We start from the raw sequence: 227613 nt of genomic DNA, 5'->3' as shown, positions 1-227613 counted from the left end.
TATCCGAAGTCCGCAAAGGCGCGGCGCTCGGTCCTTAATGAGGCTGAGCGTCAGCGCCTTCTTTCGTTCACAGAGCAAGACTTCATCCGGCTCGTACAAGAGCCGGGATTCGCCCGCTGGCTGGACCAGATCGAATCCATCGGCGGCTGTGCGCACCCTATTTATCTGTCTGGCCGAACGACCGTGGTTGATGACGCCACCGGCACCCTGCTGCGCCATTACGACACAGCCAGTGAGCCGGGTGGACGGATACCGGTGCGCTGCCGCAACCGCCGTGAGACCCGATGCCAGCCATGCTCCTACCTGCATGCGGGCGACACGTTCCACCTTGTCCGCTCCGGCCTGCTCGGCGGCAAGGGCACCCCCAAGCGGGTCCAGTTCCACCCCCGGCTCTTCGTCACCCTGACCGCACCCTCGTTCGGTGCTGTGCACCGGGTGAGCGGTACCTCGGGTGCGTACTGCCGTGCTCGGCGCGACGGCGGAACCTGTGAGCACGGGCGGCTGGTGGGCTGCGGACGGCATCATGCGGATACCGATTCGGTGGTGGGTCAGCCGCTCTGCCGGGACTGCTATGACTACGTTGGGAATGTCCTCTGGCACGCCTCCGCTGGCGTCCTATGGAACCGTTTTTGCCACATGGTCAGGCGGCATTTGGCGAGTGAGGCGGGTATTACGCAGACAGCCTTTAAGGAACACCTGACGCTGTCGTTTGCGAAGGTCGCCGAATACCAGCAACGCGGGGCCGTTCACTTCCATGCGGTCATTCGCCTGGACGGGCCAAGTGGGCCTGAGTTTCCGCCTCCGATCTGGGCGACGGCCGAACTCCTCGAACAAGTGGTGCGGTCGGCGGCGGACATGGTGGAAGTCCATACGCCCTACTCGCCAGCTACGGGGGAGCGTGACATTCGCTGGGGTCGGCAACTCGACGTGCATCCGATCCGAAGCGACGCGTTCACAGAATCCGCGGTGACCGGCAGTGCCGTTGCGGCCTACGTCGCTAAGTACGTCTCCAAGTCGGTCGGCGACTCGGGCGGAATCGACTATCGCATCACTGATGCCGAGAGCATCCGACTCGCCCCGGTCAACGCACACGTGCGCGCCCTCATGGGGGTCTGCTGGCGCCTGGGCGGCCTGCCCGAACTGGCTGGCCTCAAGCTGCGCTCCTGGACACACACGCTCGGCTACAGGGGGCACGTCCTCACCAAATCCCGCCGCTACTCCACCACGTACGGAGCGCTGCGCACCGTACGGGCAGAACACGAGAGCGGGGGCGCGGGGGTACCTGATGGTGCAGTCACAGACTCGTCTTGGCGCTACGTCGGGTCCGGTCACACCCTCGCTGAGGCTGAGGTAGCGGCGGGCATTGCAGGGGGTCTTAGGGATGCCCGCGATGAATACAACGCAGCACGTGACGATAGGCGTTGGGCGCCAACGGCGGATGCGGGGAACCCGTGAGCGACGAACGGCGCAGGGAACCAACCATCCGAGTCGTATGGCGGGCGGCGGAGTGGGGACCGGCCGAGCGGCGGCGCTTGGCGCGCCTCCTGTTCGGGACCCCTCGCACTGGTAAGCCCAACTCGCCTACAGATAAGCCAAGTTGACCTGTTGCAGCACTCGGTGATGCGAGCCGAAAGGGCTAGCCTGGAGACCAATGAGCGACCCCGACAGCGCTGCAACGCTGCCGGGGCCTGGCCGGTCTAAGGACTGGCCTGCCAGTCACGAAGGGACTGACATGACGCATGCTCTCACGACCGCAATTGATATTGCGGCGCAACCCTTAAATGGCCCCCGGCTCCGCGCTGTTGAGTACCTGCGGGTCTCGACGGAAGAGCAAGCCAAGGGGTACGGCATAAGTTACACAGGCAAGAAGACGAAGAATTATATTGCCGACAAGGGTTGGGAATTCATTGACCGTTACGCCGATGAAGGCGTGAGCGGAAGCCTGCAAGTGAACGATCGTGAAGACCTTAAGCGGCTCATGACGGACGCCCGTAAACTGCCCCGGCCATTTGACGTCGTAGTGGTCCATGAAGAGCGTGCGATCGGAAGGGCTGGACGGGCATTCTGGCCGTGGGTCTGGGAGCTGGAAGACCCGCTGGGCGTCTTTGTGGCTGTCGTGAAAGGGGACTACTACAACACGACGCCTGAAGGTCGCTCCCGCATGCGCAAAGCTGCGGACTATGCAGAGGATGAGCGCGAAAAGATAAGGGACAGAACGCAAGGGGGTCTGCAAGAAAAAGCCGAAGGCGGCGGATATGTCGGCGGAACAGTTCCCTACGGCTGGCGTATTCAAGATCAGGGGAAAAAGGGTGAGAGTCGCCTCGTCCTCGATATCTTCGAGGAGGACGGGTTCCTCAAGGGTGAAGCAATCACCCTTCGGCATGCCAGAATGCTGATCAGTGACGATGGCCTCGACTGGACCGAAGTAGCCTTGCGCCTCAACGTGGAAGGAATGCTGAACCGCTCCGGTCGCCCCTGGTCGCGAGAGAACCTGAAGTCGCGCCTCATGTCGCGCGCAGTGCTCGAAGGTGTGCAGGTGTACCGGGACACGAACTCGAAAGACTCCAAGTATGGCAGGGGGACAGTAGTAGACACCGAAGGGAATCCGGTCTACGGGGCCACGGTGGAAATCGAGCTAGAGCCCGTATTCACTGAGTACCAAGTAAAGCAGCTTAAGCGGGCTGCGGAGAAAATAAGCACCCGCCGTGCGCCGAAGTCTGGCAAGCGGGTATACCCGCTGTCTAAGCGAATCGACAGCCTGTGTGGCTCCTACTATGTGGGGCGCATTCAGACGTCGACGAGTGAGCGCACATATGTCTGCTCTGGTAAGTATGAGAAATATGCGGGAGCGGAAACCTGCAAATGCAGTCAGCTTGATGCTGGCCGGATCGAAGCCGCCGTGTGGAAAAAGGTGACACAACTCCTGAGGAACACAGACGAATTGATGCGCCTGGCCGGTGAATGGGTGGGCATGACTCTAGGGTTCCATGACGCCCACGCTGACCGAATCGAAAGTCTTGACGGTGAAATAGCGGTACAGCAGCGTGCCATAGCCACCGTTATGGGTACGACTGCAACGCAGGCGGCTCAGATGGGTCTGGATGAGCAAGACGCCCAACAACTCGTCACTCAGGCAGTCAAGCCTCTGGGGGATGAGCTGGAGCGGCTGAAGGGGCTTCGGGGGGAAGCAGTCGCCTGGCAGCAGGAGACGTTGGTCGCTGAGCAGCGTGCGCGGGATCTTCGTGGTCTCGCAGAGATGGCACGGACTGAGATGCCGAACATGACCCTGCGGGCTCAGTCGGATGTTGTCGACCTGGCGGACATCCGGGTAAGGATTGCGGGTCCTGTGCCGGTGAAGAGGGCTCAGGCTGAGTGCGCCGTGGGCGCCTGGTTTATGGCGCGCGGCGAGCAGATCCCTACCGGGGTTTCTGACGCGCGATGGGCGCTGATTGAACCCCTCGTAGTGAAGACCGGGCGAGGGTCGGGCAAGAAGACTGATCTCCCCTTGCGGCAATCGGTCGAGGCGATTCTATGGAAGGCGCGAACGGCTGAAGGATGGGCTCCTGCCGCAGCTCGTCTTGAGCGGGGAGTGGCCAAGTCTCTGATGTCGCGGTGGACTCGGTGGTCTCAAGACGGTACTTGGGGGCGCGTGGTCGCCGCTCTGGCGGGTGTGGAGACGGTCCCCATACCGAAGAGATCAAACGAGGTGCAGCTTCCCGACCTTGAGGTTTCAGGGGCTGTTGAACCTCGTCTGCTTCTGGAGGACTCGGCAACACAGGATCAAATGGACGCGTCGAGGACCACCATTAACTGGCAGGCCGCGATGACGGTCAGGGCGATACCGGGTCGGCCTTCTCGGCGGGCGGCGCCGGGCCTCGGTCCTTGATCATTGGCTAACTGAGAGGTTGTCACTATGGGTCCCCCACAAGTGCGTTAGTGAACACCCCCGTTCACTATCCACTCAACGGTAGCGACTCCCCATTAGTGAACGCAACCGTTCACTGAAGCTGCCTCGAACCCAACGGAGTGAATTCCATGGCTACTTCGCGCTGGAGCGCCGCCACCGCTCAGACGGCCTCCCTGCGTCGGCGGGGCCCCGTCCTCGAACGTGCGATCCTCGAGGCCACGCTCGAGCAGCTCAGCACCGTCGGCTGGAACGGCCTGACGATGGAAGGTGTGGCCGCGGGCGCGCAGACCGGCAAGGCCGCGGTCTATCGCCGCTGGCCGTCCAAAGAGGACCTCGTCGTGGACGCGCTGCAGGCGGCTCTGCCCAGACTCGACTCCGCGCCGGACTGCGGCGGGGTCAGGGAGGATCTCCTTCAGCTGTGCCGGCAGATGCGTGAGGCGATGTTCTCGCGGCCTGGATTCGCTCTCCGCGCCGTGCTTCACGAGTGCGACACGGTGGCGGCCGAGCGATTTCACGGGGTGATCTTCGACGGGGTCATCGTGCCGAGCGTGGAGCTGATCAAAGAGGTCGTACGCCGTGGAGTCGAGCGTGGAGAGGTGCGCCCCGAGGCCATGGATCCCTACGTATGCGATGTCATTCCGGCGATGATGATGTACCGCTCCAAGGTGTGCGGGAGCGAATGGGGGGACGAGGAGTTCACCGAACTCATCGATCAGGTCATGGTTCCGCTGCTGCGTCGGTAGGCCGTCGGTAGGCCTGGGTGTCGCGGGTGGCATCGGGCGGCGTACGCTATGTGGCGCCATGCCGTACGAACCACCCACCCACACCGTCGAGCGCTCCCTTCGCGCTACCACCGGAGCGAAGATCGTTGCCGGAGTCGACGAAGTCGGGCGCGGAGCGTGGGCGGGACCGGTCACCGTCTGTGCGGCGGTCACGGGACTGCGCAGGCCGCCCGAAGGGCTCACCGATTCCAAGCTGATCACTCCCAAGCGGCGCACCACGCTCGCAGGGGAGCTGGAGAGCTGGGTCACGGCATACGCCCTGGGGCATTCCTCGCCCGAGGAGATCGACGGGATGGGGATGACCGCCGCGCTGCGGCTCGCCGCGGTGCGCGCCCTGGAGGCGCTGCCGGTGCGTCCGGAAGCCGTGATCCTCGACGGGAAGCACGACTATCTCGGGACTCCTTGGCAGGTTCGTACGGTGATCAAGGGCGATCAATCCTGTGTGGCCGTCGCCGCGGCGTCGGTGATCGCCAAGGTTCGGCGCGACAAAATGATGGCCGAACTGGGTATCGAACATGCAGACTTCGGTTTTGCGGCCAACGCCGGCTATCCGTCGCCGGTGCACAAGGCCGCGCTGGCGGAGCGGGGGCCCACCCCGTACCACCGGATGTCGTGGGCGTATCTTGATGCGCTGCCCCAGTGGCGGCATCTCAAGAAGGCCCGCAGCTGGGCGGATGGAAGCGTTCCGGAAATCGAGGGCCAGCTCGGCTTCGACTTCTGACGCTTTCGGCAGTTCCACTCGCACTCATGTGCCACCCGCTGATGCCACGCGCATCGGCATTTGATAGACAACAACGCATGCCTCTCAGTCCCGAGGAGCCTCAGATTCACGAGAGTGCCCAGGGTCCCCGCGTGACCCCGGCCAGTGGCCGCATCACGCCGACCCCCCGCCCCGTACCCGGCCCGCGTCCTGCGGCTGTGCCGCGTCCTGGCCGACCGGGCCCCGCCCGGCCGACGCCGCCGGCGCAGCGCACGCCGCGTGAGCCGGCCGCCAAGCCCGGGCTGCCTGCCCCGGCTGCTTCCGGATCTTCCGCCGCTCCTGCCGCACCCGCTGGTCCGCCTGCGGGTTCCGCCACGGATGCCGGTGCTTCGGTTCCGCAGATCCAGCTGATCCCGGCTTCCGCCGAGGGGGCGCTCGACGCCGCCGAGGAAGCCGTCGACCTGCTGCTCGACTCGGGCCGTGCTCCGGGTGAGGTCCTGGTGGTCACCACCGGCGACCCGCACCCGTGGGCCACGCACGAGCTGTCGTTCGGCGATGCCTCCTACTGGGCTCAGCACGACGCGGGCGACGACGTCTTCTATGCGGACGCCGCTGCCCTGGACCGTGCCGTGTCCCGCCCCGTGGTCGTCGTCGCCCTCAACGGCGGCAGCGAGGAGACCGCGGTCGGCGCCCTGCCGACGGCGCTCACCCGGGCCGGAGCCCTGCTGATCGTCTGCGGTGACCCGCAGCGGATCAACGCGATGCTGGGCGCGGGCGTCTGACGTTCGCCGTCTGACACCTGCGCTCCGGCTGCCGCTGTCCGACGTCCGTTGTCCGGCAGTCCCTGCCGAGGCAGGGTGTCGGGTGGTCGGCGTCGGGTGGCCGGTGTCCGTGGCATGGCCGGGTGAGCCTCGCGCCGCGTGCGTTGCGCGCCGCGCTACGCGCAAGCGGCGACGCCCACCGGCCCATGCCTGTGGCCCGCCTTGCGGCGGGGGACGGCGGATGCCTCAGCGCGCCGCCGCTCGGCGCAGTACGTCGGATGCGGCACCGCCGGTGCGCGGTGGCGGCGGATCGGTTTCGGCGAAGGCCTCGGGGCTCGAGCCGGAGCTGGGCCGACGGCCGCCGCGGTTCTCGCCGAGCACCTGCCAGCCGTCACGGGTCAGTGTGATGTAGGCGCCGCACCGCAGCCCGTGCAGCGTGCAGGCGTCCCGAAGGCCCCACATCCACGCCCCGTCCTCCTGCGTCCAACGCGCGTCACCGTCACGGCAGTAGAGCAGGACGGCGGTGCGCACCGGGGTGCGGCGCCGCAGGTCGTGCGGGATGACCCGGCGCAGCTGCGCGAGCAGTGCGTTGCGGAAGACCCAGCCGTCCGCCGCGCTCGGCCGACGGGTGAACGAAGCGCTCGCCCGGAGCCGTTCCTCCGGATCGAGAACCGCGACGACGGCTGTTGCGGGCGTCGGACGATGCCGGGCATGCAGGCCGCTGACGACCTCACGCGGATTGCGCAGCAGGGGAATTCCCGCGGCTGACCATTCCGCGGGCTCGAGCATCCGGGCCAGTCCGTTGGCGGAATCGGCGGACATCTCAGCCGACGTCGAAGACTCCGACATCGATGCCGCAGCGGACGGAGGAAATCCGAAGGTCACGGTCCTCCCTTCGGCTACGCGCCCAGAGGGCGGGGTGGACTGGGGGAGCGCACCGCGGCACAGTCATGCCGGGCCACGGAAAGCCGCGCGGGAGCGGTACCAATTCTTCCCGTCGTACTGCCTTGCGGCAACGAACAATTGGGACTGCCGACCGGTATCTGGCGATGCGCCGCCTATATCCCTGCCCATGGCGCCCCGCATCGACGCCTCCGTCAGCCTTGCACGGCCAGGACCAGCGGCAACACCCCCTTGGCTCCGGCCCGGCGGAGCATGCGCGCGGCCACCGCCAGGGTCCAGCCACTGTCCGTCAGATCGTCGACGAGCAGAACGGGACCGCCCGCTTCCTGGAGCGCCGCGGCGAGCTCGGGGGGCACGGTCAGCGTTCCGTCGAGGGCGCGCAGGCGCTGGGCGCTGTTGCTCCTCGGCACATGTGCCGTATCGGCTCCGGCGGCGTACTCGATGGAGCCGAGGAGCGGCAGGCGGCCGATCTCGGCGATCCGTGTGCCCAGCGACTGGATCAGCTGGGGACGGGTGTGCGACGACATGGTCACGACGCCTGCCGGCCGCGTCTGGGCGTCGGACCCGCCTGAGGCCCACCCGCCGGGTCCCTTCGCCCAGTCCGCGAGGACGCCGACCACGGCCTTGGCCACGTCGTCGGGCACCGGCCCGTCAGGGGCCTGCGGGGCGAGCATCGGCCGGAGCCGGTTGCCCCATCCGATGTCCGAGAGTCGCCCCAAGGCCCGGCCCTGGGCCGCCTGTTCCCCCACGGGGATACGTCCCTTGAGGTCGACGCCGACCGCGGCGAGCCCGGTCGGCCACATCCTCCGGGGTTCGACATCGACACCCGCGCGGACCAACTCGCCCTGTGCCGTGTCGAGTGCTCCGGATGACACGGCGTCGGTGAAGCGCGCGCCCGCGCAGTTGTCGCAGCGCCCGCAGGGCGTCGCCGCCTCGTCGTCCAGCTGCCGCCGCAGGAACTCCATCCGGCAGCCGGTCGTCGTGGCGTAATCACGCATCGCCTGCTGTTCCGCCTGGCGCTGCTTGGCGACCCAGGCATAGCGCTCGGCGTCGTACGCCCAGGGCATCCCCGTGGAGATCCAGCCGCCCTTGACGCGCCGTACCGCGCCGTCCACGTCGAGGACCTTGAGCATCGTCTCGAGCCGTGACCTGCGCAGCTCGACCAGAGGCTCCAGCGCGGGCAGCGACAGCGGCCTTCCCGCCTGCGCGAGGACGTCCAGTGTGCGCCGGACCTGCTCCTCGGGCGGGAAGGCGAGCGAGGCGAAGTAGTTCCAGATCGCCTCGTCCTCCTTGCCCGGAAGGAGCAGCACCTCCGCGTGATCGACACCGCGGCCCGCGCGGCCGACCTGTTGGTAGTACGCGATCGGGGAGGAAGGGGAGCCGAGGTGCACCACGAAGCCGAGGTCGGGCTTGTCGAAGCCCATCCCCAGGGCGGAGGTGGCGACCAGGGCCTTCACGCGGTTGGCGAGCAGATCCTCCTCGGCCTGCTGACGGTCCGCGTTCTCCGTCTTTCCTGTGTACGAGGTGACCGTGTGCCCGCACTGCCGCAAGAAGGCGGTGATCTCCTCGGCGGCGGCCACGGTGAGCGTATAGATGATCCCGGAGCCCGGCAGCTCCGCCAGGTGGTCGGCGAGCCAGGCCAACCGGTGCGCGGCGTTGGGAAGTTGGAGCACGCTCAGGCTCAGGCTCTCCCGGTCGAGGGGCCCGCGCAGCACGAGCGCGTCCGAGCTGCCGCCGGTGCCCAGCTGCTCGGCCACGTCGGCCGTCACGCGGGCGTTGGCCGTCGCGGTGGTGGCCAGGACGGGGACGCCCGGCGGCAGGTCGGCGAGCATGGTGCGCAGCCGTCGGTAGTCGGGCCGGAAGTCATGGCCCCAGTCCGAGATGCAGTGCGCCTCGTCGACCACGAGCAGGCCGGTCGCGGCGGCGAGCTTGGGCAGGACCTGGTCGCGGAAGTCCGGGTTGTTCAGCCGCTCCGGACTGACGAGGAGGACGTCCACGTCGCCGGAAGCCACCTCGGCCTGGATGGTCTCCCACTCCTCCGTGTTCGAGGAGTTGATCGTGCGGGCGCTGATTCCGGCTCGCGCCGCCGACTCCACCTGGTTGCGCATGAGCGCGAGCAGTGGGGAGACGATCACGGTGGGACCGCTGCCCCGCTCCCGCAGCAGCGCGGTGGCGACGAAGTACACGGCGGACTTTCCCCAGCCCGTGCGCTGCACGACCAGAGCCCGGCGCTTGTCGGCGACCAGCGCTTCGATCGCGCGCCACTGGTCCTCGCGCAGTCGGGGACCGTCCGACGGTGGCACTTCGCCGCTTGCGGCCGCGGGGCCGCCGACGAGGCGGGCGAGTACGGAATCGGCCGCCGTGCGCAGATCTTCGTTGCTCATGCCCCCATGCAACCCGATGGGTCTGACATTAGGCGAACGAGTCCGCCGAGCTGTGGATAACTCTTGGCGTGCCCCTGACTGCAGTTATCCACAGGGGAAACCGGAACATTGTGATCCGCGGGAGAGTCGGCGCATGGCGAACCACAGCGAACAAAACGACCCGATCGACTCAACCGACTCAATCGATCCCATCGACTCCGTCAACTCCCTCGACTCCATCGACGAGACCCTGGTCACCTTGCGCACTCCGGCCGAGCTCGCGGACGCCCTGCCGTACCTGCTCGGGTTCCGGCCCGAGGAGAGCGTCGTCCTCATCGCTCTGCACGGCGAACGGGGGCGGTTCGGCGGGCGGGTGCGCCTCGGCATCCCCGGACGAGCGGAGGACTGGCCACCGATCGCGGAGCAGCTCGCGCAGTGCCTGGTGGGCGGCTGCGAGCGGCGGGGAGCCCGGCCCGACGGCATTGTCGCCTTCCTGTGCGCGGAGCCCGTCGGCGCCGAATCCGGGCAGCAGGTCATGGAGCGCCTGCGACCGCTGGCACAAGTGCTCCGCACCGCCTGCGGAAGCCTCGACGTCCCCGTGTTCGAGGTCGTGTGCATCTCTGCGGGACATTTCTGGACCTACTGCTGCCCGAACAAGCAGTGCTGCCCACCGGAAGGAGTCCCGCTGCCGAGGCCCGGCACGTCGGTCCTGGCCGCGGCCACGGCCTACGCCGGTGTCCAAGCGGGCGTCACCCCACGGGAGATGCGAGCACGTCTCACCCCATGGGAATCCGCCGCCGTGACGGACCAGGAGGCGGCACTCGACGCCGCGGGACTGGCGATCGTGCACCGGATCCTGAAGGAGGACGGGCACGCCGAGGTCGCTGCTGACACGCTCGACCTGGCCCGAAGGATCATGGCGCGGATGACTGCCGCGCCGCCGGTCAGCGACAGGCTGGAGGCGGATCTCCAGGACGACGACCTCCTCGCGCACGACGAAGCCGCGGCGCTCATCATCGGCCTCCAGGACCGTACGACGCGCGATCAGGCCGCGGAATGGATGGAGGGCGACACCGCGCCGCCGGCACTTCGACTCTGGAGGGCCCTGGCCCGCCGCTGCGTCGGTGCCTACGGAGAGCACGCCGCCGCACCGCTGTCCCTCGCGGGCTGGGTCGCGTGGTCTCTCGGAGACACCACGGAGGGCCAGGAAGCCCTGGACATGGCGCTGTGCGCCGATCCCGGCTACACCTTCGCGCAACTCCTGCGCCATGCCTGCACCGCAGGCCTGGACCCCGAGCCGATCCGCCGCTGCCTCCGCAGGGAGCGCACCGACCGTGGAGCGACGGCGGTCCAGCCCGAACTGCCGCTCCCGGCGGAGCCTGTGGCCCCCGCAGCAGAGCCGCTGGATGTCGCCCCACGACGCCGCCGCCCCACGCGCCCGAAGGGCGGCACGGGTTCGCGGGCCGCCGACAGGTCGAGCACCGGGCCGCAGAACCGCCGCCGCACCATCCGGCGCGCAGCGAGGAACGACACATGAACGCGGGAGCAGTCCTGCACCGGAGGGCGGCGGAGAGACGGGCGCCGGCCGGGACGCCGTACGCGCAAGGCCGGGGCCGGCCGGGTGGCTTCCCGCCCCGTGGGCGTGACTTGGGGCGGGGCAGGTCCGTTCACCTGAGTGGCGGTACCCGTGCCTGGGTGGAGCCGCCGTACGCCCTCCCACTCCTCGCCGCGCGGACAGCGCAGAAGAAGCCGCCTCATGCCCCTGCCCGCCCCGTCTCCCGTCTCCGGCAGAGAGGGTCCCCAGCGGCCCACGCCGACTCCACCGCGCCTGCCCGGGGGGCAGGCCCCGGCTCCGGCGCCGCGGCGCCCCGCACAGCTGCCGCCCGCGCACGCCACGCTGATCTGTGTCGCCATGCCCGCACTGGCGATCTCCACGGACCAGGGGCAGTTGACGGGCCGCGGACTCGAGGGGTTCTACCGCGCCGGGCGCAGGCTGCTGTCCCGTTGCGAAGTGCGGGTGGCGGGGCGCGAGCCGGTCGCCGTGCAGGCGCGGATGCTCTCGGCCGACCGTGCCCGCTTTGTCGCGACGCTGCGTCCGTCCGCGGACGGCGGCCCGGACCCGGACGTGATCGTCGAGCGGACCCGATACGCGGACGGGACGGAGCGGATCATCCTGCGCAGCGCCGCGGGGCGTCCGCTCCGGCTGCCTGTGGAGGTGTCGCTCGGCACGGATCTGGCGGAGCTCGGTGCGGTCGCGTCCGGCACCACCGGCCCCGAACTGCCCGCCAGCGTCCACGACTCCGGCATGCGCTGGTCATCGCCCGCGGGCCACTGTGCGGTCACCGCGCATCCGGCACCTGCGGACGCGCTGGCCTCCGCGGGGCTGCTGCGCTGGGAGGTGGAGCTGCCGCCGGGCGGCACCTGGAGCCTGGAGCTGCGGGTGCGGCCGGATGGGGCGGGTCCGGTGAGGGCGGTCGGGCACGGGACGTCGCAGTCCCTCGCCACGGCGCGGGCCGCCGGCGACGATCCCAGGGCTCGGGCCTTGTTGGACCGATCCGTGGAGGATCTGCAGGCGTTGCTGCTGCGGGACCCCGAGCACCCGACCGACGTCCACCTGGCCGCAGGGGCGCCATGGCGCTGTGGTCTCGCACCGGCCGAGGCGCTCGCGGCCGCCCGGATGGCGTTGCCGCTCGGTACCCGGATCGCCGCGGGGACGCTGCGCACGCTCGCCCGCCGTCAACTGGTGGGCAAGGGGCCGCGGGCGGGCATGATCCCCGGGCCGTTGCGGAACACGGGACCGCATCTGCCGCCCGGGTGCACGGGAGTCGAGGCCACCCTCCTCTTCCCGGCGCTGCTGACGGAGGCATGGCGTTGGGGGCTGTCGGCGCAGGAGACCGAGGAGTTGCTGCCGGCGGCCGAGCGCTGCCTGCGGTGGCTGCTTGCGGCGGCCGACGACGGAGGGCGCCTGCCGGACCCGTATCCAGGTGGCCCCGCGCGCTGCGAGACCCAGGCCCATGCCCACCGGGCCGCGCTGCTGGGCGCCGACCTGCTCGACGGGCACGGCCGTTCGGGCGGCACCGACCTGCGGCAGTGGGCGGAGCGGCTGCGGGGCACGTTCCGGGAGGAATTCTGGGTGGAGGACCGGACGGGTGGCAGGCCCGCCGCGGCTTGCCTGGCCGACGGCCGCCCCGTGCCGCTGCTCACCGGTGGTGCCGCCCACCTCCTCGACACAGGTCTGCTCGGGTCGGGCGTGCTCGCGCCGGGACTTCTCGACAAGGTGCGGACCGAGCAGCTCGCCCGGCTGCTTGGCGGGCCCGCCATGGACTCGGGCTGGGGGCTGCGGAGCCTGGGCGTCAAGGAAGCCGCGTACAACCCTTTCGGACATCGTGGCGGGGCGGTCCGTGTCCATGAGACGGCGGTCGCCGTCGCGGGTCTGGCCGCCGTCGGCTACGAGAAGGAGGCGAGCGCACTGCTGCGCGGGGTGATGGCGGCGGCCGAGACGTTCGGCCACCGGCTGCCTGAGATGTACGCGGGGGAGCAGCGCACGGAGGGCGGTGCTCCGTTGCCGCACCCCGCTGCGTGTCGCCCGGCGGCCACCGCCGCGGCCGCCGGGGTGCAGCTCCTCACGGCGCTCGCCGGGATCCGGCCCGACGCCCCGTCGGGCACGGTGACGCTGAGGCCGGTCCGTAGTGCACCCCTGGGGGAGCTGGGACTGACGGCGCTGCGCGTCGCGGGTGCCCCGTTCTCCGTACGTGTCAGCAGGCTCGGTCTCGCCATGGTCGAGGAGGCGGCCGACGGGCTGCAGCTGGGGGTGTGACCCACGAGAGGAGTGGCTGCGGTGGATGTGGCGTGAACCTGACCCCGGCCCCGGTGAATCGAGCCGGGATCGGATGCCGGAGGAGCTGTTTATCGTCAGGCAGACGACTATGATCGCGGCATGTCGCCCTACGACCCGTCGGCCTTCCCGCCCTTTGCTGTCACCGTCGATCTGGTCGTGCTGACCGTGCGCCGCCACGCGCTCTGCGCCCTTGCGGTTCGCCGGGGTGAGGCGCCGTTCCAGGGCCGCTGGGCGCTCCCCGGCGGATTTGTGCGTGACGACGAGGATTTGTCGGCCGCCGCCGCTCGGGAGCTGGTCGAGGAGACGGGGCTGTGCGCCCATGCTCCGGACACCCCGGTCCAGGTGAACGGCGCGCACCTGGAGCAGCTCGCCACGTACGGCGACCCCAAGCGCGATCCACGGATGCGGGTCGTCAGCGTCGCCCATCTCGCGCTCGCTCCCGATCTGCCCGCACCGCGGGCCGGTGGTGATGCCCACAGCGCGCGCTGGGCGCCGGTCGAGGCGCTGCTCCACCAGAGCGGGTACGGCCGCGAGGACGAGCAGGCGGCGCCGCTCGCCTTCGATCACGCGCAGATCCTGGCGGACGGCGTGGAGCGCGCCCGTTCGAAGATCGAGTACTCCTCGCTGGCGACGGCCTTCTGCCCGCCCGAGTTCACCGTCGGTGAGCTGCGCCGGGTGTACGAGGCCGTGTGGGGCGTCGTACTCGACCCGCGCAACTTCCACCGCAAGGTGACCGGCACGCCGGGCTTCCTCGTCCCCACCGGAGGTACCACCACCCGCCAGGGCGGCCGCCCTGCCCAGCTCTTCCGCGCGGGCGGCGCGACGCTGCTCAACCCGCCGATGCTGCGCCCCGAGGTCTGAGGCCCGCGCCACGGACCACGCGCTGGTCACCTGTCGGTCCGGCCGCGTGATGGACACCCGCGGCCCGCACCCTGACCGAAATGACGGAAATATCGCGTTATCTTGCTGATGTACCCACGGGGTTCGTCCGTCCCCGACCCGGCGGACGAACCCTGGCCGCCGAGCAGTCGCACATCCTGCGAGAGAAGCGATGATCCAGGCCATCGGACTGACCAGCAATCCCCGCCAGGAGCTGCCGCCCGCCGTTGACGACGTGTCCTTCGAGGCGCGAACAGGCCGTGTCACGGCGCTGCTCGGCGCGCAGGGCGCCGGCAAGACGACGGCGCTGAGGCTCATGCTCGAAATCCAACAGGGCCGAGGAGTCACCTACTTCAGAGGGCGTCCGCTGCACCGCATCACCCATCCGTCGCGCGAGGTGGGCGTCCTGCTGGGTGAGGTTCCGGGACACCCCGGCCGTACGGTCCGCGGCCAGCTGCGCATGCTGTGCGCCGCCGCCGGTGTGCCCGTCCAGCGAGCCGACGACGTACTCGAAGTCGTCGGTCTCGTCAGCCTCCGCGATCAGCGGCTCGGCACGCTCTCGCGCGGCATGGACCGCCGTCTCGGCCTGGCCGGCGCGCTGCTCGCCGACCCGCACACACTCGTCCTCGACGGTCCCGCCGACGGGCTCTCGGCCCGGGAGGGCGGGTGGCTGCACGGCATTCTGCGCGCGCACGCCGCGCAGGGGGGAACCGTCCTGTTCTCCACGGCCGACGCCAAGGAGGCCGCACGGACCGCGGACCGGGTCGTCACGCTGGAAGCGGGCCGCCTCGTCGCCGACCAGGAGGCAGGGGACTTCGCCCGCACCCGGCTGCGCCCCCGGGTCGCGGTGCGCAGTCCGCACGCCGCACGCCTCGGCGCGCTGCTGTCCAAAGAGGCTCGTGCCGGTCAGCGCTCCATCGAGGTGGTGAAGGAGGACGGCAACCGGCTTTCGGTGTACGGCAGCAACTGCGCCGACATCGGGGAGACGGCGTTCCGCCACGGAATCCTCGTCCACCAACTCGCCGACGAGATCGGGGATGCGGGGCCCGCTGCCGCGGAGCCGGAGCCGGAGTCGGAACCCGAGCTGACGCCCTCTCCCGTACCCGTACCCAAACCCGGAATCGAAGCCTCTGGTGAGCAGCAGGGCGTGGCAGCGGAGGTGCTGCCTGAGGTCGAGCCCGGGATCGGGACCGAGCCCGGGATCGGGACCGAGGCGGAGGCCGAGCCCGGGGTCATGTCCACGACGAAGAACCTCATCCCGCTCGCCACCACGGACCGGCCCGTCACCACGGACCGGCCCGTCACCACGGACCCGCTCGCCACCACGGTCCCTGCCGCTGTCACCGCTCCGCGGCCTCCCGCGGCTCCGTCTCCCTTGCCGCCTCCCATCTCGGTCCGGCCCGCCCGCAGCCCCCTTCGCCCCTTGCGCTACGAGCTGCGCCGCGCCGCCGGTGTCGGCACCGGGTACCTCACCACGGCCGCCGTGCTCGCCGTTTCCGCCGTCCTCTGCGTCTTCCTCGCCAGGAGCGGTCACACGCCGCAGCCGCTCCTGCTTGCGGCCTGGCCGCAGGAACTCCCCCTGCCGCCCGCAGCGCTCGGCGCCGGGCTGCTCGGTGCCCTCGCCTTCGGTGAGGAGTTCCGCCATCCCGCCCTTGCCGCCGACCGGGGCACCGTCCCCCGCCGCCTGGGGCTGCTCTGTGCCAAGTTGCTCGTGGCGGCGGTCACCGCGCTCCTGCTGAGCCTGCTCGTCCTGGCCTCCGACGCCGCGCTGCTCCACCTGGTATACGGAGAGGAGGTCGCGAAGGTTCCCGCTGACTGGCTTTCGCTGAGCGCGAGTTGGATCGCTCTGGTGGCGGGGTGTGCCTGGGCGGGGGTGCTCGCCGGAGGCGTCTTCCGGTCCACGACCGCCGGCCTCGCCGCGGTTCTCGCGGTGCCGATCGTCGTCGTACCCCTCGTACAGAAGGCCTTGGAGGGACCATCTGTGCGATCGGCGGCGGGGCTGCCGGGGAGGCTGCGCGATCTCGCGCTGGTGCAGTGGCCGTTCGGTGTCGAGCGGTATCTGGCCGGCGGAGTCCGGATGGTGGCCCAACCTGTGGGCAGTGCACTGATGTTGTCCGTGACCGCTCTGCTCTGCGCATATCTGCTCACGGGGATGCGGGGCAGGGCCCGATAGCGACCGTCCGGCGCTTCTGTTCCCGTGCTGCGCACAACTCCCCGGAGAACGCCCATTTCTTTCCGATAAGGCGTCAATTGCGGCGGGGTAAGCGATCACCCTTTCGTGTGCTTTTCACCAAAGACCTCAAGGGAGTTGGGAGCCACGCCGACAAAGGATCCGTGAGTACCCTTGCGCACACCATGATGACCGCCGCCCGCTCCGCAGACTCCGGCCTCGCCGGCCCGGGCGAACTCGACCGCTACCCCTACGCCGAGGCCCCCGGTGCCGACCGCGTCGTCGCGCCCTCGTGGGACAGCGCCGACCACGATCTCGGCCGCGTGGGCCGCCGCACCGCAGGCAGCCGCGGCCGCGGCCTGCACGGCCAACTCGTCCAGCAGCTCGGCCAGATGATCGTCTCCGGCGATCTGGGTGCCGACCGCCCGCTGGTGCCCGAGGAGATCGGCCAGCGTTTCGAGGTCTCCCGCACCGTCGTCCGGGAATCGCTGCGCGTACTTGAAGCCAAGGGCCTGGTCAGCGCCAGGCCCAATGTCGGGACGCGCGTGCGGCCCGTCAGTGACTGGAACCTCCTTGACCCGGACATCATCGAGTGGCGTGCGTTCGGGCCGCAGCGCGACGACCAGCGCCGCGAACTCAGCGAGCTGCGCTGGACGATCGAGCCCCTCGCCGCCCGGCTCGCCGCGGGCCACGGCCGTGAGGAGGTGCAGCAGCGTCTCGCCGACATGGTCGAGATCATGGGCCACTCCCTGAGCCAGGGCGACGGGATCACCTTCTCCCGTGCCGACGCGGAGTTCCACTCGCTGCTCATCCAGCTCGCGAGCAACCGCATGCTGGAGCACCTGTCCGGCATCGTCTCGGCGGCGCTCCAGGTGTCGGGCGGCCCGGTCACCGGCTGCGACCGTCCCACCGAGGCGTCCCTGGTCCACCACTCGCGGATCGTCGACGCCCTCGGGGCGGGCGACGGCCCCGGTGCCGAGGCCGCCATGCGTCAGCTGCTCACCGTCCACCCTGAGGTGGAGCGCGTCGTGCCCGCCCCCCGCGAGCACTGACGGGCCTGGTCTGCGTCCGTACGGCCCGCTCATGCGCCTCGCGGCCCGGCCTCATCACTCCGTTGGCGCGGTACCGTCGCCGGGCTTCTGCGGGTTCCTCGGGGATCCGGCAGGGACCCGGCGACGCGGCCGTTGCCGTCTGGAGGGCCATTACGGCCTAGGTCTGGACGGTTCTGACCGTATCTAGCTGCTTTTGAGCGCTTACGGGGTGTGACTCGGGCCACGTAGATTGGGCGTAACGCTCGTCGGGGCAGCGCGATGACCTAAGAGGTGATAGCCGAGGAGGGAATACAGCAGTCGTTCGCGGCGCTGTGTAGCTCCCCGGCCCCGCCTGCGCCGTCGGCCCATCCCCAGTCGTCGGTCGTCGGTCCTGGTCCACAATGGACGGGGCCGGAAGCCGTTTTCCAACGTTCCGAGAGGTTGTTCGTGTCGGCCAGCACATCCCGTACGCTCCCGCCGGAGATCGCCGAATCCGTCTCTGTCATGGCGCTCATCGAGCGGGGAAAGGCTGATGGGCAGATCGCCGGCGATGACGTGCGTCGTGCCTTCGAAGCTGACCAGATTCCGGCCACTCAGTGGAAGAACGTTCTGCGCAGCCTCAACCAGATCCTCGAGGAAGAGGGTGTGACGCTGATGGTCAGTGCCGCGGAGCCGAAACGCCCCCGCAAGAGCGTCGCAGCGAAGAGCCCGGCCAAGCGCACCGCGACCAAGACCGTCGCGGTCAAGACGGCCACGGCTAAGCAGGCCACCGCGACCGCCGCCCCCGAGGCGCCGGCCGCAGATGTCGCAGCTGAGGACGCGCCCGCGAAGAAGGTCGCAGCCAAGAAGACGACGGCAAAGAAGGCCGTCGCCAAGAAGACCGTCGCCAAGAAGGCGACGGCAAAGAAGTCGTCCAAGCAGGACGACGAGATGGTGGACGACGAGGCCACCGAGGAGACTCCCGCCAAGGGCAAGCCCGGTGAGGGCGAGTCCACGGAAGAGGGCCCTCAGGCAGGCTTCGTGCTGTCCGACGAGGACGAGGACGACGCCCCGGCCCAGCAGGTCGCCGCGGCCGGTGCCACCGCCGACCCCGTCAAGGACTACCTGAAGCAGATCGGCAAGGTCCCGCTCCTCAACGCGGAGCAGGAGGTCGAGCTCGCCAAGCGCATCGAGGCCGGCCTGTTCGCCGAGGACAAGCTGGCGAACGCCGACAAGCTCGCGCCGAAGCTCAAGCGTGAGCTGGAGATCATCGCCGAGGACGGGCGCCGCGCCAAGAACCACCTCCTGGAGGCCAACCTCCGTCTGGTGGTCTCGCTGGCCAAGCGCTACACCGGCCGCGGCATGCTCTTCCTGGACCTCATCCAGGAGGGCAACCTCGGTCTGATCCGCGCGGTCGAGAAGTTCGACTACACCAAGGGCTACAAGTTCTCCACGTACGCCACCTGGTGGATTCGTCAGGCGATCACCCGCGCCATGGCCGACCAGGCCCGCACCATCCGTATCCCGGTGCACATGGTCGAGGTCATCAACAAGCTCGCGCGCGTGCAGCGCCAGATGCTCCAGGACCTGGGCCGTGAGCCCACCCCGGAGGAGCTGGCCAAGGAACTCGACATGACCCCGGAGAAGGTCATCGAGGTCCAGAAGTACGGCCGTGAGCCGATCTCCCTCCACACCCCCCTGGGTGAGGACGGCGACAGCGAGTTCGGTGACCTCATCGAGGACTCCGAAGCGGTCGTTCCGGCCGACGCGGTCAGCTTCACGCTCCTTCAGGAGCAGCTGCACTCCGTGCTCGACACCCTGTCCGAGCGTGAGGCGGGCGTGGTCTCCATGCGCTTCGGTCTCACCGACGGCCAGCCGAAGACCCTCGACGAGATCGGCAAGGTCTACGGAGTGACGCGTGAGCGCATCCGTCAGATCGAGTCGAAGACGATGTCGAAGCTGCGTCACCCGTCGCGTTCGCAGGTCCTGCGCGACTACCTCGACTAGTCACCAGCGCTCCACAAGGAAGACCCGAAGCCTCACGCGAGGCTTCGGGTCTTCTGTTTGTCCGATGTGTTCGCCCTGGCGCGGACGCGCGTGGCGCGGGTGCGGGGCGCGCCGCGCTGGATCACTGTGGGTGTGCCATGGCAACCCAGAGTGAGGAGATCGCATGCCTCGTCCTTTCGCCCGAACATTTACGGCGGCATTGGCCCTTGTCGCCCCGGTGGGGGTGCTGCCGCTGGCCTCTCCGACCCCCGCGGCGGCCGACAGCGTCGTCATCGGGGGCAGTCCCGTCCGGGTGGCCGACAGCCCCTGGGCGGTGGCGCTGTCCAGCCGTGACCGGTTCGGGGGTACGCGCTCGGGACAGTTCTGCGGAGGCGTGGTGGTCGGGCGCTCGACGGTCCTCACGGCGGCGCACTGCCTGGGTGAGGAAGTCCTGGGAGTGCCACTGCGCGAGATGAGGGACCTGAAGGTGATCGCCGGCCGGGAAGATCTGGGCACGTCCAAGGGGCGTGAGATTCCGGTGCGCAAGGCGTCGGTCAATCCGGAGTACGACAGCTTCTCGAACTCCGGTGACGTCGCGGTGCTGTCGCTGGCGAGCCCGCTTCCCAAGGGCTACGCGATCCCCATGGCCGGGGAGGGCGATCAGGCGTACGAACCCGGCACGCGCGCGGCTGTCTACGGGTGGGGTGACACAACAGGAGCGGGTGATTACGCGCGTTCGTTGCGCTCCGCACAGGTGCGAGTACTCCCTGATGCGACATGCGGGGAGGCCTACCCGGGAAATTCTGACGGAACGTATGCGGCCGCATCCATGCTGTGCGCGGGGGAACTTGAGGGCGGGCGGGACGCCTGCCAGGGGGACAGTGGCGGTCCGCTTGTCGCCCGCGGGCGGCTCATCGGCCTCGTGTCGTGGGGGAGTGGCTGCGGGCGGGCCGGGAGTCCTGGGGTCTATACGCGGATCTCGGGCGTCGCGCGGGACATGCCTCTGCGCGGCTGAAAGTACGGGAGTTGTCCGCGTGGCGAGTGTGCGGCGCCGCGGGGGACCGCCGAGGAGGTGCCTGGGTGCCCGTCTAACGCGAGCGGGCGGCCGCCCCTGGGGTTGGCAGGGTCGGCCGCCCGGTCACCGGCCTGGCGTGCGCCGGATGGCTCGTCGTGGGTGCGAGGTGTCAGCGTTCCTCGTCGTTGGTCTCCGGGACGGCCGTCAGCCGCTCCGTCTCGTCCTGTATCTCAGCGGCGATCTTCTTGAGTTCCGGCTCGAACTTGCGGCCGTGGTGGGCGCAGAAGAGCAGTTCACCGCCGCTCAACAGGACGACGCGCAGGTATGCCTGGGCGCCGCAGCGGTCGCAGCGATCAGCGGCCGTCAGGGGGCTCGCGGGGGTCAGAACAGTAGTCACGTCGCCTCTTCTCTAGCTCGACGAGCTGTCGTACCAGGGTCAACATCCAACCAGGCCGAAAACGTTCCCGCTCGTGGCTTTTCCTCGAAGTTTTTTCCGAGGCGGCTGTCTGCTGCCGGTTGGCGGCGAATGTGCCGTATTACGTCTCTTACGTGTCTTACGGTTTCGCGCTGTGTCAGGTCGGTCGTCCGCCGGCTGGGTTGCCGGTTGTTCATGAGGACGTGCCCGGAGCCTAAATGGTTCATGCCTGGAAGGGAACGTGACGTGCGCTTCACTCCATCGAGGGATCGAACAAGCGTACGGTGCTGGACTAGTGTGAGTTGAGACGAGGGTGGCGTGACAACGGCTCTACCAGGCCTCGGTACCCTCTGAGCGGCAACCGAAGCCGGGTCCTTACCCCAAAGGACCCCTTTTGAAATTCAGCGAGGAGCGAACCGCGTGACCGCCGAGACGTCCGTGCCGTCCACAGCGTTGCTGACCGGAGCAGACCGGGACGGTTCCAACTACACCGCGCGGCACCTGCTCGTCCTGGAGGGGCTCGAAGCCGTTCGCAAGCGTCCGGGCATGTACATCGGGTCGACGGACAGCCGTGGCCTGCTGCACTGCCTCTGGGAGATCATCGACAACTCCGTCGATGAGGCCCTGGGCGGCTACTGCGACCACATCGAAGTCATCCTCCACGACGACGCCTCCGTAGAGGTCCGGGACAACGGCCGAGGCATCCCGGTGGATGTCGAGCCCAAGACCGGCCTCTCCGGAGTCGAGGTCGTCATGACGAAGCTCCACGCGGGCGGCAAGTTCGGCGGTGGCTCGTACGCTGCCTCCGGCGGCCTGCACGGCGTGGGTGCCTCCGTGGTGAACGCCCTGTCCGCGCGCCTCGACGTAGAGGTGGACCGCGCGGGGCACACCCACGCGATCAGCTTCCGTCGTGGTGTTCCCGGAGCCTTCGCCAAGCCCGGCCCCGACGCCGACTTCGACTCGTCGGCCAAGCTGCGCAAGGCCAAGAAGATCCCCAAGACGCGTACCGGCACGCGTGTGCGGTACTGGGCGGATCGCCAGATCTTCCTCAAGGACGCCAAGCTCAGTTTGGAGACGCTGCATCAGCGTGCCCGGCAGACGGCGTTCCTGGTGCCGGGTCTGACGATTGTCGTGCGTGATGAGTACGGCTTGGGGGAGGGTGGCACCAAGGGTGAGGAGTCCTTCCGTTTCGACGGTGGGATCAGTGAGTTCTGTGAGTATCTGGCGCAGGACAAGGCGGTGTGTGATGTGCTGCGGCTGTCCGGGCAGGGCAGTTTCAAGGAGACCGTGCCGGTCCTGGATGATCATGGGCAGATGACGCCCACCGAGGTCACCCGTGATCTCGTCGTGGATGTCGCGATGCGCTGGGGCACGGGCTATGACACGACGCTGCGGTCGTTTGTGAACATCATTGCCACGCCCAAGGGCGGCACGCATGTGTCGGGCTTCGAGCGGTCGCTGACGAAGACGATGAATGAGGTGCTGCGCAGCCAGAAGGTGCTGCGGGTTGCCGAGGACGACATCGTCAAGGATGACGCCCTGGAGGGGCTGACGGCGGTGGTCACGGTGCGTCTGGCCGAGCCGCAGTTCGAGGGGCAGACCAAGGAGGTGCTGGGCACCTCGGCGGCCAACCGCATCGTCGCCCATGTGATCGCCAGGGAGCTCAAGGCGTTTTTGACGTCGGCCAAGCGTGATGCGAAGGCGCAGGCGCGGGCGGTGATGGACAAGGCGGTGGCGGCGGCCCGGACGCGGATCGCGGCGCGTCAGCACAAGGATGCCCAGCGGCGCAAGACGGCGCTGGAGTCCTCCTCGCTGCCGGCGAAGCTGGCGGATTGCCGCAGTGATGATGTGGAGCGCAGCGAGCTGTTCATCGTGGAGGGTGATTCGGCGCTGGGCACGGCCAAGCTGGCACGCAACTCGGAGTTCCAGGCGTTGTTGCCGATCCGGGGGAAGATCCTGAACGTTCAGAAGGCGTCCGTGACGGACATGCTGAAGAACGCCGAGTGCGGGGCGATCATCCAGGTCATAGGGGCGGGGTCGGGGCGGACCTTCGACATCGACGCGGCCCGCTACGGGAAGATCATTCTTCTGGTGGACGCCGATGTGGACGGTGCGCACATCCGGATTTTGCTGTTGACGCTCTTCCAGCGTTATATGCGTCCGATGGTGGAGGCGGGCCGGGTGTTCGCGGCGGTGCCGCCGTTGCACCGGATCGAGCTGGTGCAGCCGAAGAAGGGCCAGGACAAGTACGTCTACACGTACTCGGACAATGAGCTGCGCGAGACGTTGCTGGAGTATCAGCGCAAGGGGATCCGGTTCAAGGATTCCATCCAGCGTTACAAGGGTCTGGGTGAGATGGACGCGGACCAGCTCGCGGAGACGACGATGGATCCGCGTTATCGCACGCTGCGGCGGGTCAACATCGGTGACCTGGACGCCGCCGAGCAGGTCTTCGATCTCCTGATGGGCAACGACGTGGCACCCCGCAAGGAATTCATCACCAGCTCCGCCGCCACACTCGACCGCTCACGCATCGACGCTTAGGCCGCGCGCGACGCCGGTGCGTTCCGCTCGTACGGACGCGCCGGCTCGCGTGACGCCGTCCGATCCGCCGATGCGGACCGGACTCCACCCGTGGGTGGAGCCCACTCCTCCACCCACGATCCACCCCTGCTCCGATGTTCTGACCAGGTCTTTTCCGTAGCGTCGAAGGCGTCGATCCTCCTCGGATCGGCTCCGCACTTCCTCGTCCCACGGAGGCCGTCATGTCTGGGCTCGCCAATGTTCTGGTGGTCTGCGCCGTCGTCGCGCTGGTGATCGTGCGTCAGTTCAAGGCGCAGCAGATCACCTCGGACAGGCGTTGGTGGGTCATACCAGCTGTGCTGGTCTTCCTTGCCGTGCGCGAGCCCGACGTGCTGGACCCCCACCACCAGGCGGCGGCCATCGTCCTGCTCGGTGCGGAGCTGCTGGTCGGTCTGGCCATCGGCTTCGGCTGGGCGCGGACCACGCATGTGTGGACAGCGCCGGACGGTTCCGTATGGGGCAAGGGGACCAAGGCCACCGCCATCGTCTGGGGCGTCGGGATCGGGCTGCGACTCGGCCTCTTCGGTGTCGGTGCGCTGGTGGGGGTGCGGCAGGGCAGCGCCGCTCTGATGCTGGCTCTCGCGGCCACGCTCCTGGTGCGCAGCGGCATGCTGGCGCAGCGGGCCGGCCTGCTCCGCCCGGCGTACGGTGTTGCGGACGCGGCGTACGAGCCGATGCGGAAGGACCCCGTGTGATCTCGGACCGGTGGATGAGATGGCCCTCCCGGGAAGTGCTCACGAGGGAAGGGCAGAGCCTCGCGCGGCTGTGGTTCGTCAGGGTCCTGCGGGTGGTGATCGCGGGCAGCCTGCTGTGGAACGCGTTCCATCACGACAGGGGCTGGCGCCTGGCGGCCGGAGTCGGCCTGGTCGTGCTCTGCGCCGGGCTTGCCTGGGCGTTCCTCCGCGTCTCGTTCGACCATCGGCTGTGGCTCTCCGTCACTCTGCTGGTCCTGCTGATGGGGTGCGGTTATGCCGCGCAGGCGGGCGACTGGAGGGTGCTGGCGCTCGTCCTCTGGTGCAGCACGGCAGTCCTGTCCCTGGAGCGGTTGCCGCTTCTGGCGGCCGCGGTCTGTGTGCCCTTGGCGATGGCCGGGTTCGCCGTGTACAACAACGACAACTGGCTCGTCACGGGCCTCATCGTCGTCGGGCTCGCACTGGCCGGGTACACCCTGCGGCTCGACGCCGACGCGCGGGGCAACGCACAGCGGCTGCTCGCCCAGGAGCGGGCTGCCCGCACCGCGGAGGCCGAGACGGCCGCGCTGGCGGAGCGGGCCCGCATCGCCCGGGAGATCCACGACGTGCTCGCGCACAGCCTCTCCGCGCAGCTCGTCCACCTGGAGGCGGCGCGTCTGCTGATCGAGGGGGAGGCGACACGCGATCAGATTCTCGAGCGCGTGGTGGCGGCGCGGTCCATGGCCCGCGAAGGGCTCGAGGAGACCCGGCAGGCACTCTCCGCGCTGCGCGGCGAGATGACGCCGGTAGAGGACTTCTTGCGCGAACTGGTCGCCTCGGACAGGGCGTCGGTGTCCGTGACGGGGGCGCGGCGCGCTCTGCCGGCCGAGGCGTCACAGGCGGTGCGCCGGGTCGCGCAGGAGGCCCTGACGAACGTTCGCAAGCACGCGCCGGGAGCCAAGGTGTTCGTTCGTCTCGCGTACGAAGAGGAGGAAGTGACGCTGGACATACGGGATTCGGGTGGGGCGCCGGGCGAACTCGCCGCCTCCGGGGCCGGGTACGGTCTGCTCGGAATGCGGGAGCGGGCCGAGCTGCTGGGCGGCTCCCTGACGGCCGGGCCTGGTGAGGAAGGCTTCATCGTGACGCTGAAGGTGCCCACATGACGACGGAGAGCGGCGCCAAGGCGCCGGCGCGGGTGATCGTGGTCGACGATCAGACCGTGGTGCGCGAGGGCATCGTGATGCTGCTGGGACTGTTGCCCGGTATCGAGGTCGTCGGTTCCGGGGGTGACGGCGAGGAGGCCGTTCGGCTCGTCGCCGAACTCGCCCCGGATGTCGTCCTGATGGACCTGCGCATGCCCCGGGTCGACGGCGCGGAGGCCACCCGCCGCATCCGTGCCGAGTACCCGGGAACGCAGGTCGTCGTGCTGACGACCTTCGCCGACGACGACTCCCTGTTCCCCGCGCTGAGAGCAGGCGCGCGCGGCTATCTGACCAAGGACGCCGGTGGGGACGAGATCGTGCGGGCCGTGGAGGGCGTGCTCTCGGGCGACGCGGGGCTCTCGCCGCAGATCCAACGGCGCTTGCTGGAGCGGCTTTCGGAGTCCGAGTTGCCCGCGCCCGCACCGGAGCCGCCCGATGGCCTGACCACGCGCGAGACCGAGGTACTCGTCCTGATCGCCGAGGGGATGACGAACCAGGAGATCGCCCGCGCGATGCATGTCTCCACCGCGACGGTGAAGACGCACATCAACAACCTCTTCGCCAAGACGGGACTCAAGGACCGCGCACAGGCGGTCCGTTACGCCTACGGACACGGACTCGCCAAGCCCCCGAGCGCCCGGCCCACCTGAGTGGGGTCTTCGATGAGGTCCTTCACCTGATGGGGTGAAGAGAAGGGAGAGAAGAGTCAGGGATCTTCCCGTTCTGTCCATCCTTGGGCACGCAGCCGAACAAGGCTGCGGACAAGGAGAGTTCGGTGGAGAAGCACGACGGGCGCGATGCCGGGCAGGCGCGGACCGGTGATCCGAGGGATCCCTGGTACGACGCGCTTGCGTCCGGCTGGGGCGAGTTGGACGGCACGGGTGCGCCGGCGCCCGTGGTGCCGCCCCGAGCCGCGCCGGAGCGGAGCGCGAGCGCGGCCGACATCTATCTGGAGGTCCAGCGCAGTGCTGCCTTCCAGGAGGTGCGCGGACGGTATCGGCGGTTCGTCGTCCCTGGGGTGGCCGTCTTCTTCACCTGGTACGTCGCGTATGTAGTGGCCGCGACGACGGCGCCCGGTCTCATGGCGCGGCCCGTCGCCGGATCCGTGAACGTCGCGATGCTCGCGGGCCTCGGGCAGTTCCTCTCGACCTTCCTGCTGACCTGGGCGTATGCCCGGCATGCCCGGCTGAGGCGGGATCGTGCGGCGCTCGATCTGCGCTGGTCCGTGTTCGAGCAGAAGCGGGAGCAGGACCAGAAACGGATCCAGGAACAGCGGGAGCACGACCAGCGGAGCGGGCAGGAACTGGCCCGGGGGAGCGAGCGATGACCGGGGACCACCAGACGCTCGCGCTCCTGCTGTTCGGGGTGTTCGTGGCCGTCACGCTCGCCATCACGACGTGGGTGAGCCGCAACCGGCACGGCTCGGCGGAGGAGTTCTACGCGGGCGGGCGGCTCTTCTCGCCCATGGAGAACGGTTTCGCCATCGCGGGCGACTACATGTCGGCCGCCTCCTTCCTCGGCATCTCCGGACTGATCGCGCTCTTCGGGTACGACGGGCTGCTCTACTCGGTGGGCTTCCTCGTCGCCTGGCTGGTCGTGCTGTTCCTGGTGGCCGAACTGGTGCGCAACTGCGGCCGGTTCACGCTCGCCGACGTCGTCGCCGCCCGGATGAAGGAGCGGCCCGTGCGCATCGCGGCGGGAACTTCCTCCGTGACCGTGTCCGTTCTCTATCTGGTGGCGCAGATGGTGGGGGCGGGCTCACTGGTCGCGCTGCTGCTGGGCGGGACGAGCGGGGCGGCGCAGGCCTGGACGGTGATCGGCGTCGGCGCGCTCATGGTCATCTATGTGTCGTTGGGAGGGATGCGGGCCACCACCTGGATCCAGATCGTCAAGGCGGTCCTGCTGATGTGCGGCGCGATCGCGCTGACCGTGCTCGTTCTGGTGCGTTTCCACGGCGACTTCGACCAGTTGCTGCGGACCGCGGCCGACCGCAGCGGACACGGCAGCCAGTTCCTCGCGCCCGGGTTGAAGTACGGCGGGGACTGGACCTCGCGCCTGGACTTCATCAGCCTCGGGCTCGCGCTCGTCCTCGGCACGGCCGGGCTGCCGCACATCCTCTCCCGCTTCTACACGGTGCCGACCGCGCGCGCCGCCCGTCGCTCCGTCGTGTGGTCCATCGGTCTCATCGGCAGCTTCTACCTGATGACGATCGTGCTCGGCTTCGGCGCCGCCGCGATCGTGGGCTCCGATGCCGTACGGGGATCGAATGCCGCGGGGAACACGGCAGTTCCGCTCCTCGCGCTCGATCTGGGCGGCGGCGCGGACTCCACAGGAGGAACGGTTCTGTTCGCGATCGTCGCCGCGATCGCCTTCGCCACGATCCTCGCCGTCGTCGCCGGGATCACGCTCGCCTCCTCGGCGTCCGTGGCCCACGACCTGTACGCCTCGTTGCGCCGCAAGCACGCGAAGCCGCGCAGCGAGGTGGCGGTGGCGCGGCTCGCCGCGGCCGGGATCGGCGTGGTCGCGATCGGCCTGGGGCTGCTGGCCCGGGATCTCAACGTGGCGTTCCTGGTGGGCCTCGCCTTCGCGGTCGCCGCCTCCGCGAATCTGCCCGTGCTGCTCTACTCGCTCTTCTGGCGGAACTTCACCACGCGGGGAGCGGTCTGGTCGGTCTACGGGGGCCTGGTGCCCTCCCTGGTGCTCGTCGTGCTGTCACCCGTGGTCTCCGGAGGGCCGAGCTCCCTCTTCCCCGGGATGGACTTCCAGTACTTCCCGCTGGAGAACCCGGGGCTCGTCTCCATCCCGCTGGGCTTCCTCGCCGGATGGCTGGGCACCGTCACCTCGCCGGAGCCCGCGGACGAGGCCAAGCACGCGGAGACCGAAGTGCGTTCGCTCACCGGGGCGGGAGCGGTGTAACCGCCCTCGGAGGGTACGGCCATGGCTAGGAGGCGCTGGACGCCCACTCGTAGCGGTGCTCCGGGCGGCCCGTGTCGCCGTACTTCAGGCTGAGCCGGACCCGCCCGGAGCGTTCCAGGAGCTTCAGATACCGCTGGGCCGTCTGGCGGCTCAGCCGGGTGCGGTCCGCCAGTTCCTGGGCGGAAAGCGGCCCCTCAGCGCCCATCAGGGCCCTGCGGACCAGCTCGGCCGTGGTGGGGGAGTGCCCTTTGGGCAGCTCGGGCGCCGGAGTCGCCGAGAGGGCGCCGAAGATCCGGTCGACCTCGGCCTGCTCGGCCTCGCCCCCGCCGTCCAGGGTCCGGCGCAAGGTCGCGTACGCGTCGAGCTTGGCGCGAAGGCCCGCGTACGAGAACGGCTTGACCAGGTACTGCAGGGCGCCGTGGCGCATCGCGGCCTGGACGGTGGCGACGTCGCGCGCGGCGGTCACCATGATCACGTCGGTCTGGTGGCCACGCTCACGCAACGTACGGACCACCGCGAGACCCGTCTCGTCCGGCAGATAGTGGTCGAGGAGCACCAGGTCGACGGGGAGTTCCTCGACGAGCCGCAGGGCCTCGGCGGCACTGTGGGCCTTCGCGGCCACCCGGAAGCCGGGGACCTTCGCCACGTAGGCGGCGTTCACGTCCGCGACCCGGACGTCGTCGTCCACGACGAGCACCTCGATCATCGTGTCTCCTCCGTGGGGGCCAGTTCGGCCTGTGCGAGCGCTTCGGGCAGGACGACGGTGAACTCGGCGCCCCCGTCGGGCGAGGCGTCGGCCCGCGCGCTGCCGCCCTGCCGCTCGGCGAGCCTGCGGACCAGGGCGAGCCCGATGCCGCGCTTGCCGTGTGCTGGGGGCTCCTTGGTGGACCAGCCCTCCGTGAAGATCGTCTCGCGTTGCTCGGGCGGTACGCCATGGCCCGTGTCGCTCACCTGGAGGACGACGGCGCGCCCTTCGGTGCGCACATCGACCTCCACGCGCGCGTGGAGCGTGCCCGCCGCCGCGTCGAGCGCGTTGTCGACCAGATTGCCGACGATGGTGACGAGGCCGCCCGGGTCGATCAGGCGGTCGGGCAGTGCGGTGTCGCGCGGCACGGCGAGGACGACGCCACGCTCCGCGGCGACCGTGGCCTTGCCCACCAGGAGCGCGGCGAGCAGCGGATCGCCGATCTTCTCCGTGATCTGCTCGGCGGTCACCCGGTGGGCGCCCGCCACCTCGCCGACGAACTCCGCGGCTTCCTCGTACATCTCCAGTTCCAGGAGGCCGAGCAGCGTGTGCATGCGGTTGGCGTGTTCGTGGTCCTGGGCGCGCAGGGCGTCGATGAGGCCGCGGGTGGAGTCCAGTTCGCGGCCCAGCTGTTCCAGTTCGGTGCGGTCGCGCAGGGTGGCGACGGCGCCCCCGTCGTCCGTGGGCATGCGGTTGGCGACCAGGACGCGCTGGCCGCGGACGGTCAGCAGGTCGGTGCCCGTGACCCGTCCGGCGAGCACGTCGGTCGTACGGCCCGGACCGAGCGCGGTGTCGAGCGGTTGCCCGATCACCTCGGTCCCGAGGCCGAGGAGGCGCTGGGCCTCGTCGTTGAGGAGGCGGATGCGGCCCGCGCGGTCCAGCGCGACGACACCCTCACGGATGCTGTGCAGCATGGCCTCGCGTTCCGCAAGGAGCGCCGAGATATCGGAGAAGGCCAGGTCACGCGTCTGTCGCTGCACTCTGCGCGAGATCAGATAGGCGGCGAGTGCACCGACGGCGAGTGCCCCGCCCGCGTATGCGAAGAGCCCGGGGATCGCGTGGATCAGCCGGGCGCGGACGCTGTCGTACTCGATGCCTACGGAGACGGCACCCACGATGTTCCCGTCGATGTCCCGCAGCGGCACCTTGCCGCGGGCCGAGCGGCCCAGGGTGCCGTCGTCGATCTCCATGACCTCGTCCCCGGCGAGCGCGTCGCTGGGGTCGGTCGAGACGACCCGGCCGATCTCGTCGTGGTCGGTGTGCGACCAGCGAACGCCGTCCTTGTTCATGATCACGACGTACTCGGCGCCGCTGGCACGCCGGATCCGTTCCGCTTCCGCCTGCACGGGCCCGTCGACCGTCGGCTTCGATGAGCGCAGGTCGTCGGCGATGTGCGGCTGGGCGGCCGTGGTCTGCGCGATGGCGAGCGCGCGGCGCATCGCCTGGTCGTCCAGCTGATCGCTGAGCGGCGCGAGGAAGAGCCCTGTGGCGAGCACGGCGACCCCGGCGGCGATCGCCAGCTGCATGAGCAGCACCTGCGAGAAGACGCGCCGCGGCAGGCCGAGGCGGAGTCTTCGGGCAGGGGAGGTCGGGCTCATGTGTACGAACGGTACGGCGACCGGAGGGCTACTCCGAAGTCACTGTGGCGGGGATCTCCTGTCCGGCGGCGTACGTGATCCGCCGCACCGCCACGACATCCATGCGCGCCGGGGCCGCCAGTTCCGCGCCGCAGCTCTCGGGCCGCGGCGGCAGCGAAGCTCCCTGGGCGACCGTCACGCGCCAGTGCCGTCCGTCGGTGTGGGCCACCGTCACGTCCCAGCGCGGGGCCGTGCCGTCCGTGTGGACGACGCTCAGGGCCCCCGCGGCGTCCTCGCCCGTCGCGGTGCGCACCGCGAGCTCGGCGGCCTGTCCCGGGCGGTCCCAGGCGGAACTGCCCCGGCAGCCTTCGGTGACGACACGGCCCGTGCGCACGCCTTCGAGGATCTCCTTGACGGCGGCCTGTCCGGAGCGGCCGTACGCGTAGCCGTAGGGCAGGACGAGCAGCGTCGGGGAGAAGCGGTGACCACCCAGATGAGTGACTTCCCAGACGCCTTGTTCACCGGACGTGGCGAGCGAGGCGGCGAGCGGCCTGCCCAGGAGGGCGCAGCAGCGGTCGCGCTTGCCGTTCGTGCAGACCAGGGCGAGCGGGGCGCCCGTGTGCGGGGTGCCGAATCCGCCGTGGTCGCCCGCGCCGAGTGCCGTGAAGTCGAGGTCGAGCAGCTCTTCCGGCCTGTCCGTGACGTGGCCGCGCAGCCAGGTGTTGCCGGGCGCGGTGTGGCCCACGTACACCCGGCGGCGCGCCGGGGCGTGGCTGTCGGCATGGCGGCCGGGGCGGCGGATGAGCGCGATGCGTACGCCCGTTCCCTCGATGGCGGCCTCAAGGGCGCGGCCGATCTCCGGATCCAGGTGGCTCGAAGTCAGCGCTTTGGCGCCCCACGGGCCCGGCTGTTCCAGCAGCAGCCAGGTCCTGGCTGCGGCCGCGGTCCCCGCGAGAGGCTCGTCCAGATCCCGCGAAGCGGTGGCGCACTTACTCACAGAGGTGAGCCTAACCCGCGCCGGGTCTGTGGTGATTCATCCGCCGTCGGGCGCGGGCATCGGCTGGGGCGGGCGCAGCCCTACGTACTGGCCGCTGGGACGCATGCGCAGCGGCCGTTCCCCGTACTCCTCCAGGGCGTGGGCGATCCAGCCGGCCGTGCGCGCCACGGCGAAGATCGTCTCGCCGGCCTCGGCGGGCATCCCGGACGAGGCGGTCAGGACGGCCAGGGCCAGGTCGACATTGGCGTGCAGGTCCGTGTGGCGGGCCGTGGTGGCCACCACGTCGCGGGCGGCGGCCAGGGCGGGCCCGGCCTGGGGGATGACCTCCAGGAGGGCGAACAGGGCCTGCGCGCGCGGGTCGTCGCCGGGGTAGAGCCGGTGACCGAGGCCCGGGACGCGGCGGCCCGCGCGGAGCTCGTCGGCCACCACGGGGGCCGCGCTGCCGCGGTCGAGGACGTCCAGGAGCATGCGGTGCGCGAGGCCGCTGGCGGCGCCGTGCAGGGGGCCCTCCAGGACGCCGAGGCCGGCGGACACCGCCGCGTACGGGTGGGCGCGGGCGGAGGCGGCGACGCGGACGGCGAGCGTCGACGCGGCGAGGTCGTGGTCGACCAGCAGGGCGAGCGCGGTGTCCAGGGCGTGCAGGGAGGCGTCGGGGGGCCGCTGCCCGGACAGCCGTGTCCAGAGCTGGTGGGCCAGGGGGCCACCGTCCCGGTGGGCGCGGCTGACCGGTGGCAGCGCTGTGACGAGGGTGGGGATGAGGGTGCGTGCGGTGCCGATGACGGCTTCTTCGGAGAGGTCGAAGCGGAGCGGGTCGGCTGCGGCGGCGGAGATGGCGGCCACGCGCAGGCGGTCGGTCGGGCCGCTGTGCTCGGGCAGCGCGCTCACGGAGCGGCATGCGGCGTCAGCGGTCTCCTTGGGGGCGGTGAAGCGGATTCCGGGGCGCATGACGCCGGTCCACAGCCACTCGGCGACCTCTTCGTAGGAGTGCGACAGGGACAGTTCCGTCGCGTCCACGCCGCGGTAGTAGTAGCGGTCCTTGTCGATGAGTGTGATGCGGGTGCGGACGGAGAGCTCGCTGCTCGCGGAGGTGGCCGCGGGTTCCCGGCGGTTCTTGCGGGCGAGCGACTCGACCTCCTTGGCGTCGAAGGTGCTGCCCCGGGAGCCGGGGCCACGGCGGCTGCCGAGCTGGCCGCGGCTCACGTAGGCGTACACGGTCTCCGGCTTCACGCCGAGCAGTTCGGCGGCTTCCCGGGTGCTCAGGCGCCGGCCTTCCTTGGGCGTGGCCTCTTGATCCGTCATGGGCATCACCGTATCCATTCCGGCTGACATTGATTGAATCAATATTGACAGGGATTCAGTCAAGCATGGACAGTCGAATCAAGTCCAGGGAGGAAGGCTCGAGAGGGCCGAGAGAGTCGAGGAAGACCATGCCGATCAATGGCTCCACCACCACCCCCACCGCCCCCGTGGAGGTCCCCCGTGGGCTCGCGGGCGTCGTCGTGACCGAGACCCGGCTCGGAGACGTCAGGGGATACGAGGGCTTCTACCACTACCGCCAGTACTCGGCCGTCGAGCTCGCGCAGACCCGCAGCTTCGAGGACGTCTGGCACCTGATGTTCCACGGTGCGCTGCCGGACGCCGAGCAGCGGTCCGCCTTCGCCGCGCGGACCGTGCCCCTGCGCAGGCTGCCCGATGAGGTGCGCGCCGCGCTGCCCGCCATAGCCCGCGCCAGCGCCCTGTCGGGGCCGCTGTCCGGACTGCGTACGGCGCTGTCGCTCTTCGGTGCGGCGAAGGGCTTCCGTCCGGTGTACGACATCGACGGCGACCAGCGTCGCGCCGATGCGCTCGCGGCATCCGCCGTGGTGCCGACGCTGCTCACGGCGCTGCACCGCCTGGGGCAGGGACTCGACCCCGTGGAGCCGCGTGACGACTTGTCGTACGCGGCCAACTACCTCTACATGCTGACGGGTTCGGAGCCGGAACCCGAGCGTGCGCGGGCGATCGAGCAGTACTTGATCTCAACCATTGATCACGGCTTCAACGCGTCGACGTTCACGGCCCGGGTGATCACCTCGACCGGTGCGGATGTCGCGGCCTGTCTGGTGGGTGCCGTGGGGGCGCTGTCGGGCCCGCTGCACGGCGGGGCGCCGAGCCGCGCACTCGACACACTCGATGCCATCGGTACGCCCGACCGCATCGACGGCTGGATCCGCGAGCGTGTCCTCGCAGGGGACCGCATCATGGGCTTCGGCCACCCCGTCTACCGCACGGAGGACCCGCGTTCGCGCATGCTGCGGGGCATCGCGCAGGAATTCGGCGGCCGGATGGTGGAGTTCGCGGTGGAGGTCGAACGCCAGGTCGAGACGATCCTCGCCGAACTGAAGCCGGGCCGCGAGCTGCACACCAACGTGGAGTTCTACGCGGGCGTCGTCATGGAACTGTGCGGCCTGCCGCGCGAGATGTTCACGCCCACGTTCGCCGCGGCGCGGGTGGTGGGCTGGGGAGCGAACGTCCTTGAGCAGGCGGAGGACTCGAAGATTATTCGGCCTGCGGCGCGGTATGTAGGGGAGCCGGCGCCACAACCGGTGCCGACGGTCCTCTAGACGGGGCGGCATACGAAACGGGCTCGGCTCCTGGAGCGACCGAGCCCGTCCGGCACACGCCAACTGACGTCAGGCGTCAGGGATGTCGCCCTTTGCGCGGACAAGCGTGTCGCGGCTCACGATCACGATGCGTTCGTAGTCCGCCCGCGAGGCGTCGGGCGGGAGTTCTTTCTCGAGCGCCGCTGTTGCTTCTGTCCCGATGACAGCGAAGTTTCCATCGCTGAGCTCGAAGACATCGGGGCATGACTGTCCTGAGGCGCTTCCCCGCTGCTGGGGAGAGGCACCGATGCGGCGCACGATCTTCAACGGTTTTCCAGTCTTAGGAGCGGTGGCGGGGAGTGTGGGGGCAGCGTTGTCTGAGGTGTTGCAGAAGGTTTGGGGTGCGGCGTCTGGGGTACAACGCGACGCGCGCGCCCACCCTAGGGACTGTCAATGCCTGAGACAAGCTGGGGCAACCCCGCGCGTCAGCTCGGCGAAAGAATCAACTCGCCTTATTCGCAAGGTGGTTCGCCCACCACCCACCACTCGTCGGTGTCCGCTTCCTCCAGATCCCGTATGAGCTTGTCGACCATTCGGCCCATGCGGGCCTCGTCCGAAGCGTCCAGCAGGCTGGCTCGATGCGGTCGCGTGGCCTGCCAGTAGCTGCGGAAGATGGGGTTCTGACAGATGAGGCGCAGGTGCCCGTGCACCTCTTCCCAGGTGAAGTTCCCGACGCGCCAGAACAGCAGTGCGTTGGTGTACACGGCGTTGGCGAAGAGGTACTGACGGAGTGTCCGGGCGTCGAGTGTCACGTCGAAGGTGTCCAGGACGGCCGCCAGGTCAGGGTCGTCCATCGCCTTGCTGAGCATGTCGAACTGCAGCCGTTGTTGCGCGATCAAGGTGGTGTTCTGCTGGTGCTCCGACGGTTCTGTGCACACGGTGCGCAGCCGCAGCGCCCCGTGCTTGCGTTGCTGAGCGGTCAGGACCGTCAGAGCCCCGACGGTGAAAGCAAGGCCCGCGACGGCTGCGGACCCCAACCCCCGTATCCCAAATTTCTGTGTGGCCATGTCAACCCCCGAATCGGCGACCGTCCGCCGGTCGTCGGATGCGGGTCGACAGGGAGAGGACCGGCGAGCGATGGGCGGCGCGCTTGCCGCCTTCCAGGATGCCGAGCGGCTCTGATCGGCAGGGAGGCGGAGAGGAGGCGCACGGAAGGCAGCTGTGGTCGCATGTCCCGGCGCCGTGCCCAATGTGTGCCCCGCCTGCGCCGCTAACAATCGTTCACTTCGCGGTGTTTCTACGCGCTCGTATCCTGGGGCAGCATTCATTCGTCGTACGAGAGCTGGCGCCCGCGCCGGTGCACGCGTCAGTGTGAAAGGGGTCGCACGTTGACTCAGCCGTGTGCCGGGCAGATCCCGGTCGTCGTCCTGACCGGCTTCCTGGGTTCCGGTAAGACGACCCTGCTCAATCATCTGCTCCACCGCAGCGGCGGCAGCCGGATCGGTGCCATCGTCAACGACTTCGGGTCCATCGAGATCGATGCCATGTCCGTCGCCGGGCAGCTCGGTGACTCGACCGTCTCGCTCGGCAACGGATGTCTTTGCTGTGCCGTGGATGCCGGCGAACTCGACGAGTATCTGGAGCGGCTCGCCCGGCCCTCCGCGCGCATCGACGTCATCGTCGTCGAGGCCAGTGGTCTCGCTGAGCCGCAGGAGCTCGTGAAGATGGTGCTCGCCAGCGAGAATCCGCACATCGTGTACGGAGGGCTCGTCGAGGTCGTCGATGCTGCCGAGTTCGACGCGACCCGGGAGCGGCATCCCGAAGTCGACCGGCATCTGGGGATCGCCGATCTTGTCGTCGTCAACAAGGTCGATCGCGTTCCCGACACGGAGCGGGAGCGGATTCTCGGCGTCGTCCGGGGGTTCACCGACCGTGCGGCCGTCGTCGCCGCGTCGTACGGACGCGTCGACGTCGAGCTGCTTCTCGACCGCAAGCCCGTGGGGGAGCGGGTCGGGCAGCTGTCCTTCGACGACCTGCATCACCATGAGCCGGAGGACGCGCACCACGACCACCTGCACTCCGCCTACGAGAGCCTCTCCTTCTCCTCCGAAGTGCCCATGAGCCCCCGCCCCTTGATGGCCCTCCTCGACAGTCGGCCCGAAGGGCTCTACCGCATCAAGGGGTACGTCGATTTCGGCGCCGCCGACCCGCGCAACAAGTACGCCGTGCACGCCGTGGGGCGGTTCCTGCGCTTCTACCCCGAGCCGTGGGCCCCGGGCGAGTCCCGGCTCACCCAGCTCGTGCTCATCGGGGCGGGCATCGACGTACCCGCCTTGGAGAAGGAGCTCGAGGCGTGCCGTGAGTACGCCCCACAGGCCGGTGCCGATGACGAGCACAGCATGTGGGGCGTACTGAGGTACGTTCAGGACGTCCAAGAAGCCGAAGACTTCCAAGAGCCTCAGCGCGACTGACTACGCAGGGCCCGCCACCGCCGCCACCGGCTTCGCCAGGGAGACGCCCGAGCCGTCGCGGCGCGGGTCGATCTCCGGCAGCTCCGCAGGAAGGCCACTGCGCTGGGCTGCGAGCGGCGGCGTCGGTCCCGCCCACGCGAAGCTCAGGCAATCTTCTCCCTTGAGGAAACGCTGGACGCGAACTCCGCCCGTGGCCCGGCCCTTGCGGGGGTACTGGTCGAACGGCGTCACCTTGGCCGTCGTCTGCACCGAGTCGTCGAGCGTGCCGCGCGAGCCCGCCACCGTGAAGACCACGGCGTCCACGGCGGGATCCACCGCCACGAAGGAGATGACCTTGACGCCGTCCGCGAGCTTGATGCCCGTCATGCCGCCCGCCGGGCGGCCCTGCGGACGGACCTGCGAGGCCTGATAGCGGAGCAGCTGGGCGTCGTCCGTGATGAAGACCAGGTCCTCCTCGCCCGTGCGCAGCTCTGCCGCGCCGACGATCCGGTCACCGTCCTTGAGGGTGATGACCTCCAACTCGTCCTTGTTGGACGGGTAGTCCGGGACGACGCGCTTGACCACGCCCTGTTCGGTGCCGAGGGCGAGGCCCGGGGAGGACTCGTCCAGGGTCATCAGGCAGATCAGGCTCTCGTCCGCCTCCAGGGAGAGCAGCTCCGAAACCGGCGCGCCTCCGGAGAGGTTCGGCGCCGCATGCGTCTCCGGAAGCTGCGGGAGGTCCACCACGGAGAGGCGGAGGAGCCGTCCCTCGGACGTCACCGCGCCCACCTCGCCCCGCGCGGTCGCGGGGACGGCGGAGACGATCACGTCGTGCTTGACGCGCTTGGTGTCGCTCTCGGCGAACGGCTCGCCATTGGCCGTGCGGGCGAGGAGGCCGGTCGAGGAGAGGAGCACGCGGCACGGGTCGTCCGCCACCTGCAGCGAGACCGTGGGCGCCGGGGTGCCCGCCGACTCCAGGAGGACCGTGCGCCGGTCCGTGCCGAACTTCTTGGCCACGGCGGCCAGTTCGGCGGAGACCAGCTTGCGCAGCTCCGCGTCCGACTCCAGGATCCGGGTCAGCTCGTCGATCTCGGCCTTGAGCTTGTCGCGCTCGGACTCCAGCTCGATGCGGTCGAACTTGGTGAGGCGGCGCAGCGGCGTGTCGAGGATGTACTGCGTCTGGATCTCGCTCAGCGAGAAGCGCTCCATCAGGCGCTCCTTGGCCTGCGCGGAGTTGTCGCTGGAGCGGATGAGGCGGATGACCTCGTCGATGTCCAGGAGGGCGACCAGAAGCCCCTCGACCAGGTGCAGCCGGGCCTGCTTCTTGCCGCGGCGGAACTCGCTGCGGCGGCGCACGACGTTGAAGCGGTGGTCGAGATAGACCTCGAGGAGCTCCTTGAGGCCGAGCGTGAGGGGCTGGCCGTCCACCAGAGCGACGTTGTTGATGCCGAAGGACTCCTCCATCGGCGTCAGTTTGTAGAGCTGCTCCAGGACGGCCTCCGGGACGAAGCCGTTCTTGATCTCGATGACCAGGCGCAGGCCGTGCGAGCGGTCCGTGAGGTCCTTGACGTCGGCGATGCCCTGGAGCTTCTTCGAGCCGACCAGGTCCTTGATCTTCGAGATGACCTTCTCGGGGCCCACGGAGAAGGGCAGTTCGGTCACGACCAGGCCCTTGCGGCGCGCGGTCACGTTCTCGACGGCCACCGTCGCGCGGATCTTGAAGGTGCCGCGCCCTGATTCGTACGCGTCCTTGACCCCGGTCAGGCCGACGATGCGGCCACCCGTGGGCAGGTCCGGGCCCGGCACGAAACGCATCAGCGTCTCCAGGTCGGCCCCGGGGTGCTTGATCAGGTGGCGGGCCGCGGCGATGACCTCGCCGAGGTTGTGCGGCGGCATGTTCGTCGCCATGCCGACGGCGATGCCCGACGCGCCGTTGACCAGGAGGTTCGGATAGGCCGCCGGCAGGGTGACCGGCTCCTGCTCCTGACCGTCGTAATTCGACTCGAAGTCGACTGTGTTCTCGTCGATCGACTCCGTCATCAGGGAGGTCGCGTCGGCCATCTTGCACTCGGTGTACCGCATGGCGGCCGGCGGGTCGTCGTTGCCGAGCGAGCCGAAGTTGCCGTGGCCGTCCACCAGCGGAAGCCGCATGGAGAAGGGCTGGGCCATGCGCACGAGGGCGTCGTAGATCGACGCGTCGCCGTGCGGGTGCAACTTACCCATGACCTCGCCGACGACGCGGGCGCACTTCACATAGCCCCGGTCGGGGCGCAGGCCCATCTCGCTCATCTGATACACGATCCGGCGGTGCACCGGCTTCATGCCGTCACGGGCGTCCGGCAGGGCGCGCGAGTAGATGACCGAATACGCGTACTCGAGGAAGGAGCCCTGCATCTCGTCGACGACGTCGATGTCGAGGATCTTCTCCTCGAACGACTCGTCGGGCGGCGGGGTCTTCGTGCTGCGGCGGGCCATCGCTGCTGCGGCTCCTTCATGGTGTCTGCCAGGGCATCAACGGGATCTGACGCCGACCATTGTGGACTGTCCCACTGACAACGCCGACCACGACCCGGACTTCGGCCGCGACTACGCCGAGCGCGGAGCGGGAACTTCACCGGTTGTCAGCACGCTTGCATACAGTGGCACGACTGGCAGAATTTCCAGCTTTTCGCGATCGAAGGGACGTACATGCCCATGGGTCACACGGCCACAGCCGAGGCCGGCTCCGGCGGCCTGACAGCGACCGAGCACCGGCTGGCCAACGGCCTGCGCGTGGTGCTCTCCGAGGACCACCTGACCCCGGTCGCCGCGGTCTGCCTCTGGTACGACGTCGGTTCGCGCCACGAGGTCAAGGGCCGTACGGGCCTCGCCCACCTCTTCGAGCACCTCATGTTCCAGGGCTCGAAGCAGGTGCACGGCAACGGCCACTTCGAGCTGGTGCAAGGCGCCGGCGGTTCGCTCAACGGCACCACGAGCTTCGAGCGCACCAACTATTTCGAGACGATGCCCACACACCAGCTGGAGCTGGCCCTGTGGCTCGAGGCCGACCGGATGGGCTCGCTGCTCTCCGCGCTCGACGACGAATCCATGGAGAACCAGCGGGACGTCGTCAAGAACGAGCGCCGCCAGCGCTACGACAACGTTCCGTACGGCACGGCGTTCGAGAAGCTGACCGCCCTCTCGTACCCCGAGGGCCACCCCTACCACCACACGCCGATCGGCTCCATGGCCGACCTGGACGCGGCGACGCTGGAGGACGCGCGGAACTTCTTCCGTACGTACTACGCGCCCAACAACGCCGTCCTGTCGGTCGTCGGCGACATCGACCCGCAGGAGACCCTCGCCTGGGTCGAGAAGTACTTCGGGTCCATCCCCTCGCACGACGGCAAGCAGCCGCCGAGTGACGGCTCGCTGCCCGACACGATCGGCAAGGAGCTGCGCGAGGTCGTCGAGGAAGAGGTCCCGGCCCGCGCCCTGATGGCCGCCTACCGCCTCCCGGAGGACGGCACGCGCGCGTGCGACGCGGCCGACCTGGCGCTCACGGTCCTCGGCAGCGGCGAGTCCTCCCGGCTCTACAACCGCCTCGTGCGCCGCGACCGCACGGCCGTGGCGGCCGGATTCGGCCTGCTGCGCCTGGCCGGAGCCCCCTCGCTCGGCTGGCTCGACGTGAAGACGTCCGGCGACGTCGAGGTCCCCGTCATCGAGGCGGCCGTCGACGAGGAGCTCGCCCGCTTCGCGGAAGAGGGCCCCACCGCCGAGGAGATGGAGCGCGCCCAGGCACAGCTGGAGCGCGAGTGGCTCGACCGGCTCTCCACGGTGGCGGGACGCGCGGACGAACTGTGCCGGTACGCCGTCCTGTTCGGCGACCCGCAGCTCGCCCTCACCGCCGTCGGGCGCGTGCTCGACGTCACCGCGGAAGAGGTCAAGGCGGCCGCGGCGGCCCGCCTGCGCCCCGACAACCGCGCGGTGCTCGTGTACGAACCCATCGACGCCACAGCCGGTGCCGAAGCCACCGACGAGGACGAAGAGGAGGCGGCGAAGTGACCGAGGCCGCAACGATGCAGTTCCACCCGCAGCCCCAGGCGGGCACCGCACGGCCGTGGGCTTTCCCCGCGCCCGAGCGCGCCACCCTGGACAACGGCCTCACCGTGCTGCGCTGCCACCGCCCCGGCCAGCAGGTCGTCGCCGTGGAGATCCACCTGGAGGCGCCGCTCGACGCCGAGCCCGCGGGCCTCGACGGCGTCGCCACGATCATGGCGAGGGCCTTCAACGAAGGCACCGACAAGCACTCCGCCGAGGACTTCGCCGCGGAACTCGACCGCTGCGGCGCCAGCATGGACGCGCACGCCGACCACCCCGGCGTCCGCGTCTCCCTCGAAGTCCCGGTATCCCGCCTCCCGAAGGCGCTCGGCCTGCTCTCCGACGCCCTGCGCGCCCCCGCCTTCGCGGACAGCGAGATCGAACGCCTCGTACGCAACCGCCTCGACGAGATCCCGCACGAGGCCGCCAACCCGGCGCGCCGCGCCGCCAAGGAGCTCTCCCGGCAGCTGTTCCCGGCCACCGCGCGCATGTCGCGCCCCCGCCAGGGCACCGAGGAGACGGTCACGGCCATCGACTCGGCGGCGGTGCGCACCTTCTACGAGAAGCATGTGCGTCCCGCCACGGCGACCGCCGTCGTCGTGGGCGACCTGACCGGCGTCGACCTGGACGCCGTCCTGGCCGACACCGTCGGCGCCTGGACGGGCGGCACGGCCGAGCCGCGCCCGGTGCCCCCGGTGACCGCCGACGACACCGGGCGTGTCGTCATCGTGGACCGCCCCGGCGCCGTCCAGACGCAGCTGCTCATCGGCCGCGTGGGACCGGACCGGCACGACCGCGTCTGGCCCGCGCAGGTGCTCGGCACGTACTGCCTGGGCGGCACCCTCACCTCACGCCTGGACCGCGTCCTGCGCGAGGAGAAGGGATACACCTACGGAGTGCGGTCGTTCGCCCAGGTCCTGCGGTCCGCCCCGGACGGCACGGGCGCCGCGATGCTCGCCATCAGCGGCTCCGTGGACACGGAGTCCACGGGTCCGGCCCTCGACGACCTGTGGAAGGTCCTGCGCACCCTCGCCGCCGACGGCCTCACGGATGCCGAGCGCGATGTCGCGGTGCAGAACCTGGTGGGCGTGGCCCCGCTCAAGTACGAGATGGCGGCCTCCGTCGCGGCCACCCTCGCCGACCAGGTCGAGCAGCACCTGCCGGACGACTTCCAGGCGCAGCTCTACCGCCAGTTGGCCGCGACCGGCACCGTGGAGGCCACCGCCGCCGTGGTGAGCGCCTTCCCCGTGGACCGGCTGGTGACGGTGCTCGTCGGTGACGCCGCGCAGATCGAGGAGCCCGTCAGGGCGCTCGGCATCGGTGAAGTGAGTGTGGTCACGGGCTGAGCGCGGCCTGAGTGACAGTCAGGACATATCGGGACCCCAGTGGCCGAAATTGGCTCCTGGGGTCCTCATATGTCCGAATTGGTATGGAGGTTACGTGTCTGACCTGTGGCGTGCGCTACAAAAGTGTTGATCCGTTTGTCGATTGAAAGATGCCCCGCTTAGCGTTCGGTCCGGCTGTTCGTCATGCAGTACGCCGCATCCGCGGCACCGGACAGTCATCGCCGAGTCCCCGTACGGCGCGAGCCAGGGGAGCCGGGGACCCACATGTCCCCTTGGGGTGAATCGGGCACCTTGCCGCAAGGTGAGGGACTCGTAGGAGACCTTCCTGCTCCGAACCCGTCAGCTAACCCGGTAGGCGAGAAGGAAGGAAAGGATCAGCCGCTTCATGGCGTTCACCCGTGCCACCGGGAAGCACCGTCGCCCGAGCCGCCTCACGCGTACCACCGCGAACGTGGCGGGCGTCGCAGCCCTCACCACCACCGGTGTCATCGGAGGCCTGGCCGCTCCGGCGCTCGCCGCCGACGACGCGGCTCTTGAGCACACCGGCCTCACCCAGGCGATCTCCGTCGGCGACACGCTCGCCCAGAGCATCGACGCGCAGGCCGCAGCCCAGCAGCAGGCCGCCGACGACGCCGCAGCCGCCAAGAAGGCCGAAGAGGCCGCCAAGAAGAAGGCCGAGGAGGCCAAGCGCAAGGCGGAGGCCGAGGCGAAGGCCAAGGCCAAGAAGGAGCGCGAGGCCAAGGAGCGCGCCGCTCGCGAGGCCGAGCGCAAGCGCCTCAACAGCTACGTCTCCCCGATCGCCGGCTCGTACGTCTCCACGGGCTACCAGACCGGCGGCGCCATGTGGTCCTCCGGCAGCCACACCGGCATCGACTTCCACGCCGCGTCCGGCACCTCGGTCCACGCGGTCGGCTCCGGCACCGTCGTCGAGGCCGGCTGGGGCGGCGCCTACGGCAACAACGTGGTCATCAAGATGAACGACGGCACGTACACCCAGTACGGCCACATGTCGTCCCTCGGTGTCACCGTCGGCCAGGCGGTCACTCCGGGCCAGCAGATAGGCCTCTCCGGCTCCACGGGCAACTCCAGCGGCCCGCACCTGCACTTCGAGGCCCGCACCGGCGAGGACTACGGCACGGACATCGACCCGATCGCCTACCTCCGCTCGCACGACGTCAACGTCTGATCCGGTCCGGACCCAGGCGGTCGCACGAAGCGCAACTGATTCACCGAAAGCCCCGGCTCGTCGCGAGCCGGGGCTTTCGCCGTTCCCGCCGTGCCTTTGGCCAAAAGTATCCATGGATTTCGGCCGACCGTCGGAAATTCAGCCGCCCTGCAATAGAGTCACTGAAAAGGCGTCGATCGACCGCGTTTCGCGGGGATTAAGGCGGAGGTCAGGTCATGCGCATTCCCGCGCACTCGGTGTGCACGGCCATCCGGGACGACATCGTCTCCGGTGTCTACGAACGGGGCGGCCGGCTCACCGAGGAACTGCTCGCCCGCCGCTATGGAGTCTCCCGCGTCCCCGTGCGCGAGGCCCTGCGCACCCTGGAGGCCGAGGGCTTCGTCGTCACGCGGCGGCACGCGGGCGCGTGCGTCGCCGAGCCGACCGAACAGGAGGCGGCCGACCTCCTGGAGATCCGCACGCTTCTGGAGCCGCTGGGGGCCGCCCGCGCCGCACAGCGCCGCACGGAGGCGCACCTGAAGGTCCTGCGCGGCCTCGTCAGGCTGGGCCAGGAGCGCTCCAGGCGCGGTCAGAGCGAGGATCTGCGCTCCCTGGGCGGCTGGTTCCACGAGACCCTCGCCCAGTCGTCCGGCAGTCCGGGCCTCACGGCGCTGCTCACTCAGCTCCGGCACAAGATCGCCTGGATGTACGTGGTCGAGACGTCGGCCGCCCCCGTGGAGGCCTGGGCGGAGCACGCCGCGATCGTCGACGCGGTGGCGCGCGGGGACGCGGAGCGGGCCAGGTCGCTCACCGCGGCCCACACGGAGCGGGCGACGGCCGTGCACCGGCTGCGCCTTCCCTCGCGGGGTGATCGGGGCCGGGACCGTGATCGCGACCGTGATCGTGTGAGGGATTCGCAACATGCCGTAAACACGGTGGGCCTCCGGCATTAACAGAGGCGCCGTATACAAAGAAGTGTTATTCGGCGGGGGATTATTTCTGCTGCCCGAATGCGGCGAGAGTTCCGGGTATTCGCTGAATGTGAGCAGAAACGCCGAAGGGCCCGCCCCTATTTCGGGCGGGCCCTTCGGCGTATGAGTACCAGTCTTTACTAGACGGTCTCGGGGAGTTCCTCGAGGCCGTCCGCGACCAGCTTCGCCAGACGGTCGAGAGCGGCGTCCGCGCCCTCGGCGTCGGAGGCGAGGACGATCTCCTCGCCGCCCTGCGCGCCCAGGCCGAGCACGGCGAGCATGGAGCCGGCGTTCACGGGGTTGCCGTCAGCCTTGGCGATCGTCACGGGGACGCCGGCGGCGGTGGCCGCGCGGACGAAGATGGAGGCGGGTCGGGCGTGGAGGCCCTCGGCCCAGCCGACGTTGACGCGGCGCTCAGCCATGTGTTGCTGCCCTTCCAGGTGTTTCACACTTGTCTAGACCAGTGTCTCATGCCGTCACGAGTGCTCCGCGGGACGTCGGTCCGCACCCGGTCGACGGCTGGTCCGTACTCCTTCGACCGTACGTCCTTGTGCCACGGGGCCCGCGTCCCGGCCCTCGACGACTCCTAGCCTGCCCCGGCCGCGGCGCCCCCGCGACCCGTACCCTGGCCCCATGCAGACCCCGTCGGACCGGCACGCATACCCCTCCCACTGGGAAGCCGATGTCGTCCTGCGTGACGGAGGCACCGCCCGGATCAGGCCGATCACGGCCGAGGACGCGGACCGCCTGGTCAGCTTCTACGAGCAGGTCTCGGACGAGTCGAAGTACTACCGCTTCTTCGCGCCCTACCCCCGCCTGTCCGCCAAGGACGTGCACCGCTTCACCCATCACGACCAGGTGGACCGGGTGGGTCTGGCCGCCACCGTGGGCGGCGAGTTCATCGCCACCGTGCGCTTCGACCGCATCGACTCCCGCGGGATGTCCGCGAGCGCGCCCGCCGACGAGGCCGAGGTCGCCTTCCTCGTGCAGGACGCCCACCAGGGCAGGGGCGTCGCCTCCACGCTCCTCGAACACATCGCCGCCGTCGCCAGGGAGCGGGGCATCCGCCGCTTCGCCGCCGAGGTGCTGCCCGCCAACACCAAGATGATCAAGGTGTTCACGGATGCGGGCTACCAGCAGAAGCGCAGCTTCGAGGACGGCGTCGTACGCCTCGAATTCGATCTGGAGCCGACCGACCGCTCGCTCGCCGTGCAGCGCGCCCGTGAGCAGCGGGCCGAGGCGCGGTCGGTGCAGCGGCTGCTCACGCCGAAGTCGGTCGCCGTGATCGGCGTCGGGCGCACGCCGGGCGGTGTGGGCCGCAGCGTCCTGCGCAATCTGCGCGAGGCGGGCTTCACGGGGCAGCTGTACGCGGTGAACAGCGCGTTCGACGAGGGGGCCGAGGTCGACGGGGTGCCCGCGTACCGCTCCGTGCGGGACATCGACGAGACCGTCGAGCTCGCCGTCGTGACCGTGCCCGCCGAGCGGGTGCCGCAGGCCGTCGCCGAGTGCGGTGAGCGCGGGGTGCTCGGGCTCGTCGTGATCTCCGCCGGGTACGCCGAGAGCGGTCCCGAAGGGCGGGAGCGGCAGCGCGAACTGGTGCGCCAGGCGCGGTCGTACGGCACGCGCATCCTCGGCCCGAACGCCTTCGGGGTCATCAATACGTCGCCGGACGTGCGGCTCAACGCCTCGCTCGCCCCGCATCCCCCCGAGCGCGGGCGGATCGGCCTCTTCACCCAGTCCGGCGCGATCGGCATCGCGCTCCTCTCCGGGCTCCACCGGCGCGGTGCGGGCCTTTCGACCTTCGTGAGCGCGGGCAACCGCGCGGACGTGTCCGGCAACGACGTGCTCCAGTACTGGTACGAGGACCCGGACACCGATGTCGCCCTGATGTACCTCGAATCCATCGGCAACCCGCGCAAGTTCACCCGGCTCGCCCGGCGCGCGGCGGCGGCGAAGCCGCTGGTCGTGGTGCAGGGGGCGCGGCACAGCGGGATCGCGCCCACGGGGCACACGGTGCAGGCCACGCGGCTTCCGTACGCCACGGTGTCGGCGCTGCTGCGCCAGGCGGGGGTCATCCGGGTGGACACCGTCACCGAGATGGTGGACGCGGGGCTGCTGCTCGCCGGGCAGCCGTTGCCCTCCGGGCCGCGGGTCGCGATCCTCGGCAACTCCGAGTCGCTCGGGCTGCTCACGTACGACGCGTGCGTCGCCGACGGGCTCCGGCCGCTGCCGCCTCTGGACCTGACCACGGGGGCCACCCCGGACGACTTCCGGGCCGCGCTCGCCGATGCGCTGTCGGACGACGCCTGCGACGCCGTGATCGTCACGGCGATCCCCTGGGTGGGGGAGGACGGGGCCACGGGGTCGCCCGAGGGCGAGGAGCTCGCCGCCGCGCTGCGGGAGGCGGCCGCCGGGTGCCCCGCGAAGCCGGTGGCCGTGGTCCACGTGGAACTCGGCGGGCTCGCCGAAGCGTTGGCCGCCGCGACGCGGACTCGCCCTGACGCCCCTGCCCCCGCACCCGGCAGCGGGGGCTGTGCCCACCCGTCCCGCCCCGCGGGACGCCTGCCCACAGCGACGCCGACAGCAGCCACGGCGGGGGAGGCCTACCGCATCCCCGCCTACCCCGCCGCCGAACGGGCCGTCCGTGCCCTCGCCCAAGCCGTGAAGTACGCCCAGTGGCGGCGCGAGGCCAGGGAGCCCGGGAAGGTCCATGAGTACGAGGACATCGACGAGAGCGGCGCCGCCCGGCGGATCGGCGAGCTCCTTGTCGAGCAGGACGACCCGCGCGGCGCCACCCTCGCCCAGGACGACGCCCGCGAACTGCTCGGGCGGTACGGCATCGACGTACGGGACGCCCGGCCCGCGCCCGACCCGGACGCGGCCGTGGCGGCCGCCCACGCGCTCGGCTACCCCGTGGCCCTGAAGACCACGGCCCCGCACCTGCGCCACCGCGCCGACCTCGGCGGCGTGCGGCTCGACCTGGCGGACGAGGAGCAACTGCGCCGCGCCTACGCCGAATTGACCGAGGCCTTCGGCAAGCCCGCCGAGCTGCGGCCCGTCGTGCAGGCGATGGCACCCCGCGGCGTGGACACCGTCGTCCGCGCGGTCATCGACCCGGCGGCCGGAGCGGTGCTCTCGTTCGGGCTCGCCGGCGCCGCGTCCGAGCTGCTCGGCGACACCGGGCACCGGCTGATCCCGGTCACCGAGCGCGACGCGGGCTCCCTGGTCAGATCCATCCGGACCGCCCCGCTCCTCTTCGGCTGGCGCGGCTCGGCGCCCGTGGACACCCCGGCCCTGGAGGAGCTCCTCCAGCGGGTCTCGCGCCTCGTGGACGATCACCCCGAGGTGGTCGCCGTGTCCCTGGAACCCGTGGTCGTGGCCCAGCGCGGCCTCTCCGTGCTCGGCGCCTCCGTGCGGCTCGCACCCCCGCCCGCCCGCAGCGACCTCGGCCCGAGGGCGCTGCCCGGGTACTGAGGCGGCCGGTGGGGCACCGTATGCCCTCCGCCGGGTCGTAGGATGGACGGCATGGCAAAGACCGGTACGACGACCCAGGGGCTGCGCGCGGCGATCGAGCGCAGTGGCTACTACCCGGCCCTCGTGGCCGAGGCGGTGGAGGCCGCGATCGGCGGCGAGCCCATCGGGTCGTTCCTGGTCCACCAGGAGACCACGTTCGACGCGAACGAAGTGCGCCGGCACGTGACGGTCCTCGTCCTGACCGGCACCCGCTTCATCGTCAGCCACACGGACGAGCAGGCGGCGGACAGCACGTCGCCGACTCCGTACGCGACGACCTCCACGGAGTCCGTGAAAATCGGCCGGATCTCGTCCGTCGTCGTCAGCCGTGTCGTCGCCAACCCCGAGAAGTACGTCCCGGGCTCGATGCCCCGCGAGGTCGTCCTGACCATCGGCTGGGGCGCCGTGTCGCGCATCGACCTGGAGCCCGCGGCCTGCGGCGACCCCAACTGCGAGGCCGACCACGGCTACACCGGCAGCTCCACCGCCGACGACCTCAGCCTGCGGGTCAGCGAGGCGGGCGACGGTCCGGACACCGTGCGCCAGACCCTGGCCTTCGCGCAGGCACTGTCCGAGGCGACCGCGGAGACCGCCCGCTGATGCCCCTGCCCGCCTGGGACGACGTGCAGCCGCTCTCCCTCGACTCCGCACCCCTGCCCGAGTACGGCGCGGGCTCCCTCGCCGACCTGCTGCCCACGCTCGTCTCCCACCAGGGCGTCGAGGGCTTCGCGCCCGTCATCCCGGAACTCGCCCCGGCCGACCGGAACTGCGTCTTCCTGATCGACGGCCTCGGCTGGGAGCAGCTCCGCGCCCACCCGGACGAAGCCCCCTTCCTGACCTCGCTCATCAGCTCCTCACGGGGCGGTACGGGACGTCCGATCACCGCGGGCTTCCCCGCCACCACGGCGACCTCCCTGGCCTCGGTCGGCACGGGCCTGCCGCCCGCGTCGCACGGCCTGCCGGGTTACACCGTCCGCAACCCCGCCACCGGCGAGCTGATGAACCAGCTCCGCTGGAACCCGTGGACGGACCCGCGCAAGTGGCAGCCGTACCCCACCGTCTTCCAGCAGGCCCACGCCGCCGGCGTGCACACCGCCCAGGTGTCGTCGCCGACCTTCGAGAGGACCCCGCTCACCAAGATCGCGCTGAGCGGCGGCAGCTTCCGGGGCAAGCTCTCCGGCGAGGACCGCATGGACCTCGCGGCCGAGCAACTGGGCGCGGGCGACCGCTCGCTGGTCTACACGTACTACGCGGAAGTGGACGGCAAGGGCCACCGCTTCGGCGTCGACTCCGACGCCTGGCGCGGCCAGCTCATGTACGTAGACCGCCTGGTCCAGCGCCTGGCCGAGCAACTCCCGCCGCGCAGCGCCCTGTACGTCACCGCCGACCACGGCATGCTCGACATCCCCTTCGACGAGCAGTCCCGCATCGACTTCGACGAGGACTGGGAGCTGCGCGCCGGCGTCGCCCTCCTCGGCGGCGAGGGCCGTGCCCGCCATGTGTACGCGGTGCCGGGCGCCGAGAACGACGTCCTGACCGTCTGGCGCGAGGTGCTCGGCGAGCAGTTCTGGGTGGCGAGCCGGGACGAGGCGATCGCGGCGGGCTGGTTCGGCCCGCCCGGAGCCATGGACGAGCGGGTGTACGGACGCATCGGCGACGTCGTGGCGGCGGCACACGACGACGTGGCGATCATCGCCACCGAGAAGGAACCGAAGGAGTCGGCCCTGGTCGGCATGCACGGTTCGATGACCGCCGTCGAGCAGCTCGTGCCGCTCCTCGAAGTACGCCCCTGACCGGGGCCCCCGGGTGCACACTGTCCCCTCGTACGCCCCGAAATCCGTACGCCTCGAAAGGCCTCAACTCCCCATGCCCGAGCTGGTGTTCTTCTCCGGAACGATGGACTGCGGAAAGAGCACGCTGGCTCTGCAGATCGAGCACAACCGCTCGACCCGCGGCCTGAAGGGGATGATCTTCACCCGTGACGACCGCGCGGGCGAGGGCAAGCTCTCCTCGCGGCTCGGCCTGGTCACGGACGCGATCGAGGCCGCGGACGACTTCGACTTCTACGCCCATCTCGTCGACCACCTCTCGCAGGGCGGCCGCGCGGACTACGTGATCGCGGACGAGGCGCAGTTCCTCGCCCCCGGGCAGATCGACCAGCTGGCCCGCGTCGTCGACGACCTGGGCCTGGACGTCTTCGCGTTCGGCATCACCACGGATTTCCGCTCCAAGCTCTTCCCCGGCTCGCAGCGCCTGGTCGAACTCGCCGACCGCGTCGAGGTGTTGCAGGTCGAGGCCCTGTGCTGGTGCGGTGCGCGTGCCACCCACAACGCCCGCACCATAGGCGGTGCGATGGTCGTCGAAGGCGCCCAGGTCGTCGTCGGGGACGTCAACCACGCGGTGGACGAGGTGGGTTACGAAGTGCTGTGCCGCCGTCACCACAGGCGCCGGATGACGAGCGCCTCGGCGCACGCGGCCGCCCTCTCTCCCGATGTGCTGCCTGTCGGCCCTGCCTGAGCGGTGCTTCGGCGGTGACATCCGTGCGCGTCACCGCCGAGGCCGCCCGGCCACCGGAGTCCCGGGTCACTTCACCCCGAGCAGCTGCTCCAGTGGATCGATGGCGAAGTAGACGAGGAAGAGGGTCGCCGTGCCCCACAGCAGCCAGTGGACCTCACGGGCCTTGCCCAGGCAGGCCTTGATGGCGACGTACGAGACGAACCCGGCGCCGATGCCGTTGGTGATGGAGTACGTGAACGGCATGACCGCGATGGTCAGGAACGCCGGGACGGCCAGTTCGTAGCGGTCCCAGTCGATGTGCTTGACCTGGGTCATCATCAGGAATCCGACCGCGACGAGAGCGGGCGACGCGGCCTGCATGGGCACCATGGTCAGGACCGGGGTCAGGAACAGGGCGAGGGCGAACAGGCCTCCCGTGACCAGGTTCGCGAAGCCGGTGCGGGCGCCTTCTCCGACGCCGGCCGCCGACTCGATGTACGTGGTGGCGGAGGACGACGAGGACGCACCGCCCACGACGGCCGCCGCACCGTCGATGAGCAGCACACGGCCCAGGCCGGGAACCTGGCCGCGCTCGTCGAGGAGACCGGCCTCGGCCGTGACGCCGACGATGGTGCCCATCGTGTCGAAGAAGTCCGACAGGATGAGGGTGAAGACGAGCAGAACCACCGTAAGGACGCTCACCTGCCCGAAGGAGCCGAACAGGTCGAAGTCGCCGAGGAGGCCGAAGTCGGGCGCGGCGACGGGCTTGTCGGGCATCGACGGCGCGGTCAGGCCCCACGACTTGACGTCGGCGATTGCGTTGACGGCCACGGCGAAAACCGTTGTCACCACGATGCTGATGAGGATGGCGCCCCTCACCTTGCGGGCGAGCAGGACGACCGTCAGGAGCACACCGAGGCAGAACACGAGCATGGGCCAGCCGGTCAGTGAGCCGGTGCCGAGCTGGACGGGCACGGTGCTGTTCGCTGCGTCCGGGACCCGTGTGACGAACCCCGCGTCGACGAAGCCGATGAACGCGATGAAGAGGCCGATCCCGACGCTGATGGCCTGCTTGAGCGGCTGTGGGATGGCGTGCATGATGGCCTCGCGCAAGCCGGTCATCACCAGGAGGCAGATCAGAAGGCCTTCGAGCACGATGAGGCCCATCGCGTCGTCCCAGCTCATCAGCGGCGCGATCTGGAACGCCACGACGGCATTGATTCCCAGGCCCGCGGCCAGGGCGAGCGGCAGATTGCCGCCGACGCCCATGATCAGGGTCATCACCGCGGCCACGAGAGCCGTGGCGGTCACCAGTTGGGCCGCGTCCAGCTGGTTGCCGAACTTGTCCTCGGTGCTGCCGAGGATGATCGGGTTGAGCACAAGGATGTACGCCATGGTGAAGAACGTGGCGAATCCGCCGCGTATCTCCCGGCCGTACGTCGAACCCCGTTCGGTGATGCGGAAGAACCGGTCGAGCGGGCCTCCGGGATACGTCGGCGGGGCTTCGGCGGGGCGTGGCTGGCCGAGCGGCCCGGAAGGACCTGTCGCGCTGGTCGTCATGAGCGTTTCTCCTGGACCGACAGATGGGGACGTGAGACGGAGAGGGCGCCGGGGAGCATGTGAGCGGTATTGGGGGAACGCACATACGACGCCTCGCGAGCGGATCATACGGGGGCTCGTCACGCCCTCAACTCCGGCCTCATTACTGGGCAGTACAGGCTATTTGAGCTCTTGTGACTTCCTACGAACTTGACTGCGACGCATGCGCGAAAAACGAAACAAAGGCGACAGGTGACGTGGAGTTAACGGCCGTAACTCCATAGTGTCTGGCCCCGTGCACCCACCACCACCGTTCAATGCCCGGGCCGCCCGGCTGCTCCGCGAGAAGCTCGACATGGCCCCCGGCCATGTCGCCTACGGCATGCGTGTCTCCTACGGCTTGGAGTACGTCTCGCCGGACCATGTCACCGCATGGGAGCAGGGCAGGGCGGTGCCCACGTCGAACGAGCTCGCCGCGCTGGCCGGTGCGTTGTGGTGCGCGCCCCATGAACTCATCGGCGCCCCGCGGACTCTGCGGGACCACCGCCTCGCGGGCGGGCTCGCCATCGAGGACGTGGCCCGGGCCACCGGCCTCGACGTGCGTGCCTACCAGCACATGGAGGAGACCAACACGTGGACGGGCAACCGGCGCCAGTCGGCGCATCTCGGGTCCGTGCTGAAGCTGGGGCCACGGGATTTCGTGGCCGTCACCGGCCTTGAGGACGAACTCGCCCGACTGCTCGTGGAAGCCGTGAGCACACGGTGGCAGGCGCACATCCGCCCCATCGCCAAACTGCTCTCAATGGAGCGCCACGATCTGCAGGAGCCCCTCAAGGCCATGCACCAGGAGTACCAGTCCCTCCTGACGGCCACCCTCGGCCGGGTCGGCAACGCCGCCGCGTCGGGCGAGACGGGGCGGCGCTACCTGGAAGACATCGTCGACCACTTCTGGTCCAGAACCTCCGGTCGTGATCCCGGCGGGATGTGACCACAGGACGGCGGGGCTTGCGGGGGTCAGCTCTCCGAGCGCACCAGCGTGAAGACCGCGCCCTCCGGGTCGGCGACCGTGGCCACCCGCCCGTGGGTACCGGCCCGCGCGGGCTTGACGACATGTCCGCCGAGTTCGACGACCCGGTCCACCGACTCGTCCACGTCGGCCACTTCGAAGTACGTCATCCAGTGCGCGCCCCGGTCCCGCGGCAGGGCCTGGCCCATGCCGTGCACCGAGGCCACGGGACGGCCTTCGACCTGGAGCGTCACATAGTCGAAGTCGGCCGAGACGACAGCCTCCTCGGTGTATCCGAAGACCGCTTGGTAGAACTTGACGACGCCTGCCGTCTCATGGGTCACCAGTTCGTTCCAGGCGGGCGCGCCGGGCTCCCCGACGAGGGCGCCGCCCAGGTGCTCCGCCGCCTGCCAGATGCCGAACACCGCGCCCGCGGGGTCCACCGCGATGGCCATCCGGCCGGCCGGGCCCGCGTCCAGCGGGCCGACGCCGATCGTGCCGCAGCAGTGCCGCACGGCCTCGGCGGTCGCGTCCACGTCGTCCGACGCCATGTACGGCGTCCAGGCGATCGGCAGATGGTGATCGGGCGGCAGCTGACCGATCCCGGCGACCTCGTGGCCGTCGAGCAGCGCCCGTACGTAGGGCCCGAGCTGCTCAGGGCCAGGCCGGAACTCCCAGCCGAACAACGCTCCGTAGAACTCCTGGGTCGTGGCCAGGCCATGCGCCATCAGGCTCACCCAGGTGGGTGTGCCGGGCGTGCGGCGGACGGCCCCCAAGCCGTCACGCTGACCCGTCGACCCCCGTGCCTCCGTCATCGTCACTCTCTCCTCGGCCCGTCATGGTGGCCGCTCGGCTTCCGCTTTCGAACGCGCGTACCTATGTCGCGCGTTTGCCCGCCCGTGCAGATGCTCGCACCACCTGTGGCGCCGCGCCCTCCGGCCGCGCCGCTTGCCCCGGCTCCGCTCAGAGGATGCCCGGTTTGCCGTTTCTCATCCGTTGACGCGCGATTGCTCAGTGGTGTCGTTCGGCAGTACACGGCGTGCCCGGTTCCGTACGCCGCGTGTTCGGCGGTCGTCCGGCGGAGCAGGGTAGCCGGACCTGACCGATGCGGCCACCCCGTACGCAAGGATGGGTCCCATGAATGCCATCATCTCCGCATCCGAACTCGCGAGCGACTTGGCGGGCGAGAACCCGCCAGTGCTCCTGGACATCCGCTGGCAGCTGAGCACCGCCAAGGCCGCGGGCGCCCCCGCTTTCGACGGCCGCGCCGAGTACGAGAAGGGCCATGTCCCCGGGGCGGTCTTCGTCGATCTGGACGCCGATCTCGCGGGCCCGGCGGGCTCGGCCGGACGGCACCCCCTGCCGGACGTGGAGCGCTTCGGATCGGTGATGCGGGCGGCCGGGGTCTCGGCGGACCGGGACGTGGTCGTGTACGACGGCGGGCAGGGCTGGGCCGCCGCACGCGCCTGGTGGCTGCTGCGCTGGACGGGGCATCCCTCGGTGCGGGTGCTCGACGGCGGGCTGGCGGCGTGGAGCGGCCCGCTGGAGGCGGGGGACGAGCGCCCGGAGGCCGAGGGCTCGTTCGTCCCGGAGACGAACACCACGGACCTCCTCGACGCCGACGCCGCGGCGGCCCTGGCCCGCTCCGGGCTGCTCCTGGACGCCCGCGCGGCCGAGCGCTACCGCGGTGACGTCGAGCCGATCGACCGCGTCGGCGGCCACATCCCGGGCGCGGTCTCCGCGCCGACCACGGAGAACGTCACGCAGGACGGCACCTTCAGGCCGGCCGCCGACCTCGCGGAGCGCTTCAACTCCCTGGGCGCGTCCGGGGCTTCCGAGGTCGGCGTCTACTGCGGCTCCGGTGTGTCCGGCGCCCATGAGGTGCTCGCGCTCGCGGTGGCGGGGATCCCGGCGTCGCTGTACGTCGGCTCGTGGTCGGAGTGGTCGTCCGACGAGTCCCGTCCGGTGGCCAAGGGTCCGGATCCGCAGTAGGGGGCTGCACGTGGTCGGGGCCCCGCACCATGCAGGTGCGGGGCCCCGACCACGTACGACGACGTACTGCTTCTGCTACTCCTGCTTCTTGCGGCGCGTGCCGAAGACGATCTCGTCCCAGCTCGGCACCGCCGCGCGCCGCCCGGGACGGACGCCGTCGGCCTCCGCCTGGCGGTCGGTGGTGCCGACGAGGCGGTCGCGGTGGCTGGCCACCGAGCGCGGCATCAGGACGTCCGCGTACGCGGAACCCGCCCCGGCCGACGCCGCGGGGGGCTCCTCGGCCTCCGGGTCCTGCTCGGGCTCCTCCGACGGCGGGAGATCCGTGGTCGGCAGCGCGGGGCGCTCCGGCACGATCATGTCGCCCCGGAAGCTCGGCACCGCCTCCAGGAGGCTGGTGAGCGAATCCCGCTCCGACTCGGACACGGACGCGGTCGCGGCGGTTGCCGCACCCTCCTCCGCGGGCTCCGGGGGCATCGGCGCGCTCGGGCGCTCCAACTGCCGGTCCAGGGCGCGGTCGAGCGGCCGGTCGAGCGAGGGCCTGTCCCGGGGCAGCCGGGCGATGCGCGGCACGAACGGGAAGCTGGGCTCGGGCGCGGCGATGTCGTCCGTCTCGCCGATCAGCGAGCGCGCCTCGTCGTCCACGGCCTGCACGAGCCGCCGTGGCGGGTCGTACGTCCAGCTCGCGGAGTGCGGTTCGGTCGCGACGCGGTAGACGAGCAGGACTTCCCACGTGCCGTCGTCACGGCGCCAGGAGTCCCACTGGATCGTTTCCTTGTCGGCGCCGCGCAGGAGCAGTCGCTCCGAGACGGCCTCGCCGAGCTGGGGTCCGGTGTTCTCGCCGGGACGGCGCACGGGGGTCTTCCGGGCCCGCTCGGCCATGAAGGCGCGCTCGGCGAGCACGGGTCCTTCGAAGCGGCGGACGCGATCGACGGGGATTCCGGCGAGCGAGGCGACTTCCTCCGCGCTGGCACCGGCACGTATCCGTGCCTGGATGTCGCGGGGGCGGAGGTGGCTCTCCACCTCGATCTCGATCTGGCCGAGACGCGGACGGTCGCCGCGCACCGCTGCGCGCAGCCGCTCGTCGATCGGAAGCGTGTACTCCGTGCTGTCCGCAGCTTTGAGCACCAGCCGTGTGCCGTCGTTGCTGACGGCCACGACACGCAGTTCGGGCATGGGAACCTCCCGGGTGGTGCCTGCCGACGTCACGTGCGTCGCTGCTTCCGCTAGTCGAGTGTGGCCTGCCCGGGTGCAGCCTGCCACAACCTTGCCGAGTTGCCCGGCGTGTCGGGCGTGGGCCCAAGGTCGCCGTTATGGCACGGTTACCTCTTCGCAACTCTCAGTGACCACTTTGGTCACCCTGTGCAGCGAGCCCCCTCCCGGCGGTCCTGGAAGGCCCCGGGCACCCAGGTGGGAGACCGGACCCAGGGCTCGCAACAGTACTCCATTCGGGCCACGCGGGTGGTCCGCCGCGCCGCCGAAGTTCTCGCGGGGGACGGGAGTTGGCGCCCCGGGATACCCGGGCAGGGTGGTGCATGAGTGGCACACTTCACGGAATCTCCAGAATCGGAACTATCCCCTTCACCCATACGTCCCTTCTCGTGCAATCAGTCGAGAAAGGCAGGCAAGGGTCGGAGATGCGTGAAAAGCCGGATTCCGGCGAGGAATCCAAGGGCCAGGAGGAGCCGACGGAGAAGCGGCGCCTTGATCTGAGTCTGCCGCAGGTCGCGGGCAGCGCCGTCGCCGCCGTCGTGGGGGCGAAGCTCGCCGCCAGCTTCGGCGTCTACGGCACGATCCTGGGCGCCGGCTTGGTGAGCGTGGTCGCGACCTGCGGAGGCACGATCTTCCAGCACTTCTTCCGGCGCACGGGCGAGCAGATACGTGACGTCGCGGTGCAGGCCAAGCCACGGGCCCAGCAGGTCCCGCTGACCGACGGCTCGGGTGCGCCGGTGGCGCAGACGTTCCGGGCGGCGGCGTACACGGGAGCGACGGCGCACGCCGGAGCGGGGCCCGTGACGACGACATGGGGGAGAGCGGTCGAGCCGGACGCCACCTCGGTGCTGCCTCCTGCCGTCGACGCGGATCGCACGAACGTGCTGCCGGTGGTGGATCCCGACGCGGACCGCACGACCGTGCTGCCAGTGGCCGATGCCGATGCCGACGCCGAGAAGACGCAGATGCTGGGGTCGGTCGACGCCACGCAGCTGGTGCCCCGGGACGACGCGACGCGCGTGCTGCGCCAGGCGGCCCCGGTGGAGCCGGTGCAGCCGCCGCTCCCCTCGGAGGAGTTCACCGAGGGCATGACGCATCGCACGCAGATCCGAAGCTGGAAGCGGCCGTTGGTCGCCGCAGCGGTCGTCTTCGGTGTGGCCATGGCAGGCATCACGACGTACGAGATCGTCTCCGGCGAGGACTTCAGCGGGGGCAAGGGCACCACCATCAGCAACGGCGTCACGGGCAACAACGGCTCGCGGAATGAGCCCTCCACTCCCTCGACCGACCCCTCCGAGCAGCCGTCCGACGGTCCTTCCACGGGTACGGACGACGGTTCGCAGCAGGACGGTGGCGCGTCGCGGGAGCCTGACGGAACGGACGCGCAGTCGCCGGGCAGCGGAAACGGGAACGACTCGGACTCCGGTTCGAAGGACGACCCCGACAAGGGCTCGGACTCCGGCTCCGGCTCGGACTCCGGTGACGACGACGGTTCGAAGACGGACCCGACTCCCACGCCGACCCCCACCCCGACTCCGACGCCCACCCCGTCCAGCGGCGACACCGGCAGCGGAAACGACGTACAGCGCGGAGAGACCGTCACCCCGTAGGCGGCGGTCCCGTTCATCCCGGGCCGCCTCAGTCGCCCAGGACGCGGCGCAGGTAGTCGTTGCCGAACAGGCGGTCCGGGTCCAGGCGGTCGCGCAGGGCCGTGAACTCGGCGAAGCGCGGATAGGCCTGCGCGAAGTAGTCGGCGCCGCGCGTGTGGATCTTGCCCCAGTGGGGCCTGCCCTCGTGCGCGGTGAAGATCCGCTCGGCGGCGGTGAAGTACGCCTGGTAGGGCGTGCCCCGGTACATGTGGACGGCGATGTACGCGCTGTCCCGGCCCGAGGCCGTGGAGAGCGTGATGTCGTCCGCGGGAGCCGTGCGGACCTCCACGGGGAAGCTGATCCGCAGATTCGAGCGCTCCACCATCGTCTTCAGCTCGCGCAGCGTCTCGACCAGGGCCGCCCGCGGAACGGCGTACTCCATCTCCACGAAGCGCACGCGGCGCGGGCTTGTGAAGACCTTGTAGGGGATGTCCGTGTAGGTGCGGGCGGAGAGGGCCTTGCTGGAGATCTTGGCGATGCCCGGGATGGTCGCGGGGACGGCCCTGCCGATGGTGTTGACCACCTGGAAGAGGCCGTTGGAGAGAATTTCGTCCTCTACGAAGGCGCTCACCTTGCCGGGAGGGGCGGCGGGGCCCACGCTGCGGTTGTTGCGCTTGGTGGTGCAGTTGCCGGTGTGCGGGAACCAGTAGAACTCGAAGTGTTCGTTCTCGGCGTGGAGCGCGTCGAACTCGCTCGTGACCTTGTCGAAGGTCATCGGCTCCTCGCGGGCGGTGAGGAAGAAGACGGGCTCCACGGCGAAGGTGATCGCGCTGATCACGCCGAGTGCGCCGATGCCGATCCGGGCCGCCGCGAAGACCTCGGGATTCTCCTTCTCCGAGCAGGTGAGGACCGTACCGTCCGCCGTGACCAGCTCAAGTGCCTTGATCTGTGCGGAGATCGACGCCGAATCGCGGCCCGTGCCGTGCGTCCCGGTGCTGATCGCGCCGGAGACCGTCTGCTCCATGATGTCGCCCATGTTCGTGAGCGACAGTCCTTCGCGGGCGAGCGCCGCGTTCAGGCGCTTGAGCGGAGTGCCCGCTTCCACGGTGACGGTGCCGGCCTCGCGGTCGATCCTGCGGATCCCGGTGAGGAGTTCGGGGCGTATCAGGAGGCCGTCGGTGGCCGCGGCCGCCGTGAAGGAGTGGCCGGTGCCGACCGGCTTCACCCTGAGGCCGTCGTCCTTGGCCTGACGCAGCGCGGCGCTGAGTTCGTCGACCGACGCGGGGGTGACCTCCCTGGCCGGGCGGGCGCTGACGTTGCCCGCCCAGTTACGCCACGCCGCTGTGCTCTTCCCGCTGCTGCCCGCTGCCGTGCTCATGGGTCCCTCCCCGTTGCGGAACCGGCTTCTTCAGCCGGCGATACCCCAGGAACCCGACCGCCACCGCGACGGCCCCGGAGAGACCGGGGACCGCGTACCCGGCGTCCGATCCGGCCGCGTCGATGACCCAGCCGGCCGCGGAGGAGCCGAGCGCGACGCCGACCGCGAGTCCGGTGCTCACCCAGGTCATGCCCTCGGTCAGCTTCGCGCGTGGTACGTGCTGTTCGACGAGGGCCATCGTCGTGATCATGGTCGGCGCTATGGAGAGGCCCGCGATGAACAACGCCACGGCCAGAAACGGAAGGTTCCCGACCAACTGAAGCGGGATCATACTCACGGCCATCGCACAGACACCCAGCAGCCACCTCGGGGCGGGCGCCCCCTTGAAGTGCATGAGTCCGAAGGCGGCCCCGGCCACGCACGAGCCGAGCGCGTACACCGCGAGCACCAGGCTCGCCATCGCCTTGTGGCCCTGGTCCTCGGCGTACGCCACCGTCACCACGTCGATCGACCCGAAGATCGCACCCGTCGCCACGAAGGTCGCGACCAGGACCTGGAGCCCGCCGGAGCGCAACGCCGAGCCCTTGGTGTGGTGTTCACGCCCGTGCGGCACGGGCTCGGTGGCCCGCTGGGACGTCAGCCAGAAGACGCCGACGGCGAGGAAGACCCCGGCGAGCAGCGGCCCCGCCTCGGGGAACCACACGGTGGAGAGCCCGATCGAGATGATCGGCCCGAAGATGAAGCAGATCTCGTCCACCACGGACTCGAAGGAGTACGCGGTGTGCAGCTGCGGGGTGTCCCGGTAGAGGACGGCCCAGCGCGCCCTGATCATCGAGCCCACGCTCGGCACGCAGCCCACCAGGGCGGCGAAGGCGAAGAGCGTCCAGTCCGGGGCCGCGTACTTGGCGCAGAGCAGGAGTCCGGCGACTGCCGCCAGGGAGGCCAGGGTCGCGGGCCGCAGGACCCGGCGCTGGCCGTAGCGGTCGACCAGGCGCGAGATCTGCGGGCCGATCGCGGCGGCGGAGAGCGCGACGGTCGCGGAGAGCGCGCCCGCGAGTCCGTACCGCCCCGTCAGCTGGGACACCATCGTCACGATGCCGATGCCCATCATCGACAGCGGCATCCGGCCGAGGAAGCCTGCGGTGGAGAACCCCTTGGTGCCGGGGGCGGCGAAGATGGCGCGGTAGGGGCTTGGCACGTGGAACTCCGCTGAGGCGCCGGGGCGGCTCCGTGCGGACCACGGGCGGAGCTGCTCCGGTAAGGCGTAAAGATGGCCCATACAGCTTACGGCTCCGACAGGCCCGGCCGCACCGTGATTTTCGGCTGTCAGCGGCGGGTGGCAGGATCGGATGTATGTCCGATGCGCTTGATGCCTCTCCCTATGACGCCCTGCTGCTGCTCTCGTTCGGCGGCCCCGAAGGCCCGGACGACGTCGTCCCGTTCCTGGAGAACGTGACGCGGGGCCGCGGTATCCCCACGGAGCGGCTCAAGGAAGTGGGGCAGCACTACTTCCTCTTCGGCGGGGTCAGCCCGATCAACGACCAGAACCGCGCCCTCCTGGACGCCCTGCGCAAGGACTTCGCGGAGCACGGCCTCGACCTGCCGGTCTACTGGGGCAACCGCAACTGGGCGCCCTACCTGACCGACACCCTGCGCGAGCTCGTCCAGGACGGCCACCGCCGCGTGCTCGTCCTGGCGACCAGCGCGTACGCCTCGTACTCGGGCTGCCGTCAGTACCGCGAGAACCTGGCGGAGTCCCTCGCCGTGCTCGCCTCCGAGGGCCTCGACGTGCCGCGCGTCGACAAGCTGCGGCACTACTTCAACCACCCCGGCTTCGTCCGCCCCATGATCGACGGGGTCCTGAAGTCCCTGGCCGAGCTCCCCGACGACGTACGCGAAGGGGCGCACCTCGCCTTCACGACGCACTCGATCCCGACCGCGGCCGCCGACAGCTCGGGCCGCGCCGAGGACCACGGGGACGGCGGCGCGTACGTCGAGGAGCACCTGGACGTGGCCCGGCTCATCGCCGACGCGGTGCGCGAGGAGACGGGCGTCGAGCACCCCTGGCAGCTCGTCTACCAGTCGCGCAGCGGCGCCCCGCACATCCCGTGGCTGGAGCCGGACATCTGCGATCACTTGGAGGAGCGGCACGTCGCGGGCGCGCCCGCCGTGGTGATGGTCCCGATCGGCTTCGTCTCGGACCACATGGAGGTCCTGTACGACCTCGACACCGAGGCCGAAGCGAAGGCCGCGGAGCTGGGCCTGCCGGTCCGCCGCTCGGCCACCGTCGGCGCTGATCCCCGGTTCGCCGCGGCGGTGCGTGACCTGGTCCTGGAGCGCGCCGCGACGGAGAACGGACGCAAGGTCGCGCCCTGCGCCCTGGGCGCGCTCGGCGCGAGCCACGACCTGTGCCCGGTGGGCTGCTGCCCCTCGCGCGCCCCGAAGCCCGCAGCCGCGGGCGCCGACAGCCCGTACGCGTAACTCACGAAGGCACCAGGAGCACCGTGACCGACCCCGCAGACCAGCAGCTGAAGGCCGAACTCCTCGGCGCCGCCCTGGAGGCCGCGCACCGAGCCGGTGCCTTCCTGCGCGACGGGCGCCCGGACGACCTGGGCGTGGCCGCCACGAAGACCAGCGCGGTCGACGTCGTCACCGAGATGGACATCGCGTCCGAGAAGCTGATCACCGACTTCTTCGCCGAGCGCAGGCCGGACGACGGCGTGCTCGGCGAGGAGGGCGCGAGCTCCGAGGGCAGCAGTGGCGTCCAGTGGGTGATCGACCCGATCGACGGCACCGTCAACTACCTCTACGGACGCCCCGACTGGTCCGTCTCCATCGCGGCCCGCAAGGACGGCGAGACGCTCGTCGGCGTGGTGCACGCCCCGATGCGCGGCGAGACCTACCGCGCGGTCCTCGGAGAGGGCGCCTTCGTCAACGACAGGCCCGCGCACGTCCGCCCCGCGCCCCCGTTCGAACAGGCCCTCGTCGGCACCGGCTTCGGGTACGTCGCCCAGCGCCGCGCCCACCAGGCCGAGGTGGCCCGGCAGCTGATCCCGCTGGTCCGGGACATCCGCCGCGGCGGCTCCGCGGCGATCGACCTGTGCGACGTCGCGCTCGGCCGCCTGGACGCGTACTACGAACGTGGCCTCAACCCGTGGGACTTCGCGGCCGGCGACCTCGTCGCCCGGGAGGCGGGCGCGCTCACCGGCGGACGCCCCGGCCAGGCCCTCTCGGGCGAGCTGACCGTCGCGGCCCCGCCCGGCCTCTTCGAGGATCTGCAGGGCCGCCTGGAGGAGCTCGGCGCCTGGCACGACTGACCGGCCGACCGGCCCTGCCGGACGTCCGCACACAGAAGGGCCCCGGCATCTCGTCCACAGATGCCGGGGCCCTTCGGTTTACGGCTCGCGTAATGGGTCAGGCGTGCAGTGCGCCGACCTCCACACCGTGCTCGGCGGCGAGGCGGTGGAGATCTTCCAGCTCCGCCTGCTCGACCTCGGCAAGGAAGTCGTCGCCCGTCTCACGGGCCTTCGTGAGGTCGGACTCCGTGGCCTTTATGCGCTGCAGCAGTCCTGCGGTAAAAGCGTCCATGGTTGCGCCCCCTCGGCTGGGTCGTGGGTCGATGGCACGGGGGTGTGCCCTCAAGGAAGGGGCGATCACGTCTCAAGCCGCCCGCCCTGCGGAAAGCGGGTTGTGGCGCGCCACATACAAAGCGTGATCGCGGGTGTGAGGTCGTCCTCCCCGGGCTCCCTTCCACGGAAACCTCAACCGTCGGAGAAAATCCCGCATTCCCCTGCCAGGACTCCGCCTTACAGCCGGTTTATGGCCGAAAGGGGCAGGATGGAGGCCACACCCCACGAACAGACCTGCCCGCAGGGGCACAGAGGAAGGACAGCGCCGTGCGCGTACTCGTCGTCGAGGACGAGCAGCTGCTCGCCGATGCGGTGGCCACCGGACTACGCCGGGAGGCCATGGCCGTCGACGTCGTGTACGACGGAGCGGCCGCCCTGGAACGCATCGGGGTCAATGACTACGACGTCGTGGTGCTCGACCGGGACCTCCCGCTCGTGCACGGCGACGACGTCTGCCGCAAGATCGTCGAGCTGGGCATGCCGACCCGCGTCCTGATGCTCACCGCGTCGGGCGACGTCAGCGACCGCGTCGAGGGCCTGGAGATCGGCGCCGACGACTATCTCCCCAAGCCCTTCGCGTTCAGCGAGCTCACGGCACGCGTGCGTGCCCTCGGCCGGCGTACGAGCGTGCCGCTGCCGCCCGTCCTGGAGCGCGCCGGGATCAAGCTCGACCCGAACCGCCGCGAGATCTTCCGCGACGGCAAGGAGATCCAGCTCGCGCCCAAGGAGTTCGCCGTCCTCGAAGTGCTGCTGCGCAGCGAGGGTGCCGTGGTCTCCGCCGAGCAGCTGCTCGAGAAGGCCTGGGACGAGAACACCGACCCGTTCACGAACGTGGTCCGGGTGACCGTCATGACCCTGCGGCGGAAGCTCGGCGAGCCCGCCGTCATCGTGACGGTGCCCGGCTCCGGCTACCGGATCTGATCCCCGGTGGCCGCGACCCCGGCGCCACCAGCAGCGCCTCCGAAACCCACCTGGGACCCCAGGAAGGCCGAAGCGCCCTTCCCGTGGCTGCGTCCCACGATCCGTATACGCCTCACGCTGCTCTACGGCGGCATGTTCCTGATCGCGGGCATCCTGCTGCTCTCGATCATCTATCTGCTTGCCGCGCAGGCCCTGAACGTGGGCAGCGACCTGCCGTTCAAGATCGTCTCCGGCCAGGTGGCCAGCGACACGTGCAACTTCCCGAGCTCGCCGTCGGCCGGTGAGCTCAACAACGCCATGAACGCCTGCGTCAACGAACAGCGCCAGCACGCCCTGGACAACCTCCTGAGCCGCTCGCTGCTCGCCCTCCTCGGGCTCGCGGTGATCGCCTTCGCCTTCGGTTACGCGATGGCGGGCCGCGTCCTGTCGCCGCTGGGCCGCATCACGCGCACCGCGCGCAGGGTGGCGGGCACCGACCTGTCCCGGCGCATCGAACTGGACGGTCCCGACGACGAGTTGAAGGAGCTCTCGGACACCTTCGACGAGATGCTCGACCGCCTGGAGCGGGCCTTCACCGCCCAGCAGCGGTTCGTCGGGAACGCCTCGCACGAACTGCGCACACCGCTCGCGATCAACCGCACGCTGCTCGAGGTGCACCTCTCCGACCCGGGGGCGCCGCCCGAGCTCCATCAGCTCGGCAAGACGCTCCTGGCCACGAACGAACGCAGTGAGCAGCTGGTGGAGGGTCTGCTGCTGCTCGCCCGCAGCGACAACCAGATCGTGGAGCGCAAGCCGGTCGACCTCGCCGAGGTCGCCGACCGCGCCGTCGACCAGGTGTGGTCCGAGGCGGACGCGAAGGGCGTGGAGATCCGGGGGGAGCGGGCCCCGGCCGTCGTCCAGGGCAATGGCGTCCTCCTGGAGCGGATCGCCCTGAACCTCGTCCAGAACGCCGTCAGGTACAACGTGCCGGACGAGGGATGGGTCGAGGTCACCACGGAGGCCCAGCACGGCCAGGCGGTCCTGGTGGTGACGAACACGGGCCCCGTGGTGCCCGCCTACGAGATCGACAACCTCTTCGAGCCGTTCCGGCGGCTGCGGACCGAGCGCACGGGCAGCGACAAGGGCGTCGGACTCGGCCTGTCGATCGCCCGGTCGGTGGCGAGGGCCCACGGGGGCCGTATCATCGCGGAGCCGCGCGAGGGGGGAGGGCTCGTGATGCGAGTCACCCTTCCTCTCTGAGATGCTGCCGCGGACGCGCCGACGTGTTCGCTTTGCGCGGAATTTTCGGGACCTGTTCCTGGAGGTTCCATGTGCGATCGATCACAGGGGCGAATTTTCGGCCATCTACTCTCCGTGATCGTGAAAGTCGTTGGAAAGCCGGGAAAATCCGGGTTTTCAGGGGTCTTGATCACGGGAAGTACACGGGGTGGCGCCTGTGAAGTGCGACATTCGGACCGTGTACGGTCCCGATCGCCATCCAAACCGATCACCTCTTCAGGGGTGCGGTTGGGTGTCGATTGAGTAACAGACCTTGATGTGAGGCAAAATCTCCGCCTCAGGTCGGGCACAAGTCCGGCCTCTCACGCGTTACGAGCGCTGAGACACCGCAGACACCCAGAGGGGGAGAGCGACATGGCAACGGACTACGACACCCCACGTAAGACCGACGATGACGTCAACGAGGACAGCATCGAGGAACTCAAGGCACGTCGGAACGACAAGTCGACGTCGGCCGTAGACGTCGACGAGTTCGAGGCCGCAGAGGGCCTTGAGCTGCCCGGCGCGGACCTTTCGAACGAGGAGCTCGCCGTTCGGGTGCTCCCGAAGCAGCAGGACGAGTTCACCTGCATGAGCTGCTTCCTGGTGCACCACCGCAGCCAGCTGGCCAGGGAGAAGAACGGCCAGCCGATCTGCCGCGACTGCGACTAGGGCAGGGTCGGCCGTGACAGGCTCGACCCCGCCAAGGAAGCGCCGCTTCCGCAAGCGCGGAGCGGACCAACCGAACGCTGCCGACGGCGGCGTACGTGACGACGAGCGGGGCTCTTCCCCCACAGGAACAGCCTCGCTCGGACCGGCGAACGCACCAGCGGTGGCACACGACGAGACGGCGGCCGACAAGGCGTCCAGGGCCAATGGGTCCAAGGGCCGCGTTGCCGCCGTCACGGACGGAGTCATGGCGGGCGTGCGCATGAGCGGACGCGGCGCCAAGGCCGGCATCGGCTATCTCGCCGACCGGATCATCGAGAACGCCCCGCGGGTCCCGGTCCGCGACCTGGGCACCCTCCGCAAGCAGTTCCCGGGCCTCGACCCGGAGCAGCTCGCGGACAAACTCATCTCCGGCGCGGCCAACGGAACCTCGACGGTCGGGGCCGGAGTCGGCGCCGCGGCGATGATGCCCGTGCCGCCCGCGATGCCCGCGGAGATGGCCGCCGAGATCACCGGCGTAGCGGCCATCGAGCTCAAGCTGATCGCCGAACTCCACGAGGTCTACGGCCTGCGTCCGCCGGGCAACCTCAAGGAGCGCAGCACCGCCTACCTCACCGCGTGGACCGAGGAGCGGGGCATCGACGTGGTGAAGCCCGCGTCGATCAACGCCGCGCTCGGCGGCCAGATGAAGCGCGAGCTGCGCCAGCAGATCATGAAGCGCATGGTGCGGAACCTCCCGAACCTGATGCCCTTCATGGTGGGCGCCGCAGTGGGGGCGGTCATGAACCGCCGGGACACCAAGAAGCTCGCTGAGCGGGTCCGTGCGGACCTGCGGAGGGCGCAGGTGCCCTGGGACGCCCTGCCCGAGCTGCCGCCCCTTGAGCAGCCCGTGAGGCCTCTGGACCCGCTGCACCCCGGTCGCCTGCGCAAGGAGCTGGGGCGCTGACGCGGCAGACCCCGCAGCACGTCCCCGAGAAGCCTAAGAAGTCCGCACCGCCGTCAGCGCTGCCGCGAGCGCCTCGGGGTTCCGCGTCGACACGTACACGTACGGAGTCGGGTCCTGCGGGTCCGTGATCTCCACGCGCAGTGCCGTGGGGATGTAGGCGCGCAGCAGCATGAAGGCGCGCGGGTCGGCCTTCGGGCCGCGCCAGGCGCGCGCCTCCTCCGCGTCGAGCACCACCGGCTCGCCCAGGGCGGAGACCGGGATCTTCGCGTCACCCACGACGAGCGAGCCCGCCACCACGCGGATCCGGGGGGAGCCGTACGAACTGGTGACGACCGCGGCGACCGCCGTACCGGCGACCAGGCCGCCGAGCAGCGGCAGGGTCCCGAAGGGGAGCATGATCAGTGCCGTCGCGACGCCGACCAGGAGCGAGACAAGCCACCAGGAACGGGGCGCCGTCAGGCGTTCTTCGTAAGGCTGCATGCAGCCAAGCTTGGCACGATGAGCTGAGTCACTGGACTCGCGGGTAAGGTCTGCGGCTGTGAGTGGTACTTCTGCAGCTCTGACGCCCCCGGCCGACGCCATAGCGCCCGTCCGCCACCCCGACGCGCCCGCCCCCGGGGAGCTCATCGGAGCCCATTACGAGCACTGTTTCGGCTGTGGCGAAGGCCAGGCCCACGGGCTGCACCTCGCGGCGTACGCCGGTGAAGGCGTGGCCGTCACCGCCGAGTTCACCGTCCGCGAGGCCCACCAGGGCGCTCCCGGCCTCGCCCACGGCGGGGTGCTCGCCACGGCGCTCGACGAGACGCTCGGCTCGCTGAACTGGCTGCTGCGGGTGATCGCCGTGACCGGACGGCTCGAGACCGACTTCGCGCTGCCCGTGCCGCTCGGCACCGTGCTCTTCCTCGAGGCCGAGGTGACCGCCGTCGCGGGACGGAAGATCTACTCCCGGGCCACCGGGCGGATCGGCGGCCCCGAGGGGCCCGTCGCCGTCCGTGCCAAGGCCCTCTTCATCGAGGTCAAGGTCGACCACTTCGTCGAGAACGGCCGCCCGGAGGAGATCCGGGCCGCCATGGACGACCCGGACCAGCTCCGCCGCGCACGCGCTTTCGAGGTGAACCCGTGACCCCCGCACCCCGCCCGGAGCTCGACGTCCTGATCCGTCGCGTCGACTCCGAAGTACCGCTGCCGTCGTACGCGCAGCCCGGCGACGCCGGAGCGGATCTGCGGACCACCGAAGCGCACGAACTCGCCCCGGGCGAGCGGGTGGTGCTGCCCACCGGTGTGTCTATCGCGCTGCCCGAGGGGTACGCGGCCTTCGTGCACCCTCGTTCCGGTCTCGCCGCCCGCTGCGGTGTCGCCCTGGTGAATGCCCCAGGGACGGTGGATGCCGGGTACCGTGGAGAGATCAAGGTGATCGTGGTGAATCTCGACCCGCGCGAACGCGTGCGGTTCGAGCGCTTCGACCGGATTGCCCAACTGGTCGTCCAGCAGGTCGAGAAGGTGCGCTTCCGGGAGGTGGCGGAGCTTCCCGACTCGGCGCGGGCCGAGGGGGGCTTCGGGTCCACCGGCGGCCATGCCGCCGTGGGCACAGGCCCGGGTGAACAAACGGGTGGGAATCGATACGCATCGGTCGTATCTGACCGGGAAGGACAGTGACGTGTTCGGACGTCGCAAGAAGGACAGTGCCGCCGAGGACGCGGCGGGCGAGGCCGAGCAGGTCGTCGGGGACCCTGACGGTGCTGACAGCGATGACACCGCCGCGGCGTCGTCGCGCGTGAGGCTCGAGCCCGAGCCCCGCCCCGACGGTCCCTGGGACGTCTCGGAGGTCCGGGAGCCCGGCGAGGGCCGCGTGGACCTGGGCGGACTCTTCGTACCGGGTGTCGAGGGCATGGAGCTGCGGGTGGAGGTCGCGGGTGACGCGATCGTCGCCGCGACCGTCGTGCTCCAGGACAGCGCCATCCAGCTCCAGGGCTTCGCCGCCCCCAAGAAGCAGGGCATCTGGGGCGAGGTCCGCGAGGAGATCGCCTCCGGCATCACCCAGCAGGGCGGTGTCATCGACGAGGTCGAGGGCCCCCTCGGCTGGGAGCTGCGCGCGCAGGTGCCGGTGCAGCTGCCGGACGGCACGGGTGGCGTGCAGGTCGTGCGCTTCATCGGTGTCGACGGTCCGCGGTGGTTCCTGCGCGGGGTCATCTCCGGCCAGGGCGCGGTGCAGCCGCAGGCCGCGGGTCTGCTCGAGCAGATCTTCCGGGACACCGTCATCGTGCGCGGCGAGGGCCCGATGGCCCCCCGCGACCCGATCGTCCTGAAGCTGCCCGACGACGCCCAGATGGTCGCCGAGGGCGCTGTCCAGCAGGAGCAGCAGGAGGGCTCGCGCTTCTCCGGCGGCATGGGCCAGCTCCAGCGGGGCCCTGAGATCACCGAGGTGCGCTAGCGCTCCGCTGGAAGTGCGGTGACGAACCCTCGGGTCGGTGGGGGCTGGTCGCGCAGTTCTCCGCGCCCCTTACGGGGCGCTGATGCCTCACGAGTTGCAGGCCGATGGGCCGTACTCCCTGACGGGAGTGCGGCCCATCGGCGTTTTCGCAGGTGGGAGCCGGTTGATGGCAGGTGGGCGCAGGCAGCCGTAAGAGAGTCGTCAACGGGGCGCCAAGGGACGTAAGGGAGGCGTCAACGGCGGTCGATTTCGGCCACGGAGGGGGTTTGCTCAAGACGTCAGATCACTCGCATCTCATCTAGGAGCACACGATGGCCGACGTGGCCTTCGTCGTCACCACGATCGCGGTATTCGCGCTGGTGGCGTTCATCGCCAAGGGGGTGGCGAAGCTGTGACTGCCGAGAACATCGTCGGTCTCGTCGTGGCCGTCGCCCTGCTGGGCTATCTCGTCCTCGCTCTCGTGTTCCCGGAGAGGTTCTGAGTACGGATATGAGCCCTGTTCTTGCCGGTGTGCTCCAGTTCCTGGCGCTGATCGTGGCGCTGGCCCTGGCATACCGTCCGCTCGGTGACCACATGGCCAAGGTCTACTCCTCCGAGAAGCATCTGCGCGTGGAGAAGTGGATCTACAAGGGCATAGGCGCCAACCCGAACGCCGAGATGCGCTGGCCCGCCTATCTGCGCGGGGTGCTCGCCTTCTCCGCCGTGAGCGTGCTGTTCCTGTATCTGCTGCAGCGGCTCCAGGGTTCGCTGCCCGGGTCGCTCGGCTTCAAGGCCATCGATCCGGACCAGGCGTTCAACACCGCCGCGTCGTTCGTGGCGAACACCAACTGGCAGTCGTACTACGGCGAACAGGCCATGGGCCACGTCGTGCAGACCGGCGGCCTCGCGGTCCAGAACTTCCTCTCCGCGGCCGTGGGCATCGCCGTCGCGGTGGCCCTGGTGCGGGGCTTCGCCCGCTCGCGCACGGGTGAGCTGGGGAACTTCTGGTCCGACCTGGTGCGCGGCACGGTCCGCATCCTGATCCCGATCTCGGTGATCGGCGCGCTCGTCCTTGTCGCCTGTGGCGCGATCCAGAACTTCTCCGGCATCCACGAGGTCGGCCAGTTCATGGGCGGCAAGCAGGAATGGAACGGCGGTGCGGTGGCCTCGCAGGAGGTCATCAAGGAGCTGGGCACCAACGGAGGCGGCTACTTCAACGCCAACTCCGCCCACCCCTTCGAGAATCCGAACGGCCTCTCCAACCTCTTCGAGGTCTTCCTGATCCTGGTGATCCCCTTCGCCCTGACCCGCACGTTCGGCCGCATGGTCGGCAGCGCGCGGCAGGGGTACGCGATCCTCGCCACGATGGTGACCATCTGGGTCGGGTTCACCGCGCTGATGATGTGGACGGAGTTCCACCACGGCGGTCCCGCGTTCGATGTCGCGGGCGGCGCGATGGAGGGCAAGGAGACGCGGTTCGGGATCGGCGGTTCGGCGATCTTCTCGGTCGCCACGACCCTGACCTCGACGGGTGCGGTCAACTCCTTCCACTCCTCCAACACCGGTTTCGGCGGCGGACTCAACCTGCTGGGCATGCAGTTGGGGGAGATCGCGCCGGGCGGCACCGGGTCCGGTCTCTACGGCATGCTGATCATGGCCATCATCGCGGTGTTCATCGCCGGTCTGATGGTGGGCCGTACGCCGGAGTACCTGGGCAAGAAGATCGGCACCCGCGAGATCAAGCTGGCGGCCTGCTACATCCTCATCACCCCCGCCCTGGTCCTCGGATTCACCGCCGTGTCGATGGCGCTGCCCACGCCCAAGGACTCGATGCTCAACTCCGGGGCGCACGGCTTCTCCGAGATCCTCTACGCCTACACCTCGGGCGCCAACAACAACGGTTCGGCGTTCGCGGGGCTGAGCGCGGACACGAACTGGTTCAACACCACGATCGGCCTCGCGATGCTGCTCGGCCGGTTCCTGCCGATGGTGTTCGTCCTCGCGCTCGCGGGTTCGCTCGCCGAGCAGAAGCCGATCCCGGCGACCGCGGGCACCCTGCGCACCGAGAAGCCGCTGTTCACCGGGTTGCTGGTCGGCACCATCATGATCATCACCGGTCTGACCTACTTCCCCGCGCTGGCCCTCGGGCCGCTGGCCGAGGGGCTTGCGTCATGACCACCGACATAGAGAAGCCAGAGGAGCCAGGCTCCATGTCCACCGCCACTCCCACCCGTGCGCCGCACCAGGACGTGCCCGGCGGGCACAAGGAAGCCAAGGGCGCCAAGGGCGCCAAGGACGACAGCCGTGTCGGCGGGGGTCTGTTCGACCCCAAGCAGCTCCTGAAGTCCTTCCCGGACGCCGTGCGGAAGCTCGATCCGCGGGTGATGATCAAGTCGCCCGTCATGTTCGTGGTGCTCGTCGGCTCGGTGATCACCACGGTCCTCGCGGTCAAGGACCCGGGGGACTGGTTCGGCTGGGCGATCGCCGCCTGGCTGTGGCTCACCACGGTCTTCGCCAACCTGGCGGAGGCGGTGGCCGAGGGCCGCGGCAAGGCGCAGGCGGACACCCTGCGCAAGGCCAAGACCGACACCGTCGCGCGCCGTCTGAACGGCACGGCCGAGGAGCAGGTGCCCGGCACCGAGCTGCGCATCGGCGACCTGGTCGTCTGTGAGGCGGGCGACGTGATCCCCGGCGACGGCGACGTCGTCGAGGGCGTCGCGAGCGTCGACGAGTCGGCGATCACCGGTGAATCGGCCCCGGTCATCCGGGAGTCGGGCGGTGACAGGTCCGCCGTCACCGGCGGCACGAAGGTCCTCTCCGACCGGATCGTCATCAAGATCACGACGAAGCCCGGCGAGACGTTCATCGACCGCATGATCAACCTGGTCGAGGGCGCCGCACGGCAGAAGACGCCCAACGAGATCGCGCTCAACATCCTTCTCGCGTCCCTCACCATCGTCTTCCTGCTCGCGGTCGTCACGCTCCAGCCGTTCGCCGTGTACGCAGGTGCCGAGCAGTCCATGATCGTGCTGGCCGCGCTCCTGGTCTGCCTGATCCCGACGACCATCGGCGCGCTCCTCTCCGCGATCGGCATCGCGGGCATGGACCGCCTGGTCCAGCGCAACGTCCTTGCCATGTCCGGGCGGGCGGTCGAGGCCGCCGGTGACGTCTCGACGCTGCTGCTCGACAAGACGGGCACCATCACGCTCGGCAACCGGCAGGCCGCCGAGTTCGTGCCGGTGCGCGGGACGACCGAAGCCGAACTCGCGGACGCCGCCCAGCTCTCTTCGCTGGCCGACGAGACGCCGGAGGGGCGCTCCATCGTCGTACTGGCGAAGGAGACGTACGGGCTTCGCGAGCGTCACCAGGGTGAGCTGGAGGGGGCCGAGTGGGTCGCCTTCACCGCGCAGACGCGGATGTCGGGCGTCGACCTCGTCGAGGGCGGGACCGGGCGCGAGGTCCGCAGGGTCCGCAAGGGCGCGACCGGTTCGGTCGCCGCCTGGGTCACCGAGAACGGCGGCACCGTCTCCGACGGCACCCAGGCCCTGACCGACACCATCTCGCAGGCCGGTGGCACACCGCTCCTGGTCGCGGCCAAGGACGAGAAGGGTGCGCGCGTACTCGGCGTCATCCACCTGAAGGACGTCGTCAAGGAGGGCATGCGCGAGCGGTTCGACGAGCTGCGGCGCATGGGCATCAAGACGGTCATGATCACGGGTGACAACCCGCTGACCGCCAAGGCGATCGCGGACGAGGCGGGCGTGGACGACTTCCTCGCCGAGGCCACGCCCGAGGACAAGATGGCGCTGATCAAGCGCGAGCAGGCCGGCGGCAAGCTCGTCGCGATGACCGGTGACGGCACGAACGACGCGCCCGCGCTTGCCCAGGCGGACGTGGGCGTGGCCATGAACACCGGGACCTCGGCCGCCAAGGAGGCCGGGAACATGGTGGACCTGGACTCCAACCCCACCAAGCTCATCGAGATCGTCGAGATCGGCAAGCAACTCCTGATCACCCGGGGCGCGTTGACGACCTTCTCGATCGCCAACGACGTCGCGAAGTACTTCGCGATCATCCCCGCCATGTTCGCCGTGGTGTACCCCGGCCTCGACAAGCTCAACATCATGAACCTGTCGTCCCCGGAGTCGGCCATTCTGTCGGCCGTCATCTTCAACGCGCTGATCATCATCGCCCTGGTGCCGCTGGCCCTGAAGGGCGTGCGGTACCGGCCGATGAGCGCGGACAGGATGCTGCGGCGCAACCTCGGCATCTACGGACTCGGCGGTCTCGTCGCGCCGTTCATCGGCATCAAGATCATCGACCTTCTCATCTCCCTCATCCCCGGGCTGTAGTTCCTCGAAAGCGTGCTGATCTCCATGAACACATCGGTGGGCAACACCGGCCGGCTGCTGTGGGCCGGGCTGCGGGCCCTGATCGTCCTGACCGTGATCTGCGGCGTCATCTACCCGCTCGCGGTGACCGGCGTCGCCCAGGCGCTCTTCAACAACAAGGCCAACGGCTCCGAGATCAAGAGCGAGGGCAAGGTCGCCGGCTCCGAACTCATCGGGCAGCGGTACGACCTGCCGCTGAAGAAGGGCCAGGAGACCGCCGCGCCCGACCTGAAGTGGTTCCAGCCCAGGCCGTCCAACGGCCTCGGCTCCAACCAGGACGCGGGGGTGAACACCCAGTACGACCTCATCCTGTCCGGTGCCACGAACCTGGCCGGTGACAACAAGGACCTGATCGCGAACGTCAGGGCCGCCAAGGCCGCCGTGGTCAAGGACAACTCCACGGCCGGTTTCAAGGTCAGGCCCTCGGACGTGCCGGCCGAGGCCGTCACCTCTTCCGGCTCGGGTCTGGACCCGCACATCTCCCCGGAGTACGCGGACCTCCAGGTGCACCGCATCGCGGACAAGAACCACTTGGGCGTCGCGCAGGTCCAGAAGCTGGTCGAGGCGCACACCGACGGGCGGATCCTCGGATTCGTGGGCGAGCCCCGCGTCAACGTCCTCCAGCTCAACATCGCGCTGAAGGAGCTCGTCGCCGACAAGGGCTGACACCCTCGTCGTCTGCGAGGGCTGACGCTCCATCAATTCCCTTGTGGCCCGCGGTGATCCGGTCCGGCCGACCGGAGCATTGCGGGTCACAATCGCGTACGTCCATACTGTGCCGGTCACGCGGGGGGAGACCGGTGCGGTGAGCGGACGGCGCGTGCCCGCCGTGGTGCGGAGCGGCCGGCATCACGGGATGGTGCTGGGGGCCGCCGGGCTCGCCGTCCTGCTGGCGGCCACGGTGCTCGCCGCTCTGGCCGCACTGACCGAGAAGGCCGTCGAGGGCGGGGTGCGGCAGCGGCTCGCCGCGGACCGGGAAGCCGTCGTCGAGGTGGCCGGGCGCTACGGCGCCGACAGCGTACGGCGGTTGGACCCGGACGTACGGGCGGCGGTCGACCGTACCTATGGCGACGTGCCGCACCGCACGCGCCTCGCGCTGCGGGCGCCCGCGGCGCGCAACGACGAGCTCGCCGTGACCGAGGCCGGGGGCCGTCGCCGCGAGGACGCCACCGTGTCCGTGGTCGCGCTCGAAGGGGCCCGGTCCCACGCCGATCTGGTGGCGGGCCGGTGGCCGCGGGGCGGCTTTGGCGGCGCGACGGAGACCGTGCTGACCAGGGCGTTCGCCGCCGAGCTCGCGGTGCGGACCGGTGACGACGTCGTCGTGCGCGGCGCCGGTGAGCGCCTGGTGCGGATGCGGGTCGTCGGGCTCTACTCGACCGAGGGACGCGAGCCCGCGGTCTGGGCGGGCCTGAGCAGTACGTTCGGGACGGCCGACTCCATCGCGCTCGTGCCGCGCGGCGGGTTCACGGCGCGGCCGGGGCTCACGAAGGACGCGGGTGCTCTGTGGCTCGGCGTGCCCGATGCGCGGGGCCTTGGGCTCGGCGACATCGGGCCGCTGGCGGAGCGGGCCAGGAGGTTCGGCGGCAGTGATGCCTCGCTCTCGGTGCTGCGGGGCAAGGGGGCCGCGGACGACCTGACCGTCTCGGCGGGGCTGCGCAGGGCCCTGGAGCGGCTCACCACGCCCATTGCCGTGGCCCGCGCCGGGCTCTACGTCCCCGCCACGCTGCTCGCCGCCCTCGCGGTCGCGGCCCTGGTGCTCACCGGGCGCCAGCTCGCCGAACACCGGCGCCCTGAGCTGGCGTTGCTGGCCGCCCGGGGCGCGGGGACGCGGCGGCTCGTCGTGTCGACCGCGGTGCAGTGGGCGGTGGTCGCGCTCCCGGTGGGGATCGCCGCGCCCTTCCTCGCGGGACCGCTGCTGCGGCTGCTCGAAGGGGCGGGGCTGCTCCACGGCGGGGTGCCGGACGCTTCGGTGATCGGCGCCGCGTGGGTGGCCTCCGGCTTCGCCGTCGTGGTGCACGGGTGCGCGGTGCTGCTGCCCACGGTGCGGCTGGTGCGGGACCGGCGGGCGGTGAGCCGCCTTCGCCTGCGGGTGGGGCGGTTCGCGGGGGCGCAGCGGGTCGGGGCCGATGTGGCGCTGGGGGCGGTGGCGGTCCTGGGGTGGCTGCAACTTCGGCAGTACCGGTCGCCGGTGACCGGGGACGGCGTCGATCCGGTGCTCGTGTTCGCGCCCGTGGTGATGACCGCGGCGGCCGCGCTGCTCGTGCTGCGCCTGCTGCCCTTCCTGACGCGGGCCATCGACCCGCTCGCCCGGCGGGGCAGGGGCCTCGTGCTGCCGCTCGGCGGCTGGCAGATCGGGCGGCGCGCGGCGCGCCACGCCGGGCCCGCCCTGGTGGTGACCCTCGCGCTGGCCGTCGCGGCGCTGAGCAGCACCGCCCTCGCCATTCTCGATCGCGGCGACCGTGACCAGGCCGCGTTCCAGGTGGGCGCCGACCTGCGGATCGAACCGGGGGAGAGTGTGCCGTCCGGGGAGCGGCGGGCCGCGTACAGCGCGCTGCCGGGGGTCGATGCGGTCACGCCCGTGGTGACCACGGAGGGATACATCGGGCAGGACGCGGTGGCCGTCACCGGAGTCAACACCGGGCGTGGACCGGTGCCTTCGCTGCGGGCGGATCTGGCGTCGCGGCCCATGCGGGAGCTTGTCGCGCCGCTGGGGAAGGGGGTTCCGGCGCATGGGCTTGCGGTTGCTGGTGGGCGGTCAGGTGGTGCTGGGGCAGGGGGCGCTGGGGCAGGGGGTGAACTCCCGCTTCGGGTGCGGCTGTCCGCGGATGGGCCCGGTCGTCCGGTGCCGGTCCGGCTGACGGTCTTCTTCGAGGACGACGACGGCCTCGTCCACTCAAGTGCCGTTCTTCTTAAAGAAGGTGGCTCTCGGGGAGGAAGCGGTTCTCGGGTGGTGCCCCTGAAGGTGCCGGTGCGCGGCGGTGACGTACGGATCCTGCAGATCGACCTGAGCATGGTGGGCGAGACGGTGCGGCGCACCTACCGGCTCCGCGTCGACCGGGTGCCGGGGCTCACCCGGGAGGCCGACTGGCGCGACCTGCGCGAGGACGCGCCTGACCGGTACGGGGCGGGCTGCCCCGGGGCCGAGCCGCCGCGCGGGGTGGTGGGGGAGGCGCCTGGGCCCGTGCTGTGCGGGGACCGGCCGGGGAGTGGCGTACTGCTCGACGCGGTGCTGCGGGGGCCTGACACGCGGCTCAAGTACCCGACGTGGAGCGTCCGCCTCGGTACGGACAGCGCGGACAGGGCGAAGGGGGGCCCGCGCCCTGCGGCGCCGGCTCTCGCCGACCGCGCGCTGCTGGACTCCGGGGCGGTGCGGGTCGGGGACGTCGTGACACTGCGGCGCAGCACGGGGGGCAGTGCCCGGCTGAAGATCGTCGGGCGGATCGCGGCGGTGCCGGGCATGGCGCGCGACCGGCCCCGGTTGCTCGCCGACTCGCGGGCGATGGCTGCCCAGTTGGCCCTGAGCGGGGCGCTGCCGGGGCCGGATGGCGTGTGGTGGGCGGGGACGGCGGGGGGAGACGCGACCGCAGCGTGGGAGGCGGTGCGGGACAGGCCGCGGCTCGGCACCGCCGTGGACGTGCCGCACGCGCGCGTGGCGCTCGGCGAGGATCCGCTGCGGCGCGGGGCACGAGGCGGCCTCTGGCTCTGCCTCGCACTCGCACCGGCGTTCGCGGTCATCGCCTTCACGCTGCATACGGTGCTTTCGGCGCGGGCGAGGGAGCGGGAGTTCGCGCTGCTGAGGGCGCTGGGGGTGCGGAGGGGGCAGCTCGCCGCGTACTTGTGGACGGAACAGCTGGCGCTCGCGGGGGCGGCGGCGCTCCTGGGCACGGGGCTCGGGGCGGGGCTCGCTGCGGTGATCATGCCGGTGGTGACGGTGGACGCGGAGGGGGACCCGGTCTTTCCCGGGCTGCTCACGGAGGTGCCGTGGGGGTGGGTGTGGGCGGTGGCGGGTGGGGTGACCTTGGTGATCTGCGGGGTGGTGAGTGGGGTGGCGCGGGTTGTGGGGCGGGTGGATCTGGGGCGGGTGCTGCGGGCGGGGGAGGACGGGTGAGGGGCCCTGCGGGGCTGGAGCGGTGGGGCTTTGGTGCGGCCCCGTACCCAGCAGTGAGGGCGGGGGAGGTTGTTCGTGAAGCAGGGGCGGATTTGAGGGGAGGGGGCTTGTGAGGCGTGGGGAGTTGGGGCTGCTGGGGGCGCTTGCCGGATTGGTGTTTGTGCTCTGCGGGCTCGCCGTGGGTGGGCCCGGAGTGCTCGAGCGGGCTGCCGGGGGTGCCCTGGGGTCGCGGCTTGAGCAGGTGCAGAGGGATGTCCCTGGAGTGACCCATCGGGTGCGGTTCGGGCCTGCGGTGGAGAGAGGCGGGGGCGGCGGCTCGCTGGGCGGCGAGCTGCGGCGGTTGTCCACCGTGGTCGAGAACGCCGCTCCCACCGCCCTGCGCGGCGACCTCCCGCGCGACTCCACCCGGATCGCCCTGCCCAACGTACGGACCGGCGACGGCACCACGCTGTCGCTGGTGTACGCATCCGACGCCCCGCCCCGGACCGCGTACGCCGCCGGGCGGCCCCCCGCCGCGCGGGGACGCGTCGTGGAGATCGCCGTCTCCACCCGGACCCGTGACGCGCTGAAACTGCGGCTCGGGCAGGAACTCCGGCTCGGGCCCGGCGCGTTGGAGAGCGTGGACGCACCGGCACGGGTGGTCGGGTTCTACGCCGCCGACGGCGAGCGGCGGCTCTGGCGTGAGCAGCCCCTGCTCGCCCGCACGGCACGCGATCCCCGTAGTGGCGCGGCGCACGCCGGTGCTCTACTCGCGCCGCGCGGCGTCGAAGTGCTGCAGCAGCAGTCGGGCGCCGATCTCACCGTGATCTGGGGCCTGCGGCTCGACCTCGGCGGTGACGCGGCCCGCTTCGTCGGTGATCAGGGGCAGCGCGACTTCGAGCGCCTCATGCTCCGTTACCCGGAGTCCGTTCGGGGCGTCACGTGTGGCGGAGGGGCTGGTGGCTTCGGGGGCGGCATGTACTGCTCCCTCGGCTCGCATCCCGCCACGGAGTCGGAGACCGCCACCGAACTGCCAAACGCCCTGCGCGACTTCCAGCGGCAGTGGCGGCAGGGCAGTGTCGTGATCTCCTTCGCGCTCGCCTCGGTGACGGCGGTCGGCCTCGCCGCTGTGGTGGTCGCCGCCCTGCTGTCCGTACGCCGCGGGCTCGACGTTCATCGGCTGCAACGCGCGCGTGGGGCATCGGCCCTGGGGATCGCCCTGGGGCGTGCCGTGCGGACCGCGCCCGCCGTGGCGCTGGGGTTCGGCGGCGGCTGCGCGGTCGCATCGGCGCTTCCGGGCGCCTCGTCCGCGTACGGGCGAGGGCTGCTCGTGGCCGTGGGCGCGTGGCTGGTGCTGCCCCTGCTGACCTGGTGGGCCGTGCGGGACCGGGCGCTTCTGCGGGACAAGACGGCGGGCGGCGGGCGCCGAGTCGTCGCCGAGGCGGGCGTGGTGGCCGTCGCTCTGGCCGGTGTCCTCGCGCTGCGGGCCCGGGGGACGGCGGGCGGCTCGGGAGGCGATCCGCTGCTCGCGGCCGTGCCCGTGCTGCTCGGGCTCGCCACGGTCGTGGTGCTCGTGCGCCTCTACCCCTTGCCGGTACGCCTCCTCGCACGCTGGGCCGCCCGTGGCCGCGGAGCCGTGGCCCTCATCGCGCTCTCCCGCGCCGCCAAGGAGGCCCCCGCCCGCGCGCTCGCGCTGCTCGTCCTGGTGGTGACGCTGGCGGGTGCCGTGTTCGGCGGCCTGGTCTCCGGGACGCTGGCGGAAGGGCGGCGGGATGCCGCCGCCTGGCGGGTGGGCGCCGATGCCTCCTTCCTGGGAGCGGGGCGTGACCCCGACGCCGCCGGGCGCCTGGCACGCGCGCGTGGGGTGCGGGAGACCGTGGCGGTGCGGCAGCTGCGGGTCGATCCGGTGAGCGCCACGGACGGCGGGCGGTACGGCATCGCGAGCCTGGTGGGCGTCGACGGCGCGAAGTTGCTTTCCGTGGAAGGGAGTTCGGCCGCCGCTCGCGCCCTGCGGGACGCCGGACTCGGCGAGGGCACGGCACGTGGCCGTGACATCCGCGTGCTCGCCGACGCCGCCGACGCGGGGGACGTGCTGACCATCACCGTGCACGGCAAGGAGCGGCGCCTGCGCGTCGTGGGCGCCCTGCCCGAAGCGGTGCGGCGCGATCCCGCACTCGGCCCCGTGGGCGCCGCCACCGAGGCCAGGGAGCACCTCCTGCTCGCCGACAACCGGGACCTCAAGGCCTTCGGCGCGAGTGAGTTCGAGGCGTCCGCCCTGCTTCTCTACGGCCCCCATCTGGACGTCAGGGAGCTGCGTTCCGTCGTCCCGCGCACCGCACCCGGCGCCGTCACCGGAGAGCTGCGCATCCGTGCCGAGGAGCAGGCCGAGGCCGACGAGGACGGTCTGACCGCCGCCCTGACCGCCGCGCACACCGCCTGCACCGCCCTGGCCGTGCTCCTCGCGCTGATCGCCCTCGTGCTCGAACTCCTGCTGTCCGCCCCCGCACGCGGCACCACCGCCGCCCGCCTGCGCACCCTGGGGCTCGGCGGCCGGGCCACCGCCGGGCTGCATCTGCTCCAGCTGCTGCCCCTGGTGCTCGCGGCCGTGGCCGGCGGCGTGGCGCTCGGTCTGACGCTGCCCGGACTGCTCGGACCCGCCCTGGACCTGCGGGAGTTCACTGGCGGACCCACAGCGCCCGCCCTGTGCACCGACGCGATGTTCACCGCGGCGCTGTCCGCGGGAACCCTCGCCCTGGTGGCCGCGGCGGTGGGCCTGGAGACGTGGCTGGGGCGACGGCGTGGCCTTGGAGCCGTACTGCGACTGGGGAGGAACGATGACTGAGCTCGCCGATCTGGAGGCCCGCGCGAACGCCGCGCGCCGCCGCACGGGGGAGGAGGGCCTTGTCGTCTGCGACAACCTCGTACGCGTCTATCGCACCGACAAGGTGGAGGTGCAGGCCCTCCAGGGGCTCGACCTGGTGGTCGGCGAAGGGGAGTGCGTGGCGCTCGTGGGCGCGTCCGGGTCCGGCAAGTCCACCCTCCTGTCGATCCTGTCGGGGCTCGATCTGCCGACCGCGGGACGGGCGAAGGTCGCCGGGCACGACCTGCTCTCCATGGGGCGCCGTGAGCGCCTCGACTACCGCAGGAACACTGTCGGGTTCGTGTGGCAGCAGACCGGACGCAATCTGCTGCCGTACCTCACCGCCCTGGAGAACGTCGCGCTGCCGATGAAGTACGCGCGCGTGCCCCGTCGCGAGCGCGCGGCGCGGGCCGCCGAACTGCTCGGCGTGCTCGGTGTCGCGTACTGCCGCGACCGGCGGCCCGCAGAGCTGTCCGGCGGTGAACAGCAGCGCATCGCCGTGGCGGTCGCCTCCGCCAACGCCCCGCGGGTGCTGCTCGCCGACGAGCCCACCGGGGAGCTGGACACGGCCAGTGGCGAGGAGGTGTTCGCGGCGCTTCGCCGTGCCGATGAGGAGTTCGGCGCGACCGTCCTGGTCGTCACGCACGATCCGCTCGTCTCCGGTCAGGTCCGCCGCACGGTGCGCATCCGGGACGGGCGTACGTCCACGGAGACGCTGCGCGAACAGGGCGGTGCGGGAGAGGAGTTCACGGTTCTGGACCGGGCCGGTCGGTTGCAGCTGCCGCGCGACTACGTGGAGCGCTATGGGCTGCGCGGACGCGTGCGGCTCACGGAGGAGCCGGATCACATCGGTGTCTGGGGCGAGGGGCCGGATTCGTCCCCTGCCGGTCCCTGAGCAGGAGCTCCGCCGTCGTGTGAATTCTCGTGCAGGGAACCTCTGACTTCACGCCTTGACGGAAGCATGGTCCGTACCTATGGTCTCGGGCCAACACGCATGTTCAGAAAGGCACTTGAAGTTCACATACGAGAATGGATGGCCCTTCGCATGGCTGACACCCCCACACCCGTGCGCCACCACCGCAGACCCCGCACGGCAGTCCTCGCGACCCTCGCCACCGTGGTGACCGCCCTGGTCGCCGCCCTCATCGCCTGGCCCGGCGCCGACCGCGCCGACGCGGCACCCAGCACCTTCGCGCACCCCGGAGTCACCGTCTCCCGCGGCCAGCTGGACTTCACCAGGGAGAAGGTCAACGCGGGCGCCCAGCCCTGGAAGGGCGCGTACGACCAGATGATGGGGAGCAAGTACGCCTCCCTGTCCCGCACGCCCAAGCCCCGCGCGGTCGTCGAGTGCGGCTCCTACTCGGACCCCAACTACGGCTGCACCGACGAGCGCGAGGACGCGATAGCCGCGTACACCACGGCGCTCGCCTGGTACTTCACCCGGGATGACCGCTACGCCAAGAAGTCCATCGAGCTGATGGACGCCTGGTCCGGCACCATCAAGGACCACACCAACAGCAACGCCCCGCTGCAGACCGGCTGGGCGGGGTCGTCCTGGCCAAGGGCCGCCGAGATCATCAAGCACACGTACACCGGCAGCTGGGGCAACTCGGGCCGCTTCGCGACGATGCTCCGCAACGTCTACCTGCCCGAGATCATCAACGGCTCCAACTCCAACGGCAACTGGGAGCTGTCGATGATGGAGGCCGCCATCGGCATCTCCGTCTTCATCGAGGACAAGGGGTCCTACGACAAGGCGATGGCGAAGTTCCGCACGCGCACCGCCGCGTACGTCTATCTCGCGTCCGACGGCGATCTGCCCAAGACCGTGCCGAGCCAGAACCTGGACACCCGCGCCAAGATCGTCAAGTACTGGCAGGGGCAGGGCACCTTCACCACCGGGCTCACCCAGGAGACGTGCCGCGACTTCACCCACACCGGATACGGGCTCTCCGCGATCTCCCACGTCGCCGAGACCAGCCGCATCCAGGGCGATGACCTCTACAAGACGGACGTCGGCGAGCGGCTGCGCCAGGGCCTCGGCTTCCAGGCCAAGTACGAGCTGGGCGAGGCGCCGCCGAGCTCGCTGTGCGGCGGCTCGGTCCACCGGGGCCTCGGGCCCGTCACCGAGGTCGGCTACAACGCGCTCCACAACCGCCTCGGCCACGCCATGAGCAACACCCAGAAGCTCACCGAGCAGAAGCGCCCGGCAGGTTCCAACAACCTGTTCGTCGCCTGGGAGACCCTGACCCACGCGGACAATCCCAGCTGATGCGGACCTTGTTGGGCCGGGCGTGCCGTGACCATACTGGCGCCCGGCCCAACAGGGCCGTACGGGGGATTTGAGGGAGGGGCCATGGCACAGAGCGCGGTCGTCGTCGAGGACCTGCACCGGACGTACGGCAGCGGCGCGTCCGCCGTGCACGCCCTGCGCGGCGTCTCCTTCGCCGTGCCGCACGGTGAGCTCGTCGCCCTGAAGGGGCGGTCGGGATCCGGCAAGACCACCCTGCTCAATCTCGTCGGCGGACTCGACACCCCGGACGCCGGGAAGATCACCGTCGAAGGGCTCGAACTCGCGGGCCTCGGCGAGAGCGGTCTCCTGGAGCTGCGCCGCGACCACGTCGGCTTCATCTTCCAGTCCTTCGGACTCATCCCGATCCTCACCGCCGCCGAGAACGTCGGCGTGCCCCTGCGGCTGCGCAAGACCGACCCCCGTGAGCGTGAGGAGCGCGTCGCGCTGCTGCTCGCCCTCGTCGGCCTCGCCGACCATGCCGAGCAGCGGCCCGGCGAGCTCTCCGGAGGCCAGCAGCAGCGGGTGGCGATCGCCCGCGCGCTCGCCAACAAGCCCTCCCTGCTCATCGCGGACGAGCCCACCGGGCAGCTGGACGCCGAGACCGGGCTCGCGGTCATGGAGCTGCTGCGCGCCGTCGTCCGCGGCGAGGGCGTCACCGCCCTGGTCGCCACCCACGACGCGGCGCTGCTCGACCTGGCCGACCGGGTCCTGGAGCTGAGTGACGGCGAGATCGTGGAGCGCTGATCTCCCGCGCTTCCCGCGGCAGGGCGCTGGCCCGCCCCGTCGACCGGCCCCATCAGGGTTGCGTCAAAGAGCGCCCGCCCGCGCACCCTCGTCCGATTTGCGGGAATTGTTGGCCGTAAGGTCGACGCTGCGTACAGAGCAGTTTCGGGAAGACAATGGGGCCATGGCACGCGGCAAGCTTCGGATATACCTCGGTTCGGCACCGGGCGTCGGCAAGACGTACGCGATGCTGTCCGAGGCGCACCGTCGCATCGAGCGCGGCACCGACTGCGTCGTTGCCTTCGTGGAGCACCACAACAGGCCGCGCACCGAGGTGATGCTGCACGGCCTGGAGCAGGTGCCCCGCAAGGACCTGGACTACCGCGGCACCCTGTTCACCGAGATGGACGTCGACGCCGTCCTGGAGCGGGCGCCCGCCGTCGCCCTGGTGGACGAACTGGCGCACACCAATGTCCCCGGCTCCCGCAACGCCAAGCGCTGGCGGGACGTCGAGGAACTCCTCGCCGCCGGCATCGACGTCGTGTCGACCGTGAACATCCAGCACCTGGAGTCCCTGGGCGACGTCGTCGAGTCGATCACCGGCGTGCGCCAGCGCGAGACCCTGCCGGACGAAGTGGTGCGGCGCGCGGACCAGATCGAGCTCGTCGACATGTCGCCCCAGGCGCTGCGCCGCCGCATGGCGCACGGCAACATCTACAAGTCCGACCGGGTGGACGCGGCCCTGTCCAACTACTTCCGGCCGGGCAACCTCACCGCCCTGCGCGAGCTCGCGCTGCTCTGGGTCGCCGACCGGGTCGACGAATACCTCCAGCAGTACCGCGGCGAGCACGACATCCGCTCCACCTGGCAGGCCCGCGAGCGCATCGCCGTCGGCCTCACCGGCGGCCCCGAGGGCCGCACGCTCATCCGCCGCGCGTCCCGGATGGCCGCCAAGGGCTCCGGCAGCGAGATCCTCGCCGTCTACATCGCCCGCAGCGACGGCCTGACCGCGGCGTCCCCCAAGGAACTCGCCGTCCAGCGCACCCTCGTGGAAGACCTGGGCGGCACCTTCCACCACGTCATCGGCGACGACATACCGGCGGCCCTGCTCGACTTCGCCCGCGGCGTCAACGCCACCCAGATCGTCCTCGGCTCCTCGCGCCGCAAGACGTGGCAGTACATCTTCGGACCCGGAGTCGGCGCGACGGTCGCCCGCGACTCGGGCCCCGACCTGGACGTCCACATCGTCACGCACGACGAGGTCGCCAAGGGCCGCGGGCTGCCCGTGGCGCGCGGGGCACGGCTCGGGCGGTCCCGGAGCATCTGGGGCTGGCTGGTGGGCGTCGGCGGCCCGGCGCTCCTGACGCTGCTCCTGACCCACGTCGACGCGGACCTGGGCCTCGCCAACGACATGCTCCTGTTCCTGACGCTCACCGTCGCCGCCGCACTGCTCGGCGGTCTCCTTCCTGCCCTGGCGTCGGCGGCCTTCGGCTCGCTGCTCCTGAACTACTACTTCACGCCACCGCAGCACCTGTGGACGATCTCCGACTCCAAGAACATCGTCGCGATCATCGTCTTCGTGGGCGTCGCGATCTCCGTCGCCTCCGTGGTGGACCTCGCCGCCCGCCGCACCCACCAGGCCGCCCGGCTGCGCGCGGAGTCGGAAATACTCTCCTTCCTCGCGGGCAGCGTGCTGCGCGGCGAGACCAGCCTGGACGCCCTCCTGGAACGCGTGCGCGAGACCTTCAGCATGGACTCCGTGGCCCTCCTGGAGCGTGAGAGCGACGTCGCCCCCTGGACCTGCGCAGGGCGGGTCGGCGAGGGCCGCACCATCGAACGCCCCGAGGACGCGGACGTGGACATGCCGGTCGGCGACCACATGGCGCTCGCCCTGTCCGGCCGGGTCCTGCCCGCCGAGGACCGCAGGGTGCTCGCCGCGTTCGCCGCCCAGGCCGCCGTGGTCCTTGACCGCCAGCGACTCCAGGGCGAGGCGCAGCAGGCCCGCACCCTCGCCGAGGGCAACCGCATCCGCACCGCGCTGCTCGCCGCCGTCAGCCATGACCTGCGTACGCCGCTCGCGGGCATCAAGGCGGCCGTCTCGTCCCTGCGCTCCGACGACGTGTCCTGGTCCGAGGAGGACCAGGCCGAGCTCCTCGAAGGCATCGAGGACGGCGCCGACCGCCTTGACCACCTGGTCGGCAACCTCCTGGACATGTCCCGGCTGCAGACCGGCACCGTCAGCCCGCTGATCCGTGAGATCGACCTCGACGAGGTCGTCCCGATGGCGCTCGGCGGCGTCCCCGACGGCAGCGCGGACCTCGACATCCCCGAGACGCTGCCCATGGTCACCGTCGACAAGGGCCTCCTGGAGCGGGCGGTCGCCAACATCGTCGAGAACGCGGTCAAGTACAGCCCCGGCGCCGAACCGGTCCTGGTCTCCGCGAGCACGCTCGGCGACCGCGTCGAACTGCGCGTCGTGGACCGCGGCCCGGGTGTCCCGGAAGCGGCCAAGGACCGCATCTTCGAGCCTTTTCAGCGCTACGGTGACGCTCCGCGCGGCGCGGGCGTGGGCCTGGGCCTCGCGGTCGCACGCGGCTTCGTCGAGTCCATGGGCGGCACGCTCGAGGCGGAGGACACCCCCGGAGGCGGCCTCACCATGGTCCTCACCCTGCGGGCGGCGGCAGGCACACCGCCGGTCGTGCCTGATCTCTCCGCCCAGGCCACCTCATGACCGCCACCAGCGACAAGACCCAGAAGCCCGAAAGGCAGGTACAGATGACCCGGGTGCTCGTGGTCGACGACGAGCCGCAGATCGTACGCGCCCTCGTGATCAACCTGAAGGCGCGCAAGTACGACGTGGACGCGGCCCCGGACGGAGCCACCGCGCTCCAGCTCGCCGCCGCCCGCCACCCCGACGTGATCGTGCTCGACCTCGGTCTGCCCGACATGGACGGGGTCGAGGTCATCAGGGGCCTGCGCGGCTGGACGCGCGTACCGATCCTGGTGCTCTCCGCGCGGCACAGCTCGGACGAGAAGGTCGAGGCGCTCGACGCGGGCGCCGACGACTACGTCACCAAGCCGTTCGGCATGGACGAGCTCCTGGCCCGGCTCCGTGCCTCCATCCGCAGGGCGGAGCCCACCGGAGCGGGCGAGGACGACGTGATGGTGGACACGGAGGACTTCACGGTCGACCTGGCCGCCAAGAAGGTCAACCGCAACGGACGCGACGTACGCCTGACGCCCACCGAGTGGCATCTGCTCGAAGTCCTGGTGCGCAACACCGGCCGCCTGGTCAGCCAGAAGCAGCTGCTCCAGGAGGTCTGGGGCCCTTCGTACGGTACGGAGACGAACTACCTGCGCGTCTACATGGCACAGCTGCGCCGCAAGCTGGAGGCGGACCCGGCGCATCCGCGGCACTTCATCACCGAGCCTGGAATGGGTTACAGGTTCGAGCGATGAGTCAAGGGTCGGGTCGGGGCTGAGCGGGCATAAGCACAGATGAGCGCACCCATTGCGGCGCTGTCGGCGACCCCCGGTACGCTTCCTGTATGAGTGCTGTTCCTGGTTCCGAGAAGCCGGCAGGCCGCTTCCGGCGCATGCTCGACCGGCTGTCCTCCTCCCAGGAGGATCTGGAGTCGGAAGAGCTGCGCGAGGACGCCGAAACGGCCGGGTGCACCCGCATCGGAGACTGCCACGACCGCCAGATAGTCACGGTTACTGGTACCTTGCGCACGGTCACCCTGCGGCCACGCGCCGGGGTCCCCGCCCTGGAGGCGGAGCTGTTCGACGGCTCCGCGGCACTGGACGTGGTGTGGCTCGGCAGGCGCTCCATCGTGGGGATAGAGCCGGGGCGCAGGCTGATCGCGTCCGGCAGGGTCTCGATGAGCAGGGGCCGCCGGGTGCTCTTCAACCCGAAATACGAACTCAGACCCCTCGGACGGGAGTAGCCGGTGACGTCCCTCGACAAGCCGACGGACCAGGGAACCACGGATCAGGACGACGATTCCAGGGCCGTGACCGAGGCCGCGCTCTTCGAGGCCTTCGGCGGCGTTCGGGGCATGGTGGAGACCGTCGTCCCCGGACTCCTCTTCGTGACCATCTTCACGATCAACAAGGACCTGCACATGTCGGCCATCGCGGCCCTCGCGGTGTCCCTGGTGCTCGTGGTGGTCCGCCTGGTCATGAAGGGCACCGTCAAGCACGCCTTCAGCGGCGTCTTCGGTGTCGCCTTCGGTGTGGTCTTCGCGATGATGACCGGCAACGCCAAGGACTTCTATCTGCCGGGCATGCTCTACACCCTGGGCCTCGCCCTCGCCTACATCATCACGGCCATCGCGGGGGTCCCGCTGATCGGCCTGATCCTCGGCCCGGTCTTCAAGGAGAACCTCTCCTGGCGGACCCGCAACCCAGGCCGCAAGAAGGCGTACACGAAGGCCAGTTGGGCCTGGGGCCTGATCCTGCTCGCCAAGTGCGCGATCCTCTTCCCGCTCTACTGGTGGGGCGACACGACGCAGTTCGGCTGGGTCCTGATCGCCCTGAAGATCCCGCCGTTCCTGCTCGCCGTCTGGCTGACCTGGGTCTTCCTCGCGAAGGCCCCGCCGCCGATCGACGTCTTCGCCGAGATGGAAGCGGCGGAGCAGGCGGAGAAGGACCGCGAGGCGGAACGCCGCAACGCCTGAGCGAAGTGACAACACATGGGGGGCGCCCGGAATCTACCGGGCGCCCCCCAGTCACATACAAGCCAGTGCGGCGACTAGCTCGCCGTCTCTTCCTTGCGCACCGACAGCAGGTCCTCCAGCTGCTCCTCGCGGGCCTGGGCGGCCACGAAGAGGAGCTCGTCGCCCGCCTCCAGGGAGTCGTCCGCGGTCGGCGCGAGAACGCGCGTGCCGCGGATGATCGTCACGAGCGAGGTGTCCTCGGGCCACTGGACGTCGCCGACCTGCGTGCCCGCAAGGGCCGACTCGGGCGGCAGGGTCAGCTCGACGAGGTTGGCGTCGCCGTGGCTGAAGCGGAGCAGCCGGACGAGATCGCCGACGCTGACCGCCTCCTCGACGAGCGCGGACATCAGACGCGGGGTCGAGACCGCGACGTCGACACCCCAGGACTCGTTGAAGAGCCACTCGTTCTTGGGGTTGTTCACGCGGGCGACGACCCGGGGGACGCCGTACTCGGTCTTGGCGAGCAGCGAGACGACGAGGTTGACCTTGTCGTCACCGGTCGCGGCGATCACCACGTTGCAGCGCTGGAGCGCCGCCTCGTCGAGCGAGGTGATCTCGCAGGCGTCGGCGAGCAGCCACTCGGCCTGCGGGACGCGCTCGACCGAGATGGCCGTCGGCGCCTTGTCGATGAGCAGAATCTCGTGCCCGTTCTCCAGGAGCTCACCGGCGATGGAACGACCCACCGCGCCTGCTCCGGCAATGGCGACCCTCATCAGTGACCGCCTTCCTCGGGGCCTTCGGCGAACGCCGCTTCGACCTTCTCGACCTCGTCCGTGCGCATCATCACGTGCACCAGGTCGCCCTCCTGGAGCACCGTCTGGGAGGTCGGCAGGACCGCCTCGCCCAGCCGGGTGAGGAAGGCCACGCGGACGCCGGTCTCCTCCTGGAGCTCACTGATCTTGTGGCCGATCCAGGACGCGGACGCGTGCACCTCGGCGAGCTGCACGCCGCCGGTGGGGTCGCGCCACAGCGGCTCGGCCCCGGAGGGCAGCAGCCTGCGCAGCATCTGGTCGGCGGTCCAGCGGACCGTGGCGACGGTGGGGATGCCCAGGCGCTGGTAGACCTCGGCGCGACGCGGGTCGTAGATACGGGCCGCGACGTTCTCGATGCCGAACATCTCGCGGGCCACCCGGGCGGCGATGATGTTCGAGTTGTCGCCGCTGCTCACCGCGGCGAAGGCGCCCGCCTCCTCGATGCCGGCCTCGCGCAGGGTGTCCTGGTCGAAGCCGATACCGGTGACACGGCGGCCGCCGAAGCCGGAGCCCAGACGGCGGAAGGCGGTGGGGTCCTGGTCGATCACGGCGACCGTGTGCCCCTGTTGTTCCAGGGTCTGCGCGAGAGCGGATCCGACTCTCCCGCAGCCCATGATGACGATGTGCACGCCCGTCCTTCCGGCTGTGTCAATACTTTTTGCTCAGGCTGAACGGTAAAAGCGTCTCAGACCGACGCCCAAGCTACACACGCGCGGTCCGCGGAGGGCACCCCTGTGCACCTGCCGGTGCTCACGGGATCGGGCCGGACTCAGTCCACGCTGCGCAGCAGGCCCTCGACGGTCTTGAGCCGGTGACCCAGCTCGACGAGCTGCAACCGGGTCGACTCCTGCTCGGACCTGGCGCGCTCGACGACCTCGCGGTAGTGGTCCATCGCCTCGGCGTACTGGCGGTCGCGCTCGCGGTTGCGCTGCGACTGGAAGTAGGCCACCGACACGACCGCGCCGGCGAGTATCAGGAAGAAGGCGACCGGGATGATCACGTCGTCCATTAAGACCCCTCTGATGAGTGCTGTCCGACCTCGTCCGACGCGTCCTGCCGGACGGCCGCGAGGATCGTGTCCACGTTCAATCGCACGTCGAACGGCGCCAGTTCGAAGTACTTGAGCGCCTTGCCGTCGTCGGAGAGCTCCAGGCGGCCGACGACGAGACCGGCCTTCTCCAGACGTTCGAGGTGCATGTAGAGCAGGGGCCGGGAGACACCGAGCCGCCGCGCCAGTTCGCTGACGTACAGCTGCCCCGGGGCGAGCTCGGTGATGATCCGGATCCGCTGGGCATGGCCCACCGCGGAGAGGAAGGCGAGCAGCTCTTCGCTGTCCATGGCCCGCCTTCTCGCTGGTCCCGAAACCTGTCAGCCAAGACTTACGCATGACGGGATCCACTGTCAATCCGCACCCGCGTCCGCACCCGAGCCACGTCCGCGCAGCCCCGAATGACAGTTGACGGCTCATTCCTTCACCTGTCAGTCTCCACTTACACATGAAGGACTCAAGGCTGGAAAGCCGTGAAGGGGCGGGGATGGTCATGAGGAAGCGATCGGTCACGGTGCGCGTGGCCCGATGGAGCGCGCTGCATCCAGGGCGCGCGATCGTCGGGTGGCTGGTGTTCGTGGTGCTCTGCCTGGGGGGCGGCATCGCCGCCGGCATGAACAGCGCGACGTCGGAGGACTTCCGCGTCGGGGAGGCGGGCCGCGCCGAGGCCCTGGCGACCGAGGGCGGTGTGCAGCTGCGGTCCACGGAACAGGTGCTGATCCGCGCCGAGTCGGGGCCGCTCGACGAGAGGGCCGCCGACGCCGCCGTCAAGGACATCACCGCCCGGATGAAGTCGCTGCCCGAGGTCGCGTCGGTGGCGGCGCCGGTCGAATCGGCCGACGGACGGGTCCTGCGGGTCCAGGTGGAGCTGAACGGCTCCGAGCAGGAGGACCAGGAGGCGGTGCCCCCGGTCCAGGCCCAGACCGAGGCGGCCGCGAAGGCCCACCCGGACCTGGTCATCGAGGAGACCGGTGACGCCTCCGTGAGCAAGGGCGTCGATGACCAGCGCGACAAGGACCTGCAGTTCTCCGAGGCGATCACGCTGCCCGTCACGCTGATCACGCTCGCGCTGGTCTTCGGCTCGGTGATCATGGTCGGCGTACCGCTGCTGCTCGCCGTCACCTCGATCATGGCGACCATGGGCCTGGCGATGCTGGCCTCGCACCTGCTGCCCGACACCGGCGTCGGGATGAGCATGATCCTGCTCATCGGCATGGCCGTCGGAGTCGACTACACGCTCTTCTATCTCAAGCGCGAACGTGAGGAGCGGGCCCGCGCGGGCGGCCGCCTCACCCCCGAGGCCCTGGTCGAGGCCGCCGCCGCGACGGCGGGCCGCGCCATCGTGGTCTCCGGACTCGCCGTGATCGTCTCCACCACCGCGCTCTTCCTGGCCCGCGACGTCATCTTCGACTCCCTCGCCACCGGCACCATCCTGGTGGTCGCCGTCGCCGTGGTCAGCTCGGTGACGGTGCTGCCCGCGCTCCTGGTCAAGCTCGGCCGGCGTACGGAGCGCCGCGCCGCCAAGCGGATCGCGCAGGGCAAGCCGGTCCGCGTGGCGTACGGCGAGAAGAAGCCGGGCCGCGCGTGGAACGCCCTGCTCGCGCCCGCCCGCAAGCATCCCGCGCTCACCCTGTGCCTGTCGGTCCTCGTCATGCTGGGGCTCGCGCTGCCCGCACTGAACATGAACCTCAAGAACCCGGCGCGGGACAGCTTCTCGCGCGACATCGAGGCGATGAAGGGGTACGACAGGCTGCTCGAAGCCTTCCCGGAGCAGCGCGTCCGGCACCTCGTCGTGGTGCGGGCCGAGGCCTCGCAGGCCGGTGAGGTGCGCGAGGCCCTGACGGCTCTGGACCGCAGGGCGAAGGCCGACCCGCTCTTCTCGCACCCCTCCGGGGCTCCGCTCCTGCGCGCCTCGAAGGACCGGCGGACCACCGCCCTGGAGCTGAACGCCCCGCACCCGACGTACTCGAAGAAGGCCGAGGACTCGCTCGATCACCTGCGCCACGACCATCTCCCCTCGACCGTCGGCAAGCTGCCCGGCGTCGAGACGGCCGTCACCGGCGAGGTGCCGCGCGGCACCGACTACGTGGAGCACCAGAACCAGAAGCTGCCGCTCGTCCTCGGCTTCCTGCTCCTGATGACCTTCGCCATGACGGTCCTCGCGTTCCGCTCCGTCGTCCTCGGACTGCTCGGCATCGTGCTCAACCTGCTCTCCGCCGCGTCCGCACTCGGGCTGCTCGTCCTGGTCTTCCAGGGCAAGTGGGCCGAGGAACTGCTCTCGTTCATCTCGCTCGACGGGATCTCCTCGCGGGTGCCGCTCTTTCTCTTCGTGATCCTCTTCGGGCTCTCGATGGACTACCAGGTGTTCGTGGTCAGCCGGATCCGGGAGGCCGCGCTGAACGGCGTACCCACCCGACAGGCCGTCATCCAGGGCATCAGCTCGTCGGCCAAGGTCGTCACCAGCGCGGCGATCGTCATGGTCACCGTCTTCGCGAGCTTCGTGATGCTGCACATCCTGGAGATGAAGCAGATGGGCTTCGTCCTCGCGGCGGCCGTCCTGCTCGACGCGTTCGTGATCCGCATCATGATCCTGCCCGCGGCGCTGCTGCTGCTCGGGCGTGCCACCTGGTGGCCGTCCCGCGCGATCCTGCGCGCCGAGGAGCGGGCGGCCGAGCGGTACGGACGGCATGGGGCGGGGGAGGTGCCAGAAGCACCGGAGGCCACCGATGAGCGTCCGCTTTCCGGGCATTGGGCGGAGCCGGGGGCGGCGCGTCGTGCCTAACCGGAGCAGTTAGGGGGTGGTGGGTGGGCGGGCACCCATTCGAACGCTTACGATCCTCTGCGTGTCCAAACTGACCGACGTGCCCAAACGGATCCTCATCGGGCGCGCACTGCGCAGCGACCGGCTCGGAGAAACCCTCCTGCCGAAGCGCATCGCTCTACCCGTGTTCGCGTCCGACCCGCTCTCCTCCGTGGCCTATGCACCGGGGGAAGTGCTCCTCGTCCTCTCGATCGCGGGTGTGTCGGCGTACCACTTCAGCCCCTGGATCGCTGTCGCGGTCGTCGTGCTGATGTTCACCGTCGTCGCGTCGTACCGGCAGAACGTGCACGCCTACCCGAGTGGTGGTGGCGACTACGAGGTCGCCAACACCAACCTCGGCCCCAAGGCCGGACTCACCGTCGCGAGCGCGCTGCTCGTCGACTACGTCCTGACCGTGGCCGTGTCGATCTCATCGGGCATCGAGAACCTCGGCTCGGCGATCCCGTTCGTCGTCGAGCACAAGGTGCTCTGCGCCGTCGCCGTCATCGTGCTTCTTACGGTGATGAACCTGCGCGGAGTGAAGGAGTCCGGGAAGCTCTTCGCCATCCCGACGTACGTCTTCGTCGCCGGCGTCTTCATCATGATCGCCTGGGGTGCCTTCCGGGGCATCGTCCTCGACGAGACGATGAAGGCGCCCACCGCGGACTACGAGATCAAGCCGGAGCACGGGGGCCTCGCGGGCTTCGCCCTGGTCTTCCTGCTCCTACGGGCCTTCTCCTCGGGATGTGCCGCGCTCACCGGCGTCGAGGCGATCAGCAACGGCGTCCCGGCCTTCCGCAAGCCCAAGAGCAAGAACGCGGCGAGCACCCTGGCCCTGATGGGCGCCCTGGCCGTCACCATGTTCTGCGGCATCATCGCGCTGGCCATGATGACCAAGGTCCGCATGGCCGAGTATCCGGGCAAGGACCTGTTCCACAACGGCGTCCCGGTCGGTTCCGACTACGTCCAGAACCCGGTGATCTCCCAGGTCGCCGAGGCCGTCTTCGGCAACGGCAGCTTCCTCTTCATCGTGCTCGCCGCGGCCACCGCGCTGGTCCTCTTCCTCGCGGCCAACACGGCGTACAACGGCTTCCCGCTGCTCGGCTCGATCCTCGCGCAGGACCGCTACCTGCCGCGCCAGCTGCACACCCGCGGCGACCGGCTCGCCTTCTCCAACGGCATCGTGCTGCTCGCGGGCGCCGCGGCCCTGCTCGTCGTCATCTACGGCGCGGACTCGACCCGCCTGATCCAGCTCTACATCGTCGGCGTCTTCGTCTCCTTCACGCTCAGCCAGATCGGCATGGTCCGGCACTGGAACCGCCATCTGCGCAAGGAGAAGGACCAGGCCAAGCGGCGCCACATGATCCGCTCGCGGGCGATCAACACCTTCGGCGCCTTCTTCACGGGCATGGTCCTGGTCGTCGTACTCGTCACGAAGTTCACGCACGGCGCGTGGGTCGCGCTGCTCGGCATGTGCATCTTCTACGCGACGATGTCCGCGATCCGCCGTCACTACGACCGCGTCGCCGAGGAGATCGCCGCCCCGGACACCCCGTCCGAGGACACCGTGCGCCCGTCGCGCGTGCACTCCATCGTCCTGGTCTCCAAGATCCACCGCCCGACGCTGCGCGCCCTGGCCTACGCCAAGCTGATGCGCTCGGACACGCTCGAAGCGCTGAGCATCAACGTCGACCCGGCGGAGACCAAGGCCCTCAGGGCCGAATGGGAGCGGCGCGGCATCACCGTGCCGCTGAAGATCCTCGACTCGCCCTACCGCGAGATCACGCGGCCGATCATCGAGTACGTCAAGGGGCTCCGCAAGGAGAGCCCGCGCGACGTGGTCAGCGTGATCATCCCGGAGTACGTGGTGGGCCACTGGTACGAGCACCTGCTGCACAACCAGAGCGCCCTCAGGCTCAAGGGCCGTCTGCTCTTCACGCCGGGCGTGATGGTCACGTCGGTCCCCTACCAGCTGGACTCCTCCGAGGCCGCGAAGAAGCGGGCCCGGAGGCGGTCGGAGTGGAACGCGCCGGGTGCGGTGCGGCGGGGCCCGGTGGAGAAGCGCGCGAAGGAGCCGAGCAACGGCGGCGGCAAGAAGTCCTGACTCCTGCTTACGCCTGTTGGTTCCTGCCGACCCGGTGGTTGGCGAGCGGCCGGACAACACCCACGTAGACTGGTGGGCTGTTGTCCGGCCGTTTCTTTCGGCCGATCCCCTTTTACGTTGTGGAGTCACCCCGCCATGCAGGCAGAACCGAAGAAATCGCAGGCGGGGAACTCGAAGGAGAGCTCGCAGGAGACCTCCCTCGTCGGGCAGGAGTACGAGGTCGAGGTCGGCCCCGTCGCGCACGGCGGCCACTGCGTCGCCCGCACAGCGGAGGGCCGCGTCCTTTTCGTCCGCCACACGCTCCCCGGCGAGAAGGTCATCGCACGCGTGACGGACGGCGACGAGGACAGCCGCTTCCTGCGCGCGGACGCGGTGACCGTCCTCGAACCGTCGAAGGACCGCGTCGACGCCCCGTGCCCCTACGCGGGCCCCGGCCGCTGCGGCGGCTGCGACTGGCAGCACGCGAAGCCGGGCGCGCAGCGCCGCCTCAAGGGCGAGGTCATCACCGAGCAGCTGGCGCGCCTCGCGGGCCTGACCCCCGAGGAGGCGGGCTGGGACGGCACGGTCGTGCCGGCCGAGGGCGACAAGCTGCCGTCCGGCGAGGTCCCTGCCTGGCGCACGCGCGTCCAGTACGCGGTGGACCCCGACGGCAACGCGGGCCTGCGGCGCCACCGCTCGCACGAGGTGGAGCCCGTCGAGCACTGCATGATCGCGGCTCCCGGCATCTCGGAGCTCGGCATCGAGAAGCACGACTGGTCCGGCATGGAGTCCGTCGAGGCGATCGCGGCATCGGGCTCCCAGGACCGCCAGGTCATCCTGGAGCCGAAGCCGGGCGCGCGCCTCCCGCTGGTCGAGCTGGACAAGCCCGTCTCGGTCCTGCGCATCGCCGAACAGGACGGCGGCGTCCACCGCGTGCACGGCCGCCCGTTCGTCCGCGAGCGCGCCGACGGCCGCACGTACCGCGTGGGCAACGGCGGCTTCTGGCAGGTCCACCCGAAGGCGGCCGAGACCCTCATGCTCGCCGTCATGCAGGGCCTGACGCCCCGCAAGGGCGACACGGCCCTCGACCTCTACTGCGGCGTGGGTCTGTTCGCGGGCGCGATCGCCGACCGGGTCGGTGACAAGGGCGCGGTCCTCGGCATCGAGTCGGGCAAGCGAGCGGTGGAGGACGCCCGCCACAACCTCGCCGCCTTCGACCGGGTCCGCATCGAACAGGGCAAGGTCGAGGCCGCCCTGCCGCGCACCGGCATCACCGAGGTCGACCTGATCGTCCTCGACCCGCCGCGCGCGGGCGCGGGCAAGCAGACGGTGAAGCACCTGACGAAGCTGGGGGCGCGGAGGATCGCGTACGTGGCGTGCGATCCGGCTGCGCTGGCGCGGGACCTGGGGTACTTCCGGGACGGCGGATACCGGGTGCGGTCGCTGCGGGCGTTCGATCTGTTCCCGATGACGCATCACGTGGAGTGCGTGGCGATTCTGGAGCCTGCCTCAAAGGGTGCCTGACCTGCTGTTTCGTCGACCGGGATGACCGCGACCTTCCCGAGTGGCCTCAGGGCCGTTCCCGGGAGCGGCGCCGGCCGGTGGGCAGGGCGACCGGCGCGGCGCCGGCGACCACGGTGTTGGAGATCGTGCCGATGCCTTCGACGGTGAGGGTGACGGAGTCGCCGGGGCCGAGGGGCGGTGGGGTCTGTTCGCCGCGCAGGCCCCACAGTTCGGCGAGGCAGCCGCCGTGGCCGCAGGTGCCGGAGCCCAGGACGTCGCCGGGGACGACGCGGGTGCCGCGCGAGGCGTAGGCGACCATCTCCTCGAAGGTCCAGCTCATGTTGGAGAGCAGGTCCTTGCCCACCGTCTCGCCGTTGACCTCGGCGGTCAGGGCCAGGCGCAGGAAGCCGTCCGGGGCGCGGTACGGCTCCAGTTCGTCGGCCGTGACCAGGTACGGGCCGAGGGTGGTGGCGGTGTCCTTGCCCTTGCAGGGGCCGAGGCCGACCTTCATCTCGGCCGACTGGAGGTCGCGGGCCGACCAGTCGTTGAAGACGGTGTAGCCGATGATGTGGTCGCGGGCCTGTCCTGGCGTGAGGTCGCTGCCCTCGCGGCCGATGACGGCGGCGACTTCGAGTTCGTAGTCGAGGGCGGTCGAGCCGGGCGGCATCGGGATGTCGTCGCCCGGTCCGTAGATCGCGTGCGGGTTGGTGAAGTAGAAGGTGGGCGCCGCGTACCACTGCTCGGGCACACCGCTGACGCCGTCCACGGAGCGGCGGACGCCCTCCACGTGTTCCTCGAACGCGACGAAGTCCCGTACGGAGGAAGGCTGGAGCGGGGGCAGCAGCCGCACCCGGGAGACATGCGGACCGGGCGGTACGTCGAGCGCGGCGGCGCCCGCGTCGAGCAGGGCGGGCAGGCCGCCGCCGGAGCGCACCAGGTCGGTGAGTGACGTGGCGCCGGGCAGCGGGAAGAGGGTGCCGTCCGCCTCGACGACTGCGACGCGGGTGCGGTGCTGGTGTGCGTAAGTGGCGAATCGCATGGGCGCTCCCCGGAGCTTGGGGTGGGGGTCAGACCGGCGGGGCGATGAAGACGCCGCGGTCGGGGTCGTTGAACGACTCTTTGGCGACCAGTTCGTTCATGGGGTTGGCCGTGCCCCACTGGTCGGTGACCTCGGGCTGCGAGAAGTCGTAGACGTGGGGGTGCCAGGTGTCCTCGTCGAGCAGCTCCAACTCCGTCGTGTATTCGACGGTGTTGCCGTGCGGGTCCAGGAAGTACGTGAAGGTGTTGTCGCCCGCCATGTGCCGTCCGGGCCCCCAGATCTTCTGGAATCCGGCGCGCATGACGCGGCCCGAGCCGCGCATGTACTCGTCGATGCCGCGCATCTCGAAGGAGACGTGGTGCAGGGCGGTGTGCGGGCCCTGGGCGATGGCCATGGAGTGGTGCTGGTTGCTGATCCGCATGAAGTGCATGACCTCGCCCATGTGCGGGGAGCTGAGCGTGTCCGAAAGGGCGAAGCCCAGGTGGCGTTCGTACCACTGCCTTGTCCGGTTCAGGTCCGGGGAGTTGAGGACCACGTGCGACAGTTTGACCGGGATCGCCTCCTTCTCCTCGATCTTGCGGTGCTGCCGTACCTCGACGTCGGCGGAGACCTCGATGGTGCGGCCGTCGACGTCGAAGAAGCGGAAGCCGTAGCCGCCGCCGGGGGTGTCGACCGCGCCCGGTTCGGATATCAACCGCACCTCACCAGCCGCCAGTTGAGCGGCCAGTGTGTCCACGTCCGCGCGCGATGCCGCGCCGTACGAGACGAGGTCGAGGCGCTTGTCGTCCGCCTTGCGCAGGCGCACCACGTACTGTTCGGGCGATCCCTCTGCGGCCAGGAAAGAGATGCCGGAGTCCTCGGCGACCTTGGTCAGGCCCCAGACGCCGGAGTAGAAATCGAGCTGCTTGTCGTAGTCGGGCACGGCGAGGTCGACGTGCCGGAGGTGGGTGAGCAGGCGTCCGCTCATGGGGTCAGTCCTTCCGGAGGCGGAGGAGGGCGGCCGCGTTGCCGCCCCGTACGGCGTGGAAGTCGGCGTCCGGGAGCCGGGCGGCGCGCAGGGCGCCGACCGGGTCGTCGGTGCCCATGTCGAAGGGGAAGTCGGAACCGAGCAGCACCCGGTCCGCGCCTGCCACCCGCACCAACTCCCGCAGGACGTACGGGTCGTGGACCAGGGAGTCGAAGTACAGCCGTTTGAGGTAGCTGCTCGGCGGGTGCGCGCAGCCCGCGCCCGCGTCCGCACGGGCCGACCACGCGTGGTCGGAGCGGCCGATGTGGGTGGGCAGATAGCCCCCGCCGTGCGCCGCGACGATCTTCAGGCCGGGGTGGCGGTCCAGGACGCCGGAGAAGATCAGGTGCGAGACGGCGACCGCGTTCTCGGTGGGCTGGCCGACCGTGTTGGACAGGTACCACTGGTCGAGGCGCTCGTCGAGGGTGCAGCCGAAGGGGTGCAGGAAGAGGATCGCTCCCGTCTCCTCGGCTCGCGCCCACAGCGGTTCGTAGGCCGGGTCGGACAGCTCGCGACCGGGCGTGTGGCTGGAGATCTCCACCCCCGACAGCCCTTGTTCCAGGGCGTGTTCGAGGGCTCGTACGGCATTGTCCGGGTGCTGGAGCGGTACGAGGCCGAGACCGCGCAGCCGGTCCGGCGCGGCCGAACAGTGCGCCGCCGTCGCCTCGTTGGCCAGCCGGTACACCTTCTCGGCCGTCTCCTCGTCCGCCCAGTAGTGGTAGTGCGAGGGGGACGGGCTGACGAGTTGGACGTCGACGCCCTGGGCGTCCATCGCGGCGAGGCGGGCCGACGGATCGGTGAGGCGGGGGATGCGTTCGCCGATCATCGGGCCGTTGGCCTTCAGCGCGGCCGATCCGTTGCGGCGGGCGTCCAGGGCCTTCGCCTCGGCAAGGCCCGGCAGGCCGTCCACCAGTGTCTCGATCTCCGGCAGCAGGACGTGGGCGTGCACGTCGACGGTGGGCGGCGTCGTCACGGCAGCTCCCGCAGCATGGTCATGGTGCGGCCCATCAGGCCGGGCACGTCCGCGTCGCGCACCCCGTCGAGCTGCCACTGGCCGATCTGCACGGAGGCTTCGACGACGGTTCGTACGCGGTGGATCCGCCGCTCGTAGTACGCCTGGAACAGCGCGTCGTCCCAGGTGTCGGCGGCGGTCAGCATCTGGGTGAGCACCCAGGCGTCCTCCATCGAAAGGGCTGCGCCCTGGGCGAGGGTGGGCGGGCAGCAGTGCGCGGCGTCGCCGACGAGGACGACGCGGCCGCGGTGCCAGGAACCCTCGACCAGTATCCGGTCGAACCAGGTGTAGTTGACCTGGGCCGGGTCGGTGATGTGCGCGGTGATCTCAGGCCAGAAGCCGCCGTAGTGCCGTGCGAGGGACCGCATCTCGTCGGCGTACGACTCGGCGGGTATCGAGGCGCGGTCCCGGCTGGCCTCGACTATGAACGCGTAGAGCGTGGAGTCGCCGGTCGGGCAGTAGCCGGCGATGTAGGCCGGGCCGCCGTAGGCCAGGTCGGCGCGGACGACGCCTGCGGGGCGCGGGGCCGCGACGCGCCAGATGGCCATGCCGGTGGGCTCGGGCCGGTCCGTGATGCCGATGGCCGCGCGGGTGGTGGAGCCCAGGCCGTCGGCGGCGATCACCAGGTCGTAGCGGGATGCGGTGCCGTCGCTGAAGCCGACGGTCACGCCGTCGTCGGCGGACTGGTCCAGCGACGTCGCCCGGAGGCCGAGGCGGACGGTGGCGCCACTGGCGCGGACCGCGTCGATCAGGATGCCCTGCAACCGGGGGCGCTGCATGCCGACGGTGGCGGGCAGGTCGTCGCCCCCGGTGCGCAGGTCTTCCGCGACGTGCAGGACGGTGCCGTCGGGGGCGGTGATGCCTGCCGCGCCGAAGCCGTGGCCGGACTTCTCCACCTGGTCCCACACGCCGAGTTCGCGCAGCACCCGCAGCGCGTTGCCCTGGAGGGTGATGCCGGAGCCTGCGGTGGCGTTCCAGTTGTCCTTGGCCTCGATCAGGTCGACCGCGATGCCGGCGCGGCGCAGCAGGATCGTCGCGGCGTTGCCGGCCGCGCCGCCGCCGATGACGAGGACCGTGCGGGGTGTGCTCATGCGGTAACTCCTTTGTCCCTCAGGGAGGTTGAGGGCTACTTGACGGCGATCGGGCTGACGGGCGAGCCGACGGCACCGGTGATCGGCAGCGGAGCGGCGGTCAGCCAGAAGTCGTACATGCCGTCGTGTGCGCAGTCGTCGGCGAGCGCGTCCAGGTCCCACATCTCGCCGATGAGCAGGCCCATGTTGGGGATGGCGACCTGGTGCAGCGGCTGGAAGGAGTGGTCGAACTCGTTGGGGCGGACCTCGAAGCCCCAGGTGTCGGTGGCGATCGCCGCGATCTCGTTGCGGTGCAGCCAGCCCGCCGTGGTGAAGGAGAGACCCGGTGCCGGGCCGCCCGCGTACTCGCCCCAGCCCTCGCGCCGGGCCCGCGCGAGGCGCCCGGTGCGCACCAGCACGATGTCGCCGCGGCCGACGGTCACGCCGTGCGCCCCGGCGGTCGCGGTCAGGTGCTCCTCGGTGATCGCGAAGCCGTCCGGCAACTCGCCGTCCTCGCCGGCCACGTGGCCGACATCGAGGAGCACGCCGCGCCCGGCGACGTACGGCGCCATGTGCTCGATGCCGGTGACGAGGTCGCCGTCGGAGGTGACGACCTTCTCCGCCGGGCGGCCGTTCCATGCCTTGCCGTGGTCGAAGATGTGGCCGAGGCCGTCCCACTGCGTGGAGCACTGCAGCGGCATGGCGATCACGTCGTCGGCGCCGCCCAGCCCGTGCGGGAAGCCCTGGCTGCCGAGGACGGCGTCGGTGCCGGTGTCGAGCATCGTGTGCACGGGGTTGGTCCGGCGCCGCCAGCCCTTCTGCGGGCCGTCCATGTCGAACCGCTGGGAGAGCGAGAAGCTGACGCCACGCCGCACCAGCGCGGCGCCCTCACGGCGCTTGGCCTCGTCGAGGAAGTTGAGCGTGCCGAGCCGGTCGTCCTCGCCCCAACGCCCCCAGTTCGAGTACGCCTTGGCGGCCTCGGCTATCGCGCCTTCCGGGTCGGTCCGGTCCAGAGCCGTCACGACGCCACCTCCGCCACACATCGGGTGCGCTGCGCGCCGAGGCCGGTGACGGAGCCGTCCATCACGTCTCCGTCGCGCAGCAGACGGCCCCAGTGCATGCCGTTCCCGGCCGGCGAACCCGTCAACACCAGGTCACCGGGGAGCAGTTGGGCGGACTGTGAGGCGTACGAAACCATCCGTGCCACATTGAAGATCATGTCCTTGGTGGACTCGTCCTGCATGGTCTCGCCGTTCAGCTTCAGGACCAGACGGAGGCCGTCGGGGTCGGCGACCGACTCGGTGGGCACGATCCACGGGCCGAGCGGGGTGAAACCGGGGGCGTTCTTGCTGCGCAGCCAGTCGGTGCCGATCTGCGGCATGTCGCGCCGGAAGACGGTGGCGCGGTCGGTGAGGTCGTTGGCGATCGTGTACCCGGCGACGTGGTCCAGCGCCTCGTCGACGGAGACACGGTGCGCCGGGCGGCCGATCACGGCCGCCAACTCCAGCTCCCAGTCCGGCTTTTCGGCCCACGCGGGGAGTACGACGTCGTCGTAGGGTCCGGTGATGGCGCTCGGCAGGCCGATGAAGACGTACGGCAGGTCTTCGTTCGCCCGCCGGTCCATGATCTCGGCGGCCTCGGCGCGCCGCTCGTCATCCGGGCGGTCGTCGCCGGGCGCGCGGTGCGCCACGTGCAGATCGATCACGTGCTGCCGGTAGTTGGCACCCGACTGGAAGACCTGCCGCGGCTCGACCGGAGCGTGCACCCGGAAATCCGCCAGGGGCCTGCGTCCCACGGAGCCGTCGCAGGCCAGGGAGTGCAGCCGGGGCAGTACCGCGGGCCAGTCCTCCAGAAGACGGCGGACGGTCAGGCGCTCGTCGCCGAGGGCGTCGCGCAGGTCGGCGACGCGCTCGTCGGCCGTGACCAGGGCGGGGAACGCCTGGCCTGCCGGGGCCGAGAGCGTCGCGAGGGCGAAGGGACCGGCGAAGGGCGCGGAAGCGGGAGCGGGTTTCACGGGCATGTCCTCCTGAGTGCGGTGGGACTAATCTGGACCCGCCCCCAGTGATCAGGGAAATCGATTGTGTGGATGGAAGTCATCCACAGAATGGATTTCCCCTGGTCGGCGCCGTCCGGCGCCGCACTCAGCAAGGGAAAGAACGTGAATCTGGCCCGCCTGGACCTCAACCTCGTCGTCGCCCTGCGCGCCCTCCTCGAGGAGCGCAACGTCACCCGCGCCGGGCAGCGCGTCGGACTGAGCCAGCCCGCCATGAGCGCCGCGCTGTCCCGCCTGCGCCGTCACTTCGACGACGACCTGCTCGCCCGCGTCGGCGGCCACTACGAACTCACCGCCCTCGGCCAGGTCCTCCTCGACCGCACCTCCACCGCCTACGACGTGCTCGAGCGGCTCTTCTCCAGCCAGGCCGAGTTCGACCCGGCCGTGGAGAGCCGCGAGTTCAAGCTCGTGGCCTCCGACTACGCCGTCTCCGTCTTCGGTGCCGAACTCGCCCGCGTCATCCACGAGGAGGCCCCCGGCATCCGGTTGCGGTTCGCGCAGACCCCGCCCACCGTGGTCGACGACACCGCGACGCTGCTCAGCGCCGTCGACGGACTGCTCATGCCGCACGGCGTCATCAGCGACTTCCCCGCCACCGACCTCTACGACGACCGGTGGGTCTTCGTGGTCGCCGACGACCACCCGTCCGTCACGGACCGGCTGACCCGGCAGGATCTGGCGGACCTGCCGTGGGTCACCTACCAGCGCACCTACGATGCCCCGGCCGTCCGGCAGCTCGGCATGCTCGGTGTGGAGCCGCACGTGGAGGTGTCCGTCGACAGCTTCCAGCTGCTGCCGCTCCTGGTCGCGGGCACCCGCCGGATCGCCATGGTCCAGGCCCGGCTCGCCCGCCGGCTCACGCCGATCGCCGCCGTGCGGGTCGTGGAACCTCCCTACGAGGCGGTTCCCCTGCAAGAGGCACTGTGGTGGCATCCGGTGCACACGCACGACGCCGCGCACATCTGGCTGCGGGAGACCGCCGCGCGTGTCGGGGCGGGACTGCCCCGGCCACAGGACGGACCAGCCGAGAACAGCGCCTGGTGAAAGGGGTGTTCGTGGGAGCCACGCAGGACGAGCCCGCGCTGACCGTCTCCGAGATCGTCCGCCGCCGACCAGGGAGAGGGTGAGGGAGTCGATGTCGGCCTCGGCCGGCGTCAGCGTCCGATCGCGGTCTCGCGCTCGACGCGTGACAGCTTCTCGGGGTTGCGGACGGCGTAGAGCCCGGTGATGAGGCCGCCTTCGATGCGTACCGCAAGGACGGAGTCGATCTCGCCGTCCGTACGCAGGATCAAGGCGGGGTAGCCGTTGACCTGCGCGGGCTGCATGGTCGCGGAGGTGAGCCTGCTGAGCACGGCGGTCACCGTCTCGGCGCCCACGACGGGCTCCAGCGCGGCCCGTACGACACCGCCGCCGTCGGTCAACAGCACGACGTCCGGGGCGATCATGTCGAGCAGCCGCTGCAAGTCGCCGGTTTCGACCGCCTGTTGGAAGGCCGCGAGCGCACTGCGTGACTGGGCGGGCGAGACGACCTCGCGCGGCCGGCGCGCCGCGACGTGGGCCCGTGCGCGGTGGGCGATCTGCCGGACAGCGGCGGGGGTCTTCTCGACGGCCTTCGCGATCTCGTCGTACCCGAGATCGAAGACGTCGCGCAGCACGAACACGGCCCGCTCGGTCGGCGCGAGCGTCTCCAGGACGAGCAGCATCGCCATGGAGACGCTGTCGGCCAGCTCGACGTCCTCGGCGACATCGGGCGCGGTGAGCAGGGGTTCGGGCAGCCAGGGGCCGACGTAGGACTCCTTGCGCCGACGCAGCGTACGCAGCCGGGTCAGTGCCTGGCGCGTGGTGATGCGCACCAGGAAGGCACGCGGGTCCCGAACCGTGTCCTGGTCGACGTCCGCCCAGCGCAGCCAGGTCTCCTGAAGGACGTCCTCGGCGTCGGACGCGGAGCCGAGCATCTCGTAGGCAACGGTGAACAGCAGGTTGCGATGGGCGACGAACGCCTCGGTGGCGGAGTCCGTGCCGCCGGCGCGAGGGCTTGGCCCGGTCACGCGGGTCGCACCGGTCGCCTGCTGGGTGGGCTCGTCCATCGTCGGCTCCTGACTGTGGCGTCGCGGTGACGTCGCCCGTCCGTTCCGTGCCACGTCCGTGTCACGCACAAGACGCCGCCACCCGCCGCCTTGTGACACGGAAGCGCGGTGGCCTGCATCACATCGTCGGGCTGTCACGGGGCCGGGCCGGCCGGCGACTTATGGGCATCAAGACGCTGCGACTGAGCATCAAGACGCCGCGACGCCGCACGGACCATCCGCGCGGCACACGATTCCACGAGTGAGGACGTTGTGATGGAACCCCGTATGAATCTGTTCGCGAACGAGACCGGCGCCAAGATCGGCAAGCGGATCTTCGCCGTCAGCCAGGTGATCCACGAGTCATCGCTGCCCAAGCCCACCCAGGAGCTGGTGCAGCTGCGCGCCAGCCAGATCAACGGCTGCGGCTTCTGCGTCGACATCCATGGCAAGGACGCCGCGGCCGCAGGTGAGACCGCGGCCCGGCTGAACCTCGTCGCCGCCTGGCGTCACTCCACCGTGTTCTCCCAGGCCGAGCGGGCCGCCCTGGCCCTCACCGAGGAGGGCACTCGCATCATCGACGGCTACGAGGGCGTCTCCGACGAGACCTGGGACCAGGTCCGCAAGCACTACGACGACGACCAGACCATCGCCCTTGTCTCGCTGATCGCCATGATCAACGCGACCAATCGGCTCGGCGTGATCCTCAACAATCAGGGCGGCTCCTACGAGCCCGGCAATCTCGCCACCATCGCCGGTTGATCACCGTCGACGGCTGAGAATCATCGATGTCGCCGCGCCGGCCCTCGATCATCCGATCCGGGCCGGCTCAGCGGGCAGATCTCCCCACTGCGGCCGGAGCAGCCTCGGGTGTGCTTCGGCCCTCTGCCTTGCGCAGGTTGCGGATCGCCGGAACGGACAGCAGCGCCACCGCCACCACCATCGCCATCACCGCGTTGAACCCAAGGACTTCACGCACCCCGAAGATCTCCGACGCGGGACCGGCGAGGGCCTGCCCCACGGGCATCATCGCCACCGATCCGGCCACGTCGTAGGCGTGCACCCGGCTCCGCACCCCGGTCGGCACCTGGGTCAGGATGCTGGTCGTCCACATCACGCCCCAGAAGGCGTTGGCCGCACCTGCGGCCGCGAGCCCAGCGGCGATCAGCGGCACCGGAAGCCCGAGCGCCACCGACGCCGGCTGCAACCAGTACAGCAGCAGCGCGAGGGAACCGGCCCGCAGCGGCCGCACCGGCCGCACCCGCATGGCGACGAGGGCACCGACCACCATGCCCGCGCCCATGGCCGAGTTGACGAGGCCGAGCGTGCCGGGGCCGTGCTCGGAGACGACCTCGGTCGCGATCAGCGGGACCATCGGCCCCCACGACGAGATCATCAGGACCATCCAGATCACGATGACGCCCCAGAGCCAGGTGCGGGACCGGAACTCCTGCCACCCCTGCACCAGATCGGACCGGAAGGAGTTCTCCTTCGCCACCACGGACCGGCCTGCGGCCGGCAGCCGCAGCAGCGCCAGGCAGATGGCACTGGCCAGATACGTGAAGGCGTACGCGACGAAGACTCCGCCCGGCTCGGTGAGCCCCACCAGCGCACCGGCCACCGCGGGCCCCGCCATGGTCATCAGGGACTCGATGGTGCGGATGGCCCCGTTCGCACCCTGCACGTCAGCGGCGATCCGCGGGATGAGGGTGGGCAGGCCGGGCTGGAAGAGCGCGGCGCAGATGCCGTTGACGGCCGAGAGGAGACAGATCTGCCAGACGACGATGTGACCGGTGTAGAAGAGCCCGGCCATGACGCCTTGCACGACGACGCGTACGAGGTCCGCCCCGATCATCAGCACCCGGTTGTTCACCCGGTCGGCGATCACCCCGCCGAAGATGACGAACCCGGCGAAGCAGGCCGTCATGCTGGCCAGTACGGCCCCCACCACCCCGGCCCCGTATCCGCTCATGACCAGCCCGGTGGCCAGTGCCACCGGGGCCATCATGTCGCCGAGCCTGGCGACACCACGGGCGGCGAAGAAGAGCGAGAAGTTACGGGACCACAGGCCCCCTGACGCGACGGATATGTCCCCGGGGGCACTAGTCATGATGGGGCGCAGTGTCGCGGACGCCCCATGCTCCGGGCAACCGAATTCCCCCTGCTCCCACAGGACTTGACCCTGTGCTCAGGGGTGCTGCAGGGCGGCGATGCGGGACGGGAGGCTGCGCCAGATGTCCTGTGTGTAGAAGTGGCCGCCGGGCAGGACGTCGTGCCGGAAGTCGCCCATGGCCAGCTTGCTCCAGTGCTCTCCCGCGTTCCGGTCGACGACGTCGTCGTCGGCGCCGGAGAGGACCTGGAGCGGTGTGCTCACCTTCGCGCCCTCGCGGTAGTAGAAGGAGTCACGCACCCTGATGTCGGCGCGCATGAGGTCCATGGCCATCTCCGCCAGGTCCGGATCGCCGAGCACGTGTTCCGGCATGAGGCCGAACGTGCGTATCCAGTCCATGAGTTGTCCGTCGGTGTCCTGCTGCGAGGGGAACATGTCCTGGGCGTTCAGGCCGAGGCTGGGGGCGTTCGCCGCGGAGACGACAAGCGCTTCGGGTGCCCGGCCGCCGCGTTCCTCGATGCGGGAGGCGACGTCGAACGCCATCCAGCCGCCCATGCTGTGGCCGAACAGCACATACGGGCCGTCCACCGCGGCGACGACGGCGAGGGCGTCCTCGGCCAGGGCGTCCCAGTCAGCGGCGAAGTCCTCCGTGAAGCGTCCTTCCCGGCCCGGGTAGCAGACGGCGGCGAGTTCGACGCCGGCCGGCAGTTCGTCCGTCCAGGGGAGGTACACACCCGCGCCCCCGCCGCAGAACCCGAGGCAGACCAGCGTCAGCCGCGCGTCAGGAACGGGCCGGGGGCGGACCAGTGCGGTGTCGAGCATCTCTGTCCTCTTCTCCGATGTCAGTGAAAACGGTCAGGCTCCGGCGGTGAGCCGGTTCTTGCCCTCGACGTGCACGGCGAGGTCCCGGAGCCGGGGGTGGCGGTAGACCTCCTTCGTCGAGACGCTGAGACCGAGGTGCTTCTTGAGGCGTGCGACCACGCGCAGCGCCATGAGCGAGTGACCGCCGAGAGCGAAGAAGTCGTCGTCGGCACCGATCCCCTCCCGGCCGAGCACCTCGGACCAGACGCTCGCGATCAGCGTCTCGAACGCGCCTTCCGGTTCGCTGCCGGGCGGCACAGTCGTGACCGCGGTCGTCCCGGCAGCCGCCCGGGGGTCGGGCAGGGCGTCCGTGTCGAGCTTGCCGTTGGGGGTCAGCGGCAGTTCGTTCAGGAGTACGTAGAAGGACGGCACCATGAAGGCGGGCAGCGCCCCGGTGGCGTGATCGCGCAATGCGGCGGAGAGGGCATCGGCGGTGGGCTGCGCGGAGGGCTCGGCCGGTGTGCAGTAGGCCACCAGCTGTTCGTCGGCGGAGCCACCGTCGTGGACCAGTACGGCGGCACGGGCGACGGCCGGGTGCGTGGCCAGCACCTGCTCTATCTCGCCCAGTTCGACCCGGAAGCCGCGGAGCTTGACCTGGCGGTCGACGCGTCCGACGAATTCCAGGGTGCCGCCGGCCGTCAGCTTCGCCCGGTCGCCGGTGCGGTACATCCGGGCGCCGGGGCCGCCGTGGGGATCGGGCACGAAGCGTGCGGCGGTCAGCGAGGGCTGGTTCACATAGCCGTGCGCCAGGCGGGGGCCACCGATGAACACCTCGCCGACGGCGCCCGCGGGCACCGGCAGCAGAGCGCTGTCCAGGAGGCGCACCTGCGACTGCGCGAGGGGGTGGCCGATGTGCGGGTGCTCGCCCGTGATCCAGGCGGCGGTGGCGTCGACGGTGCACTCGGTGGGCCCGTAGAGGTTCAGGGCCTCGAGCTCTCCCCGGGCGCCGGCGGCGTCGAGTTCGCTCCACAGGTGCCCGGGGACGGGCTCCCCGCCCATGAAGAGCCTCAGGACGCGCCCGTCGGCACGCGGGGACAGCAGTTGCGTACGGAGGAACTCCCAGTGCGACGGCGTCAGATCGAGATCCGTCACGCCGAGGCGGTCGAGGAGGAGGGCGAGTTGCTCGGGGTCCTTGCGGTGGTCGTCGTCGAGGACCACGACGGTGTCGCCACGGCACACGCGCACCCACTGCTGGACGGAGGCGTCGAAGGACGCGCTGGCGTTCCAGGCGACGACCCGTGGCCCGGCCTCGTACATACCCGCCTCTTCGAGCGCGGAGACGAGCGAGGCCACACCGCCCCGGGTCGCCTGGACGCCCTTGGGCGTGCCGGTCGACCCCGAGGTGTAGATGACGTAGGCGGGGGCGAGCGCGGGCACCACCGGGTCCGGGTGTGTGGGGGACAGGTGGTCCGTGGCCACGCGCACGGGGACCGCTGTCACACCGGCGGGCAGGAACCGCGCGGCAGCGGCGGAGTCGTCCTGCGCCAGCAGCAGCCGGATTCCCGAGTCCTCGGCCATGAACGCGAGCCGGTCCCGTGGATAGGCCGGGTCGAGGGGCACGTAGGCGGCGCCCGCACGCCACACCGACAGCAGGGCCACGACCAGCGCTCTGCCACGGGGGAGAGCGACGCCGACCCTGTCGCCCGGGGCGACTCCTCGGGCGCGGAGGGAATCGGCCAGGCACGCGGTGGCCCGGTCGAGTTCGGCAAAGGTCAGCCGGCCGTCCGTCGCCCATACGGCGGTCCGGTCCGGGGCGTCGAGGACCGCTCGCTGGAAGCGGCTCAGCATGTCGGCCGGCTGCCGGAGGGGATCAGCCATGGAACGGACTCCTTCGAGAACGGGGCGGTGCAACGGCACAGAGCAGGGGAAAGGAGGGGAAAGGAGAGGAGAGGCACGCGGGTTGGGGCGTGGCGACTACGCGTGGTGACTACGCGGGGTGGGGCGCGGGGCGGACGCCGGGGCGGCAGTCGTCGATGTCCACGGGGTTTCCCATGGCGACGACGATCTTGCGGTCGCCGCGGAAGGGGTCGCGGCCGTGCGCGGCCAGGACGTTGTCGACGAGGAGAAGATCGCCCACTTGCCACGGTGCGCGCACCGTGGCCTCTTCGTAGGCGGCCTGGATCGTCTCCAGCTCGTCCTTGGTCAGCGGGTCCCCGTCACCGAAGGCCGTGTTGAACGGAAGCCCCTCGGGCCCGAATTCGTCGGTGAGCGCCTCCCTGAGCTCCTCGTCAAGGGACCACTCGTTCCAGAAGGCGAGATGGTTGAACCACACCTCCTCGTCGGTCGAGGGGTGGCGGATCACGCCGGGCCGCAGCTGGCTTGTGCGGAGGTTGCCGTCCTCCTGCCAGGCATGGGAGATGAGGTTCTCGGCGCAGTACCGCTCGACCTCGCTCCGGTCGGTGGTGGCGAAGGCGGTCGTCCACTGCGTGGAGATGTTCTCGGAGTAGCTGCGCCGGAGCAGCCAGCCGCCGGCGCGCACCTTCGCGACGATGGATTCCGGCAGGAGGCGCAGGACCTGACGGCAGTCGGCGACCGGCGTGGCACCGCCCTCCGAGGGCGCCACCAGGCAGGCGAACATCAGCAGGCCGGGGAAGGTCAGGGTGTAGCTGTTCTCGTTGTGCATCCGGATCGGCTGCGAGGGCGGCAGGTCCGTGGAGGAGTAGACGCCGTTGCCGAAGTCGCTGCGGGGGGTGGCCTTCTCGCGGTAAGGCGTGCGCTGCGGGAGAAGGACGTCCCGTACGACGGCGAAGTCGTCCACGCCGGTGAGGGGGACGCCGCGCAGCCGGACGGCGCCGTGTTCGTGCAGGGCCGCTTCGATCTCACCCCGGACCGATGTCAGCAGTTCCGCGGCCTCGGCCATGGCCGTCAGGCCGCCGATCTTCGCGGTGGCCGGCAGGCCCGGGGCGAACTCCCAATCCAGTGCGGCGGTCTGAGCCGTCCGTGTGCTGCTCACCGTGTGCTCCTTGTCTCAAGTCTGTGCTCGCGTGCGGTGTCGTCCTGGGGTGGCCCTGTCGTCCTCAGGGCAGCGTCACGACCTGGGCCGCCCAGGTGAGTCCGGCGCCGAAGCCGATGAACAGGGCCGTGGCGCCGCCGCCGACCGCGCCCAGCTCCCGGAGCCGGGAGACGGCCAGGGGGATGGAGGCCGACGAGGTGTTGCCCGAATGCACCACGTCGCGGCCCACGGCGACGTCCGGCGGCAGTTCGAGGCGCTCGGCGAGGGTGTCGATGATCCGGAGGTTGGCCTGGTGCGGCACGAAGGCATCGAGGTCGTCCAGCGCCACCCCGGCCGCCGCTGCCGCCTTCCGGGCGGTCTCGGGCATGTCCTCGATCGCCCAGCGGAAGACCTCGGGTCCGGCCATCCGCATCGCGGGCCATGCGGCGCCGGGGGTGTCGCGGTACTGCGTCCATGTGGCGTCATGGGCGATCAGCTCGCCCCGCCCGCCGTCGGAACCCCACACGACGGGGCCGATCCCCTCCTCGCCGGCCGGGGCGGGGCCGATCACCACGGCTCCCGCCCCGTCGGCGAAGAGGAACGCCGCGCCCGGGTCGTGGGGGTCCACGATGTCGGTCATCCGCTCGGAGCCGATCAGGAGCACATGGCGGGCCGTGCCGTCCCTGACCATGGAGGCGGCGAGCCCGATGCCGTAACTGAACCCCGCGCAGGCGGCGTTCAGATCCATGGCCGCGGCCCGGCTGCCGATGCGGTGGGCCACCTCGGGCGCGGGACCGGGGCTCTGTCGCAGATCCGACATCGAGGCGACCAGGACCATGTCGATCTCGGCGGCGGTGACACCGGCGTCGGCGAGGGCCTTCGTGGCCGCATCGACGGCCATGCCGGCCACGGTCTCGTCGGGGCTCGCGTAGCGGCGTTCCAGGATGCCCGTGCGGCGCACGATCCATTCGGCCGTACGCCCGGTCCTGTCCGCCGCTTCGTCGTTGCCGACCACGCGCCGTGGACGGTAGACACCGATGCCCAGGATCCGGGATCCCCGCGCTTCGGTTCGCTGAGTTCTGGGAAGCATGCCGCGCCTCGTGTGGTCGACAGTGGTGGGGCGGCCGGCGGTGGTGGGAACCAGCCGCCGAGCGCCGCCGAGAAGCGTCGGACGGTTCCCTATAGAAGGTCTATACGGTGGCGCGCGCGCCGGGCCCCGGCCCCGGCGGGCTCAGCCGAGCTCCCGTGGATCGAGCCACCCGCGGACCACCGCGAGGGCCCCGGTCTGGAACCTGCTCCTGGCCCCGAGCCGGTTGGCGAGGGCCGCGGTGATGCGTCTGGTCGTGCGCACCGATGTGCCCAGCCTCCGGGCGATCTGGTCGTCGGTGTTCCCCTGGGCCAGCAGCCGCAGCACGGCCTGTTCCTGCAGGGTGAGACCGTCGTATCCCGGCTGGCTGTCGGCGCCCAGCGGTCGCGCGGTGGCCCAGACCTGCTCGAAGAGCTCGCACAGCGCGCTGACGACGCCCTTGCTCCGGGTGACGAGCGCGCCGCGGTGGGTCGCGTCGGGGTCGTCCGGCACGATGGCGACCTTGCGGTCGTAGATCACCATGCGGGGCGGCAGCACCGCGGCGAAGCGGATCTGCGCACCCGAGTCGGCGAGCCAGCGCGCGTACTCCTTCGTGGCCGGGTCGTTGCCGATGCTCTCCAGGTAGACCGTGCGCATCTGCACGCCCCGCAGGAGGGTCGATTCGTCGAGGGGCCGGCTCGCCTCCATGTTGGCGGGGGACTGGGCGCCGCCCGGCACGAAGGCGATGACCTCGCTCTCGCATCGCGACGCGAGCGATTCGATGCGCAGGCGGATCGCGTCGATTCCGCTGAGCCGCTCGGTGTCGGCGCTCTGCCGGACGTGGCTGAACTCCGCGTACTGGGCGACCAGGCGCTCCAGTTCGAGACGGCCCGCCTCGATCTCCTCCTGCCTGCGGCGCAGGTCCGCCTCCTGGTTGGACAGCAGGAGTTCGAGGCCGACTTCCGGTTCCACCGCGCGGTACTCTCCCGGCGTCTGCCACGACGGCCGGATCAGCGCGAGTTCGTTCAACCGGGCGAGACCGTCCCGCACTTGGGACGTCGGCAGGCCGAGGGTCCAGGAGAGGTCATCGACGTCCGCCGCCGGATTCCTGAGCATTTCCTCGTACACCGCCTGTGCGATGCCGTTCAGGCCAAGTAAGTCGAACACTGCGCCCTCCCCAGAAGCACATGGCGACCCACTTGCCCTACTTCGCGGCCGCCTCGGCGGGAACACATCAGTCGTGGTCTCGACTGTGGAACGAATCCCCGCCATCACAATTGCTACGTGAGTTGGGGACTCTATCCAACGTCCCCACAAGATGTGGGTGCAGAATGATCAAAGCAGGGCAAAGGTTTGATCGTGTCCGTACAGGAGTGCAGTCCGACGGTAGAATCACCCCACCAGCTGGAGGTACCCACGTGAACGAACCTGGCGTGACGGCCGGGCTGCGTCTCGCCGACAAGCTCAACCACCTGTTCCGCACCGCGACTCCATCGGGCCGGCGGCCGTACAGCACGGAAGAGGTCGCCCGCAGCATCACCCTCAGCGGTGTCCCGATCTCGGCGAGCTACATCTGGCTGCTGCGCAAGGGGCACCGGGACAACCCGACGCTCCGTCATGTCGAGGCGCTCGCCCAGTTCTTCGGAGTGCCGCCCACGTACTTCTTCGACGAGGGAGACGTGTCGGCGGATGTGCGGCTGCTCGCCGTCCTCAAGGACGCGGGAGTGCAGGCCATCGCCCTGCGTGCTTCCGGCCTGTCCGCGAAGAGCCTGGACTCGATCACCGAAGTGATCGAGCGCGTACGGGAGTTGGAAGGTCTCGCGGAGTGCTCGGACGAGCCGTGCCAGGAGTGATACCGCGAAAGCGGCGAGCTCGGTACGAAGCCCTGGTCCGCGAACTCGACCTGCCGTACCCCTACGGCATCCCGGACGTGTGCCGGCGAGTGACCGAGCGGACGGGACGGACCATCCACCTGGAGGCGATGGCCTTCCCCGCCGAGGGTCACTGCGGGGTATGGGTCCGTACGTCCCAGGCCGACTACATCTTCTACGAGCAGCAGACAAGCCCGGTCCACCAGCAGCACATCATCGGACATGAGCTGGGACATCTGCTCTGCCACGACGAGGAACGACCGCAGGAGCCCGCTCCGGGCGAACGGACCGCGCGGCTGCTGCCGCCCGGCCTCGACGTGCACAGCGTCACAGGAGTGCGGATGCGGTCCGCGTACACGGCCGATGAGGAGCAGGAGGCCGAGCTGATCGGCACACTCCTCCTGCAGGGCGCCAACCACCGGCCCCTGGACCCCGTCTGGGCGGCCACCGCCGAGAGCGCGGGGCTCGTCGGCAGGCTGGAGCGGACGCTGCTGCGGCGGTCGCCGGACGTCCGACGGATGCCCGAGCGTCCGTGACGGGTCTGCTGCACCCGCTCTGCGCACTGGTCGCCTGGGCGGCTCTGATCTACAAGGCCAGCGCGCTGCGCCGCGCACCGCGTGACCCGGGGCTGTGGGCGCTGTGCGGCGTGCACGGCTTCTCGGCGCTCAGCTTCACCCTGTCCACTCCCGTCGTGTGGCCGGTCGTCGACCGGCTGACCGGGGTCGCCAACAGCGCGGCGCTGCTGGCCCAGAGCTGTGTGATGGGTCTGATCGCGGCCCAGTGCGCGTTCCTCGGCCGGCTGCTCCATCCGCCGGGACCGGCCTGGGTGAGGGTGGTGTGCCACGCCCTGCTCACCAGCGGGGTGGTGGCGGTCCTTGCCGTGCTCTTCACCCGGCTGCGGCCATCGGGCGAACACCCCAGGGATTTCACCGTCCACTACGCGTCGGACCCCGCGTACGCCCGGTATCTCCTGCTGTACAGCGGGGTGTTCATGGTCGGCGAGGTACTGGTGTCGGTCCAGTGTCTGCGCTTCGCCCGGCGGGTGAACCGGCTGTGGCTGCGGCGCGGGCTGCGCGTCACGGCGGTGGGATCCGCGCTCTCCATCGGGTACGGCGTGGTCCGGTTCGGCAACGGCCTGTGCGGGTGCGTCACCCTGGATCCGTCGTGGGTGGAGCGCTCCGCGTGGCTCTGCGGTGGCATCGGGGCACTGCTCGCCCAGGTCGGATGGACGCTGCCGGGCTGGGGACCCTCACTGACCATGGCTCGCCGCGCCGTGCGGAGCTATGTGCAGTACCAGCGTCTCCATCCGCTCTGGAGGGCGCTCCAACAGGCCACGCCGACCATCGTCCTGGAGAACGGATCGTGTTCGCGGCTCTCCTCGCTGCTCACCGTGCGGAACATGGAGTTCAGGCTGTACCGCAGGGTCATCGAGATCCGGGACGGGCAACTGGCCCTGCGTGACGACCTCGACGCGGAGGTCGCCGAGCGGGCCGACAGGCTGGGCAAGGCCACCAGGCTGTACGGCGACGAGCTGGCGGCCAGCGTCACGGCCGCCCAGCTCAAGGCGGCCGTGCACGCCAGGAAACTGGGCCTGCGGCCCGCGGTGCCCGACACCGGACGGGCCGCCGACGGTCCGTCGGCGGCCGATCTGAGCGCGGAGATCACCTGGCTGCTCCAGGTCGCCCACGCCTACCGCGTGGGCCCGCTGCTCACCTCCGCGTGAGCGCGGAGGCGCTTTCGGGGGCCCGCGGTACGGGCGTCAGTTGGACATGGCCACCAGCACCTTGCGCGCTCCGGTGTACGAGCGACGGCCGTGGCCCGCGAGGACGTTGTCGACCAGCAGCAGGTCACCCTGGCGCCAGTCCACGTCGACGGCGGCGGCGAGCCCGCGGTCACGCACCTGGAGGACGTGCTCGGCGGGGATCGGACGGCCGTCGGCGTAACTGACCGACTGGGGCAGCTCGTCGGCGGGCATGACCTTGGCCAGCTCGGCTGCGGTCTCGTCACCCAGGCCCGCGGGGTGCCACTGGTCGGCCTGGTTGAACCAGACCTCCTCGCCGGTGATCGGGTGCCGCAGGGTGGACGCGCGCTCCTGGGTCACCCGCAGCGTGTCGCCGCGCAGCCACTCCCAGCTCGCGCGGGCGTCGGTGAGGAACTCCTCCACCTCGTCCTTGCTGCCGGTCTCGAAGGTGTCCTGCCAGCTCTTGCCGAGACCACGGCCGCCGTGCAGGTTCTGGGTGTAGCGGACGCCGCCCGCGAATGCCTCACGCACGTCGTCGTCCAGGGAGTCCAGCCACAGCGTGCCGTCCACCACGGGGGTGGCGCCGCCGGTCGCCGGGGCCACGGCGCAGTAGAAGAGCAGCCTGGCCGGCCACTGGTGCGCGTACGACAGTTCGTTGTGCATGGAGATCACGTACTCGGCCGGGTACTCGGTCGACGTGTAGACGTTCTTGCCGACCTTGGTGCGCGGGGAGTTGCCGTGCACATACGCGAGCCGGTTGGGCAGCAGCAGGTCCATGACGGGCTCGAGGCCGTCCTCGGGCACCCGGAAGCCCCGGAAGACCAGCGCCTTTTCCTTGGCGAGGAGTTGCTCCAGATCGGTGATTGATTCCAGATGGGAGACGAGGCCGTCGGCGTCGGCGGTGACCCCGGCGTCCGCCGGGCCGATCTCCAGTGGTTTCCATCCCTGACGGTTCTCCATTGAGACCGTGACCTCCCGATGTGGCGGATCGTGCGCTCCTGTCGCGGCCACCGTGCGGCAGGCGGCTATATTCCGGCCATACTCCCGTCGGTACATGAGGCGGCCGTTGGTATAGAGGCGATATAGGACGTGGGCCGAGCATTCCCGGGATTCCCTGTTCCGGAAATGCCGAGGAGCCTGTCATGGCCGACGAATTCACCGACGATGCCCGTTACCGCGTGGTCCTCAACGCCGAGGAGCAGTACTCGATCTGGTGGGTGGAGCGCGACCTGCCGGAAGGCTGGCGGACCGAGGGCACCGAGGGGACGCGCGAGCAGTGCCTCGCCCGCATCGACGAGGTGTGGACGGACATGCGGCCGCTGAGCCTGCGCCAGAGCATGGAGCAGTCCCTCCCCGCATGACCACATCCGAACACACCCGGCGAGGGACCCCGATTGATGACTGAGCGCGAATCCCCGTCGTCCGACGGCCCCGACCGGCTCGAACTGGTGGGGTGCTGGCTGCTGTCGGTCGCCCTGCTCTCCACCAGTTTCGGCGTGGTCTGGGACGTGCAGTGGCACGACGACGTGGGGCCTGACACCTTCTTCACCGCCCCCCACATGCTCATCTACGCCGCACCGACGCTGGCCGGTCTTGCCAGCGTGGTGATCGTGCTGATGCGCACCGGCGCCTGGCGCGCCGACCCGAGAAGCATCACGGCCGGCCGCGCCGTGACCGTCCTTGGCGTCTTCCGGGCGCCGGTCGGGTTCCTCGTCGCGGGCGTCGGCGCCGCGGTCGAGCTGATCTACGGAATGATCGACCTGTGGTGGCACACCGTGTACGGGTTCGATGTCACCCTCAACTCCCCTCCCCACGTGGGGCTCTCGCTCGGCGGCCTGACGATCTGCGTCGGCGCGGTCCTCGCGTTCATCGCGCTCGGCGGCCGGGGGATCACCCGCTGGGGACTCGTCCTGTCCGTGGCGACGTCCCTGACCTCGATGATGTTCGCGCTCTTCTGGGCGCAGCCCTTCGAGGTGTCGGTGACCGTGGTCGCCCTCTTCGCCCTGATGCTGGTGGCCGGGGTGACCCGTGCCACCGGCTGGGTGACGCTCACGGGGCTGATCTTCGGGGCGCTGCACGCGATCGACTGGTTCTTCGCGCCCTGGATCACCCGCCTTTACGCCGAGAGCCTGGGTCTCTCGCTGCGCGACAACATCTCGGGCCGGCCCGAACTGGCCTCGCTCTACCCGATGGTGCTGCCGCTGATCGCCCTGCTCGTGGAGGTCGGCCTGGTCGTCCTGCGGCGCCGCGGACTCTCGCCCAAGGCCGCCATCCCCGCGATCAGCGCGGTCGCCGCCCTGCTGATGTCGCTGCTCTACACCCCACAACTGGGCAACGGCTTCTCGCCGCTGGTCATCGCGATCGCGACCGCACTGGGCGCGGGAGCGGGGCCGCTCGGCTGGTCCGCTGCGATCTCCCTGCGCAGGCTGGCCCCGGGCGCGGACACGCAGCCTGCCGCTTCGACGCCGTCCGAGCCCGCGCTGCGGCCCGTCATGGAGGTCTGACCATGCGACGACACATGACATGGCGGAACCGGTCGCGGTATCTGCGGCGTTCCGTCTCGGTGACGGTCCTCGGCCTGCTGGCCACGGTCGTCTGGGCGCCCGCCGCATCGGCCGAGGCCGGTCCGGCTCCGGTGGTGCACTCCGAGCGGGTGAAGGCGGGCCCGTACGACCTTCAGGTGTCCTTCAGCGACTGGCCGCTGTACGCGGGCCGTTCACTGGACATGACGTTCCAGCCCACCCAGGGCATCAAGGGCCGCACGGCCCGGCTGCACCTCATCCGGCCGTCGGGCGGCGAGTACGGAAAGCGGGGCGCCGGTCTGGGCCGGGAGCTTCCCCGCTACACACGCTCCCACGACCGGTGGGGACTTGACGCCACCCTGCTGCCGGACGAGGGCACCTGGAAGTTCGACCTGGCCCTCGACGGACCCGAGGGGAAGGGCCGCGGAACCCTCGCCGTCTCCGTGGGGCCGCGCCCCGGACCGCCCATCGAGGTCAGCTGGGCGGTGGGACTGCTGCCCGGCCTGCTCATGGTGCCGATCGGCTTCACCCTGTGGTGGCGTGGCCGCGGCAGGCGTACGGCAGCGGTCTGGACGTGGGACTGAACAGAACACCCGCAGCACACGAGAGCCGGCCCCGGTCGCATCACGACCGGGGCCGGCTCCTGTGTGTCGCGGCCGGGGAGGCTCAGGGCTCGCAGGGCAGCGTCACGGTCAGCACCGTCGGGCCGCCGGCCGGGCTGCTGATGGCGAGCGAACCGTCGACGGACGCGACGCGCTTGGCGAGGCCGTCGAGCCCGGTACCTGCGGCGGCGTCCGCGCCTCCGACACCGTCGTCCGAGACGATGACGAGCAGCGAGTCCCCGATCCGGCCGACCGTGACATCGATACGGGACGCTTCGGCGTGCTTGATCACATTGGTGAGCGCCTCGGAGACGACGAAGTAGGCGACCGCCTCGACCGTCGGCAGGGGCCGCTCGGCCAGCTCGACGTTGAGACGCACGGGCAGCGGAACGCGTTCGGCGATGCCGGACAGCGCGGCGTCGAGCCCCCGGTCCTCGAGCACGGCCGGGTGCAGGCCGCGGACCAGGTTCCCCAGCTCGGAGATGGCCTCCTTCGCCTCGCGGTGCGCCTCGTCGATGACCTCGCGGGCGTCGTCCGGCAGTTGGTCGCCGAGCGTCGCCCTGGCCAGGCCGAGATTGACTGCCATGGCCACAAGACGCTGCTGGGCGCCGTCGTGCAGGTCACGCTCGATGCGGCGCCGCTCGGCGTCGGCCGCCTCCACCACGCCCGCCCGGCTCTCCGTGAGGTTCTCCACGCGCTGCTCCAGGATCTCGGCCCGCGTGGGGCCGAGCAGCTTCCTGGCCGCGAGGGCGTCGAGCCGCGTCAGTCCGCTGCAGGCCCAGGTGGCGAAGGCGAGCACGGCAAGACCGGCTGCCATGACATAGCCCGCCGTGACGGAGTAGCCGTGGTGCGCGAGACGCCACTCCAGCGGAAGCTCCCACACCCAGATGTACACGGTGCCTGCCGCGAACCCCACGAGCCACAGAGCGAGACCGACAGCTGCGGCAAGCGCCACCGCGGGCCCGGACAGAAGGTGGTACTTCGCCTGCCGCCACCGAGTTCTCCGGTCGTTCTCGGGCGTGCGCGCGATCTCCACGCCGAGAACGGTCTGAAATCGGTACCGCTGAATCAGCGTCAGGACCGGAATCATCTTGGGGAGAAGCGCGCAGAGGAGCGAGACGAGCTGCAGCGGAATTCCGGCGGCAAGGAAAGTGAGGGTCTTCCACACTTTCAATAACGGGGGCCGCAACCGCTGTATCACTCGGTGGAGGGAATGCATGGACAAAAGCTTAGCCTCAGCGGGTAGTTCGGCCGAATGTCACAAGGAGTCGGCCGGTTCGGCCAGTGTTCGTCTGCCGGAGAGCACCACGGCGGTCACAAGGAGCATGACACCGCAGACCACGAGCCCCGTCGGTCCCGCGCCGACGGAGGCCAGGAGGAAGCCGCCGCTCAACGCGCCCAGAGAGTTCGCTCCGGACGCCAGGAAGCGTGCCGTCCCGTTCACCCGGCCCTGGAGCTCGTCCGGGGTGTTCTGGACCTGGAAGACCCAGGCGGTGACGCTCAGTGCGCCGACGATGAGCGTGGTGGCCGTCAGGATGACGGCAAGGCCCGCGGGGTGGCGCACCCACGCGACCAGCGGCGTGATGAGCGTCCACGCCGCACAGCCGGTGAGGAAGACGGGGCGCAGACCGAAGCGCCGCCGCAGGCGTGGAGCGGCCAGGGCCCCGGCGAGCCCGCCGAGGCCACCGCAGCCGGTGACCAGGGCGACGAACACCGGTGACCGGCCGCTCTGCTGAATGATCACCATGACGGTGAGCATCAGGATCTGGAAGGCGAAGTTGCAGCCCGCGAAGAGGGCGACGAGGAACCGCGCGACCCGGTGCCGCCACAGCCAGGTGATGCCCTCCCTGATGTCGGTGTGCAGGGGCCGCGCCCGTGAGCCGGCGCGGACGCCCCGGTTCCCGCGCATCAGCGCCACGCACACCGCCGCCACCGACGAGGCAAGGGCGGTGGTGGCGAAGGGCAGCCAGGCCGCGACGGCGAGCAGGCCGCCGGCGCTCGGCTGCCCGAGCAGCCCCATGGCCTGACCGCGTGCCTCGTTCTGGGCGAGCGCGGCCGGCAGATGGCCCGCGGGCACCACCTGCCGGACGCTCGCCCGCTCACCCAGGTCGACCACGATGCCCCGGGTGCCTTCGAGGAACGCCGCCGCCATGAGGTGGGGCAGCCACACGTGCCCCAGGGCCACGGCGACGGCCACCGACGCGATCGAGAGCGCGCCGAGGATGTCGCACCACAGCATCAGTCGGCGCCGGTCCCAGCGGTCGACCAGCGCACCCGCCGGCAGTTGCACCACGAAGTTCGGCAGCGAGGCCGCGAACCCCACCAGACCGGCGTGCATCGCCGAGCCGGTGAGATACAGCGTCAGGAGCGGGAAGGCCGTCATGCCCACCCGCGTACCGAACTGCGAGATGCCCGCCCCCACCCACAGGCGGATGAAGTCGGCGTTCTTGCGCAGGGGGGCCGGTGGACGGTCGGGGCGGCGGGCCGCGGGGGCGGCGCCCCCGGACTCCGTGGAGGTACCGGTGTCCGAGGGGCCGCGGGTCTCCTCACTCATCGTCAGGAGGTGGCCGTCTCTTGCGCCGCGCTCTGCCAGAACCCGGTCAGCCGTCCCTTGTCGGACCAGCCGGTCGACATCAGATGCGTGACGAGCTCCCTCCCGGACGCGGCGTTGGTGAGCACCACCGCGCCCGATCCCGCATGGGCACGCATCCCGAACATGGCCTGGTAGCCCGCCGCTTGACCGCCGTGGCCGAATTCGAGGTCGACCCCGCTGTGGTCGACGATCGTGCCCCAGCCGTACGGGCGGTCGGAGTGCGGCGCCAGCATCTGCGCCACGGCTTCCCGCGGGACCAGGGCGTCCGGCCGGCCCAGCCAGCTGTTCCTGACGCCCAGGACGAGCCTGGCCAGGTCACCGGCGGTCGTCCACAGGCCCCGGGCGGCGGACTCCGGGTAGACCTCGTGGCCGCCGGGAAGGGGTACGCCCTCCAGGTCGTGACCGCGTGCCACCCGCAGCCCCGACGCCTCCGGGAACGCGGGGTCGAAACCGCTGTGTTCCATGCCCAGAGGTTCGAGGACGAGGCGCCGCATCAGCTCGGGGAACGGCTCGCCGGTGAGGTCGGTCATGGCCTGCTGGAGCACGCAGTAGTGGGCGTTGTTGAGCCGGAAGACCTCGCCGGGCACGAACTCAGGCCCGACCGGCACCGGTTCGGCCGGCGACCGGCCGTGCAGGATGTCGAGGACGGACGGCAGCGGCTCCCCGACGCGGTAGCCCTTGCGGCGCGGCGGCTCGGCGAGACCCGCCACATTCGCCACGAGGCGGCGCAGCGTGACCGGCGGCGCGCCTTCGGCGTCGTGACGGGACAGTTGCCACGAGGTGAGGAAGCGGTTGATGTCCGCGTCCAGGTCCAGGCCCTGCTCCTCGGCGAGCCGCAGCAGGCCGAACGTGGTGACGTGCTTGCTGATGGATGCTGCGGCGAAGAGAGTGTTCTCGCAGACCGGTTCCGAGCCGTCCGCCCCGAGCCGGCCGTACGTCTCGACCGCGGCGAGTTCACCGCCCTCGATCAGCGCGATGGCCGCTCCGGGAATGCGGTGGCGGGTCATCACCTCGGGCACCGCACGGGTGGCGACGCGGGGTGCACCGCCGACCCGCTCCTCCCCGACCAGGGAGATCAGCTCCTCCATGTGCTCGTCGGCCAGCCGCTGGACGGTGCTCGGTTCGTACAGCTCGGAGCCGTACGTCCAGCGCAGATACAGCTGTCCTTCGTCGAACATGGCCGTGACGTCGATCAGATGGTCGCGCGCGGCACCGGGATCCGTCGTCACGCCGGGCGTGCGCAGCACGGCGAAACCGAGCTGCGGACGTTCGGCCGAGCGAAGCTCCGCCGTCAGGTCCTGGTCGGGCGCGAGGTCGCGCAGCAGCCCGTACACATGGCGTGGCGCGGGCAGTTCGGCGAGCTGCCGGCCGACGGCGCGCGCCAGGTCGGGCAGCTCACGGGTGCGGGGGAGCCACAGGGTGAGCGGCACGTCGTCGGTCAGCGGGCCCACCGTCCGTGACAGATCGGCGGGGCCGGTGCCGTCACGGGGGTCGGTGCGCAGGTCGAGCGTGAGGCGGTCGCGGCCCGTCCAGCGGGTCACGACACGGCCGAGGGTGGCCAGCAGGGCCTGCTCGGGGTCGTCCCCGCCGAGCAGCGCACGCGTCCGCTCGGGTGCCAGCACCACGGTGACCGTACGGGCCGACGCGTGGGTGTTGCCCCCGTCGGCGTGGTCCACCGGCAGCGAGCCCGCGCGTGCCTGGCCCATCCACTGGTGGGCGAGGTCCGCGGTCTCGGGCCGCGCGGCGAGCTCCTCGGCCCTGCGCGCCCACTGCCCCAGGGGCGTGGGCACGGACGGGAGCCGTACCGGCGCTCCTTGCGCGCACATGCGGTACGCGGTCTCGACGTCCTCGGCCAGGAGGGCGAGGGAGACCTCGTCGACGGCCCGTGCGTGCACGGTGATCCACAGCTCCGACGCGACATCGGATGCCAGCAGCCGCTCCTCGCCGATGTCGCACAGCGTGGCCTGGAGGACAGGCCCCGACGCGGGGTCGAGCCGGTCGCGGGCCGCGGCGAGCGCGGCGGCGACGGCGGTGGCACGGTCCGCCGCGGCGGACTGCTGAAGCTCGACGACGTCCAGCAGCCGCGCGGACTCCGCCGGGGCGATGCGCACGTCGGTGCTTTCGGGCGCGCACCGCAGGCGCAGCGCGTCGTGATGCGCGACCACGGCGGCCAGCGCCCGCTCGAGCAGGGCCGGGTCGGGGCGGCGCAGGCTCAGGCTGATCGAGTGGTTCGACCGGACGCCCGCACCGACGGCAAGGCGCTGCCCCCGGCTTCCGTCGCCCAGTTCCCCGGCGCTCTCGCCGCCCGCGGCGGCCTCCGCGCCCCGCTCCGCGTCCACCAGCTCGGCGAGCTCGGCGAGCGTGCCCGCCTGGTAGATCATCCAGACGGCGAGCGGCAGCCCGGCCTCACGCCCCGCGGCGAGCATCCGCACCGCGAGGATGGAGTGTCCGCCCAGGTCGAAGAAGCTGTCGTCCGCGCCGATGCGCTCAAGACCGAGGACGTTGCCCCAGACGGCGGCGATGGCCTCCTCGGTGGGGGTGGCGGGAGCGACGTACGGCTTGATGTCCTGATCGGGCACGGGCAGCGCACGCCGGTCCAGCTTGCCGTTGGACGTGAGCGGGATGCTCTCGACCGGCGTGAACACCGCGGGAACCATGTAGTCGGGCAGTGTCGCCGCGACATGGGCGCGCAGCGCGGTCCGGTCGGGCGCGCGGCCGTCGGACGGCACCACGTACGCGGCGATCTCCGGGCCGCGGTCCTCGGTCTCGTGGACCACGACGACGGCGTCCTTCACGCCGGGGTACTCGGTGAGCCGGTGCTGGATCTCACCGAGCTCGACGCGGTAGCCGCGGATCTTGACCTGGTTGTCGATCCGGCCGAGGAAGTCCAGGGTGCCGTCCGGCAGATGCCGGGCGAGGTCGCCCGTGCGGTACAGGCGGGATCCTGCCGGGCCGTAGGGGTTGGGCACGAACCGCTCGGCGGTGAGCGAGGGGCGCCCGCGATAGCCGCGGGCCAGGCCTTCGCCGCCGATGTGGAGCTCGCCGGGCACCCCGACGGGGACCGGCCGCAACCGCGCGTCGAGGACGTACGTGGTCGTGTTGGGCAGGGGCCCGCCCAGCGGGACGGTGCCGTTCTGGGTGCCGGTGACCGGGTGGGCGGTGGCGCCGATGGAGGTCTCGGTCGGGCCGTACTCGTTGACCAGACGGCCGGGACCGAGGAGCCCGAGCCAGTGGTTGGCGAGCCGGGACGGCAGGGCCTCGCCGGCGACGAGTACGGTCCCGGCGAGTTCCCTCAGCACCTCGGGGGCGAGCTGGTGGGTGAGCACTTCGAGGTGACCGGGCGTCAGCTTGACGAAGGCGTACGGCGCTCCGGCCGCCAGCGCCTCGCCGAGGGACGCGGTGTCGAGGCCGGCCGGGAGGATGTGCACGGGGCGTCCGGTGATCAGCGGCACGTACAGATTCGTGGCGGGCAGGTCGAAGGCGATGGACGAGAACAGGGGTGCGCCGCCCGCGCCGCCCATGAGGTCCCTCGCGGCCCACCGCAGATGGTTGGCCAGGCCCCGCTGGGTGACCATGACGCCCTTGGGGGCGCCGGTCGATCCCGAGGTGTAGATGACGTACGCGAGCAGTCCGGCGTCGTCGTCGCGCGCCACCGGGGTCGCGGGCAGCGCGTCCAGCGCCGCGCTCTCGGCGTCGAGGTCGAGACGCGCCCCCTGATGGCCCTCGGTCGCACGGGCCGACGCGGTGTCGGTGACGAGGACCGCGGCGTCGCTGTCGGCGAGCACATGGGCCAGGCGTTCGGCGGGGTTCGACGGGTCGAGCGGCACATAGGCCGCGCCCGCCTTCCAGACACCCAGCAGGGTGGAGACCAGTTCAGGGCTCCGGTCCAGGCAGACGCCGACGAGGGTGTCCGGCCCCGCCCCCAGCGCGCGCAGGCGGTGGCCGATGCGGTTGGCCCGCGCGTCGAGCTCGCGGAAGGAGATCCGCCGCTCGCCCGCGACCACGGCCACCGCGTCGGGGACCCGTGCCGCCGTCTCCTCGAACAGGTCGAGAACGGAGCCCGCGGGCCAGTCCACGTCCGTGGCGTTCCACTCGGTGAGCTGCTGGTGCCGCTCGTCCTCGCCGAGGTGCGTGGCGGTGGCGTCGCCGTCCGGGTCCTCTGCCATCGCGCGGAGCACCTGGCGGTACATGTCCGCGAGCCGCTCGGCGTTGGTCCGGCTGATGACGTCGGTGAACGAACCGAGGCTGAGGTGACCGCGGACGGCGATCACATTGAGGGCGAACTCGTTGCCCCCGACCCCGAATCCCGCCTCGACGTCCACCGCGTCGGTGTCGACCTGGTGGAAGTCGAGATAGCTGAACAGGACGGTGATGAGGCGGTCGGTGGTGTCGGCGGTGCGTTGGATGGCGGGCAGGGGGTAGCGGCGGTGGCCCCAGACGCGGGTTTCGTGGGCGAAGGTGCGTTGGACGAGTTCGCGCCAGGTTCCGGCGTGGAGGGCGGGGAAGGGCACGGTGTTGAGGTGCATGCCCAGGACGCGGTCGCCGCCGGGTGCTTCGAGGCGGCCGTGGGCGACCAGGCCGCTGTGGAAGGAGCGTTCGGGGGTGAGCTGGGCGAGGACGGTCAGGTGTGCGGCGAGGAGCACGCTCTTGAGGGAGCCGCCCGCTGCCGCGGCCAGCCGCCGCAGTCCGTCCTCCAGGTCGTGGAACGGAACCATGCGGTGATACGGCTCGCTCGGACCGTCCTGCCCCCAGTCCTCGGGCAGCGTGAACGGCACGCGCGATTCCACGACGCCCCGCCAGAAGTCCTGCTGCTCCTCGCTGGCCAGCGCCTCGATCTCGGCGGCGATGAAGTCGGCATAGCGCACGGAGGGGACCTCGTAGTCGGGCAGCGGCTGCCCGTCGCGCACCGCGCGGTACGCGGCGAGCAGCTCCATCAGGAGCGTGTGATAGCTCCACCCCTCGGTGATGGCGTGGCTCTGGGTGAACGTCAGCCGCCAGGCCTCGTCCGACTCCAGATGGACGCTCACGCGGAAGAGCGGCGCGACCCGCAGGTCGAACAGGTTCGCCTTCTCCTCGGCGATGAAGGCCAGCGCCGCGCTGTGCTGCCCCGCCTCGTCGAGGCCGCGCAGGTCGTGCACGGCGACGGCGATCTCGGCGTGCGCGTGCACGAGCTGCAGTGGCTGGGAGTAGTCCTCGAGCGCCATCGACGTACGCAGGATGTCGTGCCGTTCCACGACCACGGCCAGCGCCTCGCGCAGCGCGGGCAGGGAGAACGGCTCACGGTCGCGGATACGGAAGTTGTTGACGTGGTGGTAGGTGTTGCGGTCGCGATGCGTGAGCATCTCGACGAGCATGCCGGTCTGGATCTGCGAGAGCGGATAGGCGTCGACGACCCCCTCCGGGAGACGGCCGCGGTCCTCCTGCCCGAGCAGCGCGAACGGCTCCACCGCCCGCACGAGCGAGACGGTGCCGTCCTGGCCCTCCGTCGCGGCGGCGAGTGCGGCGACGGTCCCGTGCTCGAAGATGTCGCCGATGGTGAGGTCGAAGCCGGCCTCGCGCAGGGCGCCCGCCAGGAGCACGGCACGCATCGAGTCCCCGCCGAGGGTGAAGAAGCTGTCCTCGACCCCGACCCGGTCCACACCGAGCACCTGGCACCAGGCCGCGGCGATGCGCTCCTCGTCGGGGGTGCGCGGAGCGATGTGGGAGTTGGTGGCGAACGCCTCGCGGTCCGGGGCGGGCAGGGCCCGCCGGTCCACCTTTCCGTTCGTCGTCAGCGGGACGCGGTCGATGGTCACGAACGCGGCGGGAACCATGTACTCGGGAAGGCAGGCCGCGAGGTGATCGCGCAGCCCGGCCACGTCGAGCGTGCCCCGGCCGGCGTCGTCGGCCCCGACGACGTAGGCGACCAGGCTCTTGTCCGCGCCGCTTGTGCGCAGGAGCAGTACGGCGTCCTTGACGTGCGGGTGCCGCGTGAGGTGGTGCTGGACCTCGCCGAGCTCGACGCGGTAGCCGCGGATCTTGACCTGGTTGTCGATCCGGCCGAGGAAGTCCAGGGTGCCGTCCGGCAGATAGCGGGCGAGGTCACCCGTGCGGTACAGGCGCGATCCCGCCGGGCCGTAAGGGTCCGGCAGGAAACGCTCGGCGGTGAGTCCGGGGCGCCGCTGGTAGCCGCGGGCCAGGCCCACCCCTCCGATGTACACCTCACCCGGCACACCGACCGGTACCGGCCGCATCCGGTCGTTCAGGACGTACATCGTGGTGTTGGGCACGGGCGCGCCCAGCGGCACGAGCTCGGTGGTGACGGTGTCGGCGACCGGAGAGCCCGAGTTGCCGATGGAGGTCTCGGTGGGCCCGTACTCCGCGGCGAGCGCGGTGCCGCCGGGGCCCGCCAGTTCGCGCCAGCGCGCGACGAGGCCCGCGGAGAAGCTGTCGCCCGCGGCGATGACCAGACCCGCCAGGCCCCGGGCCTGCTCCGCGGTGAGCTGGTGGGTGAGCAGGTCGAGATGGCCGGGGGTGAGCTTGATGAAGCTGTAGGGAGCCCCGGCGGCCAGCTCCCGGCCGAGGTCGGCGGGCGTGACGCCCTGCGGGAGCAGATGCGTGGTCTGGCCGGTGATCAGCGGGGTGAGCAGGTCGGGCAGGCCCAGGTCGAAGGAGATCGAGGAGAAGACGGGCGCGCCGCCGGTGCCCCGCGACGCGTACGCCTCGGCGGTCCAGCACAGGTAGTTGGCCAGGCCTGCGTGCGGGACGAGCACGCCCTTGGGAGTGCCGGTCGAGCCGGAGGTGTACATCACGTAGGCGAGATTGCCCAGCGTGCCGGTGGGCTCGGGGCGGGTCGCGGGCCGGGCGGCGATCGTGCGGGCGTCCACCTCACGGTCCAGGACGACCGTTTCGCCGCGGTGCAGGCCGTCGAGGCCTGACAGCAACTCGCCGCTCGTGACGACGATCTGCGGGGCGGCGTCGTCCAGCATGGCGCCCATCCGGGCCTGCTGCAGCGACGGGTCCAGGGGCAGGCAGCCCGCTCCGGTCTTCCAGATGCCGAGCAGGGCGGGGACCAGCTCAGGGCCGCGGCCCAGACGCAGGCCGACGAGGGTGTCGGGGCCCGCGCCGAGCGCACGCAGATGGTGGGCGATCCGGTTGGCCCGCTCGTCGACCTGCGCGTAGGTCAGCACGGTGTCGTGACGCACGGCGGGCGCGTCCGGGGTCTCCGCGGCCTGGTCCTCGAAGAGACGGTGGACGGGCAGCACCGGCGTCTGACCGGCGGTGGTGTGCCACTGGGCGAGGAGCCGGTGCCGTTCCTGGGCGGGGAGATGGGTGTCGGTGGCGTCGCCGTCCGGGTCCTTCGCCATCGCGCGGAGCACCTGGCGGTACATGTCCGCGAGCCGCTCGGCGTGGGCGTGCCCCAGGACGTCGGTGGCGCTGATCAGGTTGAGGTAACCGCCGTTGGCGAGGACGTTGAGGGCGAACTCGTTGACCGCGCCGCCCAGGTCCTCCCGCGCGCTGCTCACACCGGTGTCGACCTGGTGGAAGTCCTGGTACTCGAACAGGACGGTGATGAGTCGGTCGGCGGTGCGTTGGATGGCGGGCAGGGGGTAGCGGCGGTGGCCCCAGACGCGGGTTTCGTGGGCGAAGGTGCGTTGGACGAGTTCGCGCCAGGTTCCGGCGTGGAGGGCGGGGAAGGGGACGGTGTTGAGGTGCATGCCCAGGACGCGGTCGCCGCCGGGTGCTTCGAGGCGGCCGTGGGCGACCAGGCCGCTGTGGAAGGAGCGTTCGGGGGTGAGCTGGGCGAGGACGGTCAGGTGTGCGGCGAGGAGCACGCTCTTGAGGGAGCCGCCCGCTGCCGCGGCCAGCCGCCGCAGTCCGTCCTCCAGGTCGTGGAACGGAACGGCCACGCGGTAGCCCTCGGCGGGACCGTCGTCCCCCCAGCCGCCCGGCAGGGCGAACGGGGCGTGGGCGTCGGTGACCTCCTGCCAGAAGGCGCGGTCGGCTTCGCTCTCCAGGGACTCCGACTCGGCGGCGACGAAGTCGGCGTAACGCACCGCGGGCGTCTCGTGGGCGGGCAGCGGCTGCCCGTCGCGCACCGCGCGGTAGACGCCGAGCAGTTCCGTCAGGAGGGTGTGCTGGCTCCATCCGTCGCTGATGGCGTGGCTCTGGGTGAACGTCAGCCGCCAGGCCTCGTCCGACTCCAGGTGGACGTCGAGCCGCAGCAGCGGCGCGGAGCCGAGGTCGAAGCCTTCGGCCCGCCGTTCCGCCGTGAACGCCGACGCCTCGGCGAGCCGCTGTTCCTCGTCGAGACCGCGCAGATCGTGCAGGGCCAGCGGCACGTCCGCGTGGCCGTGGACCAGCTGAAGCGGCCGGGAGTAGCCGTCGAGCGCCATCGACGTACGCAGCACGTCGTGCCGTTCCACGACCACGGCCAGCGCCTCGCGCAGCGCGGGCAGGGAGAACGCCTCGCCGTCCGGGACACGGAAGCTGCTGAGGTTCACGTACGCGCCCTGGCCGGGCCGGGTGAGCGTCTCGACGAGCATGCCGGTCTGGATCTGCGAGAGCGGATAGGCGTCGACGACCCCCTCCGGGAGACGGTCGCGGTCCTCCTGTCCGAGCAGCGCGAACGGCTCCACCGCCCGCACGAGTCCGGACGGCTCTGCCGTGTCCTCGCCGTGCCACTCGACGGCGGCGGCCATCCGCCCGATCGTGCCGTGCTGGAACACCCCGCGGATGGCGATGTCGAAGCCGGCCTCGCGCATGGCGCCGGCCAGCCTGACCGCGCGCAGGGAATCGCCGCCGAGGGCGAAGAAGTTGTCCTCGACGCCCACTTGGTCGACGCCCAGGACCTCACGCCAGATGGCGACGAGCCGCTCCTCGGCGGGGGTACGGGGCGCGGTGTGCACGGCCTCGTCCGTGGCACGCCCGGGGTCGGGCAGGGCGGCGAGGTCGGGAGTTCCCCCGGCGGTGCGCGGTATCGCGTCGAGGACCGTGACGGTGCCGGGCACGAGGTGCTCCGGGAGCCGTGCGGCCAGGTGCGCGCGCAGCTGGGCCACATCCAGGGCGTCCGGCCCCGCGGAGGCGACGTACGCGGCGAGGGCGGCGGGCTCCGGGGCGTTGTCGCGGACCACGACGAGGGCCTCGCGCACGTCTTCGTACGCGGTGAGTTCCGACCTGATCCGTCCGAGGTCCACCCGGCGTCCGCCGAAGGCGACCTGGTCCTCGATCAGCCCGAGGAGTTCGAGCGAACCGTCGGGCCGCCACCGTGCGAGCTCCCCCGTACGGCCGAGGCTCTCGCCGTCGACGCAGAGTTCACCGGCCACGCCGACGGGGACGGGGCGGCCGTGCGCGTCCACGACGCGGACCTGCTCGTCGGCCAGGCCCTCGTCGACGATCCGGTCACGTACCGGCTGCGGCAGCCGGTCGGCTGCGTACGGCCGGGCCAGCAGCGCACGGTCGTCGTCGGTGAGGATGTCCGCGTCCGAAAGGGGCGCGTCCGGGTGCGCGGTCGCCTCGTCGAGCAGCCGGGCGAAGCGCTCGGCGGTGCGCGCGACCGTGGCACGGTCGAAGAGCGCGGTCGGGTAGGCGAGCCGTGCGTCGAGGCCGCCGGTCTCCGCGTTGTCCACATTCAGGGTGAGGTCGAACTTGGCGACCCGGTCCGCCATGACCGACTCGACCGAGAGCCCCGGCATGTCGAAGGCGCTGCCCCGGTCCTCGTGGAGGATGAAGTCCGCCTGGAACAGCGGGGTGCGCGCCAGGTCGCGCTCCGGCTGGAGCTCGTCGACCAGCCGGGCGAAGGGCACCGACTGGTGGTCGAAGGCGTCGAGCACCGTGTCCCGTACATGGGTGAGCACGTGCGCGAAGGACGGGTCGCCGTCCCAGCGCGCCCTGGCCACCAGGGTGTTGATGCCGTAGCCGAAGAGGTGCTGCAGCTCGGGACGTCCGCGCCCGGAGACGGTGATGCCCACAGGGATGTCGGCACCCGCGCCGGGCAGACTGCCGGGGGCGGCGGTGTGCCGGGCAAGGAGCGCCTGGTACGCCGCGAGCAGCACGGTGAACAGGGTGGTGTCGTACTGGCGGGCCAGCTTCCGTGCCCGGTCGGCCGTCGCGGCGGTGATGCGGAAGGGCACGGAGTCGCCCGACCAGTCGCGCACCGCGGGCCGGGCATGGTCGATGGGGGTGTCCAGGGGCTGGACGCCTGCCAACTGCCGCCGCCAGTAGGCCAGTTGGCGTTCCAAGGTCTGTCCGGTGAGGTGGCCGCGCTGCCAGGAGGCGAAGTCGGCGTACTGGAGCGGCAGTTCGGGAAGATCGGCGGGCTCGCCCGTGGCGGCGGCGCGGTAGAGCGCGCTCAGCTCACCGGCGAAGATCTTGACGGACCAGGCGTCGCAGGCGATGTGGTGGAAGGTGACCGCAAGGACGTGCTCCTGCGTGCCCAGCCGGAACAGCTTCGCGCGCACGGGCCACTCGCGCTCCACGTCGATCGGCCGGTCGATCTCCTCCTCCACGAGACGCCGGACGTGCGCATCGCGCGCCTCGGCCGTGGCTCCGTCGACGGCCACGTCCGCCATGGGCAGACCGGTGGCCACGAAGGGGTCCACCACCTGCACCGGGTCCCCGTCCGTCGGCCGGTAGCGGGTGCGCAGGATCTCGTGACGCTCAAGTACCCGCTCCCACGCGCCGCGCAGCGCCTCCGTGTCGAGCGCGCCGTGCAGGCGCAGCACCAACGGCACCAGATACTCGTGGCCCTCGGGCTCCAGGCGGTTGAGGAACCACATCTGCTGCTGGCCGAAGGACAGGGGCAGCGGACCGCTCCGGTCCGCCCGCTCGATGGCCGTCCTGCGGTTGCCGCGCGCTCCTGCGAGCCGGCGGCGCAGCAGCTCTTCGCGCAACGCCGCCGTGTCCTGCTGTGCGCTCGGCGTGTCGTCGACGCTCATGCTTGGTACTCCCTCACCGCGTTGGTGTTGTCGGATGGTGCCGGTGGTACCGGCCGTGGCTGTGCACTGCTCTCCTGGCCGGGCGCGGGCAAGGCGGCGCGGTCGACCTTTCCGCTGATGCTCAGGGGGATGCGCTCCAGGGCGACGAAGCTCGCGGGGATCATGTACGCCGGGAGCTGCGCGGCCAGATGGCGCCGCAGCCTGGCTTCGTCGATCCGCCCCGCCGGGACGACGTAGGCGACGATCCGTTTGTTGCCCGGCGCGGGCTCGCGCACCACGACGACGGCGTCCCGCACCAGCGGGTGGCCGGTGAGCGCGGCCTGGATCTCGCCGAGTTCGATGCGGTAGCCGCTGACCTTCACCTGGGTGTCGATCCGGCCGAGGAACTCAAGCGTCCCGTCCGCCAGCCGGCGCGCGAGGTCGCCGGTCCGGTAGAGGCGGGAGCCGGGTGGCCCGTACGGGTCCGGCGTGAAGCGTTCGGCCGTCAGAGCGGCCCGGCCGAAGTAGCCCCGGGCGAGACCGTCGCCGCCGATGTGCAGCTCGCCCGGCACTCCGGGCGGCACCGGCCGCGCCGAGCGGTCCAGGACGTGCAGACGGGTGTTGGCGACGGGCTGCCCGAGGGAGACACGGCCGGGCTCGTGCGGCACGGGCCACTGCGCCGACCAGATCGTGGTCTCGGTGGGCCCGTAGACATTGACCAGCTCGTCGAGCCGGCCGCGCAGCTCGGCGGCCACCCGGGCCGGAAGTTCCTCACCGCCCGCGAGGCCGGTGATGTGCGGGCGGTCGAAGCCCGCGGCGAGGAGCAGCCGCCAGCCGGACGGGGTGGACTGCACGTGGGTGACCCGGTGGGCGTCGACGAGCGCCATGAGGGCCGTCGGGTCCTTGGCCTCCTCGTCGTCGGCGAGGACGACCCGGCCACCGGTGATCAGCGGCAGGTACAGCTCGAGCGCCGAGATGTCGAAGGAGACCGACGTCGAGGCGAGCCAGGTGCCCGGGCCGCCGGACAGGCTCTGCCGGAAGGACCACAGGAGGTTGGTCAGCGCCTCGTGTTCGATCACCACGCCCTTGGGGGTGCCGGTGGATCCTGAGGTGTAGATGACGTAGGCGGGGTGCCGCGCTCCGGCGGGCGGCGGAGGCGGTGTGGCGGGACGGGCGGCGATGGAGGCCCGCTCGCGCTCGTCGTCGAGGATCACGGTGGTGCCGGGGTGGCCCGCCGGCACCCGGGAGGCGAGGGCGGAGCAGGTGAGCACCAGGGGCGCCTGTGTCTCGCCGAGGATGTGGGCGAGGCGGCGGCCGGGGACGGCCGGGTCGAGCGGTACGTAGGCCGCTCCCGACCGCATGACACCCAGCAGCGCGGGGAGGAGGTCGTCGTCGCGGTGCAGCAGGACGCCGACGACGCTGCCGGGCCCGGCTCCCAGGGCCTGGAGGTGGTGGGCGACACGGGCGGAGCGGACGTCGAGTTCGCGATAGGTCGTCGGCCGGCCTCCGACGAGTACGGCGACGGCGTCCGGGGTGGCGGCGGCCCGTTCCGCGAAGAGCTCGGCCGTTCCCGCGGCGGGCCGGTCCGTGCCGGGGACGCGTCCGGCGTCGAGGACCGAGAGCAGCAGACGGCTGGGCAGCGGGCTCTCGGTGGCGTCACCGTGCGGGTTCTCGGCCATGGCGCGCAGCACGGAGCGGTACATGGAGGCGAGCAGGTCAGCCCACTCCGGCCCCACGACGTCCGTCCGGCAGGCGAGTTCGAGATGCGTGTCGCGGGCCCGTACGACCAGGGAGAAGTCGTCGAAGGCGGCGTCGAGTTCCCCGGGGGCGAACAGGACGCCGCTGTGCGGGACCTGCACCGGCCGGTGCGGTGCCCGTGCGCGGACGTCGGCGGCCTGCCGCGCGGTCGCACGGACCAGGGCGAGCCAGTCGCCGGTGGGCCGGGTGTGCGGGACCGGCACCACGCCCTCGTACCTGCCGAGCAGCCGCTCGGCGTCCGGGACGTCGGGCAGTACGTCGCACAACAACCCGGTGTGGAAGGCGGGTTCGGAGGTCAGCGTGCCCATGACCGTCAGATGGGCGGCGAGCAGCACGTCGGTGAGCCGTACGCCGGCGCTGCCGGAGAGGGTGCCCAGGGCATCCCGCAGATCGTCGAAGGGCACCCTGAGCCGGCAGTGTCCGGGCGCCTGGCCCCCGTCCCCCCACGTGTCGGGGAGGGCGAGCGGGGCGTGGCTGTCGGCGAGGCGGTGCCAGAAGTCCTGCCGCGAGGCGTCGGTCATGGAGCGCTGGTCGGTCATGGAGTGCTGGTCGATCGTGGCGTGGTGGTTGCTCATGCCAGGGGGTCTCCCGCCGTCGTGGACGTGTTCGCCAGTTCGGCGTCGGACAGCTGGTCGATCTCGGCCCTGATGGCCGCCTCGACGGCCTTGGCCAGGAGGCCGACCGTGGGCTGTTCGAAGACCGTTCGTACGGAGAGGTCGATGTCGAAGGTGTCCTGGAGCTTGGCCGTCATCCTGATGGCGAGGATCGAATGACCGCCCACCTCGAAGAAGTTGACGTCGGCGCCCACCTGCTCAAGGCCGAGCAGCTCGGCCCAGAGTTCGGCGATCCGCTCCTCGGTGGGCCCTTCCGGAGCGGTGAACTCGGCGGTCGCGGTGTCGGCGGCGGGCAGCGCGGCACGGTCCAGCTTGCCGTTGGCGGTCAGCGGCACGGCGCCGATCGCGGTGAGGGTCGCGGGCACCATGTACTCCGGGAGTTCCTGCGACAGTTGCTCGCGCAGCTGCCGCAGGTCGCCGGAGTCCGCAGGGCCCTTCTCGGGCACGACATAGCCGGCCAGCGACTTCTCTCCCGTCGGGCTCTCGCTCACCACGACGACCGCGTCACGGACCCCGGGGAGCGCGGCGAGCCGCGCCTGGATCTCACCCGGTTCGACGCGGTAGCCGCGGAGCTTGACCTGATGGTCCGTACGGCCGCGGAAGACGATGCTGCCGTCCGAGCGGCGCAGGGCCAGGTCACCGGTGCGGTAGAGCCGGGCTCCGGGGGGCCCGTAGGGGTCCGGTACGAAGCGCTCGGCTGTCAGGGCCGGCCGGTCGAGGTAGCCGCGGGCCACGCCCGTGCCACCGATGAAGAGCTCGCCGATGACGCCGAGGGGAACCGGCTCGCCCACACCGTCAAGGACATGCGCCGTCGTGTTGGGAAGGGGCAGGCCGAGCGGTACGGCGGCGGAGTGCGGGGCATCGACCGGGTGGACGGTGGAGCCGATGGACGCCTCCGTGGGGCCGTACTCGTTGATCAGCCGCCCCGGGCCGAGCACATCGAGCCAGTGGTCGGCGGTGCGCGCGGGCAACTCCTCGCCCGCTACCAGGATGATCTCCGCAAGACCGGCGGCCTGTTCGCGCGTGAGCTGGTGGCCGAGCAGCTCCAGGTGGCCGGGGGTGAGCTTGATGAAGCCGTAGGGTGCCCCGGCGACCAGGGCGGTACCCAGCTCCGCCGCGTCCGCGTCGGGCGGCAGGACATGGACCGGGCGACCGGTCATCAGGGGCGCGTAGAGGTTGGTGGCGGGCAGGTCGAAGGCGACGGACGAGAACAACGGCGCACCGCCGTCGCCGCCCGCCAACTCCCGCGCGGCCCACGTCAGATGGTTGGCGAGACCGCGCTGGGTGACCACGACGCCCTTGGGCGTGCCCGTGGAACCGGAGGTGTAGATGACGTACGCGGGCTGCTGCGGGTCGGTGGGCCTCGGCAGGCGCGTGGCGGGCAGGGCCGCGATCTTTGCCCGCTGCCGGTCGAGGAAGAGGCGTACGCCGTCGAAGGCCCCGCTCGCGGGGTCGAGCGCCGACTCGGTGAGCAGGATCGGGGCGCCGCTGTCGTGCAGCAACTGCACCAGGCGTTCACCGGGGTTGGCCGGGTCGAGCGGGAGATAGGCCGCACCCGCCTTCCAGACGCCGAGCAGCGCGGGGATCAGGTCGGGGCCGCGGTGCAGGCAGACCCCGACGAGGCTGCCCGGACCCGCGCCGGCCGCCACGAGGTGGTGGGCGATGCGGGTGGCGTGCTCGTCCAGCTCCCGGTAGGTGACCCGCTCCTGGCCCAGGACGACGGCGACCGCGTCGCCGTCGGCCGCGGCACGCTCCTCGATGAGGTCGAGCACCGAGGCGTCGGACAGCTCCGCACCCGTGTCGTTCCAGCGCGTCAGCAGGTCGGCACGCTCGTCGGAGGGAAGGATGCCGAGCGCGGAGATGCTGCGGTGCGGCTCCTTCGCCGCGGACTCCAGGAGCGTGACGAAGTGACGGGCAAGTCGTTCGACGGTGTCCGCCTCGAACAGCGCGGTGGCGTACTCGAAGACGCCGGTCAGCTCGCCGCCGGGCTCGCGCCGCAGATAGAGGGTCAGATCGGTCTTGGCCACCTGCCGGGCGCGCAGCAGCACGTCGCCGTCGCCCGCCTCCGGCATGCCTCCGCCGACCTCGTCGTCGTTGAAGTTGAACGCGACCTGATAGAGGGGCGTGCGCGACAGATCGCGCTCCGGCCGCAGCTCCTCCACGAGGTGCTCGAAGGAGACCTCCTGGTGCGCGAAGGCGGCGAGCGCCGTGGCCCGTACGCTCCGCAGTGCCTCGGTGAAGGGAAGCCCCGCGTCCGGACGGCAGCGCAGGACGAGCGAGTTGAGGAAGAAGCCCACCACTTCCTCGACCTCGGGCGTGGTCCGGCCGGCCACGGGAACGCCGACGGGCACGTCCCACTGCCCGCTGTACCGGGCGAGCAGGGTGGAGAAGGCCGTGAGCCAGGTCATGAAGGGGGTGGCCTGCTGGGATCGGCCGAGCGCGGTCACCGTCTCGGCGAGATGCGCGGGCACGGTGAAGCTCACGAGCCCGCCGCTCGGGTCGCGCTCCAGCGGGCGGACGTGGTCGGTCGGCAGCGCCAGCGGGGTCAGACCGGCGAGCTCATCGCGCCAGAAGCCGAGGTCCTTGCCGAGCCGGTCCTTGCCGCGCCAGGCGCGCTGCCAGGAGGCGTAGTCCGCGTACTGGACCGGGGCGGGACCGAGCGAGGGGGCGCGCCCGGCGTGCAGGTCCGCGCAGAGCGTGCGGAACTCCCGCTCCAGGACGGTCGACGACCAGCCGTCGCAGGCGATGTGGTGGATGGTGATCAGCAGGGTGTGCTCCTCGCCGGGCCGCCGGACGAGCAGGGCACGCCACAGATCTCCGGACGCGAGGTCGAATCCGGTTTCGAGATCACGGCGGACCTCGGGCTCCGGGTCCTGCGCGAGCGCGTCCACGATCCGCAGCCGCACGGGCCGCGGCTCCTCGATCACCTGGACCGGCTCGTCGCCCTTGGCCAGGTAGCGGGTACGCAGCGCCTCATGGCGCACGGCAAGGGAGTTGAGCGCCTGGTGCACCGTCTCGGCCGCGACATCGGCGGGCACCCGCAGCAGCATGGGCACCACCCACTCCGGGCTGTGCGCCTGCATGCGGTCGAGGAACCACAGCCTGCGCTGGCCGAAGGACAACGGCAGGTCGGCCGCGCGTGACACCGGTGTGACGGCGGGTGTCGGGTCGCCGTCCGTGTCGAGCAGCGCGGCCTGTTCGCGCACGGTCACCGCGCCGTAGAGCTCGCTCAGCGGCAGCCGTACGCCCGATCCGCTCTGGAGCCGCTCGACGAGCAGCGGCAACTGCAGGGAGTATCCGCCCAGTTGGAAGAAGTCGTCGTCGACGCCGACGCCTTCGGCCTCCAGGAGTTCGGTCCAGACCGCGGCCACCAGAAGCTCGTTGGGGGTCTGCGGGGCGACGTGGGGAGGGCGGGCGGCGGAGCCGATGAGCAGCCCGTTCTGAAGGTCGTACGCAGCGAAGCCGCCGGGCCCGGCCTGGCCCCGCTCGGCCTCGTCCTGTCCGCCGCTGCCGAGGTGGTCCAGGCTGCCGTCGTTGCGCTCCCTGACCAACTGGCCGGTGGGGGCGCCGTCGACGAGCAGGTCGCCGGGCACGCCCGGCGGGACGGGCTCGCCGAACTCGTCCACGACCGTCACCTGCCTGCCGGCCACGGGCCTGCCGAGCGGCAGGGTGTCGAGGTCGCGCTCGGGGTCGTAGCGGTGGGCGGTGACCGTCGTCCCCGACGGGGCCGCCGCGAAGGTGTGCCAGAGCGTGGCCGCGCCCGCGAGGGTCAGCTCGAAGGCCGTCGCCGCGTCCATGCCGGGCCCCTCGGCCAGGACGAGACGCAACGCGGTGCAGTCCTGCAGGCCGGGCTCCTCAGCCACGCGGAGCGCCGACCGGCCGGAGAGCGGGAGCACGGTGATCCGCCGCTCGGCGACCGCTCGTACCAGCGCGGCGGGTTCGGGCCAGTCCGTGCGGTCCAGGGCGACCAGGGTCGCGCCGGACGCCATCGCGGCGAGGCACACCCAGACCGGGCCCGCGAGCGCCGCGGTGTCCGGCAACGGCACGCGATCGGTGGCGGAAAGCCCCGGGCCTTCGTGGCGGAGCCAGTGGACCTGGGCGGCCGCCTCGCCATGGCTGATCACCGTGTCGGGGGCGCCGCCGCCGTGCAGGATGACCAGCGCGGTGTCGTCACCGGTGATGCCTGCCTCGGCACCGTCGGCCGTACGGGCGCCGTCCGCGGGGGAGCGGTCACCCGCCGGGACGTCCCCGGGGCCGAGCAGCACGTCCACGCCGTGCGGATCGGCGTCCCCGGCGGTGAGCACCACCGTGGCCCCGGCCGACCAGACCGCGAGCAGGGAGGCCACCAGACCGGGTCCTGCGGGCATCCGTACGCCCACCCGGCTGCCCCGGACCACTCCACGGGTGCGCAGGCGGCGGCCCAACTCCTGCGCCATGGCGGCGAGTCGGGCGTGGCCCGTCTCCTCGCGGCCCACCAGAACCGCCACCGCGTCCGGTTGCCGGGACGGGTGGTGGGCGAAGAGGTGTGGCAGAAGCGGGGGCCGGGTCACTGGTACTCCTCGCGAGTTCGACAGAGGCTGTGCCGGGCTGCGGAGTGATCGAGCCGACGGCGCCGGTCAGCCTGCGAGGGCCCCCTATACAAGGCCTATACGGGACACGGTTATCGAAGCCGTATAGGTGGGTGCCGCAGGGTGTCGCCGGTGTGGAACCTCACGAGAAGCCTTTCCGGTGCGCTCCTTGCGCTGACCGTCGTCCTCCTGGGAGCGGGGCCCGCCGCAGCCCACGGCGTCAGCGACACGGCCGACGTCGAGTTCGCGCAGTCCTTCGACGGGAACGAACTCACCTTCGTGGTGCGCCGCGCCCCGGAGGTGCCAGGACCCCTCCGGGTGGACGTGATCGCGCACCAGCCGGTGCGGCCGGTCACGATCGAGCTCGCCGCCCGGCCGCTGGAGGGCGGTGCCCCCGCGGCGTCCGAACGGAACGCGTCGACCGTACGGCTGGAGAAGGGGCGCCCGGGGACCTACTCGACGGCCCTGAGGGTCGACGGGACCGGCCGCTGGGAGCTGACCGTCCAGGTGGGTGACGAGCGCTCCGTGCTGCCCTTCCGGGTGATGACGCCGCGCCCGGCGGCCTGGGAGGCGACCCTCTATCCGGCTCTGGCCGCCACCGGAGTGCTCATCGTCGGCACCCTCGTGGCGGCCGTCCGGCGCAGACGGGTGCTCAGCGTCGCGCTGGCCGCCGCGACGGCGGTCACGCTGGTGGTGGCCACGACCGCGGCCTCCCTCTCGCCCTTCGTCCCGGCGGCGCTGCCCAAGGGCGCGGCGCCGACCGTGGCCAACGACCCGGCCCAGGGCTTCTCGGCGAACGGCCGCCCGTTCGCCAACGCGGTGATCACGACCGAGCCGTCGAAGCCGGTGTCCGGACGCACGTTCGTGGTGCGGATGCGGCTGCTCGACGGCTCCACCGGCCAGCCGGTCAATGATCTGATGGTCCATCACGGCGCCCTGGCCCACACGGTGGTGACCAGCAAGGACCTCTCGTTCTTCCGGCACGTCCATCCCGTTCTCACCGGCTCGGGCACCCTGGAGATCCGGCTGACCGTGGACCGGCCGGGCCGCTATCTCGCGCAGACCGAGTTCGAGCGCGCCGACAGCGGCGGCCAGCAGGTGTCCGGTTCCTTCCAGGTGGGCGGCTCCAAGCTCCGTACACCACGAGATGAGGCGGGAGCACCGGCCGCGCCCGCGGCCGACGGCGAGCGGGCCCACGTCACCGTCAGCCCGTCGCGGGTGGTGGCGGGTGAGCCCACGGCGTTCGACCTGCGTGTCGACACGGACGCGGGGCCCGCGCGCGACCTGCAGCCCTGGCTGGGCATGGCGGGGCACATGTTCGTCCGGGACCGGCGCAGCGACTTCTTCGCCCACATCCACGAGCTGGACTCCATGGCGGAGATGAGCGTGCCCAACGCCGTCCCGCGCGACGAGACCGTCGGGCGGTACGGGCCGGTGCTCCGGTTCACCTACAGCTTCCCCGGACCAGGTCGCTACGTGGTGTGGCTGCAGTACTCCAGGAACTTCACCGTCCACACCACCCGCTTGACGATCGACGTAGCAGCTGAAGGGAATTGACATGAAGAAGCGTGGTCTGTGGATGGTGGCGGGCGCCGTGGCGACGGTCGTCGTGGCGCTCGGTCTCCTCGCCTTCGCCGGATCCGAGGATGCGGCGACCACCGTGACGGGCAGCTCGGACCATTACGACGTGCGGCTGCGCCTTGACCGCCTCACCACCTCCACCACGACCGTGGACATCGAGGTCACCGGCCGCGGCCGTGATGCGGGCGAACTCGAAGGAGCGTCGGTGGAGGCCGTGATGGAGCGGATGGGCCACGCGATGCCTTCGCTGACCGCCAAGCCGCTGGGCGAGGGGCGGTTCCGGGCCCGCGGGGAGCTGTTCGTGATGGCCGGTGAGTGGCAGGTCGGCGTGCGGCTGCGCACGGCGGGCGGCGCATCGGAGCTCGCGACCGTGTCCGTCGTCGTCCCCTCCGGCGCGTAGGCCTGCCTTCGGATCCTGCCGGGCCCGCCGGATTCTGCCGGGTCCGCCGGATTCTGCCGGGTCCGCCGCCGACAGTGACCTGCCATGTCCGGATGATGACAGGGCGCACCAGAGAAATGCATTCCTGAACCGGTGATAATTGTCGTCGGAGAGAAACGGCCGGCACCTCAGAAGGGTGTCGCCACATCACCAAAGGCGTAGGCGTCATCCGCACACGCCGCACAGAATGGAACCCCCATGTACGCGCACCATTCACTTTTCCGTTCCGTACGCGACCGGTCCTCCCTCGCACGCCTCGGCGCGGTCGCACTCCTCACGGCCGCCGCTTCGATGGCCGCGGTGGCGGCTGTTGCTCCCGTCTCCGCGCACACCGCGTCGCAGCAGGTGGCGAGCGGCCCCGGCAACAACAACGGCTGGGACTGACCTCCCCGAAGCCGTCGACGAAGCAGGACCGACACCCCGCCACCGGCTCGCCGGCGGCGGGGTGTCGGCGTGTGTGCCGCGGCTCCGCCCCCGGTCCACGACGCCGGTATGGGGCAAATATAGCCGCGCTCCCTAACGTGAACGCGCTGCTCAACACCCCTGCCTTAGCGGGCTGTCACGGCTATAGAGGAAGAATATGACCGACGCGGACAGCGCCTGGTTTCACCACAGCGGCACCACGGTGAATCCGGACCTTCGTCTGGTGTGCTTTCCCCATGCGGGCGGAACACCGAATTCCTTCCGCGGCTGGGCCCAGCGGCTGCCCGCAGGCACCGGCGTTCTCGCCGTCTGCTACCCCGGACGCCACAAGCGCCTCGCGGATCCGCTGGTGCACGGCATGGAGGACATGGCCGACCGGATCAGCGAGGCACTGCTGCCGTACGCGGACACGCCCCTGGCCTTCTTCGGCCACAGCATGGGAGCGGGCATCGCCTACGAGGTCGCCCTGCGCCTGGAACAGCGCGCGGGCGTCCGTCCGTTGCGGCTCTTCGTCTCCGCGTTCCGCGCCCCGCACGTGCGGGTGGCGTCCGACGCGCCGGCCGACGACTCCACGCTCGTCGAGGAGCTGCGCGCCCTCGGCAGCTCCTCCATGGCCGCCCTGGACCACCCCGACGTACTGCGCCTCGTGCTCCCCACCCTGCGGGCGGACATGGGCCTGGTCGCCGCGTACGGATCGCGCCCGGCCGACCGGGTCGGCTGCCCCCTGGTCGCCTACGCGGGCGACCAGGACCGCGGCTGCGGCCCCGACACCATGCGCGCCTGGTCGCAGCTGACCGCAGCCCGGTTCGAGCAACGGACCTTCGCGGGCGGCCACTTCTATCTGGAACCCCGCGAGGCGGAGCTGCTCGCGGATCTGTCCGGGCACATCGGCGACGACCTGCGGTTGTGGCACGCGCTCGCGGCGACGGGCGGCGGCCGTGGCTGACATCCGTCCGCTCTCGCACGGGCAGGAAGCCCAGTGGTTCCTGCACCAGTTGGTCCCCGGCGCCACCGCCTACCACACGGGTGTCGCCGTACGCATCAGCCGCTCCCCGGATCCCGCCGTCCTCGCGCGGGCCGTGGACCTGCTCGCCGTACGCCACGACATGCTGCGCTCGACCTTCGGCATCGAAGCCGGCCGACCCGTGCGCCGGGTGGCGCCGGTGGGCACTCTGCGGCTCGAGCACCGGGAAGCCGGCGCCATGAGCGACGAAGCCCTGCGCACCGAGGTCGCCGCCGCGCTCACCGCGCCGTACCGCCTGGAGGAGGAGTCCGCGTTCAGGTTCGTGCTGTGGACCAGGACGACGGGTGACGGGGTCCTGCTCGTCGGGGGCCATCACATCGCCACCGACGCGGCGTCCGACACCGTGCTCCTGCGCGATCTGCTGCGGCTCCACGAGTCCTGTGCCACCGGCGGCGATCCCGGCCTGCCCGTCCTCCGGGGCGGCTTCGACGACGAAGTGGCCAAGGAGCAGGCCCTGTTGGCCTCGCCTCGCGGCGCCGATCTCGGGCGGTACTGGCAGGGGGTCTGCCGCGGCTCGGCCGCCGCCGAGCTGCCCACGGACCTGCCGCGCCCCGCCACGCAGTCCCTGGCCGGAGACACCTGCAGGGTCACCGTGCCCGCCGCGACGGCGGCGCGGCTGCGGGATGCCGCGCGGGCGGCGGGAGTCACCCCGTTCGCCCTGCTGCTCGGCTCGTTCCAGGCTCTGCTGTACCGCTCCACGCGGCGGCGGGACTTCCTCGTCGGCGCTCCGCTCACCACCCGGATGAGCACGAACAGCCGTCATCTCGTGGGGAACTTCATCAACACCGTCGTCTTCCGCGCGGAGATCACACCGGTCACGTCCTTCCGTGACCTGGCCGAGTCCGTCATGGAGCAGGTCAAGTCCGGCGTGGACGCCATCCGTTACCCGTTCTCGCTCGTGGCCCGGGACCTGGGCCGTGCGCCGGGGGCCGAGCGTGCCCGGGTGTACGGGATCACCTTCAACATGCTGAGCACCGCGCACCTGGAACCCGCGCTGCGACCGGTGCTCGACGCGGGACGCCCGGACGCCACGACCGAGTACGCGGGCCTCGCCGTGGGCCCGTACCCGCTGCCCCAGCAGGAGGGGCAGCTCGACCTCGGCGTCGACGTGGTGCAGGGCGCGGACACCTTGACGGTCGACTTCCGTTACGACGGGGCCCTGTTCGAGCGGGAGACCGTGGAGCGGCTGGCTCATCACTACCTCCGTGCCGTCGAGATCGCCACCGACGACCCGGCGACGCACGTCGCGAGAGCGCCGCTGTGGGCCGCCCCGGCCCCGCGCGCCACCACCGAGATCTAAGGAGTTTTCCCTATGTCCGAGCTGCCTCTCGAGAACCTGGTGACGCGCCTCGAACGCAACGCACGCGCGCTGACGGCCAAGGACGCCGTCATCTTCGTACGGCCGAAGGGCGACGAACGCGTCGAGGAGCGGCTGACGTTCGGGCAACTACGCGACGAGGCCCGCGCGGTCGCGCGATGGCTGCGCGGCCACTGCGCCGATGGCGACCGCGTGCTGCTGCTCTACCCCTCCGGCCTCGACTTCGTGAAGGTGCTCATCGGCTGCCTGTACGCGGGGGTCGTGGCCGTCCCCGCCCCCGCGCCGAGCGGCGGCGGACGGCGCGGCGCGCGCATGGCCGGGGTGGCACGGGACGCCGATGTGTCCATGGTGCTCACCGACTCCGGACATCTGGCCGCGGCCGAGGAGTTCCTCCAGGACGCGGGTCTGGGGCTGCTGCCCTGCGTGGCCACCGACACCGTGGACCTCGGCGCCGCCGATGACCTGCCGGAGCCGCCGCGGTTCCCCGACGACAAGGTCGCCGTCCTTCAGTACACGTCGGGCTCGACCAGCGACCCCAAGGGAGTCCTCCTCACCCACGGGGCCCTCGCGCACAACCTGTGGCTGATCGAGACAGCGCTCGGCCCCGACCAGGAGACCAGGGCGTGCAGTTGGCTGCCGCCCTACCACGACATGGGCCTGATCGGCATGCTCTTCTCGCCGCTGTATCTGGGCGCGAGCGTCGTGCTGATCTCGCCGATCGACTTCCTGCGCCGCCCCCGCCTGTGGTTCGAGCTGATCCAGGAGCACCGCAGCACCTTCACCACCGCGCCCAACTTCGCGTACGACCTGCTCGCCAAGCACATCACGGACGAGCAGCTCGCCGGTCTCGACCTCTCCAGCGTGCGCTGGGCCCTCAACGGTTCCGAGCCGATCGACGCCAGGACCCTGGAGCGCTTCAGCACCCGCTTCGCGGCGGCAGGCTTCGACCCGGCCGCCCTGAAGCCCTGCTACGGCATGGCCGAGACGGCCCTCTTCGTCGCGGGTACCCCGGCGGAGCACGGTCCCGTGGTGGCCACCGTCGACGTGGCGGACCTGGAGAAGAACGTCTTCACGCCGTCGCCCGCCGGTCAGTCCGTCCGGCAGCTCGTCAGCAGCGGCCGGGTGGTGGACCTGGACGTACGGATCGTCGACCCCGAGTCGGCCGCCGAGCTGCCCGCCGGCATGGTGGGCGAGATCTGGGTCCGTGGCAGAAGCATCACCGCCGGGTACTGGCGCAACCCCGAACAGACCGCCCGCACCTTCGACGCGATCACCGCGGGCGGCGAGGGCGGCTTCGTCCGCACCGGTGACCTCGGGGCCCTGCACGACGGCGAGTTGTACGTCACGGGCCGGATCAAGGACGTCCTCATCGTCCGTGGCCGGAACCTGTACCCGCACGACATCGAACGCGAGGTCTCCACGCTGCACCAGGCCTTCGAGGGCCTGCAGACCTGCGTGTGCGCGGTGCCCGCCGAGCGCGACGAGCGCGAGGAGATCGTGGTCATGCAGGAGTTCCGGGTGCCCGCGGGCACGGAATTCGACCACGCCGCGGTGACCCGGCAGGTCCGCGCCGAGCTCGGCGAACTCCTTGGAGTGCGGGTCTCGAACGTGGTCCTGCTGCGCCCCGGACACGTGCGCCGCACCAGCAGCGGCAAGGTGCAGCGCTCGCTGATGCGGGACCTGTTCATGACGGAGGCCCTCAAGCCCGTCCACGAGGACCTCGACGCCGGGATCGTCCGCCGGTACCGCGCCCAGGGCGGCGCCGCATGATCTCGGCACGGACGCGGACGGCAGCGGGAACCGACGGGCACGATGTCCGGACTCCCCGCGCGGTCCCCCCGGCGTACGCCGCGGCCCTCCGCCTCGACGAGCGTCTGGGCGACCCGGACGATCCCGGCAGGCTCTTCTCGTACGCCCGCAGCGGCGCCCTGGACGACGCCGAGGTGTTCCCGCTGGAGATCTGCCGGGAACTCGATGTGCTCGGTCTGCCGCGCGCCTATGTCCCGGCGGCCCACGGAGGCGCCCTTGAGGGGTACGACGAGGCGATCCAGCTCATGCGGGCCGTCGCCCGCCGCGACCTGACGGTCGCCATCGCGCACGGGAAGACCTACCTGGGTGCGGTCTGCCTCTGGGTGAGCGGCGATCCGGAGCAGGCCGCCCGCCTCGGCGAGCGCATCGCCGACGGGGCGGTCGTCTCGTGGGGACTGACCGAACGCGACCACGGCAGCGACCTGTTGGCGGGCGAGGTGGTGGCCGAGCGGACTGTCGGCGGCTACCGCCTCACCGGCGAGAAGTGGCTGATCAACAACGCCACGCGCGGGCATCTGGTCTGCGTGCTCGCCCGTACGTCACCGGACGGCGGGCCGCGCGGCTTCAGCCTGCTGCTGGTCGACAAGGACGCCGTGGCGCCGGGCCGGGTCCGCCCACTGCCCGCCGTGAAGCTGCACGGAATCCGCGGCGCGGACATCAGCGGCATCGCCTTCTCCGGCGCCGACGTGCCCGAGTCCGCGCTGGTCGGGCGGGTGGGCGAAGGCGTGGAGACCGTCGTCAAGAGCCTGCAGCTGACGCGCACGCTGTGCAGCTCGCTGTCGCTGGGCGCCGCCGACCAGGCGCTCGGGATGAGCCTGACGTACGCCCACGAGCGGACCAACTACGGCCGCAAGCTGATCGATCTGCCGCAGACCCGGCGCCTGATCACCGAGTCCTACGCCGACCTGCTGCTTGCCGAGGCGGTCTCGCTGGTCGCGGGGCGCGGCATCCACACGCTGACCGGAGAGCTCTCGTCCGCGTCGTCCGCCGTGAAGTTCTTCGTGCCGACGCTGGTGGAGAGGCTCCTGGGCCGGCTGGCCCGTGTCATGGGCTCGCGTTCCCTGCTGGTCGGTGACACCTACCGGCACGGCCGCTTCCAGAAGGTGCAGCGCGACCACCGCATCGTGGGCATCTTCGACGGCAACACCGTCGTGAACCTGCACTCCTTGATCAACCAGTTCCCGCAGCTGGTACGGGGATACCGGCGCGGCCGGGTGGACAGCGCGGGACTCTACGCGGCCACCACGCTGCGGGAGCCGCTGCCCGGGTTCGACCCCGGTCGCCTCGACCTGCTCACCCGGACCGGCTGCAGCCCGGTCCAGGCACTGCCCGCCGCCTGCGACGAGCTGCTCGAGCTGGCCGCCATGGGCGAAGTCCCCACTGCGCTCGGCGCTCTGGCCGCGCGGCTGCGGGAGGCCACGGACACGTTGCACGACCAGCTGGCCGCGCACCGGCCGACCGCGATCGACGTCCCGGCGGAGGCCTTCGTCCTGGCCGAGCGGTACGCCCTGTGCTTCGCGGCGTCGGCCGCGATCCATCTGTGGCTGAACAACCGGAGCGACATCGACGACCCGGTCACGGCCGGGCTGTGGGAGTCCGCCCTGTGGCTCGAAGCCTGTCTCACCGGTCTGCTGCACCGGCTCGACCCGGAACGCCCGCCGACGGACGGTACGGACGGCGGCACGACCGACGTGTACGAACGAATCGCGGTGCCGCTCCTCGCCCAGCACGCCGCGGGCCGGCTGCCCTCCCTCCTGCCCTACCCGCACCCCGAGGACCACCGATGACCACACTGCCAGGACACCCGCCGGCGCTCGCCGACCCGGACATGCCGGAGCCCCTGGAGCATCTCCTCGGAGACCCCCTGGATCCGGACAACCCCCTGAGCTACGTCGCCTTCCTCGCCGCGGATGAACGGGGCGATCCGCTGCCTGCGGGGCGCGCCCTGCTGGACTCGTTCGGGCTCGGCGCCGAATTCGTGCCGCGCGCTCTGGGCGGCCGGCTGCGCCAGGCGGACGAACTGGCGCGCGTGCTGCGGCCGCTGTTCCGCCGTGACGGCTCGCTGGGCCTGGGACACGGCGCCATCAACCTCATCGCGTCCGCCCCGGTCTGGTCCGCCGGATCCCCCGAGCAGCACCGCCGGATGGCGGACCTGCTCCTGTCGGGCGGTCAGACGGCAGGGGCGTACACCGAACTGGCCACCGGCCACGACCTGGTCGCCTCGCGGGTGAGAGCCACCCGGCAGCCGGACGGCTGGGCCCTCTCCGGCCGCAAGGAGGTGATCAACAACGTGACGCGGGCGCACGCCGTCACCGTCCTCGCCCGCAGCAGCGACGAGCCCGGAAGCCGCAGCCACTCGCTGTTCCTGCTCGACATGGCTTCCGTCCCGCGCGAACGGCTGCGCTTCCTGCCCCGGTTCCGCTCCTCGGGGCTGCGGGCGATCCACCTCGGCGGAGTGGACTTCGACGACTGCCCGCTCCCCGGATCGGCACTGGTGGGGGAGGAGGGCGGAGCGCTGGAGACAGTGCTGCGGGCCTTTCAGGTCACCAAGGCCGTGCTGACCGGCGCCACGCTCGGATCACTGGACACGCAGCTGCGCACGGTCACGACGTTCGCGACGCGGCGCCGTCTGTACGGCCGGTACACCAGTGAACTCCCGCATGTCCGCTCGGTGTTGACCGGCGCGTTCGTCGACCTGCTGATCGCCGACTGTCTGTCCACCACCGTGTGCCGTGCGCTGCACGTGCTGCCCCGGATGACGAGCCTGTATGCCCCGGCGGCCAAGTACCTCGTCCCGCTGCTGACCCAGGAGGCCATGGACGGCCTGGCGACGGTCCTCGGCGCCCGCTCCTTCCTGCGGGAGGGCCCTCACGGGATCTTCCAGAAGCATCTGCGGGATCTGCCGGTCGGCTCCCTGGCCCACTCGGGGGCCACCGTGTGCCAGGCGACGATCGTTCCCCAGCTGACCCGGCCCGCGCGCCGAAGCTGGTTCGTGACGGAGCCCGCGCCCGCCTCGCTGTTCCGGATCGGCGAGCCCCTCGACGACCTGGACTTCCGGTCCCTGGAGATCACGGCCGGCGCCGACGACGGACTGCTCGCGGTCCTGCCGGAGGCATCCGAGCAGTTCCGTACGGACCCGGTCCTCGGCCCGCTGTGCGAGCGGCTGACCGGTGAACTGCGGGCCCTGCGCGACGACTGCCTGGCGCTTGCCCCGCGCGACCGTACGCCGCTGGCGGGGCCACGGGGTTTCGAGACGGCGGAGCGGTACGCGGTACTGGCCGCGGCCGCCGCCTGTCTCGGCGTCTGGCAGCACAACCGCGACCGTGCGGGTCCCTTCCTGCGGGACACGGCGTGGCTGGCGATGGCCCTCCAGCGGCTGACCGTCCGCCTCGGGCACGCCCCCGCACAGGTCATGGACACCGAGGCCGTCTTCGAGGAGCTCACCAGGCGCCACGAGGAGAACGCGGGCTTCGACCTGATCGGCCGGCGGCTGGCATGACCGCCGGCATCACCACCCCTCTCACGCTCGCGGGCACGCCCCCGGCACCCCTGTTCACCCGTCTCATTCACCGAAGGAGCCGCACGATGACTTCCACCGTTCCGCAGCACGACCGCACGACGCCCCCCGAAGCCCAGGAGCTGAGCGACTGGCTGCGGGAGCGGGTGGCGTTCTTCCTCGAATGCCCGGCCGCCGACATCGCCGTGGACGTCAAGCTCGTCGAGTACGGCCTCGACTCGCTGTACGCGCTGACGCTCTGCGGCGACATCGAGGACACCTTCGGCATACCTGTCTCGCCGACGCTGGCCTGGGACCATCCGACCATCGAGTCCATCGTCGGGCTGCTCACCGCACGGCCGGCGCAGGCGAGCTGAACGCCGCGTGCTCCCTCCCCGGCCCGGGGAGGGAGCACGCGGCGCGGGGTTCCACGTCCTACGCGGACGCCAGGTGCAGATGCGGCAGATCGTCGGCGTACGGAAGGCTGCCGTCGAGGACGGCCTGGTGGGCCTGGGTCAGCGCGGGGCCCGGGTCGATGCCGAGTTCATCGGCGAGGACCCTGCACCCCGTGCGGTAGACCGACAGGGCGTCGGCCTGCCGGTCGCAGCGGTACAGCGCGATCATCAGGAACGCCCGCAGCCTCTCGCGTACGGGGTGCTCCAGGACGAGGCCCGTCAGCTCGGGCACGAGCCTCCGGTGCCGGCCGAGCGCGAGATCCGCCTCGATCCGCTGCTCAAGGACGGTCGCCCGTGCCTCTTCGAGACGCGGACGCTCGGCGTCCGCGAGGAAGTCGGTCACGTCGGCGAGGGGCGAGCCCTGGTACAGGCCGAGCGCCGACCTGAGAAGGGCCGACGCCTCTCCGTACAGACCCAGGTCCAGGGCGTGGCGGCCGCGTTCGGCCAGGCGGTCGAACTCCAGAAGGTCCAGGCGGGCCTGCCCGGTGCGGATGAAGTAGCCGGGCGTGCGCCTCACCAGCTCGACGTCCGGACCGAGTTGCTTGCGCAGGCGGGACACGTAGGTGCATATCTGTGCGTTCCTCGTGGTCGGGGGTTCCCATCCCCACAGCAAGGAGCTCATACGGTCGTCGGACACCGTGCGGCCGCGCGCCAGCAACAGTGCCGCCAGGACGGTCTGCATCTTCGTGCCGGCCAAGGCGACCCGCCTCGTGCCGTCCCATACCTCTACTGGGCCGAGAATCCGGAATTCCACTGTTCCCCCTGCTGATTGCGGCTGCCGGACCGGTCCGGCAGCAACAATTCTGTGCGAGAGCAAGGGCGGAATGATTGGCTCCGATCTGGCAGGACCCTGCACGTGCAGTGTGCTGTCAGCCGCTCGCGTCGGCGCTCCCGCGGTACACCCGGCGGCGCTCGACTGTGCCGTCGGCGCGGGTGACGGCAACGCTGTGATGCCTGCCCTCCGACACGGAGATCCAAAACGCCCCGCGCACCGCGGTCGCCTCCCGGTCGCGGTGCGTCGCGCGCAGCCTGCCGCGCGTGAAGGTCACCTGCTCAGGCGGCACATCGCTGCCCTCCGCCAACACGCCCCAGGCAAAGGTCAGTTCATGTCCGTCGCACGCGTCGGTGTGGGCGCCGCGCAGCAGGCCGGGCCGCAGTGACGTGGGCACCACGATGTCCAGCAGCTCGTCACCGCAGTAGACCTCCAGGGCCGCGCGCCCCCTGGAAGCGGACGCGAACCGCAGCGACCAGCACGTGCCAAGGAGGGGGAACCGGCCGGATTCCGGCGTCTCTCGCGTCGACAGGGTGTACATCGCGCCCAACCTCTTTCCGCACCTCCTCGTGAGGTGACAAAGACGAGTCTGGTCGGCGTGCGGGCCCGGGTCCTCAACGCCAGTACCCGAGTTCATGGTGGTGCTGGCTTCACCCTCGTATCGAACAAATATGGGGGCGCGGTGGACCGTGAGGCATCGGGAACACGAGAGGAAAAGGACGACGACGATGGCAACGACGGCCCAGGCTCCCACGACGCGGCCCCTCGACACCACACTCGACGGAACCGAACGCGACGAGATCGCACGGCTCGCCACGGTGCTCGCCGGCACCGGCTCCCGGCTGGTCGACGACCTGGCATGGCTGGACCAGGCGCGCGCACTGTCCAGCGGTCTTCCGGCGGGCGTACGCGCCGCGATCCGCCGCTTCCGCCACGATCCGGGCTCCGGCGGCCTGATGACGCTGAGGAACCTGCCGGTGGGTGACACGGAGCTGCCTCCCACGCCGACGGTGGCCGGGTCGGTGGAGCGCGCGGCCACGGTGCCCGCGGCCGTGGCCGTCCTGCTCAGCCTGCACCTGGGGGAGATCGCGTCCTTCCGCGAGGAGAAGACCGGCGCGCTGGTGCAGAACGTGGTGCCCGTGCCCGGCCAGGAGACGGAGCAGAGCAACGCGGGCTCCATTCCGCTGGACCTGCACGTGGAGAACGCGTTCCACCGGAACAGGCCCGACTACGTGGGGCTGCTGTGCCTGCGCGGCGACCACACCGGGGCCGCCGGAACCCTGACGTCGTCGATCCGCGAGGCGCTCCCGCTGCTGTCCGACGAGGACCTGGAGCAGCTCCGGAGCCCCGCGTTCGTCACCGAACCGCCGCCCTCCTTCGGGGCGGGTGACAGCACTCCGGTGCACGCGGTGCTCGAGGGGGACCCCGCGGACCCGAACGTCCGGGTGGACTTCCACGCGACCCACGCGCGCGACGACGCGGGCAAGCTCGCCCTGGAGCGTCTGCGCGACGTGTTCCTCGATGTTGCGACGGAACTGGTGCTGCAGCCGGGGGAGATGGCGTTCGTGGACAACCGCGTGGCCATCCACGGGCGGACGGCGTTCACGCCCCGCTACGACGGCCGTGACCGCTGGCTGCACCGCACCTTCGTCCACCTGGACCACCGCCGTACCCGCGTCCACCGCGCCGACGGCGGTCCGGTGCTCAGCTGACCTGCCGTCAAGCGCCTTCCAGGAAGCGCAGTACCGCGAGGACGCGGCGGTGGTCGCCCTCGGCCTGCCCGAGGTCCAGTTTGGCGAGGATGTTGTTGATGTGCTTGGCGACAGCGCTCTCGCCGACCACGAGACGCTCGGCGATACCGGTGTTGGAACGCCCCTCCGCCATCAGTGAAAGCACCTCGCGTTCGCGGGGGGTCAGCCGCTCCAGCGGGTCGTTGCCGCCGCGTCGCAGGAGCAGTTGGGCTACCACCTGCGGGTCGAGGGCCGTGCCGCCGGCCGCGACGCGGCGCAGCGCGTCGATGAACTCCTCGACGTCGGCGACCCGTTGCTTGAGCAGGTAGCCGAAGCTGCCCGCCTGGGTGGTCAGGAGATCGGCGGCGTAGCGCTCCTCCACGTACTGGGACAGCAACAGGACCGCGGTGTCCGGCCATTGGCTTCGGATCGCAAGGGCGGCCTTCACGCCCTCGTCGGTGAAGCCGGGCGGCATCCGTACGTCGACGAGTGCGAGCTCGGGCCGGTGCTTGTCGACCGCCGCCAACAGGGCCTGGGCGTCGCCGGTTTCGGCGGCGACCTCGAAGCCCGCCATTTCGAGGACCTTGACGAGTCCGATCCTCAGCAGGACCGAGTCCTCCGCGATTACAGCCCGCACGGCAACTCCACAGCGATGGTTGTCGGGCCCCCGAGGGGGCTGTTGATCAGGGTGGTTCCGTCGGCCGACCCTACTCGCCGCGCGAGCGCGGCAAGCCCGGCGCCCCGCTCGGGGTCCGCGCCGCCGACGCCGTCGTCGGCGACGCTGATCCGCAGCAGGTCGTCGTGGCGTCGCAGACGTATCGCGACGTGCGTGGCGCGGGCGTGCCGGACGGCGTTGGCGAGGGCCTCGGAGACCACGAAGTACGCCACCGCTTCCACGGTGGGCGCGGGCCGTTCGCAGATGTCCACCGTGAGGGTCACCGGGAGCGGTGCGAGGGCGGCGATCCCGGAGAGCGCCGCGTCCAGGCCCCGGTCGTCGAGGACCGCCGGATGCAGCCCCCGCACCAGGCTGTTGAGCTCCTCGACGGCCTCCTTCGCCTCGCGGTGCGCCTGGTCGATGGCGTCCTTGGCGCCGGGCGGCAGATCGGTGAGGACGGCGCGGGCCAGGCCCAGGTTCATGGCAAGGGAGATCAGCCGCTGCTGGGCTCCGTCGTGCAGCTCTCGTTCGAGACGGCGGCGCTCGGTGTCGGCCGCGTCCAGGGCCCCGGCCCTGCTCGCCGCCAGGTCGTGGACGCGCCGCTGCAGCTCCCGGGTGCGGTTACGGCTGCGGCGCGGGCCCGGCAGCGCACCGCTGAGCACCGTGAGGAGGAGGGCGGTGGCCGCCACGGACAGCGCGAGAGGCACCCCCGGCCGGGACGGAATCGACTTTGCCATGGCACGAAACGGTAGAGGGCCTGGTCGGGGCGGGCCATCAACGCAGTGCCCGAGCCGATGGTGAAGCTGGCACCACCATGAGACGGATCCTTGCGTTACTGATTTCGGGCGGCCGGACGACCAGGCTTGAGCACGTACCCGAGACCCGGGTCGGAAGGAGTTCCGGTTCCATGACCGCCGTCGCACCGCCCCCCTCCAGCACGTCCCTCCGTACGCTCCGTACGTTCCGGCCGCGGAGGCCGTCGCTGTCGACCGCCCTCGTCGTCGCGGGCGCGGCGCTGGTCCCGTGGCTGGCCGTACTCGCGGTGACGCTTCCCTCCACGGCCGAGGCACACCACTGGCCGCTGGCCTGGGCGGGCCTGGACGCGGCGCTCGCGGCGGGCCTGGCGGCGACGGGGCTGCTGCGGGCGCGGCGCGACCCCCGCCATGTGCTGACCGCCGCCGCGGTGGCCGCGCTGCTCCTGGTGGACGCCTGGTTCGACACCTTGACCGCGGCGCCGGGTGCCGAGACCGTGACCGCCCTGGTGATGGCGGTCTGCGTAGAGGTGCCGCTGGCTCTGCTGTGCGTACGGCTCGCGGTACGCGGCCTGCGCCGGGAGCCTGCGGACAAGGGCCGCTGACCCGCAGCTTCGGTCTCGTCCGCCCCAGAGTTCCGTCAGGCATCCGCCGTTGCCGCAGGTGCCTCAGGCGGGCGGGGTGTCCCACAGGGCGGTGCTGTGGGCCTCGACGAGTGCGCTGATGCGGGCGAGCAGAGCGTCGGCCGGTTGCGGGTCGATGCGGCGGCCGTCGCGCAGGCGCAGGGCGACGTGGTCGTCGGCGGCCTCCTTGGCGCCGATGACGGCCTGGTAGGGCACCAGGCGGGCCTCTCTGACGCGGGCGCCCAGGGTGCCGCGCTCGGGCCCGGCGATCTCGGCCCGCAGCCCGATCTCCCCGCAGCGCCGTGCGAGCGCCTCGGCGTTCGGCAACTCGGCCTCGGAGATGGGCAGGACGGCCAGCTGGGTGGGGGCAAGCCAGGCGGGGAAGGCGCCTCCGTGCTGCTCGACGAGGTGAGCGACGGCTCGCTCCACGCTGCCGATGATGCTGCGGTGGATCATCACCGGGCGGTGTTTCGCGCCGTCCGCGCCGATGTAGTGCAGGTTGAAGCGGTCCGGTTGATGGAAGTCGATCTGCACGGTGGACAGGGTGGATTCCCGGCCCGCGGCGTCGGTGAACTGGACGTCGATCTTGGGGCCGTAGAACGCGGCCTCTCCTTCGGCCGCTTCGTAGGGAAGGCCGGAGCGGTCCAGGACCTCGGTCAGCAGGGCGGTGGAGCGCCGCCACATCTCCGGGGCGGCGACGTACTTCCCGCCGGGGCCCGGCAGGGAGAGCCGGTAGCGGGCCGGGGTGATGCCGAGCGCCGCGTACGCCCGGCGGATCATCTCCAGGGCGGACCATGCCTCGTCGGCGACCTGGTCCGGGGCGCAGAAGATGTGCGCGTCGTTCAGCTGGATGGCCCGGACGCGGGTGAGGCCGCCGAGCACGCCCGAGAGCTCGGAGCGGTACATGCCGCCCAACTCGGCCATGCGGAGCGGCAGTTCGCGGTAGCTGTGGGAGCGCGAGCGGTAGATCACCGCGTGGTGGGGGCACAGGCTCGGCCGCAGGACGACCTGCTCGCCGCCGAGGTCCATCGGTGGGTACATGTCCTCGCTGTAGTGCGACCAGTGCCCCGAGATCTCGTACAGCTCCCGCTTGCCGAGCACCGGCGAGTACACGTGCCGGTATCCCGCCCTTCGCTCGGCGGTGCGGATGTACTCCTCCAGGGTGTGCCGCACGGCCGCGCCGTCGGGCAGCCAGTACGGAAGGCCCGCGCCGATCAGCGGATCGGTGTCGAACAGGTCGAGCTCGCGGCCGAGTTTGCGGTGGTCGTGCATGGTGGTCTCCTCGCGTACGTCGATACATCGATACGTCGATACATCGGGCGAGTGACCGCACGGCGAAGCCCCGGGGCACTCGCCCCGGGGCTTCGACTAGGACATCGGTCAGCGCGCCGGGACACTCTCCGGCGTCGTCGTCATCGCAGCGCGCTTCATGCCGGGCACGCTAGCAGGGGGCGGTGACGTCCGCCCGGCAATTTCCGCCCGGCCGGAACCACCGGGCACTCACCACCGTGCCGTCTCCTCTGCCGACGCAGCCTTGTGGACGCAAAGCCGCAGGAGGAGGGTGGACAGGGCGGCGCATTCCCACGGTTTCGTCCGACGCCGGGTGCCACCCGCGGGACGGACCTCCCGATGACCGCCGACCCCGGCGACCCTGCCCAGCAGAGCGCCCGCATCGTCGACCTGCTCCTGAACACCGAGACCCTCGACGGCTTCCTGCACGCCCTGGCCGTCGCGGCGATGACGCACGCCCCGAAGGCCAACGGCTGCGGGATCACCCTGCGGTCCGAGGGCCGGTTCCTCACCGTGTCCAGCGCGGGCACCAACGCCCCCGCCCTGGACGAGAAGCAGTACGGACTCGACCGGGGCCCGTGCCTGGAGGCCCTGCGCACCGGCACGGAGATCCGCATCGTCGACATGAAGGAAGAACGCCGCTGGGCCCCGTACCCCGCGCACGCCATGGCCTGCGGCGCCCGCTCCTCCCTGTCCTTCCCCATCGCCGCGCGCACCGGCACCGCGGGCGCCCTCAACCTCTACTCGCCCCAGCCGTACGGCTTCGAGGACATCGACCTGACCGCGCTGCGCGCCTTGGCCGCGCAGGCCACCGGCGCCATCGCCCTGGCCCGGCGCATGACCGACTCCAAGCAGTTCACGGACGACGTCCAGCAGGCCCTGCACCACCGCGGGGTCATCGACCAGGCCATCGGCGTCGTCATCGCCCAGCAGGGCTGCTCGGCCGGGCAGGCGTTCGCGATCCTGCGCAAGGCCTCCCAGAACCGCAACGTCAAGCTGCGTGAGCTGTGCGTCGACCTGATCGCGCGCCTCACCGGAAACGCGCCTCCCGACCCGCCGGGGCTGAGACCCCGTCCGCTCTGACGGTTGCCCCAGGCGGGAGGCCGTGACAAAGAGGCTGTTCGCAGCCGTTCCGATCATGCGAGCGGAAGTCTTATCCTCGGCAATGGAGTTAGGACGCAGCTCCGTGGTCACACCGGTAGCCGTCCTACCCCTTTCCACGCGGCGCCGAGTGGACCCTCCCTGCGGGCCAGCAGGAGCCGCATCACCGACGAAGCGGCTCCTGCCAGAGCCCTTCGTGGTGGGAATTCCCGCATCTCACCCATGGAGGGCACTGCGCGAGGAAGCGACGAGGGGGAGCCTCGTTCCTCGCGCCCCGGGCGGCCGTCGCCACCCAGTGCGCGACGGCCGCCTTCAAACAGCCGCTCCAATCGCACAGGCGTGACGTTACTCCGACTTCCCTTCACCGTCCGCACACAAGTGCGGAGTTGGTACGAACCGTTGCACCCTGTGGGCATCGCTAACCGGGCAGTGCCTTCAGCTGGTCGGCGCGGGTGTCGGCGATGCGGGCGGCGAGGCGCCGGACCTCAGCGCTGCCGGCCGAGCGTGCGGCGGAGCGCGAGACGCGCCCCGAGTGGCTGAGGTGGTCACGGAGCTCTTGGCGGACGAAGCGGTCGAAGGCCGCGCCGGTCAGCCGACGGCCACGGGCGAGGTCGGGCTCGGTGACCATGCCGGGCATGTCGTGGCCCTGGTGCACATTGGTGTCGGGCAGGCCCATGCGGTGCAACAGGGGCTTCAGGAGCGCGAGTTCAGCGCGGTGCTCCTTGGTCGTGGCTGCCGCCCAGCCAGCCAGATCCGCCGCCGACGCACGGTCGGCGGCGAGCGCGAGAAGCTGTTCGGCCTGGTCGTCCATCGGGATCACCAGCTGGATCCAGCCCGAGTCGGTGGCGGTGGCCCCGGAGAGGGAGGGGCTTGCGGAGGTGGTGGGGGCCGCCGGCGGGGTGGCAGGTTCCGAGCATCCGGCGAGCAGCAAGGAGAGGGACAGGGCCAGGGAAGGGACGAGTGAAGACGCGAGGAGGGCGGGTGCCGGCTTCATGAGGGCTTCCGGTGGGCGGGGGCCCGTGCCCGGCCGGAGGGGAGTCCGGCCGGGCACGGGGCTTGAGGAGATGCGCAGTTGAAGGGCCGAGACGCCGAGGGGGCGCGTCGGTCAGGAGGGACGCCCGTCGGCACCGCACTTGACGATGGGATTGATGCAGTCACGCACCCGGCGTTCCATCTCCTCCTCGGGCCATACGTTGATGAAGTCGCCGTGCATCGTGTACCCCGCTCCCGAGGCGAGGCGAAGGTCCGACGGGTCGCCGTTGACGGGGTAGCGCAGGACCTGACGGAGTTTGGGCACGGGAACCGGGTGAGTGGCGGGGCAGGCGCCGTTCACCGGGTAGGACATGTGGCTTTTGTGGTCCGCGGAGTCGAGATCCTTGCCGTTCCAGCACTGCGGGAAGTCGAGGTAGGACTCCAGCATCGATCCGGCGGGGCAGTTGACGAAGTCGGGCGACGAGCCGACCTCGCCGTGGTGCAGGCAGGACCAGCGGGAGATCGTGTTGTCGTCGGGCCCGGTGGCCTTGGCGTTCCCGGCCACGATGCGAAGGCCGCGGGGTATGGGCCGGGTCTTGGCGATGATGTCGTCCCGCACCCCCTCGCCGAGGTAGTAGAAAGTGGTCCCGGTCGGCTCGACCGGGGTGTTGCCCTCGTACAGGGTCGGCACCCAGTAGGCGGAGAGGTCGGTGTCGGGCGCGCAGGTGCTGGCGGAGCCGTCCAGGCTGTCCAGGTCGGAGTGGGCGTCGGTCGAGGTGTTGCCGAAGAAGCTGTGCATGTGGGAGGCGCCGGGCAGTCCGGGGAAGATGATCGGGTCGTCGGGCGCGCGGTGGCTCGCGGGACACTCGGCCAGGAACTCGGCCACGCGCACGACGTCCGCCTTGGGTGCGGCCGCCGCCTGCGCGCCGCTCTCGGGGAGCGTGACGCCGAGCAGCGGCAGGACCAACGCCAGCAAGGCCATGGGCAGTCGGCGACGGCGGTGACGGGGTGGTTCCGGCTTCGGGGGAGCGGGGTGTCTGGTCACGGGGGCTCCGATCGGTTCGAAGTGAGAAAGAGGGAGGAGGGCGAGGGAGGGGAGAGCGGAGGAGGGGTCAGCCCTTCTGCTCCGCCCGCACCCAGTCGATCTCCGCCTTTACCCCGCCCGCCGCGATCTTGTCGACGCTGGACTGCGGCAGGCCCCAGTACGGCTGGGTGACCTTGTTCCAGCCGGCCGGGTAGGCGCCGCCCAGGGCGAGGTTGAGGATGACGTACTGGTTGTGGTCGAAGACCCACTCGCCGCGGGTGGACTCCAGTTTGTTGCGCGTCGTCTCCTGGACGATGCGGTCGTCGACGGAGAAGCGCATCGTCGTCGGCGTCCACTCCACCGCGTACGTGTGCCACTGGTCGGCGGTGCCGCCGTTCGGATAGGTCTGGCGGGCGCCGATGTTGCCGTCCGCCGAGTATCCGGGGCCGTGCAGCGCGGAGCTCGTCCAGTCCGCGTAGCCGATGTTCTCCATGATGTCGGTCTCGCCGGAGGCGGGCCATGAGACGTCCGGGTCGTCCACGTCGCTGCCCAGCATCCAGAAGGCGGGCCAGAACCCGTCGCCGACCGGCAGCTTCATGCGGGCGCTGACCTTGCCGTACGTGAAGTCGAACTTGGTGTTGGTGTCGACGCGGCCCGAGGTGAAGTCGTAGGTGCCGCCGCCCGCGCTGGTGCAGTTGTCGCAGTAGTCGGCCTCGAGGACCAGACTGCCGTTCTCCGTACGGATGTTGTTCGTGGAGTCGACGTAGGCCTGCGACTCGCCGTTGACCGACCCCATCTCCTGCCCGGTTCTGACGACGCGCCACTTGGAGCGGTCCAGGCTCGCGCCGGTGAAGTCGTCGAAGAACGTCGTCCTGTACGCCCCCGACTGCTCGCCCGGCAGCGCGGGATACGCGGCGGACGCGCTGCCGCCCGTGCCCCACACCTGGAACTCGTAGAGGGAGTAGCCGAATTGGGCGGTGGCCGGGGCCGGGTTGTAGAACGACCGGCGTTCCTTGCCGAGCATCCGCACATAGCGGCCGGTCGCGGGCTGCGAGAGCCGCACGCTGTCGTGCCGGCCCACGGCGTCGCCGGGCGACTTGACGTCGGCCCGGCGCTCGGCGACCTCCGCGGCGGAGGGCTTGTGGACCGTGCGCCAGGTCTGGTCGTCGTCGGAGACCTGGAGTTCGTAGTCGACCGCGTAGGCCGCCTCCCAGTACAGGTCCACGGTGTCGATGGTGGAGCGCGCGCCCAGGTCGACCGAGACCCAGCGGTTGGCGTTCCAGTCGCTCGACCAGCGGGTCTGATCAGCCTTGAGGCCGTCGGGCCAGCCGCCGTCGGTCACGAAGGCCGGTGAATTGCCCGCGTGCTGATAGCGGTTGGAGCGGGCGGGGTGGTTCAGGGCGAGGTTCGAGCGGGTCGTCGACGCCGGTGCGGGTTCGCCGCCGTAGACCTTGAAGGCGTGCAGTGAGTAGCCGTAGGGCGTGGCGCGTTCGACGCCGCGCATCCTGACGTAGCGGCCCGTCACTTCCTGGGGGTAGGTGTGGGCGGTGAAGGAGCCGCCCGTGCCCGCCGTCTCGGTGTAGAAGGGGGTCCAGTCGGTGCCGTTCTTCGACGCCTCCAGGACGTACTTCTTGCCGTAGGCGGCTTCCCAGTCCAGTACGACGCGGTCGACGCGGAGGGTGGCGCCGAGGTCCACGCGTATCCACGCGTTGTCGGCGAACTGGCTGGACCAGCGGGTCGAGGCGTTGCCGTCGAAGGCGGCGCCGGGGCCGGGGGTGCCGGCCTCGTTGCCGGACGCGGTCGCCGATGCCGGGTCCGTGGTGTACGCCTCGGCGGCGCGGTCGGTGTCCCAGGCCGCGGCGGCGACCGCGCCCGGCGGGTCGGCCGGAGCGGCGGAGGCGACACCTGGCAGCAGGGTCAGGGCGCAGGCCGCGGCGAGCGCGACGAGCGGGGTGAGTCTCTTTCTCCGGGAGGTGCCGGAGCTTCTTCGTGAGGTGCCGGAGCGCATGCTGCTCTCCTTGCGGGTGGCGGGCAACTGGTGGGGGGCGTCCGGCGGTTCAGGGGAAGGAGACCACCGTGGACGGCACCGTGTCGGAGCCCGAAGTGGGAGCACCGATCCCGTTGATGACGTGCGCGTACTGACCCTTGCCGCCGAGCGAGACGACGAGCAGGTGGTGGAACTTCACGCCCGGCTTGCTCGGGGCGGCGAAGCCGTGCTCCTGCACGATGCTCGGGTCGACGTTGTAGTAGCAGTAGCTGCCGAGGCCCCAGCCCTCGTGGGTGGTGACGGAGTCGGCGACCTTGTACGCGGCGAAGCCCTTGATGCTGCCGTTCTGGATCGCGGCCTGGTTGGGGGCGTCGTACGCCTTCTCGTTCTGGTAGAAGATCGTGCGCCCGCGCTCGCCGTTCCACTGCACGTCGTACTTGTTGAAGTGCTCCACGAACAGGCCGGTGGCCAGCACGTCGGCGCCGTTGACGACCACTCCGTAGTCGGCCCGGTTGGTCTCCCATCCGACGCCCTCGCCGTGGTCGGCGCGCCAGACCCAGGTGTGGTCGACGATGGTGTGGCGGCTGTTGACCACCAGGCTGGTGGTGGCCTTGCCCGCGCCCGCCCCGCCGATGCGGACGAACACGTCCTGGACGGTGGTCGGGTTGCCGACGTGCGAGGCGCTCGCGCCCTTCGGGCCGACCTCGACGAGCGTCGCGGAGTTCTGCGGTCCGGCGTCGACCAGGAAGCCCGCCAGGCGCACCCCGTCCACGTCGGAGGTCTTCACCGCGGTGACCCCGCCGTCCGGGATGAGGGTGGCGTAACCGATGCCGAGGACCACGGTGTTGGCCTTCTTGACCTCGATCGGCCGGTCGAGGTGGTAGATGCCGGGCGTGAGCAGGAGGTGGAGCCCCTGGTCGAGGGCGGCGTTGAGAGTGGCCGCGCTGTCCCCCGCCTTGGCGACGTAGAAGGCGGAGAGGGAGAGGGACTGCCCCTGCGGGGTGCCGCTGCCCCAGCTGGTGCCGCGGGCGTTGGTGCGCAGGGCGGGAAGGAAGACCTTGTACTCCCCGCCGTCGAGGTAGAGGAAGGGCTTCTCGCGGGAGTACGGGGTGTTGTTCAGGGTGGTGTAGGGCGGGTTCGGGAACGAGTCGCCAGGAGCGCCCTCCACGCCGGAGAAGACCATGTTCCACACCGCGTTGAGCATGCTGCCGATCGAGCTGTCACGGGTGTACCACTGCTGCTGGGAGTACGGCTGGACGGTGCCGTCGATCCGGCTGTCGGCGATGTAGCCGCCGCTGGCCCAGCCGTAGCCGTTGGGGGCGAGGTTCAGGTCGCCGCGCACGTGCATGCGGCGGAACGGGGCGGCCTGGGAGACCGCCCAGCGGTTGGCGCCGCTGACCGGGGAGAGGGAGAGGTTCTCCGCCGAACGCCAGAAGTTCTGCGTGGCGTTGCCGTTGAACCAGCCCGCGTCGACGGTGACGTCGCCGTTGATGTGCGTGTTGTCGGGGGTCAGGCCCAGGCCCATGATCGAGGTGTAGAAGCCGATCTGGGCGTTGAGGCCGCTGTACGTGCCGGGCTTGAACAGCAGGGCGTAGCGGGCCGAGCCGAACTGCGCCGACTCCTGCTTCTTGAAGATCTCGTCCAGTTTCGCCTGTATGCCCCCGGTGGACGGGTCGAAGACGATGACGTTCGGGCCGAAGTCGGGAGCGGCGGCGTTCGCGGGCTGCGGGCGGCGGGCTGCGGGCGCCTGCGACGAGGGCGCGTCGGGAGCGGCGACCGCTTGGGACGCGAGCAGACCGGTGGCCGGGACCGCCAGGGCGGCGGCCAGGGCGGTGCGGCGGGAGAGGGTGGATCTCGAGGCGGGCGCGGGCAGGTGCTCAGACATGGCAAGTCTCCCTGATAGCTGGGCGGTTGGTTCGCCGAGGTGCTGGTGGTGGGGGCGGCACCGCTCCGGAGTGAGTTGGGGCAGAGCGGTGCCGCAGGCGTTCGGTTTGAGTTCAGAACATGAACGGTGATCGCTGAGAGAGCGCTCTCTCGCGTTGGATAGTTGTGTCTGTGACAAGGCGCGTCAAGGGGGTGCGCACGATGTCGCACCGACTCGGTGGAGAGAAGTCAACTAGGTGACTCTGTGGGAGAGTTGGCGACAATCGCTCGCACGTGGGCGATATGTCCCCGTGGGGTGTGCGGGGTGACAACGGCCTGGTCTGCGAAGACAGTTGACGCGACATCAGGGGCAGAGACCCGAACGCCCGGCCCACGCGGTTGCTATAAAGACCCCGTGACTGCCGACGCCCTGCGCCCCGCCCGCCCGGTGACCCTGGAGGACGTGGCCCGCACCGCGGGGGTGTCGCGCGCCACCGTCTCCCGGGTCGTGAACGGCGCGCCCACCGTCGACCCGGTGCTGCGCCGCAAGGTGGAGGAGGCCGTCGAGGCCACCGGCTACGTCCCCAACCAGGCCGCCCGCTCCCTGGTGACCCAGCGGACCGACTCCATAGCCCTGGTGGTGTCCGAGCGCGAGCGGCGGCCGGTCGAGGCCCCCTTCGTCGGCCGGATGTTCACCGACCCCCACTTCGGGCGGGTCGTCGGCGGGCTCCTGGACGTGCTGCGCCCGGCCGGGGTCCAGATGGTCCTGATGCTGGTGGACGACGACACCTCGCGCCGGCAGTTCCTGTCGTATCTGCGGCAGGGCCATGTGGACGGCACGGTGCTCGTCTCCTCGCACGCCTCCGATCCGCTGCCCCGGCTGCTCGCGGAGACCGGCCTGCCCGCCGTGCTCGCCGGGCGTCCGGCCGGGACGGTCCCGCTGCCGTACGTGGAGGTGGACCAGCGGGCCGGGGCGCGCATGGCCGTCGACCGGCTGGTCTCCGAGGGGCGCCGCAGGATCGGCACCATCGCAGGGCCGCAGGACATGCCGGCCGCCCAGGAGCGCCTGGAGGGCTTCCGCGACGCGCTGGCCGCACACGGCATCACCGGCGCGCCCTGGGCGGAGGCGGACTTCACGCGGGTGGGCGGCGCCGACGCGACCCGGCGGCTCCTGTCCGAACACCCCGACCTGGACGGCGTGTTCGTCGCATCGGACCTGATGGCGCAGGGCGCGCTGCAGACCCTCCTGCGGGCGGGCCGGCGGCTGCCGCAGGACGTGGCGGTGGTCGGCTTCGACGACAGCGAGGCCGCCCGCGCCTGCGAGCCCGCGCTCACCACGGTCCGGCAGCCGGTGGAGGAGATGGCCGCCGAGATGGCCCGGCTGCTGCTGGGGAGGATCAAGCAGCCGGGGGACTCGCCGCTCTCGACGGTGTTCCGCCCGACGCTGGTCGAGCGGGCTTCGGCGTGAGCGGTGGGGGTGGCGGTGGCCGTCGGGCCCTGCCGCTCAGGACAGCAGCGCCACCAGTGTGACCCTGGTCCCGGCCGCGCAGGCCGTGACGTCGAAGTGGTCCGTGAGGGCCTGGGCCAGCCACAGGCCCCGGCCGTTCTCGGCCTCGTCCGCCTCGGGCAGCGTGGCGGACTCGCACGGCTTCGGCCGGTTCGGTCCGAGGCCGCTGTCCGTGATGACGCACCGCAACCCCTCGTCCGTGTGCGCGAGATGGAGGCGGCCCTTGCCGCCGCCGTGCACGACGGCGTTGCTCGCGACCTCGTGCACGGCGAGCACGAAGTCGCTGAGCCGGGGTTCGCAGAGGCCCGCGTCCTCCGCGCGCCGGATGACCTGGAGCCGCAGGCGTGCCAAGTCGGCCATGGTGAAGGGGAGTTCGAGGAGTGTGTTCCTGCCCGGTGCGGGGGCGAGGGTGCTGTGGAGGTGCTCCCGGTGTGGGGCCGGGTCACCGCCGTTGTCGTCGTTGCCGATGCCGCGGTTGAGGATCACTGCGCGGATCACCCTTCGCCCAGGACGAGTTGTGGCACTACGGCGGCTCCGCAGAGCCGTATCAATTTGTCCTGCTCGGGTCGGCAGCGCACCGTGAGGAGGTGGCCGAGGGGGAGCCTGCCCGCGAGCCGCACCAGCGTCGACGCGCCGTGCACGTCCATGAAGCACAGCTCGGTCAGGTCGAGCACGCCGGGGCGGTCGGAGCGGTCGGAGCCGTCGGAGCGGCCGGGGTCGGCCAACGCGTGTGCGAGCGCGGAGTCGAACTCCTCGCGTGTGGCGAGGTCGACGTCTCCGGCGACCCGCAGCTCGGTGCCGGTCCGTGTGACGTCCAGGGCGCCGAGGCGCCGCAGGACCCGTTTGGGGTGCGCGTCGCGGATCCGGCCCAGGAGGCTCTTGCCGAACCTGCGCCGGTCGTACTCGCAGATGGCCGTGAACCCGATCTCCGCGAAGAGCGGCGAGAGCCCGGCTTCGTAGTCGACCAGGAGGTCCTGGTCGACGCCCGGTTCGGCGGCCCAGCCCATGTCGCCGACCACGCGGATCCCGGAGAAGCCGTCGTGGCGGGCCTTGTCGGTCAGCTCCACCCAGGTCTGGGCCCGTTCGGCCGGGTCGAAACCGTTGGCCGGGTCGTAGCCGGGGACTTCGTTGACCACGGCGAGACGTCCGTCCATGAGTGCGGGGCCCAGCGGGAAGCCGCTGGAACTCAGCTGCTCGGCCGCGAGGGCGGGAGTGGTCGCCCGATCGGTGAAGAAGATCACCTGCTCGCCGCGCGAGAGGCCGATGTCGGCGTACGCGGCGCGGAGTTCCCAGCGGGTTTCGTCGTCGTCGAATCCGAGGCAGGCGTGGTCCCCGGAGTTCATACGGGTGACGGAGACCGTCCTGGTCACAGAACTGGAATCCATGGGGCAGACCTTAGGGTCCGCGCGAGGCGCCACGGCGGTGGTGATCACTGTTGACTGAAGTCGTTCCAATCGCTCGACAACTCGATAATTCGTTGCGCGGCGCGATCGCCGGAGGCGATGATCCCCGCATGGTTCCGACACCTCCCGACGGGCGCGCCGGCATCGACGCCGCCCTGGTGAAACGTCTGGTCGCCGCGCAGTTCCCGCAGTGGAGCGACCTGCCCGTCAGACCGGTGGAGGTCGACGGCTGGGACAACCGGACGTACCGAATCGGCGACACCCTGACGGCCCGGCTGCCCACCGCCACCGGCTATGTCCCCGCGGTCGCCAAGGAGAACGAATGGCTGCCCCGGCTCGCGCCGTCCCTGCCGTACGCCGTCCCGCCGATCCGGGGCGAGGGTGTCCCGGGCGAGGGGTATCCCTACCCGTGGTCCGTCCGCGGCTGGCTCGACGGCGAGACGGCGGCTCCTGAACGCATCGGCGACAGGGCGCAGTTCGCGGACTCCGTGGCCGGGTTCATCTTCGCCCTCCAGCGCTGCGACACCACCGGGGGCCCGCTCGCCGGCGAGCACAGCTGGTACCGCGGCGCGTCCCCGGCGTACTACGACGAGGAGACCCGGCGGTGCCTCGCCGCCCTCAAGGGCCGCGTCGACACGGACAGGGCCGCGGTCGTGTGGGACGCCGCGCTCGCCGCCGAGTGGCGCGGGACGCCCGTGTGGTTCCACGGCGACATCGCCCCCGGCAACCTCCTGGTCGCCGACGGCAAGCTGACCGCCGTCATCGACTTCGGCACGTCGGGCGTCGGCGACCCGGCGTGCGACCTGGTGTGCGCGTGGGGGATGTTCTCGGGTGAGAGCCGGGAGGTGTTCCGGCGCGCGGTGGGCCAGGACGAGGGCACCTGGGCGCGCGCCCGCGGCTGGCTCCTGTGGAAGTGCCTGCTGACCCTGAGCGGGTACATCGACACCGATCCGGAGCGTGCGGCCGTCGACCGGCACTTGATCGCCGAGGTCCTGGCCGACCACGAGCTCTTCGGCTGACACCGCGCACCACGCCCGCGCACCACGCCCGCGTCCCACGCCTGCGTCCTACGTGGGCACGACCGTCGCCTCCGTCGCCTTCACGCTGGTCCACACCGGCGTCCCGTCGGCGAGGCCGAGTTCGGCGGCGGCCTGCGGGGTGATCTCGGCGACGAGGTCGGGGGCCTGCGGGGAGGTGATCAGGAGGCGCAGGCGGCTGCCGCTCGTGGTGATCTCACGGATGGTGCCGGGCCACACGTTGCGGGGGCTGCCGCCGGGCTTGTCGCGGTGCACGGAGACCGCCTCCGGGGCGATGATCGCCAGGGCCTCGGTGCCCGGCGGCAGCGGGTCCGCGATCACGAGCGTTCCCCCGCCGGGCAGGGCAAGGCCCTCGGGTCCCGCGGTGCCGGGCCAGGCGTTGCGGCCCAGCATCCTGGCCACCCACGGGGAGCGCGGGTGCCGGGTCACCTCGGCGGGCGCCTCGTCCTGGAGGGCGAGCCCCTGGTCGAGCACGAGAACCCGGTCGGCGAGGGACACCGCCTCGACGGGGTCGTGCGTGACGATCAGGCAGACACCGCCGAAGGTCTCGAGGTGCGTACGCAGGGTGTGGCGCACGTGGGCCCGGGTCGTCTGGTCGAGCGCGGCGAGCGGTTCGTCGAGCAGGAGCAGCCGGGGGCGCGCCGCCAACGCCCGTGCCAGCGCCACCCGTTGGGCCTGACCGCCGGAGACCTGGGCAGGCCTGCGGTGCGCGAGGTGGCCGACGCCGAGCCGGTCGAGCCACTCCTGCGCGCGGCGCCGGGCCTCGGCGCGCGGGACACCGAGGGCGCGCGGCCCGTACGCCGTGTTGGCCAGCGCGCTCATGTGCGGGAACAGGGCGCCGTCCTGCGGGACCCAGGCGACGTGCCTGCGGTGCGGCGGAAGGCCCGTGACGTCGGTGTCGCCGAGGCGGAGTTCGGCGTGGGCGCGCGGGGTGAGGCCGAGCAGGGCGCGCAGCAGCGTGGTCTTGCCCGCGCCGTTGGGCCCGACGACGGCGATGGTGGTGCCCGGCTCGGCGTCCAGGGTCAGGCGGTTGAAGCCGCTGACCTCGGCGTGCAGGGACCAGCGCTCCTGGGGCTCCGCCGCGGACTCGGCCGCGACGGACTCCGGCGGCGCGGGCGCGGGCGCGTCGTCCGGCAGCCGCCCGGACCGGTCACCCCTGCGGTCGCCCGGAGTGCTCATCCACCGCCCGCGCAGCGCGACGAGCACCGCCATGGCGATGGCGAGCAGCAGCAGCGACACGGACGTCGCGGCCTCGGGGGAGTCCTGGAGCAGCAGGTACACCTGAAGGGGCAGGGTCTGCGTGGTGCCGGGCAGGTTGCCCGCGAAGGTGATGGTCGCGCCGAACTCGCCGAGGGCCCGTGCCCAGGTCAGGGCGGCTCCGGCGATGAGCCCGGGGGCGACCATGGGCAGCGTGACGGTGCAGAACACCCGTACCGGCGATGCGCCCAGGGACGCCGCCGTCTCCTCGTAGCGGGGGCGGAGTCCGCCGAGCGCGCCTTCGAGGCTGATGACGAGGAACGGCATCGCGACGAAGGTCGCGGCGATCACCGCGCCGGACGTGTGGAACGGCAGGGTGATCCCGAACGTGTCCTCGAGCCACGGGCCGAGCAGTCCGCGCCGCCCGAAGGCGAGGAGCAGGGCGACGCCGCCCACGGTGGGCGGAAGCACCATCGGGAGCAGGACGAGGGAACGTACGACCGCCTTGCCGGGAAAGTCGACACGGGCGAGCAGCCAGGCGAGCGGCACCCCGAGCAGCAGCGAAAGCCCCAGCGCCCAGAAGGAGACGACCAGGGAAAGCCGCAGAGCCTGCGTGGTTCCCTCAGTGGTCAGATGGGCGCCCAGCTCACCCCACTCCGTACGGACGAGGATCCCGATCAGCGGCAGCATCAGGAACGCGATGGCCAGCAGCGCGGGGATCGCCAGGGCGATCGGGGTGCGGGGGCCAGGGGTGCGGCCGCGCAGGCGTTTCATCGTGGTCCCTGGGGTGCGCTCGGGGTGGTGTCGCGAGGTGAGGGAGCGTACGGGGTGTTCCGGGGGACGGCCCGGAACACCCCGACCGGGGAGGCGGTCGGCTCCCTCACCTCGGCTTGGGCGAAGCGACGGACGGTGGACGACGAGCCGTGGCTACGGCTTCTCGAAGCCCGCGTCCTGGAGGATCTTCTGCGCGGCGGGCGTGGACAGCCACTTCACGAACGCCGTCGCCGCCTCCTCGTGCTTCGAGGTCTTCAGCGTGGCCGCGGGGTACTCGGCGATCGCGTTCTCGCCGTCGGGGATCTTGACCGCGTCGACCTTCTTGGGGGCGGTCGCGGCGTCGGTCTTGTAGACGAGCCCGGCATCCGCCTCGCCCAGCTCGACCTTGCTCAGGACCGCGCGGACGTTGGGCTCCTGCGAGACCGGCTTCACGTCGAGCTTCTGGTCGTCCAGGATCTGCTTGCTGTAGCGGCCGACCGGCACCTCGGACGCGGCGAGGACGACCTTCAGCTTGCTGTCGGAGAGGTCCTTCAGCGCGGCGACCTTCTTGGGGTTGCCCTCGCCGACCGCGATGACCAGGCGGTTCTTGGCGATGACGGACGGGGTGCCGGTGTCGGCCTTCAGGCCGTCCATGGTCTTGGTGTCCGCGGTGACCAGGGCGTCGGCCGGGGCGCCCTGCTTGACCTGGGCGGCCAGTTCCTGGGAACCGGCGAAGGAGAAGTTGACCTTCGTCCCCGGGTTCTCCTTCTCGTACGCGGCGCCCGCGGTCTCGAAGACGTCGGTGAGCGAGGAGGCGGCGAGCACCGTCAGGTCGGCCTTGGGCGCGGCGGCGCCCGCGGGCTTCTTGCCGCTGCCGCTCTTGTCGTCGTCGTTGCCGCAGGCGGCGAGCGGGACGAGCAGGGCGGCCGTCAGGACGGCGGCGGTGCGGCGCCGGGCGGGGGTGAGAGCGAGGGACATGGGCGTGGAACTCCTTGGAGGCGAGGCCGGCGGCGCGGTCCGGCCCGTGGTTGCGGACCCTGGGGTGCGGACCAGGGGTCAGGTGCGGTCGATGTGCACGCTGGTGGACTTCACGCGGGCGGTCGCCTGCATGCCGACCTCCAGGCCCAGCTCCTCCACGGCCTCCCGGGTCAGGAGCGAGACGAGCCGGTGCGGACCTGCCTGGATCTCGACCTGGGCCGCGACGTCGCCGAGCTTCACGGCGGTGACGATGCCCGGGAAGGCGTTGCGGGCGGAGGTGTAGGGGACGTCGTCCTCGCCGTTGCCCCCTTGCGCCTGCCCCTGCGCGACCTCGACGGAGAACGCGGCGAGATCGCGGCCGTCGATGAGCCGACGGCCGCCCTCGTCGCGATGGGTCGTGACCCGTCCGGCGTCCGCCCACCGACGAGCGGTGTCGGGGCTGACGCCGAGCAGACGCGCCGCCTGTCCGATCGTGTAGGACTGCATGCGCGACACGATAAGCCGCCTGACCTGGCATCTACAACACGTATGGGCGAATGTCCATGGCAGATGCCACCCTCCTTGGAGGAAAGGTCAAGAGGCTGCATGACCTCCGGGGGAGACGGTCTCCTTCACGTGCGGCACCTGCTTCAGCGCGATGCCGAAGTGCGTGGCGTACGCGTCGAGCACGTCGGCGTCCGTGGCCAGCTCGACGGTGTGGCGCTCACCGGCAGTCGTCGTGGTGAGGGTGCGGCCGCTGAGAGTGATCCGGCCGGTCTCGGTGAGCAGCGAGCAGACCAGTGACCGCGTGAAGTGGGACCGGGGCGAGGTGCGGTGCCACCAGGCGCCGGACGTGAAGTCACCCAGGGCGCGCGGGCGTTGGTCGACCACGTACTGCGCCTTGCCGTCCCTGCTGACGTCCAGATCGCCTTCGGGGGTCTCGGTGACGCGGAAGGTGCCGCCGGGGTCCGGCTGGTCGCCGCGCTCGCCGTAGGCCAGCGGGAAGTGGCTGTGGGTGCCGAAGCCGACGTCCGTGAGCCAGTCGCCGCCGTCGGAGGTGCGCACCCGCAGCGCCAGGTGGTCGTAGGGGATCCCGGGCTTCCCGGAGTCGTCGTACACACGGGCCTGCAAGAGGGTGACCTCGAAGCCGAGGGCGGTGAGCAGCGCGGCGAACGCGCCGTTGAGCTCGTAGCAGAAGCCGCCGCGGCGGGCGCCGACGACCTTCGCGACCAAGGAGTCGTCGGTGAGTTCGATGTCCTCGTCGAGGTGGATGGAGAGATTCTCGAAGGGCACGGCACGCAGGTGCGCGAGCTGCAGATCGTGCAGGGCCCGTGTGGTGGGCGCGGAGGGGCGCTCGGCGCCGATGCGGCGGAGGTAGGCATCCGTCTGATCAAAATCCATGGGCAGATTCTTGCGCGTCGCGCATCATGGGCCCTGCCCGCCGCATCGACGCCGACCCGGCGCCGCGGCGCCCCCTGTCTCCTGCACCGAAGGAACCATGACCGCCGAGCCCGCTCCTTTCCGGACCTCCGTGTCCGACGACGTGCTGAACGACCTGCGTACGCGCCTCAAGCGCACCCTCTTCACCCAGCCATCCGACTCCGTGTACTGGGCGGCGGGCGTCGACCCCGGCTATCTGCGCGAGCTGGTCGCCCACTGGGCCGAAGGCTTCGACTGGCGCGCCGCCGAGGCCGCGCTCAACGCCTTTCCTCAGTACGTCGCCGAAGTCGCCGGACGGCGCGTGCACTTCGTCCATCTGCGGGGCCGGCGCCCCGAAGGCGCGCCCGCGCCGCTGCCGCTGGTCCTGAGCCATGGCTGGCCGAGCAGTTTCGTGGAGATGCTGCGGGTCGCCGGGCGCCTCGCCGACCCGGCCGCGCACGGCGGCGACCCGGCCGACGCCTTCGACGTGGTGATCCCCTCGCTGCCCGGCTTCGTCCACTCCGAGCTGCCGCGCGAGCCGTTCACGCGCAGGGGCGTCGCCGAGATCTGGCACGAGCTGATGACCCGGACCCTGGGCTACGAGCGCTTCGGCGCCTTCGGCGGGGACATCGGCGGCGGAGTGACGCAGTGGCTCGGGGCCCTCTATCCGCAGGACGTGGCCGGGGTGCACGTCACCTCCGCGGTGATCACGGAACAGTTCGACGACGCGCCGCCGACCCCCGATGAGCGGACGTTCCTCGACGCGCTGGCCGCGTACGACGTGGACGACCAGGGCTACAGCGAGATCATGTGCAGCCGCCCGGACACCATCGCGGCCGCCCTGATGGACTCCCCGGCCGGGCTCGTCGCCTGGATCGCCGACAAGTACCGCGACTGGAGCGACTGCGGCGGCGATCTGGAGACCCGCTGGGACAAGGACACCCTGCTCACCGTCGCGACCCTGTACTGGGCCACCGGCAGCATCGGCTCGTCCTTCCGGCAGTACTACGACTACCCCCGGAACAAGCCGGTGCCGCCCGTCACCGTCCCCGGCGCCGTCACCCTGAGCAATGAACCGGCGTTCGCGGACTTCCCCAGGAGCATGGCCGAGCGGACCTTCACCGACCTGCGCCACTGGAGCACCCCGAAGCGGGGCGGCCACTTCATGGCGCACGAGGAGCCGGAGCAGGTGGCTCAGGAGCTGCGGACGTTCTTCCGGCCGCTGAGGAGCTGATCCGGCGGCGCGCCGCGCAGGGGCCTCCCCGCGATCCGTATTGACTTAGGTTAGGCTAAGCTAAGTTGATATTGTCGTGGGTTGGACCAGGAAGGCGGGGAACGATGCGGGTCCTCTTCGTGTGCGGGTGAGTGTGACCACGGGGGTGCTCGCGGCCGACGCGGCGCCCCGCAGGCTCCCGGGCGCCGCGCCCTGCGTCGAACGCGTCGCGGCCCGCGTCGCCGGCGCCGCCGAACCTGAACGGGCCGCCGTCCTTGAGGACTTCTGGGCGGATGCAGCGCGCCGCGGCACCCCCCTGATCGAGGCCGTCGACGGCGACCCGGACCACTGCACCGCGACGTTCCTGTGGCGCGGCCACCGCGCCACGCGGCAGGTCCTGCTCCTCGCCGAGGGCATCGCGGACCGCGCCGACCTCGCCGCGTCCCGGCTGAGCCCGCTGCCCGGCACGGACATCTGGCACCTCAGCTACCGGCTGCGCGCCGACCACCGCGGCTCGTACCGCATGGCCGCCGACATCTCGCCCGGCGAACCGCCCGCGTCCGCCGCGCTCCTCCAGCAACGCCTGCTCTCCCTGTCCGCGCACGCCGCGCCCGACCCGCTCAACCACCGCCGGATGCCCGGCCGCTGGCTGGACCGCGCCACCTCCGTCTTCGAGCTCCCGCAGGCGCCCGCGCGGGCGTGGACCGAGCGGCGGGCCGGGGTGCCCCGGGGGAGGGTCGAGCGGCACCGGCTGCCCGCGGGGGTGCTCGGCGCCGAGCGGGACGTGTGGACGTATCTCCCGCCCGGCGGCCGGGTGGGCGAACTGCCGGTGCTCGTCCTGTGCGACGGCGACATGTGGTTCGGGCGGCTCGCCTTCCAGGACACACTGGACGCCCTCGTCGCCGACGGCGCCCTGCCGCCGCTCGCCGTCCTCGCCCCGGACGCCGTCGACAGGGACACCCGCCGCCGGGAGATGGACGCGCACGAGCGCCATGTGGGCTTCCTCGCCGACGAACTGCTGCCCTGGGCCGCGGGCCGCTGGCCGCTTGCCACCGACCCCGCGCGCACGCTCGTCGCGGGCCAGGGCCTTGCCGGACTGACCTCCTTGTACGCGGGGTTCCTGCGGCCGGAGCGGTTCGGCAGCGTCCTGGCCCAGTCCGCGCCCGTCCCACGCCTCCACGTCGGCCCGTCCCTGCCCGTCACCGTGCGCCTGGACGTCGGACTGCGCGAGGACGCAATTCTTGATCACCACCGCGATCTGTACGAGACCCTGCGCTCGCGCGGCTGTCCGGTGACCCTGGGCGAGTACAACGGCGGTCATGACTGGGCCTGTTGGCGTGGCAGCCTGACCGAAGGGCTTGTGGGGCTTCTGGGACACTGACCCGCCGGCCCTGGCACACTGGTCCGCCCGCCCCGTGTCGCTGTTGGGCCGAACGGGTGAGGTCGCGTAAGAATGAGCCAGTGCAGATATCGAGTGCGAGCCAGGACGGGGTGGAGCGTTGAACAGCCACGACGTCACCGATGAACAGTGGGAAGGGCTCGCCCAGGTCGTACCGCTGCGCAGCCGCAACGAATGGCCGTCGTGGCCCGGACACCGCGCGATGCCCGACGCGGAGACCGAGGCGCGGCGGCGTTTTGTGGTGATGCGGGTGAACATCTTCGCGGACGCCCGCGAGGTCGCCGAGACCGTGATGGCGCAGATTCCGGTCCTGCTCGACCTGACGGGGGCTGAGACGGAAGTCGCCAAGCGCGTCCTGGACTTCAGCAGCGGCGTGGTCCTCGGACTCGGCTGCGGGATGCACCGGGTCGACAAGAACGTCTTCCTGCTCGCACCGCCCGGCACCGAGGTGCAGGGGCTCGTGGAGGCGGCTCAGTCGTAGGCGAGTCTTCGCGGGGAATCCCTCATTCGTAGGAAGGTCACTCGGGCGGAACGGTTCACCAGATGCGTGGACGCCTAACGTCCGGGCATGACTGTGCACCTCCCGGAGGCGGTCGCCGAGCCGCCGTCGGGCCCGGACCGGAGCCGCGTCACCGAGCTGCGGCTCTCGGCTTACGCCGCCCACCGGGGCTCCGTGTTCCCGCTCGGTCCGCTGACCCTCCTCACGGGGCCGAGCGGAAGCGGCAAGTCCACCGCGCTCGCCGCGTACGAGGCGCTGGCGCGGCTCGGGTCGGGCGAGGAACTCGTCGATGTCTTCGCCGACCCCGTGGCCTGCGTGCCCGAGCTCGCACGGGGCGACGGCCAGCAGCGGCGCGGCTTCCGGATCGGCTGCACGGTGGACGGTCCCGTCGGGACGGTGCGGCTCGACGTCGCCGTACAGGCAGAGCCCGAACTGCGCGTCGTGGGCGAGCGGCTGACCTGGGGCGGGCTCACCCTGCTCGAGACGGCGCTGCGCGATCCGGGGCGGCGCGCGGTGCAGGCGGCCTGGCACACGGCGGGCATGACGCCGGTGACGCGCGGCCCCCTGCCGGACGACCGGCTCGGTACGGCGCTGCTCCCGCTGCGTGTCGCGGGCAAGACCGAGGGGCAGCGCCTGGTGCTCGCGGCGGCCGAGCAGGTGGTGGTCGCGCTGCGCTCGGTGTTCCCGTGCGCGCCACGCCCCGGCCTCATGCGGCTGCCCGTACCCCCTGGACTGATCGGCTCGGGCCGCCTGTTGAGCAGTTGCGACAACCTCGCCGAGGTCCTTCTCCGTACGAGGGAGGAGTGCGGCAAGCGTCATGAGCGGCTGGTGGCCGCGGTGCGGGCCGGGTGCGCGGGGCCGGTCGCCGACGTGCTCGCGGAGGTGGCCGACGACGGGTCGGTCCAGGCGGTCATCGACCGGGGCGGCGGGATCAGGTCACCCGTCGGGCGGCTCGGGGACGGCGAGCTGAGGTATCTGGCGCTCGCCCTGGTGCTGCTCACCGGTCCCGGCGTCCTTGAGGTGGACCCGGTGGCCGAGGTGCCGTCGGCCTACCAGAACCTCACCGTGCTCGCCGACGGCCTCGACGACTTCCTGGACCCGCGGCAGAAGCGCGCGATCGCCGAACTGGCGGCGCACACCTGCGAGCGCGGGCACATCCGCCTCGTCGGGACGGTGAGTGACGCCTCGTGGGCCGCTGAAGTGGGCGGCGCCGCGGTGGTAGACCTGGGGCCGTGACTGAACTTGATGTGGCGGGACTGCAGCAGCGACTGGCCGACTTCGCGGCGGAGCGGGACTGGGAGCAGTACCACACGCCCAAGAACCTGGCCGCCGCGCTCAGTGTGGAGGCCTCCGAACTGGTCGAGATCTTCCAGTGGCTGACGCCCGACCAGTCGGCACGGGTGATGGACGACCCGGAATCGGCGCACCGCGTGACGGACGAGGTCGCCGACGTGCTCGCTTATCTGCTCCAGTTCTGCGAGGTGCTCGGCATCGACGCGCTCGCGGCGCTCGCCGCGAAGATCGACCGGAACGAGCGGCGCTTTCCGCCGAAGTAGTCATCGCCAGTGCGTAGTTGACCGTGCTCCCTTCCGCTGACGGTCCTCCCCTCGTAGATCCGTCACTCTCCGGAGTGGACGCGTTGTCCACAGTCGATAACTTGTCCACAGATTTCCGAGTTGCTCTGGCTTTTCGTCCGACTGGCACTCACTCTGGGTAGTGGGTCAGGGAGTTCGGGCGAACGTGCGGCGGATGCGCGCGGGATGGGTGGGGGTGCGCATGGAGGCGTTGCGGCTCATCGAAGCGAGCAGACACGCTCTGGCGCGGAGCCAGGAACCGTCGCACATCGTGGCCGAGGTGTGGCAGTCCCAGGCCCTCGCGCAGGCGATCGGCAGTCGGCTCGCGATCGCGGGGCCGCCGGAGTTGCGGGGTGAGGCGCTCGGTCTGAGCGAGGTCGGCGGCAGGGGCTGCGGGGTCATCGGCGCCACCCCGGGCCTGGGGACGGAGGGCATCCGGGCGGCACGGCTGACGGGCATCGGCCAGGCGCGCGAGGTGCTGCGGGGGCTCGATGAGCTGCTCGGCGAGGTGGGCATCGCGCTCGTCGGCGTGGCCATGGGCGCGGACGACGAGGGGGTGTACTGGCAGTGCATGGAAGGGATCGACGCCGCCGACGAGTCGAGAGACCGGGTGCTCGAGATGCTGCGCAGACTCGCGGTGCGCGAACAGAGCCTGCCCGAGCCCGACTCGGCGGCGGGGTCGCCATGATCCGGCGTCGTGCCGGGGGCCGCGGACGGCCGGGTGGCACAGGTGCCGGGGGAGTGCCGGTGCCGTCAGGAGCGGGTGGGCTCGTCGCCTGCGGGGGGACGAGGGGCGGGGTGCGTGGTGTCGCCGGCCGACGTGGACTGCTGCAGGTCCGCGTCGAGCTGGGTCAGATCCGCGTTCAGCGCGGCCATCAGCTCCTCCATCTGCTGGAGCAGGCCTGGCGGGCCCTGCTCGGGCACGGACGTTTCGCGCGCGGCCTCCTGCTCGGGTACGGCTTCCTGGGACATGACGGCCTCCTCGGCCCTCGCCCTCCCGGTGGTGGAGGGCAGCTGATGCAAGCGACGCACCAGCAGGGGCCGCCGGTGCGGGTGCCGGGCGGTCCGGCTCCGCCCGAGCCAACGATCACTTGCGGCGGCGGGTCACTGGGGCGGAGCCGTGCCGGGTGCCGGGTTGACGGAAGTTCACCCGGCCGGGGCCGCGCGGGACCGGCGGGACCGGCGGAGTTGACGGGAGTGCGCTCGGGGTCGACTCCACCGGCCGCGGCGGCGGTCGCGTTGCCGTCAGGTCAGCTGCGGCATGACCTGCGAGGAGATCAGTTCCAGGTGGTCCAGGTCGTCCAGATCGAGGATCTGGAGGTACATGCGCTGCGAGCCGACGGCCTGGTAGGCGGCGATCCGCTCGACGACCTCCGCGGGGGAGCCGGCGAGCCCGTTCGCCTTCAGGTCCTCCACCTCGCGCCCGATCGCGTCGGCGCGGCGCTTCACCTCGGCGTCCGTCTTGCCGACGCAGGCCACCAGGGCGTTGGAGTAAGTGAGGTCGTCCGCCTTGCGGCCGTGCTCGTCGGCGGCGGCGCGCACGCGCTTGAACTGCTGCTCGGTATCGGAAAGAGAGGCAAAGGGAATGTTGAACTCGCTGGCGTAGCGGGCCGCCAGGGCGGGCGTCCGCTTGGCGCCGTGGCCGCCGATGAGGACGGGCACCTTGGACTGCGCGGGCTTGGGAAGGGCGGGGGATTCGGAGAGCTGGTAGTAGGTGCCGTCGAAGGTGAAGTGTTCCCCGACCGGGGTCTCCCACAGGCCCGTGACAATGGCGAGCTGCTCCTCCAGGCGTCCGAACTTCTCCTTCGGGAAGGGAATTCCGTACGCGGAGTGCTCCGCCTCGTACCACCCGGAGCCGAGCCCGAGCTCGATGCGGCCGCCCGACATCTGGTCGACCTGCGCGACCTGGATCGCCAGGACGCCGGGCAGCCGGAACGTGCCCGCGGTCATCAGGGTGCCGAGCCGGATCCGCCGGGTCTCACGGGCCAGTCCCGCGAGGGTGATCCAGGCGTCCGTGGGTCCGGGGAGACCGTCGGAGGAGCCCATGACGAGATAGTGGTCGGAGCGGAAGAAGGCGGAGTAGCCGAGGTCCTCGGTGGCCTTGGCGACGCGCAGGAGCGTCTCGTAGGTCGCGCCCTGCTGCGGTTCGGTGAAGATTCGAAGGTCCATGCAGCCATCTTGCCCGGATGCCGGATCCACTTTCAGTCCCGCACAGGCCGTGTTGCAGGCGCCCGCCCGCGGGACGCGATGAGCAACTCACCCCCACGACGCCCCGGTCCGGGGGTTAGGCTTCGGCACTGGCTGTCCGGGCGAGGGGCCCGGAGACGGTGTTGGGGTTGGGGTCGAGATGGTCGCTGGCAGGGTTGTGCGGTTCGACGGCGCGCGGGGTTATGGGTTCATCGCCCCGGAGACAGGTGGGGAAGACGTGTTCCTGCACGCCAACGACCTGCTGATCCCGGAGCCCTTGGTGCACACGGGCGCGCGGGTCGAGTTCGAGATCGAGGAGGGCGAGCGCGGACCCAAGGCGTCGTCCGTCCGTCTTCCCCAGGGGGCACAGGCACCGACGGCACCGCCGTTCGCAGGACGGGCCCAGGTGCCGCCGTCGATCCAGGGGTCCGCCGCCGGGTTCGACGACGGCGACGAGCCCACCTGCGATGTGCTCAGCGTCGCGGAGTACTCGTTCGAGGTGACCGAGCTGCTGCTCGCCGCGGCCGGGTGGATGACCGGTGAGCAGATCACGCAGCTTCGCGAACACCTGGTGCAGCACGGCAGGAGCCACGGCTGGGTGGAGGGCTGAGGGACGGCACGGGGGCTTCGGGGGAGCGGGAAAAACCCCTGAGTGCGTCCGTGATGTTCGCTGTACGGTCTAGAGGCGCGCTGGAGCCGCAACCGTAAGTTTCCGCAGTTCAGATTGCGTTTCGAGGCATACCCGTGTTCCTGACGATCAGTACCTCCGGTACCCCTGAGAGCCCCGCGACCGACCTCGGGTTCCTGCTGCACAAGCATCCCGAGAAGGCGCAGGCGTTCTCCACCTCCTACGGCACCGCGCACGTCCTCTACCCCGAGGCGTCCGTGGAGCGCTGCACCGCCGCGCTGCTGCTCGAGGTGGATCCCGTGGCGCTGGTGAAGCGGGGCAAGGGCAAGGGGCGGGGCGGGGCGCCCGACGCGGCCCTCGCGCAGTACGTGAACGACCGGCCCTACGCGGCGTCGTCACTGCTCGCCGTGGCGCTGAGCGCGGTGTTCTCCAGCGCGATGCGCGACGTGTGCACCGCGCGGCCCGAGCGTGCGGGGCAGCCGCTGCCGCTGCGGATCGAGGTGCCCGCGCTGCCCGCGCGCGGCGGCGCCGATCTCGTGCGCAAGCTGTTCGAGCCGCTGGGCTGGACGGTCACGGTGACACGGATCCCGCTGGACGAGCAGTTCCCGGAATGGGGCGACTCGCGGTACGTCCATCTCGTACTCGACGTGCCGGACGGGAAGTTGACCCTGGGTGAGGCACTCCGGCACCTCTATGTCCTGCTCCCCGTGCTCGACGACGCCAAGCACTACTGGGTCTCGCCGGACGAGGTCGACAAGCTGCTGCGCGCCGGTGAGGGCTGGCTCGCGGACCACCCGGAGCAGAAGCTCATCACCAGCCGCTATCTCGCGCGGCGCTGGTCGCTGACCCAGGAGGCCATGCAGCGGCTCGAACTGGTGCGGCTCGCCGACGCGGACGACACGGATGTCGACGACATCGACAACGCGGTCGGCGAGGAGAGCGACGATGCCGAATCCGATGAGGGCCCGGACAAGTCCGTACCGCTCGCCGTGCTGCGGCGTGAGGCGATCCTCGCGGCGCTGACCGGCGCCGGGGCCGGGCGCGTGCTCGATCTCGGGTGCGGGCAGGGTCAGTTGGTGCAGGCGCTGCTCAAGGACACGCGGTTCACCGAGATAGCCGGTGTCGACGTGTCGATGCGGGCGCTGACCATCGCCTCGCGGCGGCTGAAGCTCGACCGCATGGGCGAGCGGCAGGCTGATCGCGTCAAGCTCTTCCAGGGCTCGCTCGCCTACACCGACAAGCGGCTCAAGGGGTACGACGCCGCCGTGCTCAGCGAGGTCATCGAGCACCTCGACGAGGAGCGGCTGCCCGCCCTGGAGTACGCGGTGTTCGGCTCGGCGCGGCCGCGCACCGTGCTCGTGACGACGCCGAACGTCGAGTACAACGTCCGCTGGGAGACGCTCCCCGCCGGGCATGTCCGGCACGGCGACCACCGGTTCGAGTGGACGCGCGAGGAGTTCAGTGGCTGGGCCCGCCAGGTGGCCGAACGGCACGGCTATGACGTGGAGTTCGTACCCGTCGGGGACGACGACCCCGAGGTGGGGCCGCCGACCCAGATGGCCGTGTTCACGCAGAACGGCAACGACGAGAAGGCGAAGGGAGTGAAGGCGGCATGACGAAGAACGACCCGAACAGCGAGCGCACCGAGCACACCGAGCTCACCGAGTACGACCGCGCGAGCGGGCCGGAGGGCGACGTGCGCCCCCGCGGACGCGTGCTGCCCGTCACCGACCTCTCCCTCGTCGTCCTCGTCGGCGCCACCGGATCCGGCAAGTCCACCTTCGGGCGCAGGCACTTCAAGCCCACCGAGGTGCTCTCCAGCGACTTCTGCCGCGGCCTCGTCGCCGACGACGAGAACGACCAGGGCGCGAGCGGTGACGCCTTCGACGTGCTGCACTACATCGCGGGCAAGCGCCTCGCCGCGGGCCGCCGCACCGTCGTCGACGCGACCAACGTGCAGAGCGAGAGCCGTAAGCAGCTGATCGACCTTGCCAGGCAGCATGACGTGCTGCCCATCGCCATCGTCCTTGACGTGCCCGAGGAGGTCTGCGCCGCACGCAACGCCGAGCGCGCCGACCGGGCCGGCATGCCCCGCCGCGTCATCCAGCGCCACCAGCGCGAACTGCGCCGTTCGCTCAAGCACCTGGAGCGCGAGGGATTCAGGAAGGTCCACGTCCTCAAGGGCGTGGAGGAGATCGACGGCGCCACCATCGTCACCGAGAAGCGCTACAACGACCTCTCGCACCTCACGGGCCCCTTCGACATCATCGGCGACATCCACGGCTGCGCCGCCGAGCTGGACACCCTGCTGGGCAAGCTCGGTTACGTCGACGGCGCGCACCCCGAAGGGCGTACGGCCGTCTTCGTGGGCGACCTCGTCGACCGCGGCCCGGACTCCCCGGGCGTGCTGCGCCGCGTGATGTCGATGGTCGGCGACGGCAACGCCCTGTGCGTACCGGGCAATCACGAGAACAAGCTCGGCCGCTATCTCAAGGGCCGCAACGTCCAGCACACCCACGGGCTCGCCGAGACGATCGAGCAGCTGGAGACGGAGAGCGAGGAATTCCGCGCCACCGTAAGGGAGTTCGTGGACGGGCTCGTCTCGCACTATGTGCTCGACGGCGGCAGGCTCGTCGTCTGCCACGCGGGTCTGCCCGAGAAGTACCACGGGCGTACGTCGGGCCGCGTCCGCTCGCACGCGCTGTACGGCGACACGACCGGCGAGACCGACGAGTTCGGCCTGCCCGTGCGCTACCCCTGGGCGGAGGACTACCGCGGCAGCGCCGCCGTGGTCTACGGCCACACCCCCGTGCCCACCGCGAGCTGGCTGAACAACACCATCTGCCTGGACACCGGCGCCGTCTTCGGCGGCAGGCTCACCGCGCTGCGCTGGCCGGAGCGCGAGCTCGTCGACGTACCGGCGGAGCAGGTCTGGTACGAACCGGCCAGGCCGTTGCGCACGGAGGCGCCCGGCGGTCACGACGGGCGGCCGCTCGACCTGAAGGACGTGCACGGCCGCCGCGCCGTGGAGACCGGGCACGCGGGACGCGTCGCCGTGCGCGAGGAGAACGCGGCGGCGGCCCTTGAGGTCATGAGCCGCTTCGCCGTCGACCCGCGGCTCCTTCCGTACCTCCCGCCGACGATGGCGCCGACCGCGACCTCACAGCGCGAGGGCTACCTGGAGCACCCGGCCGAGGCCTTCGCGTCGTACGCCCAGGACGGTGTCGCGCGGGTCGTGTGCGAGGAGAAGCACATGGGTTCGCGCGCCGTGGCCCTGGTGTGCCGCGACGCGGACGTGGCCCGCGAGCGCTTCGGCGTGGACGGGCCGACCGGCTCGCTCTGCACCCGCACGGGCCGTCCGTTCTTCGGCGACGCGGAAGTCACCGAGGAGATACTCGGCCGCGTGCGCACCGCCGTCACCGAGGCGGGCCTGTGGCAGGAGCTCGACACGGACTGGCTGTTGCTCGACGCGGAGTTGATGCCCTGGTCGCTGAAGGCGTCCGGACTGCTCCGCACGCAGTACGCGGCCGTGGGCGCCGCCTCCGGAGCCGTCTTCCCCGGAGCGATCGCCGCCCTGGAAGCGGCGACGGCACGGGGCGTGGACACCGGAGGACTCCTGGCCAAGCAGCGCGAACGCGCCGTGGACGCGGCGGCGTTCACGGACGCCTACCGCCGCTACTGCTGGCCGACCGAAGGACTTGAGGGCGTGCGTCTCGCGCCGTTCCAGATCCTGGCCGTCCAGGGCCGCAGCCTCGCCGCGCTCCCGCATGACGAACAGCTCGCCCTGATCGACCGCATGGTGGAGCACGACGGCACCGGCCTGCTGCAGACCACCCGCAGGCTGTATGTCGAGACCGGCGACGAGGCCTCGGTCCAGGCAGGCGTCGACTGGTGGCTGGAGATGACCAGCCGGGGCGGCGAGGGCATGGTCGTCAAGCCGGTCGAGGCGCTGGTCCGCGACGCGAAGGGCCGGATCGTGCAGCCCGGCATCAAGTGCCGCGGCCGGGAGTACCTCCGGATCATCTACGGCCCGGAGTACACCCGCCCCGACCACCTCGACAAGCTGCGCGGCCGCTTCCTCGGCCACAAGCGCTCGCTCGCGATCCGTGAGTACGCGCTCGGGCTCGAGGCCCTGGACCGCCTCGCGGCGGGCGAGCCGCTGTGGCGGGTCCACGAGGCGGTGTTCGCGGTCCTGGCCCTGGAGTCGGAGCCGGTGGACCCGCGGCTTTAGGCAACAGCGGGCGTCGGCCGCCCGGCAGGGGAAAGATGGACTCCATGGGATTCCATGTCGACTCCGAGGCCGGGCGGCTGCGCCGCGTGATCCTGCACCGTCCTGATCTGGAGCTCAAGCGGCTCACGCCGACCAACAAGGACGCGTTGCTCTTCGACGATGTCCTGTGGGTCCGCCGGGCCCGCCAGGAACACGACGGGTTCGCCGATGTGCTGCGCGACCGCGGGGTGGCCGTCCACCTCTTCGGCGACCTGCTCACCGAGGCCATGGACGTGCCGGGCGCGCGCCTCCTCGTCCTGGACCGCGTCTTCGACGAGAAGGAGTACGGGCCGCTGGCGACGGACCATCTGCGGGCCGCGTTCGAGACGATGCCGTCCGCCGAGCTGGCCGACGCGCTGATCGGCGGGATGACGAAGCGGGAGTTCCTGGAGCACCACCCCGAGCCGACGTCCGTGCGCTTCCACTGCATGGACCTGGACGACTTCCTGCTCGGCCCGCTGCCCAACCACCTCTTCACGCGCGACACCTCGGCGTGGATATACGACGGTGTCTCCATCAACGCGATGCGCTGGCCCGCGCGGCAGCGCGAGACCGTGCACTTCGAGGCGATCTACCGGCACCACCCGCTCTTCCGGGCCGAGGACTTCCACGTCTGGTCCCAGGGGCAGTCGGACTACCCCTCGACCATCGAGGGCGGCGACGTCCTGGTGATCGGCCGGGGCGCGGTCCTCATCGGCATGAGCGAGCGCACCACGCCGCAGGCCGTCGAGATGCTCGCGCACAAGCTCTTCGCGGCGGGCTCCGCGCAGACGATCGTGGCCCTGGACATGCCGAAGAGACGCGCGTTCATGCACCTCGACACGGTCATGACGATGGTCGACGCCGACACCTTCACGCAGTACGCGGGCCTCGGCATGCTCCGTTCGTACACGATCGAGCCGGGCGTCGACGGGCGGGAGCTGAAGGTCACCGACCATCCGCCCGAGCACATGCACCGGGCGATCGCGGCGGCCCTCGGCCTGAACGGGATCCGGGTCCTCACGGCCACCCAGGACGTGCACGCCGCCGAGCGCGAGCAGTGGGACGACGGGTGCAACGTGCTGGCGGTCGAGCCGGGTGTCGTCGTGGCGTACGAAAGGAACTCGACCACGAACACGCATCTGCGCAAGGAGGGCATCGAGGTGATCGAGATCCGCGGGAGCGAGCTGGGGCGCGGCCGGGGCGGTCCGCGGTGCATGAGCTGTCCGGTGCAGCGGGATGCCGTCGACTGAATAGAAATGTGGAGCGTCGTATAGACTTCCAGCATTCCTTGTCCCCGTACACGCCTCTGGAGCGCCATCATGGCCATCGACCTCACCGGCCGCCACTTCCTCAAGGAGCTGGACTTCACCGCCGAGGAGTTCCGCGGCCTGATCGAGCTTGCCGCCGAGCTGAAGGCGGCCAAGAAGGCGGGGACCGAGACGCAGTCGCTGCGGGGCAGGAACATCGCGCTGATCTTCGAGAAGTCCTCCACGCGCACGCGCTGCTCCTTCGAGGTCGCGGCGGCGGACCAGGGTGCGTCGACGACGTACATCGACCCGGCCGGATCCCACATCGGCTCCAAGGAGTCCCCGAAGGACACCGCCCGGGTGCTCGGCCGGATGTTCGACGCCATCGAGTTCCGCGGCGACGCCCAGGCGACGGTCGAGGAGCTCGCCGCCCACGCGGGCGTGCCCGTCTACAACGGCCTGACCGACGACTGGCACCCCACCCAGATGCTCGCCGACGTGCTCACGATGACCGAGCACAGCACGAAGCCCCTCACCGGGATCACCTTCGCCTACCTCGGCGACGCCCGGTTCAACATGGGCAACTCGTACCTGATCACCGCCGCGCTGCTCGGCATGGACGTCCGCATCGTCGCGCCCAAGGCCTATTGGCCCGCCGACGCGATCGTGGCCCAGGCGCGCAAGCTCGCCGAGACCAGCGGTGCGCGGATCACGCTCAGCGAGGACGTGGCCGAGGGCGTCGCGGGCGCCGACTTCGTCGTGACCGACGTCTGGGTCTCCATGGGCGAGCCCAAGGAGGTCTGGGACGAGCGCATAGCGGCGCTCGCGCCGTACGCCGTGACGATGGACGTCCTGCGCGCGACGGGCAACGCCGACGTGAAGTTCCTGCACTGCCTCCCGGCCTTCCACGACCTGGGCACGAAGGTCGGGCGTGAGATCCACGCGCGGCACGGTCTAAGCTCTCTCGAGGTCACCGACGAGGTCTTCGAGTCGGCGCACTCCGTCGTCTTCGACGAGGCGGAGAACCGGCTCCACACGATCAAGGCGATCCTCGTCGCCACGCTCGCCTGAACCCTGAACGCGTTACAGCACGCTCACACTGGTGGGGCCGGGGAACACCATCCCCCGGCCTCGCTTTTTTGCGGCCCACCCCCGTCGCACCCAGCACCACCGAAATGAGAACCACCGCATGCGCTCGACCGGTCCGGCAGGACTCCGCATCAAGTCCCCCGAACTCCTCGTCGCCGAATCGGGCGCCGACCTCGAAGGCCACGGCCTGAAGCGCACCATGGGCCTGTTCCAGCTGGTCTGCTTCGGCGTCGGCGCGATCGTCGGCACCGGCATCTTCGTCGGCCTCTCCGACAGCGTCGCCGAGGCGGGCCCCGCGGTCGCCGTCTCGTACTTCCTGGCCGCCGTCACCTGCATCTTCACCGCCTTCTCGTTCGCCGAGCTGGGCGGGGCGATCCCGGTCTCCGGCAGCTCGTACTCCTTCGCGTACGCCTCGCTCGGCGAGCGCACCGCGTTCCTCGTCGGGTGGTGCCTCCTCCTGGAGTACGGCGTCTCCGTGTCCGCCGTGGCGGTCGGCTGGAGCCAGTACCTGAACGAGCTGCTCGAAAGCCTCACCGGCTGGCACCTGCCCGACGCGCTCTCTTCGGGGCCCGGCGAGGGCGGTGTCGTGAATCTGCCCGCCGTCGTCGTGATCCTGCTCGCCGCGGTGCTGCTCGTGCGCGGCATCCGCGAGAGCGCGCGGGCGACGGCCGCCATGGCCGTCCTCAAGATCGGGATCCTGCTGCTCTTCCTGGCCATCGCGTTCACCGCGTTCAAGGCCGGCAACCTCACCCCCTTCGCGGGCGCCGGAGCCTCCGGGATCACCGCGGGCGCCTCGCTCGCCTTCTTCTCCTTCATCGGCTTCGACGCGATCACCACGGCGGGCGAAGAGGTCAAGAACCCCCGCCGGAACATCCCGATCGCCATCCTGATCTGCATCGGCGTCGCCACGCTCCTGTACGTCGCCGTCGCCCTCGGAGCGATCGGCGCGCTGGGCGCGGACGCGGTCGCCGACAAGCCCGCCGCGCTCTCGCTGGTCGTCAACCAGGTCACCGACTCGACGGTCGGCGGCGGCATCATCGCCTTCGGCGCGGTCGTGGCCATCGCCTCCGTCGTGCTCGCCGTGATGTACGGGCAGACCCGCATCCTGATGTCGATGTCCCGCGACGGGCTCATCCCGCGCGTCTTCGAGCGCGTCTCGCCGAAGACCTCGACGCCGGTGGCCAACACCTGGATCGTCGCGGCGGTCTTCGCCGTCCCCGCCGCCTTCTCGTCGCTGGACGTGGTGGTCAACCTGACGACGATCGGCACGCTGGCGATCATGGTCGCCGTGAACGTCGCGGTGCTCGCGCTGCGCCGCTCGGCCCCGGAGCTGAAGCGCAGTTTCCGGGTGCCGCTCTACCCCGTGACCCCGGTCCTGGGCGTGGGCTTCTGCCTCTACCTGATCTGGGGCACGGGCTGGACGACGTGGGTGCAGTTCACCGTGTTCCTCGTCGTGGGCACCCTGGTGTACGCGCTGTACGGGCGCCGTCACTCGCGGCTCGGTCAGGCGGCCGAAGCCGACGCGGACGCGCCTACGCCGCAGGGAGTGTGAACCAGACCGCCTTGCCGGAGTCGGTGGGGCGGTGACCGCAGGAGGAGCTGAGGGTGCGGATCAGGAGCAGTCCGCGCCCGTGCTCCTGCCAGGGGTCCGGCTCACCGAGCGGCGACGGGTCGGTGAGGTCGCCGGGCGGCAGCGGGTTCGAGTCGTGGACCTCGACCTGGCAGCCGGTCGGCAGGAGCTCGATGACGAGCTCTATCGGGTCGTGCCCCGAGGTGTGCTCCACCGCGTTCGCCACCAGCTCGGCCGTAAGGAGCTCAGCGGTGTCGCTGTCGGCGGACGACTCGATCTCCGTGAGCGCGGTACGCACCAGCGCACGGGCGATCGGTACGGCCGCAGCGGTGTGCGGCAGCGCGATGCGCCACGAGGCGGGAGCGGGAGGTTCGTGCAAGGCGGGTCCGTTCAGGGCAGCAGGAGGTCCTGCTTTCAACCGTACGAATCTTAAGCGCTATGTCGACAGGGCCGACGGTCGGGCATGTCCGGGACGTCCGGCCCTTGGGTGCTCCAGGTGAAAAGACGTGCATTTCGGGATTTCAGTTCCCACAAGGGGCTTGTGGGGCCCGTGGGGATCTGCGGGAGAGGCCGCTCGTATCGCGCACTCGTGACGACAGTCACGGACAGGTGATAACTTCGAGAGGTAGACCGCCGCCGCCCCGACCGAGGAGGCCGCACGTCGTCATGAGTCCCTTCACCGGCTCCGCCCCCCGCACCCCCGACTGGCAGCACCTCCGCTTCGAGGTGGACGACGGGGTCGCCACGGTCACCCTGGACCGCCCCGACAAACTGAACGCGCTCACCTTCGGCGCCTACGCCGACCTGCGCGACCTCCTGGCCGAGCTGTCCCGCGACAAGTCCGTGCGCGCCCTGGTGCTCGGCGGCGAGGGACGCGGCTTCTGCTCGGGCGGTGACGTCGACGAGATCATCGGCGCGACCCTCGGCATGGACACCGCGCAGCTGCTCGACTTCAACCGCATGACGGGACAGGTCGTACGAGCCGTCCGCGAGTGCCCCTTCCCGGTGATCGCCGCCGTGCACGGGGTGGCCGCGGGCGCCGGAGCCGTGCTCGCCCTCGCTGCCGACTTCCGGGTGGCCGACCCCTCGGCGCGGTTCTCCTTCCTCTTCACCCGGGTCGGCCTGTCGGGCGGTGACATGGGGGCCGCGTACCTCCTGCCCCGCGTCGTCGGCCTCGGCCACGCCACCCGGATCCTGATGCTGGGCGATCCGGTGCGCGCCCCCGAGGCCGAACGGATCGGCCTGATCAGCGAGTTGACCGACGAGGGCAAGGCGGCGGAGGCCGCACAGACCCTGGCGCGCCGCCTCGCCGACGGACCCGCCCTCGCGTACGCGCAGACCAAGGCCCTGCTGACCTCCGAGCTCGACATGCCCCTGGCCGCAGCCGTGGAGATGGACGCCGCGACGCAGGCGCTCCTCATGACCGGCGAGGACTACAAGGAATTCCACGCGGCGTTCACGGACAAGCGTCCGCCCAAGTGGCAGGGGCGCTGACGATGACGGCCACCGCGCAAGGCGCCGCGCACCGCATCGCCGTCATCGGAGGCGGCCCCGGCGGTCTCTACGCCGCGGCCCTCCTCAAGCGGCTCGACCCGCGGCGCGAGGTCACCGTCTGGGAGCGCAACGCACCGGACGACACGTTCGGCTTCGGCGTCGTCCTCTCGGACGAGACGCTCGGCGGCATCGAGCACGCCGACCCCGTCGTCTACGCCGCGCTCCAGGCGGAGTTCGTGCGCTGGGACGACATCGACATCGTGCACCGGGGGAGCCGCCACACCTCGGGCGGGCACGGCTTCGCGGCGCTCGGGCGCCGCAGACTGCTCGGCATCCTGCACGAGCGGTGCCAGGAACTCGGCGTCGACCTGCGCTTCCGTGCCGAGGCGCCGCCCGCCGCCGAGCTTGCCACCGCGTACGACCTGGTGATCGCGGCGGACGGCGTGCACAGCCTCACGCGCGAGGCGCACGCCGAAGCCTTCGGGCCGAGCGTCGAGACGCACCGCTGCCGGTACATCTGGCTGGCGGCCGACTTTGCCTTCGACGCCTTCCGCTTCGAGATCGCCGAGACCGAGCACGGCGTGATGCAGCTGCACGGCTATCCCTTCTCCACGGCGGGGACCGGCGAGTCCACGGTCATCGTCGAGATGCGCGAAGAGGTGTGGGAGGCGGCCGGGTTCGCGGAGCTCGACGAGCGGGATTCGACCGAGCGCTGCGCCAAGATCTTCGCCGACGCCCTCGGCGGCCGGCCCCTGCGCGGCAACAAGTCCGCCTGGATCAACTTCCGCACGGTCGTCAACAAGCGCTGGTCGCACGGCAACACGGTCCTCCTCGGCGACGCCGCCCACACCGCGCACTTCTCCATCGGCTCCGGCACGAAGCTCGCCGTCGAGGACGCGCTCGCGCTCGCCGCCTGCCTGGAGGAGCGGCCCGGCATCCCCGAAGCCCTCGCCGCGTACGAGACGGAGCGCCGCCCCGTCGTCGAGTCCACGCAGCGCGCGGCCCGCGCGAGCCTGGAGTGGTTCGAGCGGCTCCCGGACTATCTCGGCCAGCCGCCGCGCCAGTTCGCGTTCAACCTGCTCACCCGCAGCCGCCGCGTCACCCACGACAACCTCCGGCTGCGCGACGCCCACTTCACCGAGTCCGTCGAGCGCGACTTCGGCTGCCCGGAGGGCACACCGCCGATGTTCACCCCCTTCACCCTGCGCGACCTCACCCTGCGCAACCGCGTGGTCGTGTCCCCCATGGACATGTACTCCGCCGTGGACGGCGTCCCCGGCGACTTCCATCTCGTCCACCTGGGCGCGCGGGCACTCGGCGGCGCGGGCCTGGTCATGACCGAGATGGTGTGCGTCAGCGAGCGGGGCCGCATCACGCCGGGCTGCGCCGGGCTCTATACCGAAGGACAGGCCGAAGCCTGGCGCCGGATCACCGACTTCGCGCACGCGCAGGCGCCCGGCACCGCGATCGGCGTCCAGCTCGGGCACTCGGGCCGCAAGGGCTCGACGAAGCTGATGTGGGAGGGCATCGACGAGCCCCTGGACGAGGGGAACTGGCCGCTCGTGGCCCCCTCGCCCCTCCCGTACAAGGCGAACAGCCAGCGCCCGCACGAGCTGGACCGGGCCGGACTCGCCGAGATCCGCGAGGAGTTCGCCGCGGCGGCCCGGCGGGCCGAGAGCAGCGGATTCGACCTCCTCGAACTGCACTGCGCGCACGGCTATCTGCTGTCCGGGTTCCTCTCGCCGCTGACCAACCACCGGACGGACGAGTACGGCGGCTCGCCGGAGAACCGGCTGCGCTTCCCCCTCGAAGTCTTCGACACGATCCGGGAGTTGTGGCCGGACGGCAAACCCATGACCGTCCGCATCTCGGCCACCGACTGGGCCGAAGGCGGCACCACCGCGGACGACGCCGTCGGGATCGCCCGCGCCTTCGCCGCGCACGGAGCCGACGCGATCGACGTCTCGACGGGCCAGGTCGTCTCCGACGAACGCCCTGCCTACGGCCGCTCCTACCAGACCCCGTTCGCCGACCGCATCCGCAACGAAACCGGCATCCCCGTCCTCACGGTCGGCGCCATCTCCTCTTGGGACGACGTCAACTCGCTGATCCTGGCGGGCCGTACGGACCTGTGCGCGCTCGCGCGCCCGCATCTGTACGACCCGCACTGGACGCTGCACGCGGCGGCCGAGCAGGGGTACGCGGGGCCGGGAGTCAGCTGGCCGCAGCAGTACGGGGCGGGCAGCCGCCGACCGCAGACGGGACGCACGGACGCGCCCAAGCCCCGCCTGAAGCTGGGGAGTTGACGCTCTAGGCGTCGCCCGGCGTCACGAAGCGCGCCCCCGCGTCGCGCAGCCGCCCGTCGAGCGCCGCGAACACCTCGGCCGACCTGTCCCCGGGCCACCCGTCCGGGAGGAGTTCCCCGGGCAGCCCCGGATCCGCGTACGGCAGCCGGCGCCAGGAGTCCAGGGCCAGGAGGTAGTCGCGGTACGCCTCTTCCGGCGGGGTGTCCGTCCGTGTCTGCCAGGCCCTGAGCACCGGCTCGTGCCGGTCGAGGAACGCCTCGTGCTCCTTGGCGATCGAGGAGAGGTCCCACCAGCGGGCCACCGCGTCAGCCGTCGCCGCGAAGCCCAGGTGCTCGCCCCGGAACAGATCGACGTACGAGGCGAGCTGGAGGCGCTCCAGGGTGTGCCGGGTCTCTTCGTAGAGGTGCGCCGGGGCGATCCACACCCCGGGAGCGGCCGTTCCGAAGCCGAGCCCGGCCAGGCGGGAGCGGAGCACGTGCCGCTTCTGGCGTTCGGACTCCGGCACGGAGAAGACGGCGAGCACCCAGCCGCCGTCCTGGCGCGCGGACGGGGGAGTGGCGTAGATGCGCCGGTCGCCGTCCTCCAGGAGCTGCCGCGCGTCCGGCGACAGGGCGTACCCCGCCGCGCCCGCCGCCGTCCGCCCCGGGACGAGCAGCTCGCGCCGCTTGAGCCGGGACACGGACGAGCGCACGGAGGGGGCGTCCACGCCGAGGGGGGCGAGGAGCCTGACCAGCTCGGCGACGGGCACCGGGCCGGGGGCCGCACGCCCGTAGGCGCCGTAGAAGGTGACGATCAGGGACCGTGGAGTGTGCTGCTCGGACACGTGATCACTCTACGGGGCCCGGCTCCCGCAGCCGGAACCGTTGCAGCTTGCCTGTCGCGGTGCGCGGCAGCGCGTCCAGGTAGACGATCTCGCGCGGGCACTTGTACGGCACCAGCTCGCCCTTCACGAACTCGCGCAGCCGGTCCGGGTCCCGCTCCGTTCCCGCGCGCGGGACGACGTAGGCGACGACCGTCTGCCCGCGCAGCTCGTCCGGGCGCCCCACCACGGCCGTCTCCAGGACGTCGGGGTGGCGCAGGAGCGCCTCCTCGACCTCCGGGCCCGCGATGTTGTACCCGGCCGAGATGATCATGTCGTCCGCGCGGGCCACGTAGGTGAAGTAGCCGTCGGCGTCACGGACGTAGGTGTCGCCGGTGACGTTCCAGCCGTGGCGTACGTACTGAAGCTGCCGGTCGTCGCCCAGATACCGGCAGCCGACCGGACCGCGCACGGCGAGCAGGCCCGGCTCCCCGTCCGGCACCGGGGCCCCCGAGTCGTCGACCACGCGCGCGTGCCAGCCCGGAACGGGGCGGCCCGTGGTGCCGGGCCGGATCGCCTCGTCCGCCGCGGAGATGAAGATGTGCAGGAGCTCGGTCGCGCCGATGCCGTTGATGATGCGCAGAGCGGTGCGCTCGTGCCAGGCCTGCCAGGTGGCGGCGGGCAGGTTCTCGCCCGCGGAGACGCACCGTCGCAGCGTGGAGACGTCGTGGGCGTCCGGCTCGCGCAGCTCGTCGAGCATGACGCGATAGGCGGTCGGCGCCGTGAAGAGCACCGTCACGCCGTGCTCGGCGATCGCGGGCAACAGCTGCTTGGGGCCCGCCTGTTCGAGCAGGAGCGACGAGGCGCCGAACCGCAGCGGGAAGATGACGAGCCCGCCGAGCCCGAAGGTGAAGCCGAGCGGAGGGCTGCCCGCGAACACGTCGTCGGGCCCCGGCTGCAGGACGTGGCGCCCGAAGGTGTCGGCGATGGCGAGCACATCGCTGTGGAAGTGCATGCAGCCCTTGGGGCGCCCGGTGGTGCCGGAGGTGAAGGCGATGAGGGCCACGTCGTCAGCGGCGGTGTCGACGGCCTCGTACACATCCGGCTGACGGGCGGCGCGGGCCAGCAGGTCGTCGTCCCCGTCCCCGCCGAAGGTGGTGACGGCGAGCCCCGGGATCCCGGCCTTGACCAGGTCGTCCACCACGCGGGCGTCGCACAGCGCGTGGCCGACCTCCGCGATCTCGCACATGGTGGCCAGCTCGTGCGAGCGCTGTTGGGCCAGGACGGTGACCGCGACCGCGCCCGCCTTCATCACCGCGAGCCAGCAGGCCGCGAGCCAGGGTGTGGTCGGGCCGCGCAGCAGGACGCGCTGGCCGGGCTGGACGTCGAGTTCGCCGGTCAGGACGTGCGCGATCCGGTTGACGTGCCGCTGCAGCTCGCCGTACGTCCACACGTCGCCGGAGCCCGCACGGAAGGCGGGCCTGTCGGCGCCGAGCCGCTCCACCGTCCGGTCGAGGAGCTCGGCGCCGCAGTTGAGGCGGTCGGCGTAATGCAGTTCGGGCCGGTCGCGGACCAGCGCCGGCCACTGCTCCGGCGGCGGGAGATGCTCCCGGGCGAAGGTGTCGACGTGAGCTGACGGGTGGAGTCGGAGTGCACTCTTGGCGTCCACAGCGGGTCGCCCCCTTGCCGTTCGGGCTTGTGGTGAGCTCGCACGACGAGCGTATCGTGATGGTGACGACAGTCAACGGTGCGCGATAGAGGAGGGGCCCGGCATGACGGCATTCTCGCTCAATCCGGAACAAACCGCCTGGTGTGCGGAGCTACGCACCCTCGCCGGCGAGCGGCTGCGTCCGCTGGCGGAGAAGGGTGAGCCGGGCCGGGTGAACCGCCCGCTGGTGGAGGCACTGGGGGAACTGGGCCTCCTTGACCGCCTGTTCGCGGGGGAGGGGGAGGGTGCATCCGGCCCGTCCTCCCCCTCACGGGCCCCGCACGCCACATCGGGCGCCCTCGGCCTCTGTCTCCTGCGCGAGTCCCTCGCCTACGCCTGCACCGAGGCCGAGACCGCGCTGGCCCTCCAGGGGCTCGGGGCGCACCCCGTCGCCGCGTTCGGCTCCACGCGCCAGCGCGAGCAGTGGCTGGCCCCCGCCCGCGCAGGGCACGCCGTCGCCGCCTTCGCGCTCTCCGAGCCCGGCGCGGGTTCGGACGCCGCCGCCCTGGCCCTGAGCGCCGCACCGGACGGCCCTTCCTCCTGGCGGCTCACCGGTGAGAAGTGCTGGATCTCGAACGCCCCCGAGGCCGACTTCTACACCGTCTTCGCCCGGACGACCCCCGGCGCGGGCGCCCGCGGCGTCACCGCCTTCCTCGTCCCCGCCGACCGCGCGGGCCTCACCGGCACCCCCCTGGACATGCTCTCCCCGCACCCGATCGGCGCCCTCGCCTTCGACGGCGTGACCGTCACGGGCGACGACGTGCTCGGCGAGGTCGACCGCGGCTTCCGCGTCGCCATGACCACCCTCAACCGCTTCCGCCCCAGCGTCGGCGCCTTCGCGGTCGGCATGGCGGCCGCGGCGCTCGACGCGACGCTCGCGCATTCCGCCGAACGGGACGCGTTCGGCGGCAAGTTGAAGGATCTGCAGGCCGTGGCCCACCAGGTCGCGGAGATGGCCACGCGCACCGAGGCGGCCCGCCTCATGGTGCACGCGGCAGCGGCGGCGTACGACCGCGGCGAACCGGACATCGCCCGACGCGCCGCCATGGCCAAGCTGATCGCCACGGAGACGGCGCAGTACGTCGTGGACGCCGCGGTCCAGCTGCACGGGGCCCGGGCGTTGCAGCGCGGCCACCTGCTGGAGCACCTCTACCGTGAGGTGCGGGCGCCCCGCATCTACGAGGGGGCGAGCGAGGTCCAACGCACCATCATCGCCAAGGAGTTGTACGCAGAGCAGTCGGCGGCGCCGTCCGCCCCGCAACCCGCCTCCGCCCCGCAGTCCACCACCCGTGAGGAGCCCTCCGCATGAGCCTCGAACGCGTCAACCCCGTCGAACTCTCCCCGCCCACCGGCTTCTCGCACGCCGTCACCGCGACCGGCGGCCGTCTCGTCTTCCTCGCGGGCCAGACCGCGCTCGACGCCGAAGGAAAGGTCAACGGCACCACCCTGCCGGAGCAGTTCGAGCTGGCGCTGACCAATCTCCTCACCGCCCTGCGCCACGCGGGCGGCACCCCCGCCGACCTCGCCCGCGTCACCGTCTATGCCACGGACGTCGCCGACTACCGCACGCAGGCGCATCAACTCGGCAGGATCTGGAAGAAGTTGGCGGGCCGCGACTACCCCGCCATGGCGGTGATCGGCGCGGTACGCCTCTGGGACGAGGAGTGCCTCGTGGAGCTGGACGGGGTGGCGGTACTCGACTGAGCCGCATAGCGTCGACCCGACGATCTACGGGGAAGCACAGGCAAGCACGCGGAACCACGGGGAAACGGGGCGGCCATGGCAAGGATCGAACTCAGCGCGGGACCGGTCGAGTACGAGGACACGGGGGGCACGGGCACACCGCTCGTCCTCCTGCACGGCCTCGTCCAGGACGGCAGCGTATGGCGCCATGTCGTCGAGGAGCTGGGCGAGGAGTTCCGCTGCCTGGTGCCGACCCTCCCGTACGGCAGCCATCGCGTGCCGCTGAAACCGGGCGCCGAGCTGACGCCCCCGGCCATGGCCCGGCTGATCGGCGAGTTCGCCGACGCGCTGGAGCTCGGCGACGACGCGGTCTTCGTCGAGAACGACGCCGGACGGCTCCAGCAGCTGGCGGCCGAGCGCCCCGACCGCGTGGGCCGGATGGTCGTCGCGGGCTGCGAGGCCTTCGACAACTACCCGCCGCGCGCGGGCGGCAAGATGATGGACGCCGCCGCACGCATCCCCGGCGGCATCGCGCTCCTGGTCCGCATCCTCTCCGTGCGCGCCCTGCGCCGCGTCCCGGGCACGGGGTTCGCGGTCATGGCGCACCGCCCGGTCCCGCACGACCTGATCGACCGCTGGCTCGAACCCCTGCTCACCGAACCCGAGGCCCGCGCCGTCCTGGTCCGCTATCTGCGCTCCGCGCGCAAGGCGGAGATGGCGGAAGCGGCGGAGGGCCTGCGCACGTACGACAGGCCCGCCCTCGTCGTCTGGGGCAGGCAGGACAAGATGATGCCTCCGGAACACGGCCGCAGACTCGCCGAGTTGCTCCCCAAGAGCCGCCTGGTGGAACTGGACGACTGCCGCACTCTGATCCCGCTGGATCGCCCGGACGGCCTGGCGGCGGCGATCCGCGAGTTCGTGGCGAGCACCTGAGCGGCAGAGCGACCGGCGCCTCAGCCCCGCCCCGCGAACCCCGTCGTGGCGAACGCCGCCTTGTCCCGTGACGTCGTGCCGTCCGTGATCCACCAGTGCGTCGGCTGCTCGCCGTACAGGCCGAAGAGCGTGTCCGTGCCACCCCAGTTCAAGATCAGCTCCTCCTTGCCGTCGGCGTCGAAGTCGGCGGCGGCGTACGGGCGCGCGTGGCGCCATCGGGCCGGGGTCTTCTTGCCGTTCTCGCGGGCGGGTCCCTCCCGAAGGATCTTCGTCCGCTTCTCGCCCTCGATCAGGAGCGCGCCCTCGTCCGTCGAGACGACGAGGGCGTCCTTGCCGTCGCCGTCCGGGTCCCCGGACGTGTAACCGCCGGGCCCGTAGTCGGAGTTGCGGCTCTCCGGGATCTTGTACGTGACCGGGTCGCCGCCCTTGCCGGGGTAGACCGCGAGCGAGGAGACCGTCTCCGGATCCTCCTCCGTGTCCGGCTCGTCGTTGCGGCTGCCGTCGTCGCCGATGGCCAGATCCCGGGCGCCGTCGCCGTCGTAGTCACCGAACGCCGCCGCGTTGCCCTTGCGCAGCTCGACGGAGGTGCGGGAGAGGCCGCTTCCGTCGCGCGCCGGATAGAGGACCCCGCCCGTCTGCTCGCCGTCGTCGCCCTCGTGGACGAGGAGACCGGTCGCGTGCGGCTTGCCCGAGGGGGCGATGTCGTCGGCGGCCAGCCAGCTGCCCCCGCCGGGCCGGGTGTCGGTGCGGGCCGGAGCCCCCGAGCGGGCGAAGGGGCCGTACAGCAGGACCACGGACCCGTCCTGCCGGAGCGCCGCGATGTCGTGGTGCCCGTCCCCGTCGAAGTCGCCCCGCACCGGCCCGGACAGACCCTCGCCCGGCACCTGGATCCGGGTTGCCTCCGCACCGGCCTTCGGTCCACCCGGGCTTCCCCAGTCCACGGTCGGCGACTCCTGCTCCATGGAGCCTTCGGTGGTGACGAAGTCGGGATAGCCGTCCCCGTCCAGATCGGCGGTGGTGACGGTGCCGGGGGCGTAGTCGTACACGGCGTGCGTCGAGGGATCGAGCCCCTTGGCGGAGCCGAAGACGACGCCGGTCGCGCCGTCCCCGTTCTCGCTGCGCGGGGCCAGCGGCACCAGCAGATCGCGGTGTCCGTCGCCGTTGATGTCGTCCGGGTCCTTGGAGCCCTTCCCGCCGGAGGGCACCGGACGGGACGCCGCCGGGGTCGACACGGGGTTGCCGCCCCCCTTGGACGACGACTTCCCGGTGTCGCCCTTCTCTCCACACCCTGCCGCGAGCAGAGCAAGCGAGGCACAGAACACGACGAGGGCGCGTGTGCCGGGAACAAGGGTGCGATCTGCCATGCACCCACCCCAGCACCGCGCCCTCGTGCACCTCCAGGGACGACCGGTGATCGTTGCCCAGTCGTAGCGGGAGAGCCGTGCGGCGGGACCCGCTCTAGATGTCCCGGAACGTCTCGATCTGCGCGCCCACGGAGTTGAGGCGCTCGGCCAGCTCCTCGTACCCGCGATTGATCACGTACACATTGCGCAGGACGGACGTGCCCTCGGCGGCCATCATCGCGAGCAGCACGACCACGGCCGGCCGCAGCGCGGGCGGGCACATCATCTCGGCGGCGCGCCAGCGGGTCGGGCCCTCCACCAACACCCGGTGCGGGTCGAGGAGTTGGAGCCGCCCGCCGAGGCGGTTCAGGTCCGTCAGATAGATCGCGCGGTTGTCGTAGACCCAGTCGTGGATCAGCGTCTTGCCCTGCGCCGCCGCCGCGATGGCCGCGAAGAAGGGGACGTTGTCGATGTTCAGGCCGGGGAACGGCATCGGGTGGATCTTGTCGATCGGCGCCTCCAGCTTGGAGGGCCGGACGGTGAGGTCGATCAGGCGCGTACGGCCGTTGTCCGCGAAGTACTCCGGCGTGCGGTCGTGGTCGAGTCCCATCTCCTCCAGGACCGCGAGCTCGATCTCCAGGAACTCGATCGGGACGCGCTTGACCGTCAGCTCGGACTCCGTGACGACCGCCGCGGCGAGCAGGCTCATCGCCTCGACCGGGTCCTCGGAGGGCGAGTAGTCCACGTCGACGTCGATGTTCGGGACGCCGTGCACGGTGAGGGTCGTCGTGCCGATGCCCTCGACCTTCACGCCGAGCGCCTCCAGGAAGAAGCACAGGTCCTGGACCATGTAGTTCGACGAGGCGTTGCGGATGACGGTCGTGCAGTCGCTGCGCGCCGCGGCGAGCAGGGCGTTCTCGGTCACGGTGTCGCCGCGCTCGGTCAGCACGATCGGGCGGTCCGGTACGACGTCACGCGCGACCTCGGCGTGATAGAGCCCCTCGGTCGCGGCGATGTCGAGCCCGAAGCGGCGCAGCGCGATCATGTGCGGCTCGATCGTGCGGGTGCCGAGGTCGCAACCGCCCGCGTACGGCAGCTTGAAGCGGTCCATGCGGTGCAGCAGCGGGCCCAGGAACATGATGATCGAGCGGGTCCGGATGGCGGCCTCCGCGTCGATCGCCTCCATGTCGAGCTTGGCGGGCGGCACGATCTCCAGGTCGACCCCGTCGTTGATCCAACGGGTCCGGACGCCGATGGAGCCGAGCACTTCGAGGAGGCGGTAGACCTCCTCGATGCGCGCCACGCGGCGCAGCACCGTGCGTCCCTTGTTGAGCAGGGAGGCGCAGAGCAGCGCCACGCAGGCGTTCTTGCTCGTCTTGACGTCGATGGAGCCGGAGAGCCGACGATTGCCGACCACTCGCAGATGCATGGGACCCGCGTACCCGAGCGAGACGATTTCACTGTCGAGAGCCTCGCCAATACGGGCGATCATCTCAAGGCTGATGTTCTGGTTGCCGCGCTCGATGCGGTTCACGGCGCTCTGACTTGTGCTGAGCGCCTCGGCAAGCTGCGACTGCGTCCAACCCCTGTGCTGCCGGGCGTCGCGGATGAGCTTGCCGATACGTACGAGGTAATCGTCTGCCATGTTCCGCAGGTTATCTCAGATATGAGATGACGCACGAGTCGGGGTAGGCCATACGTGAAACGTCCGATTCAGTACGGAAGTTCCCGTACGTCGTTTCCGTACGCCAGTTGCCCGTACCGGGTCAGCCGCATCCGCACGAGGCGTGCCGCCCACCGTGCACCGCGGCCTGCGCCGTGGGCCGGGGCCCGGCCGCCGCGCGCGTCACCCGGGCGGCTGCCGCGCGCCCGGCCGACGATTCGGCGTCATGCACCACTGTGCCTCCGGTCAACGTCAGACGCACTTCGGCAGAGCTGATATCGGCCACCGGACACCGCGTCACATCGCGGTCGAGCAGCACCAGATCGGCCGACTTGCCCCGTTCGACGGTCCCGGTGAGATGGTCCATACGGAGTTGACGCGCCGTGCCGAGGGTGTGCATGAGCAGGGCGGACGACCGGCTGAGCCCCTCCTGCTCGCGATACAGGTCACCTTCCGCCTCTTCTCCCTCGGCTCCGAACCGGTCGACGGCGGTACGCACCTGGTTCCACACCTGGAGCGGATCGACGGGCCAGTCCGAGCCACCGGAGAGCCGCGCCCCGTGCCGCTGAAGGCTGCGCGCCGGGTACTGCCAACGGTGGCGCCCGGCACCGATGTAGGGCAGCAGGGCGTCCATGGTCCAGGTGTTGCGGGTGGCCCACTGGAGCTGCATGCAGGGGATGACGCCGAGCTGCGCGAAGCGGGGGAGGTCAGCGGGGTCGACGAGTTGGAGATGGGCCGTGGTGTTGCGCAGGCCGCGCGCTCCGGTCGTGCGCAGGGCGTACGCGTACCCGTCGAGTGAGGTGCGGACCGCGCGGTCGCCGATGGCGTGCGCGTGCATCTGCCAGCCGTCCTTGTTGAAGGCGGCCGTGAGCCTGCCGTAGTCCGCGGCGGACACATACAGCTCACCGCGGTGGTCGGTCGGCTTGCCGTCCTCGTCCAGATAGGGCTTGAGCAGCGCGGCGGTCTGGGCGGGGTACTCGATGACCCCGTCGAGGAAGACCTTCACCGTGCCGAACCGGAGCCCGCGCACGCCGCCGAACGTGTCACGCAGCCCGCGCGCGAAGGCGAGGGCCGCGGCCGGGTCCTTGGTCTTGTCGGTGTCGATGCGCAGGGCGGGCACGATGCGCTGCGGCAGCTTCCCGCTCTCGGAGAGCGCCTTGTAGAGGGCCAACTCGCCCTTGCCGACGACGGCTTCCATGAAGGTGGTGATCCCCGACGCGGCGGCCTCCGCGAGGGTCTTCGCGGCGGCGGCGACGAGCTGCTCCTGGTCGGGCTCGGGGATGTGCCGGGTGACGAGCGGCTGGGCGTCGTCCTTGAGCACGCCGGTCGGCTTGCCGTCCGAGCCCTTGACGATCTTGCCGCCGACCGGGTCGGGAGTCGATGCGGTGATGCCCGCGATGTCGAGGGCGCGCCGGTTGACCCAGATGTTGTGCCCGTCGCCGCCGCGCAGGGCGATGGGGCGCCGGGTCGCCACGGCATCGAGCATGGAGTGGTGCGGGGCGGTCCCTTGCGGCAGCAGCCCCACGGGGTTCCAGTCCTCCACGACCAGCCACCCGTCGGGCTCCTGATCGGCGGAGTCCTTCAGGAATCCCGTCAGGGTCTTCTGCAGGTCGGCGACGGTCTGTTCGGCACCGGCGAGGGACGGCTTCAGGGAGCGGCTCGCGGCGTCCATCGGGTGGGCGTGCCCGTCGTGGATCCCGCTCATGAGGGTCCCGCCACGCGAGTCGACGACTTCGGTGTCGCGCCCGATGAACCGCTTGAGCGCACCGTCGCTCCCGACGGCGAGAATCCGCCCGTCCCGCCCCACGGCGACGGCTTCCGCGCGGGCGTGCCCCCGAGTGCCGGTGAAGACACGGGCGTTGTGCACGACGAGGGAGGCGGAGCGGCGGGGCGAGGCGGTGGCGCCGGGCGCACCCATGGCGGTGAGCAGCCCGGCGGCCCCGGCGGAGGCGAGCAGTCCGCGCCGGGAGAGGGGAGTGAGGTGCGGGGAAGGCATGAGGGACTCCTGAGGGCAGCCCGGCCCCGGACGTACGCGATGTGTCGCGGGGTGATCGGGTGGGTGGGCGGTTGGGTGGGTGGGAAAGATCCGCCGCGAAGCGGCGGCATGGACCCCGCACACCCGCGGCGGACCACGAACCCTCCGCGAGTAACCCCTTAACCAGAAGCCGCCTCCCACGACGGATTCCGTGGAGGCATCGCCCTCTGGCACAGGGAATCCGTAGGATGACCGCCGTGCCAGGGCCCACCCTCACCGACATAGCCCGCGCAGCAGAGGTATCAAGCGCAACGGTCTCGCACGCCCTGAACGGAACTGGTCGCCTGAGCGAGGCCACCCGCCGCAGGGTGAGGGAAACCGCCACCGCCCTCGGCTACGGCGCGCCCACGCGGACGAGAACCCTCGGGGTGGCCGTCACCACGTACCCCCGAGCCTGGGACTACACGGAAGTCGCCTACTTCTCCCGGGCCATCACCGCCGCCACCGCCACGGCCCACGCCCGCGGCTACGCCCTCACCATCCTCCCCGCGGACCGCGTGACGGAGGACACCTGGCACAGCATCGCCGTGGACGGAATGCTCGTCATGGACAGCCCGCGGGGCGACCCCATGGTCCGTGCCCTGCGTGCCCGCGGCATCCCGCTCGTCTTCGACGGCGTCCCCGGCGACGTACGCCCCGGGGACCACTGGGTGGACAACGACCACGTGGCGACCACCCGCGAGGTCCTCGACCACCTCACGGCATCCGGCGCGACCCGCATCGCGCTCCAGTCAGGCGACGGCGACGAGCACTACGCGCGCGTGGTGGCCGAGACGTACATCGCTTGGTGCGCCGAGCACGCGGTGTCCCCGCTGGTGGTCCCCTTCATTGCGTACGACGATGAAGGTCACGCCTTCGACGAGGTGCTCGGAGGGGAGGTGCCCGGAGGGAAGGCGCTCGGACGGATCGACGCCGTCCACGCCGTCTACGACCCCGGCGGCCGCCAGCTCCTCGCCGCGGCGGCCCGGCACGGCCTGCGTGTCCCGGACGATCTGCTGCTCGTATGTGCGAGCGAGGATCCGGGGTACGCGGAGACCGAGCCGCCCGTCACCACGGTGACGCTCGACCCGGAGCGCACGGCCCGCACGGCGGTGGCGCTCCTGGTCGACCTGATCGAAAAAGGGCAGCCCGATACGCCCCGGCCGGTCATGGTCCCGGCGGGCGTGAGGCAGCGCACCTCGTCGCGACGCCGGGTGATGTACTAGAGTTATCTCGACATCGAGATATCTGCCGAGGCGCACCAGTAGCCGCCACCCGGTAAGGGTTACCTAACTAAGCCTTACCTTAGCGGATCGACGAGGAGTCGTGGCGGCAGGATGTGACGGAAACGCGCACATATATGAAGGAGACTGTCGTGTCGGCGAACAGCTTCGACGCCCGCAGCACGCTGCGCGTGGGCGACGAGTCGTACGAGATCTTCAAGCTGGACAAGGTCGAGGGCTCCGCGCGCCTCCCTTACAGCTTGAAGGTGCTGCTGGAGAACCTGCTCCGCACCGAGGACGGCGCGAACATCACCGCCGACCACATCCGTGCGATCGGTGGCTGGGACTCCCAGGCCCAGCCCTCGCAGGAGATCCAGTTCACGCCGGCCCGCGTGATCATGCAGGACTTCACCGGCGTGCCCTGTGTCGTCGACCTCGCCACCATGCGTGAGGCCGTCAAGGAGCTCGGCGGCGACGCGGACAAGGTCAACCCGCTCTCCCCGGCCGAGCTGGTCATCGACCACTCCGTCATCGCCGACAAGTTCGGCACGGCGGACGCCTTCGGCCAGAACGTGGAGCTGGAGTACGGCCGCAACAAGGAGCGCTACCAGTTCCTGCGCTGGGGCCAGACCGCCTTCGACGACTTCAAGGTCGTCCCCCCGGGCACCGGCATCGTCCACCAGGTGAACATCGAGAAGCTGGCCCGTACGGTCATGACCCGTAACGGTCAGGCCTACCCCGACACCCTGGTCGGCACCGACTCGCACACCACGATGGTCAACGGCCTCGGTGTGCTCGGCTGGGGCGTCGGCGGCATCGAGGCCGAGGCCGCGATGCTCGGCCAGCCGGTCTCCATGCTCATCCCGCGCGTCGTCGGCTTCAAGCTGACCGGTGAGCTGCCCGCCGGCACCACCGCGACGGACCTCGTCCTCACGATCACCGAGATGCTGCGCAAGCACGGCGTCGTCGGCAAGTTCGTCGAGTTCTACGGCGAGGGTGTGGCGGCCACGAGCCTCGCCAACCGCGCCACCATCGGCAACATGTCGCCGGAGTTCGGCTCCACCGCCGCGATCTTCCCGATCGACGACGAGACGCTGAAGTACCTCCGTCTGACCGGCCGTGACGCGCAGCAGGTCGCGCTCGTCGAGGCGTACGCCAAGGAGCAGGGCCTCTGGCTCGACCCGGCCGCCGAGCCCGACTTCTCCGAGAAGCTGGAGCTCGACCTCTCCACGGTCGTCCCCTCCATCGCCGGTCCCAAGCGCCCGCAGGACCGCATCGTCCTCGCCAACGCCTCGCAGCAGTTCGCGCTCGACGTGCGCAACTACGTCGAGGACGACGACGAGGCGGGCAAGGAGTCCTTCCCGGCCTCCGACGCCCCGGCCTCCTCGAACGGCGTTCCCTCGCGTCCGACCACCGTCACGGCCCCCGACGGCTCGACGTACGAGATCGACCACGGCGCCGTCACCGTCGCCGCGATCACCTCCTGCACCAACACCTCGAACCCGTACGTGATGGTCGCCGCCGCGCTCGTCGCGAAGAAGGCCGTGGAGAAGGGCCTGACCCGCAAGCCGTGGGTCAAGACCACCCTCGCCCCGGGTTCCAAGGTCGTCACCGACTACTTCGACAAGGCGGGGCTCACCCCCTACCTCGACAAGGTCGGCTTCAACCTCGTCGGCTACGGCTGCACCACCTGCATCGGCAACTCGGGCCCGCTGCCCGAGGAGGTCTCCAAGGCGGTCAACGAGCACGACCTGGCCGTGACCTCGGTCCTCTCCGGCAACCGGAACTTCGAGGGCCGCATCAACCCCGACGTCAAGATGAACTACCTGGCGTCCCCGCCGCTGGTCGTCGCGTACGCCCTCGCGGGTTCGATGAAGGTGGACATCACCAAGGACGCGCTCGGTGTCGACCAGGAAGGCAAGCCCGTCTTCCTCGCGGACATCTGGCCGACCGAGGCCGAGGTGAACGACGTCGTCGCCAACTCCATCGGCGAGGACATGTTCAACAAGTCCTACCAGGACGTCTTCGCGGGCGACGCCCAGTGGCAGGCGCTCTCGATCCCGACCGGCAACACCTTCGAGTGGGACCCGCAGTCGACCTACGTCCGTAAGCCCCCTTACTTCGAGGGCATGACGATGGAGACCACCCCGGTCTCCGACATCACGGGCGCCCGCGTCCTGGCCAAGCTGGGCGACTCGGTCACCACCGACCACATCTCCCCGGCCGGTGCGATCAAGGCCGACACCCCGGCCGGCAAGTACCTCACGGAGCACGGCGTCGAGCGTCGCGACTTCAACTCCTACGGCTCGCGCCGTGGCAACCACGAGGTCATGATCCGCGGCACGTTCGCCAACATCCGCCTGCGCAACCAGCTCGCGCCGGGCACCGAGGGCGGCTTCACGCGCGACTTCACCCAGGCTGACGGACCGGTGTCGTTCATCTACGACGCCTCGCGCAACTACATCGAGCAGGGCACCCCGCTCGTCATCCTGGGCGGCAAGGAGTACGGCTCCGGCTCGTCCCGCGACTGGGCCGCCAAGGGCACCGCGCTGCTCGGCGTCAAGGCCGTCATCACCGAGTCGTACGAGCGCATCCACCGCTCGAACCTCATCGGCATGGGCGTCCTGCCGCTCCAGTTCCCCGAGGGCCAGTCCGCCGACTCCCTCGGCCTGACCGGCGAGGAGACCTTCTCCTTCACCGGCGTGACCGAGCTGAACGATGGCTCTACGCCGCGGACCGTGAAGGTCACCACCGACACCGGTGTGGAGTTCGACGCGGTCGTCCGCATCGACACCCCCGGTGAGGCGGACTACTACCGCAACGGCGGCATCATGCAGTACGTGCTGCGCAGCCTGATCCGTAAGTAGGCTTTGCGTACGCAGTAGTTGAGGGCCGCACCCCCGTTTTGGCGGGGGTGCGGCCCTCGTGCTTTTTGTCTGCGGCCCGGTGGGGGCTTGTCGCGCAGTTCCCCGCGCCCCTTAAAGGGGCGCCTCTAGCCGCCGTACGGGACCGTGATCAGTTCCATGGCGTGCTTCGACGGGTCCAGGAAGTAGACCCCGCGTCCGCCGTCGTTGGTGTTGATCTCACCCGGCTGCTTCTGCTGCGGGTCCGCCCAGTGTTCGATGCCGCGTTCCGAGATCTTCGCGTACGCCGCTTCGAACTCCTCCTCGGAGACGAGGAAGGCGTAGTGCTGCGGGGTGATCTTGTCCGCGGGGATGGTGGCGAAGTCCAGGGTGACGGAGTTGCTCAGTTGCACCGCGATGAACGGGCCCCACTCCGAGGCGATTTCGAGCCCCAGAAGATCCGAGAAGAACTCGGCGGACTCCCGGTTGTCCCGGGCGTGGATGATCGTGTGGTTCAGTTCGACCGACAAGGAATGCCTCCAGAAGGCATCTCCTGACACCTCCATGCCTCACCCAGCCGGTGACCGACACGCGATGTCGCCGTCGATCTTAGCCACGGCGACCTCGCGCTGTCACCCTTCTTCCCAGCCGACACTGCCGACACCCGTGCCGGCGATGCAGCGGGCACTCGACACGTCGGACGCGCCCGGGTTCAGCGTCTTCCAGTCTCCGGCGGTGTCCGGCCATTCCCCGCAGACCACCGTGACACGGAAGGCCGTCACGACACCGGTGTTGTTGGTGCAGTGCGCGTGACCCCAGTAACCGTCGGTGTCCGTGGTGCAGCTGAGGACATTGGCCGCCGCGGCCGGTTCCTGCTGTGCCGCCGCCGCGCCCGGCGCGACGGCGAACACCGGCAGTACGGCGGCCGCCACCGCCGCGAGCTTGAGGGCGAGCCCGGTGAGGCGTCGAGGCTTGTTGCTGTTCATGGGTGGGTCTCCTTCGGGATTTCCGTGGCGGTGCACCGGACGTGCGCCGCTTCTTCCACTGCTGCGATGTTTGCGAGGAGCCCTCTCGTGCCGGTCACTCGATGGTCACTCGACACTCACCCCTCGTGCTGGAATGATGACTCTGGGTTACGGGGGTGAGGATCACGGAGTTCGAGTACAGGCTTCTGGGGCCGCTTGAAGTGCTGTCCGGCGGCAGGCCCGTGGAGATGCGGGCGGCCAAGCAGCGGGCCCTTCTGGCGTCACTCCTGGTGGACGCCAACAAGGTCGTTCCCACCGACACCCTGATCGCCAGACTGTGGGAGGACGAACCGCCGGACGGCGCCCGCAACGCCCTGCAGAATTACGTGCTCCGGCTGCGCCGCACCCTCAGCGGTCCGTCCGGCGGACCGATCCGCACCTGCGCGGACGGCTATCTCGTCGACGTGCCCGAAGGCGCCCTGGACCTGCACCGGTTCGATGCCCTGGTCACCCGCGCCCGGTCCGCCGCGGCGGCGCAGGCGGCGGAGAGGGCTTCGGCGCTCCTCGGCGAGGCGCTTGCGCTGTGGCGCGGAGAGCCGTTCTCGGACGTTCCGTCGGAGCGGCTGCGCCTCGACGTCGCCCCCGCGCTGAACGAACGCCGCCTAGGCGCCCTGGAGTTGCGCACCGACGCCGACTTCCGGCTCGGGCGCCACACGGACGTACTGCCGCGCCTGCGCGAACTCACCGACGCCCACCCGCTGCAGGAGCGCTTCTGGGCGCAGCGCATGCTGGCCCTCTACCGCTCGGGCCGACAGGGCGAGGCCCTGGACTGCTATCGGACCGTCAGCGGGCTCCTGAGGGAGGAGTTGGGCGTCAACCCGGGCCCGGAGCTGTGGCAACTGCATCAGCGGGTGCTCACCGCGGACCCCTCCCTGACCACACCCACGTCGCCGGAGGGCCCGCGGACCGAGGGGAACCTGCCCGCCGAGACGACGACGTTCATCGGCCGGGAGAGCATGCTCCGCAGGACGCGGAAGCTCCTGGAGAACGCCCGCCTCGTCACGCTCACCGGGCCCGGCGGAGTCGGCAAGACGCGCCTCGCGCTGCGCGCGGCGGCCGAGGCCTCCTGGGCCTTCCCGCACGGGGCATGGCTCGCCGACCTCGCGCCGCTGACCGAGCCGCAGCTCCTGGACCGCGCGGTCGCCGAGGCGCTCGGCATCCCCGACCAGTCACTGCGCCCCGGCACGGAGGTGCTCGTCGAGCACCTGAGGGAACGGCAGTTGCTCCTTGTGCTCGACAACTGCGAGCACGTCGCCGAGGCGGCCGGCCAGCTCCTGAGTACGCTCCTGGCGGCGGCCCCAGGCCTGCGCGTGCTGGCCACCAGCCGCCAGGGGCTGCGCGTCCCCGGCGAGTATCTGCTGCCCGTGCCGCCGCTGGTCGTCCCCCAGGACCGGGGCGCACCACCGGAGCCTGGGCGCTGTGAAGCCGTGCGGCTTCTCGCCGACCGTGCCGAGGCCTGCGCCCCGCACTTCCGGATCACGGGACGCAACGAAGAAGCCGTGGGCCGCCTGTGCCGCCGCCTGGACGGCATTCCGCTGGCGATCGAGCTGGCCGCCGTGCGTCTTGGCGCGCTCTCGGCCGAGGAGATCCTGGAGCGCCTCGACGACCGGTTCCGGCTCCTCTCCGACACCGGGAAGCCCACAGGACCCCGGCACCAGCGCACCCTGCGCGGCGTCGTCGACTGGAGCCACGACCTGTGCGACGAACGCGAGAAGAGGCTGTGGGCAGGGGTGTCGGTGTTCTCCGGCGGCTTCGACCTCGCGGCGGCCGAGGCGGTGTGTCCGGGCGAGGACACCACCCGCGAGGACATCGTGGACGTCCTCGCCGCCCTGGCGCACAAGTCGGTGCTCACCGTCGACACGACCGGCCCCCGGGCCCGGTACAGAATGCTGGAGACCCTGCGCCAGTACGGGCAGTGCAGGCTCCAGGAGCTCGGCGGGGACGTCCCGCTGCGGCGGCGCCACTGCGCGTACTACGCGGAGATGACCGCGCGGGCGGCGGAGCGGTGGTGCGGTCCCGACGAGGTCGCCTGGCTGTCCCGCCTGCGCCTGGAGTCGCCGAACCTGCGGGCGGCCCTGGACTTCTGTGTCACGGGGGAGGGCGATGCCACGGTCGGCCTCGGCATCGCCGCGAACCTCACCCGCACCCGGTACTGGTTCTTCAGCAGCTCGCTCGGGGAAGGCCGCCACTGGCTGACCCGCGCCCTCGACCTCGCCCCGACGGCGCCCGCCCCGCTGCGCGTCGGCTGTCTGGCGCTGGCCGCCTGGATCGCGCTGTGCCAGGGGGACCAGTCCGCCGCCGAACGCTTCCTTGCCGATGCCGTGCGGCTCGGCCAGGACAGCGGGGACGGCGAAGCGCTGGCGGTGCTCACGTACATGGAGGGCGCCTTCGCCTTCCTCGTCCACGCGGACGCACGGTCCATCGCGCTCCTGCGCCGGGCCAGGGAGTGCTTCCGGGCGGGCGGCCAGGTGGGCGACGCCCACATGGCGACCATGCTCTGGGCCATGGCGGCGGCTTTCCTCGGCGAGCGGGAGCTCGCGCTGGAGGCCGGGCGTGAGTACGTGACCGAGGCCGACACCCACGGCGCGGGCTGGGCGCACTCCTGGGGGCTGTGGGGCATGGGGCTCGCGGAGCTCCGGCACGGCGACCCGCACCGGGCGGTGGCCCTGTTCCGTGACTCCCTGCGCCGCCAGCGGGCCATCGGTGACCGCTGGGGGACCGTGTGGGGCATGGAAGCCATGGCCTGGGCCGTCGCCGCCACCGGAGACCATGGCCGCGCCGCCCGGCTGATAGGAGCGGCGTGCCGGCTCCTGCGGACGACGGGCGTCGCACTGACGGGCCTGCGGCCGCTCCACGAGGCCCATGCCGAGACCGAGCGCCTCGTGCGCCGCGCCCTCGGCGAGCGGGCCTTCGCGGCGGCCTTCGCGGAGGGGGCGGCGACGCGGGACGCCCTGCGGCTCGCGCTGGGCGGGACCGGATGCGGGACCGGATGAGCGGTCAGGCAGGGCCCCGGCGAGGGCGGCTGCGGGCGGTGAGCGCCACGCCCGCCGCCGCGACGAGCACGCCGACCGCCGCCCACCCGAACGCCGCCCGGTAGTCGGCCGCTTGAGCGCTGCCGCCGCCGACCACGGCTCCCACGAGCACCGCGAGACCGAGCGAGCCGCCGAGCTGGTCCACGGAGCGCTGCACACCGGAAGCCGTGCCCGCGTCGTCCTCGGTGACGTCCGAGAGCGCGGCGTTCTGGAGGGCGAGCAGCCCGACGCCCATCCCGGCGGCGACGCCGATCATGCCGGGCAGCACGTCCACCCACAGCCCGCCCCGGTCGGGCAGCCGGGCCAGCCAGCCGAGCCCCGCCGCCGTGACGACGAGACCGAGCAGCGCGGTGCGCTTCGTGCCGAACGCCCCGATCAACCGGGACGTCAGGAAGATCGCTGCCAGGAGCGCGGCGCAGAACGGCAGATACGCCAACCCGGCCTGGAGGGGCGAGAGTTCGACGACATCCTGCATGTAGAGGGTGAGCAGGAAGAAGCTCGTGGAGAGGCCCGCGCTGAGCGGGACCGTCGCCGCGTTCGCGACCGCGCGGGTGCGGTGCGCGAAGAACGAGAGCGGCACGAGCGGACTCTTCGTACGCGCCTCGACGAGCACGAACGCGCCGAGGAGCACCGCTCCGGCGAGCATCGTCGCCACTGATCCGCGCAGGATGCCGTGGACGAGGGTGAGGGGACCGGCCGTCAGGAGCGCGGCACCCGGCAGGTCCAGCCGATGGCCCGCAGCACGCGGCCCGTCGGGCCGCACCAGCGCGGGCGTGATCGCGATGACGGCCGCCGCGAGCGGCACATTGATGCCGAAGATCCAGCGCCAGTCGAGGAGTTGGACGATCACGCCGGAGAGCAGTACGCCGACGACGAGACCGCCCGCCGAGATGGCTCCCCAGACGCCGAGCGCCTTGGCGCGCTCCTCGGGTCCGGGGTAGAGCAGCGCGATCAGTGACATCGCGGCGGGTGAGGCGAGGGCCTCGCCCGCGCCCTGCGCGAAGCGGGCGGCGACCAGCGTCTCCAGGTTCGGCGCGAGTCCCGCGGCGAGCGAGGCGAGAGCGAAGAGCGCGGCGCCGAGCAGGAACATCCGCCGCCTGCCGAGCAGATCGGTCAGCCGCCCACCGAGCAGCAACAGGCCGCCGCCGACGAGGGTGTAGCCGGTGACGACCCAGGAGAGGGCGGCGGGGCCCGCGTCGAAGCGCGCGCCGATGGCGGGGAGCGCGACGTTCACGACGGTGACGTCGATGGCGATGAGGAACTGGAGAAGGGAGAGCAGGGCAAGCGTGAGCGTGCGCCGGGGAAAGGTGTTCACGGAACGGGCACTCCAGGTCGGCCCCGGGCCGTCGAGCGGCGGGGGCGGAGGAAGACAGGACGCTTCCGTGCCGGACCCGCGGGGCGGGTGGGGCACCTGGAGTTACTTGGTCACGGACACGGGGGTGAGGCTAACTGCCGCGTCCGCCGGAGTGCACCTGGTTATTCGGGAAGGGCCAGGAAGGCGGTCCAGGCTTCCGGGGCCACGGTGAGGTGGGGGCCGTCTTCCGGGTTCTTGGAGTCGCGGATGTGTACGGCGGTGGGGTGGGCGGCGATTTCTAGGCAGGCGCCGCCTTCGCTGCCGCTGTGGCTCGACTTCCGCCAGGCGTAGGCGACTTCGAGGCAGGCGCCGCCCTGTTCACTGCTGTAGCTGGACTTGAACCACTCAAGCGCGGTGCTGCCGCTCATTGCTCTCCTAGCAATCGGTCCAACAGGCCCTTGGTCTCGTGGGGGTTGAGAGCCTGTGTCCGCAGCATCGCACATTTGCGCTCCAGGATGGACACCTCATCCGGGTTGGTGATCAACTGGCTACCTCGCTGGGCCTCGGTGTAGCCGAGACGCTGGTGATCCGGGGTCTCGATCAAGATGAACGGGCCGGACAGCCCGGCGTGGAAGCTGCGACCGACCGGCATGACCTGGAGAGTGACGCCGGGAAGAGCGGCCAACTCGCACAGGCGGCGCAGCTGCTCGACGTACACATCGTCACCACCGAGGCGGTCCATCAGGGTCACCTCGGAGATGATGAAGCAGATCGTCGGAGGCTCCTTGCGATGGAGGATCTCTTGGCGCTCCATTCGGGCTGCCACACGTAGCTCGATCTCATCCTCGGTGAGTGCCGGAACGTCGTTCTGGAACACGCCCCGTGCGTAGTCCGGCGTCTGGAGCAGCCCAGGCAGGACCTGGTTGTCGTACCAGGACAGTGCGAGCGCCTCACGCTCCAGGTCCATGTACTCCTCGGCCCACCGGGGAACCAGATCCACCTCCGGCATATTGTCGACCGCGGTCTCCAACGTCCGGTTGGTGCCCAGGAGTTCGTCCAGCTGCACCGCCAGGTCCATCTTCAGGGGCCGCCGCCCCTGCTCGATAGAGGCAATGTGTTCCTCGCCGACCACGAACCGCTCGGCCAGCGACTTCTGTGTGTACCCGGCCGCCTCGCGGTGGACGGCGAGCAGCGCGCCCACCATCCGCATCGCCGAGGCATTCCTCCGTGACCGTCGTTTTGGGCTGTTCATACGGTCCAACTCCCCATCAAGCGCCGTACGTTCACGCAGCGAACCCGTACAGCCCGGCTGTACGGGTTCACCTACTGCTTCATGATGACCACGGAGTGTGACTCTCGTCACGTGAATGACGAAACTCCACTCCCGTCCCGGCGGGACCCCCGCGAGCGCTTCTACCGGCGCGAACGCCAGTCCGTACCCGCCGCCCGCGCCTTCACGCGCGCCGCGCTCCTTGGCTGGGGAATCCGCGAACGCGCGGACGACATCACGCTCTGCGTAAGCGAGTTGGCGACCAACGCCTTGCTGCACGGCGTCCCGCCCGGACGCGGATTCCGGCTCCACCTCCGCCGCGAGGGTGACGTACTCCGCGTGGAAGTGCACGACAGCGGCGACGGATGGCCCCGGCTCGGTATCAGTGGTGAAGGTGACGCCGAGTCGGGGCGCGGGCTGCTGCTCGTGGCCGCCCTGGCCGACAAGTGGGGGGTCGTGGAGCGCGATCCCGGGAAGGCCGTCTGGTGCGAGTTCGTTCAGGCTGACGCCGAGCGCCTTACGTAGCGGTCAAGTCCCTCTCGGCGTGGCTGCCTTGGTCCTCGCTGGTCACCGTGACGGACTTCGCGCCCTCGTCGCCGTCCCACCAGTCGGCGAATGCCTTGCTGAGGGCGTCGACGTTCTTCTGGGTCTTGTTGTCCTCGTGCGTGGCGTAGTCGGTCGAGACCGTGACCGCGCCGGATCCCTTCGTCCCGTATCCGATGGTGAGTGCGGTGATGTGCGGGGTGAGGCGTTCGCAGCTCGGGGAGTTCTTGGCGGTCCAGGAGCGGGAATCCTTGAGGAGGTTCGACGGGGCGTCACCCTCGTACAGCGTGGTCTTCTTCGCCGTCTTTCCACCCTGCCCGAGGAAGTGCGCGCTCCCGGCCGACGGGTCCTCGTCCCACCATTCCGTGAACGCCTTTGCCAGTGAGCCGACTTGGTCCTCTGCCTCGCCCCAGGGGCCGTAGTCGGTGAGGATCTTGACCACCCCGTCGCGGTCGCCGGACCGGTAGTCGAGGCTGACGTTCAGGGCGTGGCCCGCCAGGTCGTCGTCGCGCTCCGAGTCATTCGTCTTCAGCCACGTGCGGAACCCGAGCAGCAGGTTGGGGTTGTCCGGGTGTTCCTGCGCGTCGCCCCCGGAGCACCCCACCGTCAGGAGCAGTGCCCCCGCCGCGAACACCCCCGCACGCGTCCCGGTTCGAGTGAATCGCCCCGCCTTCCCCACTGCCTTCTCCGATCAACCAGCTGGTGCAATACAACAATTACGGGGCAAGTCGCAAGTTCCGCCCCAATCGACACATCGTTCGATGTGTGCGTAACGTACCTTCTCGATTGATCTGTACCAATCGGGCCCCGGGTGACCGGGGTCCGTTTTTGTGGGGGAACACAACAGTGAGAATGAAACGCAGCCTGACTGCGATGGCCGCGGCGGCAGCGATCCTTGCCGCCGCGGGACCGGCCTGGTCCGCCCCGGACCCGGCGCCTACGCCGAGCGCAGCCACACCGACACCGATGCCAACGCCGACCTCGACCCCGTCGGCGACCCCGACTCCGTCGAAGTCCACTCCGCAGCCGAGCCCGACGCCGACCTCGCAGCCGACCTCGAAGTCGCCCTCCCAGGACCCTGACCAGGCCCTGGCCCGCGAGCTGGAGAAGTTCTGGACGCCCGATCGCATGGCCGAGGCCAAGCCGGTCGAGGAGCAGCAGGTCCGCGAGGCCGCGGCGGCCGAGGACGCCAAGAGGGACTCCCGGGGGGACTCCCAGGGGGACGAGGAGGATGCCGCGCCGCGCGGGGGCGACGGCATGCTGCGCTCGCCCTCGCACACCTTCAAGGGCATCAAGGAAGTCGGCACCTTCTACTGGGCGCAGAAGGCGGGCAACGACTACCCGGACCGCTACGACTACCGCTTCTGCGGCGGCACCGTCGTCCCGTCCCCGGGCAAGAACCTGGTCGCATCCGCGGCGCACTGCTTCGACAGCAACGACCAGAAGTCGAACCTGGTCTTCGTGCCGCAGCACAGCGCGAAGAGCCCGATGCCGCACGGCATGTACCCCATCAAGAAGGGCCACATCTTCAAGGACCCCGGCTACACCGGGTCCAAGAAGAGCGAGGAAGACTTCACGGACGTCGACGTCGCGTTCCTCGCCACCGAGCCGCGCAGTGACGGCAAGGAGGTCGAGAGCGTCGTCGGGGCCATCCCGATGGGCTTCAACACCGGCTTCAGCCACACCGCGCACGCCATCGGCTACCCGTACCTGTACGGAGGCGGCAACTACAAGCCGAAGCAGGACCCGCTCAGCTGCACCACGCCGACGAAGAAGTACACCAGCGGCAACGCGAAGGACAAGGACGGCAGGCTCTGGCGCGGCGGCACCTTCACCGAGATCCACTGCGACGGCTACGTCGGCGGCACCTCCGGCGGCCCCTTCATCACCGCGGGCGGCGAGTCGGCCAAGCTGATCGGCGTCACCGGCGGCTGGCTGACCGGCGGCCACAGCGCCAACACCTCGTACTCCTCGTACTTCGACGGCGACGTGAAGCGGATCTACGACGCCGCGAAGGCGGGCAAGCAGCCGGCGAGCATCAACCCGCCGCCGATGGCCGATCCGGTCCTGCCCGGCGCCGGCACGTGGAAGCACGCCAATGCCATGGCCAACGGCTACTTCGCTCTCGACGGGCCGGTCTCCGACGACCGGATGGACATGTTCGTCATGTGGTCGGACGGCGAGCTGAGCATCTACCGCGGCGCGGGCAAGGCCAAGAACCACTTCGACAAGGAGTTCAAGGTCCAGGGCCCCAACGCCCTGTGGCGCGACCACGCCAAGCAGGTCGTCGCGGGCGACTTCACCGGTGACAACGGCTCCGACCTCATCGTCCGCTGGTCGGACGGCGAGGTGACGCTCTACCCGTCGGTCGACGAGCAGGGCTTCCACGGCGAGTACCAGCTGGCCGCCGCGAACGGCACCTGGAAGCACGCCGAGGCGATCACCTCGGGCCGCTTCGGCGGCAACAAGTGGCAGGACGACCTCGTCGTGCGCTGGTCGGACGGCGAAGTCACGCTCTACCAGAACACCGGCGACAACAAGAAGCTCGGCAAGGAGATCAAGGTCGTCTCGCCGGGCACGTCGGAGGCCGGTACGTGGAAGCACGCCACCCAGATCACCGCGGGCGACTACTCGGGCGACGACACCTGGGACCTGGTCGTGCGCTGGTCCGACGGTGAGCTGACCCAGTACCAGGACTTCACCGGCACCGGCTCCTCCTGGGGCGAGCACAAGTGGCAGGCCCCGAACGGCCTGTGGAAGCACGCCCTGCTCGTGAGCGGCGGTGACTTCACCGACAACCCCTGGGCCGACGACACCATCGTGCGCTGGTCGGACGGCGAACTGACCCTCTACGCCGACGGCAACGCCTCCGGCATCGGCTCGGAGAACCAGCTCGTGGCGCCCGCGTAACCGCAGGTAGAGCCCTCCTGGGTGAGGGGCGGCGGCAACCTCCGGGTGCCTCCGCCCCTCTTCCCCTGAGGACTTCCCTTGCGGACTTCCCCTGCGGACGACCGGATGGAGACCACACCATGAACCGCCCCGCCGCACTCGTGTGCGCGGCAGCCGTCTGCCTCGCCCTGTCGGCGTGCGACGCCAAGCCCCAGGGCGACGCGGACACCTCCGTACGGGAGTCCCACCATCGCCTCCTGGAGCAGTTCCGCTCCTGGGCCCGTGACACCGGCGAGTCCCGCACCGCACGCCACGCGCAGGCCGTGTACACGGTCGAGCTCACCAACTCCGATTCGGATTCCTACGACGTCGAGGTGCAGACCGACCTCTCCGCGAAATCGGCCGAGGCCAAGACGCTCGCCAAGCTCTTCCGCACCTGGTGGGACGGCGACGACGGCGACGGCACCGTGCGCGACCTCGTCATGCTCGACGCACGCGGGAACCGCGTCGACGACCACCTGTTCCCGGCGCTCGGCAACACCGGCTACGACGTCACGCACTACGCCCTGACCCTCGACTACACCCCGGACGGCAACCACCTGACGGGCACCGCTGTGATCACCGCACGGGCCACCCAGGACCTGCCCCGCTTCACCCTGGACTTCGCGGGCCTGCGCGTGCGCCATGCCGACATCGACGGCACCGGCGCCCGCTTCAGCCGGAAGAAGAACAAGCTGACGCTCACTCCCGACCAGCGCATCGGCAAGGGGGAGACCTTCAAGACCACTGTCCGGTACGGCGGGACGCCCAAGATGATTACGGCGGACGACGGCGGCGACGAGGGCTGGATCGAGACGGACGACGGCGTGGCGGCGCTCGGCGAGCCCACCGGATCCATGACCTGGTTCCCCGGCAACCACCACCCGTCCGACAAAGCGACGTACGACATCGACGTCACCGTGCCGTCCGAATACACCGCGGTCAGCAACGGAACCCTGCGAGAGACCCGGCAGCGGGGGAAGCGCACCACCTTCCGCTGGCGCAACCCCGAGCCCATGGCGAGCCATGCCGCGACCGTCGTCACCGGCGTCTTCGACATCTCCACGGGCAGGACGGACGACGGCCTGCCCGTCTACACGGCCGTCGACCCCGACGAGGCGGACGGGCCAGTCGACGTCCACGACGTGGTGCCCGAGGTCGTCGACTGGGCCGCCGACCGCTTCGGCCCCTACCCCTTCTCCTCGACCGGCGCCGTCGTCGACCACCTCCCCGATCTCGGCTACGCCCTGGAGACGCAGACCAAGCCGTACTTCCAGGAGGCACCGGACACCCGTCTGGTCGTCCACGAACTGGCCCACCAGTGGTTCGGGAACTCCGTCACGCCCCGGGCCTGGCAGGACATGTGGCTGAACGAGGGCTTCGCCACCTATGCCGAGTGGCTGTGGGACGAGGAGCACGGACACCGCACCGCCCAGGAGACCTTCGACGCCTTCTACGACGGCTCGCACCCGGAGAGCGAGGGCATCTGGGACTTCCCGGCAGCCGACCCGCCGAGCGCGACGCGGGTCTCCGACTCACCGGTGTACGGCAGGGGCGCCATGACGCTGCACCAGCTGCGCAAGAAGGTGGGTGACCGTACCTTCTTCGCCATCCTGCGGACCTGGACGCGCGAGCACCGGCACGGGAACGCCGACACCGAGCAGTTCATCGCGCTGTGCGAGAAGAAGTCGGGGAAGGATCTGTCAGACCTGTTCGAGACGTGGCTCTTCTCGGCGGACAAGCCCTAGGGGCGGCGGGCAAACCCTAGGGGCGGTCGAGGTCCCGGCATGTGTGCTCGTCGGGGAGCAGGGGCCTGAACGCGACCGCGTACAGCATTCCTCCGCTGCTCCAGCGGGTGTTCTGCCGTGCCCCCAGGGCGAGTTGACGGGCGCGTACGAGATCCTCGCCCGTCACCACCTCGCACCGGCCGGCAATCGGCCGCAGTGGCCACGGTCGCGCCGTGCTGTCGTCGGCGCCGACCCCGCCGGTGGCGAGAATCGCCAGCGCGGCCGGGCGGTAGGCGGTGGCCCCCGGCGGGGGAGTGTCCGAAGGCGCGGGCGGGACCCGGGTGCGTACGAAGTCCAGGACGCGGCCCCGGTCGCCGTCGCCCCCTGCTTCGGGCGCGGTGACGCGCGTGCTGCGAAGGCCGTCCGGGGTGCGGTGGGTGACCGTCAGGAGGGAGGCGTCCGTGGACGTGGTGTCCTCGTGGCGGCGGGCGTGAGCGAGGCCCGCCGCGTGGGCCGCGTCGGTGAGTTCGCGGTAACGGGCGGGCGAAAGGCGGTACTTGACGGCCGTACGCAGTGCGCCCGAGGTCCGGGCTGGGGCGATCACGTGGCCGCCTCCGTAGAGGGAGAAGCGGGGCAGGTCGCCGCGCTCCCAGGGGCGCGGCGAGCTGTGCAGTTCCTGGACACGCAGGACGAGCGTCCTGGGGTTCGTCGCTGGGGCGGGCGCCGGTGGGTCCCCGGCCTCGGAGCCGCAGGCGGTCACCGCCACGAGCAGGAGCAGGAGCAGCGGAAGCAGGGGGCCGCGCATGCGGGTGGGACGAGGGGGTGTCCCCGCCGGTTCCACTCGCATGCACGGCTCCCTGCCGACCACGAGGCTAGGACTCGGTCACGGTGTACGTGCCGGACCCGGCCTTGTTGACGAGGACGACTCCGTAACAGCCGCCCTGCGAGGTGAACTTGAACGACTCGGCCTGGCCGGGACCGTTCGCGGTCCCCGACGCGGTCGCCGCGTAGCGGCCGCGGACCGCCGTGTTGGGGCTTGCCGGGTCGGAATCCATCAGGAACAGCTCCGCGTCCTGGCTCGCGTCGGACGGTGTCGCCGTGACGGTGACCTCGGTCCCTGCGGCCGGGCAGGTGTCCCAGACGGCCGTCACGTCGTCGGCGCCGTTCATCACCTTGGTGTCGGACCCGATGAGCAGCTTGCCGCTGTCGGCGACCTCGATGCGGTAGTCACCTGTACCCGTGCCGCCGAGCGGACGCTTGACGACCGGGTAGTAGTCGCCTGGCCCCCGCGCGTTGGAGTCCACGGCGATGAAGTCGACCGTGTCCCCGGTGGCCAGGCTGACGTCGAGCCGCTGCTGGAGCGCCTGGTCGTCGTACAGGTCGAGGTCGTAGTCGACGCCCGCCGGGGGCCGCAGCGCCACGACCGACCAGAAGCGGAAGGTGGTGTCGTAGCGGTAGTTGTGCTGTGGGTCCGGTGTGGGCAGCGTCTTGGACTGTCCGTCGGTGAGCTGGTTGCGGAAGCCGTAGTCGATGCCGTTCTGGTAGAGCGCGCCGCCGGGGCCAGAGCCCACGTCGTGGCCCTCCTGGCCGCGGTGGGTCCAGAACTCCTGGAAGGTGTTCGACCGGCGGTCGAGCAGGGTGTCCCAGATGGCGTTCTTCGCGGACTCCTGGTGGTAGTCCCAGTAGCGCTCGCCGGACGGGTCCATGAGGTCCCACAGGGATCCGGTGACCCGGCCCTCGGTGTCGTCACCGCTGTCGTACGACGCGGTGTCCTCGACGTGCCAGCCCCGGTACTCGTCATTGTTGAAGATCGCCATCGGATAGAAGTTGGCGAAGCCCTCGACCCAGGCGCACCCCTTCGAACTGCGGGTGTCCATCGCGTGCGGACTGCAGTTGTCGATGGCGGGGGGCCTGTTGTCCTCGTACACGTCGGCCATCACCGCATGGCCGTACTCGTGCACGGTGTCGGTACGGTCGTCCGGCGCCGCGGCCTCCAGCCAGACGCTCTTGTCGCCCCACTGGTAGCGGCTGCCGTCGCCCGCGTCGTCGTCGGGATAGACGATCTCCATGCGGCGGCAGTCGCCGGTGTCGCGGGAGTCCCAGCACTCGCCCGGTGTCCAGTTCTTGGCCTGGTTCGCCAGGTCGTACGCGTGGAAGACCCGGTTCATCGTCTGGTCGCCGGGGGCGATGCGGCCGAAGTCCACCGTGCGGCCGTCGCCGATGTCGTCGCGCTGGCCGGAGCGGAACTCATAGACGTCACGGCCGAAGAAGTTGTCCTCGACGATCCGCCACAGGCCGCTCTCGGTGCGGACCTTGACGTACACGTCCTGGCCGCCGGAGGTGTCGTTGTTGTCGAAGCACATCCGGAAGCCGCCGCTGCCGTCGGTCAGCGCGGAGTCCAGGAGGTCGTCGGCGCCGAAGGAGTCGTCGTCCCAGGCCTCGACCTGGATGTTCGGCGAGGGGTGCGCGCCGCCCGGCTCGGTGTAGCCGACCGTGCCGGTGACACAGGAGAGCGCCTTCACGGACGGGTCGGTGGAGGGGGCGTCGTCGCTGTGCGGCTCGGGCAGCTTCGTCCGCCCGGCCACCGGCTCGAACGGCCGGTCCGGCTTGGCGGGGGTCAGCGCGACGTCGTCCGGGAGCTGCCGCAGCGCGGTGGAGTTGCGGCGCTGGTCGAAGCCGAGGTGTGAGGCGGCGGGAGTGGCGCCGACCGTGAGGAGCTGGAGGTGCTCGTCGCGGTCGGCGGGCTTGGCGGCGGGGCCGTCGACGCGGGCGCGCACGGAGGTGGCGGCGGCCTTGACTCCCTTGACCGGGAGCGAGAAGCGCAGGGTCTTCCCTGCCGCCAGGTCGATGGTGCGCTGGGCGCGGTGCACCGAGCCGCCGTCCTCGGGAAGCAGCTGGCCGAGGTCCTTGAACTGCCATCCGGCGGGCGCGGACGCCCAGTCGACGGCGGCGGGGAGGTCGGCCTGGACGCGGGCTCCGGAGAGGTCGACCCGGGTGTCGACGGTGATGTCGAGGCGGGCCTGCTGTCCCACGGAGGGGGCCCGGTCCAGGTGCGTGGTCACCCGCACACAGCTGGACCAGTCGGCGGGCGCCGTACAGCTGCCTTTGGGGGCCTTGTCGGCTGCGGTGGGGGCGGCGGACGCGGGGCCGAGGACGGTGAGCGGTGCGCCGATGGCGAGGGCGCCGATGACGGCGACGGCCTTGGAGCGGGCGCCGGGTCTTCTTCGCCGTGAGGCCGGGGGTCTGGCTGATCTTCGTAACACGAAATGATCTCCCATCGATGGCGCGATCATGACAAATGGTGTGTTACAAGGTGAGTCTGTATCCCTGGGGGGAGTGAGGACAGGGGTGTTCCGGCCAACGGTCCCAGCGGCCTCAGTGGGCGCATGCGAACGGGGGCGGGAGTGAACTCGCCACTCCCGCCCCCGCGTTGTGCGGATCCTTCCGATGGATCAGCTCAGGAGCTCGACCTCCGCGAGCGTCGCCGAGCCGTCCGGCACGAGCCGGTAGTGCGCGTACGTCCCCGGCTTGTCGACCGTGAACACCCGGGTCTGCTTGTCCCAGGCGAAGGACTCGCCGGACCGCTTGTCCAGCTCCTTCCACTTCTCGCCGTCGGCGGAGCCCTGGAGGACCCAGCCGCGCGGCGCCTTCGCCTTGTCGGCGGACGAGGTCAGCGTGTACTGCACCGCCTTGGTCTCCTTGGTGACCGGCAGGTCCACGGCGTCCGCCGAAGTGGCGTCCGTGTCCGACGTGTTGTCGAAGAGCGCGCCGTCACCCTTGATGGCGTCACCGCGCGGCGACGGCACCTTGTCGTCCTGCGTGACCGACGTCGGCTGGGCGTTCTTGCCCGTGCCCCACGCCGACGGCCTGGGGCCCATGTCGAACTCCAGGACACCGCCCTTCGCGATCTCCTTGTGGGGCAGGGCAGTTGAGGTCCACTTCTTGCCGTTGACCTTCAGGCCCTGGACGTACACGTTCTTCGCGCTGTTCTTCGGCGCCTTGACGACCAGGTCGCGTCCGCCGTCCAGGTGCACGGTCATCTTGGTGAACTGCGGTGAGCCGATGGCGTATTCGCCGCTGCCCATGACCAGCGGATAGAAGCCGAGCGAGGAGAAGAGGTACCAGGCCGACTGCTCGCCGTTGTCCTCGTCGCCGTGGTAGCCCTGCCCGATCTCGCTGCCGGTGTAGAGACGGGAGAGGACCTCGCGGACCTTCTCCTGCGTCTTGGACGGCTCACCGGCCGCGTCGTACATGTAGGCGGCGTGGTGGGCGACCTGGTTGGAGTGCCCGTACATGCCCATGCGTACGTCGCGTGCCTCGGTCATCTCGTGGATGACACCTCCGTAGGAGCCCGCGAACTCGGCGGAGCCGGTCTCCGGAGTGGCGAAGTACTTGTCGAGCTTGTCGCCGAGGCCCTTGCGGCCGCCGTACAGGTTCGCCAGACCGCGCGAGTCCTGCGGGGCGGTGAAGGCGTAGCCCCAGGCGTTGGTCTCCGTGTAGTCGTAGCCCCACACGCGCGGGTCGAACTTGTCCGACGGGACGCGCCAGTCGCCCTTCTTGTCCTTGCCCTGGAAGAAGCCGGGCGCGGTGCCTCCTCCCGCCGCCTTGCCGTCGAAGAGGTGCACGTAGTCCCGGGCGCGGTTGAGGAAGTAATCCGACTCCTCCTTGTAGTGCTTCTCGCCCGTCTTCTTGTAGAGGGCCTGGCCCATGCGCGAGATGCCGTAGTCGTTGACGTAACCCTCCAGGGCCCAGGACAGGCCCTCGTGGGTCTCGCTGGGGGTGTAGCCGAGGAAGGGCGATGTCTCCATCCCCTTGCGGCCGACGCCCTTGCTCGGCGGTACCACCGTCGCGTTCTTCAGGGCCGCGTCGTACGCGTCCTTGGCGTCGAAGTCCACGCCCTTGACGTACGCGTCGGCGAACGCGACGTCCGAGGAGGTGCCCGTCATCAGGTCCGCGTAGCCGGGCGAGGACCAACGCGACGTCCAGCCGCCGTCCTTGTACTGCTGGACGAAGCCGTCGACCAGCTCACCGGCCTTCTTCGGCGTGAGGAGCGAGTAGGCGGGCCAGGTCGTCCGATACGTGTCCCAGAAGCCGTTGTTGACGTACGGCTTCCCGTCGACGATCTTCGCGCCCGTGTGGGTCGGGGTGTCGGGACCCGTCTGCGGCGAGAAGGGAGAGGCGTACTGGTACTTCGACTTGCCGCCCGAAGTGACCTTCTCGAAGCCCGAGTTGGGGTATAGGTAGAGGCGGTACAGGCTGGAGTAGAGCGTGGTCCGCTGGCCCTCGCTCGCGCCCTGGACCTCCACCTTGCCGAGGATGTCGTCCCAGCTCTTCTGCGCGCCGTTCTTCACGCGGTCGAAGGAGGTGCCGGACGGGATCTCGCGGTCGAGGTTGGCCTTGGCCTGGTCGAGGCTGATGAGCGAGGTGGCCAGGCGCAGGTTGACCGTGCGGTCCTTGCCCGGCTTGAAGCGCAGATAGCCGGTGACGTCACCGCCGCCACCGCCTTCGAGCTTGCCGCCCGCGGTGACGGGCGAGTCGAAGGTGCCGTACACGAAGAGGCGTGTGGCGCCGGTGGAGAGCCCGGACTTGACGTCCGAGAATCCGCTGACGATCCCCTTCTCCTCGTCGAGGGTGAGGCCGCCCTTCTCCGAGACGTTGTCGAAGATGACGCTCGCGTCGTCACCGGGATAGGTGAACTTCATCATCGCCGCGTGATCGGTCGGGGCCATCTCGGCCTTCAGACCGTTCTCGAACGTCACGCCGTAGTAGTGCGGGCGCGCCGTCTCCTTCTCGTGCCTGAACGGCAGCGCGCGCTTGGTGCGGGACGCCGACGGGGTGTCCTTGTCGACCGACGGCATCATCTGGAAGGTCTGCCGGTCGCCCATCCACGGGCTCGGCTCGTGGCTGGCGCTGAACGCCTGGATCGTCGGCAGGTTGTCCGAGTTGTTGCCGCGCGCGTAGTCGTAGAGCCAGCTCAGGGAGCCCGCGTTGGTCACCGGCGTCCAGAAGTTGAAGCCGTGCGGCACGGCCGTCGCCGGGAAGGTGTTGCCGCGCGAGAAGCCGCCGCTGGAGTTGGTGCCGCGGGTGGTGTCCGCGTAGTCCGAAGGGTGGGCCTTCGGCTTCGCCGGGGCCTTCTCCTTCAGGGACACGTCGTCCACCCAGCCACGGAACTTCGCCGGGCCCTTGGGGGAGTCGTACGCGAGGAGCACCCGGTCCACGGTCTTGCCGCTCGCGACCTGCCCGATCCGCGAGGCCACGTTGTTCCACTGGTTGACGTAGAGGCCCTTCGCGGCGCCCTGGCCCTGCGGATTCAGCGGGAAGCCGTGCTGGTCCATGGCCTTGAGGTCACTCAGATAGGTGCCGTCGGTGAAGGCCAGGTCCATGGACACGTTCGTGGCGTCGTAGTCGAGGTCGCCCTCCGCCATGGACGGGAAGACCCGGTACGACAGCTCGGTGTCACGCCGCACCGCGACGTTCACGTCGAAGACCTTGTTGTACGAGTAGCCGCGGGCGTCCGCCTTGTGGGTGCCCGCGTAACGCATCGCGTGCTTGCCGGTGAACCCGGCGCCCGACTTCGCGGTCGGGGAGCCGCTGGGGCCGCGGTCCACGAGGGAGAGCATGTCCTCGGGGACCGGCGCCTCGCTGCCGCCGACGGAGAGCTGGACGTCGGCGAGCTGGAGGGCGTCGGACGCGCCGTTGTTGGCGGTGATGTCCAGACGGAAGTGCGCGTACGCCGTGTCGTTCTGGAAGTCGTACTTCTTCGTCTGGTGGCGCTTGTCGAACGCCTCACCCTTGCGGGTGTCGAGGACCTTCCAGTCCTTGCCGTCCGTGGAGCCCTGAAGGGTCCAGTCCTTGGGGTCGCGCTCGTCGTGGTCGTTGGCCGACGTGAGTGCGTATGTCACGACCTTGGCGGGTTCGTCCAGGTCGAACTCCGCCCATCCGGTCGGCTCGAAGGAGAGCCACTTGCTGGTGGGCTCCCCGTCGACGAGGTTCTCCTTGACCTCGCCGCCGCCCGCGTTCTCGGCGCTGGCGCGGACCTCGGTCACGTGGTCGTTCACACTGCCGGGGATCCCCGAACTGAACGCGCCGTTGACGCCGGCGGTCCGCTTCTTGCCGTCGGGGCCGGTCTCGACGGTGTTCAGCCAGTCGGGCTGGGCGTCGCCCTCTTCGAACGAGGAGACGAACTCCTTGGCCGCTTTGGGCGGTTCCTCCGGCTTGGCGACGGCGGCGCCCTGCGCTGTCGCGACGAGCGTGAACGCGGCCGCTCCCAGGATCGCGGCCGAACGGTGGTGTCTGAAGCGAGGTCTGCGTGATCTGTGCGGCATCCCCGAGCCCCTCCCTGCGAGTTGGACAACGTTGTCACATCGCTGCGCAAGGTCCAGTAGTGCGTCAAGTTGCCGGTGGTGTCAAGGCTGTTGGAAGGGTCGGCGGGAGCCGGAGGGGAACGGATCGGGCCGCGGGACCAGGGGGAAAGTCCAAGGGGAGCGAGGGGAAAGTCCAACGAGGAGCGTGGCGGGGAGAGGCAAGATCGTGGGCGAGGCGACGGGGTCCAAACACCCGCAAACCTCAAGGAAACGCCGTCGATACCTCGGGTCGAATTTGCTCACGCCGTGAACGAACCAGTCCACATCTCCGCGAGGTCTCAACTAGGGAAAGACTGCTGGCCGAAGCTGCATTCGATCTTGCTCTGCTGCCGATGAGTGGACTATACCTATCGGCACCCTGAGTGGCGGGTGCGAGCCCTTGCCATGTAGTTGTCGCACGTATCGCACCACCAAAGCTTCAACTGACCCGCGGTGTCGGGCCCTTCGCCTTCGGCGAGCTGTCGGGAGCCCCGTACGCCGCCTGAGTCCTGGAAGGCGAGGACTTGAGCATGGGATCCACCAGCATCAACCGTCGTGACGTGATGAAGAGGGCGGCGGCCACCAGCCTTCTGGCAGTACCGGCCGTGGGCGCCCTGAGTTCCTGCGCGAGCGGTGGCGGCGAAGAGAACAAGGCGGAGAAGGGCGAGAAGTCCAAGAAGAATCCGCTCGGCGTGAAGCAGGACGCCGGGCTCGCCGTGGTCGTCTTCAACGGCGGTTACGGCGACAAGTACGCCCAGTTCGTGACCGACATGTACAAGAAGCGGTACCCGGACTCGGACGCGGGCCAGAAGTCGACGACGAAGATCGCCACTCAGGTGCAGCCGAAGATCGTGCGCGGCAAGCCGACGGCCGACGTCATCAACAACTCCGGCGCCGACCAGATGAACCCCGGCAAACTGGTCTCCAACAAGCAGGTGGCGGACCTCACCGAGCTGCTCGACGCGCCGTCGTGGGACGACCCGAGCGTCAAGGTGCGCGACATCCTCGTCCCGGCCGTCGCGGCGAGCGGCAATTTCGGTGGCTCGGGCACCTTCCAGGCCGGCATCTCGCTGACGGTCTACGGCACCTTCTACTCCAAGAAGCTCCTTGAGGAGGGCCTGGACTCCGCGTACCCGAAGACGTGGGACGAGATGCTGGCCGTCTGCAAGAAGGCCAAGGCCAAGGGAATCCACGGCTGGAGCTACCCGGGCGGCCACCCCCGGTACATGTTCTTCAGCATGTACACGATGTTCGCGCAGCGGGGCGGGCGCGAGATCGCCACGGCCATGGACTACCTGGAGCCGGGCGCCTGGAAGAACGACGCGGTCAAGGACGTCTTCGAGGCGTGGGAGGAACTGGTCGCCAAGAAGTACGTGCTGACCGGCTTCGACGGCACCGAGGCGCACACGGAGATGCAGACCGCCTGGACCAAGGAGGGCAAGTGCGTCTTCGTGCCCAACGGCTCCTGGGTGGAGAACGAGGCCAAGGACACCACCCCGAAGGACTTCGGGATGTCGTTCGGCCCGAGCCCGTCACTCGACTCGGGCGACAAGATGCCGTTCGGCACGATCAACGCGCCGGCCGGTGAGTTCTACGTCGTCCCCGAGAAGGCGCAGAACCGGCAGGGCGGCCTGGAGTGGCTGCGGGCGATGTACAGCAAGGAGGCCGCCCTGAACAACTTCAAGGAGCTCTCCGCCCTCCCGGTGGTCAAGGGAGCCATCGACGGCCAGAAGCTGCCGTCGGGTGTGGCCAGCGTGCAGAAGGCGATCGAGGCCGCCGGCGACAACGTCGTCATCGCGAAGCACATGGACTGGTACAACGAGCTGTTCCGTGAGGACTTCAACAACATGATCGCCAAGTTCATGCTGGGCCAGATCGGTACCAAGCAGGCCATGGACACCATGGAGAAGGCCGGGGCCCGGATCCTCAAGGACCCTGACGTCGTCAAGGTCAAGAAGTCCTGATCAGCGGCGGATCGACCGAGAACGCGGGCACGTGAACGAGGCGGGGCGGAGTGGCGTGAAGACTGACACCCGGGTGGACGGTTCCCCACCCTCGAAGAACGCACCGGACCCGACAGGCCGGCCCAAGTCGCCGAACGGGCTGCTGTTCCTCCTGGCAGTACTGCTGCCGCCCCGCTTCACCCCGCAGAGCGTGCGCTACGACCGGCGCTACCGGACGCTCGACAAGTACCGCTTCATCGCGGGCTTCCTGGTGCTGCCGCTCGCGTTCTACGCCCTGTTCGTCATCTCACCCTTCGTCCAGGCGATCTATTACTCGTTCACCGACTGGTCCGGCGGACCGGTGGCGAACTTCATCGGCTTCGACAACTTCACCAAGATGTGGAACGACGAGCGCTTCTGGGACTCCCTGGAAGTGAGCGTCATCCTGGCGGTCGTCGCCCCGCTGATCACGCTCGTGCTCGGCATGTTCTTCGCGTACATGATCACGTCGGGCGGCAGGCACCGTAAGGGCCAGGCCATCGCCGGTGTCGCGGGCTCGTCGGTCTACAAGGTCGTCTACTTCTTCCCGCAGGTCCTGTCCGTCGCCATCATCGCCGTGGTCTGGGGCCGCGTCTTCAACACCAACAGCGGCCTGATCAACGGCGGGCTCGACAAGGTGGGGTTCGACGGCCCCGCCTGGCTGGGCGGCGACCGCTCACTCGCGCTCATCGCGGTGATGATCGTGCTCTCCTGGAGCTTCGTCGGCTTCTACGTGGTGCTGTTCTCGGCCGCCATGGGCGCGATCCCCAAGGACATCTACGAGGCCGCGCTGCTCGACGGCGCAGGTCGGGGACGGACCTTCTTCAGCGTGACGCTCCCGCTGATCTGGGACACCGTGCGGACCGGCTGGATCTACATGGGAATCCAGGCACTCGACTCGTTCGCGATCGTCCTTGTCATGGTGCCCGAGCACGTTCTGAAGGTCACTCCGGTCTTCCTCTACGAACGGTTCCGTGACGGTCAATACGGCTATGCCACGTCCATCGGCGTCGTCCTCCTTGTCCTCAGCATGGCGTTCTCGCTGATCGTCATGAGGATCGGGAACCGCGACCGGATCGAATACTAAAGACCGCGGGAGCACTGCATCATGACCACGACCACCGCGCCCCGCGCCGAGTCCGCCGACACATCCCGCCGAGAGGGCGATTCGGCGAGCGGCGCGACCCTGAACGTCTTCTCGCACGCCTTCCTCGTCCTGTGGGTGGTCCTCGCGGCGGGCCCGCTGATCTGGGTCGCCCTGACCGCGTTCCGCCCTTCGGTGGAGATCCTCAGCGATCCGATGGGCTGGCCGACCTCCTTCCACTGGGAGAACTTCACCAACGCGTGGACCGAGGCGAACATCGGTCAGTACGCCATCAACTCGGTGATCATCCTGGCGGGTTCACTGACGGGCACCATGCTGCTCGGTTCGATGGCGGCGTACGTGATCGCCCGCTTCACCTTCCCGGGCAACCGGTTCATCTTCATGCTCTTCGCGGGCGGCATGATGTTCCCGGTCATCCTCGCCCTCGTCCCGCTCTTCGCGGTGATGGAGAACTTCGGCCTCCTGGACACCAGGCCGGGCCTGATGATCGCGTACATCGCGTACTCGCTGCCCTTCACCGTCTTCTTCCTCACGTCCTTCTTCCGTACGCTGCCGACCGGCGTCCAGGAGGCGGCGATGGTCGACGGGGCCTCGCACACGCGGACGTTCTTCCAGATCATGCTGCCGATGGCCAAGCCGGGCCTGGTGAGCATCGGCATCTTCAACTTCCTCGGCCAGTGGAACCAGTACCTGCTCCCGCTGCTGCTCAACAACGAGGAGGAGAGCAGGTACGTGCTGCCCCAGGGGCTCGCCACGCTGGCGGTCTCGCAGGGTTACCGGGGCGACTGGGGAGCGCTCTTCGCGGGCCTGACGATCGCGATGCTTCCGGTGCTCGTCGTGTACGCGGTCTTCCAGCGTCAGGTGCAGGCAGGGCTCACCGCTGGGGCTCTCAAGTGACCCTGACCGCCAGTGATTTCAGCTTGGCCACGAAAGTGGTCTAGGCCTGTTGCGTCAATTCCGGCCGTGAGTAATGTCGGCCCCACGGCGCCGCGGGGGGAACCTTTTGCCCGCGTTCAAGTCGACACCGATGTCGAAGGGTTGAACAGCATGAGGAATCGGGTAATCGCCACCGGTGCGGCAACGCTCGCGATGGCCATGGGACTTACCGCGTGCGGCGGTGACAGCGACAGCGGCGACAGCAAGACCATCAAGCTCGTCGCCGCCGACTACGGCGACAAGGCCTCCAACGCCTCCAAGAAGTACTGGGACGGCGTGAAGAAGGACTTCGAGGCGGAGAACAAGGGCTACAAGGTCGACGTCCAGGTCATCAACTGGAACGAGATCGACAAGTCCGTCAAGAACATGATCCAGGCGGGCAACCAGCCCGACCTGCTCCAGACCGGCGGCTACGCCGACAAGGTCGCCGACGACCTGCTCTACAAGGCGGACGAGGTCCTTTCGCCCAAGACGCGGGAGAACCTCATCCCCACCTTCGCCAAGGCCGGCGAGGTCGACGGCACCCAGTACGGCATCCCGTGGGTCTCCTCCAGCCGCGTGATGTTCTACAACAAGGCCGTCCTGAAGAAGGCGGGCGTGAAGACGCCGCCCAAGACCTGGGACGAACTCGCCGCCGCCGCAAAGAAGATCAAGTCCTCCAAGGCCGCCGACACCCCGTACGCCCTGCCGCTCGGCCCCGAGGAGACCCAGGGCGAGACGATGATGTGGGAGCTCGGCAACGGCGGTGGCTACACCGACGCGAGCGGCAAGTACACGCTCGACAGCGCCAAGAACGTCGAGACCTTCGACTGGCTGCAGAAGAACCTGGTCAAGCCCGGCCTCACGTACTCCAACCCGGCCTCCACCGACCGCAAGACGGCCTTCGCGGACTTCGCGGCCGGCAAGGTCGGCATGCTGAACGGCCACCCGAGCCTGATCCAGATGGCCAAGGACGGCAAGGTCGACTAC

The 227613-nt window shown here is 70.7% G+C and carries 176 protein-coding genes, 2 pseudogenes and 1 riboswitch (1 of these 179 running past the window's edge); of the genes and pseudogenes, 105 read left to right on the top strand and 73 right to left on the bottom strand.

What is annotated here, in order from left to right; translation table 11 throughout:
* The 5 genes and pseudogenes from ABZ833_RS29220 to ABZ833_RS29200 form a co-directional block, all read left to right on the top strand.
* Positions 1-1455, top strand: a 1455-nt coding sequence (locus tag ABZ833_RS29220; protein ID WP_361052397.1) for a replication initiator, incomplete at its 5' end; no start/stop codon positions are given.
* A gap of 196 nt (positions 1456-1651) precedes the next feature.
* A pseudogene (locus ABZ833_RS29215) lies at positions 1652-3640 on the top strand (recombinase family protein); the annotation flags it as partial.
* 395 nt (positions 3641-4035) lie between these two features.
* A complete protein-coding gene (locus ABZ833_RS29210; protein ID WP_249587314.1) occupies positions 4036-4650 on the top strand; it encodes a TetR/AcrR family transcriptional regulator in 615 nt (204 codons plus the stop codon).
* A 58-nt stretch (positions 4651-4708) separates the two neighbouring features.
* Positions 4709-5410 (top strand): ribonuclease HII, encoded by a 702-nt coding sequence (locus ABZ833_RS29205; protein WP_361052394.1) that lies wholly within the window; start codon positions 4709-4711, stop codon positions 5408-5410.
* 77 nt (positions 5411-5487) lie between these two features.
* Entirely contained in the window at positions 5488-6171 is a 684-nt protein-coding gene (locus ABZ833_RS29200; protein WP_361052391.1) for a hypothetical protein, read from the top strand.
* Positions 6172-6396: 225 nt separating this feature from the next.
* Here the strand turns inward: ABZ833_RS29200 and ABZ833_RS29195 are convergent, their stop codons facing one another.
* Both ABZ833_RS29195 and ABZ833_RS29190 read right to left on the bottom strand, forming a co-directional pair.
* Positions 6397-7035 (bottom strand): hypothetical protein, encoded by a 639-nt coding sequence (locus tag ABZ833_RS29195; RefSeq protein WP_361052388.1) that lies wholly within the window; start codon positions 7033-7035, stop codon positions 6397-6399.
* 212 nt (positions 7036-7247) lie between these two features.
* Complete coding sequence (locus ABZ833_RS29190; protein WP_361052385.1) at positions 7248-9437, bottom strand: RecQ family ATP-dependent DNA helicase; 2190 nt, start codon at positions 9435-9437, stop codon at positions 7248-7250.
* Positions 9438-9570: 133 nt separating this feature from the next.
* On the opposite strand from ABZ833_RS29190, the gene ABZ833_RS29185 reads away from it, so the two are divergent.
* The 7 genes from ABZ833_RS29185 to ABZ833_RS29155 all read left to right on the top strand — a co-directional run bounded on the left by ABZ833_RS29185 (position 9571) and on the right by ABZ833_RS29155 (position 20314).
* Positions 9571-10953 carry a DUF4192 domain-containing protein gene (locus ABZ833_RS29185; RefSeq protein ID WP_361052382.1) on the top strand — a complete coding sequence of 461 codons (1383 nt, stop codon included), beginning with the start codon at positions 9571-9573 and terminating at the stop codon, positions 10951-10953.
* Between the two features lie 375 nt (positions 10954-11328).
* Complete coding sequence (locus tag ABZ833_RS29180; protein WP_361052424.1) at positions 11329-13233, top strand: glycogen debranching N-terminal domain-containing protein; 1905 nt, start codon at positions 11329-11331, stop codon at positions 13231-13233.
* Between the two features lie 120 nt (positions 13234-13353).
* A complete protein-coding gene (locus tag ABZ833_RS29175; protein ID WP_249587308.1) occupies positions 13354-14115 on the top strand; it encodes an NUDIX hydrolase in 762 nt (253 codons plus the stop codon).
* Between the two features lie 190 nt (positions 14116-14305).
* The gene (locus ABZ833_RS29170) at positions 14306-16306 is read left to right on the top strand and encodes an ATP-binding cassette domain-containing protein (RefSeq protein ID WP_361052378.1); all 2001 of its coding nucleotides are present in this window, start codon (positions 14306-14308) and stop codon (positions 16304-16306) included.
* A gap of 161 nt (positions 16307-16467) precedes the next feature.
* A complete protein-coding gene (locus ABZ833_RS29165) occupies positions 16468-17355 on the top strand; it encodes a FadR/GntR family transcriptional regulator (RefSeq protein WP_361052375.1) in 888 nt (295 codons plus the stop codon).
* Positions 17356-17775: 420 nt separating this feature from the next.
* On the top strand, positions 17776-19320 hold the full coding sequence (locus tag ABZ833_RS29160; RefSeq protein ID WP_249587305.1) for an RNA polymerase sigma factor: 1545 nt from the start codon (positions 17776-17778) through the stop codon (positions 19318-19320).
* 163 nt (positions 19321-19483) lie between these two features.
* The gene (locus ABZ833_RS29155; protein WP_361052372.1) at positions 19484-20314 is read left to right on the top strand and encodes a serine protease; all 831 of its coding nucleotides are present in this window, start codon (positions 19484-19486) and stop codon (positions 20312-20314) included.
* A 169-nt stretch (positions 20315-20483) separates the two neighbouring features.
* Here ABZ833_RS29155 and ABZ833_RS29150 read toward each other — a convergent pair whose 3' ends face one another.
* The gene (locus ABZ833_RS29150) at positions 20484-20711 is read right to left on the bottom strand and encodes a hypothetical protein (RefSeq protein WP_249587303.1); all 228 of its coding nucleotides are present in this window, start codon (positions 20709-20711) and stop codon (positions 20484-20486) included.
* A 438-nt stretch (positions 20712-21149) separates the two neighbouring features.
* Here ABZ833_RS29150 and ABZ833_RS29145 point away from each other — a divergent pair, with 438 nt between their 5' ends.
* From ABZ833_RS29145 to ABZ833_RS29120, 6 genes are all read left to right on the top strand, one after another.
* Complete coding sequence (locus ABZ833_RS29145) at positions 21150-23273, top strand: DNA topoisomerase IV subunit B (RefSeq protein WP_361052368.1); 2124 nt, start codon at positions 21150-21152, stop codon at positions 23271-23273.
* 221 nt (positions 23274-23494) lie between these two features.
* Entirely contained in the window at positions 23495-24007 is a 513-nt protein-coding gene (locus ABZ833_RS29140) for a DUF1453 domain-containing protein (protein WP_361052365.1), read from the top strand.
* Positions 24004-25146, top strand: a complete 1143-nt coding sequence (locus tag ABZ833_RS29135; protein WP_361052362.1) for a histidine kinase — start codon at positions 24004-24006, stop codon at positions 25144-25146. Before ABZ833_RS29140 ends, ABZ833_RS29135 begins: the two co-directional genes overlap by 4 nt.
* Positions 25143-25835, top strand: a complete 693-nt coding sequence (locus ABZ833_RS29130) for a response regulator transcription factor (protein ID WP_361052359.1) — start codon at positions 25143-25145, stop codon at positions 25833-25835. The genes ABZ833_RS29135 and ABZ833_RS29130 overlap by 4 nt, the downstream gene beginning before the upstream one ends.
* A gap of 125 nt (positions 25836-25960) precedes the next feature.
* A complete protein-coding gene (locus ABZ833_RS29125; protein WP_361052356.1) occupies positions 25961-26512 on the top strand; it encodes a DUF485 domain-containing protein in 552 nt (183 codons plus the stop codon).
* Positions 26509-28101, top strand: coding sequence for a cation acetate symporter (locus ABZ833_RS29120; RefSeq protein WP_361052354.1), 1593 nt, complete (start codon positions 26509-26511; stop codon positions 28099-28101). The genes ABZ833_RS29125 and ABZ833_RS29120 overlap by 4 nt, the downstream gene beginning before the upstream one ends.
* Before the next feature lie 25 nt (positions 28102-28126).
* On the opposite strand, the gene ABZ833_RS29115 is transcribed toward ABZ833_RS29120, so the two are convergent.
* From ABZ833_RS29115 to ABZ833_RS29100, 4 genes are read right to left on the bottom strand one after another with little or no spacing between them, the layout of a single operon-like run.
* Positions 28127-28807, bottom strand: coding sequence for a response regulator (locus ABZ833_RS29115; RefSeq protein WP_249587296.1), 681 nt, complete (start codon positions 28805-28807; stop codon positions 28127-28129).
* Positions 28804-30444 carry a sensor histidine kinase gene (locus ABZ833_RS29110; RefSeq protein WP_361052351.1) on the bottom strand — a complete coding sequence of 547 codons (1641 nt, stop codon included), beginning with the start codon at positions 30442-30444 and terminating at the stop codon, positions 28804-28806. The genes ABZ833_RS29115 and ABZ833_RS29110 overlap by 4 nt, the downstream gene beginning before the upstream one ends.
* A gap of 28 nt (positions 30445-30472) precedes the next feature.
* A complete protein-coding gene (locus tag ABZ833_RS29105) occupies positions 30473-31420 on the bottom strand; it encodes a sucrase ferredoxin (RefSeq protein ID WP_361052348.1) in 948 nt (315 codons plus the stop codon).
* 36 nt (positions 31421-31456) lie between these two features.
* Positions 31457-32719: a citrate synthase family protein gene (locus tag ABZ833_RS29100; protein ID WP_361052345.1), complete on the bottom strand. Its 1263-nt coding sequence runs from the start codon at positions 32717-32719 to the stop codon at positions 31457-31459.
* 128 nt (positions 32720-32847) lie between these two features.
* On the opposite strand from ABZ833_RS29100, the gene ABZ833_RS29095 reads away from it, so the two are divergent.
* Entirely contained in the window at positions 32848-34023 is a 1176-nt protein-coding gene (locus ABZ833_RS29095) for a citrate synthase/methylcitrate synthase (protein ID WP_361052342.1), read from the top strand.
* A gap of 69 nt (positions 34024-34092) precedes the next feature.
* On the opposite strand, the gene ABZ833_RS29090 is transcribed toward ABZ833_RS29095, so the two are convergent.
* Positions 34093-34329, bottom strand: a complete 237-nt coding sequence (locus ABZ833_RS29090; RefSeq protein ID WP_361052339.1) for a hypothetical protein — start codon at positions 34327-34329, stop codon at positions 34093-34095.
* 185 nt (positions 34330-34514) lie between these two features.
* Positions 34515-35069, bottom strand: a complete 555-nt coding sequence (locus ABZ833_RS29085) for a DUF6082 family protein (protein WP_361052337.1) — start codon at positions 35067-35069, stop codon at positions 34515-34517.
* Positions 35070-35390: 321 nt separating this feature from the next.
* Between ABZ833_RS29085 and ABZ833_RS29080 the strand changes: the two genes are divergently transcribed.
* On the top strand, positions 35391-36473 hold the full coding sequence (locus ABZ833_RS29080) for a GTP-binding protein (RefSeq protein WP_361052334.1): 1083 nt from the start codon (positions 35391-35393) through the stop codon (positions 36471-36473).
* On the opposite strand, the gene ABZ833_RS29075 is transcribed toward ABZ833_RS29080, so the two are convergent.
* A complete protein-coding gene (locus ABZ833_RS29075; RefSeq protein WP_361052330.1) occupies positions 36474-38927 on the bottom strand; it encodes a DNA topoisomerase IV subunit A in 2454 nt (817 codons plus the stop codon).
* A 213-nt stretch (positions 38928-39140) separates the two neighbouring features.
* On the opposite strand from ABZ833_RS29075, the gene ABZ833_RS29070 reads away from it, so the two are divergent.
* The 4 genes from ABZ833_RS29070 (at position 39141) to ABZ833_RS29055 (ending at position 43996) form a co-directional block, all read left to right on the top strand.
* Complete coding sequence (locus ABZ833_RS29070; protein ID WP_361052327.1) at positions 39141-40496, top strand: pitrilysin family protein; 1356 nt, start codon at positions 39141-39143, stop codon at positions 40494-40496.
* Complete coding sequence (locus ABZ833_RS29065; protein ID WP_361052324.1) at positions 40493-41878, top strand: pitrilysin family protein; 1386 nt, start codon at positions 40493-40495, stop codon at positions 41876-41878. The genes ABZ833_RS29070 and ABZ833_RS29065 overlap by 4 nt, the downstream gene beginning before the upstream one ends.
* Before the next feature lie 209 nt (positions 41879-42087).
* Positions 42088-42251, top strand: a riboswitch (cyclic di-AMP (ydaO/yuaA leader).
* A gap of 12 nt (positions 42252-42263) precedes the next feature.
* Positions 42264-43064: a M23 family metallopeptidase gene (locus tag ABZ833_RS29060; RefSeq protein ID WP_249587285.1), complete on the top strand. Its 801-nt coding sequence runs from the start codon at positions 42264-42266 to the stop codon at positions 43062-43064.
* A 215-nt stretch (positions 43065-43279) separates the two neighbouring features.
* Complete coding sequence (locus ABZ833_RS29055; protein WP_361052321.1) at positions 43280-43996, top strand: GntR family transcriptional regulator; 717 nt, start codon at positions 43280-43282, stop codon at positions 43994-43996.
* A gap of 158 nt (positions 43997-44154) precedes the next feature.
* Here ABZ833_RS29055 and ABZ833_RS29050 read toward each other — a convergent pair whose 3' ends face one another.
* Positions 44155-44436, bottom strand: a complete 282-nt coding sequence (locus ABZ833_RS29050; protein ID WP_249587283.1) for an HPr family phosphocarrier protein — start codon at positions 44434-44436, stop codon at positions 44155-44157.
* Between the two features lie 211 nt (positions 44437-44647).
* Between ABZ833_RS29050 and ABZ833_RS29045 the strand changes: the two genes are divergently transcribed.
* From ABZ833_RS29045 to ABZ833_RS29030, 4 genes are all read left to right on the top strand, one after another.
* On the top strand, positions 44648-47488 hold the full coding sequence (locus tag ABZ833_RS29045) for a GNAT family N-acetyltransferase (RefSeq protein WP_361052318.1): 2841 nt from the start codon (positions 44648-44650) through the stop codon (positions 47486-47488).
* 42 nt (positions 47489-47530) lie between these two features.
* Positions 47531-48127 (top strand): DUF5998 family protein, encoded by a 597-nt coding sequence (locus ABZ833_RS29040; protein ID WP_249587281.1) that lies wholly within the window; start codon positions 47531-47533, stop codon positions 48125-48127.
* Positions 48127-49320: a nucleotide pyrophosphatase/phosphodiesterase family protein gene (locus ABZ833_RS29035; RefSeq protein WP_361052314.1), complete on the top strand. Its 1194-nt coding sequence runs from the start codon at positions 48127-48129 to the stop codon at positions 49318-49320. The genes ABZ833_RS29040 and ABZ833_RS29035 overlap by 1 nt, the downstream gene beginning before the upstream one ends.
* Positions 49321-49393: 73 nt before the next feature.
* Positions 49394-50044, top strand: coding sequence for a thymidine kinase (locus tag ABZ833_RS29030; RefSeq protein WP_361052311.1), 651 nt, complete (start codon positions 49394-49396; stop codon positions 50042-50044).
* 66 nt (positions 50045-50110) lie between these two features.
* Here the strand turns inward: ABZ833_RS29030 and ABZ833_RS29025 are convergent, their stop codons facing one another.
* Entirely contained in the window at positions 50111-51583 is a 1473-nt protein-coding gene (locus ABZ833_RS29025; RefSeq protein ID WP_361052308.1) for an NCS2 family permease, read from the bottom strand.
* 274 nt (positions 51584-51857) lie between these two features.
* Between ABZ833_RS29025 and ABZ833_RS29020 the strand changes: the two genes are divergently transcribed.
* The gene (locus ABZ833_RS29020) at positions 51858-52550 is read left to right on the top strand and encodes a helix-turn-helix transcriptional regulator (RefSeq protein ID WP_361052305.1); all 693 of its coding nucleotides are present in this window, start codon (positions 51858-51860) and stop codon (positions 52548-52550) included.
* A gap of 26 nt (positions 52551-52576) precedes the next feature.
* On the opposite strand, the gene ABZ833_RS29015 is transcribed toward ABZ833_RS29020, so the two are convergent.
* Complete coding sequence (locus ABZ833_RS29015; protein ID WP_361052303.1) at positions 52577-53383, bottom strand: VOC family protein; 807 nt, start codon at positions 53381-53383, stop codon at positions 52577-52579.
* Positions 53384-53705: 322 nt separating this feature from the next.
* Here ABZ833_RS29015 and ABZ833_RS29010 point away from each other — a divergent pair, with 322 nt between their 5' ends.
* Entirely contained in the window at positions 53706-54560 is an 855-nt protein-coding gene (locus ABZ833_RS29010) for a sulfurtransferase (protein ID WP_361052300.1), read from the top strand.
* 75 nt (positions 54561-54635) lie between these two features.
* On the opposite strand, the gene sepH is transcribed toward ABZ833_RS29010, so the two are convergent.
* Complete coding sequence (gene sepH, locus ABZ833_RS29005; RefSeq protein ID WP_361052297.1) at positions 54636-55733, bottom strand: septation protein SepH; 1098 nt, start codon at positions 55731-55733, stop codon at positions 54636-54638.
* A 461-nt stretch (positions 55734-56194) separates the two neighbouring features.
* Here sepH and ABZ833_RS29000 point away from each other — a divergent pair, with 461 nt between their 5' ends.
* Complete coding sequence (locus ABZ833_RS29000; RefSeq protein WP_361052294.1) at positions 56195-57379, top strand: hypothetical protein; 1185 nt, start codon at positions 56195-56197, stop codon at positions 57377-57379.
* Between the two features lie 28 nt (positions 57380-57407).
* On the opposite strand, the gene ABZ833_RS28995 is transcribed toward ABZ833_RS29000, so the two are convergent.
* Together ABZ833_RS28995 and ABZ833_RS28990 are read right to left on the bottom strand one after the other, a co-directional pair.
* Positions 57408-58736, bottom strand: a complete 1329-nt coding sequence (locus ABZ833_RS28995) for a D-arabinono-1,4-lactone oxidase (RefSeq protein ID WP_361052292.1) — start codon at positions 58734-58736, stop codon at positions 57408-57410.
* Positions 58687-59934, bottom strand: coding sequence for an MFS transporter (locus ABZ833_RS28990; protein ID WP_361052289.1), 1248 nt, complete (start codon positions 59932-59934; stop codon positions 58687-58689). The genes ABZ833_RS28995 and ABZ833_RS28990 overlap by 50 nt, the downstream gene beginning before the upstream one ends.
* Before the next feature lie 155 nt (positions 59935-60089).
* Here ABZ833_RS28990 and ABZ833_RS28985 point away from each other — a divergent pair, with 155 nt between their 5' ends.
* Together ABZ833_RS28985 and ABZ833_RS28980 are read left to right on the top strand one after the other, a co-directional pair.
* The gene (locus tag ABZ833_RS28985; protein ID WP_361052287.1) at positions 60090-61217 is read left to right on the top strand and encodes a ferrochelatase; all 1128 of its coding nucleotides are present in this window, start codon (positions 60090-60092) and stop codon (positions 61215-61217) included.
* Positions 61218-61240: 23 nt separating this feature from the next.
* On the top strand, positions 61241-62053 hold the full coding sequence (locus ABZ833_RS28980; RefSeq protein WP_249587271.1) for an inositol monophosphatase family protein: 813 nt from the start codon (positions 61241-61243) through the stop codon (positions 62051-62053).
* Between the two features lie 97 nt (positions 62054-62150).
* Here ABZ833_RS28980 and ABZ833_RS28975 read toward each other — a convergent pair whose 3' ends face one another.
* On the bottom strand, positions 62151-62324 hold the full coding sequence (locus ABZ833_RS28975; RefSeq protein ID WP_167357823.1) for a hypothetical protein: 174 nt from the start codon (positions 62322-62324) through the stop codon (positions 62151-62153).
* A gap of 308 nt (positions 62325-62632) precedes the next feature.
* Between ABZ833_RS28975 and ABZ833_RS28970 the strand changes: the two genes are divergently transcribed.
* The 4 genes from ABZ833_RS28970 (at position 62633) to ABZ833_RS28955 (ending at position 66158) form a co-directional block, all read left to right on the top strand.
* The gene (locus ABZ833_RS28970; RefSeq protein WP_135331070.1) at positions 62633-63286 is read left to right on the top strand and encodes a response regulator transcription factor; all 654 of its coding nucleotides are present in this window, start codon (positions 62633-62635) and stop codon (positions 63284-63286) included.
* Positions 63287-63292: 6 nt separating this feature from the next.
* Positions 63293-64525 (top strand): HAMP domain-containing sensor histidine kinase, encoded by a 1233-nt coding sequence (locus ABZ833_RS28965; RefSeq protein ID WP_361052282.1) that lies wholly within the window; start codon positions 63293-63295, stop codon positions 64523-64525.
* Positions 64526-64918: 393 nt separating this feature from the next.
* A complete protein-coding gene (locus ABZ833_RS28960; RefSeq protein ID WP_055544889.1) occupies positions 64919-65215 on the top strand; it encodes a DUF4193 domain-containing protein in 297 nt (98 codons plus the stop codon).
* Between the two features lie 13 nt (positions 65216-65228).
* Positions 65229-66158, top strand: coding sequence for a hypothetical protein (locus ABZ833_RS28955; protein WP_361052277.1), 930 nt, complete (start codon positions 65229-65231; stop codon positions 66156-66158).
* Positions 66159-66191: 33 nt separating this feature from the next.
* Here the strand turns inward: ABZ833_RS28955 and ABZ833_RS28950 are convergent, their stop codons facing one another.
* Positions 66192-66638, bottom strand: coding sequence for a DUF3093 domain-containing protein (locus tag ABZ833_RS28950; protein ID WP_249587268.1), 447 nt, complete (start codon positions 66636-66638; stop codon positions 66192-66194).
* A 58-nt stretch (positions 66639-66696) separates the two neighbouring features.
* On the opposite strand from ABZ833_RS28950, the gene ABZ833_RS28945 reads away from it, so the two are divergent.
* The 16 genes from ABZ833_RS28945 to ABZ833_RS28870 all read left to right on the top strand — a co-directional run bounded on the left by ABZ833_RS28945 (position 66697) and on the right by ABZ833_RS28870 (position 87601).
* Entirely contained in the window at positions 66697-67281 is a 585-nt protein-coding gene (locus ABZ833_RS28945) for a PaaI family thioesterase (RefSeq protein ID WP_249587267.1), read from the top strand.
* Positions 67278-67814, top strand: a complete 537-nt coding sequence (gene dut, locus ABZ833_RS28940) for a dUTP diphosphatase (RefSeq protein ID WP_361052273.1) — start codon at positions 67278-67280, stop codon at positions 67812-67814. Before ABZ833_RS28945 ends, dut begins: the two co-directional genes overlap by 4 nt.
* 1 nt (position 67815) lies before the next feature.
* Positions 67816-68589 carry a DUF3710 domain-containing protein gene (locus tag ABZ833_RS28935; RefSeq protein ID WP_361052270.1) on the top strand — a complete coding sequence of 258 codons (774 nt, stop codon included), beginning with the start codon at positions 67816-67818 and terminating at the stop codon, positions 68587-68589.
* Positions 68590-68980: 391 nt separating this feature from the next.
* Complete coding sequence (gene kdpF / locus ABZ833_RS28930) at positions 68981-69070, top strand: K(+)-transporting ATPase subunit F (protein WP_033264828.1); 90 nt, start codon at positions 68981-68983, stop codon at positions 69068-69070.
* 8 nt (positions 69071-69078) lie between these two features.
* Complete coding sequence (gene kdpA / locus ABZ833_RS28925; protein WP_361052267.1) at positions 69079-70743, top strand: potassium-transporting ATPase subunit KdpA; 1665 nt, start codon at positions 69079-69081, stop codon at positions 70741-70743.
* A complete protein-coding gene (kdpB, locus tag ABZ833_RS28920) occupies positions 70740-72920 on the top strand; it encodes a potassium-transporting ATPase subunit KdpB (protein WP_361052264.1) in 2181 nt (726 codons plus the stop codon). Before kdpA ends, kdpB begins: the two co-directional genes overlap by 4 nt.
* Before the next feature lie 24 nt (positions 72921-72944).
* Entirely contained in the window at positions 72945-73625 is a 681-nt protein-coding gene (locus ABZ833_RS28915; protein ID WP_361052261.1) for a potassium-transporting ATPase subunit C, read from the top strand.
* A gap of 139 nt (positions 73626-73764) precedes the next feature.
* Positions 73765-77067 carry an FtsX-like permease family protein gene (locus ABZ833_RS28910; RefSeq protein WP_361052258.1) on the top strand — a complete coding sequence of 1101 codons (3303 nt, stop codon included), beginning with the start codon at positions 73765-73767 and terminating at the stop codon, positions 77065-77067.
* Positions 77068-77329: 262 nt separating this feature from the next.
* On the top strand, positions 77330-79888 hold the full coding sequence (locus ABZ833_RS28905) for a hypothetical protein (RefSeq protein ID WP_361052255.1): 2559 nt from the start codon (positions 77330-77332) through the stop codon (positions 79886-79888).
* Entirely contained in the window at positions 79881-80801 is a 921-nt protein-coding gene (locus ABZ833_RS28900; protein ID WP_361052252.1) for an ABC transporter ATP-binding protein, read from the top strand. Before ABZ833_RS28905 ends, ABZ833_RS28900 begins: the two co-directional genes overlap by 8 nt.
* A gap of 150 nt (positions 80802-80951) precedes the next feature.
* The gene (locus tag ABZ833_RS28895) at positions 80952-82178 is read left to right on the top strand and encodes an alginate lyase family protein (protein WP_361052249.1); all 1227 of its coding nucleotides are present in this window, start codon (positions 80952-80954) and stop codon (positions 82176-82178) included.
* Positions 82179-82262: 84 nt separating this feature from the next.
* Positions 82263-82943 (top strand): ABC transporter ATP-binding protein, encoded by a 681-nt coding sequence (locus ABZ833_RS28890; protein WP_361052246.1) that lies wholly within the window; start codon positions 82263-82265, stop codon positions 82941-82943.
* Positions 82944-83106: 163 nt separating this feature from the next.
* The gene (locus ABZ833_RS28885) at positions 83107-85653 is read left to right on the top strand and encodes a sensor histidine kinase KdpD (RefSeq protein ID WP_361052243.1); all 2547 of its coding nucleotides are present in this window, start codon (positions 83107-83109) and stop codon (positions 85651-85653) included.
* 44 nt (positions 85654-85697) lie between these two features.
* Positions 85698-86381 carry a response regulator gene (locus ABZ833_RS28880; protein ID WP_361052421.1) on the top strand — a complete coding sequence of 228 codons (684 nt, stop codon included), beginning with the start codon at positions 85698-85700 and terminating at the stop codon, positions 86379-86381.
* 89 nt (positions 86382-86470) lie between these two features.
* Complete coding sequence (locus ABZ833_RS28875) at positions 86471-86869, top strand: OB-fold nucleic acid binding domain-containing protein (RefSeq protein WP_249587256.1); 399 nt, start codon at positions 86471-86473, stop codon at positions 86867-86869.
* A gap of 3 nt (positions 86870-86872) precedes the next feature.
* Positions 86873-87601, top strand: coding sequence for a DUF3159 domain-containing protein (locus tag ABZ833_RS28870; RefSeq protein ID WP_361052239.1), 729 nt, complete (start codon positions 86873-86875; stop codon positions 87599-87601).
* 74 nt (positions 87602-87675) lie between these two features.
* On the opposite strand, the gene ABZ833_RS28865 is transcribed toward ABZ833_RS28870, so the two are convergent.
* The 4 genes from ABZ833_RS28865 to ABZ833_RS28850 all read right to left on the bottom strand — a co-directional run bounded on the left by ABZ833_RS28865 (position 87676) and on the right by ABZ833_RS28850 (position 89730).
* Entirely contained in the window at positions 87676-88353 is a 678-nt protein-coding gene (locus tag ABZ833_RS28865) for a TrkA family potassium uptake protein (RefSeq protein ID WP_361052236.1), read from the bottom strand.
* Positions 88353-89021: a TrkA family potassium uptake protein gene (locus tag ABZ833_RS28860; RefSeq protein WP_160507676.1), complete on the bottom strand. Its 669-nt coding sequence runs from the start codon at positions 89019-89021 to the stop codon at positions 88353-88355. The genes ABZ833_RS28865 and ABZ833_RS28860 overlap by 1 nt, the downstream gene beginning before the upstream one ends.
* Before the next feature lie 140 nt (positions 89022-89161).
* On the bottom strand, positions 89162-89401 hold the full coding sequence (locus tag ABZ833_RS28855; RefSeq protein WP_249587253.1) for a hypothetical protein: 240 nt from the start codon (positions 89399-89401) through the stop codon (positions 89162-89164).
* Entirely contained in the window at positions 89401-89730 is a 330-nt protein-coding gene (locus ABZ833_RS28850) for a winged helix-turn-helix domain-containing protein (RefSeq protein WP_249587252.1), read from the bottom strand. Before ABZ833_RS28850 ends, ABZ833_RS28855 begins: the two co-directional genes overlap by 1 nt.
* Positions 89731-89933: 203 nt before the next feature.
* Between ABZ833_RS28850 and ABZ833_RS28845 the strand changes: the two genes are divergently transcribed.
* The 3 genes from ABZ833_RS28845 (at position 89934) to ABZ833_RS28835 (ending at position 95847) form a co-directional block, all read left to right on the top strand.
* Positions 89934-92222, top strand: coding sequence for an MMPL family transporter (locus ABZ833_RS28845; protein WP_361052232.1), 2289 nt, complete (start codon positions 89934-89936; stop codon positions 92220-92222).
* 61 nt (positions 92223-92283) lie between these two features.
* A complete protein-coding gene (locus ABZ833_RS28840; protein WP_361052230.1) occupies positions 92284-94344 on the top strand; it encodes an APC family permease in 2061 nt (686 codons plus the stop codon).
* Between the two features lie 135 nt (positions 94345-94479).
* Positions 94480-95847, top strand: a complete 1368-nt coding sequence (locus ABZ833_RS28835) for a class I SAM-dependent RNA methyltransferase (RefSeq protein WP_361052227.1) — start codon at positions 94480-94482, stop codon at positions 95845-95847.
* 46 nt (positions 95848-95893) lie between these two features.
* Here ABZ833_RS28835 and ABZ833_RS28830 read toward each other — a convergent pair whose 3' ends face one another.
* The 6 genes from ABZ833_RS28830 to ABZ833_RS28805 are packed head-to-tail and all read right to left on the bottom strand — an operon-like array spanning position 95894 to position 101973.
* Positions 95894-96865 (bottom strand): fumarylacetoacetate hydrolase family protein, encoded by a 972-nt coding sequence (locus ABZ833_RS28830; protein WP_361052224.1) that lies wholly within the window; start codon positions 96863-96865, stop codon positions 95894-95896.
* 28 nt (positions 96866-96893) lie between these two features.
* Entirely contained in the window at positions 96894-97832 is a 939-nt protein-coding gene (locus ABZ833_RS28825; protein ID WP_361052221.1) for a VOC family protein, read from the bottom strand.
* Positions 97833-97836: 4 nt separating this feature from the next.
* Positions 97837-98844: an amidohydrolase family protein gene (locus tag ABZ833_RS28820; RefSeq protein ID WP_361052218.1), complete on the bottom strand. Its 1008-nt coding sequence runs from the start codon at positions 98842-98844 to the stop codon at positions 97837-97839.
* On the bottom strand, positions 98841-99974 hold the full coding sequence (locus tag ABZ833_RS28815; RefSeq protein WP_361052215.1) for an FAD-dependent oxidoreductase: 1134 nt from the start codon (positions 99972-99974) through the stop codon (positions 98841-98843). Before ABZ833_RS28815 ends, ABZ833_RS28820 begins: the two co-directional genes overlap by 4 nt.
* Positions 99975-100009: 35 nt before the next feature.
* Positions 100010-100966: a cyclase family protein gene (locus tag ABZ833_RS28810; protein ID WP_361052418.1), complete on the bottom strand. Its 957-nt coding sequence runs from the start codon at positions 100964-100966 to the stop codon at positions 100010-100012.
* A gap of 5 nt (positions 100967-100971) precedes the next feature.
* The gene (locus tag ABZ833_RS28805) at positions 100972-101973 is read right to left on the bottom strand and encodes a fumarylacetoacetate hydrolase family protein (RefSeq protein WP_361052213.1); all 1002 of its coding nucleotides are present in this window, start codon (positions 101971-101973) and stop codon (positions 100972-100974) included.
* Between the two features lie 138 nt (positions 101974-102111).
* Here ABZ833_RS28805 and ABZ833_RS28800 point away from each other — a divergent pair, with 138 nt between their 5' ends.
* Positions 102112-103050, top strand: a complete 939-nt coding sequence (locus tag ABZ833_RS28800; protein WP_361052415.1) for a LysR family transcriptional regulator — start codon at positions 102112-102114, stop codon at positions 103048-103050.
* 110 nt (positions 103051-103160) lie between these two features.
* Here the strand turns inward: ABZ833_RS28800 and ABZ833_RS28795 are convergent, their stop codons facing one another.
* Positions 103161-104093 carry an RNA polymerase sigma-70 factor gene (locus ABZ833_RS28795; RefSeq protein ID WP_361052210.1) on the bottom strand — a complete coding sequence of 311 codons (933 nt, stop codon included), beginning with the start codon at positions 104091-104093 and terminating at the stop codon, positions 103161-103163.
* Between the two features lie 255 nt (positions 104094-104348).
* Between ABZ833_RS28795 and ABZ833_RS28790 the strand changes: the two genes are divergently transcribed.
* Positions 104349-104834: a carboxymuconolactone decarboxylase family protein gene (locus tag ABZ833_RS28790; RefSeq protein WP_361052207.1), complete on the top strand. Its 486-nt coding sequence runs from the start codon at positions 104349-104351 to the stop codon at positions 104832-104834.
* 67 nt (positions 104835-104901) lie between these two features.
* On the opposite strand, the gene ABZ833_RS28785 is transcribed toward ABZ833_RS28790, so the two are convergent.
* From ABZ833_RS28785 to ABZ833_RS28760, 6 genes are all read right to left on the bottom strand, one after another.
* Positions 104902-106182, bottom strand: a complete 1281-nt coding sequence (locus ABZ833_RS28785; RefSeq protein ID WP_361052204.1) for an MFS transporter — start codon at positions 106180-106182, stop codon at positions 104902-104904.
* 78 nt (positions 106183-106260) lie between these two features.
* The gene (locus ABZ833_RS28780) at positions 106261-107004 is read right to left on the bottom strand and encodes an alpha/beta fold hydrolase (RefSeq protein ID WP_361052202.1); all 744 of its coding nucleotides are present in this window, start codon (positions 107002-107004) and stop codon (positions 106261-106263) included.
* Positions 107005-107037: 33 nt separating this feature from the next.
* The gene (locus ABZ833_RS28775) at positions 107038-108861 is read right to left on the bottom strand and encodes a non-ribosomal peptide synthetase (RefSeq protein WP_361052199.1); all 1824 of its coding nucleotides are present in this window, start codon (positions 108859-108861) and stop codon (positions 107038-107040) included.
* Positions 108862-108970: 109 nt separating this feature from the next.
* Positions 108971-109996 (bottom strand): TauD/TfdA family dioxygenase, encoded by a 1026-nt coding sequence (locus ABZ833_RS28770; RefSeq protein ID WP_361052196.1) that lies wholly within the window; start codon positions 109994-109996, stop codon positions 108971-108973.
* A 64-nt stretch (positions 109997-110060) separates the two neighbouring features.
* On the bottom strand, positions 110061-111065 hold the full coding sequence (locus ABZ833_RS28765) for a beta-ketoacyl-ACP synthase 3 (RefSeq protein WP_361052193.1): 1005 nt from the start codon (positions 111063-111065) through the stop codon (positions 110061-110063).
* A gap of 141 nt (positions 111066-111206) precedes the next feature.
* Positions 111207-112208: a LuxR C-terminal-related transcriptional regulator gene (locus ABZ833_RS28760; RefSeq protein ID WP_361052190.1), complete on the bottom strand. Its 1002-nt coding sequence runs from the start codon at positions 112206-112208 to the stop codon at positions 111207-111209.
* Between the two features lie 251 nt (positions 112209-112459).
* On the opposite strand from ABZ833_RS28760, the gene ABZ833_RS28755 reads away from it, so the two are divergent.
* The 3 genes from ABZ833_RS28755 to ABZ833_RS28745 are packed head-to-tail and all read left to right on the top strand — an operon-like array spanning position 112460 to position 114635.
* Entirely contained in the window at positions 112460-112894 is a 435-nt protein-coding gene (locus ABZ833_RS28755) for a helix-turn-helix domain-containing protein (RefSeq protein WP_361052187.1), read from the top strand.
* Entirely contained in the window at positions 112882-113448 is a 567-nt protein-coding gene (locus ABZ833_RS28750) for a regulator component (RefSeq protein ID WP_361052185.1), read from the top strand. The genes ABZ833_RS28755 and ABZ833_RS28750 overlap by 13 nt, the downstream gene beginning before the upstream one ends.
* Positions 113445-114635, top strand: coding sequence for an MAB_1171c family putative transporter (locus ABZ833_RS28745; protein WP_361052182.1), 1191 nt, complete (start codon positions 113445-113447; stop codon positions 114633-114635). The genes ABZ833_RS28750 and ABZ833_RS28745 overlap by 4 nt, the downstream gene beginning before the upstream one ends.
* A gap of 36 nt (positions 114636-114671) precedes the next feature.
* Here ABZ833_RS28745 and ABZ833_RS28740 read toward each other — a convergent pair whose 3' ends face one another.
* A complete protein-coding gene (locus tag ABZ833_RS28740; RefSeq protein WP_361052179.1) occupies positions 114672-115613 on the bottom strand; it encodes a TauD/TfdA family dioxygenase in 942 nt (313 codons plus the stop codon).
* Between the two features lie 182 nt (positions 115614-115795).
* On the opposite strand from ABZ833_RS28740, the gene ABZ833_RS28735 reads away from it, so the two are divergent.
* From ABZ833_RS28735 to ABZ833_RS28725, 3 genes are read left to right on the top strand one after another with little or no spacing between them, the layout of a single operon-like run.
* Positions 115796-116014: an MbtH family NRPS accessory protein gene (locus ABZ833_RS28735; RefSeq protein ID WP_361052176.1), complete on the top strand. Its 219-nt coding sequence runs from the start codon at positions 115796-115798 to the stop codon at positions 116012-116014.
* A gap of 36 nt (positions 116015-116050) precedes the next feature.
* Positions 116051-117157, top strand: coding sequence for a hypothetical protein (locus ABZ833_RS28730; RefSeq protein ID WP_361052174.1), 1107 nt, complete (start codon positions 116051-116053; stop codon positions 117155-117157).
* 2 nt (positions 117158-117159) lie between these two features.
* On the top strand, positions 117160-117759 hold the full coding sequence (locus ABZ833_RS28725) for a hypothetical protein (protein ID WP_361052172.1): 600 nt from the start codon (positions 117160-117162) through the stop codon (positions 117757-117759).
* An 82-nt stretch (positions 117760-117841) separates the two neighbouring features.
* Here the strand turns inward: ABZ833_RS28725 and ABZ833_RS28720 are convergent, their stop codons facing one another.
* The 5 genes from ABZ833_RS28720 to ABZ833_RS28700 are packed head-to-tail and all read right to left on the bottom strand — an operon-like array spanning position 117842 to position 138187.
* Positions 117842-118996, bottom strand: coding sequence for a histidine kinase (locus tag ABZ833_RS28720; RefSeq protein ID WP_361052169.1), 1155 nt, complete (start codon positions 118994-118996; stop codon positions 117842-117844).
* 39 nt (positions 118997-119035) lie between these two features.
* Positions 119036-120331, bottom strand: a complete 1296-nt coding sequence (locus ABZ833_RS28715) for an MFS transporter (protein ID WP_361052166.1) — start codon at positions 120329-120331, stop codon at positions 119036-119038.
* 2 nt (positions 120332-120333) lie between these two features.
* Positions 120334-131286 (bottom strand): amino acid adenylation domain-containing protein, encoded by a 10953-nt coding sequence (locus ABZ833_RS28710; RefSeq protein WP_361052163.1) that lies wholly within the window; start codon positions 131284-131286, stop codon positions 120334-120336.
* On the bottom strand, positions 131283-133598 hold the full coding sequence (locus ABZ833_RS28705; protein WP_361052160.1) for an amino acid adenylation domain-containing protein: 2316 nt from the start codon (positions 133596-133598) through the stop codon (positions 131283-131285). Before ABZ833_RS28705 ends, ABZ833_RS28710 begins: the two co-directional genes overlap by 4 nt.
* Positions 133595-138187, bottom strand: a complete 4593-nt coding sequence (locus tag ABZ833_RS28700) for an amino acid adenylation domain-containing protein (RefSeq protein WP_361052157.1) — start codon at positions 138185-138187, stop codon at positions 133595-133597. The genes ABZ833_RS28705 and ABZ833_RS28700 overlap by 4 nt, the downstream gene beginning before the upstream one ends.
* 150 nt (positions 138188-138337) lie before the next feature.
* Between ABZ833_RS28700 and ABZ833_RS28695 the strand changes: the two genes are divergently transcribed.
* The 9 genes from ABZ833_RS28695 to ABZ833_RS28655 all read left to right on the top strand — a co-directional run bounded on the left by ABZ833_RS28695 (position 138338) and on the right by ABZ833_RS28655 (position 148672).
* Positions 138338-139762, top strand: a complete 1425-nt coding sequence (locus tag ABZ833_RS28695; RefSeq protein ID WP_361052154.1) for a hypothetical protein — start codon at positions 138338-138340, stop codon at positions 139760-139762.
* 1 nt (position 139763) lies between these two features.
* Positions 139764-140186, top strand: coding sequence for a hypothetical protein (locus ABZ833_RS28690; protein WP_361052151.1), 423 nt, complete (start codon positions 139764-139766; stop codon positions 140184-140186).
* A 237-nt stretch (positions 140187-140423) separates the two neighbouring features.
* Positions 140424-140609 (top strand): hypothetical protein, encoded by a 186-nt coding sequence (locus ABZ833_RS28685; protein ID WP_361052148.1) that lies wholly within the window; start codon positions 140424-140426, stop codon positions 140607-140609.
* Positions 140610-140805: 196 nt separating this feature from the next.
* Positions 140806-141594, top strand: coding sequence for an alpha/beta fold hydrolase (locus ABZ833_RS28680; protein WP_361052145.1), 789 nt, complete (start codon positions 140806-140808; stop codon positions 141592-141594).
* Positions 141587-142972 (top strand): condensation domain-containing protein, encoded by a 1386-nt coding sequence (locus ABZ833_RS28675; RefSeq protein WP_361052142.1) that lies wholly within the window; start codon positions 141587-141589, stop codon positions 142970-142972. Before ABZ833_RS28680 ends, ABZ833_RS28675 begins: the two co-directional genes overlap by 8 nt.
* 12 nt (positions 142973-142984) lie before the next feature.
* Entirely contained in the window at positions 142985-144760 is a 1776-nt protein-coding gene (locus ABZ833_RS28670) for a fatty acyl-AMP ligase (protein WP_361052139.1), read from the top strand.
* Positions 144757-146586: an acyl-CoA dehydrogenase gene (locus ABZ833_RS28665; RefSeq protein WP_361052136.1), complete on the top strand. Its 1830-nt coding sequence runs from the start codon at positions 144757-144759 to the stop codon at positions 146584-146586. The genes ABZ833_RS28670 and ABZ833_RS28665 overlap by 4 nt, the downstream gene beginning before the upstream one ends.
* Positions 146583-148298 (top strand): acyl-CoA dehydrogenase, encoded by a 1716-nt coding sequence (locus tag ABZ833_RS28660; RefSeq protein ID WP_361052133.1) that lies wholly within the window; start codon positions 146583-146585, stop codon positions 148296-148298. The genes ABZ833_RS28665 and ABZ833_RS28660 overlap by 4 nt, the downstream gene beginning before the upstream one ends.
* A gap of 86 nt (positions 148299-148384) precedes the next feature.
* A complete protein-coding gene (locus tag ABZ833_RS28655; protein ID WP_361052130.1) occupies positions 148385-148672 on the top strand; it encodes an acyl carrier protein in 288 nt (95 codons plus the stop codon).
* A 58-nt stretch (positions 148673-148730) separates the two neighbouring features.
* Here ABZ833_RS28655 and ABZ833_RS28650 read toward each other — a convergent pair whose 3' ends face one another.
* Both ABZ833_RS28650 and ABZ833_RS28645 read right to left on the bottom strand, forming a co-directional pair.
* Positions 148731-149447, bottom strand: a complete 717-nt coding sequence (locus tag ABZ833_RS28650) for an AfsR/SARP family transcriptional regulator (protein WP_361052127.1) — start codon at positions 149445-149447, stop codon at positions 148731-148733.
* Positions 149448-149619: 172 nt separating this feature from the next.
* Positions 149620-150063, bottom strand: a complete 444-nt coding sequence (locus ABZ833_RS28645) for a hypothetical protein (protein ID WP_361052124.1) — start codon at positions 150061-150063, stop codon at positions 149620-149622.
* 187 nt (positions 150064-150250) lie between these two features.
* Between ABZ833_RS28645 and ABZ833_RS28640 the strand changes: the two genes are divergently transcribed.
* A complete protein-coding gene (locus tag ABZ833_RS28640) occupies positions 150251-151234 on the top strand; it encodes a TauD/TfdA family dioxygenase (RefSeq protein WP_361052121.1) in 984 nt (327 codons plus the stop codon).
* Positions 151235-151241: 7 nt separating this feature from the next.
* Here the strand turns inward: ABZ833_RS28640 and ABZ833_RS28635 are convergent, their stop codons facing one another.
* Positions 151242-151889 carry a response regulator transcription factor gene (locus ABZ833_RS28635; protein ID WP_361052118.1) on the bottom strand — a complete coding sequence of 216 codons (648 nt, stop codon included), beginning with the start codon at positions 151887-151889 and terminating at the stop codon, positions 151242-151244.
* Positions 151877-152530 (bottom strand): annotated as a pseudogene (locus ABZ833_RS28630) (histidine kinase); the annotation flags it as partial. The gene ABZ833_RS28635 and the pseudogene ABZ833_RS28630, both read right to left, overlap by 13 nt.
* 284 nt (positions 152531-152814) lie before the next feature.
* On the opposite strand from ABZ833_RS28630, the gene ABZ833_RS28625 reads away from it, so the two are divergent.
* Positions 152815-153264 (top strand): LPXTG cell wall anchor domain-containing protein, encoded by a 450-nt coding sequence (locus ABZ833_RS28625; protein WP_361052115.1) that lies wholly within the window; start codon positions 152815-152817, stop codon positions 153262-153264.
* A gap of 63 nt (positions 153265-153327) precedes the next feature.
* Here ABZ833_RS28625 and thrS read toward each other — a convergent pair whose 3' ends face one another.
* On the bottom strand, positions 153328-154578 hold the full coding sequence (gene thrS, locus ABZ833_RS28620) for a threonine--tRNA ligase (RefSeq protein WP_361052412.1): 1251 nt from the start codon (positions 154576-154578) through the stop codon (positions 153328-153330).
* A gap of 333 nt (positions 154579-154911) precedes the next feature.
* Between thrS and ABZ833_RS28615 the strand changes: the two genes are divergently transcribed.
* On the top strand, positions 154912-155655 hold the full coding sequence (locus ABZ833_RS28615) for a GAF and ANTAR domain-containing protein (protein WP_361052112.1): 744 nt from the start codon (positions 154912-154914) through the stop codon (positions 155653-155655).
* A gap of 436 nt (positions 155656-156091) precedes the next feature.
* Here the strand turns inward: ABZ833_RS28615 and ABZ833_RS28610 are convergent, their stop codons facing one another.
* From ABZ833_RS28610 to ABZ833_RS28595, 4 genes are all read right to left on the bottom strand, one after another.
* Positions 156092-156667, bottom strand: a complete 576-nt coding sequence (locus ABZ833_RS28610; RefSeq protein ID WP_361052109.1) for a DUF305 domain-containing protein — start codon at positions 156665-156667, stop codon at positions 156092-156094.
* Positions 156668-156778: 111 nt separating this feature from the next.
* Positions 156779-157627 carry a DUF1996 domain-containing protein gene (locus tag ABZ833_RS28605; RefSeq protein WP_361052409.1) on the bottom strand — a complete coding sequence of 283 codons (849 nt, stop codon included), beginning with the start codon at positions 157625-157627 and terminating at the stop codon, positions 156779-156781.
* Positions 157628-157757: 130 nt separating this feature from the next.
* A complete protein-coding gene (locus tag ABZ833_RS28600; protein WP_361052106.1) occupies positions 157758-159677 on the bottom strand; it encodes a discoidin domain-containing protein in 1920 nt (639 codons plus the stop codon).
* Between the two features lie 49 nt (positions 159678-159726).
* Complete coding sequence (locus tag ABZ833_RS28595; RefSeq protein ID WP_361052103.1) at positions 159727-161541, bottom strand: coagulation factor 5/8 type domain-containing protein; 1815 nt, start codon at positions 161539-161541, stop codon at positions 159727-159729.
* A 393-nt stretch (positions 161542-161934) separates the two neighbouring features.
* Here ABZ833_RS28595 and ABZ833_RS28590 point away from each other — a divergent pair, with 393 nt between their 5' ends.
* Positions 161935-162987 carry a LacI family DNA-binding transcriptional regulator gene (locus ABZ833_RS28590; RefSeq protein ID WP_361052100.1) on the top strand — a complete coding sequence of 351 codons (1053 nt, stop codon included), beginning with the start codon at positions 161935-161937 and terminating at the stop codon, positions 162985-162987.
* Positions 162988-163023: 36 nt separating this feature from the next.
* On the opposite strand, the gene ABZ833_RS28585 is transcribed toward ABZ833_RS28590, so the two are convergent.
* Both ABZ833_RS28585 and ABZ833_RS28580 read right to left on the bottom strand, forming a co-directional pair.
* Positions 163024-163512: an ATP-binding protein gene (locus tag ABZ833_RS28585; protein WP_361052097.1), complete on the bottom strand. Its 489-nt coding sequence runs from the start codon at positions 163510-163512 to the stop codon at positions 163024-163026.
* Between the two features lie 8 nt (positions 163513-163520).
* Entirely contained in the window at positions 163521-164411 is an 891-nt protein-coding gene (locus ABZ833_RS28580; protein ID WP_361052094.1) for an MEDS domain-containing protein, read from the bottom strand.
* 128 nt (positions 164412-164539) lie between these two features.
* On the opposite strand from ABZ833_RS28580, the gene ABZ833_RS28575 reads away from it, so the two are divergent.
* Positions 164540-165448, top strand: coding sequence for an aminoglycoside phosphotransferase family protein (locus ABZ833_RS28575; RefSeq protein WP_361052091.1), 909 nt, complete (start codon positions 164540-164542; stop codon positions 165446-165448).
* A gap of 48 nt (positions 165449-165496) precedes the next feature.
* On the opposite strand, the gene ABZ833_RS28570 is transcribed toward ABZ833_RS28575, so the two are convergent.
* The 4 genes from ABZ833_RS28570 to ABZ833_RS28555 form a co-directional block, all read right to left on the bottom strand.
* Complete coding sequence (locus ABZ833_RS28570; RefSeq protein ID WP_361052088.1) at positions 165497-167437, bottom strand: ABC transporter permease; 1941 nt, start codon at positions 167435-167437, stop codon at positions 165497-165499.
* 153 nt (positions 167438-167590) lie between these two features.
* Positions 167591-168394: a molybdate ABC transporter substrate-binding protein gene (gene modA, locus ABZ833_RS28565; RefSeq protein WP_361052085.1), complete on the bottom strand. Its 804-nt coding sequence runs from the start codon at positions 168392-168394 to the stop codon at positions 167591-167593.
* Between the two features lie 78 nt (positions 168395-168472).
* On the bottom strand, positions 168473-168880 hold the full coding sequence (locus ABZ833_RS28560) for a helix-turn-helix transcriptional regulator (protein ID WP_361052082.1): 408 nt from the start codon (positions 168878-168880) through the stop codon (positions 168473-168475).
* Between the two features lie 87 nt (positions 168881-168967).
* The gene (locus tag ABZ833_RS28555) at positions 168968-169774 is read right to left on the bottom strand and encodes an arylamine N-acetyltransferase (RefSeq protein WP_361052079.1); all 807 of its coding nucleotides are present in this window, start codon (positions 169772-169774) and stop codon (positions 168968-168970) included.
* 97 nt (positions 169775-169871) lie between these two features.
* Here ABZ833_RS28555 and ABZ833_RS28550 point away from each other — a divergent pair, with 97 nt between their 5' ends.
* From ABZ833_RS28550 to ABZ833_RS28525, 6 genes are all read left to right on the top strand, one after another.
* Positions 169872-171026, top strand: coding sequence for an epoxide hydrolase family protein (locus tag ABZ833_RS28550; protein WP_361052076.1), 1155 nt, complete (start codon positions 169872-169874; stop codon positions 171024-171026).
* A 127-nt stretch (positions 171027-171153) separates the two neighbouring features.
* Positions 171154-172386 carry an alpha/beta hydrolase-fold protein gene (locus ABZ833_RS28545; protein WP_361052073.1) on the top strand — a complete coding sequence of 411 codons (1233 nt, stop codon included), beginning with the start codon at positions 171154-171156 and terminating at the stop codon, positions 172384-172386.
* Positions 172387-172504: 118 nt separating this feature from the next.
* Positions 172505-172885 (top strand): cell division protein SepF, encoded by a 381-nt coding sequence (locus tag ABZ833_RS28540; protein ID WP_249587197.1) that lies wholly within the window; start codon positions 172505-172507, stop codon positions 172883-172885.
* An 87-nt stretch (positions 172886-172972) separates the two neighbouring features.
* Positions 172973-174139, top strand: a complete 1167-nt coding sequence (locus tag ABZ833_RS28535; protein WP_361052069.1) for an ATP-binding protein — start codon at positions 172973-172975, stop codon at positions 174137-174139.
* Positions 174136-174459, top strand: coding sequence for a nucleotide pyrophosphohydrolase (locus ABZ833_RS28530; RefSeq protein WP_361052066.1), 324 nt, complete (start codon positions 174136-174138; stop codon positions 174457-174459). Before ABZ833_RS28535 ends, ABZ833_RS28530 begins: the two co-directional genes overlap by 4 nt.
* A 220-nt stretch (positions 174460-174679) precedes the next feature.
* A complete protein-coding gene (locus ABZ833_RS28525; protein WP_361052406.1) occupies positions 174680-175165 on the top strand; it encodes a DUF6099 family protein in 486 nt (161 codons plus the stop codon).
* A gap of 65 nt (positions 175166-175230) precedes the next feature.
* On the opposite strand, the gene ABZ833_RS28520 is transcribed toward ABZ833_RS28525, so the two are convergent.
* Positions 175231-175449: a hypothetical protein gene (locus tag ABZ833_RS28520; protein ID WP_361052063.1), complete on the bottom strand. Its 219-nt coding sequence runs from the start codon at positions 175447-175449 to the stop codon at positions 175231-175233.
* Positions 175450-175722: 273 nt separating this feature from the next.
* Complete coding sequence (locus tag ABZ833_RS28515; protein WP_249587193.1) at positions 175723-176646, bottom strand: LLM class F420-dependent oxidoreductase; 924 nt, start codon at positions 176644-176646, stop codon at positions 175723-175725.
* A 178-nt stretch (positions 176647-176824) separates the two neighbouring features.
* Here ABZ833_RS28515 and ABZ833_RS28510 point away from each other — a divergent pair, with 178 nt between their 5' ends.
* The 6 genes from ABZ833_RS28510 to ABZ833_RS28485 all read left to right on the top strand — a co-directional run bounded on the left by ABZ833_RS28510 (position 176825) and on the right by ABZ833_RS28485 (position 185432).
* Positions 176825-177274, top strand: coding sequence for a cold shock domain-containing protein (locus ABZ833_RS28510; protein WP_361052060.1), 450 nt, complete (start codon positions 176825-176827; stop codon positions 177272-177274).
* Between the two features lie 134 nt (positions 177275-177408).
* Positions 177409-178908, top strand: a complete 1500-nt coding sequence (locus tag ABZ833_RS28505) for a 3' terminal RNA ribose 2'-O-methyltransferase Hen1 (RefSeq protein WP_361052057.1) — start codon at positions 177409-177411, stop codon at positions 178906-178908.
* A complete protein-coding gene (locus ABZ833_RS28500; protein WP_361052054.1) occupies positions 178905-181523 on the top strand; it encodes a polynucleotide kinase-phosphatase in 2619 nt (872 codons plus the stop codon). Before ABZ833_RS28505 ends, ABZ833_RS28500 begins: the two co-directional genes overlap by 4 nt.
* Before the next feature lie 44 nt (positions 181524-181567).
* Positions 181568-182794 (top strand): arginine deiminase, encoded by a 1227-nt coding sequence (locus tag ABZ833_RS28495; protein ID WP_361052051.1) that lies wholly within the window; start codon positions 181568-181570, stop codon positions 182792-182794.
* A 69-nt stretch (positions 182795-182863) separates the two neighbouring features.
* Positions 182864-183862 (top strand): ornithine carbamoyltransferase, encoded by a 999-nt coding sequence (argF, locus tag ABZ833_RS28490; protein ID WP_361052048.1) that lies wholly within the window; start codon positions 182864-182866, stop codon positions 183860-183862.
* Positions 183863-183980: 118 nt separating this feature from the next.
* The gene (locus tag ABZ833_RS28485) at positions 183981-185432 is read left to right on the top strand and encodes an amino acid permease (protein WP_361052045.1); all 1452 of its coding nucleotides are present in this window, start codon (positions 183981-183983) and stop codon (positions 185430-185432) included.
* On the opposite strand, the gene ABZ833_RS28480 is transcribed toward ABZ833_RS28485, so the two are convergent.
* Positions 185413-185844 carry an ATP-binding protein gene (locus ABZ833_RS28480; protein ID WP_361052403.1) on the bottom strand — a complete coding sequence of 144 codons (432 nt, stop codon included), beginning with the start codon at positions 185842-185844 and terminating at the stop codon, positions 185413-185415. The genes ABZ833_RS28485 and ABZ833_RS28480 overlap by 20 nt on opposite strands.
* Before the next feature lie 272 nt (positions 185845-186116).
* On the opposite strand from ABZ833_RS28480, the gene ABZ833_RS28475 reads away from it, so the two are divergent.
* Entirely contained in the window at positions 186117-186944 is an 828-nt protein-coding gene (locus ABZ833_RS28475) for an enoyl-CoA hydratase family protein (protein WP_361052042.1), read from the top strand.
* Positions 186945-186946: 2 nt separating this feature from the next.
* Positions 186947-189250 carry a bifunctional salicylyl-CoA 5-hydroxylase/oxidoreductase gene (locus ABZ833_RS28470; protein ID WP_361052040.1) on the top strand — a complete coding sequence of 768 codons (2304 nt, stop codon included), beginning with the start codon at positions 186947-186949 and terminating at the stop codon, positions 189248-189250.
* 4 nt (positions 189251-189254) lie between these two features.
* Here the strand turns inward: ABZ833_RS28470 and ABZ833_RS28465 are convergent, their stop codons facing one another.
* Positions 189255-190073, bottom strand: coding sequence for a PaaX family transcriptional regulator C-terminal domain-containing protein (locus ABZ833_RS28465; RefSeq protein ID WP_361052037.1), 819 nt, complete (start codon positions 190071-190073; stop codon positions 189255-189257).
* Positions 190074-190077: 4 nt separating this feature from the next.
* Positions 190078-191718 (bottom strand): AMP-binding protein, encoded by a 1641-nt coding sequence (locus tag ABZ833_RS28460; protein ID WP_361052034.1) that lies wholly within the window; start codon positions 191716-191718, stop codon positions 190078-190080.
* 103 nt (positions 191719-191821) lie between these two features.
* Between ABZ833_RS28460 and ABZ833_RS28455 the strand changes: the two genes are divergently transcribed.
* The 3 genes from ABZ833_RS28455 (at position 191822) to ABZ833_RS28445 (ending at position 194373) form a co-directional block, all read left to right on the top strand.
* On the top strand, positions 191822-193066 hold the full coding sequence (locus ABZ833_RS28455; RefSeq protein WP_361052031.1) for an acyl-CoA dehydrogenase family protein: 1245 nt from the start codon (positions 191822-191824) through the stop codon (positions 193064-193066).
* A complete protein-coding gene (locus ABZ833_RS28450; protein ID WP_249587180.1) occupies positions 193063-193461 on the top strand; it encodes a RidA family protein in 399 nt (132 codons plus the stop codon). Before ABZ833_RS28455 ends, ABZ833_RS28450 begins: the two co-directional genes overlap by 4 nt.
* Before the next feature lie 75 nt (positions 193462-193536).
* A complete protein-coding gene (locus ABZ833_RS28445; RefSeq protein ID WP_361052028.1) occupies positions 193537-194373 on the top strand; it encodes an alpha/beta hydrolase in 837 nt (278 codons plus the stop codon).
* Between the two features lie 20 nt (positions 194374-194393).
* Here ABZ833_RS28445 and ABZ833_RS28440 read toward each other — a convergent pair whose 3' ends face one another.
* From ABZ833_RS28440 to ABZ833_RS28430, 3 genes are all read right to left on the bottom strand, one after another.
* A complete protein-coding gene (locus tag ABZ833_RS28440; protein WP_361052025.1) occupies positions 194394-195737 on the bottom strand; it encodes a VCBS repeat-containing protein in 1344 nt (447 codons plus the stop codon).
* A gap of 94 nt (positions 195738-195831) precedes the next feature.
* Entirely contained in the window at positions 195832-197361 is a 1530-nt protein-coding gene (locus ABZ833_RS28435; RefSeq protein ID WP_361052022.1) for a UDP-N-acetylglucosamine 1-carboxyvinyltransferase, read from the bottom strand.
* A gap of 121 nt (positions 197362-197482) precedes the next feature.
* Positions 197483-199375, bottom strand: coding sequence for an amidohydrolase (locus ABZ833_RS28430; protein ID WP_361052019.1), 1893 nt, complete (start codon positions 199373-199375; stop codon positions 197483-197485).
* A gap of 227 nt (positions 199376-199602) precedes the next feature.
* Here ABZ833_RS28430 and ABZ833_RS28425 point away from each other — a divergent pair, with 227 nt between their 5' ends.
* Positions 199603-200619 (top strand): LacI family DNA-binding transcriptional regulator, encoded by a 1017-nt coding sequence (locus tag ABZ833_RS28425; protein WP_361052016.1) that lies wholly within the window; start codon positions 199603-199605, stop codon positions 200617-200619.
* A gap of 149 nt (positions 200620-200768) precedes the next feature.
* Entirely contained in the window at positions 200769-203483 is a 2715-nt protein-coding gene (gene acnA / locus ABZ833_RS28420; RefSeq protein WP_361052013.1) for an aconitate hydratase AcnA, read from the top strand.
* A 125-nt stretch (positions 203484-203608) separates the two neighbouring features.
* Here acnA and ABZ833_RS28415 read toward each other — a convergent pair whose 3' ends face one another.
* Complete coding sequence (locus ABZ833_RS28415) at positions 203609-203989, bottom strand: VOC family protein (protein ID WP_361052010.1); 381 nt, start codon at positions 203987-203989, stop codon at positions 203609-203611.
* A gap of 102 nt (positions 203990-204091) precedes the next feature.
* Positions 204092-204445, bottom strand: coding sequence for a hypothetical protein (locus ABZ833_RS28410; protein WP_361052007.1), 354 nt, complete (start codon positions 204443-204445; stop codon positions 204092-204094).
* A gap of 155 nt (positions 204446-204600) precedes the next feature.
* On the opposite strand from ABZ833_RS28410, the gene ABZ833_RS28405 reads away from it, so the two are divergent.
* Complete coding sequence (locus ABZ833_RS28405; RefSeq protein ID WP_361052004.1) at positions 204601-207477, top strand: BTAD domain-containing putative transcriptional regulator; 2877 nt, start codon at positions 204601-204603, stop codon at positions 207475-207477.
* A 4-nt stretch (positions 207478-207481) separates the two neighbouring features.
* On the opposite strand, the gene ABZ833_RS28400 is transcribed toward ABZ833_RS28405, so the two are convergent.
* From ABZ833_RS28400 to ABZ833_RS28390, 3 genes are all read right to left on the bottom strand, one after another.
* Positions 207482-208831 carry an MFS transporter gene (locus ABZ833_RS28400; protein WP_361052001.1) on the bottom strand — a complete coding sequence of 450 codons (1350 nt, stop codon included), beginning with the start codon at positions 208829-208831 and terminating at the stop codon, positions 207482-207484.
* Between the two features lie 161 nt (positions 208832-208992).
* Positions 208993-209238: a DUF397 domain-containing protein gene (locus tag ABZ833_RS28395; protein ID WP_361051998.1), complete on the bottom strand. Its 246-nt coding sequence runs from the start codon at positions 209236-209238 to the stop codon at positions 208993-208995.
* Complete coding sequence (locus ABZ833_RS28390; RefSeq protein WP_361051995.1) at positions 209235-210020, bottom strand: helix-turn-helix transcriptional regulator; 786 nt, start codon at positions 210018-210020, stop codon at positions 209235-209237. The genes ABZ833_RS28395 and ABZ833_RS28390 overlap by 4 nt, the downstream gene beginning before the upstream one ends.
* Positions 210021-210173: 153 nt before the next feature.
* On the opposite strand from ABZ833_RS28390, the gene ABZ833_RS28385 reads away from it, so the two are divergent.
* Entirely contained in the window at positions 210174-210605 is a 432-nt protein-coding gene (locus tag ABZ833_RS28385) for an ATP-binding protein (protein ID WP_361051992.1), read from the top strand.
* Here the strand turns inward: ABZ833_RS28385 and ABZ833_RS28380 are convergent.
* Positions 210598-211257, bottom strand: coding sequence for a hypothetical protein (locus tag ABZ833_RS28380; protein WP_361051989.1), 660 nt, complete (start codon positions 211255-211257; stop codon positions 210598-210600). The genes ABZ833_RS28385 and ABZ833_RS28380 overlap by 8 nt on opposite strands.
* A 332-nt stretch (positions 211258-211589) precedes the next feature.
* Between ABZ833_RS28380 and ABZ833_RS28375 the strand changes: the two genes are divergently transcribed.
* Both ABZ833_RS28375 and ABZ833_RS28370 read left to right on the top strand, forming a co-directional pair.
* Positions 211590-213533: a trypsin-like serine protease gene (locus ABZ833_RS28375; protein ID WP_361051986.1), complete on the top strand. Its 1944-nt coding sequence runs from the start codon at positions 211590-211592 to the stop codon at positions 213531-213533.
* Positions 213534-213652: 119 nt separating this feature from the next.
* Positions 213653-215299 (top strand): M1 family metallopeptidase, encoded by a 1647-nt coding sequence (locus tag ABZ833_RS28370; protein WP_361051983.1) that lies wholly within the window; start codon positions 213653-213655, stop codon positions 215297-215299.
* A 16-nt stretch (positions 215300-215315) separates the two neighbouring features.
* Here the strand turns inward: ABZ833_RS28370 and ABZ833_RS28365 are convergent, their stop codons facing one another.
* The 3 genes from ABZ833_RS28365 to ABZ833_RS28355 all read right to left on the bottom strand — a co-directional run bounded on the left by ABZ833_RS28365 (position 215316) and on the right by ABZ833_RS28355 (position 222603).
* A complete protein-coding gene (locus ABZ833_RS28365) occupies positions 215316-216125 on the bottom strand; it encodes a hypothetical protein (RefSeq protein WP_361051980.1) in 810 nt (269 codons plus the stop codon).
* 25 nt (positions 216126-216150) lie between these two features.
* Entirely contained in the window at positions 216151-218541 is a 2391-nt protein-coding gene (locus ABZ833_RS28360) for a hypothetical protein (RefSeq protein WP_361051977.1), read from the bottom strand.
* Between the two features lie 189 nt (positions 218542-218730).
* Entirely contained in the window at positions 218731-222603 is a 3873-nt protein-coding gene (locus ABZ833_RS28355) for a GH92 family glycosyl hydrolase (RefSeq protein WP_361051974.1), read from the bottom strand.
* A 548-nt stretch (positions 222604-223151) separates the two neighbouring features.
* Between ABZ833_RS28355 and ngcE the strand changes: the two genes are divergently transcribed.
* The 4 genes from ngcE to ABZ833_RS28335 form a co-directional block, all read left to right on the top strand.
* On the top strand, positions 223152-224585 hold the full coding sequence (gene ngcE, locus ABZ833_RS28350) for an N-acetylglucosamine/diacetylchitobiose ABC transporter substrate-binding protein (protein WP_361051971.1): 1434 nt from the start codon (positions 223152-223154) through the stop codon (positions 224583-224585).
* Positions 224586-224775: 190 nt separating this feature from the next.
* Positions 224776-225690, top strand: coding sequence for a sugar ABC transporter permease (locus ABZ833_RS28345; protein ID WP_361052400.1), 915 nt, complete (start codon positions 224776-224778; stop codon positions 225688-225690).
* A gap of 21 nt (positions 225691-225711) precedes the next feature.
* Entirely contained in the window at positions 225712-226605 is an 894-nt protein-coding gene (locus ABZ833_RS28340) for a carbohydrate ABC transporter permease (RefSeq protein WP_361051969.1), read from the top strand.
* 150 nt (positions 226606-226755) lie between these two features.
* Positions 226756-227613: the 5' portion of an extracellular solute-binding protein gene (locus ABZ833_RS28335; protein WP_361051966.1), read on the top strand. The gene runs 405 nt beyond the window's last position; only the first 858 of its 1263 coding nucleotides appear in the window; it begins with the start codon at positions 226756-226758; its stop codon lies beyond the right edge, outside the window.

Origin of the sequence: Streptomyces sp. NPDC047525, assembly GCF_040643025.1 — a bacterium.
GTDB lineage: Bacteria > Actinomycetota > Actinomycetes > Streptomycetales > Streptomycetaceae > Streptomyces > Streptomyces durmitorensis.
The sequence above is the reverse complement of the archived record's forward strand: the minus strand, read 5'-3'. Positions and strand labels throughout refer to the sequence as shown.

What these genes read in the sequence shown, in the direction of transcription:
- ABZ833_RS28850 (WP_249587252.1), bottom strand. Translation starts at nt 89,730, where the DNA reads ATGGACAGCGAAGAGCTGCTCGCCTTCCTCTCCGCGGTGGGCCATGCC.
- ABZ833_RS28640 (WP_361052121.1), top strand. Translation starts at nt 150,251, where the DNA reads ATGGCAACGACGGCCCAGGCTCCCACGACGCGGCCCCTCGACACCACA.
- ABZ833_RS29180 (WP_361052424.1), top strand. Translation starts at nt 11,329, where the DNA reads ATGCCCGCACTGGCGATCTCCACGGACCAGGGGCAGTTGACGGGCCGC.
- ABZ833_RS28605 (WP_361052409.1), bottom strand. Translation starts at nt 157,627, where the DNA reads ATGGCCTTGCTGGCGTTGGTCCTGCCGCTGCTCGGCGTCACGCTCCCC.
- kdpA (WP_361052267.1), top strand. Translation starts at nt 69,079, where the DNA reads ATGAGCCCTGTTCTTGCCGGTGTGCTCCAGTTCCTGGCGCTGATCGTG.
- ABZ833_RS29055 (WP_361052321.1), top strand. Translation starts at nt 43,280, where the DNA reads ATGCGCATTCCCGCGCACTCGGTGTGCACGGCCATCCGGGACGACATC.
- ABZ833_RS28645 (WP_361052124.1), bottom strand. Translation starts at nt 150,063, where the DNA reads ATGTACACCCTGTCGACGCGAGAGACGCCGGAATCCGGCCGGTTCCCC.
- ABZ833_RS28985 (WP_361052287.1), top strand. Translation starts at nt 60,090, where the DNA reads ATGTCCGATGCGCTTGATGCCTCTCCCTATGACGCCCTGCTGCTGCTC.
- ABZ833_RS29045 (WP_361052318.1), top strand. Translation starts at nt 44,648, where the DNA reads ATGCAGACCCCGTCGGACCGGCACGCATACCCCTCCCACTGGGAAGCC.
- ABZ833_RS28390 (WP_361051995.1), bottom strand. Translation starts at nt 210,020, where the DNA reads ATGCGGATGGTGGGCGCGCTGCTCGCCGTCCACCGCGAGGCGGCCGGG.
- ABZ833_RS29040 (WP_249587281.1), top strand. Translation starts at nt 47,531, where the DNA reads ATGGACGGCATGGCAAAGACCGGTACGACGACCCAGGGGCTGCGCGCG.
- ABZ833_RS29035 (WP_361052314.1), top strand. Translation starts at nt 48,127, where the DNA reads ATGCCCCTGCCCGCCTGGGACGACGTGCAGCCGCTCTCCCTCGACTCC.
- ABZ833_RS29025 (WP_361052308.1), bottom strand. Translation starts at nt 51,583, where the DNA reads ATGACGACCAGCGCGACAGGTCCTTCCGGGCCGCTCGGCCAGCCACGC.
- ABZ833_RS29115 (WP_249587296.1), bottom strand. Translation starts at nt 28,807, where the DNA reads ATGATCGAGGTGCTCGTCGTGGACGACGACGTCCGGGTCGCGGACGTG.
- ABZ833_RS28450 (WP_249587180.1), top strand. Translation starts at nt 193,063, where the DNA reads ATGAGCCTCGAACGCGTCAACCCCGTCGAACTCTCCCCGCCCACCGGC.
- ABZ833_RS28825 (WP_361052221.1), bottom strand. Translation starts at nt 97,832, where the DNA reads ATGAGCGGACGCCTGCTCACCCACCTCCGGCACGTCGACCTCGCCGTG.
- ABZ833_RS28550 (WP_361052076.1), top strand. Translation starts at nt 169,872, where the DNA reads ATGACCGCCGAGCCCGCTCCTTTCCGGACCTCCGTGTCCGACGACGTG.
- ABZ833_RS29130 (WP_361052359.1), top strand. Translation starts at nt 25,143, where the DNA reads ATGACGACGGAGAGCGGCGCCAAGGCGCCGGCGCGGGTGATCGTGGTC.
- ABZ833_RS28600 (WP_361052106.1), bottom strand. Translation starts at nt 159,677, where the DNA reads ATGCGCTCCGGCACCTCACGAAGAAGCTCCGGCACCTCCCGGAGAAAG.
- ABZ833_RS28885 (WP_361052243.1), top strand. Translation starts at nt 83,107, where the DNA reads ATGGCACGCGGCAAGCTTCGGATATACCTCGGTTCGGCACCGGGCGTC.
- ABZ833_RS28815 (WP_361052215.1), bottom strand. Translation starts at nt 99,974, where the DNA reads ATGAGCACACCCCGCACGGTCCTCGTCATCGGCGGCGGCGCGGCCGGC.
- ABZ833_RS28575 (WP_361052091.1), top strand. Translation starts at nt 164,540, where the DNA reads ATGGTTCCGACACCTCCCGACGGGCGCGCCGGCATCGACGCCGCCCTG.
- ABZ833_RS28665 (WP_361052136.1), top strand. Translation starts at nt 144,757, where the DNA reads ATGATCTCGGCACGGACGCGGACGGCAGCGGGAACCGACGGGCACGAT.
- ABZ833_RS28890 (WP_361052246.1), top strand. Translation starts at nt 82,263, where the DNA reads ATGGCACAGAGCGCGGTCGTCGTCGAGGACCTGCACCGGACGTACGGC.
- ABZ833_RS28580 (WP_361052094.1), bottom strand. Translation starts at nt 164,411, where the DNA reads ATGGATTCCAGTTCTGTGACCAGGACGGTCTCCGTCACCCGTATGAAC.
- ABZ833_RS28410 (WP_361052007.1), bottom strand. Translation starts at nt 204,445, where the DNA reads ATGAACAGCAACAAGCCTCGACGCCTCACCGGGCTCGCCCTCAAGCTC.
- ABZ833_RS28535 (WP_361052069.1), top strand. Translation starts at nt 172,973, where the DNA reads ATGACTGTGCACCTCCCGGAGGCGGTCGCCGAGCCGCCGTCGGGCCCG.
- ABZ833_RS28655 (WP_361052130.1), top strand. Translation starts at nt 148,385, where the DNA reads ATGACTTCCACCGTTCCGCAGCACGACCGCACGACGCCCCCCGAAGCC.
- ABZ833_RS28670 (WP_361052139.1), top strand. Translation starts at nt 142,985, where the DNA reads ATGTCCGAGCTGCCTCTCGAGAACCTGGTGACGCGCCTCGAACGCAAC.
- ABZ833_RS28960 (WP_055544889.1), top strand. Translation starts at nt 64,919, where the DNA reads ATGGCAACGGACTACGACACCCCACGTAAGACCGACGATGACGTCAAC.
- ABZ833_RS28785 (WP_361052204.1), bottom strand. Translation starts at nt 106,182, where the DNA reads ATGACTAGTGCCCCCGGGGACATATCCGTCGCGTCAGGGGGCCTGTGG.
- ABZ833_RS29075 (WP_361052330.1), bottom strand. Translation starts at nt 38,927, where the DNA reads ATGGCCCGCCGCAGCACGAAGACCCCGCCGCCCGACGAGTCGTTCGAG.
- ABZ833_RS28950 (WP_249587268.1), bottom strand. Translation starts at nt 66,638, where the DNA reads ATGCAGCCTTACGAAGAACGCCTGACGGCGCCCCGTTCCTGGTGGCTT.
- ABZ833_RS28475 (WP_361052042.1), top strand. Translation starts at nt 186,117, where the DNA reads ATGAGTCCCTTCACCGGCTCCGCCCCCCGCACCCCCGACTGGCAGCAC.
- ABZ833_RS28895 (WP_361052249.1), top strand. Translation starts at nt 80,952, where the DNA reads ATGGCTGACACCCCCACACCCGTGCGCCACCACCGCAGACCCCGCACG.
- ABZ833_RS28395 (WP_361051998.1), bottom strand. Translation starts at nt 209,238, where the DNA reads ATGAGCGGCAGCACCGCGCTTGAGTGGTTCAAGTCCAGCTACAGCAGT.
- ABZ833_RS28440 (WP_361052025.1), bottom strand. Translation starts at nt 195,737, where the DNA reads ATGGCAGATCGCACCCTTGTTCCCGGCACACGCGCCCTCGTCGTGTTC.
- ABZ833_RS28845 (WP_361052232.1), top strand. Translation starts at nt 89,934, where the DNA reads ATGAGGAAGCGATCGGTCACGGTGCGCGTGGCCCGATGGAGCGCGCTG.
- ABZ833_RS28525 (WP_361052406.1), top strand. Translation starts at nt 174,680, where the DNA reads ATGGAGGCGTTGCGGCTCATCGAAGCGAGCAGACACGCTCTGGCGCGG.
- ABZ833_RS28340 (WP_361051969.1), top strand. Translation starts at nt 225,712, where the DNA reads ATGACCACGACCACCGCGCCCCGCGCCGAGTCCGCCGACACATCCCGC.
- ABZ833_RS28560 (WP_361052082.1), bottom strand. Translation starts at nt 168,880, where the DNA reads ATGCAGTCCTACACGATCGGACAGGCGGCGCGTCTGCTCGGCGTCAGC.
- ABZ833_RS28880 (WP_361052421.1), top strand. Translation starts at nt 85,698, where the DNA reads ATGACCCGGGTGCTCGTGGTCGACGACGAGCCGCAGATCGTACGCGCC.
- ABZ833_RS28705 (WP_361052160.1), bottom strand. Translation starts at nt 133,598, where the DNA reads ATGAGCAACCACCACGCCACGATCGACCAGCACTCCATGACCGACCAG.
- ABZ833_RS28830 (WP_361052224.1), bottom strand. Translation starts at nt 96,865, where the DNA reads ATGCGATTCGCCACTTACGCACACCAGCACCGCACCCGCGTCGCAGTC.
- ABZ833_RS29155 (WP_361052372.1), top strand. Translation starts at nt 19,484, where the DNA reads ATGCCTCGTCCTTTCGCCCGAACATTTACGGCGGCATTGGCCCTTGTC.
- ABZ833_RS28375 (WP_361051986.1), top strand. Translation starts at nt 211,590, where the DNA reads ATGCCAACGCCGACCTCGACCCCGTCGGCGACCCCGACTCCGTCGAAG.
- ABZ833_RS28725 (WP_361052172.1), top strand. Translation starts at nt 117,160, where the DNA reads ATGCGACGACACATGACATGGCGGAACCGGTCGCGGTATCTGCGGCGT.
- ABZ833_RS29095 (WP_361052342.1), top strand. Translation starts at nt 32,848, where the DNA reads ATGCCGATCAATGGCTCCACCACCACCCCCACCGCCCCCGTGGAGGTC.
- ABZ833_RS28775 (WP_361052199.1), bottom strand. Translation starts at nt 108,861, where the DNA reads ATGGCTGATCCCCTCCGGCAGCCGGCCGACATGCTGAGCCGCTTCCAG.
- ABZ833_RS28515 (WP_249587193.1), bottom strand. Translation starts at nt 176,646, where the DNA reads ATGGACCTTCGAATCTTCACCGAACCGCAGCAGGGCGCGACCTACGAG.
- ABZ833_RS29140 (WP_361052365.1), top strand. Translation starts at nt 23,495, where the DNA reads ATGTCTGGGCTCGCCAATGTTCTGGTGGTCTGCGCCGTCGTCGCGCTG.
- ABZ833_RS29085 (WP_361052337.1), bottom strand. Translation starts at nt 35,069, where the DNA reads ATGGCCACACAGAAATTTGGGATACGGGGGTTGGGGTCCGCAGCCGTC.
- ABZ833_RS28485 (WP_361052045.1), top strand. Translation starts at nt 183,981, where the DNA reads ATGCGCTCGACCGGTCCGGCAGGACTCCGCATCAAGTCCCCCGAACTC.
- ABZ833_RS28555 (WP_361052079.1), bottom strand. Translation starts at nt 169,774, where the DNA reads ATGGATTTTGATCAGACGGATGCCTACCTCCGCCGCATCGGCGCCGAG.
- ABZ833_RS28455 (WP_361052031.1), top strand. Translation starts at nt 191,822, where the DNA reads ATGACGGCATTCTCGCTCAATCCGGAACAAACCGCCTGGTGTGCGGAG.
- ABZ833_RS28795 (WP_361052210.1), bottom strand. Translation starts at nt 104,093, where the DNA reads ATGGACGAGCCCACCCAGCAGGCGACCGGTGCGACCCGCGTGACCGGG.
- ABZ833_RS28690 (WP_361052151.1), top strand. Translation starts at nt 139,764, where the DNA reads ATGAAGAAGCGTGGTCTGTGGATGGTGGCGGGCGCCGTGGCGACGGTC.
- ABZ833_RS28790 (WP_361052207.1), top strand. Translation starts at nt 104,349, where the DNA reads ATGGAACCCCGTATGAATCTGTTCGCGAACGAGACCGGCGCCAAGATC.
- ABZ833_RS28865 (WP_361052236.1), bottom strand. Translation starts at nt 88,353, where the DNA reads ATGAGGGTCGCCATTGCCGGAGCAGGCGCGGTGGGTCGTTCCATCGCC.
- ABZ833_RS28445 (WP_361052028.1), top strand. Translation starts at nt 193,537, where the DNA reads ATGGCAAGGATCGAACTCAGCGCGGGACCGGTCGAGTACGAGGACACG.
- ABZ833_RS28370 (WP_361051983.1), top strand. Translation starts at nt 213,653, where the DNA reads ATGAACCGCCCCGCCGCACTCGTGTGCGCGGCAGCCGTCTGCCTCGCC.
- ABZ833_RS29015 (WP_361052303.1), bottom strand. Translation starts at nt 53,383, where the DNA reads ATGACGGAGGCACGGGGGTCGACGGGTCAGCGTGACGGCTTGGGGGCC.
- ABZ833_RS29205 (WP_361052394.1), top strand. Translation starts at nt 4,709, where the DNA reads ATGCCGTACGAACCACCCACCCACACCGTCGAGCGCTCCCTTCGCGCT.
- ABZ833_RS28995 (WP_361052292.1), bottom strand. Translation starts at nt 58,736, where the DNA reads ATGAGCACGGCAGCGGGCAGCAGCGGGAAGAGCACAGCGGCGTGGCGT.
- ABZ833_RS29000 (WP_361052294.1), top strand. Translation starts at nt 56,195, where the DNA reads ATGCGTGAAAAGCCGGATTCCGGCGAGGAATCCAAGGGCCAGGAGGAG.
- ABZ833_RS28570 (WP_361052088.1), bottom strand. Translation starts at nt 167,437, where the DNA reads ATGAAACGCCTGCGCGGCCGCACCCCTGGCCCCCGCACCCCGATCGCC.
- ABZ833_RS28660 (WP_361052133.1), top strand. Translation starts at nt 146,583, where the DNA reads ATGACCACACTGCCAGGACACCCGCCGGCGCTCGCCGACCCGGACATG.
- ABZ833_RS29050 (WP_249587283.1), bottom strand. Translation starts at nt 44,436, where the DNA reads ATGGCTGAGCGCCGCGTCAACGTCGGCTGGGCCGAGGGCCTCCACGCC.
- ABZ833_RS28715 (WP_361052166.1), bottom strand. Translation starts at nt 120,331, where the DNA reads ATGAGTGAGGAGACCCGCGGCCCCTCGGACACCGGTACCTCCACGGAG.
- ABZ833_RS28495 (WP_361052051.1), top strand. Translation starts at nt 181,568, where the DNA reads ATGGGATTCCATGTCGACTCCGAGGCCGGGCGGCTGCGCCGCGTGATC.
- argF (WP_361052048.1), top strand. Translation starts at nt 182,864, where the DNA reads ATGGCCATCGACCTCACCGGCCGCCACTTCCTCAAGGAGCTGGACTTC.
- ABZ833_RS29100 (WP_361052345.1), bottom strand. Translation starts at nt 32,719, where the DNA reads ATGACGGATCAAGAGGCCACGCCCAAGGAAGGCCGGCGCCTGAGCACC.
- ABZ833_RS28975 (WP_167357823.1), bottom strand. Translation starts at nt 62,324, where the DNA reads ATGGACGCTTTTACCGCAGGACTGCTGCAGCGCATAAAGGCCACGGAG.
- ABZ833_RS28610 (WP_361052109.1), bottom strand. Translation starts at nt 156,667, where the DNA reads ATGAAGCCGGCACCCGCCCTCCTCGCGTCTTCACTCGTCCCTTCCCTG.
- sepH (WP_361052297.1), bottom strand. Translation starts at nt 55,733, where the DNA reads ATGCCCGAACTGCGTGTCGTGGCCGTCAGCAACGACGGCACACGGCTG.
- ABZ833_RS28875 (WP_249587256.1), top strand. Translation starts at nt 86,471, where the DNA reads ATGAGTGCTGTTCCTGGTTCCGAGAAGCCGGCAGGCCGCTTCCGGCGC.
- ABZ833_RS28425 (WP_361052016.1), top strand. Translation starts at nt 199,603, where the DNA reads ATGACCGCCGTGCCAGGGCCCACCCTCACCGACATAGCCCGCGCAGCA.
- ABZ833_RS28710 (WP_361052163.1), bottom strand. Translation starts at nt 131,286, where the DNA reads ATGAGCGTCGACGACACGCCGAGCGCACAGCAGGACACGGCGGCGTTG.
- modA (WP_361052085.1), bottom strand. Translation starts at nt 168,394, where the DNA reads ATGTCCCTCGCTCTCACCCCCGCCCGGCGCCGCACCGCCGCCGTCCTG.
- ABZ833_RS29070 (WP_361052327.1), top strand. Translation starts at nt 39,141, where the DNA reads ATGCCCATGGGTCACACGGCCACAGCCGAGGCCGGCTCCGGCGGCCTG.
- ABZ833_RS28835 (WP_361052227.1), top strand. Translation starts at nt 94,480, where the DNA reads ATGCAGGCAGAACCGAAGAAATCGCAGGCGGGGAACTCGAAGGAGAGC.
- ABZ833_RS28470 (WP_361052040.1), top strand. Translation starts at nt 186,947, where the DNA reads ATGACGGCCACCGCGCAAGGCGCCGCGCACCGCATCGCCGTCATCGGA.
- ABZ833_RS28430 (WP_361052019.1), bottom strand. Translation starts at nt 199,375, where the DNA reads ATGCCTTCCCCGCACCTCACTCCCCTCTCCCGGCGCGGACTGCTCGCC.
- ABZ833_RS28435 (WP_361052022.1), bottom strand. Translation starts at nt 197,361, where the DNA reads ATGGCAGACGATTACCTCGTACGTATCGGCAAGCTCATCCGCGACGCC.
- ABZ833_RS29110 (WP_361052351.1), bottom strand. Translation starts at nt 30,444, where the DNA reads ATGAGCCCGACCTCCCCTGCCCGAAGACTCCGCCTCGGCCTGCCGCGG.
- ngcE (WP_361051971.1), top strand. Translation starts at nt 223,152, where the DNA reads ATGGGATCCACCAGCATCAACCGTCGTGACGTGATGAAGAGGGCGGCG.
- ABZ833_RS29190 (WP_361052385.1), bottom strand. Translation starts at nt 9,437, where the DNA reads ATGAGCAACGAAGATCTGCGCACGGCGGCCGATTCCGTACTCGCCCGC.
- ABZ833_RS28355 (WP_361051974.1), bottom strand. Translation starts at nt 222,603, where the DNA reads ATGCCGCACAGATCACGCAGACCTCGCTTCAGACACCACCGTTCGGCC.
- ABZ833_RS29120 (WP_361052354.1), top strand. Translation starts at nt 26,509, where the DNA reads ATGACCGGGGACCACCAGACGCTCGCGCTCCTGCTGTTCGGGGTGTTC.
- ABZ833_RS28735 (WP_361052176.1), top strand. Translation starts at nt 115,796, where the DNA reads ATGGCCGACGAATTCACCGACGATGCCCGTTACCGCGTGGTCCTCAAC.
- ABZ833_RS28625 (WP_361052115.1), top strand. Translation starts at nt 152,815, where the DNA reads ATGACCGCCGTCGCACCGCCCCCCTCCAGCACGTCCCTCCGTACGCTC.
- ABZ833_RS28685 (WP_361052148.1), top strand. Translation starts at nt 140,424, where the DNA reads ATGTACGCGCACCATTCACTTTTCCGTTCCGTACGCGACCGGTCCTCC.
- ABZ833_RS29210 (WP_249587314.1), top strand. Translation starts at nt 4,036, where the DNA reads ATGGCTACTTCGCGCTGGAGCGCCGCCACCGCTCAGACGGCCTCCCTG.
- ABZ833_RS28615 (WP_361052112.1), top strand. Translation starts at nt 154,912, where the DNA reads ATGACCGCCGACCCCGGCGACCCTGCCCAGCAGAGCGCCCGCATCGTC.
- ABZ833_RS29060 (WP_249587285.1), top strand. Translation starts at nt 42,264, where the DNA reads ATGGCGTTCACCCGTGCCACCGGGAAGCACCGTCGCCCGAGCCGCCTC.
- ABZ833_RS28510 (WP_361052060.1), top strand. Translation starts at nt 176,825, where the DNA reads ATGGTCGCTGGCAGGGTTGTGCGGTTCGACGGCGCGCGGGGTTATGGG.
- ABZ833_RS28900 (WP_361052252.1), top strand. Translation starts at nt 79,881, where the DNA reads ATGACTGAGCTCGCCGATCTGGAGGCCCGCGCGAACGCCGCGCGCCGC.
- kdpB (WP_361052264.1), top strand. Translation starts at nt 70,740, where the DNA reads ATGACCACCGACATAGAGAAGCCAGAGGAGCCAGGCTCCATGTCCACC.
- ABZ833_RS29170 (WP_361052378.1), top strand. Translation starts at nt 14,306, where the DNA reads ATGATCCAGGCCATCGGACTGACCAGCAATCCCCGCCAGGAGCTGCCG.
- ABZ833_RS28740 (WP_361052179.1), bottom strand. Translation starts at nt 115,613, where the DNA reads ATGGAGAACCGTCAGGGATGGAAACCACTGGAGATCGGCCCGGCGGAC.
- ABZ833_RS28500 (WP_361052054.1), top strand. Translation starts at nt 178,905, where the DNA reads ATGACGAAGAACGACCCGAACAGCGAGCGCACCGAGCACACCGAGCTC.
- ABZ833_RS28780 (WP_361052202.1), bottom strand. Translation starts at nt 107,004, where the DNA reads ATGCTCGACACCGCACTGGTCCGCCCCCGGCCCGTTCCTGACGCGCGG.
- ABZ833_RS29185 (WP_361052382.1), top strand. Translation starts at nt 9,571, where the DNA reads ATGGCGAACCACAGCGAACAAAACGACCCGATCGACTCAACCGACTCA.
- ABZ833_RS28720 (WP_361052169.1), bottom strand. Translation starts at nt 118,996, where the DNA reads ATGCATTCCCTCCACCGAGTGATACAGCGGTTGCGGCCCCCGTTATTG.
- ABZ833_RS28595 (WP_361052103.1), bottom strand. Translation starts at nt 161,541, where the DNA reads ATGTCTGAGCACCTGCCCGCGCCCGCCTCGAGATCCACCCTCTCCCGC.
- ABZ833_RS28805 (WP_361052213.1), bottom strand. Translation starts at nt 101,973, where the DNA reads ATGCCCGTGAAACCCGCTCCCGCTTCCGCGCCCTTCGCCGGTCCCTTC.
- ABZ833_RS28855 (WP_249587253.1), bottom strand. Translation starts at nt 89,401, where the DNA reads ATGGACGACGTGATCATCCCGGTCGCCTTCTTCCTGATACTCGCCGGC.
- ABZ833_RS28765 (WP_361052193.1), bottom strand. Translation starts at nt 111,065, where the DNA reads ATGCTTCCCAGAACTCAGCGAACCGAAGCGCGGGGATCCCGGATCCTG.
- ABZ833_RS28730 (WP_361052174.1), top strand. Translation starts at nt 116,051, where the DNA reads ATGACTGAGCGCGAATCCCCGTCGTCCGACGGCCCCGACCGGCTCGAA.
- ABZ833_RS29030 (WP_361052311.1), top strand. Translation starts at nt 49,394, where the DNA reads ATGCCCGAGCTGGTGTTCTTCTCCGGAACGATGGACTGCGGAAAGAGC.
- ABZ833_RS29010 (WP_361052300.1), top strand. Translation starts at nt 53,706, where the DNA reads ATGAATGCCATCATCTCCGCATCCGAACTCGCGAGCGACTTGGCGGGC.
- ABZ833_RS28520 (WP_361052063.1), bottom strand. Translation starts at nt 175,449, where the DNA reads ATGTCCCAGGAAGCCGTACCCGAGCAGGAGGCCGCGCGCGAAACGTCC.
- ABZ833_RS28915 (WP_361052261.1), top strand. Translation starts at nt 72,945, where the DNA reads ATGAACACATCGGTGGGCAACACCGGCCGGCTGCTGTGGGCCGGGCTG.
- ABZ833_RS28680 (WP_361052145.1), top strand. Translation starts at nt 140,806, where the DNA reads ATGACCGACGCGGACAGCGCCTGGTTTCACCACAGCGGCACCACGGTG.
- ABZ833_RS28365 (WP_361051980.1), bottom strand. Translation starts at nt 216,125, where the DNA reads ATGCGAGTGGAACCGGCGGGGACACCCCCTCGTCCCACCCGCATGCGC.
- ABZ833_RS29175 (WP_249587308.1), top strand. Translation starts at nt 13,354, where the DNA reads ATGTCGCCCTACGACCCGTCGGCCTTCCCGCCCTTTGCTGTCACCGTC.
- ABZ833_RS29200 (WP_361052391.1), top strand. Translation starts at nt 5,488, where the DNA reads ATGCCTCTCAGTCCCGAGGAGCCTCAGATTCACGAGAGTGCCCAGGGT.